Genomic DNA, 230,686 nt, shown 5'->3' with positions numbered 1-230,686 from the left:
CATTCGCTGTTTTAAACTGTCCAAGCTGGGCAAGGAAAATAACAATGGCCAGACCGTTGACAAAACCAAGCATAACAGGATGGGGGACCATACGGATAAATTTCCCCAGCCGGAATATGCCGGCAAGTATCTGCAGAATGCCCATCAGGACTACAGTGGCAAAAAGATATTGGACCCCGTGGGTTACGACCAGGGAAACCATCACGACAGCAAGGGCGCCAGTTGCGCCGGATATCATGCCCGGACGACCGCCAAATGCAGCAGTAATCAAGCCGACAATAAAGGCAGCATATAGCCCCACCAGCGGATGCACTTGCGCGACAAAGGCGAAGGCGACGGCTTCTGGTACCAGGGCGAGAGCGACTGTAAGGCCAGAAAGCAGTTCGGTTCTGTATCTTCCTACAAGTCCCGTTGTTTTGGGTTCCGTGATCGGTAGATCTGGAGCGGTATGCATTGAATTTCCTTCTTGGTGCGTGTTATGTCGCATTCAGAATGCAGCCCCGATATAGATTCAGCGTGGGGCAAAGAAGGGCGCACCATAGTTGCTAATGATGAAAATTCAATGACTGAGTTCGGATTTTGATACAAAAAGTGCCGGAATCCATGCATTTTAATGCCGCAGGCTGAAAATATCTGCGGTTCTTTGTTTGCAATAAGGGATCAGGTGGAAAAGGTGCCACCCTATACGAGCTGAAACCCTTCAGGATATGGGTGCGCGTCATCCACAATAATGCGGTTATAGCCTGTTATCCATGCACTGCCTTCTATGCTGGGCATGATCGCGTCGAAACTGCCAACCTTGGCTGAGGCTTCAACCCTGCCAATGAAACGGCTGTGGATAATGCTTTCGTGGATGTATTGGTCACCAATATCCAGTTTGCCGCGCGCAACTAATTGTGCCATGCGGGCGCTGGTGCCGGTGCCGCACGGGCTGCGGTCAATGGCCTTATCGCCGTAGAATACAGCATTTCTGCCGTCAGCGCCGTCTGTGGGGGTGCCAGTCCATAAGACGTGACTAACACCGCAAACAGTTGGGTCGTCCGGATGGCTGACGGTAATAGTTTCTTGTGCAGCCTGACGAACAAGAAGTGACAGGCGAAGAATTTCACCGGGTGTATAATGCTCCAGGCCAGCATAGTTTTTCTGTGGATCGACCACAGCATAATAATTTCCGCCGTATGAAACATCTATAGTGATCTCGCCCATGCCAGGCACAGAAATCACGGCATCTCTGACCGCCAGATAAGACGCGATGTTGTATATACGGACAGAGGTAACTTTATCCCCGTCTGTAAAATATTTTATTCGAACTTTCCCCGCGGGGACATCCAAAATTAACACTCCCGGTGTTTTTGGACGGATCAGCCCTTCTTCAATGCCAACCGTGACTGTACCAATCAGGCCGTGTCCGCACATTGGCAGGCAACCACTTGTTTCGACAAACAATATGGCTGCATCGGCATCAGGACTGATAGGGGGATAGATAACTGACCCGGACATCATGTCGTGTCCGCGAGGTTCGAACATCAAGGCTTTTCTGATCCAGTCATGATGTTTTAGGAAGTCTTGTCGTTTGTGGCTCATTGTTGTGCCGACAAGGTCAGGGACGCCTGTTTTTATGACCCGAACCGGGTTGCCGCAAGTATGGGCATCAATGCAGGTGAACTCAGTCCGGGCCATAAATTCTACTCCTAGATGTCGGTTGGTAGTGTTGGGCGGTTTGCCGCCGCATGCTCCACAATACCGATGACACGCTTGCGCTCCTCACCGACCAACGGCAAACGTGGTGCACGGACCATCTCAGAACCGCGCCCCATCACCTGTTCTGCAAGCTTGATGCACTGTACGAGCGTTGGAATGGTATCCAGGCGTAGAAGAGGCATAAACCAGCGGTAAATTTCAACGGCTTCCTGAATTCGGCCAGCGCGTGCCAGCTTGAAAAGGGCGACTGATTCCTGCGGGAAAGCATTGGTCAGGCCGGAGATCCAGCCGGTACAACCCATCAAGATACTTTCAAGGGCAATGTCGTCCACCCCGGTGAAAACGGTGAAGCGGTCACCAAAGGCATTGAACATTTCTGTGACGCGGCGCGTGTCAGCAGTTGATTCTTTTACAGCAACAATATTGGCAAGGCCTTGCAGTTCTTCGAACATATCGATTGTGATGTCGATGCCGTACGTGACGGGGTTGTTATAAACCATCACAGGCAAGTCTGACGCTTGCGCAACTGCCTTATAATGGGCAAGTGTTTCACGGCGGTCTGATTTATACACCATCGCGGGCAATACCATCAGGCCATCAATGCCGATTTTTTCTGCGTCACGCGCATACTCACAGGCCTCGGCTGTGGTGAACTGTGAAACGCCTGAAATTACAGGAACGCGGCCATTGGCAACTTCCTTGACTGCCGCAATCACGTCACGCTTTTCTTCTGCTCGTAGGGAGCAGTTTTCACCAACAGTGCCTAATGCGATGATGCCGTCGACACCGTCTTTGATCAGCATATCAATTACGCGCTGGGTTTCTTCGATATTTAATGACTCGTCATCATTAAACTGTGTCGTCGTTGCAGGGTAAACGCCTTGCCAGTCAATCATTGGTATTCCTCTTCCATATCTGTCACGCCGCACAGAAAATAGTATCTGATTTATGACAGAAAACTATAAAAAACAGGCGGTAGGTGATTACGATTTTCCACTGGCAAGAGTAGATAATATATAATATATTATTTTCAAGAGAAAATTAACCGCCAGTGAGAAATTCCTCTTATTACCTAAATATTTCAGTAGCTTGTTCTGATTTTTTTTTGAGCGTTCTGATGGTGTATCAAGTGATAAGAGCGATTGAGTATCGGCATTTTGTGTGTTTTTGGCAGATGGAAATATGATACAGAAGTTCCCGTATTTGCCGTTAAGTAGTGATATCAGGCAATCATGCCAAAGAAGCTGTCGAAGATTGAGAATGTTATATGAGCAAGTCTAAAGGGTCAGTCATTATCGTTGGGGCTGGTGTTGTTGGAGTTACGTCTGCTTTTGAGCTGCAGAAGCGCGGTTATGATGTAAAACTGATTGACCGAGTTGGTCCAGGCATGATGACCTCTAAGGGTAATGCTGGACATATAGCGACAGAGCTGGTGGACCCTCTCGCTACGCCGTCAACGCTGCTGAGCGTACCACGGCTTTTGTTTGCGCAGAATGGACCCCTGACCTTGCGTTGGCGATATTTGCCGAAAATCTTTCCGTGGCTTGTTAAGTTTCTCTGGTCAGCTCGGCCGCATCAGGTTGCAAGAGGACAGATGGGCCTTACCTCGCTTAATGCAATTGCTCTGCCGGCTTGGCTTGATATGGCAGCTGATACTGGTCAAAGTCATATGATCCGCCGCACAGGTGGTATCGAAACATATGAAAACCCTTCAAACGCACGAAGCTTGCCTTCTTATATTGAGAAGCTTCAGGCGAATAATATTCCGTGTGAGCTGTTGACCCAATCTGAATTGCAAGACCGCTTGCCGGGAATATCACCGAAGGTCAAGGCAGGTGTATATTACAGTGCCACAGCCTCGGTGTCTGACCCCTATGATTTAACAAGAGGTGTCTTCGATATATTTATGGCGCGCGGCGGTTCTTACGAGCAGCGCAATGTTGTCACTGTTGAGGACGGTCTGGTCAGATTTGAAGACGGCACAATTGCTAAAGCTGATAACATTCTGGTATGCGCCGGAGCATGGAGTAAAAAACTTTGCCGATCTGCTGGGTACCGTGTGCCGCTTGAGACAGAGCGCGGCTACCATTTAATGTTGGAGCAACCTTCCTTATCCTTGCAGGGGCCTGTGATTTCCAATGACAGAAAGTTCATCCTGACAAGTATGACAGGGGGGCTTCGCTTGGCGGGGCGTGTGGAGTTCGGTGGCTTAGAGTTGCCTCAACGGGATGCACTGGCAGACGATCTGATGTTGCAGGCGCGGGCACTGTTTCCTGAATTATCAGCATCAGGCCAGACACGGTGGATGGGGTACCGCCCAACGTTGCCAGACTCGCTGCCTGTCATAGATAAATGCCAGCGGTCGAAGGGGCTCTATTTTGCGTTTGGCCATCAACACCTTGGATTGACACAGTCCGCGGCGACGGCAAGGTTGATGGGCGAAATGATAGACGGGGAAAAACCTGCAATAGACCTTACCCCGTTTAAAATAACCCGCTTTTAGACAGTCAGGCTTATGGCTTGAATATATGTCCAACCTTCGGGTTGATGGAACCAGCAATCATGTCTTTGTAAAGCGTTGACAGTTTGTCTGTTCCTGAGCATTCCTCAATTTCAATCCATGAGGTTGCATCTTTAATAAAGCGTGCCCAGGCCGCGCCCGAGACCTTCATGAATTTGTCTTGTCCCCATTCCTGGGTGCGTTTTTGTGCCTGTGCTGGTGCGAAGAATAATGTGGGCGCGGGGCCTGGCAGATTATCTACGCTGCGGTCAGTATCCCAGTGTGAAGCCCCGACGGAGCAGCTGTATGTTAGATTGTTTCCAAAATGGTTGTGGATTTTTGCCCGTATCTGACCGCTGCCAGCCATGTCCACAAATACCGCTTTTTGTGCCGCATCCAGTTGCGCTATATCATCATAGGAAAGAACCTGATCATAGCAGCCAAGAGAATGCACAAAATCTATATTTGAAGCAGAGGTCAGTCCAATAACACGGGGGCTGCCATTCGCTCTGTTATGGTAGATCTGAAAAGCGGCGCCAAGGGCAGTCTTGCTGGAGGCAGATGACAGGATAATGCAGTCAGCACCGAAATAGTCATTATCTTGCAAGAAGTCTTCAATCAGAAAACTTGTCATGAACAGCGGCCTGAAGAGGCTTTGTAGATTTTCCAGGTCAGGACTGTAGGCAGGGTCAGACGAAGACCGCATATAATAATTATAGATAGGGCTTAGATGGCTTCGGTGGTTGGCAGCGTCCATAAACCCTGCAGCCGAGACTTTTGCGGGTTGGACCACCAGATAACTGGACATGGGGTAGTAGCCATAAAAGCGTTCACCGACACTGATACCACCGACCTTTGAGGCAACCACATCAGCAAACCCCCAAACAGGGATTCGTCCCCAGTTATCTGAAGCTGGGAAAAAGTCCCAATATTTCAGGTGGCTGTTACCAAATGCTGCATAGGTAATGTTATTTGCAGTAAAGGCGAAAGACTGAACTTTGAAGAGGATTTCACCGTCTTGAAGCGTATGTGTTTGATCCACCAGCGCTGGATGAACTTCAAATGTTTCGATATTGTTTTTATCAACAAGAAAATCAAATGCCTGTGTCACAAAGGGTCCCCGTTTAGCAGTTTCAAAATAATTGAAACCATTAATTGCAGGTTGGGGACCTTGTGTCCAGCCAAAATCAGAAATGAAATCTGTGGCGTTATTTACTATTCAGTATAGCAAGACATATCGACCGAAGCTGGTCAATCACCTGGCTTTTCTTCAGGTCAAGTTTTTTAGCCTGACTAAACCGTCTTACGGAAAGCATAACGGTATCAAAGATCGATGCGATTTTATAATCGATCAATTCCTCGGATATATCCGGGTTCTTTTCGCGAATGGAGTTTCTCAAATGATCAACCGACTTGCCCAGACCGGGAATGTCATACCTTTCGATCATTTGTGTTACTTCAAATTTGGGCTGCGTCATTGCCTGTGCGAGAAAGGCAACATAATTATGACCGGACACGGTTTTTGTCGATAGCTCCACAAGCGGAATAATTAATATATCGATAGCATTTTCATCTGTGAAGGTGTCGCCCCACTGGTTAATCAGGTTAAGACGGTATTCTTCCAGTTGGAGAGTACGCCGCTTGATGACAGCTCTGAACAATTCATTCTTGTTCCCAAAATGATACTGCAAGGCAGATTGGTTTTTCTGGCCTGCCTCATCCAAAATTTCCTTGGTTGTGACATTTGCCAGCCCTTTTTCTGCCGCAAGTTTCTCAATCGCGCGCATAAATAAAATTCGCGTGCTCTCAGAGCGTTTATTTTGAACAGCATCTCTTGTCATACAGTTTTGACCTCGTTAGGGTTTGCCGGCGGAACTTTGCACGACAATTGCCTTAATGGAAAACATTAAAGCGGTTAAGCATGTGAGTTTCAAGTCAAATAATCGCAAAAAATGACTCTGTACAGGGCTAAATGCCTTGTGCCCACGCTAGAATATGGATGTGATACATGAAGAATTTTGATGGCTTAATGATGACAGCTGCTGTGGTGGGCATTGGTTTGGCGATATTTGGTAGTCACACAACCATGGATGCAGAGAGCACAATTGAAAGGACAGGCGCCCAGTTTGACCCAGCCCTGCACGTTGCTGTGGTTAATGGCGTACCTGTCTTCCAGGCTGATCTTGATAAGATACTGACCGAGTTTGCCGCGACGTCTGGCGAAACTGTAACAGACACAGACCTTGAACGTCTGCGTGATCAATTGATCAATGAACAGCTTATGGTTCAGAGGGCTGATGAGCTTGGACTGTACAGCAGTGATGATCGTGTCCGTGCTGCAGCTATTGAGGCACTGACAGATCTGATTTTAACGTCTGAGGTTAAGGAGGGGACACCATCGGCTGTTACAGTCTCAGAAATTCAGGCGTACTATGATCTTCACCAATCTAATTTTAATCTTGCGCCAACGATTAGTTTTGATGTTGCTTACTTTCTCGATGAGGATGCTCGTGACACGGCCATGGCAGCGGTCGAAAATGGCGCCAATTTCACAGAAATTCAGGAAAGTGCCACTAAATCAGCATTTCCAGTGCCAGATCGTCCAATCGCGGTTCCATCCTTGAAAAGATATGTTGGGGAAGATCTGGCGCATATCATGGAATTATTGGCTGAGCCTGGCATAAGCGGCCCGTATCAGATAGGCGAGATGTATGCGATTATCAACGTCACCGACATTACACAGGGACGTGAACGCAGTCTTGAAGAAGTTTTCGACCTTGTTCGCCACGAGTTGGAGCGTGAGCGAGAAGAAGCCGCACTAAAGAAATATATTCAGTGGCTTCAGGACAGAGCTGATATCGTGCGAACACAAAGTGCCGATGAGGCGGGAGAGCCGGTATCATGATCAGGGGTGTCGTTGCCTTCTTGATGGTTGCGCTGTTTGCACTTCCCTCAAGTGCTCATTCTATTGGTCGGTCCTCTTCACAGTGGATTTCCAAAGGAGATGATAGCGGTGCTTATGATGTGGCATGGTTTATCTCCATTGATGATGTTGAGAATTTTATTCCTGCAGCAAAGACAGAACCGGATTCAAAAAAAATACAGGCTTTTGTGCAGTCGGCGTGGCAGGTTGAAAATGCGGGTGGCCAGTGTACGCTCCGCGCTAAGGGTTTAGGGCAGGGAAGCGCAGAAGACTACATTCTGTCTTTTGGCGTTCTGTGTTCCAATGGTGGCTCAATATCTGCGTCGCTTAGTGGGCTCATTGATGCGTACCCTTCTCATATTCATCTTGTCAGGCAGCAAAACCTTGATAACGAGAAGGCCGAGGTCTTGCTGACAAGTAATGCTAGCGAGTTTGAATGGAGCACAGCATCGTCTGATCCAGCCTGGTTAACCTATATGAAACTTGGGGCACTGCATATCCTTGAAGGGTATGATCATTTGGCCTTTTTGTTGGCGCTTTTACTTGTGGTTCGGGGGCTGGGGCCGGTGTTTTGGTGCGTTACCGGTTTCACGGTAGGGCACAGTCTGACACTCGCACTGGGATCTACTGGCTGGATATCGTCCGATCCGTCAATTGTAGAACCACTGATCGCCTTTACCATCGCACTGACGGCCACTGAATACGGCCTGCGGGAAAGCAGGGATCAGGCGCGTGTGTTGCTGGGGCTGGTACTAGCATTTTGTTTCCTGTTTGCAGCTGATTTATTGCTTCAGTCTATGCTGCCTTATACCGTATGGGCTGGTTTGTTTTTGGTTAGTTTTGCCCTGTGGAGTTTTGCCTTCCGCACGGAAAAAGATGGGTATAAAATCCTGCCTGTGCTGACACTTGGGTTTGGACTGATCCACGGGTTTGGGTTTGTGGGTGTGTTGTCTGACATTGGGCTACCTGAAGAAGACAGGCTGCTGGCACTGTTTTCCTTTAATGTGGGTGTCGAGATTGGGCAGCTTATCTTCATCATTGGAGCTGCGGTAGTTGGCAAACTCTTGTTGTCGGTGCCGTTATGGCGACCACGTTTGATCGAAGGATTAACATGCGCTGCCCTTGTAGGTGTTGGACTGTTCTGGTTTGCGCAGCGCGTGTATATTACATGAATAGTGTAAGGTAATTTATTGTTTTATATGTTTAAATTACCTTCACTTGTCCTATCTTACTACTAGGTTTATTGGGTGGATTTCCAGATCAAAACTGCTGAAAAAGTCCAGTACGGCTAATTTGCTGCCTGTTATTGTAATGCTGCCGGACAGCAATTCCTCAGCCAAACTGATTTCCTGTCGTACCATCCGGTCATAGAGCGCACGGTCCAGTGTTAAGCTGCTATCCACATCGTCTTCCACGCCTGGGTGGATAATCAGAATTTGATTTCGCAGCTCCAGTGTGTAGGCTTCATTGGTATCAGGAAAGCGGAAGCCGACTTTGATATGTTTCAACTCTGCTTTTTCCGGCACCAACCTATAGCGCATCAGTGATAGCAGGCGGTCGGTCGCGATGGCTTCGGTAGACAGATTTTTGCGGAACCTTGCCTGAATGGCTTCGCTATCGATCAGTCCTTCAAGTTCACGTGCCCCGGTCAGATAAAACCCGCGCCAATTTGTATTTAGAGTTTTATATCCAAGCTGTCGCAGGGCCCGTGCCTTGATATTTTTGGCCGACTGATCAGTGTTATCTGTGACAATCAGGAGGGTGGCCAATTCGGCCGCCCACTGAGGGTCACCTGCCTCAAGAACCTTTTGTGCCTCAGATTGGACTTTGGTCCGCCCGCCCATCAATGCAATTGTTCGCTCGGCCTTCAGTGGGGGTGGTGTCGGGGCGAGGGTTGTCGGGTCACCGTCCCACCAACTGATATAATGGGTGAAGTAGCTGCGAACGCTGTGTCTGACTGTGCCGTATACCTCGCGTGTCCAAGGGGTGATGGATAGATGCTCCGGCACTTCGGTCAGTATATTGGCGATTTCTTCGCCTGTGTAGCCGGCATTCATCAGACGAACGGACTGGTCATGCGTCCACTGAATAGCATCACGGTATGTGCGTAAAATGGTTTCAATCTCTGTAGCGCCTTCGACAACCGGCCCGTGGCTGGGAATTAAATATTCAGGGCTGTAATCGCGCATCCGGTCAATCGCCGTGACCCATTTTTCAGCATCGCGTGGTTTGGTGCCGCGCAGACTGTGCAGGTTTGGAAATGTGGGTCCCTGAATTTCGTCGCCTGATAAAATAGCCCGATATTTAGGCAGATAGACAGCGATATGGGACGCCGCTTCGCCACCGGTTTCAAACAGGATCACATCAATACCGTCAATGGTCATTTCCAGTTTGCCGTCTACAAAAGTGTTGGGTTCAACATAGCCATTTTTACCGGGGCGCACTTTGCCGCCGATACCGACCTGAAAGTCTCTGCCGTCAGTTTCTGGGTCTAGAAGATTGCCGTACATATATAAGGCACGAATGCCCATAATTTGCGCCGTAACACCGTTTTCGTCCTGCATTTCCCGCAGAAAGCTTTTCCCTGCTATAACCGGAACTGACCCATTCGCTGCGTCTTCAATGGAAACAAAGTTGCTGGCACCGCCAACATGGTCAATATGATGATGTGTGTAAATCACGGCCAACACAGGTTTACTTGTTTGTTCGCGGATAAGTTCAAGCGCGCGTCGGCCATCTTCAATACTGATATTGGTATCAACGACAATCAGGCCAGTCTCCCCCTCGATTATAGACACGTTGGGAATTCCCCCATTGACATTGGCAAATTGCCAGACGGGTGCACCGCTTACTTTTGTGACCTTTTCTTCAGATAATTTCCAGTGCTCGAGCAGATAGGGTGGGATGCTGAATTCATCTGAGAAATCTGGTTCCATAGGTTGTTCAGAACAGGCAGCAAGCATAACCATACTGGTAATGGACAGTGCGGATAGTCCGCGGCAAAGTGCATGTCGTGACATGAGAGTTTCCGATTTGTAATTTACATTAATGGAATACATTACAGTCATTTACAGCAGGCCTTGTCAAGCAGGACTGGCTGCGTTTATATCTGAATTGTCGAATTTCTGTACTGATCAGTACGGAAAATGGAGTTTCAGACAAAATAGGGCAAAATAGGGGGAGTGTATGTCAATTCGTGCGTGGCTAGTGCGGCAAAAAATCAAGAAAGCTTTCAGGTCAGGAGCTGATAAAGGTCCAATACCGGATGATGTAAATCCTGATGAACTGGTACTGCAGTTTCGGGACACACTAACGGCCGGTGAGGCGTTGATGCCGCAGCCACCGGAGAAGACTGAAATCATTTCGGTGGATGAAAATGGTATCCGGGGAGAATGGGTACATGAGCCAGGGGTAGATCGGTCCAAGGTCGTTTTTTATTGTCATGGCGGTGGTTATGTCTGGGGTAGCCCAAAAGTCTACCGGTATCTGGCATGGAGATTATCCATTGCCGCCAATGCGCGGGTTTTCCTGTTGGATTATTCCTTGGCGCCGGAAAGCAAGTATCCTGTGCAGGTGAATGAGGCATTGGCAGCCTATGCTTATGTCTGCGATCAGGTGGGTGGTAGTCAGCATGTTGCGCTGGGTGGCGACAGCGCAGGTGGGAATCTGGCGTATGCTTTAGCGCATGCAGTCAAAGATAAAGGTGCTGATATGCCCGCTTCAATTGCACTGTTGTCGCCGTGGCTGGACATGTCTGGCAGCGGCGAAAGTGCTGTTTTTAATGCGGACAAGGAGGTGATGCTTGATCCACGTGGCCTGGGTATCGGAGGGGATGCATATCACGGCCGAACCATGGAACGGAATGATCCGCGCTGCAGCCCTTTGTTTGCGGATCAAAAGGGCATGTCACCTGTGTTGATGCAGGTCGGATCAACTGAAATACTGCTCAGTGATAGTACGCGTCTGGCTGATCAATTGAAATCTGCGGGGGTGGCTCATGAACTGCAGATATGGAAAAATATGCACCATGTCTGGCAGATGGCTTCGAACATCATCCCGGAAGGCAGGAAAGCAATCAAAGGCATTGGTGCTTTTTACCGGACACACTGGGCATAGTGGTGCTGGCAAGCTCTGATATCTGAATATGGGATGTCACGGTGGGTAATGGATTATCAGCCCTGTATGGGCAAAAAAGGGGGACAATACGGACAATGATCAAGACAGCATTTATTACAGGTGCGGCCTCGGGAATAGGGCGCGCATTAGCAGAAAATTTGGCGAATAGCGGTGTTGCGCTCTATCTGACGGATGTGAATGAAGCAGGTTTGAAAGATGTGCAAAAAGACTTACAGGACCGACAGGTGAATGTTCAGATCGGCGTCCTTGATGTTTCTGACCGGGCCGCCTTTGAGGATCATGCGAAACGTGCCGTGGAGACAATCGGCGATATTGATATTGTGTTTAATAATGCGGGCGTGTCTCTCAGCGACATGGTCCATACTGGAAGTTATGAAGATTATCACTGGCTGATGGATATTAATTTTTGGGGTGTGGTCCACGGTACCAAAGCATTTCTGGATGATATGCTGGCACGGAAAACGGGGCATATTGTTAATATTTCCAGTGTTTTTGGGCTGGTTGGCGTGCCGTCACAGTCTGCCTACTGTGCGGCCAAACATGCAGTGAAGGGATTTAATGAAAGTCTGTATTATGAATTGATTGGTACCGGTGTACAGGTGCATTCTGTGCATCCCGGCGGCATTGATACCAATATTGTCGTCAATGGCAGACAAAAACAAAATCTGTCTGGCAAGGTCAGCACAGATGATGTTCAGGAAAATTTCAAACCGCAGGCAATTACAACGCCAGCGAAGGCGGCCGAGACGATTATGAATGGCGTTCGAAAGGGCGAGTATAAAATCCTGATTGGGCCTGATGCGCGTGCGCTTGACCGCATGTCGCGCTGGTTCCCGAAACTGTGGCAAAAGCTTTTTTACAAGCGCGCTACCAAGGATATTCAGAGGGCGTCATAAGCTACTGGTCAGATAAATAACATGGTGCTACTGTCAGCGAATCTGAATACAAGATCTCAAAGTGGACCAGGGGACCTATATGTCGAATTCCGAGACTGTACTCGGCGGTGGTGTAAAGCCATCGTCGCAATTGATGGCGGATGTTAACGCAGGGTTTGCGTTTTTTCTGGATTGTGTAGTCAATCTATTCGTGCTTTCCGGCATCATGATCGGGGCCTTTGGTTTTCCTTCTGAAGTGATGTTTGGTAAGATTATTCCCGGTGCAATCGTTGGTATCTTGTTTGGTAATCTTATCATGGTCTGGGTTGCCAAGCGGTCCGCAGCACGGACAGGCAATACATCTATTACCAGTATTCCCATGGGGCTGGATTTACCGACTATTTTTGGCATGGTGTTCTTTATTCTGGGCCCTGTCTATCTCGCGAACCTGGAGACGCTTGGTGAAATCGCTGCTGCTGAAAAGGCATGGCATCTGGGGATGGCCTGTGCTCTCTGGATGGCGATTTTCAAGGGTATTTTTTCTTTCTTTGGCCGGGCTATGCAGCAGGAATTGCCGCAAACAGCTCTGATTGGGTCAATGGCGGGTATTGCGATTGTCTGGCTTGGCGCCGAAGCGCTTCTGGGTGTTTTGGTCCTGCCAGAGGTAGGGATTGTCTCTCTTATTGTTATGGCCTTTGCGCTTATCTCCGGACACCGTTTGCCGTTTAACCTGCCGGGCGCGGTATTGGCTATTTTGGCCGGAACTGTGCTCTATTATGTTCTTGCGTTTGCCGGTGTTGGTAACGGATATGTGGTGACAGAAACGCCTGATCTGGTGCCTGCTCTGCCAACCTTTACGCTAGCTGGGTTTGGTGTTCTCCTTGGCGAGTCTACCAATTATCTCGGGATTGTTATTCCCTTTGCGCTTTTAATTGCTGCAAGCAGCGTAAACGTAGTTGCTGGCGCTAAAATTGTCGGTGATGAGTATGACCCTGCACTTGTTGTGCGCCTTGATAGCCTGACAACGGTTATCTCGGCTGTGTGTGGTGGTGTAGTGCAGACCACGCCGTATTTTGGTCATCCAACCTACAAACGTATGGGCGCACAGACCAACTATGCGCTGGGTGCTGCTGGTATTATCACGGTGGGTGGTTTCCTTGGTGTGATTGCCTTCGCGTCTCTGATGATCCCAACAGCCGTGTTGAAACCAATATTGGTTGTTGTTGCCAGCGATATTGTGCGCCTTGCGTTCACTGGCAGTGATGTGCGGCATGCCCCGGCCTTCTTGTTTGCTGTGGCGCCGGGTATTCTGAATTATGCATACTCCAAAGTAACCGAGCTATACAGCAAGCTGGAAGCAAGTGTTACATCCACGCTCAGTAGCGATTGGCTGGCGAATTACGCATTATTGGGTGCTATGGCGAATGGCTATGTGCTTGTCAGCCTTGTCTGGGGTGCCTTTATGGTATGGATTATTGACAGGCGTTTAGTCCGGGCGGGCGTGACGGCCTTTTCTGCCGCTATTTTGACACTGTTCGGGGTTATCCACTCCGTCTCGCCGGATTCTGGTATGTATTTACCTTGGAATATGCCTGATTTAGGTGGCGTGGAAATCTTGCCATTTAGATTAGCTGCAGGATATGTTATTGCAGGCATAATGCTACTGGCACTGCATCTGACAGGCCCCAAAGATGCCACAGAGTCATAAGTAAAGATTTCACTATTCGATAACGATATTTGCGAACAGGACGTACTTAGCACATGTCAACAAATGCCTATGTGAACGACGGGATCCCATTTGATCCGGCGGTTCTGGAAGGAATTCGCGTCAATAAAAGCGCGACAGAGAGACGAATTGCCTCCCTCGGTGGTCGCCGTGCGGTAAAGAAAGATGCGCAGTTAGCCTTTATGTTAAAGGCGATAAGCTGCATCGACCTGACCACCCTCTCCGGGGACGATACTCCGGGAAAAGTACAGCGCATGTGCCGAAAGGCCCGTAACCCGGTCCGGCATGATATTATGGAGGCGCTTGGAGTAGGCGATTTGTCGCTGACGACAGGGGCTGTATGTGTGTATCACCCCATGGTTAAGGTTGCAGTTTCAACCCTGCAAGGGTCAGCAATCCCGGTGGCAGCAGTTTCAACTGGCTTTCCGGCTGGTCTGGCGCCAATGGAAACACGGCTCGAGGAAGTGCGGCGCTCTGTTGCAGACGGTGCTACTGAGATTGATATTGTTATCACCCGTGAACATGCGCTTCTGGGCAACTGGCAGGCGCTGTATGATGAAGTGCGTGCCTTTAAGGATGTTTGCGGCGAAGCCCACATGAAAACCATTCTAGCAACTGGACAGCTGGCAAGCCTTACACAGATTGCCAAAGCGTCCATGGTGTCCATGATGGCGGGGTCGGATTTCATTAAGACGTCGACGGGGATGGAAGGTGTGAATGCAACATTACCCGTATCGCTTACCATGATCCGCCAGATACGGGACTATCTGGATATGACGGGCATCAAAGTCGGTTATAAGCCCGCTGGCGGGATCAAAACCGCCAAGGACGCTGTCTTGTACCTTGTGTTGATGAAAGAAGAACTTGGCCGGGAATGGTTGGAGCCTGAGTTATTCCGCTTCGGGGCATCAAGTTTGCTTGGTGATCTGGAGAGACAACTTGAATATCATGCATTTGGTGGCTACTCGGCCGCATACAGACACGCACTAGGATAGGGGCGGTTCCAATGACAGTGAAAGAAAAACTCGAAACTATGGAATATGGTCCAGCGATGGAAAGTCGCAGTAATGTTGATGCATGGCTTGATGGGCATGGACGTGCCTTTGGCCTGTTTATCGGTGGTAAATGGACGGACGCTGAAAGTTCCTTCCCAACCTATGCACCCGCAACTGGTGAAAAGCTGGCAGACATTGCATCAGCTTCTGCGGATGATGTGAATAGCGCAATACAAGCAGCACGCAAAGCACAACCCGCGTGGGAGAAACTGGGCGGACACGGCCGGGCGCGGTATCTGTACGCTGTTGCACGACTTGTACAGAAACACAGCAGAATATTAGCGGTTTTGGAAAGCCTTGATAACGGCAAGCCAATCCGCGAAAGCCGGGATATTGATATCCCGCTTGTCGCCCGTCATTTTTACCACCATGCCGGATGGGCACAACTTCTGGAAGCTGAGTTTCCTGACCACCAGGCACTGGGCGTCGCAGGGCAGGTTATTCCGTGGAATTTCCCACTATTAATGTTGGCGTGGAAAATTGCACCGGCGCTGGCGGCAGGCAATACAGTTGTCCTGAAACCGGCGGAATATACGTCGCTTACGGCACTGATGTTTGCTGAACTGTGTGTGGAAGCAGGCCTGCCAGACGGTGTTGTCAATATTGTGACTGGTGCGGGCGAAACCGGTGCCAGTCTGGTTGCCGGGGACGTGGACAAGGTTGCTTTCACAGGGTCTACCGAGGTTGGTAAAACCATCCGACGCCAGATTGCTGGTTCAGGTAAAGCACTGACGCTGGAGCTAGGCGGTAAGTCGCCTTACATTGTTTTTGAGGATGCAGACCTTGATGGTGCGGTCGAGGGACTGGTTGACGCCATCTGGTTTAATCAGGGGCAGGTTTGCTGTGCTGGTTCTCGTCTGTTGGTGCAGGAAGGGATCGCCGATAAGTTCCTGACCAAAGTTAAAGCCCGCATGTCCACATTAAGAGTTGGGCATAGTCTTGATAAATGTATCGATATGGGCGCTGTCGTTGACCAGGTCCAAAAAGATACGATTGAAGCATTGATCGCGGACGGCAAGAAAGAAGGGGCAACTGTCTGGCACGCACCCTGTAGTTTGCCGGAAGAGGGTATCTTCTATCCGCCGACCATCGTGACAGATGTCGGCAGCGACAGCTTACTGGTCCGGGAGGAAATCTTCGGTCCTGTTTTGACTGTTATGACGTTCAGAACGCAGAAAGAAGCCGTCGAGCTTGCCAATAACACACGGTACGGCCTGGCAGCGACTATTTGGTCAGAAAATATTTCCCGTACGCTTGAAGTTGCCCCCGCACTTATGGCCGGTGTTGTTTGGGTTAATGGCACAAACATGTTTGATGCCGCGGTTGGATTTGGTGGTCGCCGTGAAAGCGGTTTCGGGCGTGAAGGCGGCGCGGAAGGCATGTTGGCGTACCTGAAGCCAAAAGACGCTTCAAAGCGTGCGGACTATAAGCCAATTGCAGTGCCTGCACCGCGGCCGGGCAGTGCGCCGAAGCAGACCGGTCTGCCCGCCGTTGATACCACAGCAAAACTATATATTGGTGGCAAGCAGGCCCGGCCTGATGGCGGTGACAGCCTGGTTGTTCATGACCATAAGGGGCATGAAGCCGGTCTGGTCGGTGACGGCAATTACAAAGACATCAGAAATGCTGTTGAGGCAGCAACCGCTGCCGCTGGTTGGGCAGGTCAGACAAGCCATCTGCGGGCGCAGATACTATATTATATTGCTGAAAATCTTAGTGTACGGGCGGATGAATTTACGGCACGCCTTATCAGTTTGACGGGTGCAAGCAAAAAGGCAGCTGAGCAAGAGGTAGAAGCCTCTATTCGCCGGTTGTTTGATGCAGCGGCCTTCGCTGATAAATTTGAAGGACGTGTGCATGAACCGCCTATTCGCGGCGTGGCGATTGCAATGCATGAACCGCTTGGAGTTATTGGTATTATATGTCCGGACGAAGCGCCACTGCTAGCGATGGTAACGCTGGCTGCACACGCAATTGCCGTGGGGAACAGAGCTGTTGTTGTCCCGTCTGCGCGCTATCCATTGTTGGCAACTGACTTTTATCAGATTTTAGAGACATCTGATTTGCCTGCTGGTGTGCTCAATATCATTACCGCGCGCCGGGATAGTTTGAACGTTCCGCTTGCCAAACATTACGGCGTTGATGGTCTGTGGTACTTCGGCGGCCTGGAGCAGTCTGCAGAAATTGAGATTGCAGCTGCAGATAATATGAAGCGTACCTGGCTTTCGGGTGGCAAGGCCTATGACTGGTTCAGTGATCCTTTGTTAGCCAGTCGCCGCATTTTGGAAAAGTCGGTAGAGGTCAAGAATATCTGGGTTCCTTACGGGGACGCAAACTAATCACAGGGCAAGTCGATGGAACAGGCAGATGCATTGGTAATAGGCGCAGGGGCTGTTGGTCTGGCCGTTGCCAAGCATCTGGCTGAAGCTGGCCGTGAAGTTATTGTGCTGGAAGCAGAAGATGCGATTGGTACACAAACCAGTAGCCGCAATTCGGAAGTAATTCATGCAGGGTTTTATTACGGAACAGACACGCTGAAAGCCAAGCTGTGTGTTCGGGGTAAAGAACTGTTGTACGAATACTGTGATAGTCGCGGCATAGCCTATAATCGCTGCGGCAAGATTGTGACGGCAACGACCGATGCGCAAATCCCCAAGCTTGAAGACTATATCAGACAAGGACAGATGAACGGTGTTGACGACCTGCGCCTTATGACGCCAGAGGAGGTTCGTACCTTGGAACCTGAAGTCTTCTGCAAGAAAGGATTGTGGTCGCCGTCTACCGGAATAGTTGACAGTCATGCATACATGCTGGCCCTTGAGGGGGACCTGACCAACCGGGGCGGCGTTGTTGCGTTGGAAAGCCGTGTCACGGGGCTCGATGTTTCACACCAACGAGCGGGTAGCGGCGATTTGATTGTGCAGGTGGATGACTTGAAGCTCGCTGCCAAAACAGTTGTAAATTGTGCAGGTCTTTACGCCCCAGATGTTGCCAGAAAGACCAAGGGGCTAAGTCCAGATCATGTGCCTACGCCTTACTATGCAATTGGACATTATTATGTGCTGTCGGGTAAGGCGCCGTTCTCCCGGTTGATCTACCCTATCGCAACGGGGCTCGGACTTGGTATTCATGTCTCCGTCGATATGGGAGGACAGTGTAAATTCGGCCCCGATGCCAGATGGATCGAGGGTGTGGATTATCATTTTGATGACAGCCGGCGTGATGAATTTGTCCGGTCAATCAAAGCATATTATCCTGGTTTGGATGAAAGTCGCCTGCATAAAGGCTACACAGGTATTCGACCTAAAATTGGGAAGCCGGAAGACGGGTATCTGGATTTTGTTATCAACGGGGAACAAGTGCACGGAATAAAAGGACTGGTTAACCTTTACGGCATTGACAGTCCTGGCCTGACGTCTAGCCTGGCTATCGGGGAATATGTTGCAAACATGTTAACGCAGTAGAAACATGTCTGTATCTACTGCGGGATGGTTGAAAAACAGGTGGGGGTATTAACCGACTTTGTTGATAAAGGCAGTTAATAGTTTAGCCAGATTGACGGCTGCGATGGCGCCAAACTCCATAACTTCTTCATGGTTCAACTCTTCGGGCATAATGCCTGCGCCGTAATTTGTCATTGTGGAAATGCCGCAAATCCTAAGACCGCAATGATGCCCCGCTAAGGCTTCCGGAATTGTGGACATGCCAACAGCACCCCCGCCAAGGGTTTGCCACATCTTAATTTCTGCAGGAGTTTCAAAGTTTGGGCCGCGCATGCCGACATACACACCCTCGAACAGGTTGATGTCCAGGCCCTTGGCACAAGCACGCAACGTATCGTTATGTTTTGGGTCCCAGCAATAGGTCATGTCCTTGAAGCGAGGACCAAACCGATCATCATTGGGGCCAACAAGTGGGTTCAGGCCCATATTGTTGATATGGTCTGTAATCAGCATAAGATTTCCCGGACCTGCCTCAGGGTTCAGGCTGCCTGCAGCATTTGTAAGAATGAGCGTTTCAATGCCGATTGCCCACATAACGCGGGTGGCGAATGCAAGCTTTTGTTCGCTTTGTCCTTCATAGCCGTGAACACGCCCCTGAAGGAAGGCGACAGGCGTGCCGCCAAGCTTGCCGAGGTGTAGAACACCCGAATGGCCTTCCACTGTTGGGGTCGGGAAGTTTGGTAAGCCATGGTAGGGAAACCGAACAGCGTCAGTCAGTTCATCTGCCATCTGATTAAGACCTGAGCCTAGAACCAGAGCGACTTTGGGCATTTCACCCGCATAATTAGCTTTGATGAAAGCGGCGCAGTCCATCACTTCTTCATAGGTAGCGTTTAGTGTAGCGTCCGTGCTCATATCATCTCCTATAAATCAAGTTCTGGCAGGTCGAGGCCTTTATGCTCTTTAATTTCGGCCCGTGATAAGTCTTTCAGTTCGTGCGGGAAGACTAACCAGTCATCTGTCTCGTGACAATAAAAGTCAGGCACAAGGTTGGTCGCATTTCTCGCTGGCTTGTAATAAACCGTTGCGATTTTGATGACTTCCGGTGTGTTTCGGCGACATTTTGCTTTCAGCTCACGTACAATCGCTTCGATTGACCGGCCACTGTCAAAGACATCATCCACAATCAGAAGGCTGTCTTCTGCATTAATATTGTTGATGATATATTCAAGGCCGTGAACCTTAACTTCTTTTTGTTGCTCCATGCCGATATAACTTGAAGTACGGATCGCGATATGATCGGTATCAACGCCGTAGTAATCCAGAATTTCCTGTACTGCGATCCCTGTTGGGGTGCCGCCGCGCCAAACACCAACAATAAATTTTGGCTTGAAGTCGCTTTTCAGGATTTTCAAGCCAAGCTCAAAACTATCGGCAAGAAGATCCTGAGCTGTCACATAGTTTTTCTGGACAGTCATAAAAGATGAATCCTTTGATTGGTAATTTCAGAGTTAGGCACCATATACCGTCAGGAAGGCGATTTGTCATCTTTTGATCGCTTTTCAGCGCTATATTTTTCGCCTATGCTGCACGAAGTATTAATATAAGGGGACTTTATGCTCGACTATCTTCCACAGGAAATTATAGCCCGTAAAAGGGACGGAAATGCACTAACGGCGAAAGAGTTGGAGGCATTTGTGGCGGGTATTACATCCGGGGATGTAGTTGATGCACAAATCGCGGCATTTACCATGGCTGTGTTCCTGAACGGTATGACACCGGAGGAGGGAGCAACCCTGACCCGAGCCATGACGAATTCTGGTCGTGTTATCGACTGGACACGCATTGGTTTGGAGCCGGGTGCTCCTATTGTTGATAAACATTCCACCGGTGGTGTCGGAGATAAAGTAAGCCTGATGCTGGCACCGATTGTGGCGGCATGCGGCGCCTTCGTGCCTATGATCTCCGGGCGCGGCCTTGGCCATACTGGCGGTACACTCGATAAGCTCGAGAGCATACCTGGCTATAAGACAACCCCTTCGATCGAGGCATTCGAGACCTGTGTGAAAATGGTCGGCACGGCCATTATTGGTCAGACCAGTGAATTGGCGCCAGCAGATCGCCGCGTATATAGCGTGCGTGATGTAACCGGTACTGTTGAATCCGTTCCGCTGATCACCGCGTCAATTCTGTCCAAGAAACTTGCAGCAGGTTTAAACGGCCTAGTAATGGATGTTAAGGTCGGTAACGGCGCGTTTATGCAGTCGATGGATAACGCGAGGAAACTTTCCAGGTCGATTGTGAATGTTGCGTCGGCAGCAGGGTTGAAGACAACAGCCATCATTACAGATATGAATGAAGTTCTTGGCCGCACAGCAGGAAACGCAATTGAAGTACTGGAAGCGGTAGAATTTTTAGTATCTCCTGATAAGGCGGATGGTCAATTGCTTGAGATCACACTTGTCCTTGCTGCAGAAATGTTGGCCCTTGGCAGTATAGTAAAAAACCGCACAGAAGGCTATAAAATGGCAAGGGAGTGTCTGTTCTCTGGTCGTGCTGCTGATAAGTTTGCGCAAATGGTGCATGCTTTGGATGGTCCATCTGACTTGATGGAAAACCCTGATAGATATTTAAAGCTGGCGCCCGTTCGCATGGAGGTTCTGGCACCACATGACGGCTACATCACTGCGATGCAGACGCGCGATATAGGCATGTTGATTGTTGCAATGGGCGGTGGCAGAACCCGACCTGAAGATTCGGTTGATCATTCTGTTGGTATTGATCATCTCGTTAACCGTGGCTGTAAGGTTGGTAAAGGGGATAGATTGTGTACAATCTACGCCAAAACAGAAGATATGGCAGAGCATTGCCGGGATAAACTTCTGTCCTTTATTGCGGTTGAGGACACACCGGTTGAGCCGCCTGCATCGGTCCGGGAAATTATTGAAGGAGATAGCAATGGCTAGGGCCTTTATACTGGTGCTTGATAGTTTTGGTCTGGGGGCAACCCCTGACGCGGCTGATTTTGGTGATGTTGGTGCAGACACATTTGGCAGTATTGCAAGGTGGTGTGCTGATGGTGGCGAAAGTGAGAAACGCCCCGCCAGCGGCCCCCTTAACATTCCCAATATGGTCACGCTTGGCCTGGGAAAGGCATCAGAACTGGCAACGGGACATGCACCGGCTGGTATTGTCTCTCCACTGGAAACAGAAGGGCTGTACGGCGTTTGTAAGGAACTGTCCAAAGGGAAAGATACACCGTCAGGTCACTGGGAAATTGCTGGTGTGCCGGTACTATTTGACTGGGGATATTTTCCGACTACGCCGCCAAGTTTCCCAGAAGATCTCTTGAATGCTCTGATTGAGAGGTGTGATTTGCCGGGGGTGCTTGGCAATAAGCACGCCTCTGGAACTGTTATTTTGGAAGAATTAGGCGATGAACATATCGAAACAGGCAAGCCTATTGTCTATACGTCCGCTGATAGCGTGTTTCAGATAGCAGCACACGAAGAAACCTTTGGGTTGGAGCGCTTGTATCATGTGTGCGACGTAGCGCGGGAATTGGTTGATGCCTATAATATTGGACGGGTAATTGCCCGTCCGTTTGTAGGGCAAAATGGTGTCTTTGAAAGGACGGGCAATCGTCGCGATCTGGCAACACCGCCGCCATCGAAGACCCTTTTGGATATGTTGAAAGATGCCGGACGTGAGGTTATTTCTATCGGGAAAATTGCTGATATTTTTGCCCATCAGGGGTTGACGCAAAAAATTAAAGCAACTGGCAATATGGCGCTGTTTGACGAAACCTTGCATGCAGCAGACACGGCGCCAGACGGGGCGTTGATTTTTACAAATTTTGTGGATTTTGATCAGTCGTTTGGTCATCGCCGTGATGTGCCAGGTTATGCCAACGCACTTGAAGAATTTGACGCACGGCTTCCGGAACTGCAGGCGAAGCTTCAGGCTGGAGACTTGGTTATTCTGACGGCGGACCACGGGTGTGATCCTACGTGGCCAGGGAGTGATCATACACGGGAACATATTCCCTTTATCGCGTTTGGGCCTGGTATTGCAGGGGGGTCAATTGGCGTTCGCGAATCATTTGCAGATATAGGGCAAACGGTTGCCAGGCATCTGAACATCGCACCATTGGAAGTTGGTCATTCTGCACTGCAATAAAATTTTGTTTTTTTATAGTCAACTATATAATTAATGCCGAATTAAGTATCTATTCATTTGATGTGAAACTTCTTCATCTTTACTGTGTATACAGTTTTAATGGAGTAGTTTTGAGTATGTTTTTTGAATTTGATGGTCCTGACACAGTTGATCATCCAGAATTAAAACGGTTTGTCTCTGACCTTGAAAAACACAAGGCTGGTGAGTATTTGACTGTTCGTGAAATGCAGCGACGGGGAATGATCTCTTATTCGGATCGCATTCTTCTGTTCGCGTGGGATAAAGAGTTTGAAGACTTCCGTTGTAGCTTCTGGGGTTCACGGTTGACCAGTATTTTTGGTGTTGAGCTGACCGGCAAATATTTAGCGCAAATCCGTTTAAATCAGGAGGATATGAAGCAGCGTTTTACAGACTTGTATTCGACAGTGTTTGCAGACCGTAAATGTGTTCGCAACAGGACTATGCTACCGGTTACAAACACATGCAAGACTTCAGTTGGTTCCATCAGCTGGGAGCAGGTGTCTGTGCCAATATCAAAACCGGATGGTTCAGATTATGGTGTTCTGTCTTACTTTGCCTTCAAGAACCAACCCGCCACACGCATGCGCGCCTGGAGCTATTTTTGACCAGCCTCCAGGTCCGCATTAAGGTTTTTACCGGCCTTGTAAAATAGAAAGACCTTCACCAACGCAATCATAACAGTGATTGTCAGGGCTTCTCGTAGGCTTTCGTTGCCGGTGATTTCGCGAATGATATCGCTAAGGGCGCCGACTACGACGGGTCCAAGCCCAAGGCCGATCAAGTTTAGTATGAAGAATAAAACTGCGGATGCCATGGCGCGCATGACTGGGCCAGACAGTCTGTGCGACATGGCAATTGCAGGCGCCAAGTATGTTGCAGACAAGACCAACTGGAAAAACGCCAGCGCAATCATCAGCGTGCTGTTATCTGTATTATAGGCAAAGACGCCAACAGGTATTGCCAGACCACCGGTTATAGCCGGGAACCACATATACCACCGCACATCATATTTCGACAGTCGGTCAGCAGCCCAGCCGCCCAGAAATGTTCCAATCATGCCGGCCAGCCCGTTTGTTGCGGACAGAATGAAGCCTACTTCCGTAGGCGAAAATCCATGGTAGCGTATCATGAAGGAAGGCATGAAGTTACCCACGCCGTAGCTGACAAATGCGGACATAGCGCAGCCAAAGGCAAAATAGGGGAAAGATTTTAGGGTCATCAGGAATTTCAGTGTTTGAAGGAAGGATGGCCTTTCCTTCAGTGCTACGCCCTCGTCAAATTGACCACGGATAGGTTCCTTGATAGCAAAGCGCACAACGATGGCCAGTAATACGCCAGGAATACCTACCAGGAAAAAGGTCATTCTCCAGCCATAGACATCACTGAAATATCCACCGATCAGATATCCCAGTAAAACTCCAAGGTAGAGGCCCGAGGAATAGATGGCCAAGGCTGTTGCCCGTTTTTCCGGGGGATACATGTCTGAAATCATTGAATGTGATGGGGGGCTGCCGCCGGCTTCTCCGATGCCCACCCCGATACGGGCTAGGACAAGCTGCCAATAGTTCTGAACAAGTCCTGAAATGGCGGTCATGCTACTCCAGACAGCTAGGGCAGTTGCGACGATATTACGTCTGTTAGCACGGTCAGCATATCGGGCGATGGGTAGGCCCGCAGTGACGTAGAAAATCGCAAAGGAGAAACCACTAAGGATACCAAGCTGGGTATCTGATAATCCAAGGTCAACTTTGATGGCTTCTTGCATGATGACCAGTATTTGACGGTCAATGAAATTGAAAGCGTACACAATAGTCAGAATAAAAAGTGCAACTTTAATTTGCCTTTGTGATGCGCCGCCTGAAGGAGCTGTGCCTTCAGGAGTAGACTCGTTACGTATATCCGTCATATAACCTTCCCATAAACTTCCCAATTACAAGACTAGATGCAATTCGCCGGTTGGCAAGTAAAAAGCAGACATGAGACGGTGTAAAAAAAGCCCTGACCAGATAAAGCCGGTCAGGGCGATGTTTCTAAATTCTATAGTCAGTCTTAGTTTGCAGCAGCATACTCTTCAACCTGACGCCAAACACGGAACAGGTTGCCAGACAGAATTTTCTTGATGTCCTCTTCGCTGTAACCACGATCAAGAAGACCTTCAACGAGTGTTGGATAGCTTGTTACGTCTTTAAGGCCTGTTGGCAGACTGTCACCCACCCCGTCATAGTCAGAACCAAGTCCAACTGCATCAATGCCGCCCAATTTAACCGCATGATCGATATGATCCAGCACATCAGACAAGTCTGCATAAGGATATGGGGATGTCTCAGCGTATGCTTTCATGAACTCTTGTTTAAGCTCAGGTGTGTCGGTCAGATTGTTTGCAGCGATATGATCTTCATATGCCTTGGCCATTTTAGGGCGGTATGTATTGGCTTCTTCAGTAAGGAAGCTAGAACCATAGTTGATCATGATAACACCGCCAGCTTCTGCAAGCGCCTTGATCATGTCATCATTCATGTTTCGCTCAAACCCAGGTGTAAAGTGGCGAGCAGAGGAGTGCGAAGCGATCGGTGGTACTTTGGTTGCTTTCAGCGCAGCCCAGAATGCTTCGTCACTGACATGACTGATATCAACCATGATGCCCACTTGGTTCATTCGCTCAATCGCCTGGACGCCAAACTCAGACAAGCCGTTCCATTTGCGTGTTTCGTCATAGCTACTGTCGGAAATATGGTTGGCTTTACCGTGTGTCAGGGTGATGTAGCGGATGCCGCGCTCGTAGAAATAGTCAATATTTTCGAGCTTACCCATGATAGGAGAGCCGTTTTCCATGCCAAGCGGCAAAGCAATCACACCGTCTGCAAAGGCTTGTTCAACTTCTGCAACTGATCTGGTGATACGGTATTTATCCGGTGCGCTTTCGACGATCTTTTCTACAATATTGATCATCTCATCAGCGTGTTTTTTTGCTTCTTCTGTGCCGTCAAATTTAGCTGGGGTATAGATCGACATAAAAGGTGCATTCAGACCACCCGCTACGGCGCGAGGGTAATCAAAGTCGCCAGTTTCAGTTGCCTTGCTAACATCTTCCCAGCCGTCTGCCAGGCGGTACGGCACGTCAATGTGGCCATCAACAATGATAGTTGACTGCGCGATTTCCTTCGCGACTTCTGCATTGGATACTGTTGCAGGAGCAGGATTATCTGCTGGCTTTTCTTCGGCCTGCTGGCTGCAGGCTGCAATAGCTACAAAAGAAACTGCGGCTAATAACTTTTTCATGAATGTGTCCCCCTCAATAATGGCTTAAAATAACGTCGGTTATCTTGGCTAAACCAAAGAGGGGGGCGAGGGCAAGCGTTAAGTTGCCCTCAATGGTTATAATATAGCACTTGCTATGTGATAAGTAAGGAAACTGCTCAAATAGGCAAGCCCAAACAAGTATGCGACCATGAAGGCTGTCCATTTGCGACTATTTGTTTCCCTGCGTACGACAGCGATTGTAGAAAGGCACTGTGGCGCAAAAATAAACCATGCGAGGAAGGATAGGGCAGTTGGTAATGACCAGGCACCGTTTAGCATAGATACAAGACTACCCGCCACCACATCTTCACTTCCCTGCAGGGAGTAAACCGTTCCAAGTGCAGCAACAGCGATTTCACGCGCAGCCATACCCGGCAGCAATGCTATGGATATTTCCCAGTTAAAGCCGATTGGCGCAAAGATTGGTTCAAGCCATCCGCCAATGATGCCTACCATAGAGTAAACGATGGCTGGTTCTGTTGCATCTGCTGGTGGGGCCGGGAATGTAGACAGTACCCATAAAATCACCATGGCACCCATAATCATGGTACCTGCGCGGCGCAAGAAGATGCGTGACCGTTCATACAGTCCAATTCCAACATACCGCCAGTTAGGAACCTGATATTTCGGTAGCTCCATCATAAAGGTGGGCGGGGTGCTTTTGGTCAGACTTCTTTTCAACACAAAGGCAATAATCAGGGCAGATAGAATGCCGGCAAGATACAGAATAAACATGACAAAGCCCTGCAAACCGATGGTCCCACCGAAAATAGTGGTGTTCGGAATGAAGGCAGCAATGATCAATGTATAAACCGGTAGTCGTGCAGAGCAGGTCATCAGTGGTGCAATCAAAATAGTCGTCAGCCGGTCACTAGGGTCGGCAATCGCACGGGCAGACATGATCCCGGGAATGGCACAGGCAAAGCTGGAAATAAGCGGAATGAATGCCCTGCCATTTAGGCCTACACGGGACATGATACGGTCCATCAGGAAAGCGGCCCGTACCATATAACCACTTGATTCCAGTACTAGAATGAAGGCGAAGAGGATCAAGATTTGTGGCAGGAATATAATGACGCTGCCAACACCGGCGATCAGGCCATCTGATAGAAAACTTGCCAGCAAACCGTCTGACATGTTTTCTGCGATCATATCCTGCAGCGAGCCGAAGAAACCATCAATCATATCCATGGGGGCTTCTGCCCAAGAGAAAACTGCCTGGAATATGAGGAAAAGAAGACCGAAAAGGATTAGTGGACCAACAAACATATTCAGGAAGACTGTATCCAGAACGCGGGTCGCTTTGTGGCCGATACCTTCACTTAACGTGACTTCATTTTTAATATCACGCGCCCTGTTCTGGCGGGAACGAACATCTTCGGGTTCTTTTGCGTCTAGCTTGGGTAGCTTAACAGCTTCAAGGAGCTTTTCCCTTATCTCGTCCAGGCCTTTTTTGCGGACAGCAACTGTTTCAACAACCGGAATACCCAGAATTTGTTCCAGTTTCAGGCGATCGATATTGATTTTTTCTCTGACTGCCAGATCGGTCATGTTAAGTGCAAGAACCATGGGGAACCCAAGGTCTTTTAATTCCAGCACGAACCGTAAATGTTGAGACAGGTTTGTCGCATCAACGACACATAGAATAGCGCGAGGCAGGTCTTCTGCTTCAAGCTCTCCCATCAAGGTTGCACGGGTAATCTCTTCATCCGGGCTTCTTGGTGTCAGAGAGTATGTACCTGGTAGGTCAAGAAGTTCGACCGTTGACATTCCAAGAAGAGATCCGCTTCGGCGTTCAACTGTGGCACCGGGATAGTTGGCAACTTTTTGTCGAAGTCCCGTTAAACTGTTAAAAAGAGCGGATTTTCCGCAGTTAGGGTTACCTACTACAGCTACTTTAACAGGGTGGTTCATACAGGTGTCACCATTACAATATTCGCTTCTTTACGTCTAAGCGCAACTGTCATTGGGCCAATGCCGATTGCAATTGGGTCACGCCCAAACGGGCTTTCGTGAAGAACAGATACGTCCAGCCCTTCAGCGAAACCAAGTTCGCGCAGTGCAGTATCCAGATTTTCATCTGTTTCCAAAAGTGCAGCAACAATCGCTTTTTGGCCACGAGGGAGTTGACCCAGTGGAATAGTTACCGCAGTCTTGATGTCATCAGCCATGGTTTTACTCTCAAGATGTTCTTGCGAATTATTCGCAACTTAAGATGCTCTTAGCATGGAAAAATGAGGACAGCAAGGGGGTGATACAAATGGTCACAGAAATTTCAATACCTGTTTATCGGGAAGCAGGTTGATACGGGGAGAGGGCCATGGGGGCAGAATATCCTAAAAGTCTTTATGCTGAAACGGCTTTAGCTATTGCTGGCTATACTGCTCTTGAAGGTAATGCTGATACGGATGTCTGTGTGATTGGTGCGGGTATTACAGGGTTGATGGCAGCTATTACACTTCTTGAAGCAGGCAAACATGTAGTTGTGTTGGAGAAGAACAGAGTAGGATGGGGCGCTTCTGGACGAAATGGGGGGCAGCTGATCCGGGGCTTTCCTGGGCAGGAGCGGTTTGCAAAAGATCCATTATGGGATGATGCTTGTATCTGGGCTGGTCATGACTTGCTGCGTCAACGGATTAAAAAGTATGACATCCAGTGTGATTTTGTCGGTGGCTGGATGGAGTTGGCTAAAACAGCGCGCCAGCAAAAGGCACTATATAAACAGTATCAATTTTTATCAGAGGCATATCCGGATCGCGGATGGTCGTATGTAGACGCTGACAGGGTGCAAGAGGAAACCGGTTCCTCGGAATTTAAAGCAGGCCTGCTTAGTCACAGCGATGCACATCTACATCCCTTGAAACTGTGTCAGGAATTGGCACGCGTTGTCAGGGAACTCGGAGGCCAAATTTTTGAGCACACTGAGGTGAGTGCGTTCTCAGAAGGTCCTTCATCAGTCACGATAAAGACGTCAACAGGTTCAGTAGAGGCCGGGCAGTTGGTCGTAGCTGCAAATGTTTTCAATGTTTTGCCAATGTTGGGGCTGCAGGGGCAGGCAATGGCGTCCGGTAGCTATATAATTGCAACAGATCCTGTTTCGGATGATCTTCGGGCAACGCTGCATAAGGGGAGTTATGCCCTGTGTAATATGGATACCGTGTGTGACTATTTCCGTGTCTCTGCCGATAACAGGGTGATATTCGGTGGACGTGTGAATTATTCTGGCCGTAAACCCGCCTCAATTAAAAAAGAACTGCGCCCCAGAATGCTGCGGGTCTGGCCGCAATTAGCAGATGTTGAGATCAGCCATGAATGGGGGGGGCGTTTGGGGGTTCCTCTCGCACAGACACCCCTTGCAGGGCAGGTGTCTGACCATGTTTGGTATGCGTGTGGCTATACTGGTCACGGTGTAAATACAGGGACGCTCTTGGGAACCGCTGTCGCCAGCGCAATTGTGGCGGGCGACAGGATGTTTGATTTGTTCTCCAGATACAAAGGGTGGCGGTTGCCACTGCCTGAATGTGTTGTACAAAATACAATTGCACTTGCGGCGTTTTACTTTGTGCTCCGGGACAGGTTGTAGATACCGTACCTTAGTCTTCCAGCATCGCTTTAAGCATCCAGACACTTTTTTCGTGTACAGCAAGCCGGTCTGTCAGGAGACCCTGCGTTACTTCGTCATTGGCGTCTGCTGCGGCATTCAGGGCATCATTCAGATGACCAATCAGGGTGTTTTGTCCTGCAACCAGGCTTTTGATCATATCTCTGGCCGATGCGTCCTCTGAGCAGTCTTCTATAGAGCCAAGCGACATGTAAGCTTGCATATTGCCGGGCGCTTTAGCACCAAGCGTTCTGATGCGTTCGGCAATCTCGTCAATGGCAGGTGCTAATTCTGTATACTGCCCTTCGGTCAGCAAGTGCACGGGCTGAAACAGGGGGCCGGTTACATTCCAATGCACATTCTGCGTCAGAACATACAGTTGCACAGATTCCGCAAGTACGGTTTTAAGGGGATTAATTACTGCTGTGTTCTGCATAGTCATAGTTTGCTCTCCCTGTTGTTGGGTGTTTCGTTTCAACGCCTCAGACTATGCCAAACGCGTACCCTTTAATCCAATGGAGTTACTTAACCTCAGTAATCGATAAATTCGATTATTTGCCCAGAGGTGTTTTGTGAATGCGCCAACTGTATATTGCAGGGGAAATACCAGCCAGAAGACAGGCAAAGAGCGTAAAGCGTATAGCAATACTCTCAGGTACCAAAGGAATGGTAATGATCAGGATTAGAGCCGTAACTGTGAAGACAGCCCTTGCAAAGGTATGTGTTTTTTGCCAGTTTTTATCATTATTTACTGTCCATGGCAGGCGAATGCCCATCACATGATTTAGGGGTAAGTTAACCAGCATATTACCCACGAACAGGAGCATTAAAGCCACACCCATTAGGATGGTTTTCAATCCAAACAGACTATGTCCCATAGCTTGTGAAATCAGCAAAACCTGAAGGAAAAGCAGTAAGGCCATTATCGGCGTCAGGATTTTCTTAATCGCATTTTTCGATTGATCCCTGGTTTCGGAAGTGCGGGCGATCAAGGCGGCAGCACCAATGATACCGCTGATTAACAGACCTAATCCCGGCATGATAAATAACGCGCCCGGGGTGGTGGCGAACATGTCTATCTCACCAGAAAAGTTCCAGTGAACAGGTAGGGGGGTGTTTGGCGGAAGTAAAAGAGCGCCAATGAGCCCGATCAGGAAAGTGAGGCCAATAAAACTGAGCGCCAGTCTGTTATCTTTCGTAAATTGATGCATCATCCGCCCTTTGTGGTCGAGTCGTGCCCGTGAAGAGAAGAACACAACTTATTGTAAGATATACATAATAGAACGTTATTTCGACAGGAAATTCGTTTATGGCGTTGCGTCAGCGTTTACTGAGATTAGTTTAATTCTGTACTGGGGGTATTCCAAAAAAATCGAAGGAATTTGAGGTTCATAACCGTATTTTATAACAGGATAACTTGAAAAATCAGCTAATGTCGCGCATTAAAATGTGCAAAAGTGGGGTAGATTGCCTTGCGAATACACAAGCAGTAGGTCTAGTCTGCTCGCAACCAATCTTATGTTTATTACGGTTAAGGGGATTTTTATGCAGTTTCTTCGTGCTCTCGCTTTCGGGGCATCCTTGACAGCGATTTCTTACGGAGCGGTGTCCGCTTCTGATGCCTGGCAAGATAAAGTCGATGCAGCAACCAAACAGGTCATGCCAACAGTAGTTGAGCTACGGCATCATTTTCATGCTAACCCGGAGCTTGGGAACCGGGAGTTTAAGACATCTGCGAAAATTGCAGAACATCTGAAATCATTGGGAATAGAGGTAGAGACAGGTGTCGCGCATACTGGCATCGTCGGGACACTGAAGGGCGGTAAACCCGGTTCCGTTGTCGCGCTTAGGGCTGATATAGACGGCCTGCCTGTACAAGAAAAAACCGGGCTACCCTTTGCCAGCAAAGTTACAACCATGTGGCAGGGCGTTGAAACCGGTGTGATGCACGCCTGTGGTCATGATGCTCATATTTCAATCCTGCTTGGCGTTGCCGAAGTGCTCGCTGGTATGCGTGATGAGATACCCGGTACAGTGAAATTCTTCTTCCAGCCTGCCGAAGAAGGCGCGCCTGAAGGGGAAGAAGGGGGTGCCGAACTTATGATCAAGGAAGGTGTTCTGGACGGCGCAGATGCACCGAAAGCAATCTTCGGGCTTCATGTGTTTCCTGGCCCTCCTGGTGTGATTAGTTATAAGCCGGAAGGCTTCCTCGCCGCGGCTGACAGTCTCTATATCAAAATCAAAGGTGTGCAGACCCATGGTTCCATGCCGTGGGGCGGTGTTGATCCAATCGCGGTATCTGCGCAGGTGGTAAACGGTCTGCAGACGATCGTTAGTCGTCAGGTGGATATTTCAACGGCGCCGGCCGTAGTGACGGTTGGATCCATCAACGGTGGTAATCGCGGCAATATTATTCCAGAAGATGTAACCATGACTGGAACCATCCGTACATTTGATATGGCGATGCGGGATGATATCCATATGCGGATTAAGCGTACTGCCGAGAAAATTGCAGAAAGTTATGGTGCAGAAGCCGAGGTCGTGATCACTAAAGGGTATCCTGTTACCGTAAATGATCCGGCGTTGACTGCTGACATGGCACCAATACTTGATCGTTCGTCTGCGGGCGGAAAAGCCTATGTGGTCAAGCCTGTGATGGGCGCGGAAGATTTTTCATTCTTCCAGCAAAAAATACCAGGTCTGTTCTTTGGTCTGGGCGTATCCAAAGCAAACGCAACACGGGCTGATATGGCACCAAACCATTCACCGTATTTTTATGTTAACGATGATGCACTGCCATCCGGGGTGAAGGCGCTTAGCTCACTTGCCCTTGATTGGCTGCACAAGAATTCAGAGTAAAGGGGAATATATTTATGACAATTAAATCAAAAATTTTAAAAGCAACCGCGCTGGCAGGTGTTCTTCTGTCATCGCCTGCATTCAGTGATGATGTACTGGATCATATGGATGGTAGCTATGACCGCATTGAAAACCTGGCAAGCAAGCTGTGGGACTATGCTGAAGTAGGGTATCAGGAAAATAAAAGCACGAAGTTGATGCAGGATATCCTGAAGGCAGAAGGTTTCAAGGTTGAAGCTGGCGTTGCTGGCATTCCAACTGCGTTTGTTGCAAGTTACGGCTCTGGCGGTCCTGTTATCGGTATTCTGGCCGAAATGGATGCACTGCCTGGTATAAACCAGGACGCTGTACCACACCGTCAGCCAATCGAAGGTAAAGGTGCCGGTCAGGCATGTGGTCATAACCTGTTTGGTGCGGGGTCCGTCGAAGCAGCAATTGCTGTGAAAAAGTGGCTCGCGTCTTCTGGCCAGAAAGGCACAATTCGCCTGTATGGTACGCCTGCCGAAGAAGGTGGCAGTGGTAAAGTTTACATGGTTCGTGAAGGTCTGTTGAAAGATGTAGACTTTGCAATCCATTGGCATGCCAGCAGCGCAAACTCCGCAGCAGCAGCAACTACGCTTGCAAACCGTTCTGCAAAGTTCCGCTTTAAAGGTGTTTCGGCACACGCAGCCGGTGCGCCAGAAAAAGCACGTTCTGCACTGGACGGCGTTGAAGCGATGAATAATATGGTGAATATGATGCGTGAACACGTTCCGCAGGAAACGCGTATTCACTATGTCATCACAAAGGGTGGTTTTGCACCAAACGTCGTGCCGGATGCTGCCGAAGTATTCTACTATGTGCGTCATCCAAAGTCTCTTGAAGTTAAGAACATCTGGGAGCGTGTTGAAAATGCTGCACGCGGCGCAGCAACAGGTACTGGCACAGAAGTTGAGTGGGAAATCATTCACGGAAACCACCCTGTAGTAGTGAACGAAGCACTGCAAAAAATGGCTGATGCGAAGATGCGTCAGGTTGGCGGCGTAACCTATACGAAAGAAGAGCAGGAGTTTGCCGAGGCGATCTACAAGACGCTGAACGCACCTAACCTTTCCTTGGGTAGTGAAAGCCAGCAACAGCCATACCGCCTAACAAGTACGTTCGGTTCAACTGATGTGGGTGATGTTTCTATCGCTGTCCCAACTGTTGGTATTTCAACTGCTACATGGGTGCCTGGCACACCAGCTCACAGCTGGCAGGCAGTTGCGGCAAGCGGAATGTCCATTGGGTATAAGGGCACTGACAACGCGGCCAAGTCCATGGCACTGATTGCACAGGAGCTATTCACAAACCCTGAACTGCGTGCAGCAGCAAAAGCGGAGCATAAAGAAAAAGTTGGTGACGACTTTGTTTATGAAGCTCTGCTGGGTGACCGTAAGCCACCACTTGATTACCGTAAGTAATCAATTCGTTTCTAGAGAATTGAAAAGCCACCGACCAGATGGTCGGTGGCTTTTTCTATGATTGGTTGTGTAGTGTTATAGGTATTAGCGTGCCTGCATCATCATTTGGATTTCATTATCTTTGCCGGTCATTTGCCATCTACCCAAAGCAATTGGAATGCCGCCAATGGCATTCAGTTCGTCAAAGAAGTCACGCAGCACAAACGGTTTTCCCTGTTCTTCACACTGCTTTGCATAATCTGCCATTGCGCGTTCCAGCAAATATTTGCCTGTAATGTAGCTTGTGCCGTATCCTGGTTGCCGCAGATAGAGATGTTGTTCAAATATCAATAGCTCTTTTTCTGTTTTCATCCAGCCACGTGGTGTCCAGTCCATGTGGATTTTACCAGCATCTTCCATGGTCATTTCATTGGCATGCGCATAAAGCGATCCAAGGCCGCGTGCAGCGCGCTGGGCCAGCATAATCCAGACAATTTCCCGACTTCTGGGGTTGTTGTCATACAGACCTGCATGCATGAAAATTTCTTCGACTGCGGTTGCTGTGCCTTCGTTCCGACTGTCAAAAATGTTATAAAGCATCGGACCACGCCGCATTGGATTAGGGTGGGGGTCATGGTCCATTCTGGCCAGTTCAAACCAGTGATAAAAATGCGAGAATAATGGCAGAGGGTCGAGGTGCGAACCGATATAGAAGAAGTTTCTGGTTTCAGCCGGGACATATTCCCCAAGATGCGCTTCAAGCGCAGGACGGAAATACTCTTCAACCGTTACCACTTCTCCCTTGTCAAGGAAGGTCAGAAGGGTATTCGCGGCATCTTGTGCCAGTTTATTGTATTCCTCTGCATTCGCAGCGGGCTGTAATGCAGGCAGGTGACGATTGCGGTGTTCTTCCAGCTTCAAGGATGACCATGCACGGTCCAGTTCCCGCTTTAGAAGCCGAAATTCATCTTCCCACGTAAGGGGGACCAAGTGCACATTCTGCTGATACCAGGTGTAGTTATCTTTGCCTATGCCTGACGGGCCGGTTTTGCTATCTGCTTGTGACCGTAACCAGTCTGCCAGGTCGGTCGTAGCATCTATCGCTGCATTCAGTGCGGTCATCAGGGGGGGAGACGCAGTGGTTTCAATGTCTTGCCGCAGACCATTCAGCACTGATGCCTGTGTGTCAATATCCCGGATGCCAGCGATCCATAACTCCCGTGCATTGCCGACCAAATTTTGTTTGGCTTGTGCATATAGGGGGGGGATGACCTTAAGGTCACTGATTAACCGGTCTTCTTCAGATTTTGAAAGAGGAAAGTTATATGTCCAAAGCTCTGTCAGGGCATGGTGACTGGGGCCTTCGTGCGCTGGGACATCGCTTTTATATGTCCAGACCGATTTATAAAATGCCGGGTCGCGTGCCCAGGGTTTCAAAACTCTGTGGTTAAAATCATAGCCGCTTAATTCAGCTCGTAAGATGTGCCAGTCTACACGCTGTTCAGTAGTCCAGTCTGATGTGTCCAGATTGTTCAGTTTGTTAATATATGTTTGCAGTTCTTTGTGGCGCCGATCGAATGTCTCTGCCCGGTAGTCCGGTGCACCTTCAAACTGCGGGGGGACTTCAAAACTACGCCATTCCTGGAACAGTTCCTGCAGCTTTGCATAGTCGTCCGCCGATACTGGCAACGATGAGATTAGAAAAATTGCAGCTACTTTAATAAAGCGCCGCATCAGAGGTTTAAGGTTCGCCATATGAAAGGGTCCTTGTTTGTTGCTGCTGCGACGCTGTGAGTTTCTAGTCCGTTAAGCGCGCCGCGACGAGTTTATCTACTATGCTCATGAATGCGTCCCACGTGACGCGTACCTGTTCATACTCTTCAGGGGTTTTATACGGTATTGCCTTGGTTTTATGGCTGATGACCATGCCCAGTTCGGGGAAGACAGCAATATACTGGCCAAAATGGCCCCTGCCGGCATAGGCGCCTTTAAAACCATCCGGGCTGGTGTCATCATCGAAAACCCACCACATATAGCCGTATTCCAGCCCTGTTTCCCGGGTGGGCAGCGGGTTCATTTCCTCATTAGGTGTGATAGAGGATACAGATTCAGCAACCCAGTCTGCCGGTATCAGTTGTTTGTCATCCCAGCGTCCCTCCATCAGCATCAAGTGCCCAAACCGGGCAAGGTCCCTGGCTGACAGGTGCATGTGATAGGCAAGGTGCTGTGACTTTTCCGGATCGCCTGACTTTTCATGATCAGCAAGGGTGAAGTCCTGAAAGCCCAGGGGCAGAGCAATCTGTGTGTTTAAATCCTCAAAAATGCCTTTGCCGGTGGATTGTTCGAAAATGGTGCCAGATGCATTGAAATCCCAATTGTTATAAAGGAAGTAGGTGCCGGGTTCTTTTGAACCGCGTTCTGGTGCGTCTGCTATGCTATCACCGCCATTCGCCGCAGGATGATAAATGCCCGATCGTGCACTGATCAGGTCGCGAACGGTGGCCTTTTTTTCAATCTCGAGTAATCCGCCAACGTCATCAATTCCAAGCTCAGCAAGGGTACTTTCCAGATTAATTGTTCCGTCTTTGACATACTTACCGTACATAATCGCGAGAATACTTTTTCGAACACTGGCAATATAGCCAACCTCGGTGACATCTCCGTATGTATAGACGGATCTACCATCAACACTGACATGCAGACTTTGTGTGTTCAGTGTTTTCAGATGGGCATCAAGGTCCGCAAGTTCAGGCCTGCTGAAGCCAAGAATAGCAGGATCGCTGATGGCTTCCCATTCCTGCCCAGGAAAGGTTGGGGCAGGCGGTTCTGATGGCGTGCATGCGGTTAGTAGCACAACGAGTGCGGTAGATAACGAAGTAACTTTAAACATAAAAATATCCCCATAGAATTTTGAAAAGACTACGGGGATAAACGTTAATGTTCAAGTACTTCTGAGCGGCTACCCTTAGCTCATACCAACCTGTCCGACATAACTACTATCCTGTACGTACAGGTTCCTGAGCGCGTCTTCTACATAGCGCTTGGAAAAAGATAGCATTTCGCCTTCATATTTGCAGGCGGCTTTGATCTGGTCGACAATAAACTTCGGCTGATATGCTGCCAGCGGTTTCCCAGCGACTTCTGTAATCTGGGAGACAGTATAATCGAAAATCTCGTCAGTCAGATCTAACCCTTCTTTAGAGGCAACATAGTCGAAGATTGCTCTGAAAGCTTCAGGGGATGGGTCTTTGGTCTCTAGCTTGTAGGGAATACGGCGCAGAAATGCCGGGTCCATCAAATCATCAGGCGAAAGGTTGGTTGAAAAGATAACAAGTTCATCAAACGGTATCTGGAAAGATTTTCCACTGTGTAGTTTCAGATAGTCAACCCGGCTTTGTAGCGGTACAATCCAGCGGTTCAGCAGTTCTTCCGGGCTAACCATCTGGCGGCCAAAGTCATCAATTATGAAGGTGCCATTCAGCGCCTTGATATGCAGGGGGGCTTCATAGAATTTGCTGATTTCATTGAATTTCAAATCAAGCATTTCCATGTTCAGCTCACCACCAGTGATGATCACGGGGCGTTTACAGGCAACAAATCTTTCATCCTTACGGGACCGGATCACCGCGCGGCGTTCAATACCGTCCCAGTCATGCGCCATGGCCTCATGCACAGAGGGGTCGTAGACCTTGATGATCGCACCGTTCACTTCAATTGCGTAGGGGATATAGACATGGGATTCGTATATTTTGGCCACTTTTTCAGCAACGGTGGTTTTACCATTACCCGCAGGGCCATAAATCAGGATACTCATGCCTGAGTTGACAGCAGGGCCCAAGCGTTTTTTAAATTCATCAGGCACGACAATGTCAGAGAAAGATTCGTCAATGTCTTCCGGAGCCACGCGCTCATCTCCGATCGCCTGCGCGCGTACTTGCGCCTGGAATGTGGCAAGCGGAACCGGAGCAGGGCCAAAATATTGACTTTGTGTGAGAGCCTCTGATGCGAAGGATTTGCCGCTCCTGGTCAACGTATAGCGTAGGTTTCCAAAACCACCGCTGGCACCTGTTGCACCAGACATGCCGGCTGCTTCAATATACTGTTTGGTAATCAGGTCCTGAAGAATATCGCCAATGATTTTCGAGGGCAGTTTTATTTCTTCTGTTAATTGGTTGGTGGTCTCTAAATTTTCAACAAACATTCCTTTAACAACCAGTTGCTGCAATAGAACTGGATCAAGACCGGTTGCTTCAATGGAGCTGGGACCAAGTGGTTCGTATGAAATCATCAGGTTTGCCTCTGTAGATTAATCGGTGAATGCCTGTTGTGTAACCCCCGCAGGCACATCAAGCCTATACGCTAGACCAAGGAAGTTAACGGATGGTAATATAGTCCATAAAAATTTAGGTGCCAACACCAACTGTTTTACTGCGCCGTTCCAGTAACAGGTTGTCCCGCCAGACATTTTTTAAGGGACCATAGGCCATTAATCCCATTTTTTCCCGAACACCAACGGTACGAAATCCGCACGCGTGATGTAGTTTGACGGATGCTGTGTTTTCGGGGAATACGCCGGCAACAATAGTCCAGAAGCCATTTTCTTCTGAAGCTTTTACTGCTTCGTTGATCAGGGCTTTGCCAACGCCCTGACCGCGAGCACTTTTGCTAATATAAATGCTGATTTCTGCAATCCCACTGTAGCAGCACCGGTCACTTGTTGGCCACATGCATACCCAGCCACAAACCTCTCCTGTGTCTGAGACGGCAACAAACTGGCTCCAGTCGTAACTATCATTTTCCCAGACAGATCGCTCTTTCGGCTGTGCATCGAAAGTTGCATGTCCGGTCTCTATACCTTCCTGATTGATGCGTTTGACAAACTCCCAGTCAAGACTGGAATAAGGGCGAATGGTAAAGGCCATAGAATAATCCTTGAATATAGCCGTACAAAAATGAATAGCTTTTATAGAACAGTGAATGTCATGTTTGTTTAATTTTATGCTAACAATCTGAATTCACCAAAAGGAGATTATCCGGTGGCGACTTTTTATGATCATATTACCGAAAAACAGGCAGAATTTATCACGCGTCAGCCTATGTTTTTCACTGCTACGGCCTGCAAAGAGGGCCGGATAAACCTTAGTCCAAAGGGTATGGATAGTTTTCGGGTTCTCAACAAGAATGAATGTGCTTATCTGGACTTATCAGGAAGCGGTAATGAAACCGCAGCGCACCTAAAACATGACGGGCGCATTACCCTGATGTTTAATAGCTATGACAGAAATCCTTTGATTTTACGGTTATACGGCCATGGGCGTGCGGTGCAGCGGGGACAGGACGAGTTTGAAAGCCTACTGGCTCTGTTTCCGTCTTATGCGGGAACACGTCAGATAATTGTGATCAAGGTAGACAGCACTCAGGACAGTTGTGGATTTGCGGTACCCGTCATGGACTTGGTTGAGACGCGCCAGACACTTGTCAAATTTTCAGAGAGTAAGGGCGAAGACGGTATGGTCGAATATCGTCAGCAAAAAAATAAAATCAGTATTGATGGGCTTGATACAGGTCTTTTGGATTAGACGAAACTAATAGAAATAGCCTGATTAAGGCTCTGAGGGAGAAGGTTAATGCTAAACTCTATAACGGTTGATACGGGCCTTGTGGGCCCCATGCTGGCGCAGATTGGGCTGACATTTGCGGTTTTTTTGTTTCTTTTTACAAAGAGGCTCCCTTTGTTTATGAAAAAAGGTCTCGTTCCTGGAAACCCTAATAAACCTGGGGTTATGGACTCGCTGCCAGACGCAACCAGATTTCCATCGGATAACTTTAAAAACCTGGCAGAGGTACCGATCCTGTTTTATGCAGTTTGTTTGGTTGCTACGGTAGCGGGTTTGGTTGATGACAGTTTGGTAGCCCTTGCGTGGGTTTTTGTTGCCTTTCGAGTACTGCATAGCTTTATTCAGTGCACGTATAACAAAGTTGTGCACAGATTTTCAGTATTCTTCATTAGCTCAATTGCGCTATTGGTGATGTGGATTCGTCTTGTATGGCTATATACTGGTTCATAATGAATGCGGGCGCAGGCAAGTCAGTTTGCTCCCCACTGCCAGTAAAGTGACACGAAAAGGTAACAGTGATGGCAGCAGACCCAGAAGAGCTTGTGATTGTTCGTAGTAATCTGTCATCACATGATGCACACTTGCTGAAGGGCTTGCTTGAAAGTAACGAAATCTCGGCCTTTTTATCCAACGAGAATATGGGGACGCTGCAGTACGGAGTTGCGACCGATTTGCTGGTGCGGTTGAAAGACCGTCACATTGCACAAACGGTTTTGGCTAATGTTGTTACATTGCATAATACGCCGTCATCTGATCCTGTAGCGCCGGAGGAAGACGCTTTTTGCAGAACATGCGGATCAAGTCATGTGCATCCCTTTGTTGGCGAAATACCGTCCCTTATCCCCGGCATTCGGTATGATGCCAGCGAGGCAGGGGAATGGATGCATTGTCTGCAGTGTGACGCCTATTACCGTCGGAAACGGTCAAGGTTTTCTTCAATGCCTGTTGGGTTACTTTGGGGGCTTACCCTATCAGGGTTCACCATATTTCTATTATGGTTTTTAAACTGGCTACGCTGGCTTTGATTGAGCCTGCTTATCAGTATATTTCTTGAAAGCCACAGAGATTTACCCCTGTGGCTTTTTAGATTGTGCCTTAGTATTTATAATCTGAGTACAGAAACTCTGTAGAGCCTGTTTCTCGGTACTTTTCGATCAGAAGGTCGGCAGGTGTTAGGCCGCTTTCTGCACTTTCCCAAAGGGCGGTCAGGAAGCCTTGCTCTGTTTCCCCACTAGACGAAAGCTTCGCCCGGGCTTTCAATCCTTGATCAGCAATCTTGAGGGCTTCTGCTGCCAGGTCTTTGAATGTTTTACTGCCTTGCCAGGTAGCTTCTAGTCCCAATTTAGGGGCTTCGAGGCGCATACGCTCCATGTCCGGCACTGTCCAGTTTTTAACCAGGTCCCACGCAGCAGACTGGGCATCTTTGTCATACAGAAGGCCAACCCAGAAGGCAGGGAGGGCGCACAGACGTGCCCAGGGTCCACCGTCGGCACCGCGCATTTCCATATATTTCTTCAGCCGTACTTCGGGGAATAGGGTGGTCAGATGATCTTCCCAATCTTCCATCGTCGGCAGTTCGCCTGGTAGGGCTGGCAGTTTACCAGCCATAAAGTCCCTGAATGACTGACCACTTGCGTCAATATATTGTCCATTCCTGCGAACAAAATACATGGGTACATCCAGCACATGATCAACATAGCGCTCAAATCCCATACCGTCTTCAAAGACGAAAGGCAGCATGCCACACCGGTCAGGATCAGTATCGGTCCAGACATGGCTTCTGCGGCTTTTAAAGCCGTTTAACTTTCCTTCCGTGAAAGGCGAGTTAGCGAACAAGGCAGTTGCGAGCGGCTGTAAGGCCAGACCGATCCTGAACTTTTCGATCATGTCTATCTCAGACTCGGTATCAATATTGACCTGAACGGTACAGGTGCGAAGCATCATATCAAGCCCAAGGCTGCCAACCTTGGGCATGTAAGCACGCATGATACCGTAGCGGGCCTTCGGCATCACAGGCACCTGACTGCGTTCCAGGTCAGGGTGAAACCCCAGCCCTAAAAATCCTATATTGAGTTCTTGGCCAACTTCACGGGCTTCTTTCAGATGCAGGCTGGTTTCATCACAGGTGTTGTGAATAGTAGAAAGAGCTGCGCCCGATAGTTCAAACTGCCCGCCGGGTTCCAGAGACAGAGACGCACCGTCACGGGTTGCAGCAATGATATTGCCATTTTCCAGAACAGGTTCCCATCCCTTGTCGGTGAAAGCCAGCAACACATCTTTAATGCCAGGCAGTTTGTCCGTGCCTTCATAAGACAGCGGTGCATGATCAGACAGGTGGAACACAAATTTTTCATGCTCTGCCCCGATTTTCCATGTGGACCGGTCCGGGCGTACACCCGAAGCCAGATGATCAACAAGTTGACCCTTGTTCTCGATAAGGATGGAATTGTCGGACATATACTCTTTCCCTGAGAGCCAAAACAGTATGTATTTAGGAATACACTGAAATCTCTCTTACGCTCTCAAGGCAAGTCGATCAAGTAATCAAAAGCGTTTCTCACGCTTAGTTGAATTGAGTAAATCTAATCTATAAAGATAGCTGGCCTAATACCAGACGTTTACGGACTGGTCTTCTTGTGCCAGATCAAGGCCGTAAATATGCAGTGTGGTGGCTGGCGTGTCACTATCGTTGAAAATACGATGAATACCCTCTGGATTTGGATTGACCGTCGCCACTACGCCGGGCGTGCCGGTTACCAGCCCGGTGGAATGCACAGATTTGGAATCACAGCAATAATCATAGGTTTCGCACTGTACTGTGCCAGACAGAACCCCGACGCATCCCCAGGCGTTGTGGCCGTGTATAGGGGTTTCTGCACCCGGGTACCATTTTAGGCCCAAGATGGAGAAACGGCCATTAGGGTCCGTATAGAGTACATTTCGGCTATAACCGTTTTCATTCACTGGTTCAGTACACAGCGCATCAATGTCAAGACCGGGGATTGCTACTTTCAAAGCATCGGCAACAGACGCGCGATGATCTTGCGTTGGGAGATGGTTCGTAAGCCAGGATGTGATAGTCGCCAGCTGGTCAATGCTAGTCGTGGGCTTTTGAGAATCTATGGTTAGGTTATGTGAACTACCATCGGGCATAATATTGAACCAAATTCCTAATTAGTGTTTGAATATTGGTATAATATACTTCCTTTAAGGTGAAAATTGTTTCTAAAATTACGGGCTGAATGACGATTTTCAGGAAAACCATTCTATTCCTTGTAGTTAGAAAATATTTATACTGGATTTAGGCATGCTTACGGATTTCCTGAAAAGGGTCTGGGTAAGATTGGTAACATTTAGACTGTTGATATCTAGGACCAGTCACCCAGAACGGCTTGCCATAAGCTTATGGCTGCGAGTGCAGCTGTGTCGGCACGCAGAACACGGGGGCCTAGGCTTACCGTTACAGTGTTAGGATGTTTTTGAATTCTGTCCCGTTCGTTGTCGTCAAAGCCGCCTTCAGGGCCGATTAGCAGGGCCCAGGGTTTACCTGCGTGATCGGGCAGGGTTTCCTGCAAGGCAATGATTGCTGGTTTGCCGCTTAGGTCTTCATCGCAAAACATGATCATTCTGTCTTCAGGCCAGTCATCCAGCAGCTTACTTAGTTTGATGGGGTCTGCAATTGTTGGCACTGTCAGACGTTCACTTTGCTCAGATGCCTCTGCCGCATTTGCGTCCAGACGCTCCGATTTTACGCGGTCCACAATCGTGCGATTGGTCATGGTCGGTATCAAGTGGGACACGCCCAGTTCCGTAGCCTTTTGCGCGATGAAATCAAGACGTGCTTTTTTAATCGGGGCAAAAGCAAGCCAGAGATCCGGTTCTGGTGTCTGAGGCTTGGTTTGGGATTTGACCTTCAGTGATACTGAACGCTTTTGAAGATCAGAAATTTCGGCCAGCCACTCACCGTCTTTGCCATTAAAAACCAAGAGCGATGCGCCCAGTTTTTGGCGCATAACGTTGGCAAGATAATGGGATTGCTCCTTATCCAGTTCAATCACTGTTCCCTGCGATAAAGGAACAGTGAGATAAAGGCGAGTATATTTATAGGACCGTGTGTTTTTCATGGCCTCATCTTCACCAAGTTCCATAAGCTGTCAAGCTGTGCTTGCATGGCTCACGGTAGTTTAGTAGACCCGGTTCATGTTTACATGGAACAAAAAGCAGGTAACGGTAACCGCTGATGCGGTTGAAGGTAGTTGGGTATATAGAAATGCCCCGCTTGTCCTGCGGCCGTATCTGAAGCTGGCTCGAATGGATCGCCCCGTTGGCACATGGCTATTATTGTGGCCATGCTGGTGGTCAGTTGCGCTGGCGACTGAGGAGGGGAGTTTTCCTTCTCTACTCCTCTTGCTGTTGTTTGCGGTTGGGTCGCTAGCTATGCGAGGAGCCGGCTGTACCTATAATGATATCATCGACCGGGACTTTGACGGACAGGTTGAACGAACCAGATCAAGACCAATCCCAGCGGGTGAAGTCAGCGTGAAGGCTGCATGGGGATTTCTTGTATTCCAGTGTTTGATCGGCCTTCTGGTGTTGTTGAACCTTGGCATGTTTGCCATTGGTGTTGGTCTGGCCTCACTGTTGCTGGTGGCAGCATATCCTTTCATGAAGCGCATCACATATTGGCCACAGGCATGGCTTGGCCTGACATTTAACTGGGGCGCACTGGTTGGCTATGCCGCGGTTACTGGCGAGCTGACCCTTGCACCGATAGTGTTGTATGTTGGCGGGATATTCTGGACCCTTGGATACGACACTATTTATGCACATCAGGATACCGACGATGACCTGATGATTGGGGTCAAGTCTTCGGCGCTTGCGCTTGGTGACAAGACGCAGGCAGGGTTGATGGTTTTCTACGGCTTGTTTCTGGTGGCACTTTTATTCGTTGGAGCCCTTGCAAATCTGGGTGAAATCTATTACACCGGCTGCGCTTTTGCTGCGCTGCACATGGGCATGCAGATACGGCGCGTGGATATTTCTTCACCGGGTATTTGCCTAGAGATTTTTCGCTCTAACATCCATTTTGGATGGATTGTCTTCTTATCCATCGTTGTTGATAAGCTGGTACCATCCTTCCTGTAGACTGTTGGGGCTTTTGTAATGCTTTTAAGGTCAAGGAATCCTGATAATGGATATATCTAAAATTCCCGTCGGCGAAAATGCTCCCTGGGATGTAAATGTAATTGTTGAAGTGCCGGTCGGTACAGAACCAATCAAGTATGAAATGGATAAAGATTCTGGTGCGCTTTTCGTCGACCGGATCATGCATACAAGCATGCGTTACCCGTGTAACTACGGCTTTATCCCACACACACTTGCTGATGATGGTGACCCTGTTGATGTCCTGATCGCGAATCAGACGCCGATCATGCCAGGGGCTGTTGTCCGGTGTCGTCCGATTGGCGTTCTGGTAATGGAAGATGAAGCAGGCATGGATGAAAAACTGCTTATGGTTCCAGTGGATAAACTGAACCCATGGTACACAAGTGTCAGCGATTATTCTGAGATGCCAAAGCTTTTCCTTGAGCGTGTTTCACACTTCTTCGCACATTATAAAGACCTTGAAGAAGGCAAGTGGGTAGATATCAAGGGATGGGAATCCAAAGAAAAAGCAGCATCCCTGATCGAAGAAGGTGTCCAGGCATACAAAGCTGCTGGTAGCCCAGAGAATATCTAATCTCTATAGCTGATCCGGCATCGCGGACATATCCGCATCATAAAGTATACTTCCAAAAGCCCCGTCGAGAGCGGGGCTTTTTTATGCGCAGTGAACACCGAGGACGGTTGTTCAGTGGGGGCGCAGATAGTCAGTTTCAGTGCGCCGTAAAATCCTGCGATACGTGGAGGGCGCCTTGCTGGTCGCCTGATGCATCAACGTATCAAAAAGTTTTGACTTTCTGCGAAGATACCGAAGTACTCTGACAGTACGGGTCGATGTAGGGATCAGTAATAGCAAGCTGATTAAAAGAAACAGCAGACCAAACGGAATCGGTGTCAGTAAGAGTGGAATTGATAATATCAGAAAGATGATGCCAAAAAACTGGCATAAAAACCGTGTCATGCTTGTGTCTCCCGTGTCGCTGTCGTCTTTTATGGCAATTCAGTTTTCTGATTCTGCCTGTCTTTTATTACAGTAAGATATGGTGTCATGGGCGTTGGCTTTCAAGGCAGCCATTTCCTGCCCGTACGAAGGGTCATTCAGAATGCAGGTGCGAGGGCGCGGTAGTTCGTTGTCTTGCCGTATGAAGGCAGGGCAGAGAATCTAGTTTTCCTGTCAAGGATGACCCGCAATCTTTACATATGTAAAGCGATGAAGGTTTTTTTGTGTTTGGTTATGAAAATCGATAACCCATAGGTATTAGCTATGGACAACGCAAAAATTCATCGCTTGTTGAAAAAAATACAATATTGCACTATACGGTCACTCAATAGATAGTATTTGAATTATCTATTAGGAAAAGAAGCACCATCTACGGTATCAATTTTTCGACTGTTTTCATAAACAGATAACGCGATATTCAGGTGCGTTTTGAACGGTACTAACAGGCTGACCTGCTCCCCCTAGTTTGGGTCAGCAAGACTGGAGGCTAAGGTGAATAAAATCTTTGATACTGCGGATGCGGCCCTTGATGGGTTGTTATTCGATGGAATGATGATGATGGCAGGTGGTTTCGGCCTGTGTGGTATTCCTGAAAACCTTATTGCAGCAGTACACCGCAAAGGAACAAAAGATATTTCTATTGTCTCCAACAACTGCGGTGTTGACGGATTTGGTCTGGGTATCCTTCTGGACGCGAAACAAATTAAAAAAATGTATTCTTCCTATGTTGGGGAAAACAAGGAATTTGAACGTCAGTTCTTAGAGGGTGAGCTTGAGCTTGAGTTCAATCCACAAGGAACATTGGCGGAACGTATTCGCGCGGGCGGTGCGGGTATTCCGGGTTTCTATACCAAGACAGGCGTTGGTACAGTCATCGCAGATGGCAAAGAGCATAAAGAATTTGATGGCGAAACCTATATTATGGAAACAGGTCTTTTTGCTGATGTGTCCATTATCAAAGCATGGAAAGCCGACACAGAAGGCAACCTGATCTACCGTAAGACTGCGCGTAACTTTAACCCAATGATGGCAACAGCAGGCAAAGTAACAGTCGCAGAAGTTGAAGAGATTGTGCCAGCTGGCAGCCTTGACCCTGATCATATTCATACGCCGGGTATTTTCGTGCAGCGCGTCATTAAAGGCGACCATGAAAAACGTATCGAACAGCGTACCACCCGCAGCAGAGGAGAGTAATCATGGCCTGGGATCGTAATCAAATGGCTGCGCGGGCAGCACAGGAACTGCAGGACGGTTTTTACGTTAATCTGGGAATTGGTATTCCCACACTTGTGGCAAATTATATCCCTGAAGGGATGCATGTAACCCTGCAGTCTGAAAATGGCATGCTGGGCATGGGGCCTTTCCCTTATGAGGATGAGGTTGATGCAGACCTGATTAATGCCGGTAAGCAGACAATCACAGAATTGCCAACATCCAGTTATTTTTCTTCGGCTGACAGTTTTGGCATGATCCGTGGCGGTCATATCAACTTGTCCATCCTCGGGGCGATGGAAGTGGCTGAAAATGGTGACATTGCTAACTGGATGATCCCCGGCAAAATGGTCAAAGGCATGGGCGGTGCCATGGATCTTGTCGCTGGCGTACAGCGCGTTGTGGTGATTATGGATCACACAAACAAGGCTGGCGAAAGTAAGCTACTGAAAGAATGCACACTGCCACTGACTGGGCAGGCCTGTGTTGACCGTATTGTCACTAATCTTGGTGTGTTTGATGTGGTCGAAGGCGGTATCAAAGTTGTTGAACTGGCGCCAGATGTTACGATGGATGATGTCAAACAGGCAACAGAAGCAGCGATCATCGACTAGGCATTGTTGTTTAAAGCCAGATACTATCAGGGGGGCTCGAAAGGGCCCCTTTTTTTGTGTGCAACATAAGGGTGCATTACTGACAGAAGGTCTTTACATCTGAGTAATCGCGCAGCAGCTAACGGGACTGGTCCGCTTCGGGGTAGTGTTGGTAGCCAAGCGCCTTCATGGCGTCTGATATTCTTTCAATTGTAGAGCCAGGCACAGCGGAACTGCATGCAATCAAAATATGCAGAATAGTATCATCATTCTGCAACCGCATGGCCTCCAGGTGTTCGGCAGCCGGTTCTTCGGTTTTTAGATTCTCCCACATGCCTGACGTAATTCGAGTGTAGTCAGCCCGACCGGCGGCAATCATCATGGCCGCATGCCGGGAAGAGGGGGCATCAGGCGAAATCCAGGGCAGGTTCATATCGATCGCTTTGTTAATTTCCTGTCCGTAGAAGTTTTTCCGGACAAAAACGCCACGCAGTGTCTGGTCCTGAATGATAGACGTGATTGACTTATGATCAGCAAAACGGCTCTTAGCAGATTTTGATATTACTAAAACTGTTTCCGTGTATGTATCAAACAGATAGGGGACATATTGCCATGTTTTGGCACGTTCTTGGGTAAATACCCGGCCTGTTGTGCAAAGTGGACGTACCCCATCATCCAACATCTCGGATTCGGCTGTCATGGGTATGTTCGCCCATACCGGATCAACATCAGCTTTGGCCAAGATTGCGCGCAGTCTTTCGACATATTCACCGTAGAAATTCCCATCCCGAAAATATTGCATGGGCGGATAATCATACATGGGAATCAGTAGCTTACTGTGTTCTCTGGGCGTGTCTGCATCAGGCACATTTTGCGCCTGTACAGAGAACATGCCCATGCAGAGTGCGCCAAGGGCAAATGCCCCGGCGAAATATTTCCTGAAAGTAAACATGAGCACACTCTTGTTTAAAAGTGTTAATATCTACTAAATGGCGAGAATTATCCTGCAGTGCCGCCGACAGTCAGGCCGTCAATACGCATGGTTGGCTGGCCAACTCCGGCCGGTACTGTTTGGCCGCCTTTGCCGCAAATACCGACACCGTTATCCAGTTTCAGATCATTGCCAATCATGGAAACGCGCGTCAAAACATCAGGCCCGTTGCCGATAAGGGTTGCCCCTTTGACCGGCTCTACGATCTTGCCTTTGCGGATGCGGTACGCTTCTGTGCAGCTAAAGACAAACTTGCCGGATGTTATGTCAACCTGACCGCCACCGAAGTTCACGGCATACAGGCCGTCATCTACAGATGCAATGATCTCGGCAGGATCTTTGTCGCCAGCCAACATAAAGGTGTTCGTCATGCGCGGCATAGGTGCATGGGCATAGCTTTGACGACGGCCATTGCCTGTCGCAGACGTTCCCATAAGGCGGGCATTCAATCTGTCTTGCATATAGCCTTTCAGGATGCCGTTTTCGATCAGGACGGTGCGCTCAGTCGGTGTGCCTTCATCGTCAACGGACAATGAACCCCGGCGTCCTTCAAGGGTGCCGTCGTCAACAACGGTGACACCGTCTGCTGCCACACGCTCGCCTAAAAGGCCGGCAAAGGCAGATGTTTTCTTGCGGTTGAAGTCACCTTCAAGGCCGTGGCCCACAGCTTCATGCAGAAGGACGCCCGGCCACCCAGGCCCTAAAACAACGGTCATTTCGCCTGCTGGTGCATCGGTGCTGGCCAGATTGACTTCAGCTTGGCGCAGAGCTTCGTCGGTTTGTTTTCTCCATTGATTTTCATCGAATAGAAAATCATAGGGCACGCGGCCACCAGCCCCATCAAAACCTGCCTCTGTTCGGGTGCCGTCTGACATCACCACGGAAACATTCAGGCGAACAAGGGGGCGTACATCACGAACGCGGTGGCCTCCGGCACGGATAATTTCAACAATATCATAATTGGATAATAGAGAGGCACTGACCTGAACAACCCGGCTGTCTTTATCGCGGGCATATTGGTCAATTTTTTCCAAAAGTGCTACTTTCTCAGAGAAGTCAATGCCAGTCATGGGGTTGGCGTCAGAATATAGCTGCCTGTTTGTGCGGGCCGGGGAGAGGTCCTGAGTGCCTGATTTTCCGGTGCGCACTGCGCCCACTGTGTTCACAGCTCTTTTCAGGGCTTCTTCCGATAATTCATTCGAGTGCGCATAGCCTGTAGATTCGCCAACAACGGACCGTAGACCGAAGCCTTGCGTCGAATCAAACGAGGCAGATTTCAGTCGTCCATCATCGAATGAAAAGGATTCGCTTTCACTGGATTGTAGATAAAGTTCACCATCATCCATGTCGTTCAAAGCTGAATCAACAATTTCGCATGTCTTACTTTCTTCCAAGCTACTGTTTTCAAAGAAAAAATTAAGAGGTACGGCTGACTCTGACATGGATGTCTCCTGAAATTGATGTGGCTGTAACAGCCAAAAGGGCTGACGTTATTTGTAAATATCAATGAGTATTACGTCTGAATAGGTCTATAGTAGGTTCTGTGCTGGCATTCAAGGTGCGTCAATAGGTCGCAGAGATGCCGTCTAAACAATGGTTAAACTTGGTTGGAAAGCTGGAAATCCGCCGCAAGGTGATTTTTTTTGGGATTTTATGGCAGAAAAATGACTTTTCATGCCTTGATGGGCTTGAGCCTGCGGCTTCCTCTGGTATAACGTGCGGCATTAATGTTCGGAATTGTGTTCAAAATCATGTTTCCGGTGATACCTCTAGGGCGGCTAGGGCCTGAGGTAGATATATATAAGTAAAGGGAAAGCAGAATTATGATCGTCAAAAGGCTTACTGCTGGATTTATGGCTGCGGCTGCAGCTGTGTTCAGTTTTGCTGCGACTGCTGCGGCTGAGGGGCGCATTGGCGCTCCTGTTGAAAAGGGGCTTTGGCTGCAGGAAGCGGCGAGTGAACAGGCGGAAAAAGTTGCGTCTTTTAATATGGACCTGATGTGGATCATTACAGTCATCACACTGTTTGTATTCGCGCTGATGTTAATCATCGTGATTCGGTTCAACGAGAAAGTTAACAAAGATCCGTCCAAGACAAGCCACAACACCTTCCTTGAAATCCTTTGGACTGGTACACCGATTTTGATCCTTGTTGTGATCGGCTTCCAGTCTATTCCACTGCTGTATTATCAGGACGTAGTTCCAGAGACAGAGTTCGCCGTTCGCGTAACGGGTAACCAGTGGAACTGGACATATAACTATCCTGATCATGACGGTATCGAATTTACATCAGTTATCGTACCTGACAGCGCGTTCAAAAACGCTGAAGAGCGTGCGGGCTACGAAGCTGACCTTTCTGCATTTCTGGGTCGTGAAGCAAAGCTGAATGCACGTCTTCTGGATACGGACACACGTCTGGTTGTTCCAGTTGATACTGCGGTTAAGATCCAGCTGACTGCATCTGACGTGATCCACTCCTGGACCATTCCTGCATTTGGTGTGAAGCTTGATGCGGTGCCTGGTCGTTTGAACGAGACATGGTTCAAAGTTGACGAAGTCGGTACATACTACGGTCAGTGTTCTGAGCTTTGCGGTAAAGATCATGCTTACATGCCAATCGCTGTTGAGGTGGTTAGCAAAGAAGAATTCGCTAAATGGGTAGAGCGCGCGAAAGCAGAATTTGCTGACGCTGGCGCAACTACTGCATTTGGTCGTTAAGATACCTTAGGGAAAGGATTATTATCGTGGCTCACGCAAATCCAACCGGTTGGAAAAGATGGCTTTTCTCGACCAACCATAAAGACATTGGCGTCATGTATCTGTGGTTCGCCTTCTTCGCAGGCATGATCGGCTTTGGTATGTCCGGTCTGATGCGTATGGAACTGGCCGAGCCTGGCGTACAGTTTCTGCCTGAATTTCTTGGCATGTCTGAAGATCAGGCACGTCACATGTTTAATGTTCTGACAACCGGTCATGGTCTGATCATGGTATTCTTCATGGTTATGCCGGCTCTGATTGGTGGTTTTGGTAACTATTTCGTGCCGCTGATGATCGGTGCTCCTGATATGGCATTCCCGCGGATGAATAACGTTTCATTCTGGTTGATGCCTGCGTCTTTCGCGCTGCTTCTGCTGTCAACAGTTGTTGAAGGCACTGGCGGTATGGCTGGTTTCGGCGGTGGCTGGACAGCGTACGCGCCGCTTTCTACGTCTGGTCACACCGGTCCTTCCATGGATCTGGCGATCTTCTCGCTGCACGTAGCGGGTGCGTCCTCTATCATGGGTGCGATCAACTATATCACGACTATCTTTAACATGCGTGCGCCTGGCATGACGATGCACAAGATGCCTCTGTTTGCCTGGTCGGTTCTGATCACAGCATTCCTGCTGGTTCTGTCCCTGCCTGTACTGGCTGGTGCGATCACTATGCTCTTGACTGACCGTAACTTCGGTACGGCATTCTTCGATCCTGCTGGTGGTGGCGATCCGATCCTGTATCAGCACCTGTTCTGGTTCTTCGGTCACCCTGAAGTGTACATCATGATCCTGCCTGCATTTGGTATCGTGTCGCACATCGTATCTACCTTCTCCCGCAAGCCTATCTTCGGCTACCTCGGGATGGCATATGCGATGGCTGCGATTGGCGGTATCGGCTTTATCGTATGGGCACACCACATGTATACTGTGGGTCTGGATGTTGATACCAAAGCATACTTTGTTTCTGCGACAATGGTTATTGCGGTTCCAACTGGCGTGAAAATCTTCAGCTGGCTCGCGACAATGTGGGGTGGTTCCATCCGCTTTACAGTGCCGATGCTATACTCAATCGCCTTTATCCTGCTGTTTACAGTGGGTGGTGTAACGGGTGTTGTGCTGTCGAATGCGGGTGCTGATATTGTTCTGCATGATACATATTATGTGGTAGCGCACTTCCACTATGTTCTGTCGCTTGGTGCTGTGTTTGCGATTTTTGCTGGCCTTTACTACTGGGTTGGTAAAATGTCCGGTAAAGAATATCCAAACTTCCTGGCGCACATCCAGTTCTGGATTACCTTCGTCGGTGTGAACCTGATCTTCTTCCCGCAGCACTTTCTGGGTCTGCAGGGTATGCCACGCCGGTATGTTGACTATCCAGATGCATATGCACACTGGAACTGGGTCTCTACACTTGGCTACAAGGTTACGGCTGTAGGCGTTCTGCTGTTCATCGTAGTGATGGCAATCACGCTGCTTCGCAAGAAGACACTGGGTGAAAACCAGTGGGGTGAAGGCGCTACTACACTTGAGTGGACATTGACGTCTCCTCCGCCAGCACACCAGTTCTCTGAACTGCCACGTATCAAGTAATACCGGCCTTCGGTTCAGAGTAATAAAGGAATTCATTTTGACTGATACGGTCAATAATATGAATGAAGCACAAATACCTTCTGCCTGCGGGCAGGAGGTTCCTGTCTATGCTTCAGAAGCAAAGGACTTCATTGCCCTTTTGAAGCCGCGCGTGATGTCTTTGGTGATATTCACTGCGCTTGTGGGTCTGATTGCAGCCCCTGGAAATATGCATCCTGTACTGGCTTTTGTGTCAGTATTCCTTATTGCTGTTGGGGCTGGTGCCTCTGGTGCGCTGAATATGTGGTACGATGCCGACATTGACATGATCATGGCGCGTACAGCAAAGCGCCCGATTCCCGCAGGCAAGGTCAGCCCACAACAGGCCTTGGGTTTTGGCATTACCCTGTCTGTCTTTAGCGTCGCCCTTCTTGGGTTGGTCGCGAACGTGACTGCTGCAGCACTCCTTGCCCTGACTATTTTCTTCTATGCTGTCATTTACACCATTTGGCTGAAGCGCAGAACCGCACAGAATATTGTGATCGGTGGTGCTGCTGGTGCCTTCCCGCCGGTTATTGGCTGGGCTGCTGTAACTGACAGTGTGACGATTGAATCGCTTGTTCTGTTTGCGATTATCTTTTTCTGGACACCGCCGCACTTTTGGGCGCTGTCGCTCTTTATCTCGGAAGACTATAAAAAAGTCGGTATCCCGATGCTACCGCTTGTCGCTGGCAAGGCTGAAACGCGCAAACAGATACTTATCTATAGTATTGTTCTGGCGCCGTTCGGTATCGCACCGTACTTCCTTGGTTTTGCGGGACCTGTTTACGGTGCTGTTGCGGTTGTGCTGAACCTTCTGTTCCTGAAGGGCGCATTTGCTGTTTATGTACAAAAAGCGAATGCAGACCGGGCGCTCTTTAAATATTCCATTTTATATCTGTTCCTGACGTTTGCGACACTGGCGGTCGAGCGTCTTGTTCTTGGAGGATAGTCATGTCAGACGAACAACAACCACAAGGACAGCATGAGGTAACAGAACAAACCCGCAAAAAGAACCGGGCACTTGGCCTGGCACTATTTGCTTTCGTTATAATTGTTGCCGTTGTTAGCTATTTTAAGATCAAGAGTTTGGCACCATGACACAAGAAGTTCAGCAGCCTACATATGACAAAAACAAAAAGGTCGCAGGCATCGTCTTTGGCGTTGTTGTGGGGATGGTCGGCATGTCATATGCAGCAGTCCCGCTTTATGATCTGTTTTGCAAGGTAACGGGCTACGGCGGTACGACACAGCAAGCTGATACGCTGTCGGCTGAGGTGATTGACCGTGACATGCGGGTGCGCTTTAACGCGAGCGTGCACAAGGATATGCCTTGGGAATTTAAGCCAGCACAAAACACACAGATGCTGAAGGTAGGCGAACAGGGTATTGCCTACTATGAGGCTTATAACCCGACGGATAAAATTATTACCGGTACGGCGACCTATAATGTCGCGCCACATAAGGCGGGCGGGTACTTTACCAAAATCGATTGTTTTTGCTTCACGGAGCAAGTTCTAAAACCGGGCGAGAAGGTTTTGATGCCGGTCGTCTACTATATTGATCCTGAAATTGATCAGGATGTTAACTTAAACGAGGTTGGCGAGATCACTCTGTCCTACACTTTCTTCGTTCGTGACAACGAAGATATGGCAGAAAATCGTTAATCAACAAGTATAATACAATAGGGAAGCCACCCAGGGGTGGCGTTAGGTAGGAGAAAATTTATGGCGGGCGACGTTAATCACGATTACCACCTAGTGGACCCCAGTCCATGGCCAGCGGTAGGTTCGCTTGCAGCGTTCCTGGTAACGTTTGGAGCAGTATTTGCCATGAAGCCGGAAGCAGAGCTTTTCGGTGTTGCTGGCGGTACGTTTGGCTTCTGGAGCCTTGGTTTAGGCTTCATGTTGCTGCTTTATACATTCTTCGCTTGGTGGAAAGACGTCATCGTAGAAGGCGAACATAAAGGCGATCATACACCTGTTGTTCAGATTGGTTTGCGGTACGGTATGATTCTGTTCATTGCATCAGAAGTCATGTTCTTCGTTGCGTGGTTCTGGGCATTCTTTGATGCTGCTATGTTCCCAAAACATCACTTTGCCGACGCATTCCAGGTATTCGAGATGTACAATACAGAGGCTGCATGGCCACCAGTTGGTGTTGAGACATTTGATCCATGGCACCTGCCATTCATGAACACACTGATCCTGCTGCTGTCCGGTACGACTGTAACATGGGCGCACCATGCAATCGTTGAAGGCAACCGTGAAGGCACGAAGAAGGCACTGTGGTGTACTGTTCTTTTGGGTGCACTGTTTACCTGTGTTCAGGTTTACGAGTACATGCACGCAAGCTTTGCTTTCTCTGGCAACATCTACGGCGCGACCTTCTTCATGGCGACTGGTTTCCACGGTTTCCACGTTCTTGTTGGTACGATCTTCCTGGCTGTTTGCCTGGGCCGTCTTTACAAAGGTCATTTCAAGCCAGACCATCACTTCGGTTTCGAAGCTGCTGCTTGGTACTGGCACTTCGTTGATGTTGTATGGCTGTTCCTGTTCCTGGGCGTCTACATCATCTACGGTTAATCGTTTTGACTTCTGACAAAATGAATACAGAAAATAACACCGATCCAGAGCAGGGCTTTGGGTCGGTGTCTCCTTATCAGGCCGGATTTAAATGCCGCTGTCCCAAATGCGGGACAGGGCCACTGTATGGTCGCCTTCTGGATATTAAGCCAACATGTGATACGTGTGGGTTCGATTTGTCTGATGCCGATCCGGGCGACGGTGCAATTGTTTTTGTTATCCTGATACTCGGCGCGCTGACAACAATCGCCGCTATTATCGTTGAAGTTAAGATTGCGCCGCCCACATGGGTGCATATGCTGATCTGGCCAGTTTTTATCTTTGGACTGGCTATCTGGATGCTGCGGGTGTTCAAGGCGACGCTTGTAGCCCTGCAATATCATCATGACGCCCATGAAGGTGTGTTAGAGGAAAGCAAGTCTGACGATGACTGACAACCAGCAGGCACATCAATTGGCACGATTTGCACCGGGTACTGGTTTGACCGTTACGGTTAGTATCTGTCTTATCATTCTGCTGTCCCTTGGCACATGGCAGGCTATGAAAGTCGGGCCCAAGACGGCCTTTCTTAAAACCATCGAAACAGGATTATCGGCCGAGCCGACCAGTCTGCCATCACGGGATGAAAATCCCGCTATTTATGATTATCGGCGCGTAACATTTGAGGGGTCGCTCATAAGCGCCGACTCGGCCCCTGTTTTTGGTACCAACCTGGACGGTGACGGCGGCTACCATCATTATGCGGCCATTCAGGATGCCACTGGTCAAATTGTTCTTGTGAATTTTGGCTGGGCTGCAACTGACAAGGTAGAGCTGCCAGTCGCCGTTGGTGCGGAGAAAACTTTCTCCGGCGTTTTGCGTCAGGGGGCCAAACCCGGTATGATGACGCTGGAAAATAATGTTGCGACCAAAAGCCTGTATGTGGCGAATATTGACGATATCGCTGCTGTTCTGGGGCTGGGTGCAGAAGAATATTATAATTTCCGGGTGATGCTTGATCCAATGCCGGGGACAGCTGGCTCTCTTGTCGGGGGGCAGGTCGTGGTTGAAATTCCCAATAATCATCTACAATACGCCTTCACATGGTATGGTATTGCCGGTTCACTGATCGCCGTGTATCTGATTATGGGCTTTAGTCGTGCCCGCAAGACGCAGAAATAAAGCGGGCGGAAAATGCTTTTTCTTCGCGTTTCCAAGGCAATGCCTTGCTTTTTGTATCACTGCACCCTATCACTATCGCCGTAATTTTAACCTACAAAGCTGAGTAAGTTTCCGTGAAATATATTTCAACTCGTGGACAGGCAGAAGTTCTTGATTTCGAAGGGGTGACCCTGACTGGATTGGCGCGTGATGGTGGGCTTTATGTCCCGGAAAGCATTCCGACACTGACTGCGGATGAAATTCGTAGCATGCGCGGAAAGTCATACAGTGATATTGCGTTTCAGGTGATCAAGCCATTTATTGGTGACTGTCTGACAGATGCGGAACTGAAATCCATGCTGGATGAAACGTACGGCACTGCGTTCAGACATCCTGCTGTTGCACCACTTGTTCAGACGGGTGCGAATGACTGGATACTTGAACTGTTCCACGGCCCAACTCTGGCTTTCAAGGATTTTGCGCTGCAGCTTCTGGGGCGTTTCTTCGATGTGTTTTCTGCGCGTCGCGACAGGTCGCTTACTATTCTTGGTGCAACGTCCGGGGATACTGGGTCTGCTGCGATCGAAGCAACGCGCGGGCGCGACAATGTTAAAATTTTCATGCTCCACCCAAAAGACCGTGTGTCTGATGTGCAGCGCCGACAGATGACAACAGTGATCGAACCTAATGTGGTCAATATCGCAGTTGAGGGCACGTTCGATGATTGTCAGGCACTGGTAAAAGCGGCCTTTAACAATCATGAATTTCGCGACAGCGTGAATTTGACTGCTGTGAATTCGATCAACTGGGCGCGGGTGATGGCGCAGGTTGTTTATTACTTCACCAGTGCGGTAAGCCTCGGTGCGCCAGACCGTTCTGTATCCTATAGTGTGCCAACGGGTAACTTTGGTGATATTTTCGCCGGTTATATCGCACGGGCTATGGGGCTGCCTATCGACAAGCTTGTCGTTGCGACAAACAGTAATGATATTCTGGCGAAGACTTTGCAAACAGGTACGTATGCCAGCGGGTCGGTCAATGCGACCCTGTCGCCAAGCATGGATATTCAGGTTTCCAGTAACTTTGAAAGACTGGTTTTTGACCTGACAGGCCGTGATGGTAGCAAGGTGCAGTCCTACATGGACGGCTTTGCCGCAGAAGGCCAGTTCAAACTGGATGCAGCGGAGTTGGAGAAGGCAAGGGCACTTTTCCTTGCGCATCAGGTTGATGACGCGACCACACTGTCTGTTATGCAGGATTTATACGCTCGCACAGGGTATAGTGCAGATCCGCATACAGCGGTTGGTGTTAAGGCTGCACAAGAATGCCTTGCATCTTCGACATCCCCAGTGATTACTTTGGCGACGGCACACCCTGTAAAGTTTGGTGCGGCTGTTGAAAAAGCCATCGGTCATGTACCTGCACTGCCTGAACATATGGCAGATTTGATGGAGCGTGAAGAACGCATGGAAACACTCCCGAATGATTTGGAAACTCTTATGTCCCGTGTGAAGGCAGGGTCATAAATTGAGAGTTAGAATAACAAAGCTGTCGAACGGCATCAGAGTAGTCAGTGAAAAACGCAAGACAGTTCAGACGGTCTCTTTGGGCGTTTGGGTTGGTGTTGGCTCACGCGATGAAACGGAAAGCCTGAACGGTATTACGCACTGTCTTGAACATATGTTGTTCAAAGGGACGGAAAAACGGTCAGCGACAGACATTGCCTATGAGATTGAAGCCGTTGGCGGGCATTTGAACGCCTATACCACGCGGGATAACACGCTTTATTATGCGCGGGTTCTGAAAGACGACCTGCCGCTTGCGATGGATATACTGTCTGATATTTTGCAATATAGCCGTTTTGATGAAAAAGAGCTGGAGCGTGAAAAAGACGTTATTCTGCAGGAGATCGGCCAAACCAATGACACACCTGATGACATTGTGTTCGATAACTTGCAGGCTACTGCCTTTAAAGGGCAGCCACTGGGCAGAAGTATTCTGGGGACAGAGGAGAATGTAGAGGCTTTTACCTCTGCTGATTTGCACCAGTATCTGCAGAATAATTATACCAGCGGCAATATTGTCATTTCGGCGGTTGGTGCGCTGGACCATAACGAAATGGTGCGTCTGGTGCAGGAGTATTTTACCTCTATCCCGACGGGCAAGCCTGTTCAGACTGACCGCGCCAAGTTCACTGGCGGCCGCCATTTGAAGCGCCGCAAGCTTGACCAGATTCATTTGACTTACGGCTGGAATGGCTGTTCGTTCGATGACGATAGTTATTATCCAATGCAGGTCTATTCCACTATTCTGGGCGGTGGTATGTCGTCGCGCCTGTTCCAGGAAGTGCGGGAGAAACGCGGCCTGGCCTACAGTGTTTACAGTTTCGCCAGTTCGCATTTCGATACCGGTATGTTTGGTATATATGCGGGCACTGGTCCCGAAAGTGCAGAGAAGCTTACCCCGGTGATCCGCGGCGAGATGGAAGCACTGGCAACAGGCCTGCGCGCAGGTGAGATTGATATGGCCAAAGCACAGCTTAAGGCAGGGTTGATGATGGCGCTGGAGGCCACAACATCCCGGATGGAACAGCTTGGCCGTCAGCTTCTGATCTTTGACCGTATTATTCCGGTCGAGGAGATGCAGGAAAAAGTCGAAGCAGTTGGTGAGGAGGACGTGTTACAGCTGGCGTCTTCGATCATCGAGCAAAAGAAGACCGCCTTTGCAGCCATTGGCGGGAAAGAGATCAAGGATGCTGCTCTGTAACCGGCAGCACCAAACAATGAGTAATCCTGATCGGGGTCTCTGGCAGGAACTATACATGCCGCCGCTTCGACAGACAGGCCCCAAGTGTAGATAGGGTAGTTGTTGTGAGAAGAAGCAGGCCTAGGCGTGGCCTGCCTCGGACGATAACATGCTGATATCAATACCCAGACGCGCCATGGCCCGCGACCATTTCAGGTCCATTTCGGTATAGAAGATAATTTCTTCATCTGCGTCAGAAGTCAGCCACGAATTCTGTGTTATCTCTGCTTCCAGTTGGCCTCCCCCCCATCCTGCATACCCAAGTGCTAAAAGGTGATGTTGGGGGCCATGCCCTTCGGCAATAGCTTTCAGGACGTCAATAGTAGCGGTCAGAGCAAGGGTTTCGCTGACCACCATGGTCGTTTCCTGAACATAGTCGGCAGAGTGCAGGACAAAACCGCGCCCCGGTTCAAGCGGACCACCGCAGTGAATGGTAGTATCTTCCACGGTATCCGTGACTTCAATATCAAGCTGGTCAAGAAGGTCAGCAAACTCCAGATTTTCAAAACCCTGATTAAGGACAATGCCCATGGCGCCACTTTCGTCATGAGAGCAGACATAAATAACACTATGCTCGAACCGTGGGTCCGTCATTGTGGGCATAGCCAATAATAATTTACCGTTTAAAAAGCTGGATTTACTCATACTACCTCATTTCATTTAAGGTAAAAGTCTACTATGACCTGCCTGCGCATGCAAACTTATCTGGTGTTCGCTTAGCCGGACGTCGCCTGAATTGCCCATATCTGAGGTGCCTGAGAGGTGTACCAGCGAGTAGCGAGACTATTGCTGTTTAACGGCTTTGTGATCGTTCGTTTATGGATATCAGGTTTTGTGTTTGTTATGGTCAAGCGATTATAAGGAGTAAAAGTGTGCCGAGCGGTATTCAGTCAATTATCAACGTATCAAAACATAGCCTGCAAGCCTTGGTTTTCGCAGGCGTTGTATCACTGGGGAGTGCGGTTGCTGATGACCCTGTTGCTTCCACGTGGCAGGCCCATGGTGAAGCGCTTAAGACACGCCTGGTCGCAACGGCAGAAATAAGCGACGATGGTCGGCGCCTTTTCGCATGGGAAGCAGACCTTGAAGACGGCTGGAAAACTTACTGGCGTTCGCCGGGCGAGGCTGGGTTACCAGTGCGTCTGTTTACACCGTCTGGTGCAACTTCTGAAGCTGGTGAGATTGACATTGATTTCCCCGTGCCAGAGCGTTTTGAGCTATTTGGTATGGAGACATACGGGTATGGCCATCATGTTATGCTGCCGTTCAGGGCGGCTGAAGATGCGGTATCTTTCGATGCTGACTTTATGGTGTGTAAAGAGATTTGCATCCCTTTCCGGGCTTCTTACGACATATCTTCCGATCAAAATCCTGATCCTGTCGCCATGATCCGACTGTCGCCCTGGCTTGCCAAGGTGCCGACAAAGGATGAGAGCACGGATACAGGCCTGACGGTTACGTCCACAAAAGTTGTCGGACCAGTAGGGCGCCAACGTTTGATTGTTGAGCTACAGTCCGACCAGAGGCTTGCCAACGCTGACATTATGGCAGAAGCCGAAGGTATGTTTCAATTTTCCAGTCCAAAGAAGAAGCTGCTTGGGTCTGGGAATGCCGTCCGTATGGTTGTGATGGTCATGTCCGGAAACAGACCAGAGGATTTGCGCGGCAAGCAGGTGCGCCTGACGGTAGTTGATGGCCACGGGACTGCAATTGACCGCACGGTAACGGTTAACTGATCAACGCTTATCGTTTCTTTGTCTCTCTCTGGCGGCAGCAGATTTGCCGGGTGTATTATCGCCTTGGTCAGAAAATTCTGTTTTTACAGGGTCTTGTTCCTTGTTTTCACTGCAAGATGAACTAACATTAGCAGCAGACCATTTAAGGAGATTTTCAATGGCAATTTCTAAAGGCGACAAAGTTCCTTCTTCTACCTTGACCGTGATGACGGCTGATGGCCCGGCACCGGTTTCAACGGACGAGTATTTCAAGGGGCGAAAAATTGTACTTTTTGCTGTGCCTGGTGCATTTACCCCAACCTGCAGTGCACGCCACTTGCCCGGTTATATCGACTCTGTCGATGGATTTAAGGCCAAAGGTGTTGATGAAATTGCCTGTGTTTCAGTTAATGATGTTTTTGTGATGAATGCTTGGGGTAAATCCAGCAGTGCAGATGACAAGGTCACGATGCTTGCTGACGGCAACGGTGATTTTGCCCGCGCATTGGGGCTTGAACTGGACGGTATGGGTTTTGGAATGGGGAAACGTTCCCAGCGTTTTGCGATGGTTGTGGAAGACGGCACGGTGACAGAGCTTTGTGTCGAAGATCCCGGCGCGTTCCATGTTTCCAGTGCGGAACATATGCTTGGTCTCGTTTAGATCTTGCAAGCTACTAATCACTACGAACGAAGGCAGGGTTTTCCCTGCCTTTTTCTTTCCGCTTGCTAAGAGTGTCTAACAGCGGCAAACTGAAGTCTATTCGCTACTCTGGAGGGGGCCATGATCGAAATTTCAACTATGGTTTCAGTACTGCTTGTTGTGCTGATCATTATTCTTGTTTTTTCTTCTGTTGTCGTTGTGCAGCAGGGGTACGAGTTTACTATTGAAAGACTGGGTCGATATACAGAGACCATCAGCCCCGGTTTGCGCGTAATCATCCCGTTTATTGACAGGATTGGCCGCCGTATCAACATGATGGAGCAAGTGCTGGATATCCCGACCCAGGAAGTCATTACCCGTGACAATGCAATGGTTGCAGCGGACGGGGTAGTTTTCTTTCAGGTGCTGGATGCTGCCCAGGCCTCGTATGAGGTCAGTAATCTGGAAGTGGCCATTTTGAACCTTACCATGACAAATATCCGGACAGTTATGGGATCTATGGACCTGGACGAACTCTTGTCCAAACGGGATGATATTAATGCCCGTTTGATGAATGTGGTGGATGAAGCAACCCAGCCGTGGGGCGTGAAAATAACCCGTATTGAGATTAAGGATATTACCCCGCCTCTTGATATTGTGGATGCTATGGCGCGTCAAATGAAGGCCGAACGCGACAAACGGGCAACCATTCTGGTGGCGGAAGGCGCCCGTGAATCTGAAATTCTGGAAGCAGAAGGCTCCAAGCGCGCTGCAATTCTGGAAGCAGAGGGCCGCAGAGAAGCCGCCTTTAAAGATGCAGAAGCGCGCGAAAGGGAGGCCGAGGCAGAAGCCCGTGCAACTCAGATGGTTTCCGAAGCGATTGCGAGCGGAAATCAGCAAGCCATCAATTATTTTATTGCCCAGAAATATGTGGAAGCGGTCGAAAAATTTGCGGTATCCCCTAATCAGAAAACAATCTTCATGCCACTGGAGGCTTCAAGTCTGATTGGCTCGATCGGCGGTATCAGTGAGTTGTTTTCCTCCTTGAATGAGGATGGAAAAGCCAAGGCATCCAAAGGGTCGGTGCCGTCAACGAAGGAATAAGACAATGCAGGAAATATTATCCTGGATGACGGAAAATACCTTGTGGCTTTGGCTGGCTAGCGGCTTGGTGTTACTGGCCGGCGAAATGATATTGCCGGGCGTGTATCTGTTATGGCTAGGCATTGCGGCAATACTGACGGCTGTTGTGAATTTGTTGTTGCCTACCTTGGGGATCGAAATCCAGTTTGTGATTTTCTCTATTCTGGCTGTTATTGCCATTATCCTGGCGAACCGGTATTTTTACGGAAAGGATGCATGGCCAGAAGCCTCCGAGACTGTCAATGTGCGCGGCAGAAAACACGTTGGAAAAACCTACGAAGTTATTCAGGCTATACACAACGGTCGCGGCAAGGTAAAGGTGGGGGATAGCCAGTGGCTGGCAGAAGGCGAAGACGCAGAAGTCGGTGACTTGGTAGAGGTAATTGATATCCAGGGCTCCGTGCTGAAGGTGGCCCGCAAAGGCTGATTTTATGACCGTGAAGACATTCCTGAGAGCATCAGCCGCCCGGCTGTTGACGAGTGAATCACTTCTCAGTACACGTCGGTTTCTGACCGAGGCAGGACGCAGAGTATCCCGCAAACGGCACCAGCTTGTCTATTTTCACCGTGTTGATGACCCATACTGTCAATTGATGGTGCAGTCGCTCCCTATGCTGCAGGAGCGGTTTGATATTGATATCATCCCAAAGGTTATAGAGCGCCTTCCCGCCAACATGTATCCCGATCCCCAGCGGTATGAAGCCTATTCCATACTGGATGCATCCAGACTGGCGCATTTGTACGGTCTTGGTTTTCCTGATGGCGCGCGTGTGCCGGACCGGCTTGGTGTTGGCATGGCGTCCATGCATTTGGCAGCGCAGGAAAGCCATCCTGATTTTTTTGCAATGGCTGCTGATCTTGGCGCCGCTGTCTGGCGGCAGGATATTCCGCGTATTCGCAACAGCTGTGCGGTGGCGGACATGGACGACACCAAAATTCGTGCGAATGAAGCGCTTTTAAGACAGCTTGGACACTATACAAGTGGATCAGTCTTCTATGGCGGGGAATTTTATGTAGGGCTGGACCGTTTGGATCATCTGGAACGACGCCTGAATAGCCTTGGTGCAGGGGACGGAGAAGTCCATTTCGAGCTGGCACGTTTGTGGCGTTACCAGCTTGACGAGCTGGATCGGTCAATCGCGGGCAGAACGGTGGAAATGTATTTTTCCATTCGTAGCCCCTACAGCTATATTGCACTGCATCAGGCAGCTGAACTGGCAGAGAAAACCTCTATAACACTAAGGCTTAAGCCCGTCTTGCCGATGGTTATGCGCGGCTTGCCTGTACCTGCTGCAAAACGCTGGTATATCTTGCAGGATGCTGCGCGAGAGGCACGGATAGAGAATATTCCGTTCGGGTTTGCGGTTGATCCACTTGGGCTGGCAACGGAGCGTGCTATGGCGGTTGGTTTTCGTCTGATGGAAGAAGGACGCGGTCTGCCATTCTTCCTTTCTTTCATGCAGGCAGTTTGGGCCGAAGGGGTCGACGGCACGACAGATAAGGGTCTGGCGTATGCCCTGCGGGAAGTCGGCGAAGATCAAAGCTGGATTTCGAATACCATGGACGATGATCTATGGCGCGCACGGGCAGAGGCAAATCGTCAGGAAATGTTATCTCTTGGAAGTTGGGGTGTGCCTACCTTTCGGGTTGGCCCGTTGGTGACGTGGGGGCAGGACCGTCTTTGGGCAGTGGTCGAAGCGTTGAAGTCTGCACCCTGATTGAGCGTTTTCATCCTTTTGGTATTAATTTTCGCTCTGAATGGCGCTTGAATACGCCGATCTTGTTGACTTTTGATTTAGGCACTCCATAAAGTTTAAAAAGAAACTAAAACACGCGAGGAGACAAAACGTGACGTATTCATCGCCCCTGATGAAGGGGATGGCTATTGGTTTGACGATGGTGCTTGGGGCATGTGCTTCCACCCTGGAACGACCAGCAGAGATTAGCCAGCTGACGTTCAACCCAGACCGCATCAAGGCAGATGTAGCCTTTATCGCAGATGACCTACTTCGGGGACGCGAAACTGGCAGCGAAGGACACCGAATTGCAGCGAATTATGTTGCCGCAGAGTTTACCCGGCTAGGGATTGCTCCAGCAGGCGATAATGGCACCTATATGCAGGAAGTTCCTTTTCGAACCGCGCGGTTGAATATGGAAGAATCCACCATGTCTGTAACCGTAAATGGTCAGACAACAGACCTTGCACTGGGAAAAGACTTTTATATGTCTGGCAGTGTCAAGAACGGGACCGGCACCGCACAGGGTGATCTGGTATTCGTTGGGTTTGGTGTGCATGCACCTGACCTAGGGCATGATGACCTGGCTGGTGTTGATCTGCAGGGTAAGATTGTTGTGTATCTTTCTGATGCGCCGCAGTCATTCCATACTGAGATACGTGCACATCACGGCTCTGGCTCAACCAAGGCAAAAGTATTTGCAGAGCGCGGTGCCGTTGGCCGTATTGTTCTGAATACGCTGGCTGATGAAAAATCTTTCAGCTTTAGTAAGCTGGAACGGTATTTAGGGCGAAAGTCATATGATTGGCTTGACCGCTCAGGCGCATCCTCAAGCAGCCCAACAAAAGCATCCGCACAAATCAGCCATGAAGTAGCTGCGACACTATTTGAAGGTGCTGAAAAGTCATTGGAGCAAGTGCTGGCAGAAGCAGCCGAAGGAAAGTCTTCCAGTTTTCCACTGAAAGCGCAGGCGTCTATGACGCGTGTCAGCATTCAGGACCCTGAGTTTACATCCCCGAATGTGATCGCGCTTCTTGAAGGCAGTGACCCGGTTCTGAAAAATGAAGTGGTGGTCCTGAGCGCGCACCTTGATCATATCGGTGTGTCTACGACTGCAAAGGGTGAAGACAAGATCAATAACGGTGCGATGGATAATGCAACCGGTGTTTCTGTTCTGATGGAAGTTGCCCGGACATTCCAGGAAACAGGTATCCGCCCGCGTCGGTCTGTCTTGTTTGCAGTTGTCACAGGGGAAGAGCGCGGACTATTGGGCGCAGATTATTTTGCCCATTATCCAACGATTGATAGATCGCGCCTGGTTGCAGACGTAAATCTGGATATGCCTGTGCTGTTGTATGATTTCGTTGATGTGGTTGGCTTTGGTGCAGACCGTTCAACACTTGGCCCGATTGCGGCAGAAGCCGTTGCCAAGGCGAATGTTATGCTGAGCCCGGATCCAATCCCGCAGGAAGGTATTTTTACCCGGTCAGATCATTACCCGTATGTAAAACAGGGTATCCCCAGCATTTTCCTGATGACGGGATTTGGAAAAACGCCTGACGGCAAGGATGGCGGTAAACTCTTTATGGAGTTCCTGACCAAGACGTACCATTCACCACAGGATGAGGTAGGGCAGGGCATTGACTATAATGCTGCGGCCAAGTTTGCCTATATTAACTGGTTGATCCTGAACGGTATTGCAAACAATGACGAGACACCGCGCTGGAATGAAGGTGACTTCTTTGGCCGGACATTCGCTGGCGATAGATAGTCGGTACAATATCTGAAATAAAAAGAAAGGCGCGGCTGATTGCTGCGCCTTTTCTGTATGCGGGGCCTTTTCTGTATGCAGGGTCTGATCTGATGCTATTTGGTTGCTTTAAACCATTAGGGTTTATAAGGGGCCATTCCCTGATTGGCGAGAGCATCAGCCCGCTCGTTCCCGGGGTTGCCAGAATGCCCCTTGACCCACACCCAGGTGATCTTGTGGCGGTGAATGGCTTCATCCAGCTTTTGCCAAAGATCAGCATTTTTAACCGGCTTTTTGTTGGCTGTTTTCCAGCCCCGTTTCTTCCAGCCGTCAATCCATTTGTTGATGCCGTCCATCACATAGGTGCTGTCCGTGTGCAAGCGTATGTGACATGGCCGTGTCAGCAGATTTAAGGCCTCTATCGCGGCGGTAAGTTCCATACGGTTATTTGTCGTGTCAGGCTCACCGCCGGTGATTTCTTTCTCGTGATTACCATACAGCAGCAGGGCCCCCCAACCACCCGGACCCGGATTGCCCGAGCAGGCACCGTCCGTGTAAATATCTACAATGCGGGCACTACCAACGCTTTCACCGTTACTAGACGACATATTCTGCGGTGTCCTGTATTGCTTGGTGGAATTGAAGTTTCACAAGATATTCGAGCGGATCTTTCAGGTTTACGGCTGCCCCTTCGACAGGGTTTAACCAGTCGTACAGACGCATGAGAAGAAACCGCATGGAAGCCCCGCGACACAGAATAGGCATGGCTTCAAGCTCGGCCGGTGTCAGGGGTCTGACGATATCGTACATTTCCATCAGGCGTTTTGCGAGCGCTGGATCAAAATGATGTTGCTGGTCAAAGCACCATGCATTCATGCAGACAGCAAGATCATAGGCCATGAAATCAGTACAGGAGAAATAGAAGTCGATGAGGCCACTGATCTCCGTCCCCATAAAGAGAACATTATCGGGGAACAAGTCGGCATGTACAGTTCCCTTTGGCAGGTCAGTGGGCCAGTTTTCTTCTAAAAACTCAATCTCTGAAACGATTATATCAGACAGACCCGGCATAACTTCGTCGGCCCGGTCACGGGTTTTTTCAACCAATGTGCGCCACCCGGATACGGACAGATCATTTTCTCGAACGCCGGAAAAATCCTGTGTTGCCAGATGCATCTTGGCCAGTGCCTGACCGACCGAGGCACAGTGGTTCTGCCCAATTGCATCAATACTTACGCCCGTTAGAAAGGAGATCAGGCAGGCTGGCTTTCCTTTGATTTCCTTCAGGAATTGACCGTTACGGTCACTGATCGGCAGGGCAGAGGGCAGTCCCTTGTTTGCCAGATGCTCCATTAATGAAAGAAAATAGGGCAAGTCTTCCGGGTCATTTATTTTCTCGTAGAGAGTTAAAATGAACCGGGACTGATCTGTTTCCAGCAGGAAGTTGGAATTGGAAACGCCTTCAGCAATCCCTTTGAAACTAATGGGCGCGCCAACAGTATAGTCGCTAAGAAACGCAGCAAGCGTGCTATCATCTACCTGTGTGTAAACAGCCATTAGGCAATATCCTGCAACAATTTTGGAACCTTAAAAGTGACGTCTTCTTCTGCGGTGGTTACCAGATGCACGGACGCGTTATAGTGTTCTTTAAGTGCGTCTATCACTTCTTCAACCAAAACCTCAGGCGCGCTGGCGCCAGCGGTGATACCAACCTTGGAGGCACCAGCAATCCAGTCCCAGTCCAGGTCGCGTGCACGCTGTACCAGTCGGGCGGAACAGCCCATTTTCTCGCTGACTTCCACCAAACGGCGGCTGTTAGACGAGTTTGGAGCGCCAATAACAATAACGCGGTCTGCGCGTGCTGCGACGGCTTTCACGGATGTTTGTCTATTGGTTGTTGCGTAACAGATGTCTTCTTTTTTCGGAACGGTGATCGCCGGGAACCGTTTTTTCAGTGCGTCGATTATATCTGTCGTATCATCCACTGATAAAGTTGTCTGTGTTACAAAAGCCAGATTATCAGGGTCATCGGGCTGAAAGGTTTCTGCATCCTCAACCGTTTCGATCAGTGTCACCGCACCTTCTGGTACCTGTCCCATTGTGCCGATCACTTCCGGGTGGCCGGCATGGCCGATCATCAGAATATGCCGTCCGGTTTCAAAGTGCCGTTCCACACCGCGGTGCACCTTGGATACAAGGGGGCAGGTTGCATCAACATAGATCATATTGCGTGCCTCTGCCTTTGCAGGCACGGCTTTTGGTACGCCGTGGGCAGAAAAGACGACTGGCTTATCATCCGGTACTTCGTCAAGGCGGTCTACAAAGATCGCACCCTTGTGTTCCAGCCCCTCTACGACAAATCGGTTATGCACGATTTCATGACGGACATATACCGGTGCGCCAAATTTTTTGATTGCCAGCTCAACAATCTTGATGGCCCGGTCGACACCAGCACAGAAGCCACGCGGGCCTGCCAGCAGTATCTCCATAGACGGGGTGTTGGGTGCGGTCATTTTATAACTCTCCTCATGTCTTCTTTTAGCTAGCTGGGGTAAGGCGAACGGTCAAGGTATGATCGACCGAATAGAGTAAAAAACACCGTGTCTATATCTGGACTTGCTCTTTTACAGGCATCTACCTATGATCGCCGCGATGTTTGCCCTTGTTGTGCCGCATTTGCTGGATAGCAGGGGAACGGAAAACCTTATCAAGTCGAATGGAAAGTATTTGATGTTTGCTCGTTTTGCGGTTCTTGCGCTTCTATCTCTGTTGGTTGCGGCCTGTAATAAAAACCCGTTGGAGGTTATTGTATCCAGATGTCCTGCAGTTGCGGTTGTCGGAGATACTGGCACGTTGACCAGATTTTCGGGTGAAGGGCGCCAGCCATCAGATGTTGCTTTTACAGCCTCTATTATGAATGTGAATCTAAGCTGCACAGAAGGTGATTCCGTCCGGTCAAACATGACTTTCCAGATTGGTGCAACCGCAGGCGATGCTCTTAGCGGTGATTCTGTCAATGTTGAGTATTTTGTCATTGTGATGAAAGACACGACACAGATTATCACCAAAACTATCGAGACAGCTACACTGCGCTTTGACAGCAATGGCCGTGCCGTTGTCTCTCAGGCCTTTGAAAGTGTTATCCCGTCTATTGAGCAGGCCCGGCGCTATAACTATGAAGTTCTGGTAGGTTTCCAGCTAACGCCGGATGAGGTTGTCTACAATATGGAGCGCTAGGCGTCTCTGTAGAGTTTTACCCAAAAAACATCAGGTTTCCCTGTGCACTAAAAACTAGTGGCCAGTGCAACATTCTGTGTTGACTCTTTAGGACTTGGCCATATGATCGCACCGTCCTGCTACGGCAGGATAAAGTCATGCTGTTTTTTGCGAAAAACTGCAGCACCGCGCGGGAGAGACTGACATCTGTTTCGTCAGCGCCGAAGGAGCAACCACCCCGGAAACTCTCAGGCATCGAGGACCGCACGGTACGCGACACTCTGGAAAGCAGGGCAGGGTAACCTGACCTCACCGACGGGGTAAGCCTGCGTTAGTGTACTGTTTATGCACCAACTATGGTCAATCTCTCAGGTTTTATGACAGAGGGGGTTTATGCCGACTTTGTGTCGGTGCCCATTTGTGCGCGGAGAGCCTGACCATGACTGAAGAAACATTACTGAAAACACCGCTATATGATCTGCATGTTGCCGCTGGTGGCAAAATGGTACCATTCGCTGGCTACGCGATGCCAGTGCAGTACCCTCTTGGTATTATGAAAGAGCATATACATACTCGTGAAAAAGCCGGATTGTTTGATGTATCGCACATGGGGCAGGCCTATATCCGCGGTATCGGTGATGTTGATCCCGCAAAAGCGCTTGAGAAAATCATGCCAGGCGCGCTCGCAGTACTGAAGCCAGGTAAGATGCGCTACACGCTCTTACTGAATGATGAAGGTGGCATTGAAGACGACCTGATGGTCACGCGCACCTTTGAGCCAGACGGCATGCTGTATGTTGTGGTGAACGCGGCGTTCAAAGATAAAGATTATGCCATCATTGAAGAGAAGCTTGCTGGTCAGGTTACGCTGGAGCCTCTGGATGATCGTGCACTGATCGCACTGCAGGGTCCAAAGGCAGAAGCCGTTTTGGCATCTATTGCACCTGAGGTCGTCGATCTAGGGTTTATGGAAGCAACGATGGTCACCCTTGGCGGTGTTGTTTGCTGGGTATCCCGTTCTGGTTATACAGGCGAAGATGGCTATGAAATCTCAGTCCCCGCTGATGAGGTAGCGGAATTTGCTGCCAAACTCCTTGAACATGAGGACGTAGAGTGGATTGGTCTTGGTGCGCGTGATAGCCTGAGACTGGAAGCTGGATTATGTCTGTCAGGCCATGACTTTGACGGTAACATCAGTCCTGTTGCGGCGAAGGTGACATTTGCTCTCGGCAAGAAACGTCGCGAAGACGGTGACTTTGTCGGCAGAGACCGCATTCTGAAGGAACTGGCAGAAGGCGCAGAAACTGTCCGTGTTGGTATCATCCCTTCTGGGCGTGCCCCTGCGCGAGAAGGAACGCCGATCGCAGATATGGACGGCAATGAGATCGGTACGGTTACATCCGGCGGGTTCGGCCCAACAGTTGGTGGTCCGGTTGCGATGGGCTATGTACCGGCTGCCTTTGCAGATATCGGCACAGACATTCAATTAATGATCCGGGGTAAAGGGCATCCTGCCAAGGTTGCGAAAACCCCATTTATCGAACAGCGGTATGTCCGCAAAACAGCCAACAAATAGAGGGAGGCTTTTCCATGATTAAATATAGCGAAGACCATGAGTGGGTTTCTGTGGACGGCGATACTGCAACAATCGGTATTACAGACTATGCACAAAATGCACTGGGCGACATTGTTTTTGTCGAACTTCCAGAAGTAGGCGCGACTTTTGCCAAGGGTGATGAGGTGTCTGTTGTCGAATCCGTGAAAGCTGCAAGTGAAGTATATGCTGCTGTGTCCGGTGAAGTAACGGAAATCAACGAAGCTCTGGAAGGTGAGCCTGCGCTTGTGAACTCTGCACCGACAACTGACGGTTGGTTCTTTAAGGTGAAGCTTTCTGATGCTGGCGAGCTTGACGATCTTATGGGTGAAGACGCTTACAAGTCATTCATCGAAGGTCTTTAAGGTTTAAAACCCAATCCCCCAAGGAGTGCAATCCATGCGCTATCTACCGCTGACCGGTGACGACCGGTCTGAGATGTTAAAAAAGATCGGCGTGTCATCCATTGATGACCTGTTTAAGGATGTACCTGCTGCAGATCTTAATCCGGAAATTGATTTGCCGCGACATATGTCTGAAATGGCTGTTGAACGTGCCTTGTCAAAAATGGCAGCGCGCAATACGGCTGCCGGATCTGTTCCGTTCTTTGTTGGGGCTGGTGCCTACAAGCACCATGTGCCCGCAACTGTTGATCATATCATCCAGCGTGGTGAGTTCCTGACCGCTTACACACCGTACCAGCCGGAGATAGCGCAAGGTACTTTGCAGGCGATTTTTGAATTCCAGACGCAGGTTGCGGCGCTGACAGGCATGGATGTCGCCAATGCCAGCATGTATGACGGGTCTACTGCTTGCGGTGAAGCTGTATTGATGGCACGCCGGGTAACGCGGAAGAAGAAGGCGATCCTGTGTGGCAGCCTGCATGCTCATTATGCTCGCGTTGTTGAAACGATGACCCAGTACACTGAAGATGTTGTGGTTACGCAGCAAGCGCAGCCAGCAAACCCGCAGGCCGAGCTTGATGCACTGATTGATGCCATTGACGATGAAACCAGCTGTGTTGTCGTCCAGAACCCGGGTGTGTTTGGTCATGTTCTGGACCTGACGCCGGTTGCAGAGAAAGCGCATGCGCACAAAGCTCTGCTGATCGTGGCAGTGACAGAGGTCATGTCGCTTGGGATGATCAAAAGTCCGGGTGAGATGGGTGCAGATATTGTTGTTGGGGAAGGGCAGAGTATTGGTAACGGCCTCATGTTTGGTGGTCCGTACCTTGGCCTGTTTGCGACCAATCAGAAGTATGTTCGTCAGATGCCGGGTCGCCTGTGTGGTGAAACCGTAGACAGCAACGGCGACCGCGGTTTCGTGTTGACGCTTTCCACACGTGAACAGCATATCCGCCGTGAAAAGGCGACGTCTAACATTTGTACAAACTCCGGCCTGTGTGCGCTGGCCTTTACGGTACATATGAGCCTCCTTGGTGAAAAGGGTCTGCGTCAGGTAGCCCGTGTGAACCATAAGCGTGCACAGGACGTGAAATTGGCCCTGTCTGCGATCTCAGGTGTTGAGGTGCTAAACAGTGCCTACTTTAACGAAATCACTGTTCGCCTGCCGGGTAACGCAGCAGACATCGTCGAAAAGCTCGCAGATAAAGATATTCTGGCAGGTGTGCCAGCGTCACGTCTCTATCCCGGTGCGGGAATGGATGATCTCTTGATTATTGCGGCAACGGAAACAGTGCTTGAAGATGATATTGCTGCACTGGCTACCGGTCTTAAGGAGGTGTTGTCATGAGCATGAATACACAAGGTCGTCCAACTGCAGCTGTCGAGACAGATGGTCAGTCAACTGCATTTGAAAGCTTCTCAGGTCACCGCGGTTTGCGTTTGGCTGAGCCACTGATTTTTGAAATGGACCGGGAAGACACAACGGGCGTTGATGTTGAGGAAGTAGGTGATTTTGATCTGGAAATCGCGGGTCTTGGCCGTGACAGCAAGATTGGATGCCCGGGTTTGCCTGAGCCGGATGTTGTGCGTCATTACACGCGTCTAAGCCGGAAAAATTACGGTATTGATATGGGGCCATTCCCTCTGGGGTCCTGCACCATGAAACATAACCCGCGCCTGAATGAAAAAATGGCACGTTTGCCGGGTTTTGGTGACATTCATCCGTTACAGCCGATCTCTACGGTTCAGGGGGCGCTGGAACTGATGGAAACATTGTCACACTGGATACTGGAGTTGACTGGTACGCCTGCGGTTGCTTTGTCCCCGAAAGCAGGGGCGCACGGTGAATTGTGCGGTGTGATGGCAATTCGTGCTGCGCTTGAAGCACGCGGTGATGCGCGGGAAGTTATTCTTTGCCCTGAAAGTGCCCACGGTACAAACCCTGCCACTGCTGCCTTCTGTGGCTATAAGGTGAAGTCTATTCCAGCAAAAGACAATGGCCGTGTGGACATTGAGGCGCTGAAACAGTCACTGGATGATACAGTTGCCGCCGTGATGGTAACCAACCCAAATACATGTGGGTTGTTTGAAGACGAAGTCCGCGAAATCGCTGATGCAGTGCATGCAGCAGGCGCCTTCTTCTACTGTGACGGTGCAAACTTTAACGCAATTGTTGGTAAGGCTCGCCCTGGTGACCTTGGTGTTGATGCGATGCACCTTAACCTACATAAGACATTCTCTACGCCGCACGGCGGGGGTGGGCCGGGTTCTGGTCCCGTTGTTTTCTCTGATGCGCTCAAAGACTATGTGCCGTTGCCGTATGTGGTGAAAACTGCGGATGGTCTGACGCTGAAAGAGCATGCAGACGATAAAGACCCTAGTATGGGCCGTCTTGTAGCGTTCCACGGTCAGATGGGCATGTATGTACGTGCTCTAAGTTATATGATGAGCCACGGTAGTGACGGGCTGAAACAGGCATCAGAAGATGCTGTTCTGAGCGCGAACTATATTTTGGCAAGTCTTCAAGATGTCATGACGGCGTCATACGAAGGGCCATGCATGCACGAAGCCTTGTTTGATGATCGGTTCCTGAAGGATACGGGCGTTACTACCCTTGATTTTGCCAAGGCAATGATCGACGAAGGGTATCACCCAATGACTATGTACTTCCCGCTTGTTGTGCACGGTGCCATGTTAATCGAACCAACTGAATCAGAATCTAAAAACAATCTGGATCAGTTTATTCGCTCCATGCGCGGTCTGGTGGAAGAAGCCAAGTCTGGCAATGTTGCGCGTTTCTCTGGTGCACCGTATTTTGCGCCGATGGGACGCCTTGACGAAACACAAGCAGCGCGCAAGCCCGTCCTGAAGTATGAGGCTGCTGAGTAGTTTCAGCCCATACGCATATAAGAGCATTCCAAAGGGGCCTATATGGCCCCTTTAAAGTTACGGAAGCCGTCTGGTAAAAAGGCGGACAACCTGTTCACGCTTGCAGGGTCGCCTGTTGTAAGCAAGGTCATATCTCCGTCGCCCTTGATGACCAGGCCTTTATGGCGTTCTAGATAATCCTTCAGGGACTGTGCAACGATATCGGGCTGGGAAAATACCGGCGTGTTTTCGGGAAGATTGGTGATGAAATGCTGGGCTGCCAGCGGGAAGTGCGTGCAGCCAAGAATGACAGCATCTGGCCTTTCGCACATAGTCAGCGCTTCTGCAACATACCCTGCTATTAGTCCCGCGATTGGGCTTGCGCCAGCGCCCCCTTCGATTGCGTCCACAAGGCCGGGGCAGGGCTTATCCAGCAGAGAGATACCCGGAGCACGCTTCTCCACTTCATCATGGTAGGCACGGCTTTCAATGGTTTTTCGCGTGGCAAACAAGAGAATTGATTTTCCTGTCTGCTTTGCTGTGTCCTCTGCTGCATGCGGAATATGGTGCCAGGGGACCCCGGTTACAGCCTCGACCATTGGGACAAGGACACCAAGAACCCGGTTGTTTGGGTAGGTATGTGGTAGCCACGTCTGCTGAATGTGTCGCAGGGCAACCGCCGCGGCCGTATTGCAGGCAAGAATAACAAGGGTGCAGCCCGCAGCCATAAGCCGGTCGACCCCCTTTATCGTCAGATCAACTATTTGCTGATTGCTGCGGTGGCCATAAGGGGCGTTGGCATGGTCGCCCAGATACAGAAAGTCCTGATCGGGCATTGAACTGCGCAAAGCCTGCAGAATTGTAATGCCACCACTGCCACTATCGAAAACACCAATCACTGTGCACCTCTTTTCAGAGCAGCACAGTGAAACTTTTTACTGGGCTGCTTCCTGCAGATTATAATGCTCTACTTTCCTGTAAAGCGTAGACCGTCCGATGCCAAGCTTGCGAGCAACTTCTGACATACGACCCTGATATTTATGCAGTGCGGCAGCGATGATTTCGGCTTCAAGCTCTTCCAGGGATCTAATATCGCCTTCTTCATTCTCAAGAAGCAGTGAAGGGCATGTCGCCTTTGAGAGTGCCGCAGCATTCAGTGCAACCACATTGGAATTGCTTGATGGCGATACTGTGTCAGTCCCCTCATTTTCTGCAAGCGAGATGTGCGGGAAATCCTTAATCGACAGTTCTTGACCGTCTGACAGAATGATAGCCCGGAAAATGGCGTTCTGGAGCTGTCTGACATTGCCAGGCCAACAATAGTTGTTCAACAGGAACTGTGCGTCAGGGGAAATGCTTGCAACGGGCTGTCCTTCCATCGCTGCAATCTGCTCCAGAAAATGCTGTGTCAGTGCAGGAATATCTTCCTTACGGTCACGCAAGCCGGGCAGCAGGATTGGGAACACATTCAGACGATACAACAGGTCTTCGCGGAAGGCGCCTTCTTCAACACGTTCCTGAAGGTTTCTGTTGGTCGCAGAAATAATGCGAATATTAACCTTGATGCTTTCCTTGCCGCCGACAGGGTCAATTTCGCGTTCCTGAATGGCGCGCAGCAATTTCACCTGCACATCAAGCGGCAGTTCACCAACCTCATCAAGGAATAGGGTGCCGCCGTCAGCTTCCTGAAATTTTCCGATACGTTTCTCGGTCGCACCTGTGAAGGCGCCTTTTTCGTGACCGAATAAGATACTTTCAACCAGGTTTTCCGGAATGGCACCACAGTTAACGGCTACAAACGGTTTGTTGGCGCGGTCACTGGCATTATGGATTGCTTGTGCAAAAACTTCTTTACCAACACCGGATTCCCCTTCAACCAGAACAGGGATTTTCGATGCGGCAGCTTTCATGGCAAGACGGATGCTGTCGCGCATGGGCTTACTATTGCCAATCAGTCCTTTAAAGCCGGATTTGCCCAGTTTTTCCTGCACAGGGGCGATCTCCCCCACAAGACCGGCAGTCCGAATAGCAGCCTGGAGTGCTGAGCGAATGCGTTCTGCGCTTGCAGGCTTTACAATAAAGTCATTGGCGCCGGCTTTCATGGCATCAACCACGGTACGGACAGAAGAGTGTGCAGTCAGCATCACCACTGGCAGATTTGGCATTTCCGGGCGAATTTCGTCCAGAACCTCAATGCCGTCCATCTCCGGCATAACTAAATCCAGCAGGATTACGTCGAACGGTTTTTTGCCTTTTTCCCGTAGACGGTTAACTGCCTGTAGTCCCGTAGCTGCAGTTTCATAGTCGAAGTCAGCTTTGCTGACCACAGATTCGAGCATACGCATTTGCGTAAGTTCGTCTTCAACTATCAATACTCTTTTCTTAGCCATTTGCTCTCTCCATGAGTGCCGATTTCTTGCCTGATTCGGGCGTCATGGATGTATCATTTCGATACAATGGTTAATGAAATGGTAAAGGTAAAATTGTGCAAAAAATCACATAAAATTGTTCTAATTTTCGCGTTAAAGCTTGAGTTGCTGCCGTTTTTGATTAACACTTTGGAATATAACAAGAATGTCTCAAAATGAGACACGCACCTACTGGATTGGTGTGGGTCAGCCAACCAGAAAAATGAAATAAATTTTTTTGGGAGATAAAGCATGAAGCTTGCTGTTATCAGGGAAAGACGCGAAGCGGAACACCGTGTATCGTCTTCACCCGACTCAGTTAAAAAGCTGATTTCACTGGGCTTTAATGTCTGTGTGGAAACAGGGGCTGGGGCTGGGGCTAGTATTCCAGATGCCCAGTATGAAGAGGTTGGAGCGACGATTGGTTCCGATCTTAAATCTACTTTAAAAGATGCAGATGTTATTTTTTCCGTTCAGGGGCTCGACGCTGCTGATGTGAAATCAGCAAAGAAGGGGGCAGTGCAATTATCTGCGCTGAACCCGTATTTAGAGAAAGACAGGTTACAGGCATATGCTGATGCCGGGCTGGAAGCATACGCCATGGAATTTGTTCCGCGTATTACGCGCGCACAGTCCATGGATATTCTGTCCAGTCAGTCGAACCTTGCTGGCTATAAAGCGGTTCTGGACGGTGCCAGCCATTTTGGCCGTGCCTTTCCAATGATGATGACTGCCGCGGGAACTGTTCCACCTGCCAGAGTGATGGTGATGGGGGCCGGGGTTGCGGGGTTGCAGGCAATTGCAACGGCAAAGCGCCTTGGGGCTATTGTTTCGGCAACAGATGTTCGCCCTGCTGCCAAAGAGCAGGTTGAAAGTCTGGGCGGTACCTTTGTTATGGTTGAAGACGAAGAAACGGCCGAGGCCGAAACTGCAGGCGGTTACGCCAAGGAAATGAGCGATGACTATAAAGCCAAACAGGCGGCCCTTATCGCATCAACCCTGGCCAAACAGGATATTGCGATTACCACTGCCTTGATCCCCGGACGTGCGGCCCCGGTTCTGATTACCGAAGACATGGTCAAATCCATGAAACCTGGCAGTGTGATTGTTGACCTGGCTGTTGAAAATGGTGGCAACTGCGAACTGTCCAAACCAGGAGAGGTGGTAGAGGTACACGGCGTCACGATCGTTGGATACAGAAACGTACCATCACGGTTGGCGGCGGATGCATCTGCGCTCTTTGCACGCAATCTTGTCCACTTCATCACCCCGCATGTCAAAGACGGCAAGCTTGAGATTGATTATGAAGACGAAATTATTGCTGAATCATTGGTGACAAAGGATGGGGCCATTGTCCATCCACGGCTGAAGGAGGAATAGGGCAATGACTGAATTAGCTACAGAAATCGTTGTAAATCCATTTATCCAGCAATTCTCGGTTTTCGTACTTGCGATCTTTGTCGGATATTATGTTGTGTGGTCGGTAACGCCTGCGCTGCATACACCGCTCATGAGTGTGACCAACGCTATTTCAAGTGTCATTATCGTTGGTGCTCTGATCGCTGCGGGTCCTGACGGGATGAACTTGTCTAAAATTCTGGGTGCGGTGGCTATTGCGCTCGCAGCTGTGAATATCTTTGGCGGGTTTGCAGTAACGTCGCGCATGCTTGCCATGTACAAGAAAAAAGAAAAGTAGGGAGGTAAGGATATGACACAATTTCAAGCCGACCTGACCTCGGTTGCCTATCTGGTTGCTGCGGTACTTTTCATCCTTTCCCTGCGCGGACTATCTTCACCGGAGACAAGCCGTAAGGGTAATATTTTTGGCATGGTTGGTATGGTGATCGCCGTAGTGACCACTGTACTGAACCCGGAAGTTGTTTCCTATGATTGGATCATTGGGGCGCTGATAGTGGGTGGCCTGATTGGCTATATCATTGCCAGAAAAATCGCCATGACAGCTATGCCGCAGTTAGTAGCTGCTTTTCACAGTCTTGTGGGGCTTGCCGCTGTGCTGGTTGCCGCTAGTGCGTTTCTGGACCCGGTATCGTTTGGTATCGCCAACAAGATGGGACAGATATACGCAGCTAGCCGCGTGGAAATGTCGCTGGGTGCGGCGATTGGTGCAATCACCTTCTCTGGCTCTATCATTGCCTTTGCCAAACTGAACGGCAATATGTCGGGTGCGCCGATCCTATTGCCGGGCCGTCATGTACTCAATGCCTTGATGGGGCTTGCGATCATTGGATTAATCGGTGCCTTCTCTATGTCTGATGGTGCTGCCTCGGGCGGTGGTGATTTGATGTGGTACATCATTGGTCTAAGTTTCATCATTGGCTTCCTGTTGATCATACCGATCGGCGGCGCAGATATGCCGGTGGTTGTCTCGATGCTAAACAGTTACTCAGGTTGGGCTGCTGCAGGCATTGGGTTTACGCTTGGCAATACTGCATTGATCGTGACCGGTGCGCTCGTTGGGTCTTCGGGTGCTATTCTGTCTTATATTATGTGTAAAGGCATGAACCGTAGCTTTATCTCTGTGATCCTTGGTGGTTTTGGCGGCGATTCTGCTGCTGCTTCTGCTGGTGGTCAGGTGGAGACACGCCCTGTAAAGCAAGGCTCAGCCGAGGATGCTGCCTTTATCATGAAGAATGCAGGCAAGGTCATTATTGTTCCTGGGTACGGTATGGCCGTTGCTCAGGCGCAGCATGCTCTGAAGGAAATGTGCGATCTTCTGAAAGAAGAAGGCGTGGACGTGAAATATGCTATTCACCCTGTGGCCGGCAGGATGCCGGGGCATATGAACGTGCTCTTGGCAGAGGCAAACGTGCCGTATGATGAAGTATTTGAGCTTGAAGATATCAATAGTGAATTCTCTCAGGCTGACGTTGCTTTTGTCATTGGTGCGAACGATGTGACCAATCCGTCTGCTAAGACCGATCCGCAAAGCCCGATCTTTGGGATGCCTGTTTTGGACGTTGAGAAAGCCAAAACTGTTCTCTTCATTAAAAGGTCTCTTGGAAGCGGTTATGCAGGTGTGGAGAATGAACTATTCTTCCGTGATAACACCATGATGCTGTTCTCAGATGCAAAGAAGATGACAGAAGAGATTGTCAAGGCGCTCTAGGCGTATCTCTTAAACCTTTTAAAGCGGCTTTCGGGCCGCTTTTTTAAAATATGTGTTTAAAAGGGGGATGCCGTTATACAGCTTTCAGTTTTACTAGAGTGATCAGTCAGTGAAAGCTATTAGCTATTCAGCAGGAACCATAGAATGGGTATAGGGCATATCGTCTGGCGTGCCTGCACCCAGGTCAATAAAGTCGGTTTCAATAAGCTCAACATCATAAAAGCGAAACTTCCCGACCAGAGACAAGTTTTCATCATGATCAACAGCAACCAGTTTGGTTGCAATCAGTGCCATATCTGGATCTTTTGCATCGTGATGCATGGGCAGGTACAGGGCATGGTATTCCCATGTTGTCCCGTTATCATGTGGCAAGCGTCGCTTTGAATAAAGGCCGCAGGGATGTCGGAACATTTTTTCAAACAAAGAGCACTTATGCTTTTTAATCGTTTGATTGGTGAAACCCAGATCATTAAAGGTTTTGCCGGTTATTTCATGGCCAACAATTTCTGTGGTATGGGTTCCGGCAAGCCTGTACCGAAGGTCACCTCCGCCGATATGCTCAGCCAGTAAAATGTACGGCAGACAACTCTTAATGGCGGCAGGATTTAAATCTCGTTTGTGGGGCAGTATGGAACCAGCCACGCGGGGTAAGGTATTATATACCCCGCGAATTATCTCAAAGATATTTTCAGGCGCTTGTTTGTTCGGCGACACTGACTTTACTCCCCCAGATAGGGCCCGAACAAACGTATGGAATCTCCATAGTAATATTCTGTCCCAGATACCTTGTTGAAAAGGTTGATTTGGTTAGTCTGGACCCCAATTGCGGCAATATATTGCAAATATGAGTAGTAAAGTCAAGATTTCAAATTCCCACTATATTGTAGTAATTCTACTGTATCGGGAATCTTTTGCTGAGCATTTTCATTCTAATTAGGTACCTTTTGGGGGCCGTGGAAAGAATTCACTCGTATTTCTTATGTAATCATCATAGCCAGGTCTTGAGTATTTAAGGGATTTCTCAAGCAACGGGGTGCCCGATACTTTCATAAGTAAAATACTCATAATGATAGGGGCTACGATGGTGACGGGATGGTGCGAGATCATCCAAAGCCCCCACCAAACACAGAAATCGCCAAAATAATTTGGGTGACGCGTCCAGGCCCATAGCCCAGTATTTAGAACCTTCCCTGCATTATCCGGATTTTTTTTAAAGGCGGCTAATTGGTAGTCTCCAACCCATTCGAAGAAGATCCCCGCGCACCAGAGCGCAATGCCCACATAGGATAATAGTGTCAGTGACTGATCTGCTTTCAGGAAGGCATACATAACAGGGGCCGAGATAATGAACATTAAGGCGCCCTGAAACCCAAAAACCATAAACAGCGTAAAGAAGTGCCGGCTCAAACCCTCCTTGCCCTTGGTCATTCGGATATAGCGTTTGTCTTCCCCTTCGTGGAGAAACCTTTTGAGAAGATAAAGTGCCAGTCGCATGCCCCAAACAATCGTCAGGCCAGCGGTGACTAGGCTAATGGCACCAATGTTGCCGAAATGAAGCAAACATGTAGCCGCGATAAGCGCAAAACCGGCGCCCCAGAAGGAATCAATAAAACTTACTTTGCCCGTCAGGATGCTGATGCACCACAAAATCAGAAGGGCAGGTACCAAAGCCTGAGCGACAACGAGAGCAAGATCAATCATATTATGATATTTCCTTTAACTTGATTGCAGTATTGCGTATGGTCTGTCTGTAAACTTGGAAATACTATATTTATGAGCGAACAAATCAACATTCTTGATTTTATGAAGTATAGGGATGCTGCTGCGGAAGTGAATATTCTCTGCGCAGAGTTGACGGCTGAGGAATGTGATATTGCGACCCGCATAGCAAGGCATCTGGATAAAACGCTCGAAGAAATGGTGATGGAACTGGAAAATGTAGCCAGTTGCCAGCAAAGCGACCAGCTTGAGCCTGCTAACGATACAATACCGCCGTTTTTTGCCTTTTGTGTTGGACTTGAAACAATTGGGGATAATTTGATTCCGCATTTAGCGTCTGTTTATAAAAGCGCCTGTGAGAACCATAACATTCATTTGGGCAAGTTCCCGGGCTTGTTCGAAAGCAGGGCAGAGGCATTCATACAATATCTTAAACAGATCGCCTGTGTGCACGGCCTGGCGTTTGACGGTGGTGTCAGGGAGGCTGGTCCGGCAGAACAATTAGCCTTGTCCGGCCTGGAAGTGCATTTGCGCGGGCGGATGGCGCAGGCCAAAGAGGCTTTTACGGCATGATTAATCGTTCAGCTTCGGTTCAGTTTATATTTGGTATATTGCGTACCAGATTGAAATTAATTAGCTAGGAATAGGAAGAAAAATGCTGAAAGTCATACGGCCATTCGCTGCTCTTGTTGCTTTGACTATCTCTTTTGGCAGCGTTGCACTTGATGAAGATAAAGAGATGACCAAAGCTGAAAAGCGGTTGGCAAATATCCTGGAAAAGTACGAATACACTGGCAAGGAAAAGTCCTGTATCCCGCTTCGTGGCTTGCGCTCACAAACGGTGATTGACGAAAAGACGATCTTTTTTGAGGCACCTGGTGGACGCGGTTATATGAATAAGATGGATAACAGATGTCCACGCCTTGTGTTTGAAGAGCGCTTTTCCTTTAAAACTTCTTTGAACCAGCTTTGCAGTCTGGATATCATAACGGTGCTTGATAGCTTTGGCCGTGAATGGGGTAGTTGTGGTCTGGGCAAGTTTGAAGAAATGAAGCGCATACCAAAAGATAAAGATAAGTAATCTTCTTCACTGCACAGTAGAAATCCAAGCCCTGTTTGAACATATGATCAGTCAGGGCTTTTCTATGTTATTGTCTTTACTGAATAACCGCTTTAACGGTTTTATAAAGGCCTTCAAGTTCTTTCAGTTTAACACTCATTTCTGCGTCAATAGGGTCGAAACGGCGCACCCGGTTGTACGAACGCATTGTCTCCCAGCCATTATTTTTGTCATGCATTTCAGACAGAAGAGTTTTTATACTCTCTTTAAGCTCAGGGGGCATTCCAGCTGGTACAAGAACGAGGGACCTTAAGACACTTTGACTTCTTGTGACCACCCGCAGTTTGGACCTGACAATCAGTGGTGTGCGGTTGGGTGTGTTCAAATCATATTCACTGACACCGCCGCCTGCAGCTATGCCGCTCGCGATCCACTGCGTCACATTTTCGCTGTCGCCAGCAAAAATATAGCCCACTTCGTCCTTCCCGATTGGAGCAGTAGTACTTTCGACTTCTCTCACAGGTATTCCAGCATTTACAAAGACGGAAACGGGGAGCCAGAAACCTGAGGTTGAGCCGGGGTCCTCGAGTGCCAATAGCTGGCCTTTGAAGTCATCCAGGCTTTTGATATCCAGATTACTATTCGCAATGAGAAGGCTATCGTATTCTTTCATGCCGTATTTGCGTTCCCGCAAGAGTATCTCAGCGCCCGTAGCCAACTGTAATTCCATTGCAGCAAAGGGTGTTTCCGAGACCAGATCGACTTCGCCTTTTTTTAAAAGTTCAATCATTTCTTCCAGTGAAGAGACAATTACCTGTTCAAAATGCATGTTTTCAGCATTAGGTAGGTTTTGTTTCAGATAAATAGAAAGACTTTCCAGGCGTGACATTTCTTCATCGGGATAGACACTGACCCGACCCAGAACAAACGACTTTTTTGTTTCATCTGCGACTGCATATGAAAGATCAAAGGATAACAAACAAAGGGCAAACAAAGCCAATATTCGAGTACGCACTTAAATTCCTTATGTCGTATCATGCTGGATGAGATTGAAATGCATCAAATCATTCTCATGCCTGATTAGTATTTACCCTACCCATTATTACTTAATGAAGAGTTATAACGGTATGTGCAATATCGCAACACTATTAAAGTAATTACTATAATATTGTTGGATACAGTCAGTGAAAACATCATAAAGTCTATTTTTGCATATCTCTACAAGAACTATAAGGCAGAAATATTTCTGTAGGTGAGTGAAATGCAGATGAGAATCGTAAGCATGAACCGTCTGCAAACTGATCCTATCTATCGGAAGATATACGTCGAAGCCCCTTTCTTTCGCTATTCTAAACCTAAGGTTAGCGCCATTTTCCCTTTTAAGGCAGCAAGTCACACTTCGCCGCATAGCCAAAGCATTTTATCGCAAGCGCATACCCTTTGATGTCTGCCGAGGTCATAAAGAAAAAAAAGCAAAAGACCAAAGCGAGGGTATTGTGATGAATTTGACTGAAAAAAGCTTGAAGAATCCGGCGGCTGTTTTCGTCTTAACGGCCATGGTGATAATTCTTGGCATAATGATGCTGACACGTCTACCGGTGCAGTTGTTCCCGGAGATAGAGCGGCCTCAGCTAGGTGTGCAGACATTCTGGCGGGCGGCAAGTCCGTCAGAGATAGAATCAGAGATTATTGAACCAATCGAAGAAGTTATGCTGGGCTTGCCGGGCCTTGAAGAGATTAGAACTTTCTCCAATCCTTCCTTTGGCTATGTATCGCTGGAATTCTCGCTCGGCGCTGATATGGACAGGACGCTGATGGAGGTCATCAGTCGTCTGAACCGGTTGCCACCTCTACCTGCCGATGCGGACAGACCACAAATATTGATGAATGGTGGTAACCCGACCGGCGAAACATTGATTTACCTGTTTACTCAATTCCGGGAAGACAGCGTTCTTGCACAGGACGAGTATGTTTCTTTTATCGAGGATAATGTCGTACCGCGACTGACGGCGATTGATGGTATTGCCGATATTTCTATTGAAGCAGGTGCAGGACAGGGTGATCAACTGCAAATTTCTTTTGATCCCGTACGTGCTTCGGAACTGGGTATTGATATTTCCAGCATTGTTCGCAGTGTTGGCAGGACGGTAGATAGCTCCGGTGGGTACCTTGAAGTAGGCCGTCGCCGGTATTTGCTGAACTTTCAAGGCAAGTATGAGCCGGGCGAACTGGAAGCACTGGTATTAGACTGGCGGAATGGTAGTCCTGTATATTTGGGGGATATTGCAACTGTCTCTGTTGGGTCTGCACCAAATAACCAAGTTGTGTATCAGAACGGTAACCCTGCGATTGGCATGCGTGTAGTGCGCGAATCTGGGGCCAATGTACTGTCTACTATCCAGCGCCTCACTGATGAACTGGACGAGATGAATGCTGGCATTCTTGCAGAGCAAGGCATCGCCATTGAAAAATCATTTGATCCGTCCGTTTTCATTACCCGTGCGATTAACCTTCTTGGCAGCAATCTTGTTATTGGTGTGTTGCTGGCGGTTGGGGTGCTTTGGCTCTTCCTGAGACAAATCCGTGCAACTCTTTTGATTGCCCTCATGATACCCGTCTGTCTGTTGACAACTGTTGTCGTCTTGGGTGTTTTTGGCCGAACCGTGAATGTGATCTCGCTGGCCGGACTGGCATTTGCTACCGGGATGGTACTGGATGCCGCCATTGTGGTTCTGGAAAATATTGTACGCATGCGGGAGAAGGGCGAAAAGATGGAGATTGCCGCACTTCTTGGTGCGCGTGAGGTGTGGGGCGCATTGTTGGCGTCCACGGCAACAACGATCGCTATTTTTGTGCCTATCCTGTTTCTTGAGGACGTTGAAGGACAGCTCTTTGCCGATCTTGCACTGACCATCGCAATCGGCGTGGGTATGTCCCTGATCGCGGCCGTGACGGTGTTGCCTGTTCTTGCCCGCACATGGTTAAGAAAGTTACCGCAAAACCCGTCAAGTGGCGGGCACGCAACCAGACTGTCTACCTTAATTATGAAGATAACACGGACACCGCTGCGTCAAGGCGCAGTGGTGGCGGGCCTGGCTACAGCTGCGGTCGGTCTGAGCTGGTATATGCTGCCAAACCTGAACTATCTGCCGCCCGTGAAGCGGGATGCAGTTGATGCCTTCATTATGTTCCCGTCCGGGTCGAATATTGAGACAGTTGATGAAGAAATTATCTCGGTCATCAATGAACGACTGGCACCCTATATGAGCGGAGAGAAGGAGCCGTCGCTCAGAAACTATTATGTGATTACCTTCCCAAATGGGCAGGCAGGTAATCTGGGTGTACGGATTAACGACCAAAGCCGCATCAAGGAAATGGAAACTATTGTCCGTGAAGAAATACTGTCTGGCTTCCCTGATGTATTCTTCTTTGCGCAACAAGGGAACCTGTTTGGTGGTTTTGGCGGCAATGGTTCTGTCCAGTTAAATATCCATTCTAAAGACATTGGGGCGCTTCGGGATGTTACCATGCAAACGATGCGTATGATCTCCGAGGCAATTCCTGGTGCGCAGGCGCAGCCTAATCCCGACCCCAATGTTATTTCTCCTGAGCTGAAGATTATCCCGAATGACCGCCGTCTGGCTGAAGTCGGATACTCCCGTAACGACGTAGCCCAGATTGTGCGGGCGCTTGGTGATGGTCTTTGGCTCGGGGAACATTTTGACGGTGACAAGCGCGTTGATATGATCCTTAAGGCTGATGATTGGGCTGCACCGGAAATCTTACAGAATATTCCGCTCGCAACGCCGCGTGGAGGTACGGTGCCACTGGGTGATCTGGTGACTATTGAACGTGGTGTTGGGCCAACCTTCATTCAGCGTGTGAACCGCCGCCGGACTGTAACCTTCAATATTAATCAGCCTGACGGCATGCCGCTTGAAGATATGGTCACCATTTTGAGAGAAAAGGTTGAACCACAGATCAAGGCACAGCTGCCCGCTGGTGCAACCATCACCTATGGTGGTAGTGCCGATGCGCTCGACCGGGCTGTTTCATCGCTTGCTACGAACTTTGTGCTGGCGCTTGGCTTACTGTTTTTGATCCTGGCGGCACTGTTCCGGTCTTTGCGGGATGCACTGACTGTTGTGGTGACGATCCCGCTTGCAACGGTGGGCGGTGTGCTGGCGCTTAATCTTCTCAATCAGATTAGTTTTGCACCGCTTGACCTCTTGACGATGATTGGTTTCATCATCCTGTTGGGGCTTGTGGTCAATAACGCCATTCTGCTGGTTGCTAAAACCCGTCAGGGGGAAGCGGACGGCCTGTCTCGTAAGGAGGCGGTCGAACGCGCGATTGCCCTGCGTGTACGTCCAATTTTCATGAGCACACTGACATCAATCATGGGGATGTTGCCACTGGTTATCTTCCCCGGTGCTGGTAGCGATATTTATCGCGGTATGGCTGCTACGATCGTTGGGGGCATGGCAATGTCTACGTTGTTCACGCTGTTGATGTTGCCTGCCTTGATGCAATTGGACTTTGGAAAAATTCTGGGACTGTTCCAGAACCGCCAGGCACGGTTAAAGCCTGCTGAATAACAACAATATCAGTATTAACTGTATGGAATGCGAGGAAAAAAATGACTATTCATTCAGTGACAACAACTAAAAAGCAGAAGTATATCAAAGGGCTTGTCTTTGCTCTTGGCTGTAGTGCGGTGATGGGCACTCTGTCGCCTGTCTCTGCACAGCAGGGCGGCGGGCAGCCGTCTGCACTGGTTGAAGTATCCACGGCTTCAAAAGAGAATATGGCGCCGCAGGTATATGTTCCAGGTACCGTAATCAGCAAGAATGACAGCCGTGTTGCTGCAGAAATCGCTGGGCGCGTAATCTGGGTGGCACCGGAAGGGACGCAGCTAAAGGAAGGGGATGTCATCGCCACCATTGATGACAGTTCAATCCTGTTAACGAAGGGACGTAACGAGGCCCAGGTCAAGCGGCTCGAGGCCCGTATAGAGTATTTGAAAGCAGATCTGAAACGGTTTGAAGAACTGGCAGAGACCAGCCACACGCCGGTTAGCCGTGTCGAGGAAGCACGCAGTACCCTTGTTATGACAGAACAGGAACTGGCACAGGCACGGATTGCTGTTAAACAGTCGGAAGTTGATTTGGCCCGTACCAAGGTTCGGGCACCTTTCCCCGGCCGCGTTGTCGAAAGGTTGGCGCAGGCAGGGGAATATTCTGCCCCGGGCCGGCAGATTGTGCGTCTGGTGGATACAGAGCATCTGGAAATCAGTGCACGGGCGCCGGTTAATCTTTCTGCGACGTTGAATGATGGCCAAAATGTTATGGTGCAGGATAATAACGTCTTCACCGACACACGTATTCGCGCCATTGTGCCGGTCGGTGACGGTTTGAGCCGTGCCATGGAAATTCGGGTGAATGTGCCTGCTGGCAAGCGGTATGCTGTTGGTTCTGCGCTGCAGGTTGGATTGCCAAAAAGCGCCCCGGAAGAAGTGATTGCGGTACCTCGTGATGCGCTGGTGTTGCGGACTGACGGTACCTATGTTTTCCGCGTGGATGCAGAAAGTAAAGCAGAGCGTCTTAGAGTTACAACCGGCGCAGCAAGCGGCAATCGTGTAGCCGTGCTGGGTGGGATTGAAAACGGTGACAGAGTGATTGTTCGTGGTGGTGAGCGCCTCCGCCCAGGCCAGTCTGTTGAGCTGAAAGGCGAGACCGGTGCAGTTTCTGTTGCGGACGCTGCGCGGGCCACTGGAGACTAATAGTCTTGCAGGTTCTGGAAAAAGTCGAAAATATGGTTGGCGATCAGGAAATCCCTGTACATAATGCGCCGTCCGAAGAAGAGTTGGTGGCTCCCCTTAGTCGTATGGGGAGCCCGCTTCTGGTTGACAGTGATTTTGACGGGGATGATTCCATGCTCAGCGGCTTCTTTGGCAACCGCAATCGTACATTTTGGACTTTCCAGGCGTTCGGCTGGCTAGGATATTGTCTGGTCCGTGTGTTTCACGGTATGACAGTTGGCTTCGAACTGTCTGTTTACATACAGTTTATCCTGTTGTCGGCAGTTGTTGGTCTGTCGCTTTCCCTCGTTATGCGCCAGTTATACCGCTTGGTTCGGGACCGCCAGATCATTCTGGTCTTATTCACAGCGCTGTTTATTTCCGCTGGTATGGGGTTGCTGTTCTCCACGATTGAGACCTTTATCGCGCCTTTCTTTGGGTGGCAGCCGGCGCAGGGGTTTGCCCGTTTCGGCAATGCCATGTTCGATTCAACCGTGCTTTTTGCCTGGTCAGCCATCTATTTTGGCTATCATTTTTATGAAGGATATCAGCAACAACAAAAACAATTGCTGAAGGCAACGGCAATGGCCCACCAGGCACAGCTGAAAATGCTGCGGTATCAGTTAAATCCCCACTTTTTGTTCAATACCCTTAATGCAATCTCTACCCTTGTGTTGGAGCGCGAGGTCAAAGATGCCAATCAGATGCTGACCAAGCTATCAAGCTTTCTGCGGTACACTCTGGTAAACCAGCCAACGCAGCGCATCAGTCTGGAGCAGGAGTTATATGCGCTGGGCCTATATCTGGATATCGAACGGGTGCGCTTTCAGGATCGATTGCAGATTGATTATGACATTGATGAAAACGCTAAATCATCGCTGATCCCCAGTCTTCTTTTGCAGCCGCTTATCGAAAATGCGATCAAATACGCAATTGCCCCGTCCATTGATGGTGGTAAATTATCGGTTAAGGCATCTGTGAACGGGCGGTATCTGACGATAACGCTAAAAGATAATGGCCCTGGGCTTCAGGACCCGGAAAATATCAAGACCAAATCCGGGTCGGGTGTCGGGATTGCCAACACAAAAGAAAGACTGATGCAAATTTACGGATCTGACCACGCTTTCCACGTTGTCAATCTCAGTCCTTCCGGGCTTGGTATCACCATTGAAATCCCGTGCGAGCGAGAACACAGAGAACCATAGGCTTTGAGAATTCTGTGAAGTATGGCACCATCCATTGACATACCGTGGTTGATACCCACATTTTAAAAAGACAAGCGAGGAAAACCTCCGCAGAAACGGCAGGGAAGAATGAGAAAAATCAGAACACTCCTAATTGATGATGAACCGCTGGCAATTCGCGGCTTGAAAATCAGACTTGAAAGCTATGATGATATTGAAATCATCGACACATGCTCTAATGGCAGAGATGCTGTTAAGAAGATCAAAGACCTGAAGCCTGATCTGGTATTTCTTGATATTCAAATGCCAGGCTTTGATGGGTTTGCCGTGGTACGGTCGCTGGTGGGAGAAGCAGAAATACCGCTGGTTATTTTTGTAACAGCCTATGATGAATATGCGCTGGATGCCTTTCAGGCACATGCTTTGGATTACCTTTTAAAGCCGGTGGAAGATGAGCGGCTGGCGACTGCGATTGAACGTGTACGGGAAAGCCTGAGCCAGCGCATCGCCATTGAACAGAATGCCCGTCTTGTGGAACTGATCGAAGGTATGGACGATGCACCTGCCGAGGCACTAACAGCAATTCTGGAGAAGCCGACCGAGACGTCGGAGTCACGCTTTGACCCCCATTTGCGTATCAAGGACAGGGGGCATATCACCATCGTCAATGTTTCAGATGTCGATTATATCGATGCGGCGGGCGATTACATGTGTATTCATGTCGGCGATAAAACCCATATCCTGCGCGAAACCATGAAAATCATGATTAAACGGCTCGACCCCAAAACCTTTCAGCGGATCCACAGGTCGACAATTATCAATCTGGATAAGGTTCTGGAAGTCAGACCTCATTCTAATGGTGAGTGTTTTCTGACACTTAGCTGCGGCAAAGAGTTGAAAGTCAGCCGATCCTACAAAGAGGTTGTCGGACGGTTTTTATGACCGCCAACCCTGCTTTTGTATGCCAGTTAGCAACCAAGCATGACATTCAAGAACTGAAAGCATTGATGGCAGTTGCGATTGATGTGCTTTTAGCTGATTTACTTGATCCAGCACAGGTTGAGGCCTCCAAAGCCGTGATGGGACTGGATACGCAGCTGATTGCTGACGGAACGTATTTCAAGGTTCTTGACGGGGACAGGATTGTCGGCAGTGGCGGGTGGTCGAACCGTGCGACCCTTTATGGCGGCGACCATACAAGTGGCAGGAATGCCCGTTTTCTGGATCCTGCATCTGAGCCAGCCCGTATCCGGGCAATGTATACGGACCCTTCATATACGCGGTGCGGCATTGGCAGTATGATCATTGATCACTGCGAGGCGGCGGCGCTGAAGAAAGGGTTTAAAAGTTTCTCCCTGATGTCCACGATTTCGGGACTACCGCTCTATAAGGCAAGGGGGTATGTGGTTATCAGCGAAGAGCCAGAGACAGTAGGCACTGTCTCCGTTCCGTTGTTTCGCATGGAAAAATCTGCCCCTTAGCAGGCCACTACGGCATTCAGGGTACGCTTTACCTAGGCTGGGATATGTTCCATCAGGCGTGGCCCCATCCGCAGGGGTTCAATACGTGTGGCAAGACCTGTCCTGTCGTCTGTTTCGATAAAGGTGCCACAAATGGTGGCCTGCCCACTCGCAGGGGTGTAGCGTTCCCGGTTCATTTTGGTCAGGAACCGCCTGATTGGTTCTTCCTTTTCCATGCCGATTACACTGTTATAGTCGCCGCACATTCCGGCATCAGTCTGGTAGGCTGTGCCGCCGTCAAGGATTTGACAGTCAGCGGTTGGAACGTGGCTGTGTGTGCCGACAACCAGGCTAACCCTGCCGTCCAGATAATGCCCCATGGCCATTTTTTCCGAAGTTGCCTCACCGTGAAAGTCAACGATAACGGCCGCAACAGTGTGCCCCATGCGGTGGCTTTTCAGAACTTTATCAACTGCGCGGAATGGGCATTCCATCGGGTTCATGAACACGCGGCCCATAGCGTTAATGACCAATATCTTTTTTCCGCGCGGTGCGTCATAAACGGCATACCCGCGACCAGGTGTGCCTTCTGGGTAGTTAATCGGGCGCAATATTCTGTTGTCGCTGTTGATGGGTTCCAGAATTTCTTTTTGGTCAAATGTGTGGTTGCCGCCGGAAATAACATCAGCGCCAGCCTGTATAACCTGTCCGGTGATTTTGCCGGTAATGCCAAACCCGCTTGCAGCGTTCTCGCCGTTGACAATGACGAAGTCGAGTTTCATCCGACTCCGAAGATCAGGAAGGGCATCAATAACGGCGCTACGTCCGCTTCGGCCCATTAGGTCACCAAGAAATAATATTCGCATGGCTTCTGTGTATAGTGTTCAACTCGCGTTGGAAAGCCTGTTTTTGTGATTGTGAACTATCAGCGTACGAAAATATTGCTGGTCTGGTGCTGCCGTGTCTGGATGCGGTAGTCGTCAGGACTTTCTGGGCAAGACCAGCCCTTCTTCTGTGATGACCCCGTGCAGGGGCCAGTCATGCTTTTCTCGCGGTAGTTCTTCTACAAATTGTGCCGCATAGGCCATGCCAAATGCTTTGATGCCGCTGAAACGCTCTGCCAGGGTTCTGTCATAATATCCACCGCCCCAGCCAAGGCGGTAACAATCTGTATCAAATGCAAGGAGTGGAATGATTAATACGTCCGGGTCGACAGCCGGTGCGTCCGACGAGGGGTGCACGGTGCCCATGGGGCCTTTGTCCAATGGGTCACCTTCTGCCCATAACCTGAATTGCAGTGGGGTGTCCTTGCCTTCTACAACTGGCAGGGCCGTTCTGAAACCAACGTTTTCAAGTGTGCGGCCAAGGAACCTTGGGTCCATTTCTGTGCCGATAGGGTGATAGAGTGCGATAATTGTCGACTTGTCCATGCCGCCTATAAGGCCCATGGCAACATCTTTTGCCTGTTCTGCGGCTTTGATACCGTACATGGTATGGGCACCGCCGCGCAGCCTTTGCGCCGTTTGCCGTAATTCATCTTTTGACTGCATCAGGCAACCTTTTGACAGGTTTAAAGGGTGCGGGTACCGCCTCTGCCGTACGGATCTTTGAAACCCTCCGGAACCTGAATAATCAGGTGGGCGCCGTAATGATAAGAACCACGGTTCAAACCAGGGACAGCTCCCTAGAGGTGTTTATAGCCCCAGGGGTATCGTTGCCACACGCACAGCGCAGAGCCCGCGTCGCTTATGTAAGGCTATTGGCCACTTGGTTCAATAGCTATTCACAGCATCCGTGATTTATTTGATGCGTTCCCCAACCGGTACCATGATGTGAACCATGCCAGTATTCTTCCACATAGTATAAGGGCCGACATCGGGTTCATCAGGATGGTCAGCCCCTATGGCGGTGCCGGGGAGAAGTATCATCAGGTGAGGACCTTCCTGTACCCATGTGGTGCCATCGTTTGGGTCTGTGGATGCCGGGTTTGCATTGCTGACATACGCATCACCGCCCAGCATATAGCTGTAACCAATGGTATCGGTGGTGAAAGGCACGCCCTTTTGGGCGGCTTCCATCCAGGCCATCCAAACGGCATCATTACACATGGGGTGTTTATCGCCGGGTATAAGCCCGACGCCCGGAATGCAGGTCCAGCCGTTTGTCCCCTCGCGCAGTAACGTGCCGTCCACATCAATGATCGTGGCGTTTTGTGATATTCGGGCCGGTGCCGCGGACATGGCGCGGGCTATTTTAACTTCAGTAGTTTCTTCAGCGAGCGATTGCCCGGTAAATAACACAGAACAGGCGACAGCCAACACTGCCGCTTTGGTAGATAAATATTTCATGATCTTACCCTTCCTTGTGAGGAGCGACACATTACCACAAATGCAAAACCCAGACTAGTTCCGATATGGTACTAACTGCATAGGGATTGGAACAGCCATTGCGCAGATCTAAAATCTAGTGAGTGAACTTTACTGCTTGTTCTTGTTTTGTTCTTATGGTATTTCATGGAGCATGAGACATACAGTAGACATATCAGCCCATCCTGAGACGGGGGCGTTTCATAATCCAGCGGCCTATAAGGGCCGGGGGGCGGTTTCGAATATGTCGGGCCGGTTCGAGGCAGAGAAGCGCGGTGTCTTTAATGACGGCTGGACGGGGCCGGCGACTGCTGAACAAGGCGCAGTCCAGCTAAAAACTCAGCTGTATCAAGAGTTGCCAAAACAGGTTCTTACGAAAAATCAGTCACCGGACGTACCCTTTGACAGATCCGTTAACCCGTACCGGGGCTGCGAACATGGGTGTGTCTACTGTTTCGCCCGTCCAAGCCATACTTATATGGGGCTTTCGGCAGGACTGGATTTTGAAAGTAAACTGTTTTTCAAGGAGAATGCAGCAGAGGTGTTGCGTGCCGACCTGTCCCGTAAGGGGTATAAGGTGGCACCTATTGCAATGGGTACCAACACGGACCCTTATCAGCCGATAGAAAAGCAGTTGGGTATCACAAGAAAGATACTTGAAGTTCTCTTGGAAGTTCGTCACCCGGTTACCATCGTCACCAAATCAAGTTTGATCCTGCGTGATCTTGATCTCTTGCAGGAATTGGCGCGTCTTAATCTGGTGAAAGTGGCCTTGTCTGTAACTACGCTCGATAGAAAGCTGGCACGTACGATGGAACCACGTGCTAGTTCACCGCAGCGGCGCTTAGATACAATCCGGCAACTGGCAGAAAAAAATATTCCGGTAGGAGCGCTTGTGGCGCCTGTGATACCTGCACTGAATGATCATGAGCTTGAAAACATATTACAGGCGATAGCGCGGGCAGGGGCGACAGAGGCCGGTTATATCCTTCTGCGACTACCCCTGGAGGTGAAAGATTTATTCAGTGAGTGGTTGTCCGTTAATTTCGCCGAACGGCGCACACGCATACTGCGCAGGCTTTATGCCATGCGGGGTGGGCGGGCTAACGATCCGCGGTTTGGGCACCGTATGAAAGGCAAGGGTATTGAAGCCGACCTGATGCGCCAGCGTTTTTTCAATAGTGCACGCCGTGTCGGGGTCAATATGTCTGAGGGGCATGATCTGGACTGCACGCAGTTTATACCGCCACAAAACCCGAGCGACCGCCAATTACGGCTATTTTAGATTGGTTTATGGGTCTTATCTATGCATGGTTTGCCTGCCTTTAGGCTTTTGTCCCTGTCAAAGCAGCAAAAAGCCAGCCCCGCATGCGTGGGACTGGCTTGATAGCGATGGTCTGAGTGTGTACTAGACGAGTTCTTTCAGCATCTCTGGCACGTAGGCAGCAAGATCATCAAAAGCACTTTCTCTAACCTGTTTTGCCCAGTCAGGGTTGGCGATCAGGGCGCGACCAACTGCGACCAGATCAAATTCATCTTTTTCAAGTCTTTCGATCAGCGTATCAAGCTTTGCGATTTTACCTTCAAGGAATTCAACTTGGCCGGGTTCACTGAACGCGCGGTCCAGCCCCACACTGCCTACGGTGATAACAGGCTTGCCGGTGATCTTTTTTGTCCATCCAGCCAGGTTCAGGTCTGATCCTTCGAATTCTGGTTCCCAGAAACGGCGTGTTGAACAGTGGAAAATATCAACCCCGGCATCAGAAAGCGGTTTAAGAAATCTTTCTAACTCTTCAGGATTATTTGCTAATTTAATACTATAGTCTTGTTGCTTCCACTGAGAAAAGCGCAGGCAGATTGGGAAATCTGGCGCGGTGGCCGCACGTACTGCCTTGATAATTTCCACTGCAAAATTGGCGCGTTTTTCGATAGAGCCGCCCCAGTGGTCGGATCGTTCATTCAGACCTTCCCAGAAAAACTGGTCTATCAGATACCCGTGTGCGCCGTGAATTTCCACACCGTCACACCCAATATCCATGGCATCTTTTGCCGCTTGAGCAAAGGCCTTGATAACATCCTGAATGTCGTCTTCTGTCATTTCGTGACAGCGCTTTTTACCCGGCATGACCAGTCCTGATGGGCCGTGGCCGGGGACGTCTGGGTCTGGTTCGGTTCCCGCCCTGCGCACAGACCCTACGTGCCATAGTTGCGGAAATATCTTACCGCCTTCTGCGTGGACGGCATCAACGACTTTTTTCCAGCCAGCGAGTGGTTTTTCGCCGTAAAAGAATGGAACGTTTGGATACCCATTGGCGGCCGCGTGGCCCACGCAGGTGCCTTCCGTGATGATAAGGCCAACACCGCCAGCAGCGCGCTTGCGGTAGTATTCTACATTCAAATCATTGGGAACATTTCCAGGCGAATAGGTTCTTGTCATTGGAGCCATAACAACGCGGTTGGGCAGCTCCAGCGGGCCTAGGGAAAAGGGCTGGAAAAGACTATCTGTACTCACGCTCATTGAATATCCTTTGTGGGCTAGGGCGACGACATCACATTCTTGTCATAGGTCGTCAGAATTTTACATCCGATTATTATGTGGTAACGTATCCTAATATATGTCTCATCAAGGGAAGTTAAAGCATGTTTAAAAAACTAATTCTAATGATAGCCATTAGCTTTTCAGTGGTGCCCGCTGTGGCAGCAGAGGAAAAGTCTGCGCATGATTTCGTTCTGACGTCCATTGACCGGACGGAAATGCCATTCAGCCAATTCAAGGGCAAAGCTGTGCTGGTTGTGAACACAGCATCTTTTTGCGGATATACGCCGCAGTATGAGGGGCTTCAGGCGCTTTGGAGTGAGTATAAGGATAAAGGACTTGTCGTGCTTGGTGTTCCAGCCAATGATTTTGGTGACCAGGAGCCTGGCTCAGAAGAGAATATCAAAAAATTCTGCACGATGAATTTCCAGGTTGATTTCCCGATGACGAAAAAAATGGTTGTGAAGAAGGCCGATGATACATCAGAGTTTTATAATTATCTGGCGGCTACCTTGGGGGAAGAATCCCGTCCACAGTGGAATTTTCATAAATATCTGATTTCACCCGAAGGCAAGCCACTTGGCTACTTCGCTAGTAAAGTAAAGCCTCAGTCAGACGAGTTGAAAGCTGCGATCGAAGCAGCCTTGCCGCAGGGATAATTGCCTGCATCATTTGATTTCGAATACAAAACAAGCAGCAGGAATTTCCTGCTGCTTTACTTTAATATACCTATATAAAGTATTGAAATATATTAAAAACCAGTGATTGGGAGGTCGGATGGACGCTGTAGCCAGTTATCACTGTCATATACCGCGGACCCATCATACAGATGCAGGGCATAGGCGTGTCTGGATTGATCAGAGGTGTTAGCACCCGACAGGTGCGGGAACTGACCGTGTAGAACCACAACAGTCCCTTTTTTTACCTCAAGCGGTTGCTTTTTATCTTCTTCAAACGGCGTGTCATCAAGGATGACGGTCTCTGTCTCAAGCCCGTTACCTGTACGGCGGAATATTGATTTTGGGCCGTCACCCTTATGGGCGCCCGGAATACCCCACAAACAGCCGTTTTCGAGCGTTGCGTCTTCAAGCGCGACCCACAGACCCACACATGTATGCGGCGTTGACCGAATATAACTGCTGTCCTGATGGCATACTACCTCGCCGCCAATGCGCGGTTGCTTGAAAATATACATGGACTGCAGAAGCTTAGGGTCAGTAAACCCTAGCCCGTCTGCTATTTTGCGGAATACATCACTGCGTGAGAAGGCGCGAAACTCGGGATCCATATCATGGAGAGCGTGTCCAACCTTATTAAGAGCGGTGTCAGCGGAACAGGTCAGGTTGCCTTCACTATCAAGCGCGCCGTCTTCAAAGAAGAATCTGATGTCGCTTCCTGACTCGATAAAATAGTCATAAAGGTTTTTATCATCCTCGGTTGACTGAAAGACCGTGCGGTGACTGTTCGTGTCAAAGTTGGCGACCAATGTCCCCATATGGGCCATAAGTGCGTTACAGGTGTCCTCAGAGAAAGCATTCTCCAGAACCAGTGTTCCGTCACGCTCGTAGGCGTCTAACATGTCGCTGGATAACGCAGAGTCTGCAGTCTGTCTAAGGTAAGATGCATCAAAGTAAGGTATGGTTGACATGGGTTGCTCCTGAATTTCGGGCACCATAATCCTGCGCCATTTTGTAATCAAGGTTTACCTGTCGCGCCAGAAGGGGTAAGGATATATGTATCACTTTTGTTCTTATGGGGGAAACCGTGACAGACGTTTCTATCGAGCTTTTCTATCTTGCCTTTCTCGTGCTGTTTTCATTGGTAATTTTTCTGCTGTTTCAGGTTTTGAAGCGTCAGAAGATTACACAGGAACGTCTGCAGGCTGAAGATACGACCCAGAATTTTGTCCGCCTTGATACGCGCATGATTACGCTTGCGGAAAATCTGGATAAGCGGGAGCAGGCCATCCGGCATGAGTTTCAGCTTAATAGGCAGGAAACGAACGAAGCACTTACTATGCTGGCAGAAACTGTCAGGAAACTTGGTAAGGAGCACGCAGCAGATCAGCAGCAGTTTCGTGACAAACTCGATGAAAAAATGCGGGAAATTCGCGAAGAAAACAGCAAGAAACTTGATGAGATGCGCCAGACGGTTGACGAGAAATTGCAGACAACGCTGGAGAAGCGGATCAGCGAAAGCTTTAAAACCGTGTCAGAACGACTGGAGGCCGTACAGCGCGGTTTGGGAGAGATGCAGACGTTGGCAACCGGTGTCGGCGATTTGAAACGTGTTCTGACCAATGTTAAGTCCCGTGGTACGTTTGGGGAAACGCAGCTGAACCTGTTGATTGCCGATATGCTGACGGCTGACCAGTATGTTGCCAACTATGATTGTGGTCATGTCTCTGGCAACGCCCGGGTAGAGTTTGGTATTCGTGTGCCTGGCACTGAGAAAGATGTCTTTCTACCCGTTGATGCCAAATTCCCTACCGAGGATTATGAAAGACTGCTTGGTGCGGTAGAAATCGGTGATGTACAGGGGGTTGATGCGGCGTCAAAATCGCTGATCCGGTCGGTAAAGGGGTTCGCCAAGGATATCAGCAGCAAATATATCAATCCGCCGCATACAACTGACTGGGCAATCTTATTCCTGCCGACAGAAGGGCTCTATGCAGAAGTATTACGCCAACCTGGTGTGTTCGAGGAATTGCAGCGCGATTACCGCGTCACTATTGCCGGTCCTACGAACTTTCAGGTGCTATTATCCACGTTTCGTATGGGATTCCGTCAGGTTGTACTGCAGGAACGCGCCAACGAAGTTTGGGAGATATTGGGCGCTGTTAAAAACGAATTTGAAAACTTTGGTAGCCAGATCAATGCAATGGCCAAGAATCTGGAAGCCGCGAAAAACCATGTTGATAAACTGGATGTGCGCAAACGGGCTATGCTCCGGGCATTGAAGAATGTTGAAAAGATCGAAGATACTAAAGCAGGTGAAATTCTGGAACTTTCAATGGATGAATAGTGTTTATTACTCCCCTTCTTTACCGAAGGGAATCACAGGCTGTCAGATCGAAATTTGACCAAGATAACGCCGGAGCAGGGTAACTGTTTCGGCGTTTGTCATTTTGTCGCACCTGATATTGATCCCGGTCAAAATCTGATCCCTTGCTTTGGCTATTATCTCCCTGAACAGAATAGGAGGAGATACTGATGAGCACACATACACCCCATGAATTACGGGATGAGTTTCCTGAGTTTGCTGACCGTCTGCATGATCTGAAAGTGAATGACAATCACTTCAAAAAGCTTGCTGATGAATACCATGATGTAAACCGCGAAATTCACCGCATTGAAATTGGGGAAGATCATGTCTCCCAATTCAATGAAGAAGATTTGCGCAAAGCTCGTATGCGTTTGAAGGACGAGATTTACGCACTCCTTAAAGCAGTTTGACGACTGTTTTCCCTGAAGTTTCCAAACTTCTACTTCCCTTTACCTTAGAGGCCTCTTGTCAGAGGCCTCTTTTTTCTTAGCTACAGCAAAGGATCAGATAACGGGCAGGCTGCCCATCATGTGTCTGATTTTTTGAAGGGTAAATGCTTGCTTAGATATTCAGCTTCATAGTCAATCTGGTGGCCTTCACGCTTCAGAAAATCATCCACGGCGGCCCGGAATCGCTCATCACGAATATAGTGGGCGCTTATTGTCCGGGAAGGTTCATAGCCACGTGCGATTTTGTGTGGGCCTTGGGCTCCTGCCTCCACGGTCGATAATTTGTGCGTGATGGCATAGTCAATCGCCTGATAATAACAGGTTTCAAAATGCAGGCAGGGATGATCTTCGATACAGCCCCAATAGCGCCCATACAGGGTATCAGGCCCTATGAAGTTTAAAGCCCCGGCAATGGGCCGGTCGTTGCGGTAACAGAGAAACAAAAGCATGTCGTCTGGCATTGTCTGCCTGATACATGAGAAAAACTTACGGTTAAGGTATGGATGCCCCCATTTCCGTGCGCCGGTATCCAAATAAAACTGGAAAAAGGCATCAAGGTCAGCCTCGGATACACCCTTGCCCTCTATGGCCCTGATTTCAATATCGCTGTCCAGCACCGTTTGGCGTTCCTTACGGATTTGTTTTCTTTTTCTGGATGTCAGCGTTGCCAGAAAGTCGCCGAATGTTTCGTAACCTTTATTGAACCAGTGAAACTGTTGGTCTTGTCGTAGCAACAGGTCGTTGTTTTTTGCTGCCTGAATGTCTTCTGGACGCAAAAAATTAAAATGTGCACTGGAAAAAGACAGGCTGTCACATCGTTCTAAAATTGCGCGCATGGCAGTAGTGCGAATGGTGACCGCACTTTCTTCGCCAGTCGCTGGACTGATCAATATCTTGCAAGAGGTAACAGGCGTAAACGGAATAGCCGACAGAAGTTTGGGATAATAGCGACCACCAGCGCGCTCATACGCGTCCGCCCATCCCTGATCGAAGACATATTCGCCTGCTGAATGCAGTTTTACATACAAGGGACAAACGGCGAGAAGTGTTGGGGGCTGTTCGGCATTCTCTGCTGGCGAGCTATTCTGCAGGCTGATAGTCAAATGGTGGGGAATCCAGCCTGTCTGTTCCGAGACACAGCCGGACTGTTCCAAGGCAGCAAGAAAATCATATCTGGTGAAGGGAGAACGACCAGCAGCACAGGTATCCCATGCGTCACGGTCAATCTTTTCAATGCCGGGATGAAATTCTGCAATAAGGTCCATGGGTTTACTTACCTTACGAGAGTACGGCTGGCTTTTCAAAAGTCAGTGCATCTGTGTGCTGGCGACCAAGGACTTCCTGTTCTTTGGTGCGAACAGTCCAGGTGATCAATTTTTTTCCTGTCTTCCGCCATCTCGTATAATAGGGGTGTGGCAGGCTTGAAATATCGACGGACAAGAAATCTGGTGTGTTGCGTCTTATGGCATACCGGAGCATAAGCCGGGATGATGTTTTCTGCAGGGTTTTATCTTCGATAACCAGGCCGCGAACAATTTCTGGTGCATTTTTGCGAAACCAGCGTACCGCACGCGGATCAAAAGACATGATGCAGACATCACCCTTATAGTCTGCCAGCAGGCGATAGACTTCCCTACACAGGCGTGTCGGATCATATTTTCTGGCTGATTTGATTTCCAGATAAATGGGCACCCGACCAGCAACAGCACTCAGAACATCTGCCAGGCACGGAATAGGTTCGCCGTTCAGTTTAGTCGGTGTGTGCGCAAGGTCAGCAAAATCAACGGTATCCACACGTCCTTTGCCGTCTGTAAGCCGGTCAAGCGTCGCGTCATGAAAGACGATAACCGTTTCGTCGCGGGTTAATACAACATCAAACTCGACCGCATATCCCTTGTCTGCCGCATAGGTAATAGCAGACAAGGTGTTTTCTTCGCGGCCCTCTGTGCGGTCAAACAAGCCGCGGTGGGCAATATCCAGATTACCCAGCCACGGTATATGTCTTGTTTGTTTGCGGGCTGCCATTATTTCGGTGTAATTTCAACCAGTGCATCAATTTCCACAGGAACATTCAGGGGCAAACCGTTAGTGCCAACCGCGGATCTGCTGTGGCGGCCTTTGTCGCCAAATACATCAACCATCAGATCGCTTGCCGCATTGATAACCTTCGGCTGATCACCAAAACCGTCTGTACAGTTTACAAAACCACCCAGTTTCACAACCCGAACAACACGTTCCAGATCACCATCACAGGCAGCTTTCATTTGTGCAATCAGATTGATACCACACAGGCGTGCAGCGCGCTGTGCAAAATCAATATTATAGTCACTGCCGACTTTACCCTGGAATTCAATACCGTTAGGGCCCATGGGAATTTGACCAGAGATGCTAATCAGGTTGCCGCTTACGATATATGGCAGATAATTTGCCACTGGCGCCGCTGGTTCAGGTAAGGTGATCCCCAGTTCAGTAAGGCGTTGTTCAATACTCATTAAAATGCTCCCACAAAAATGATTTGGTATTTGATATCAAAAGCCGGTCCGTATACCAAATAAAATAGCTGCCGAAATTCGACAGCTATCATTCGCTTCAGGTGCGTTTTAATACGAACGCAGGCTCGCCCGGACGGCATTGAGGAAATACAGCCAGGAATTTACATTAGAAATGCACCCTGGTGGTATTGGGCAGTGCTGGGCGGTTCATGCCTAAGCAACAGCCGTTTTACGGGCTTTTTTGTCCATATACATGGCTTGGTCGGCTTCCGAAATTAAACGTTCCGGGTCGGTTGCACCGTTGAAGGACTGCACACCGATGGAGCAATTAAGCGGGATGATTATGTCGCCATATTCCAAAACAGATGTGTTAATGACAGTCTGTAATTTACGGAGCCTTGCATAGCCTTGCTGTTCATCGCAGCGTGTCAGAATAATACAAAATTCATCACCGGCGATGCGTGCAATGACATCACTTGAACGGGTTCTGGACTTTAATATGGTTGCAGTGTGCCGCAGAACCGCGTCCCCTGCCTGATGGCCATGGGTGTCATTGATGTCTTTAAAACCGTCCATATCAATGAAGCCAACAACACCTTCTTCCCTATGCCTGGCGGAGTAGGACAGAATTCTCCCCAGTTCCAGCATCAGCCCGCGCCGGTTTAAAATACCAGTCAATTCATCAGTAACCGAGATTTGTTCCAGATACGAAATGCGGTGCTGCTGCTCTGCCATGCGCTGCTCGGCGCTGGCGGCAAAGCTCAGAACCTCTGTAATCAGTTGCCAGCCCATGCTGTCAAACTTTACATCAGCGTCGGCGGCTGTTTGCATTAACCGGGATGCAAGGCGGCTAACATACGGATTGATTTCCTGTCCGCTGTTAAGGGTTAGGGCACTATTGTTGATCATACGGCTACTCCATCATGATATTCTTGACGAATTGCAGTGCAATCAATGTGCCAGAGTGTGGCTGTTTAACTGACTGAAAATAAGTGATAAAATTCTTGATTGGAATGATTAATAGCCGATTTACCAAGACTGTGGCAGCAATTGCCTAGTGCAGGGAGCGCCCTTTGCCTATTGCTTGTGCACCAAATCTCTCTTTCAGGGCATCCATTGCTTTTTCCGCCTGCGTCCGTTTTGACCGGATAGGCTCAATCAGGTCGGGCATGTCTGCTTCAGACAAGGGGCGGAAGTTACTAACCCCGATCCCCAATAGTCGGTAGGGCGTGCCGTCAACCAGCGGGCGCAACAAGCTCTGACCTGTTTCAAATATGACATGCGCTAACTGTGTCGGGGCATCCAGCGTGCGGGAACGTGTTATAATTTTGTGGTATCTGTTTTTCATCTTCAGCGTAATGGTCACCCCGGCCAGTTCCTTTTTCTTCAGGTCTGCTGACACACGCTCAGAAGAACTATAGAGAAGTTTTTCCAGGCCAGGATAGTCGGCAATATCTTTTTCAAGGGTACGTTCTGCTGACACACTCTTTGTTTCATTGCTTGCAGTAACCGGGCGGGTATCAATGCCGCGTGCAAGTCTGAAAAGCCGCAGGCCCGTCTCGCCGTACCGGTTAACCAGTTGCCGCTGGTCCATGGTTTGAAGCTGGCTGATTTCAGTCAGGCCATCTTTTTCAAGTGTTCTCGCCATTTTGGTGCCGACACCGTAAATCCGGCTGATAGGAAGGCCAGCCAGGAGATTTGTTGTTTCAGCCTTACCGATAACGGTGAAGCCTCTTGGCTTGTTCATGTCCGATGCCAGTTTTGCCAGAAACTTATTATGGGACAGGCCAATTGACACGCTGACACCGATTTCTTCCTGGATTGTTTCGGCAAACCGCGCCAGTGTAACTGCGGGCGGGGCGCCGTGCAGTCGTTCCGTTCCTGTCATATCCAGAAAAGCTTCGTCAATTGACAGGGGTTCGACAAGGGGCGTCATGTCCTGCATCATGGCCCGAATATCTCTGCCTACTTCGGCATATTTGGCCATGCGGGGCGGAATGAATACCGCGTCGGGACAAAGTGCACGCGCTTTATAGATCGGCATGGCAGACCTGACACCGCTCATCCGCGCAAGATAACACGCTGTTGATACCACCCCGCGTTTGCCGTGCCCTATTATCACGGGCTTATCTCGAAGCGCAGGATTGTCCCGTTTTTCTATGGATGCGTAAAAGCTGTCACAGTCAATATGGGCAATGCCTAGGTCAAACAATTCCGGGTGGCAAATGGTTCTGGGACGCCGGCATTTGGGACATTTTCCTGTGCCAGTAAAGCTGTGAAAGCACTCTCGGCATACAGCAGGGGAAAGCTTCTCCATCTGCTCATTGTCCTTATGCGTGGACGGATCATGCATCACTGACCGTCCAGTGCAGAAGGTGTTTTTCAATGTCAGGCCAATTATCAATGCGAACATGTGCATGTTCTGCCCGCCCGATCAGGGCGGCAAGGTTCTTGTCGGCAACCGTATGGATCCGGTGGCAGTCTGGCGCGTGCTGGGCCACGGATGCATGTTGTGGGGGCAGGTCATCAATAAAGACAACACCGTTATCTGACCAGGAAAGAAGATCTGCTACTGCAGGGCCTTTTCCGCCAGCGTTAGCCAGTACGGGGTAATCCATGCCCAGATCGGCAAGATTTTTCGCCCGTCGCTGTCTGCAGTGTGCGGGGACATTAGAAAGAATGGCAATCTGATACAGTTCAGACAGGTTGCTCAGACAGTGGGCGGCATGGTCAACCGCTGCCATATCGCCAACACAGGTATCAAAGAAGTTGCCAATAAGGTTTTTGACCGTTTCTGGCGCCGCTACTTCCTGTGTCGCAGTATGGCGAATGTTACCAGCCAGTCGAAAGCTGGTCATCGTCAGCGTGTAACCCTGATCAGCCAGAAACACATCCAGACGTTCAACAAACTTCAGCAATACTTCATCCGCATCCACCAGTAATAGCGGACGGGTGGGGGAAAACTGAGTTTTGAAGTTGTTGATATCCATTACATTCCACCTACCGGCCTAGGTTACCACTCTTGTCCCTGACCGCCGCCCAGGGCACGCCATGCTGATGTCAATGTCTCCGGGCTGGTGTCCAGATGCTCGGCACATGCAATCAGGTCCGGTTCAAAGTTTATCAGAAAATCCAGCACGCCGACCAGAAAATCATTGTCTGTCAGCCGGGCTTTTATGGCGTCACCGTCCAGACCAGACAGGGCAACAAACCGTTCCTGCAAGTCGTCCTCTGATACTATAAAGATGATGGCTTGCAGAGCTATCGCTTGTGCGTCTTCGGTCGTCATAGTGATGTCATGCCTTTTACCTGGGAGTGTTCCTGGTTCATACACCAGTTTTTGATGTATCTAAACCTAAACAATGCGTTCAGGTAGCGTTCAGATTGTTCTTGGTAGGGTGATTCCGTAAGTTAGAAGGAGGCACCAATGCTGAAACGAACTTTAAGTATTATTGCGATAGCATCGTTTATTATTCCGGCAGGCGCTGCGTTTGCAGATAATGGCCGGGATAAACATGAGCGGAAAAAATACCGCGACAAACCGCGTGCAGAGAAACACTATGAGCGTAATGGCGGTGGCAAAGTTCGTAATGGCAATGGTCGCGGCAAAGACCAGAACAAAATCGTGATCGTTAACAAGAACATCAATAAAAATGTGACTCATGTTAACAATCGAGATGGACACCGTGATGGACGCGGCCGGTATGACCGGAATAAGTATCGGGATCATGGCAGTTACAGGGACTATTATTATAATGGTCACAAGCGTAACAAACATTATCACCACCGGAAAAAGTCCAATGTGTATGTGAATATCTCGCCTTACTACTACGGTTATAATTATGACCCCTACCGTTATCATTCGCACGGTACAAGCTACCACTATAACAGCTATTATGGCGGTTCTAGTAGGCACTCAAGCGGCGGTAATGTTGTCGGTACCATTGCCGGCGGAATTCTGGGCGGTGTTATAGGGGCCGAAATTGACGGCGGCCGCAACAACACAGCGGGCATTGTGATCGGTTCGGTTCTCGGTGCTACGATTGGTAATGAACTAACCAAAGACAAAGACCGTCACGACGGCAGATACCGTGGGTCTGATTATGACCGCCGAGACGGTGACTGGTACGATGATTACCGGGATGAGTATGGCCGGGATCATGCAGATAAGGATAAAGAGTACGACAGCACAACACGGACCTGTATCAAATATAGATACAAAAACGGTGACTATGAATGTTCCGAGTGGCTCACCAAGGTTCGTGATTGAATTAAATCTATGGCTACCAAAGAAAAAGGACGGCGTAAGCGCCGTCCTTTAATCATTCAGTGATACTGAAAGTGTAACCACCCGCTTTAGGTGCGAGGAACCAGCGTTTCAAGTAATCCTGCAGTTTCTTTCCAGAAAGTCTCGTACGGCTTGATGCTATCTTGGATAGGCAGCCCAGATACTTTGGAGAGTTTGTCAATTTCAGTCACTGCAGCTTGAAAACTATTTCTGGCGTAATCTGCTTGGATGGAAAACACATCTGCCGGTGACGTGGCTGCAGCCATTTTTGCGACTGCCTGAAAATATTGGTCAACACTGGCTGCGGAATAGTCAAGTAAGCTAGCACTACAGGCAGTGATAAAATCTGATGCATCTGCATCTTTACTCTTCGGTGAAACGGCGGCTGTGTCTGGTTTTTTAGCACCGCTTTTCTTCTTGGTAGCAGACTTCTTTACGGCCTTTGCCTTCACCGCGGGGGCTGATTTTTCTTCTGTTGTTTTACTTTTAGGTGCCGCTGATAGGGTGGCTTCTTTTGACAGATCGACTGTCTCTGCTGCTTCTGGTTTCAGTGTTTTTGAAGCGGCGGCTTTTTCAGGTTTAGGTGCTGTTGTCTTAGTGGCTGTCATTGGTTGCTCCCGGTATAAAGTAACTCGACACAGGGTTGATGATAGCTGGATTTTACCACGAAAATTGATGCGCCGCAATAAATTGCTGCGCCGCACAAATTATACGTATTTGTTGCTGATTTTAGGGCAGGAGATAGGTACTGACGCAGTGAACAATTGCACCGACAAGGGCACCAACAAGTGTTCCATTTATTCTGACATATTGTAGATCACGACCAACAGTTAGTTCAATGCGGTTGGTTATGGTTTTCGCGTCCCAGCCGCGCACAACATCAGCGATAAAAGCGCCAATTTGTCGACGCCAGGGGACTGCCACTTGAAGTACGAGCGCCTCCAGCCGTTCATTGATACGAGCTTCTAGTTCCGGGTCGTGCTGCATCTTCTGACCGAACCCGGCGATACCCGAAGCAATTGTAGATCTGAGCGTATCAGAAGGCATTTCAGTTTGCGAAATAATGTGATCTCTGAGCCGGTCCCAGATTTGTCCTAACAGCAAACTGGCGCTTTCGTCTTCTATGACCTTTTCCTTGAAGGTTTCAATCTGGGCTTTGAAACTGTCAGACGTTTGTAATTTATATATTAAATCTGCAACGGCCTGATCGAATTTTTGATAGGCCTCCGAGTCTTCGTTCTGTAGATCATCAACAAATTCCAATGCCCCTTCGAGGATTGCTTCCGCGACTTTTTTATCGACGCTCGCAGGCACCCACCAGTAGCTTTTCTTCTCCACAATTTCGATTATGCGGTATCTGTGATCAACCAAAGCCTGTCTGACATATCCAACGGCTTTGCTGAACAAGTCCTTTTGTTGCTCATGCTTTAAAAGAACACTTAAAATATCGCCAAGGAAGGGGGCTACTTTCAGGTTTTGCAGTTCTGTTTTTGCGACTCGGGTGACCGTTTGGCGAATTTCATCATCATTCAGGGACCGGACCATATGAGGGGTCGCAGCCAGAATATATTGGCTTATCAAATCAGCATTTTCCGGTTTTGATAGCCAGGCACCAACACGGCCTGCGATGTTGGCTTTGTTAAGCCGGGTGACAACTTCTTCGGGGTTTAGGAAATGCTGTTCAATGAATGTGCCGATGCTATTGCCTATCCTGTCCTTGTTATTCGGGATCAAGGCGGTATGGGGAATGGGAATACCCATTGGATGCCTGAAAAGCGCAGTGACGGCAAACCAGTCAGCAAGCCCGCCTACAATGCCGGCTTCTGATGCTGACATAATCAGGGACAGGATTGGACCTTTCTCCGGGACATAGTGCATACCAATGAAGGTTGCAGCCATAAGCAAAAGAAGTGACAGTGCGTAGCGTTTATACCGGCGCAGCTGCATTTCCTTCATCGCAATATCAGATGCGTAGGAGGTAGGGGGTGTCATACTGTGATGCCTTGCTTCATTATCTAGACATAGGCATCACATTGAATTCTGCAATAGGGATTATTGACTATAGAACTCATCCGGATTTTTTTCGTGTTCATAAACAATCCGGGATTCGTCCAAAACAACACGGGCACGGTCCCCATAATAAATCATGACCGGGGCGTTGTTCCCAAGGGGGACTGCGTCAGCCTGAACAATGGTAACCAAATCACCTTTTTCCGTCCGGATCAGATATTCAAAACCGCTTGTTTTGGCGTTCTTTTTGTCAATGCTGTCGCCAATGGCGCTACCAATAAGCGCGCCGCCAATGGCACCGATGACACCAACCGCATTATCACCTACGGTAGAGCCTGCGGCGGCACCAATACCTGCGCCTGCAAGGGAGCCAACGCCGCGTTTGCCGTCAATTTCTACCCAGCGATAACTTTCAATAACGCCGCGTTCGACGCTTTGGACACGTCCAACTGACCGCGAATCATAGTGTCCCGGTGACAAGCTTTGCGATGTGCAGGCACCTACGAGCAAGAGAGCAGGTACCAGCGCCAGATACCGGAGTTTTGACCCATTCATCGTCTTTGTGTCCTTATAATAAGCAAAATCAATATCCTATATACCGCAAGTAGCGATTCATGCAGGCATAATTATGGCAGGGAAACCTGAACGGTGCATGAACCGCAAAAAATGATACCACATCGGCCATAATGTGCTTCTGGTTTTTCGGTATTTTTGGTACAGTCGTAAAGGCCGCGCTGGAAAACAAGGTCGCGGTAGACAGTGAACAAATGTTGGGGAGCGTATCTGAAACCATTTAAATGCCGAGAAAGATCATGGGGCAGAAAGATAAACAATTATACCAGTACGTGATGGAACGCTTGCACTCAGCCGAAAGCGGGCAGGCAGAAGCACTGTATGACTTGGGGTTGCTCTATTCAACGGGACAAGGTGTTCCGAAAGATTATATTCAGGCACATAAATGGTTCAATCTGGCTGCCATCCGCGGGGTGCGCCGGGCGAAAGTTGACCGCAAGGAACTTGCCCTTGATATGCAGCACCGTGATATCGCGGAAGCCCAGCGTCAGGCACGTGAATGGTTGATGACACACTAAGCTGCTTTTGGTGTGATGCCTTCTGGTTCTCATATAATCTTTAATAGCCTGATAGAATTTACCTGCTTTGCAGTGGTTTGCAGGACGTGAATTTTGGTGCCGACATAGATGTGTCGACATCAGCGCCCTTGCATTAAACCCCAGCCCCTGGATATATATGGCCTTCAGTGACTTTTAGAATGTACGGAGGGGCTCTATATGTTTGATCTTTCAGGGAAAACTTATCTTGTAACGGGTGCATCCCGCGGAATTGGTGCGGCGACGGCCAAAATTCTGCTAGAGAGCGGAGCATGTGTTGTTGGCAGTTATGCGTCGGCGCCTGGGAACTTGGATAGTCTGGTGACGGACTACGGAAGCAAGCGTGTTCTGCCGGTACAGGCCGATTTATCGCAGATGGGCGCAGCACACCAGCTGTGGGAGCAGGCAGTTGCCTTCAATGGACATGTTGATGGTCTTGTTAATAATGCGGGCGTAATGCCTGAGGCATATGTAAGTGGCAGTGACGAAGACTGGCACGCCAGTTGGCACACCACTATGATGGTGAATATCCAGTCAGTCGCAGACTTGTGCAAATATGCCATTTGCCATTTTAAGCCGCGGGGCGGCGGACATATCGTTTCTATTGCCAGTCGTGCTGCATTTCGCGGTGACGGGATTGATTATATGCATTACGCGGCGTCAAAAGGGGCCGTGGTGTCCCTGATGCGGTCTATTGCCAGGGGCTATGCCCGTGACGGCATTTACGGATTTATAATCGCACCGGGCTGGGTGAAAACTGATATGGCAGCAGTTGCCTATGAGCCGGGGAATGAATGGATGCTGGATGAAATCCCGATGGGGGAAGCTGCACCACCGTCCGATGTTGGTAATATGGTGGCCATGTTGATGTCCGGGAACGTTAACCATGCAACCGGTACCACAATTGATATTAACGGCGCCAGCTATGTTCGGTAGGACATTCTGTCATGTATAACGGGTAAAACAAAAATGGGCCGGAAATGCCGGCCCAGTGACTTTTCACATGTAAGTACTATGTGTTCATAAGGTACGTGCTGTTTACTGGCTATCATCCAGCGCCTGATCAATCAGGAAGCTGATATGTTCACGGTGGGCGCGTGTTTCAGCATTGCCGCGCCATCGTGCCATGCTTTTTCTGATGTCATTCAGATTTTGCAGTGCAATTGATCTTGCAATAAAATCATAGCCAAACGGTGCTTTTAAAATACTGATCAGTCTGTAGATATAGTGGATTTGCAGTTCCTGTCGGTATGTATTGACCTGACCGCGTGCATCATCTTCAAAGATTGCGTCTGTTAAATCCCCCATGACTGCATGCAGGCTATATTCATTGCCGTACAGACCAGTATCCGTAATACGTAATAATGTCAGGGGATGAAGGATATGGTCCAATATGCCAGCCTGAATATTATTGATAACCGCATGGTATTTGGGGTCTTCGGTCATCAGGAAATGGGCAAACCCTCTGCGCTGGATTGCAATATGCCGCAGGAGCTTGGGGTCAAATTCAAAAGCATCAGGGGCAAAAATATGGGTCCGAAGGGCCTTCATTGCTTCCTGCTGTCTTGCCGCTTCGACGGGAATATAGGGGTCCACTGCTCCAGACTGTCCATTGACAGCCCTGTCGACGTAGATACCGCCAATATAACGGGACAGAATGTGCCCTTGATTTGAGATGTCGCCCAGAAGAACGCCCATGGCATTCCGCATTTCCTGGTAGCTTTCTCCGGGCTTGGAGAATTTATGCAGCAGGTTGTCGATGGCTTTTTTATTCATTACCAGACGATCAGTTGCATAAGTGATTGGCTGGTCAGTTAAATCCCCAACGTTAATGCGGGGATCGATGCCTTTTCCGGGAACCCGCATATCATCGGCATCATTACCAAAGGCAAGGCGCGGGTCAGCAGACTTTGCCAAATGGGCTTCGCGCGTCTGCGGGTCGTCCATTTCCGGCGCATACCCAAATGTGATTGCCCATTCGTCATATTCGCCGGGTTTCACGGTATAATAATGGGCTTGCGATTTGCCCTCTGGCGCAAAGTTTATCGCCGGATAATCCATAACAGAACCTGTCAGAGCATCACCTTGCAGATCTGGTTGGTGCGCCAGATCATAAGGAAGGCTGTAACTGCTTTTCATGTTATGGTTCAGGCCAAATGTGTGCCCCAGCTCATGAAGAACCAGATAATAGATCGACTCTTTGATCAAGGTGTCATTTTCGGCGTCACTTAAGCCTTTTGACGCGGCAAGCGCCTTTCCAAGTATGGTGTTTAGGTGCAAATGCTGGGCTAACCCACAGGATTTTTCATGCTCCTGAAGGTGGGCTGCAAATGTACCCACCCGGTTACCTGCGGGGGCCGCGGTGTCTCTGCTGCCCTCTATAGCAGCCGTTTGATCTGATGGTCTTGTGACATTGGTTTGATGACCGCCCAGGTCCATCTGAGGCGCAGTCGTGAAGGCCGCGGTATCATAGATACGGTCATATTGCAGCCGATTGGTCAGGAATATATATTCCAGCATAATGTCGGCGCCCAAAATCTGGCCGGTGCGGGGATTAACAAAGCGCGGGCCATAACCACCAAATAGCGGCGTGGGGCTTGATGTCCAGCGAATGACATTATAGCGCACATCATCAGCATCCCACTTTGCATCATCAGGCTGTATTTTAACTTCCAAGACATTCTGGAAACCGGCCTTTTCAAAGGCTTTGTTCCATGTCTCTGCTGCTGCTTTGATAATCGGGCGTATTTCCAAAGGCGTGGTGTTTTCAATCCACCAGACAATTGGTTCCACAGGCTCTGAAAGAGGTTGTTCTGGGAATTTTTTACGCAGGTCCCAGCGCTGTATCATGTCCCGGTACGGTGTGACATCAGTACTGGTCATGTCATTGGTGTAAACAAGGAAATATCCTACACGCGGATCATCAAACCGCGGCGTATAATCAGTGTCTGGCATCTCCATCATAAGGTGCTGAACGCTGACGGTAACATTACGTGCGTCGGTTACTTCGGCACCACCGCGGGCATAAGGTGTGGGATTGGAATAGACATAGTCCACATTCACCATCAGGTTTTCTGGGTATGTGGTTACCTTGGTTATGCGTGACTTTGCCCGGTTTAGTTTTCCCAGCCTGAAAGATGTGCTGGCATTTGGGCCGGGCAGGGGCGGTGTACGTAGTTGATCCAGATCTTCACTTAAAAACAAAATGTCAGCACGGATCAAAAAGGCTTTTTCTTCTTTTTCCGGGTTAGATTCTGCTTCTATGCGTGCGCTTGATAGAACGGATTCAGAAATATTCGCGTCTTTTGCGTTGGATAGCGGGTTATCTGGATCAAAATAGAAGTTGGTGTTTACTTCCACCAGCTCCAGACGATCAAAGTATTTTCTGAATTTCAAAACTTTTGGGCGGCGGTATTGTCCGCGGAAGTGTCCGCCGTCTATAACCCCATCGCTGATATGCGAGAAATAGATAAATTCTTTATCAAGCTGGTCTTCTTGAATCTCCATCCGCATGACGCCAGAGTCTGGATCACGGTAGACTTTGAAAAGACCGTCTTTGAAATAGTCGCCTTCGATGATGTCACTAATAGAGCGACCCTTGCGTTTAACTTTTTTTGAAGCCTCATCCTCGTCACTGTCGTCATCTTTCGCTTTGTCCTCAAGCTTCTTGTCGTCAGCGGCCTCGTCATCATTCTCAGTGGCGGGTTCTGCAATAGGATCTTCAGTCGGGCTGGGTGGAGGGTTCTCAGGGTCTTCCGGTTTTTCCTGTTTGGGTTCTGGTTGCTTATCAGGCTCATCATCTGATTTTGGGTCGTCAGTTGCGGGCTCATCAGCTGTTGGTTTGTCCTTGGCAGGCTTAGAACCATCTGTATCCGTTGCTGCTTTCTTGAGGATCAACGCCGGGGAAGTAGTTTCAATCGCCTGCAGGCCAAATGAGGGCACAAGTAAACTGACTAGTGCAGTTGCCATTAGTGCACTACGAATGGTCACAGGACGGAGGTCGTCCAGCCGGGCAGGGGCAGAGAAACTTTTCATAAATACCATGTGGATTAGTCCAGCGTTCTGAGTGCAGACATGAATGTTTTTTCAAACTGCGCACACCCTCCAGATGGTTCTTTACCACTGGCAGCATCTAGCTGGTTTTTAAATTCAATCTTTGTCAGAACTTTTTCATAGGTGTCTTTGGATAAATACGCCAGGCGTGCTTCAGTTTTGATGATATACTCTTCTATCAAGTCTTCTTCATATTCGCAAAAACGGGCGGCACCAGCAATTTTTGCATTTGTTTGTGCAAGGATAAGTGGGTCGCTTTGGTCAGCATACACACTCGTTGACAGGCCGAAAGAAATGCCAGCCAGTACAGATCCTGTACGCAGTAATGTCTTTATTGTTATTTTCTGCACCATAATACTCCTTGAATATACCGGGGAAACTAAACGCAATCCTTTGTTGGTGCAAGCTACAGTGCGATCAATTGTTTTTTATTCGTGATAAAATGAAGCTTTATTCTTCTGATGTAAATATTTTGATCTGATTGCGGCCCGCTTCTTTCGCGGCGTACAAAGCTTTGTCAGCACGCTCTAGTGCTGGCTCGATCGTTTCTTCAGGGGAGATCATCCGTGCAATGCCAATACTACAGGTAAATTGGATGTTTTCGACTTTAGTTTCAATAAGATGACGCTGCGTTTCTAGGTGAATGAAGGATGCAACATCCTGGGCATTTTCCATTGTGGTATCTGGTATGGTGATGGCAAATTCTTCACCGCCCAGTCTGCCAGCAAAACCGTTTGTTCCTACTGCATTGGTGATAATTTCAGCAAAAGTTCGAATAACGGTATCGCCCATTGCATGTCCATAAGTGTCATTGACACGTTTGAAATGGTCCAGATCAAGCATTAAAATCCATGTATTTTTACGGGCTTCTGCATCCAGGTTTGATGATAATTCCAGGTAACGACGTCTATTGTTCAACCCGGTCAGCATATCTGTGTTAGCCAGCAGGTTCAGTTTGTCCCGTTGCTGTTCAAGTTCGTTTTTCGTCAAATAGAGCTGCTCTGCCATTTCGGCTGTTTCCGCAGCGTATTTTTCCAAGAGGGCATTGCCAAGCAACTGATCCTGAGACGCCTCATCCTGATGGGTGATGTCATGCAGTTTCCAGATACGGGCTTGACCATCGCGAATTGGGTGGGTGAAACGCTTCATCACTGTGCCGTCAATCAGGTGAATAATATCGGAATAGGAAATGTCAGGTACACCGTTTACAGCTTCTACGGTTTCCTGCGCGCGCTGGGACGGCTCTCCTTCCTTATATAGGGGTGTGAATAATTCTGCGATTGTAGGTGCAGCGATACCGTTTGGGGCAAATTTTTGGCGAGCAACCACATTCAAGTCGAGGATTGTACCGTCCTGAGTGGAAATTATTACGGCGTTTTCCATGTCATCAATGGTAATGATATCCGTCTTTTGTGAAGATACAACAGATTGCCAGATACGCCCTGCGAAAACTCCTCCAATGATTGCAGTAATGATGCCGAAGCCTAGAAATACTGGGTTTGCGCTCGCGAAAAGGACTGTAAAAGCCGTTACCACAAACGCCAATGCAGACACCAATAGGAAGGATTTGGACATTGGACTTTTATACTCACAGTTCTTTCACCGACCCCAATTTTCATTTTAACTATACTTTGGTGCTTTATATCAACCATATTTGAAAGTTTTCTTTTGTCTTTTGAAAGGAAGGAGTGTCCTTGCAGCGTAATTAATAATGCAGGGAGCGTACATTATTCCTGCGTTTAGGCTGTTTACAGTTCAAAAGGAGATAAAAGATGGCGAGAAATAATAAAATAGTATGGTTTGTAACGTTAGCAGTTGCAGCAGCGTATCAACCACTTTCAGCGCAGGAACACGACAAGTCGGGACGTAGTCCTGAACATTTGTTTGAGAAGTTTGATGCTGACAGTGATGGCCGTATTACGCATGACGAGTTCCTAAGTGGTTCCCGGGACAGGTTTACGGCTTTTGATGCCAATGAAGACGGGTACCTGGTCTTAGAGGAACTGCCTGAGCAAATGCCGGTTTCTGAGGAGCGGAAAGCACGCAGGATGGAACATAAGGCTGAGCGCAAGGCTAAAATACTTAAAAAGTTGGAAGAAAATGGGGTGGAGAACCCTGAAGAGCATTTTGAAAAAATGAGAAAAGAGCGTAAGGGCGGCAGGGAAGGCGCCCACCCAGAACAGCGTCGGAGCCGAATGTCCTTCATTGGCAAGATGGACAAGGACGGAGATGAGCGCGTTTCTCTTGAAGAGTTTTCAAGCCGTCATGAACGCATGTTCTCGCGCATGGATGCTGATCAGGACGGTGCTGTCACAGTAGAGGAAGCTCGCAGTGCTCACGCTACTATGCGGCATACACGACAGCACAACAAAAATACTATGAAGGCGGGTGGTGATACCAAGTAGTGTTTTTACAAACGCGGTACAGCCTGAGTTTTTATTAATAGTTCAAAGAATAAAGAATACAGTCGGGTGCCATACTGGTGCCCGATTTTTTTGAAATATCTTCGCCTGTCGCAGGTGTTTTTGTTTTGAACATCTTGTGGGCACAAACGGTCAGTAAGAATGGTGCTTGTAACTTTTGTGTGGCTGGGAAGCTGGTTCGCTTTGCTTTACAAAAGTTTTTAAGCAGTATATGCAAGCTCACCTGAAAATGCACAGTCGCTCCGGTCGTTTTGCCGGGCAGTGGTTTTCTTCATCAACCGAATTACAGTGGAACTTCGTAATGTTTAAAGGCTCTATTCCAGCACTGATCACACCATTTGACGCTCAGGGGGAGGTTGATAAAGACCTGTACCAGAAGTTTGTTGATTGGCAGGTCAAACAGGGCTCGCATGGGTTGGTGCCGGTTGGAACAACGGGTGAGTCTCCGACTTTAAGCCACGAAGAACACCATTTGGTTGTTGATCTGTGTGTAGAAGCTGCTGATGGACGAGTTCCTGTTATGGCGGGAACCGGGTCAAACTCGACACGGGAAGCAATTACCCTGACACAGCATGCCGAGCGTGCAGGTGTGACCGCTGCCCTGGTGGTAACGCCTTATTATAATAAGCCGTCTCAGGAAGGGCTGTATCAGCACTTTAAGGCTATTCATGACGAAACGAATCTCCCGATTTATATCTATAATATTCCGGGACGGTCCATTGTGGATATGACGGTTGAGACCATGGCGCGTTTATTTGAATTGCCGCGCATCGTCGGTGTGAAGGATGCAACAGGCGATCTGTCGCGTGTGTCTGATCAGCGGACACTTGTCGGCGAAGATTTTATCCAGCTTTCTGGGGATGACCCTACAACACTTGGGTTCATGGCAATGGGTGGACACGGCGCAATCTCTGTGACCGCGAATGTCGCGCCTGCGCTATGCAGTAAGTTTCAGGAAGCATGCATGAACGGTCAGTATGACGTAGCCCTTGGGTATCAGGACAAACTGATTGCGCTGCACCACGCTATGTTTATTGAACCCAGTCCTGCTCCGGCAAAGTTTGCTTTGTCTTGTCTTGGCATTGGCAATGATTATGTCAGACGCCCATTGGTGCCGCTGACAGAGGCAGGGCGTACACGCATCAGAAATGTTCTGGCGGAATTGTCGCTAGATACTGTATCATTTTAATCGTAGAGCGAATTATCTGTTTTACTGGCGGTTATGGCGGGAAAAAATAAAAACAAGAATAAAAAGTCAGCATTCGGCGCACGTATTGCGGCGGATAACCGTAAGGCGCGTCATCTTTATGCTATCGAAGATGAGTATGAGGCTGGCATTGTCCTGACCGGCACAGAGGTTAAGTCCCTGCGGACAGGGCAGGCCAATATCACAGAAGCATACGCCGAAGTGAAAGATGGTGAAGCGTGGCTTGTGAACGCCTATATCCCCGAGCTGTTATACGGCAACAGATTCAATCACCAGCCGCGTCGTCCACGAAAACTCCTGATGCATCGTCGTGAAATCAACAGAGTCGGTGGTGCCGTGCAACGAGACGGGATGACGCTTGTACCGCTCCGGATTTTCTTCAATGACCAGGGCCGGGCAAAAGTAATGCTGGGCTTAGGCAAAGGTAAGAAGCATCATGATAAGCGTGAAGATCAGAAACAGCGGGACTGGCAACGTCAGAAATCACGGCTGATGAAAGACTTTGCCTGATAGCGTGCTGACTGCCGCATAGTTATGCTTGTGACCCCCGGCACGGTAAGGCATACTCTTAGTACGTTATGGAATAGGGGAAGTTATGATCAAACCAACATCATTTTTATTGTCGCTGGCTGTTTGCTTTGCAGTTTTGTTTACCGTGCCTGCCAGTGCATCTGACGATCAGGCTGAATTAAAGCAGCTTTTAGACCAGTTTCTAAGCATGCCTGCCGATGCGATTTATGAAAATCATGATCGGTTTTGGGCGGAAGACCTTGTTTATACGGGTTCTCGCGGAAACAGAACAACGAAGCAAGCAATCCTGCAAAGTGTCAGAGACCGGGAAGCCGAGGAAGCGGCAGAAGATACTGGTGAGACACGCCACGACCCGTCCTACAGCGCAGAAGATGTTGATATCAGGGTTTACGACACTACGGCCGTGGTTGCGTTTAAGTTAGTTGCGACAACGGGTACCGAGAACGGAATCACTATCGATACGTATTACAATACAGGTACTTTTTTGAAACGCGATGGTGTCTGGAAAGCGGTTGCCTGGCAGGCGACTAGAATTCCAAAAGAATAAATATAACACTTTCATATAGTTAATGATCGTAAGGCGCGAGAAAACAGATGATTTTCGCGTCTTTTTTTGTTTTGCAAATAAAACTAAGAATGACTTGCAATAACGAATTTTGAGTGCTACATCGCCCTTATTGTAATTAATAATAATTATTAAGTAAGGTGCAGTATGTATCACACTACCAGATCATTTACCGCAATTTGTGCGCTTTTGGCCGCAGCTCCTCTCACTGTTGCACAGACAGTCTCCGCAGCAGACGCTGATGCCTATATTGAATTTTCTTCAGACATTGAAAGAATTCAGGTTGTTGGTGAGCGTTCAGACAGAAGCTCGATCCCTGGCTCGGCAACTCGGTTGAACGAAGAAGACCTTCAGGAATTCAAATATCAGGATATTACCCGTATTCTGCGGCGCGTTCCTGGTGTCAATCTGCAGCAGGAAGATGGATACGGTCTGCGACCGAATATCGGCCTTCGTGGCACCGGGGTAGAGCGGTCCTCAAAGATTACCTTGATGGAAGATGGTATTCTAATCGCGCCGGCACCTTACGCAGCACCTTCAGCTTATTATTTTCCGACAGCAGCTCGAATGCAGGCGGTGGAAGTGCGCAAAGGCTCTGCCGCAGTTAAATTCGGACCACGCAGTGTAGGCGGTGCCGTTAACCTGGTCAGCCGGTCAATTCCTGATGAAACATCTGGTTTTGTCGACACGCAGATCGGTAGCGACAGCCTGTTTACAGTGCACGGGGCGGCTGGTACCTCTACTGAGAATTTTGGCGGCGTTGTTGAGGTTTTCAAATCTGAAAATGACGGCTTTAAAACTCTCCCAGGCGGCGAAGATACAGGCTTTGATATTGAAGACTATATGGGTAAGTTTCGCATCAACACTGACGAAGATGCAGATATCTATCAGTCGCTGGAGATTAAACTCGGTAAAACTCTGAACGACAGCCATGAGACGTATCTTGGCCTAACGGACGATGACTTTGCCACTAATCCTTATCAGCGGTACGCAGCAAGTGCGCTCGACTTCATGGATACCAAGCATGAGCAAATCAGCCTGACACATCATCTGAAAATTGATGAGATCGAGGTTATTACATCTGCCTATGAAAACACTTTTGAACGAGACTGGTTCAAGCTGGATGATCTGATTATTGACGGTAATCGTCTGTCTACGGCATCGGTACTGGCTGATCCTGATACGTATTCATATGCACTGTCCGTCCTGAAGGGCGAGGTAGATAGCGGAGATGACGTGATACGCCTGAAGCACAATGCCCGTGCCTACAAAAGCCGTGGTGTGCAGTCTTTGGTAGCCGTACCGTTCACCGCGGGCGATGTCAGCCATGATCTGGAATTTTCTGTCCGGTACCATGAGGATAGCGAAAGCAGACTTCAGTACCGTGAAAGCTTTGCCATGGTTTCAGGCGGTCTGAATTTTGTTGGTGCTGAACAGCCGGGCGAAGCAGGAAACCGCAAGGTTTATGCAAAAGCCTGGGCATTTATGGTGGAAGACACTATTAAAGTTGGTAACTGGACAATCGTTCCCGGCGTGCGGTACGAGTCAATTGATCTTGACCGGTCCGATTGGGCATCTGATGATCCGAGCCGGTTGGCTGATCCGTCACGCAAAGAAACAACAGAGGTGAATACCCTTATTCCTGGTCTTGGCGTTAGCTACAAGATGGATGACACATTGACCCTGACGGGCGGTATCTACAAAGGGTTTAACCCGCCTGGCCCTGGTAGCGCTGATGCCAAAGAAGAGAAAAGTCTGAATGTTGAAGCGGGTGTCATTTATGATGCACAAGGCTTTTATGCCGAGGCAATGGCTTTCTATTCTGATTATTCTAACATTTTGGGAACATGTACCAATGCAACCGGCTGTATTGGCGGTGATATTGGGGATCAGTTCAATGGTGGTGCTGCTACCATTCAGGGGCTTGAGCTTGTAGCGGGATACACAGCAGATGTCGCGCATGGCTGGGCAATGCCGCTATCCCTTTCTTATACATTTACGGATGCTGAGTTTGATACAAGCTTCGAAAACAGCTTCTGGGGTGATGTGCATGAAGGTGATCATATGCCGTATTTGCCGCGTCATCAGTTGACGTTGAATGCTGGGCTTACAAATGATGCTATCAGCTTCAATACATCCGTCAATTATGTTTCTAAATCCAGAACCGATGCAGGGCAGGGGGCAATTCCTTTGAACGAGAAAATTGAAGGCCGGTTCCTCGTTGATGCAGCGGTTACCTACCGCATGACTGATGCGATTTCTCTGTTTGCTGCGGTAGATAACCTTTTTGATAAGGAATATGCGGTATCACGTCGGCCATATGGTCTACGCCCTGGCAAGCCGCGCACATTCCAGACCGGGGTTCGTTTTGAATTCTAGGTTGATGGACACTATGGTCTAAAAATCAGGGGGGGCGATTGCGCCCCCCTTTGTTTTGACAGTCTATATACCCACGCGCTGACTGCCTGACAGGCATGACATTTCCATCGCCAATCGTTACAGATAAGTACGGCAGGTCTTTACCACATCCATAAACATGTCTCTGGTCAGGCGGTTGGTGTTCACATTATAGCGGCTGCAATGATAGCTATCGATAAGGGTCTTGCCGTCAGGAAGTGAATGGATAGCACCGTGCCCAAAGGGATAGTCTTTTAATTTCAAACCGAGCGTTTTGATCGTGCTGTCATGGGAAATTTTGCCCAGACACATCATTACTTTCAGGTTTTTCAGACTTTCAATCCGTGAAACCAGAAACGGGCGGCAGGTGTTGATCTCTGCGCCGATCGGCTTGTTTTGTGGTGGGACGCACCGAACAGCGTTGGTAATCATGGTTTTGCGCAGTTCCATGCCGTCATCAGGGTGACGATCATACGTTCCTGACGCTAATCCTGCCTCTAGAAGGACATCGTAAAGAAGATCACCGGCATAGTCGCCAGTAAAGGGCCGGCCGGACCAGTTGGCGCCTTTAAGCCCCGGTGCCAATCCGATTATAAGAAATTCTACCGCTGTGTCCCCACCAGCCGGTCCATAACTTGGAACCGCACCATTGAAAAAGTCCGGGAACTTTTGCTGGTTCTCACGGCGGAACTCCACCAACCGGGGACATAAAAGACAGTCCCTATCGGCTTCGGGCGGATAATAGTCTTTAGACATTAATCTGGTCTTCAAATCCACTATCGGTTGGCACAGTATCAGAACCAGACTTTTTCGGGTTGGTTAGTTCTTCCAGATCCCGCAGGTCAATGAATTGATCGGCCTGACGGCGAAGCTCGTCGGCAATCATGGACGGCTGCGTGCGGTTTGAACTGACGACAGTTACGCGGACGCCGCGGCGCTGCACGGCCTCAAGAAGACGGCGGAAATCCCCGTCACCTGAAAATAGCACTGCATGATCAATCTGGTCAGAGATATTCAGCATATCAACGGCGATCTCGATATCCATATTGCCCTTGATCTTGCGGCGGCCATGTTCGTCAGTGAATTCTTTGACAGGTTTTGTCACCAGCGTGAAGCCGTTATAGTCAAGCCAATCAATCAGTGGACGAAGGGGGGAATATTCCTGATCTTCCAGAATAGCGGTGTAATAAAATGCTCTAACGAGAATGCCTTTATTCGCAAAGAAAGATCTGACTGCTTTATAATCAATTTCCATGTCCAGGGAACGGGCAGTGGCGTAGAGATTTGCGCCATCAATAAAAAGCGCCATGCGCTCTGCGGGATAGAAAATCATAAATAATTCCAGTCCTTAATTTATAAGAATAAATAACGCGAGTTCTTGTATATAGTTTGATCATAGAGCAAGATTGTTTCAAAAGTAAACAGACTGATTTTGGGAAATATAAAAGAGTGATTCAAACAATGGTTGTGTTGGCGCTAGGTGGAAATCTGCCGGGTCCGTTTGGTAACTGTATAACAACACTACAAAAAGCTGTGTCCGCATTACCAGAGTTCGGCGTCGAAATTGATCAGGTTTCCTCATTGTATCAGACGTCACCGGTACCGCCTACGGGGCAGCCTGACTTTCTGAATCTTGCGCTGTTGGGGCGAACGGCCAAATCTCCGCAATCCCTGATGGCGGCCCTTCATGCGCTTGAAGAAAGGCTTGGAAGGGAAAGGGAGGAGCGCTGGAGTGCACGCACGCTCGATATAGACATTATCTTTTACGGGGATGCTATTCTGCCGGATGACACCGCCTGGAAGGCGGCTGCGGAGCACACTGATCCGTCCTATGCCCCACCAGAAGTAACCGTGCCACACCCCCGTATGCACAAGAGGGCTTTTGTGCTGGTGCCTCTGACCGATATTGCACCGGCCTATATCCATCCGGTGCTGGGCCAGTCTGTATCAGCGCTTCTTGATAGTTTACTCGAAACGGGAAATGATGAAACACTTCAAAAGCTTTGCGACCCACAGGATTTCCTTGAAAAATAGTGTTATTCTATGCTTTACATAAAGGCATACTCTTTGTATAAGCGCACGCTTGAATGATATGCCCCGTATCAGTCGCGCATCACATGCGCCCCGGGGTGAACGATATTTGGAGAGATTACATGGCTCGCGTTACCGTCGAAGATTGCGTTGATAAAGTCACCAACCGTTTTGAACTGGTACTTGTTGCTGCGCAGCGTGCGCGTCAGATTTCTGCAGGTGCACCGCTTGAGGTCGAGCGTGATAACGACAAAAATGCTGTCGTTGCCCTTCGTGAAATCGCTGATGAAAAAATTCAGCCAGACGATCTGCGCGAATCCGTTATTCACAGCCTGCGTCAGGTTGTTGAATCTGATGAGCCGGAAGAAGTGGATATGGACATTCTGATGGCAGGCATGGACGAAACATCTGCCGATAGCTAGGTTCCTGATACTGGCGACCAGATTTTTTGAGAAACCCGGTTTTTACCGGGTTTTTTATTGTCTAATCCTGCTCTATATATTGTAACATATTCCAAATTTCCCCAGGTCGAAGGTAGATATCTGTGATCCGTCAGTATGAGTTAGTTGAAAAAGTCCGGAAATATGAGCCCGAAGTAGATGAGTCTCTTCTAAACCGGGCCTACGTGTTTGCCATGAAGGCGCACGGTTCACAGACACGTGCGTCCGGTGATCCGTATTTTTCTCATCCGCTCGAAGTCGCGGGTATTCTGACGGATATGAAACTGGACGGCGACACAATCGCAACTGCCCTGTTGCATGATGTTGTCGAAGATACAGTTGCTACAATAAGTGAGATTGAAGAACTGTTTGGCCCCAAGATTGCCGAACTAGTGGACGGTGTGACGAAGCTCTCCAAGATTGAATTGCAGACGGAAAGTGAACGCCAGGCGGAAAATTTCCGTAAATTCCTTTTGGCAATGTCCAATGATATTCGGGTTCTTTTGGTGAAGCTTGCCGACCGTATGCACAATATGCGGACGCTTGGGCATATTAAAAAGGAAGACAAAAGACGCAGGATTTCGCTCGAAACACTTGAGATCTATGCGCCGCTTGCTGAACGACTTGGAATGCATGAGCTGAAGGATGAATTGGAGCATCTGGCGTTTGAGCATCTGGATATTGAGGCGATGGAGTCAATCACGGCGCGCCTGCATTATTTGATTGAGCAAAACCCGTATCTTGAAATGGAAATGGTTGAAGCGCTGAAAAGCCTTCTCAAAGACAAGAAAATTGATTGCGAGATATCAGGGCGGATTAAGCGTCCATATTCCATCTGGCGGAAAATGGAACGTCAGAATATCACGTTCGAACAGTTATCAGATGTGATGGCCTTTCGGATTATCGTGCCTGACATCGCTACCTGTTATCATGTTCTGGGGATCGTCCATCAGAAATTCCCAATGGTTCCTGGTCGTTTCAAGGATTATATTTCCACACCGAAACGGAATTTTTATCGTAGTTTGCACACTACGGTGATTGGTCCACATAACAGGCGTTTGGAAATCCAGATCAGAACACGCCGTATGCATGAAGAGGCTGAATACGGGGTTGCTGCGCACTGGCAATATAAAACAGATAGCGACAATAAAGAGGGATCCCAATACCGCTGGGTTCGGGAATTGCTGGAAATTCTCGACCATACATCAGATGCGGAAGAATTTCTTGAGCATACCAAGCTGGAAATGTTCCAGGAGAAAGTTTTCTGCTTTACGCCAAAAGGCGAGCTTATTCCGATGCCGCGGGGGTCTACACCTGTTGATTTTGCCTATGCCGTGCATACCGAGGTCGGGGACCACTGTGTTGGCGCCAAGGTGAATGGCCGTATGGTGCCTCTGCGCCACTATCTGGAAAATGGTGATCAGGTAGAAATCCTGACATCCAAAGGACAGTCGCCGTCTCCGCGTTGGGAGACATTTGTTGTCACGGGTAAGGCCCGATCGGCAATCAGACGCCATATCAGGCACGAACAGTTGCGCGATTTCAGAGAGCTTGGCCATACATTGATTGAAAAAGCATGTCGCAGAAATGGTCTGGATTATTCAGAGCGCGGCATGGAAGACGCTGCAAAAATCCTGAAGATGGAAGATGCAGCCCATCTGTACATTGCTGTCGGAGAAGGCAGACTGGCAGAAGAAGATGTGTTGCGCGCGGCGTATCCGGGCTTCACCGAGGATGCCCGCAGTAAAGCATTGCCGCAGGTTTATAAGGACTGGGAGAGTAACGAGCATTCCGTCCTGCCGATCGTTGGTCTTTCTGATAATATCAAGGTGCATTTCAGCGATTGCTGCCACCCGGTTCGGGGTGATCGTATTGTCGGTATTCGGACACCGGGGCAGGGGATTGATATCCATGTCATTTCTTGCCCGAAACTTGATGCCTATGATCAGGACGACAGTCTGTGGTCAGACCTGGGCTGGAATGATAGCCGTGAGGACAAAGGTTTCTATACCGCTGAACTGCGTTTAGAGGTGGTGAACGAACGGGGTGCGCTTGCGAACATTGCCTCTGTTATCGCCAAAAGCGGTGGCAATTTATCGAATGTGGATATTCGCGAACGCGATCCGGAATTTTATGTCATGCATCTTGATGTGGAAGTACGCGACGTGCGGCACCTGACCGATATTCTGCGCAGTCTCCGCGTTAACCGTGTGGTCAGCAGCGGTGACCGCTACACGGTCTCCTAAATCGCCAAGCAAAGATTGGGCGCTTTAGGCTTGACCAGACCATGAATGCCATTTATCCGCCATGTTACGAATAATTACCGAAAGGCCGATCCATGAATACGGAAGATGTTTTACAGGAATTCAGAGAGTGCGGTGCGCTGCTCGAGGGCCATTTTAAACTGTCATCTGGCAAACACAGTTCTGTTTACTGTCAGTGCGCGCTAGTTTTGAAAGAACCTGACGTTGCGAGCCGCCTTGTCGCGGCTTTCATTGAAAAGCTGAAGGCAACGGATGTTGAAATTGATATGGTCGTAAGCCCTGCTATGGGCGGTGTGATCGTTGGATGGGAAGTAGCGCGTCAGCTTGGTGTCCCTGGCATCTTTACTGAACGGGTAGACGGCAAGCTTGAATTGCGCCGGGGGTTTGAAATCCCTGAGGGTGCAAAGGTGCTGATGATGGAAGATATCATCACTACAGGTCTGTCGTCCCGGGAATGCATCGAAGCGATTGAAGAAAAAGGCGGCAAGGTTGTTGCTGCCGGGTGCCTGATTAACCGCAGCGGTGGCCGCGCCGAAGTTGGTGCCCCAATAACTGCGCTTGCAACAATTGATGCACCAACATTTGACCCGGACAATGTTCCTGATCATCTGAAAGATATTCCAGCAATTAAGCCGGGAAGCAGAGGGTTAAAAAAATAAATGCTGTTCAGGCGACGGGATAAACAGCGGCTTACTGATAAAGTCATAACCTGGGTCTGGCCCAGACGTGGCTGGTCCCGTGCTGCGCGCTATGTCTGGTTCCGTGTGGCACGTCTACCCGGGACACCGCACTCTATTGCGGCAGGGATTGCCTCCGGGGCGGCCGTATCCTTCACGCCTTTTATAGGGTTCCACTTTTTGATGGGTTTTCTGGTTGCCTGGATTTTGCGGGGTAATCTGTTCGCATCGGCGATCGGTACCTTTGTTGGAAATCCGTGGACCTTCCCTTTGATGTTTGCCCTGAATGCCACGATTGGCGCGGCTATTTTAGGCGAAGATATGGTCGCAGAAATGCCCGAGTTTGTCTGGGCGAATATCAGTCAGGACCCTCTTGGGTATCTGGCGTCCATTTGGCCTGCCTTTATGCCGCTTCTTGTCGGCTCCATACCGTCAGTGGTGGTCGCATGGATCGTATTTTATTTTGCTTTTAAAATTCTGCTGACAGGCTACCATGCCAATCGTGTACGGCGGAAAAAGCCTGATTATCTGGTTGGCGAGGACGAGAATGACACCTGATACATCCTTTCTTAGACTTGGCGTAAATATCGACCATGTCGCTACTATCAGAAATGCGCGCGGTATCGCGCATCCTGATCCGCTTAGGGCCGCGTTGATGGCTGAAAAAGCGGGCGCAGACGGTATTACAGCCCACCTTCGGGAAGACCGGCGTCATATTTCTGATCAGGATATTGATTTGTTAAGCCAACGGTTAACTGTTCCCCTGAATCTAGAGATGGCGGCGACGGAGGAAATGCTGGAAATAGCACTGCGTCATAAACCGCATGCCTGTTGTCTGGTGCCTGAAAAAAGAGAAGAGCTTACAACAGAGGGCGGTCTGGACGTTGCCGGACAATTTGACCGGTTGGAGCCGTACGTCAAAGCCCTTTCGGGTGCGGGGTGTCGTGTCAGTCTATTTATTGATCCTGCGAAGGAACAGTTGGAAGCAGCAGTGGCACTAGGCGCGCCAGTAACAGAATTACATACGGGCGCTTACTGTGATCTGGACGGAGAGGAACGCGAGGCGGAGCTGGCCCGGATTGTGGAGGCCTCTGCGTATGGTAGTTCTATCGGCCTAGAAATGCATGCAGGGCATGGTCTTAGTTTTGATACAGTGGGACCTATTGCATCAATTCCCCAGTTGCAAGAGCTGAATATTGGACATTTTCTTATTGGGGAAGCAATTTTTGTTGGCCTTGAAAACGCAATTCAGAAAATGCGTGCAGCGATGGATGCAGCACGTAGTGGGCAGTCTTAATGGCAGCTAATTCCTCAAAGTCATCTCGTTTGAAAAAAGCACCTAGGCAAGCCACGTCGAATGATCGCTTGGTGCGTAAAAAATCGTCAGGGCAAGATTTGATTGGATATAGCTTCAAGAATGAAGCGCTGTTGTCCGAGGCATTAAGTCATCCGTCCTTGTCAGGTCGGGAGAACTACCAGCGGCTGGAATTTCTTGGAGACCGTGTTTTGGGTCTGGTGATTTCCACATGGCTTTTTGAAAAGTTCCCGGCAGAGGCAGAAGGCCAGTTAAATCGCCGTTTCATTGCCCTGGTGCGCAAAGAGACACTGGCAGAGGTCGCGCGCGAGTTGGGCCTTGTTGATGTGATCAAGATGACTCCAGGTGCGCGCAAGGAAGGCGCACACACCAAAGATGCGGTGCAGGCTGATGTGTGCGAGGCCGTGATTGGCGCTATGTATCTGGATGGTGGCCTTGAAGTAGCGCGTGCGTTTATCAAAAAACATTGGGAAAGCCGCGTCGGGGAAGAAGAAGCAACTGCCAAGGATTTTAAAACCCGACTGCAGGAATTTGCGCAAGGTCGCGGTCTGGCTTTGCCTACGTATAAGCAAACGGGCCGAAAAGGACCGGATCATAGTCCCATATTCACAATAAGTGTTACTGTCGAAGGACACGGTGAAGCCGAAGGGCAGGGAACGTCAAAAAGAATAGCAGAGCAAGCTGCTGCAGACATGTTGTTGCAAAAGCTGGCCACAAAAGGACAATCAAAATGAAATGTGGATTTGTTGCACTGATTGGTGCCCCAAACGCTGGGAAATCAACACTCCTGAATAATCTTGTCGGCATGAAAGTCGCGATTGTTACCCACAAAGTACAAACAACAAGAACACGCATTACCGGCATTGCCATGCATGATGAAACGCAGTTGGTTTTCATTGATACGCCGGGTATTTTTAAGCCGAAAAGACGGTTGGATCGTGCGATGGTAGGAGCCGCCTGGAAGGGGGCAGAAGACGCCGAGCAGGTCGTACTGCTGATTGATGCCCGTAAAGGGTTCAATGACGAAGTGGAAAGCATCGTTGGCAGCCTGAAAGATGCGGGGCAAAAAGTAGTATTGTGCATCAATAAAATCGATCAGGTAAAGCGGGATAGCCTGCTTGCTCTTGCGCAGACCCTGAATGAAACAGGCGTATTCACAGATACTTTTATGATTTCCGCCCTGAACGGGGACGGCGTGGAAGACCTGAAAGCGTTTCTGGCGTCACGTGCACCAGAGGGCCCTTATATGTACCCCGAAGATCAGGTGTCAGATATGACAATGCGCCTGATCGCAGCAGAGGTGACGCGGGAAAAAGTGTATCTGCGGCTGCATGATGAATTGCCGTATGCCACAACTGTAGAGACTGAAAAGTGGACCGACCAGAAGGATGGCTCTGTTCGGATTGAACAGGTTATTCATGTCCAGCGCGATACGCAAAAAGGTATCGTCATCGGTAAAGGTGGTGCGATGCTGAAACAGTTAGGTCAGATGGCCCGCGAGGAACTGGAAGAACTGCTTGAACGCAGGGTGCATCTTTTCCTGCATGTACGTGTGACCGAGCGATGGGCAGAAGACCGCACCGTCTATCAGGACATGGGGCTTGATTTCGTCGATTAAGGAAAACACCCTCCATGGAATGGCAAGGTGACGGCATAGTCTTATCGTCTTCCAAATTCGGGGAAACCGACGCACTTTTGGAAGTGATGAGCCGTGAAAACGGTCGGCACCGAGGCTTTGTCAAAGGCGGGAGCGGAAAGCGCCTTGGTCCTGTTTTGCAGGCCGGCAATTTCCTGACACTAAAATGGCGATCACGCATTGAAGAAAACCTGGGGCGGTTTACCGTCGAGCTGGATCGAAGCCCACTGGGGTTGATTATGGGGGATGGTCTGCGGCTGATGACACTTAGCGCGATGGTCAGTGTAGTGTCTGCTAGCCTGCCTGAACGTGAAAACCATCCCGCAGTGTATGACAGCCTTAAAGCCATGATAGAATATGTCGAGCGCTCAGATGTTGATCCGGCCGGCTGGGCCGCCGCACTTGTCCGGCTTGAAATGGGAATATTGAGCGATCTTGGGTACGGTCTGGATTTGTCTGAGTGCGCGGCCACCGGTAGTGATGAAGACCTTGTGTATGTCTCACCAAAATCAGCACGGGCAGTAAGTCGTGCCGCGGGGCGTCCCTATCACGATAAATTACTGACATTGCCATCCTTTCTAATGGGGCCGGTTGTGGAGGAAGTCGGGACACGGGCGGCAATAGAAGGATTGAATCTGACCGGATATTTTCTGGAACGTCAGGTTTGGCAGGTCCGACATAGAACACCACCACAAGCCAGAGAGAGGCTTTTGTCGAAGCTTGTATCAATGGCAAAAAAATCTGTGGATTAAGCACAACATCTTGTAGTTTTTTGAAATAGCCTTGCTATAGTCCTGTCATGTCTATGCAATCTGATATTTCTGATAAAATCATTGAGGCGCCCTTCGCGAATGCTTTGAGCGATCGGTACCTGTCCTATGCTTTGTCTACCATTATGTCTCGTTCGCTTCCGGATGTGCGTGATGGTCTGAAACCTGTTCACAGGCGGCTTCTCTATGCGATGCGTCTTCTGAAACTGGACCCTAAGTCTGGATACAAGAAATGTGCGCGTGTTGTAGGCGATGTGATCGGTAAGTATCACCCCCATGGTGATCAGTCGGTTTATGATGCATTGGTGCGACTGGCACAGGATTTTGCGGTTCGCTATCCACTGATTGATGGTCAGGGCAACTTCGGCAACATCGACGGCGATAACGCGGCCGCCATGCGTTATACCGAGGCAAGAATGACCGAAGTCGGCGCTATTCTGATGGATGGTCTGGAAGAAGACTCGGTCGACTTCCGCGAGACATATGACGGGGAAGATGAAGAACCTATCGTATTCCCGGGGCCGTTCCCGAACCTGATGGCGAACGGTGCGACAGGGATTGCCGTTGGTATGGCGACCAGCATCCCGCCCCATAATCTTGGCGAACTTGTTGACGGTATGCAGCTTCTGATCGAAGCAAGGCGAAAGCCGTCTGTTGAGGTAACGGTTAAAGATCTACTGGACCGTATCCCGGGGCCAGACTTCCCGACGGGTGGCCATGTGGTGGAATCGCGGGAAAGCATTCTCCAGTCATATGAGACGGGTAGAGGCAGCTTCCGCATGCGGGCGCGCTGGGAAAAAGAAGAATTGCCCCGTGGTCTTTATAATATCGTGATTACGGAAATTCCCTATCAGGTGCAAAAGTCCAAGCTTATCGAACGAATTGCAGATCTGGTATCAGATAAAAAGCTGCCTATTTTGGCGGATGTCCGCGACGAATCTACGGACATAATGCGTATTGTGCTGGAGCCTAAGAACCGTACTGTTGATCCGAACATGTTGATGGAAAGTCTCTTTAAACTTACGGATCTCGAATCCCGTTTTTCCATGAATTTGAATGTGATCGCCCTGGACGGTAAACCGCGTGTGCTGTCACTGAAGGAAATGCTGGATAGTTTCCTTGATCATCAGATTGATGTTCTGGTGCGTCGCAGTAAATTTAAGCTGGCTAAGATTGAACGCAGGCTGGAAATCCTTGCTGGATATTTGATTGCTTATCTGAATCTGGATGAGGTGATCAGAATTATCCGGGAAGAGGATGATGCAAAAGCCGTGATGATGGAAAAATTCAAGCTGACGGAAGTGCAGGTTGAAGCCATTTTGAACATGCGGTTGCGCGCGCTGCGGAAACTGGAAGAACTGGAAATACGCCGCGAACATTCCGAACTGGAAGACGAGCGTGGCCAAATCCTCGCACTTCTTGATAGCAGTGACCTACAGTGGCTTTCTGTCGGCGACAGACTTGCTGAGATGAAGCGCCTGTTTGGCCCGGATACTAACCTGGGCAAACGCAGAACAACTTTTGGGGATGCGCCGATTGCTGAAGTTGTGCCACTTGAAGCCATGATCGAAAAAGAGCCAATCACCGTTGTTTGTTCAAAACGCGGGTGGATCAGAGCACTTAAAGGCCATGTAAAGCCAGAGGAAGAGCTGAAGTATAAAGAAGGGGACAGTGAACGGTTCCGCTTCCATGCGCAGACGACTGACAAAATCTTTTTATTTTCCTCTGTCGGGCGGATCTACACCCTTGGTGCCGACAAGCTGCCAGGGGGACGCGGTAACGGTGAACCTGTGCGTTTGATGGTGGATATGGATGCTAACGACGAGATCGTTGCTTTGATGCCTTATCTGCCGGGCAGCAAACTCTTTGTAGCCAGTTCTATTGGTAAAGGCTTTATGGCAGAGGCAGATAATGCAGTCGCCATGACAAAAAGTGGTAAGCAATTGCTGAATCTGCCGGGCGAAGCTGTTGCCTCACACTGTTTGCCGGTCACTGGCGATAGTGTTGCCGTGATTGGGGATAACCGAAAATTGCTGGTGTTTGCGCAGGACGAATTGCCAACGATGAACCGTGGTCAAGGGGTGCAACTGCAGCGCTATAAAGACGGCGGTTTGTCCGATGTGTTGATGTTCACCCGCGAAGATGGGTTGACGTGGCCAATGGGCGGCAGTGGGGATCGCTGGCGCACGGAAACCGAGTTGGCACCGTGGACAGGCAAGCGCGGCAATGCAGGGCGATTACCGCCAATGGGCTTCCCGCGTAATAATAAGTTCCGGTGAAGTTAAGGTGTCGCTGCTATTCTTGGATGAAGGCAGCGGCAGATTTCTTCCGTTTAAATACGGAAAAGCACGTAAAAGTTTTTGTGATTTAATCCCTGACATGTAACAGTAACATGGGAATTAAAAGGGACCTGTATGAGCGATTATGATTTCGATAGGGTGAATGTACTTTTGGCGGAAGACAGTCCGTTCATTCGTTCTTTGCTTGTGAATTCGTTGAAAGTTTTGGGTGTAGGGCAGGTAATAGCCGTTGAACACGGTGGCGATGCCATTAATTTCCTGAAACGGGTTAAAGAAGAACCCATGAAAGTGGGTATTCAGCAGATTGATATCATTGTTTCCAACTGGGATATGTCGCCAGTTGACGGCATGATGTTCCTGCGGTGGGTGCGCCGCCATAAGGACAGCCCAGATCGTTTTGTACCCTTTGTCATGATTACCAGTTATACAGAGCCAGAGAGGGTTACAATGGCGCGCGAGATGGGCGTAACAGAAATTCTGGCGAAACCCTTCACGATCAAAAACATTGCCGACAAGCTTGTTTCAATCATTGAACGCCCACGTCAGTTTGTGCATACCAAAGACTATTTCGGGCCAGACCGTCGTCGTCAGAAATTGGAACCCAAAGGCCCTGAACGGCGCGTTTTGACAGACAAAAGCGAAGGCGTGGAGATTATCCGTGGCTAAAAAAAGCAACGCACCAGTTATCGTTCGTTTTTACCGTTTTAAAAACCGGCTGCGGGATAAAACGGCAGGCCTGTCTGCGGGCGGAGCTTCTATCAGTGTTGAGGCACTTGAGGCCGCGTCACAGGCGCTTGAGAAAATGTCAGAAGACTATCCTGACTGGGTTTCTGGTTTGATTGCGAAACTGCAGGAGCAACATGGCCGCTGTGTTGATACCCCCGAAAACCGGAAGGACTTTTTTGAGGAAATCAATCATATTGCCCATGATATGAAAGGGCAGGGGGGTACCTTTGGTTATCCTCTTATTACTGCGTTCTCAGACTCGCTGTATGACTTTACAACAACCAAGTCTGGTATCACGGATAATATGATTGAGGTAGTGAAGGCCCATATTGATGCCATGAAGGCCGTCATCCGTGGCCGGGTTAGTGGTGATGGCGGTGAGGTTGGCGCAACACTGACAAGAACGCTGAATGAAGCAATCGCCAAATACGACACATAATTTTCTTTGGTGTACTTTCTTCATAGAAGGATATGAAACATGCTTGGTAAAAGACTGATCATCGCTGGTTTGATGGCAAGTGCTGGCGCCCTATCTGTGCCTTCAGTTATGCCCTTGTTTGCAGAAGACGCACAGACCATTGAACAGGCTATTTCGTCGGCGGAACGTCCGGACACAGATCGCGCACGGGATGCAGACCGTAAGCCATCAGAGGTTTTGTCATTTTTTGGCGTAGAGGAAGGGCAGACTATTCTGGACCTGTTTTCAGGCGGCGGATACTATACTGAATTGCTTTCCCGCATCGTCGGCCCAAACGGGAAGGTTACAGCGCATAATAATGCCGCCTATCTCTCCTTTGCCAAGAATGACCTGAAGACCCGCTACGAGAACGGCAGACTTGCCAATGTGCAGTCATTGATCGCCGAGGCTGATGATATACACTTAGCCCCGGACAGCCTGGATTTTGTCATGATGACACTGACCTTTCATGACTTGTATTATCATAGCGAAAACTGGCCCGAAATTGATGCAGACCGGTTGCTTTCAGAACTGTTCAAAGGACTGAAGCCGGGCGGTGTCGTTGGTATTATCGACCATTCGGCCAAGACAGGTGCGCCGCTCGAACTGACAGCAAATCAATTGCACAGAATTGATGCGGGGAAAGTCATCACGATTATGACCGGGCACGGGTTTGTTTTAGTTGATGAAAGTGATGTTTTGCGCAATCCGGATGATCCACTGACGATCTCGATGTTTGATGCATCTATTCGCGGCAAAACGGATAGATTTGTCATGAAATTCAAGAAGCCAGAATGATCTGAAGCAGCAGATTATGTATGTAATCTGTATGTATTATTGGACCAGAAAAGCAAAAAGCCGGGGGTAATCCCGGCTTTTTTTTAGTTAATATCTTACCATAGGAAGAAGGTAGGCATTATGCGCCTTTACTTGTTCCTGTTATCGAGATCAAGCGCATGGTGCATAATATGGTAGACCACATTCTGTTCCATGGTGCCTTTCGCGAGATGAGACCAAGGACCAATCGCAAATAGTCCAACATCTTCACCGCCATGCGTTTCACTTCTCGTTGGCACAAGTGCTTGCTGCTTAAAATCTGGCTTGGCTACTTCTTCTGCCGTCAGGTGTGGGCGTTCGCCTTTTACTGCGCCTGAACCGTTATGGTAGCCCAGAGTTGTGTAAGGCTTGCCGTCCTTGGCGAGAGTAAGTTCTTGCTTTATTTCACCATTTTCGTCCCGGTTAAGGCTGTTGACCAGGCCGAAGATCGGGTTTCCTCTGACCGGGTACCCTGCCATAGTAAAGACATGGCTGTGGTCGGCTGTAACCAGAATAAGTGTTTCTTCTGTATCAACAAGCTCAAGCGTACGTTTAACAGCACGTGACAGCTCAACTGCATCATGGAGAGCCAGATAGGCGCTTCCACCGTGATGACCGTGGTCCACTCTACCTGCTTCTACCATCAGATAGTAACCGTCTTCATCCTTGGAAAGTGCTTTGATCGCTGCTTCAGTCATCTCTGTCAGAGTTGGTTCTTCTGTGCCGTCACGCTGGGCTTCAAAGCTCATGTGACTGGAAGAAAACAGGCCAAGAAGGTGGTCAGCTTCAACAGACTTCAGCTCTGCCGCCGTTTCGATGTAGGCGGCGTTGTTGAAAGTGCTTACCCATTCTTTTGTCAGGTCACGCCCGTCTTTTCGCTTGCCGCCTTCAGAAACTGGTTTAAAGCTGCGACGGCCTCCGCCAAGGGCAACTTCAAGGCCGTCACCACCAATTTTGTCGATAATCTGCTGGCCAATATCCCGACAGCCTGCTTCAATTGCCTTTGTCGGCATGTCAGCGTCTGTTTCCCACTCGCGAAGAGGGGAGTGTGCATATACGGCTGCGGGTGTTGCGTGCGTCAGGCGTGCAGTTGATACAATACCTGTTGCCATACCAGCTGCCTCTGCTTTGTAGGCAAGCGGTGTTACAAGATTGTCCGCGATATTGTCACAGGTTGCCTGCATGTGTGTCGGTGCCGTGTTAATCACACCAATACGGGTTTTAACCCCAGTGTTTAGTGCACTTGCCGTGCCAGCTGAGTCTGCCACCTGCGAATCCACATTGTAGGTTTTCACAAGTGCTGTGTGTGGAAACTTTTCAAAACTCAGGAAATTTTCTTCACCTGGCTGGCCTGCTAACTGCCCCTCAAGAATACGGGCGGCCGTCAAGGTTGAAATCCCCATGCCGTCACCAACAAACAGAATGACATTCTTAGCGCGTTTTGTGTTGGGCTTGTCTGCAAGGCGTTCTTTGATTGCGTCTTGACCGGCTTTTGTCCAGCTTTCGGTTGTACCTGTGTCAAAGTCTGCAGACGTGGCAATTGGTGTGATCAGCGCAATTGCTGCAACCGTTTTAAGTAAAGATTTCACTAGTGTTTCCCCGAATTTAGTATCAATTCCAAATAGACGCTCTGCGGCAGTATTTACAACCATATTGACCCTGCAGATCACTCTTTTAATGTACTGTTTATCATAACTATCTATGTGAAGGAAATATGACAATTTATTCATTGATCCTTATGTTTGCGCGCCAGATGTATGACTTTAGATCTAGGGGTTTAGCAGGAAATCGCAATCTTCAATCATTTCAGCGCATATAGCGTGCGATCCAAGTGTATCTATGGTTAGCATTCAGTCATCGCCGTTAAGAGCGATTTACAACAATGACAGCATTAAAGACATATGCGAGGAGAACAATAATGTCATACACAGCTATTACAAAAACTTTGGCTGCAGCAGCAGTTGTTGCAGGTTTCAGCGGCATTGCGCATGCCGGTAGCGATGGCGGGGATCTTAACCACTGGGCACAAAAGGCAGGTAAGCACCTGACTGCTGAAATGAAGTATCCTGCACTGGCCGTTCGCAAAAATGCAGAAGGCTCCCCCCTGTTTCAGGTAACGGTCAGCCGTAACGGTGATATCGAAGCAATCAAGCCAGTTCGTATGGCAAGTAGCCCTATGATTAACTCTACTGCTCGTAAGTCTCTGAAGAAAGTGGACTTTCCTGCATTGCCTGCTGACTATGATGGGGAAAAGCTGACTTTTTCAGTGCAGATGAATTATGCAATTGCTGGGTCCGCGCAGGAAGAGCGAATTTTACGCCGTGAAGGTCGTGTAACAAGCCGTCAGCTTGCGAATGCAGGTGCTCCGATGGTTGCAAGCATCACTTTGATGGGCGAAGAATAATCGTTGGTTAGGTTCAATATCTGAATTTGTTGGAGGGGGTTTCCGCGGAAGTCCCCTTTTTTGTGCCGATTGGCCGATTAGCGGCGTAATTCTTTCATAGCATCGTCAATACCGCTTAATGTCAGTGGATACATGCGGTCTTCCATCAGAGTTTTCATGATTTGGATAGATTGGCTGTAATCCCAGTGTCCATCCGGGATGGGGTTTAGCCAAATTGCTTTTGAATAAACATCAGTCAGACGCCGCATCCAGACTTCACCAGATTCTTCATTCCAGTGCTCGACCGATCCGCCGGGGTAGGTGATCTCATAGGGGCTCATCGATGCATCACCTACTATGATGACCTTATAGTCATGTGGGTAGGTATGCAGAAGGTCCATGGTCGGTATGAAATCATTGAACCGACGAGCATTATCCTTCCAGACGCGTTCATATAGGCAGTTGTGGAAATAGAAAAATTCCAGATGTTTAAATTCTGTCCTCGCGGCGGAGAATAATTCTTCACACACTTTAATGTGAGGGTCCATAGAGCCGCCAACATCAAAGAATAGTAATAGTTTCACAGCATTATGACGTTCTGGAACCATTTTGATGTTCAGATACCCCTGATGCGCTGTTGACCGGATTGTTTCATCAAGGTCCAACTCGGAAGCTTCTCCTTCACGGGCGAACTGTCTTAGTTTCCTGAGAGCAACTTTAATGTTCCGGGTGCCGAGTTCCACAGAATCATCCAGGTTTTTAAATTCCCGTTTGTCCCAAACCTTGATGGCTCGACCGTGTCGTCCTTCTTTCTGGCCGATACGAACGCCCTCTGGGTTGTAACCGTATGCGCCGAAGGGACTTCTGCCGGCGGTTCCGATCCATTTGTTACCGCCCTGGTGTCGGCCTTCCTGTTCTTCAAGGCGCTTTTTCAGGGTCTCCATAATTTCATCCCAGGAACCCAGCGACTTTATTTTTTCCATCTCTTCTTCAGAGAGATAAAGTTCTGCAAGTTTCTTAAGCCATTCGTCAGGGATGTTGGCCGTTTCATCATCGCCGATAAATTCAATGCCTTTGAAAACATGGGCAAAAATACGGTCAAACTTATCCAGGTTTTTTTCATCTTTTACAAAAACAGACCGGGCCAGATAGTAAAAGTCATCAACATTATAGCTGGCACAGCCAGCCTCTAACGCTTCAAGGAGTGTTAGATACTCCTTGATCGTGATGGGCAGGCCCCCTTCCTTCAGTTCATAAAAGAAGTTGATGAACATGGAAGCGGTTTCCTATCCTTGCTTGCGCTTGTTCATGAAGGCAAGCCGTTCAAAAAGGTGAACATCCTGTTCGTTTTTCAAAAGAGCCCCATGAAGCGGCGGAATAAGTTTGTTTGGGTCTGAAGACTTCAGAACATCTACCGGGAGGTCTTCAGCCATTAAGAGCTTCAGCCAATCCAGGAGTTCGCTTGTAGAAGGTTTTTTCTTCATGCCTGGCACTTCGCGAATATCATAGAAAATATTCAGTGCTTCGCGAACAAGTGCTTGTTGAATGCCAGGATAGTGCACTTCGATAATATCCCGCATGGTATCCTTGTCCGGGAACTTGATATAATGAAAGAAGCAGCGCCGCAGGAAGGCATCAGGTAACTCTTTTTCATTATTGGATGTGATAATCACAATCGGACGATGCTGGGCTTTGACAGTTTCACCTGTTTCATAGACATGGAATTCCATGCGATCCAGCTCGAGAAGGAGGTCGTTCGGAAACTCAATGTCAGCCTTGTCAATTTCGTCAATCAACAGGACAGGGGTATTGCCGTGTGTGAAGGCTTCCCACAGTTTACCGCGTTTAATATAATTGCGGATATCTTTGACTTTTTCATCCCCAAGCTGGCTATCCCGCAATCTGGATACAGCATCATATTCATATAGTCCCTGCTGGGCCTTCGTCGTGGATTTAATATGCCATTCAATCAGGTCGGTGCCGAAGGACTGTGCTACTTCATTTGCCAGCACTGTTTTTCCCGTTCCTGGCTCTCCTTTAATAAGTAAAGGCCGTTTCAGTGTCGCTGCAGCGTTTACCGCAACCTTCAGGTCTTCAGTAGCTACGTAGGAATCTGTGCCGGTAAATTTCATGTTCATGCCTCCGAAAACTCTGGGGTGGATCTGATCTTGTCAGCAAATTAGTAGCAACTGACCGGATAATCAATCCTTTTACCGTCTTAATGGTCAAATATTTGACCTGTGAGTATGTTCGTCATGCCTGTCACAACGCAAAAAGCCCTGCGCCACCATAGGTAATGGGCAAGGTAAAAGGGTTATAACGACACTGCGCTGTTTGCAGTGGTCATGTTTACTCAGCTACAACAACAGTGTCGTTATACTTCGTCGTCTACAACGATGCCTTCCGCATCCCGGTAATACGCAAGAAATTCCAGAATTTCTTTACTTGGGAATTGGTTCAAGACCTCTCCAGAATCTTTATCTACGCTTTGGTAGACAAACATACCAGAATCGTCCTGATCAATACGAAGGCGCGTATTGGGGGCAATTCTACCTTCAGGAATAAATTCCTGAATTTTTTCTGCCGCGGCCTCAAGCGGATCACGATTTTTCGCTGCCTCGTCATTTCGAGCGGTAATTTCGGCCTGCACTGACTGAGCCTGTGCAATTGGTCCTTGCCTCTCGGGTGGCGAAAAACGCTCTACGCCTTGGGGTTGTTGTTTATTGCTGGTGGCTTTCAGATTGACAACCTGGGCCCCACCAACGGTGTTTCCTATATCAGCCATCATCTTATCTCCAGACACTAGTCTCCCACATGTTCTTGGTCCTTCTGCTTCTAAGATGGGTAAGCCGTTTCCAGCTTACCCATTAGGGATTACTCTTAACGGAAGAGGCCGAGAACTGTACTTGGAGCCTGGTTCGCGATGCTGAGAGCCTGAAGGCCCAGCTGCTGTTTCACCTGCAGGGACTGCAAGTTAGCAGATTCTTTTGCGAGATCAGCGTCAACCAGGTTACCGATACCAACTTCGATGGCATCAGACAGCTTGGTGATGAAGCTCTTTTGCAGTGACAGACGCTTAGAACCTGCACCCATTTCTGAGAGAGCAGTATTAACGTCATCAATCGCTGAGTCGATGGCAGCCACCGCGTTAGAAGCAGCTGTAGCATTTGCACCGATGGTAGATGTATCAAGAGCAAGGCCAGACAGGGAAACGTCCTGAGCAGCCACAGTGATTGTATTGCCTGCATCTTCACTTGTAATTGCTACAACGTCAGTACCACCAGTGTTCACAACATTAATGCCGTTGAATTCAGCGTTAGTAACGATAGAGTCAATCTGATCGCGAAGCTGCAGAAAATCTTCATTCAGAGAAGTGCGGCTGTCTGCATCCAGACCATCGTCAGCTGCTGCCACTGCTTTACCCTTCATTTCGATCAGCAGGTCAGATACTGCTTCCGCAGCAGCAATACCTACGTCGAGTGAAGACAAAGAGCGATCAAGCGAGCTTTGAACGGCACCTAGGCCAGATACCTGACTGCGAAGCTTCTGCGCAATTGCAAAAGTAGCAGCATTATCTTTGGAGCTTGCAACTTTCAGACCCGTGTTAATACGAGACTGTGTAGTTTCCAGCATGGAGTTGGTTTTGTTGAGGTTCTGAAGTGCAACCAGTGCACCAGCATTAGTATTTACCGAAAAAGCCATTTTGCTTTCTCCTTTTTGGAGTTTTTATAAGGGCCTTTTGCCCTTGAGACTTTTTGTCTCGATTATTGTATTGCAAATATTGGGCCAATTCAAAAAATACAACCAAATAAGTTAAGTTAATGAATTAAAACAAAAAAATTGAATAATATTTAAAAATTTAACTAAATTATTGCCTTCGCATAGGGCAATATATACCACGTAACAGGAAAAAAATGCCTATCAACGGCTAGGGGTGGGCAATATTTGCCGTAGTAGGGGGTGGGTTTTTTGGGTTCTGCCTCGGTGTGTGATTGTGAAGGCTATGGCTAGTTTTGAATGTGACTGCATTACACGCACCGATTTTGATCTTATGGTTGGGGCAGTTGGGGGAATAGAAAAAGGGCCCCGAAGGGCCCGTAAAGCTCTGTTAAGTATGTGTATGATCTTATCTGAACAGTGACAATACTGTACTTGGAGCCTGGTTCGCGATGCTGAGAGCCTGAAGGCCCAGCTGCTGTTTCACCTGCAAGGACTGCAAGTTAGCAGATTCTTTTGCGAGATCAGCGTCAACCAGGTTACCGATACCAACTTCGATGGCATCAGACAGCTTGGTGATGAAGCCCTTTTGCAGTGACAGACGCTTAGAACCTGCGCCCATTTCTGAGAGAGCAGTATTAACGTCATCAATCGCTGCGTCGATGGCAGCCACAGCATTTGCGCCAGCTGTAGCATTTGCGCCAATAGTAGATGTATCAAGAGCAAGGCCGGATAGGGATACGTCCTGAGCAGCGACAGTGATTGTGTTTCCTGCATCTTCACTTGTGATCGCAACAATATCAGTACCGCCAGTGTTCACAGCGTTAATGCCGTTGAATTCAGCGTTTGTAACGATCGAGTCAATTTGATCGCGTAGTTGCAGATAATCTTCGTTCAGAGAAGTGCGGCTGTCTGCATCTAGGCCGGCGTCTGCTGCTGAAACGGCCTTGCCCTTCATTTCGATCAGCAGGTCAGATACTGCTTCTGCAGCAGCAATACCCACATCAAGTGCAGAGATCGAACGGTCAAGTGAGCCTTGCACTGCACCCAAACCAGATACCTGGCTGCGAAGTTTTTGCGCGATTGCAAAAGTAGCAGCATTATCTTTGGAGCTAGCAACTTTCAGGCCCGTGTTAATACGAGACTGAGTCATTTCCAGCATAGAATTAGTTTTATTGAGGTTCTGAAGTGCGACGAGTGCGCCAGCATTTGTGTTGACTGAAAAAGCCATTTTGAGATCTCCTTCTGAGATATACGTTTCATTCTAAACTATGTTGAGCATTTTGCTCGGTGAAGCTTTTTGCTTCGACACCTACTTTGCATCAAGCATGCCAATTTGTAAATATGGATAGTGTAATTTTTATAAATTATTGATATTAAATGATAATATTAGGTGCTGGTTCAAAATTCATCATTTTGGTCATGCTGCATTTAGGCGGAAAAAATTTCCGTACTGGGCATATGTTGCCGGTGGAAATGGGTAAATATTGCCTGTCTGTGCAGAAATTGCCGAGTAGCGGATACATGCAAAAGCTGCTTCAAGTCCATTAAAGCTGCACCAAGTCTATCGAGGAGTATAGGTTCGTGCGAATACGATCTGAAAACGGTTCGCTTTCATTGGCCGTGGTGTGCCGTTTTTCTGTTTTCGTGTTGGTGAGACCAGTTGAGCAAGGTCAGATTGAAGAATCTGTAGGGGTGTAATCAGTAGGAGGTGCAGGCTGCGGTGCAGCTGGCTGCATGGCAAGACCTTCCATGATGGTTTTGTTAATATTGATAAGGTCCTGAATACTTTCTTCACCCCGCATCACAAGGCTGGAATGCTTGGATACCCATATAGATAAAGAGACAATAGATGCCCGCAGCTGGGGAGGGAGGCCATTGCCTTCCATCCCGCAGTCTGTGGAGAATGTGGACCACATGCGCCGGTTCCAGTCCAGAGCATCTGCCAACTGGGTAATATTCTTTGGATTTTCCCCCGCATCCATCAGCGCCTTGGTAACCTGTGCGAAAAGACGGTATTCTGTCTGACGCGGGTCTTCATTCTGCTGCTGTGTCTTCTGGTAGGCCTTGTAGGACATCCAAAAATTCTCCTGGGAACGCTTGGCAGTTATTGACTGCCGTTCATAACTTCTGCTTCGTATGCGATCAGCTTTTTACAGTTCATAAGGGCTTTATAATAATTTCTCGCCATTACGTCCTGGCTGATTTGTACGCACATATTCAATACTTCGGGAGCGCCAATGGCCCCCATAAATTCTGTCATTCTTAGTACAAAGGCATCATAATACTGGCTATAATTCTTTTCATCCATATACATCAGCATGATCGGGAAATAGACATGTCGCGCAGGTGTTGTCACCTCTTGCTCCTGCATTATATCCTTTTCACGCAGTATTGATGCCTTGTTTTGAACAACCAAAGTTGTCCGCTTATCCCCATTTGCAATAACCGCGCCATTGATGACCAGCTTTTCTTCTGGCTTTAATGAAAGCTTTAAGGCCATTCTGCTCTCCCCTTGATCCTGTGCTATATATTATCCGAAGTTTGTCTAAATAAAGTGTTACCTTAGCTAAATACTGGAAATATTGTCACTTTATTTTTATTCACATTCAATAGATAACTGTTTTTGGTCTATAATTTGCTTGGATATAGATATTGCCGTTATCCTGAATAGGGTCGGCATGGATGACAAAATTACAAGCTTCTCAGTTAAAGGGGGAAAGTGTGCGAAAGAAAAAGACTCCATCAATGGGAAGCGTTGATTTTTCAGATGATAAATTTATGGACAAGCACCTCAGGTCGGGTGAGCGTATGCCGGCCAAGGTGCGAAAGATGGTCCGTGAGGCGAAAAAGCACCAGCAAGAGGGTAACTGGGCCGAAGTAGTGAAGGCCATGAATGCCGCTTGGAAATATGCACCGGATAATTTGGAAGTTTTGATGGTTCTGGCTTATGCGCTCGGCAAGCTGGGTGTGCGAGATAAAGCGCTGAGTGTTATTGAACATCTTTTGTCGATCCATGAACCCAATAGTACCATTTGCCAAATCATGGGGTCATTAGCCATTGAGATGGGTATGTATGACATCGGGGCCAAGCTCTGGCGTGTAGTATTGCAGTTTGAGCCAACCCTTGTTTCAGCGTACGTCAATTTAATAACATGTATGAAGGAAATCGGGCAGCTGGATGAGGCGGTGGCTTTGGCGCAACAGGTACTGCCTCAATTCCCGCAAGAAGCTATTCTTTGGAACGCACTTGCAACGGTTGTGAAGGAGCGGGATGGAGAAGAGGCGTCCATCGTATTTTATGAAGAGGCTCTCAAGCTGGAGCCTGATAACGCCATGTTCCTTAGCAATATTGCTAATGTGTTAGAGGATCCAGAACAATGCATTAAGGTTCTCAGACGCGCTCTTGAGGTTGATCCGGAATTTACAGAACCAAAAATAGCTCTGGCGTATCGATTATTACAAAAAGGTGATCTGGAGGAAGGTTTCAATCTCTATGAGGCCAGACATAACTCCCGTAGGAAGCAAGGTCAGAATGTCATTTATGCTAATAAATTTCCAAGGTGGGAGGGCGAAAACCTTGAAGGAAAAACACTTCTGATCATGAATGAACAGGGGCTTGGGGATGAAATACTCTTTGCCAGTGTTTATAAGGAGATTATTGCTAGGGCAAAAAAAGTTATTCTAACTTGCGACATACGACTGAAAACGCTTTTAGAGCGTAGTTTTCCTGAAACGGATGTCTATCCAGCCCATGACGGAACAGCCCATGGATATACATATCGTACCTATAAAGAACTGCAATCCAAAATTAATCGGGGTGAGGAGCATGTAGATTACGCGGTACCTCTGGCGTCCCTGCCGAAATATCTGTGGAAAACGTCTGCTGATGTTAAGGGAATGCCAGTTCCCATGTTTAAGCCAGACCCAATGTTGAAGCAAATGTGGGAAAAACGCGTATCCTCTGTGGGCGAAGGGTTGAAAGTAGGGATTTCCTGGGCGTCAGGCTTAACGCAAGGTCGGTCGAAAGGAGCGTATCTTACCCTGCAACAAATGGCACCAATTCTTAGTGTGTCAGGGGTAAAGTTCTTTAACTTACAATATTCCAATTATGATGAAGACATCAGGTTGGCCCAAGAGCAGTTAGGCGTGACAATACATCACTGGGATGACTTTAATGTCAAGCATGACCTGGAAGGCAATATTGCGTTGATGTCAAGCTTGGACCTTGTGCTTGGGCCAACCTCTTCACCACAGCTGATGGCTGCGGCAGCGGGAGTACCTGTTTGGTGGATGACACCCGGAACGGTTTGGTGGTTGTTTGGGTCTAAGTCCGATGCGCCTTCAATTTATAGTAAAGGTCATTTGTTTGATAAACAGTCTCCGTACGGCCCCTGGGATGACACGGTAGAGGAAGTAAGTAAGGCACTAGTTGATTTCAGAGACAAGAAGCTTGCCAATGACTGATCCATTTTTCATCGCAGAGGTTTCTTCCAACCATGCTTCCGATCTTGATAGATGCTTTGAATTTATCAAAGCAGCAAGTGACATTGGATGTGATGCCGTCAAATTCCAATTGTTTAAAGTGGATGATCTTTTTGCCCCGGAAATTCTGGCCAAAAGCCCGGACCACCAATCTAGAAAAGAATGGGAGCTGCCGGTAAGCTTCCTACCTGACTTGAAGGCCAAGTGTGATGAGGTAGGTATTCAATTCGCCTGTACGCCGTTTTACTTAAAGGCTGTGAAGGAGCTGGCACCTTATGTGGATTTCTATAAAATCGCTTCGTATGAGCTTTTGTGGGATGAACTGATACAGGCCTGTGCAAAAACGGGGAAGCCACTGGTCTTGTCAACAGGCATGGCAACGATGCCGGAGATTGAACATGCAGTCTCGGTATTCAAGAAGGCTGGCGGTCAGGAACTGACAGTGTTGCACTGCGTGTCAGGCTATCCTACCCCTCCAGCCAGCTGTAATCTAAAGGCTATTCAAACAATTCGTGATGTTATTGGTTCGAAAGTTGGCTGGTCAGATCACACCCGTGATCCATATGTCGTGAACCGAGCAATTGACCGGTACAGCGCGGATGTGATCGAGTTTCATCTGGATCTTGATGAGCAAGGGGCGGAATATTCCGCCGGGCACTGCTGGTTGCCGCAGGAAATGGCTGAGGTCATAGCTGGTAGACGCAGAATCAAAGGCGCAGACGGTACAGGTATCAAAGAGCCTACCGCCGCTGAAATTGATGACCGGCCCTGGCGTGCAGACCCAACAGATGGGCTGCGTCCAACATTGAAAGTGCGTGATGAATGGCGACAAAAGCAGTAGCAATCATCGGGGCACGCCTGAACTCAAGTCGGTTACCGGGTAAACATCTTCTGGATTTGGCGGGCAAGCCTCTTATAGCGCGCCTTGTTGACCGTCTGCGTACATGCCGTTCACTGGATCAGATTATTCTGGCAACAACAAGTGATGATTATAATCAGCCGCTTGTGAATTGGGGCGCGGGATACGGGGTTGAAACGCTTGCCTTTGATGGTGATGTGAATGACCTGATGGACCGTGTTGATGCAGCGGTAAACCTAACGGATGCTAAAATTGTCGTATATATCTGTGGCGATAGCCCGCTAGTTGACCCGGATACTATTGATATGCTTGTTGAGGCCCTTGATGCAAGTGGCACCGCAGACCTGGCGCAGCTTGCACCGCTACCCGCCGGCAAGAAGTACATCCATGAAGGTTTTGATGTTTATAGACGGTCGTTTTGGAATGAAATGATGGGACTGTCTCAAAGTGATTTTGAGCGGGAGCATGTTGGCTCCGTCTATCATCATTTCAAAAAATTGCCTGATGCAGAAGTCTGTTCGGTAAAAGGTGATCCAGTATTCTATTCGATTGATCACAGGATATCTGTCGACACTCCGTCTGATTATCGTTTTATGAAGGCTCTCTATAAGAACTGGTATGGTGAAAACAGGCAGAAAACCATTGTATCACTACCTTGGGTAATTAAGCAGATTCAGCAAGACCCTGACCTTCGCCGTATCAATGACGGTGTAAGGCAAAAGACGGTCACGGACAGGTCCAAAAAAGTATGGTTGATCACTGAGGCAGGCGGGACTGTTGGGCTTGGACATTTGTCCAGATGTATGATGCTTGCAAATTTCCTGCAGGATACTTTTTCAGCCGGGGTGCATGTGTCAGTTGTCGGTGACGCATTCCACAGCGAAAAACTGAACCTTGTACCACATGCTTTTGTACCGTCTTTTGAAAGCCTGAAGGATGTCTCTGCTGACCTTTGCATTATGGATGTTAAGACTAACACCCCTGAAATGCGGCAAATGGTTGAAGATATTAAAAGCGCAGGCTGCACGGTTGTCGGTATTGATCATACTGCAAGGTATTTTGACTGCGATGCAGCAATAATCCCGTGTCATTATGTTGACGAAGAAACCAGAGCGCGATATGGCGACGCTTTGCTTTCTGGTTGGGAAAGCTATCTTATACCTGACATGCCAGTGCGCAATCATATTTCCCGACACACAAAACGCATAGGTGTTTTTGCCGGCGGGGCAGACAGACGCTTGGCAGAGTTTTGGGCAGAAGGGTTGGATAAGGCCTTGCCCCAAAGCATAGATATTGATGTTTTTTCCAGGGACTTATTTCAAACTACCGACGTATCGGGTGCGATGGGTAACCGATTGCACATAAAAGGGTTTGATGCTCAACTATCCCTTAAATTATCCGAGTATGATGTGTTTCTTTGTGTGCACGGTGTTACTTTGTTTGAGGCAATAAAAGCACGTGTGCCAACTGTTGCCCTCATTCCTGAAGAACTGAAAGGGAGCGACGAGTTAAGAGACCTGGCTGATGTTGCTGCCTGCGTGTTGTCACATTCGAGGGAAGAAACTATTCAGGCAGCTGTCTCTTTGGCAGAATCTTATGAGCAAAGACTGTATCTTTCCGAGGTAATGCAGAAGCTGGACATAGGGTCGGTAGAAGTTTTGAAGAACTTTTTATCAGCCTATCTTGATATGTAGGCTGTTTGTCTTTCAAAGGTCTTTTGAAAGACATGGTCAAAGGGTATTAGAAGTTTTAAAGTCGACTGGGGTGTTTGTTGCCCACAGGGAAAAATAATAAGGTGCAAGCGGGTTATGAACCTAAATGATTTAAATGCAATCGCTAACCGGATACGTTCCGGATCTATTCAGGCGATTTATAATGCACGGTCGGGCCATCCCGGGGGCTGCTTGTCTATCGCAGAGATGCTTGCTGTGCTCTATTTTGATGAAATGAATGTGCGGCCTGATCAACCAAACTGGCTTGGTCGAGACAGATTTATTTTGTCCAAAGGGCACGCATGTCCTGCGTATTATATCGCGCTCGGGATGAAGGGATATTTTGCTGAAGAAGAAGCCTTGACGCTAAGAAAGATAGACAGCCGGATGGAAGGTCATCCCGATGTTCGTATTCCGGGGGTTGACGCACCTTCTGGTTCGCTCGGTATGGGGCTAAGTCAGGGACTGGGCATGGCACTGGGGGGAAGGTTTCAAAATATGGACTTCCGTACCTTTGTTCTTTTAGGGGACGGCGATATGCAGGAAGGTAATACCTGGGAAGCTATTATGGCTGCCGGTCATCATAAAGTTAGCTCGCTGACTGCACTTTACGATGCGAATAAGCTTCAGGGGGATGCATCCGTTGCAGACCAGATGAATATGGGCGATGTCGCCGCAAAAGTACAAGAATTTGGCTGGCAGGTACTGTCCATTGACGGTCACTCTATTGAGGATATTCAGGAGGCGTTGGCGACCGCGCGGTCATGCACTGATAAGCCAACCTTCATTGTTGCTGATACAGTCAAAGGAAAAGGCGTTTCCTTTATGGAAAATGTTCTTCGGTGGCATGGCAGTGTCACAATGACCGATGAGGAACTGCATGCATCACTGATAGAATTGGGAGTTAATTAGATGACTTCTCTGGACTTTTGGACGCCGGGTGATGAGGTTTCTGTACGCGATGCTTTCGGGCGAATTTTATCATATATGGCAGACCAGCGCGCTGACTGGGTTCTCCTTGATGCTGATGTTGCGGGTGGTACGGGCGCAAAACCATTGGTGAACAGTCACCCTGACCGCGTAATGCAGTTTGGAATTGCAGAACAAAATATGATGGCCGCCAGTGCGGGTGTTGCTGATACGGGGTTAATCCCGGTCGTGTCTACCTTTGCTGCATTTGGATGTATGCGTGCGCATGAACAGTTCAGGACCGCCGTTGCATATGCTGGAAGAAATGTAAAACTATGTTGTTCCCATATCGGGCTTGATGTTGGTCCTGATGGCGCAACAGCACAGATGCTGGAAGACCTGGCAACAATGCGGGCTATTCCGGGGGTGACAGTTATCAGCCCCGCAGACGCCAACGAGTTTATGCTGGCATTTCAGGCTATTTTGGACCATGAGGGACCAGTTTATATGCGTATTGGGCGTAGCCCGACCCCAGTGGTTTATGATGCGTCGCACCGTTTTGAAATTGGACGCGCGCACCGTATCAGAGACGGTCGGAGTGTCTCTGTCTTTGCAACGGGTGTCATGGTCGCCCGTGCACTTGCCGCAGCCGATGTTTTGGCAAAGGATGGGATAGACGTGCGCGTTGTCAATGTCTCCACGATTAAACCAATTGACCAGCAAGAGGTAGTGTCTGCGGCACAGGAAACTGCAGGTATCGTCACAGCCGAGGATCACAATATCCTTGGTGGTCTGGGTGGTGCTGTTGCTGAGTGTCTTGCAGAACATTCTCCTGCGCCCATGCGGTTTGTTGGTGTGCGGGATACCTTTGGTAAGTCAGGCGAACACGATGAATTACCGGCTCTTTTTGGAATAGACAGCGAAGCAATCATTAAAGCATGTCGCGAGTTAACTGAATAAGGAATAGTCAATGGCAGTCACTACCAATGATCTAACAGGCAAGATTTGTCTGGTCACTGGCGGCAGCAGGGGGATCGGACGTGCTATTGTCACTGCCTATGTGCGTGCCGGGGCCGAGGTTTATTTTACCTATGCGACCAATCAGAAGGCAGCGCATTCGCTTTGTGACGAGCTAGGGCTTGATCTTGCTCGGGCTGTTTGTGCAGATGTGCGTGATCGGATAGCGGTTGCTGCGTTATTGAAAAATATTGATACAGATTTTGGGCGCCTGGATGTTCTTGTGAACAATGCGGGGATAAATAACCCTACAGATTTTGACCAAATTACGGACGAAGACTGGGACGAAATTCTGGCAGTAAACCTGAAAGGGCCTTTTATAGTGACGCAGGCAGCGCTCTCGCTTCTAAGGTCATCAAACGCTGGCAGTGTCATTAATATTGGATCGGTTTCAGGGCAATATGGTGGGCCCCGCACAGCACACTATGCTGCTAGCAAGGCGGGACTGATTTCACTTGGTCAGGTTATTGCACGGTTTCTGGCAACAGATAATGTGCGGTGTAATACACTTGCTGCCGGACTTGTGGAATCTGAGATGGCGGCGTCTGCAATGAACAGTCCTGCGGTCAAAGCGGCGGCTGAACAGGTTCTGCTGAAGCGTTTTGCCACTATGGAAGAAATTGCGAATACCGCGGTTTTCCTGGCTAGTGATACTTCATCCTATATTACAGCCCAGACTATCAATGTTAATGGCGGCTTATATTTTTAATCAGTTAAGCGCGGTTGCAGGATACAGGTAGGCCGGGGCATTTGGGACAAAATATGGACAAAAAAACACTTCTTATTATTGGTGCAGGGCTGGAGCAGATCAAGGCGTACGAGCAGGCACGTGAGCGCGGTTTGACGGTCGTTGGTACTGATATGAACCCGGAAGCGCCGGCGCTTGCCTTTGCTGATTATCAGATTTTAGCCAGCACCCGGGATGTTAATGACACATGTGAAAAGGTCAAAGCCTTTGCCATGGACCATCCCATTGATGGTGTTATGACAATTGCCAATGATGTACCCTACACAGTAGCCAAAGTTGCTGAAATGCTTGGGTTGCCAGGTGTAGACCCAATGGCAGTGAAAAACCTGACCAACAAGGTTGTCATGAAAAAATGTTTCGAAAGTGCGGGTGTGGATACGCCGAGTAGTTTTGAAATCACATCGCTTGATCAATTAAAGGAAATTGCCGCAACCCTGACTGGGGATTTTATTCTGAAGCCATCTGATGGGCGCGGTGCAAAGGGTGTATTGCTGGTTGACCAGACTATGGATCTGGCATGGGCATTTGACCATGCGGCGGAGTATTCTGATAATAGTGTCTTAATTCTGGAAGAGTTTGTACCAGGTCCGCAGTTGTCAGTTGAGGGGATGTTTGTTGACGGCGAGTATGTTGCCGTTGCCTATGCGGATAGAAATTATGACAATCTTGAAGATACCAGGCCGTATATCGTAGAGGACGGCGGTACGACCCCGTCCAAGTATGATGATGCGATGCTAGAGGAAATTCGCGCAGTTATTGAAGCTGGTGCGCTATCGCTTGGGATCAATACGGGTTCTGTCAAGGCGGATATTGTTCTGCGAGACGGCCATACCCCTTCCATTATCGAGCTTGCTGGCAGACTGTCAGGCAATTATATGGCTACACACCATATACCCTATGCGTACGGCATTGACCTGGTCGGAGCTGTCATTGATTTTGCGCTTGGAATACCTGTCAAAAAGTCATCGCTGCAACAAAAACATCAACGGCATTTGGGATTGCGGTTTTTCTTTCCAAAGCCAGGACGCATCACTGCTATTGAGGGTGTGGAGACTTTGGACGCTGATCCAAATATGTATTATTATGCGATATATCCAAAGGTGGGGGATATTCAGCCTGCCATAACCCATCACGGTGCCAGAGCAGGGACAGTGATGCTGAAGGGGGATACATATGATCAGGCAACTCAGAACGCTATTGATGCAATATCGCGGGTACGTTTTGTGATTGAATAGCTCCTTCCTCAGGCAATAGGTACAGCAAGCTTTGATAATTACTTCTGCTTACACAGTTTTTCATCTGAATTTGGCGTTTTCTTCTATACGGGAAGAAGACAGACAAACTGTGATAAAACGGTGTTATTGGCCACTTCTGCATTTATGTGAAGCGGGCTACCCGGTCGGTATTGAACTGACCGGCTATACGCTTGAAGAAATCCAGAAAATTGACCCGGCGTGGGTAGAAACATTTCGACACCTGCTGTCTGAAGGCAAGGCAGAGCTGATCGGCAGCGGATTGGCGCAGATTATAGGGCCGTTAGTGCCGCCAGAAGTAACTGCCTGGAATTTGAAGTTGGGAGCCGCGATATATCAGGACCTGTTGGGGGTAAAGCCACTGGTGGCTCTGGTGAACGAGCAGGCCTACACGCCGGGTCTGGTTCCTATCTACAAGAATGCTGGCTATGAAGCATTGATGCTCGATTGGGCAGATGCTGCAAGTTATAATCCTGACTGGAGTCTGGATTTGAAAAATACGCCGCAACTGATCTGCGGGGAAGGCGGGCAGACAATGCCTGTTTTGTGGTCAGATGCCATGACTTTTCAAAAATTCCAACGTTTTGCCCACGGTGAATTGTCACTTGAAGAATACAGTGAATTTATCACTGGTCAGATAGCGCGCGGCGTGCAGGCGTTACCACTTTATACCAGCGATGCAGAAGTTTTTGATTACAGGCCGGGCAGGTTTGGGACAGAGGCTGAGCTGGATGCCGTATTAAGTGAATGGGAACGCATCTCTTTGGTGCTTGAGGCTATGAAGCAGCTTCCAGAAGTATCTTTGCAGTTGCCAGGAGAAATATTGCGGGCATATGTGCCAGATGGCATCCCGCTATCGCCCGAGACAGCAGAGGCACCTGTGCTCGTTAAAAAACAGCGTAAATATAATATACTGCGCTGGGCAGTAACGGGCAGAGACGATCTAAAGTTAAATACACTTTGTTGGCGTGCGTATGAGGGGCTGAGGGCGCGCGGTGATGCCAGTGACATAGACTGGCGGGCACTTTGTCTTTTATGGGCGAGCGATTACAGGACCCATATTACGGAATGCCGTTGGCGCAAGCTGCCTGAGTATCTGCAGCAACTCAATATCCCCTTGTGCCACAAGGCATCAGATATGGATTTGCCCGGTGAATGGCTGCAGCTTGAAGACTTTTTGGTCACTACGGGTACTGGTAGGGATGTTTCTATTTGTCATGATCGCCGGTTTGTGACTATCCAGTCGACCAAAGGGTTTGTCACCTTCAACCTTGCACGGGGATGTGCAATACAGGCAATGGGATTTGGGGAAGCCACAACGCCTGGGATTGCGCCAGGTGATACAGCAATTATCGGTACGTTGGGGCATGGATATTTCGACGATATATCTTTGGGAGCAGATTTCTATAGTGGGCATTTGGTTGTGGAGCCCACAAATGGAGCAAAAATTACCGACCTTGCCAAGGCCGGATATTCTTTCCGGTATGACAAGGAAGCACAGCGAATACTGATACGCTGTATGTTTGATCAGGGCGAACCTGCATACACCAAGTATGTAGCGATTGATCTGGGCCAGCATACAGTAACGGTCCGATATGAATTTAGCTCCCTGACGTTGCCAGAAGGGGTGGTGCATGCGGGTTTTGTGACGCTAAACCCAGAAATTTTTAAAGTAGCCGGTTTGCATTTTGAGTCTGGAGCAGGTGGTCAGCATCCGCAATTTTGTTCCCTTGTGAACGAAGGGACAATCAAGCCTGTGTCGCATGCGCGGCCTGTTTCTCGTTTGGTGTCTGCATCTGGTGCAATTCCAATGACCGATGGAATGCTGAAGATAGGGGATTTGGATAAGGGCGTTGTCCTGCAGATGCACCGTACGTGTGCTGCAAGTGTTGGCATGATAGAATCTATACCGGTCAGGGGTTCTTTTTTTCTACGCGGGTTTCTTAGCCTGCAGGAAACAGATGAAACGTCAGGTCGCGAACATTTGGGGGTGCTTGATAGCTATCCTGATCCGGTGTTGGAATATACCATATCTCTCTATCAGAGTTAGGGTGTTTTGGGCTTTGTGCTAACATATTGTCTTGCCTAGATTTTCTTTGATTATTTAGTTGCGGGTGCTATTGTTGACCAACTGGCAAGTGTGTCAGGCCGTGATAACGAGGTGGGCCAATGGATTTAAACGGAAAATCAATCCTGATTACCGGCGGGACCGGTTCTTTCGGGAAGACACTGATGCGACATCTATTGGACCATCATAATCCTGCAAGAATTATTCTGTTCGCCCGCGGTGAATATAATCATTATTTGGTCCAGCAGGAATTATCGCAGGACGAGCGTAACAAGGTACGCTTCTTTATTGGTGATGTGCGTGACCCAGACCGGTTGGTGATGGCGTTTCGCGGGGTGGATGTGGTCATTCATGCTGCTGCCCAGAAACAAGTACCACTGGCAGAATATAATCCGTTTGAATGTGTCCGCACGAATATAGTTGGTGCGGAGAATATCGTACAAGCCGCAATACGGACAGATGTCAAAAGGGTGGTTGCTTTATCAACTGACAAGGCTGTGAACCCTATTAATTTGTACGGGGCCACCAAGCTTGCCTCGGATAAGATATTTGTGGCTGCGAACTCATTGGGGTCGGGCACAGATACACGTTTTTCGGTTGTGCGGTACGGTAATGTTCTTGGCTCCAGGGGAAGTGTTATTCCCTTCTTTCGCAAACTCCTGAAAGAGGGCGCAACGGAAATACCTGTTACTGATCCGCGGATGACCAGGTTTTGGATCACGCTTGATCAGGCGGTCGCCTTTACCATGTCTTGTCTTAATACAATGCAGGGCGGCGAAATATTTGTTCCCAAAATTCCGTCTATGCGTATCACAGATCTGGTTGAGGCAATGGCACCCGGCAGCAAGACCAAAATCATTGGGATTCGGCCCGGTGAAAAGCTGCATGAAATCATGATTACTGAAGATAATGCGCGGCATACAGTGAATATGCCTGACCGCTATGTCATTGAGCCGGAGTGGAGTTTCTGGGGCAGACGTGAACTTGTGTCCAGTGATTATCCGCTTGTTGAGGAAGGGTTTCAATATTCCAGTGACCTGAATGATGACTGGCTATCAGTCGAAAAACTGCGGGCAATTCTGGAAGACTTGCATATTGAAGAGTAGGTAAAACCATGGCCCACTGTTTATTTCTTCCATACGGGCAACACACTATCGAAGAAGATGATATTGAGGCCGTGTCAACCCTGATGCGGTCTGGTGCTTTACTGACATCTGGGCCGGAAGCTGACTTTTTTGAAGCAGAGTTCGCTGCAAAGGTGGGAAGTAAAGAGGCAGTTGTTGTGTCAAATGGTACTGCAGCACTCCATTTAGCAGTTTTGGCTGCGGGGTTGGGGCCAGGTGATGTCGCTGTCGTTCCTTCTGTAACTTTTCTTTCTACCGCAAATGTGGTGCGTATGGTCGGGGCAGAGGTTGTTTTTGCCGATGTTGACAATAACACTGGTCTGATGACGCCAGAGACTTTAACCGATGCTATTCAGCGGGGGGGCAGTAGGGTGCGTGCCGTTCTGCCGGTGCATTTGAATGGGCAAACCTGCGATATGGAATCCCTATCGGCTATTGCGCGCAGGCATAATCTGTTGGTTATCTCTGATTGCTGCCATGCCTTGGGTGCGGAGTATGCTGAAGGCGGGAAGCCAGGTGATGGCCATTTGGAAGATATGGGATGTTTTTCCCTGCATCCGGTAAAGTCCATCGCGATGGGGGAAGGTGGTGTTATCACGCTGAATGATGCAGCACTGGCGGACAGATTACGGCGTTTACGGTCACACGGCATGACAAGGGATCCAGATAGTTTTACAAATACAGACATGGCAGTCAGTGCCGAATCCGGTTCTAATCCCTGGTATTATGAAATGCAGGAGCTGGGCTATAATTACCGTGCGACGGATATTCAGTGCGCGCTTGGCCGGTCACAGTTGAAAAAGCTGGATAGGTTCGTTGCCCGCCGTCGGGAAATAGCCGCCATCTATGATACATCATTCAAGGCTGTTCCAGCTGACATCATGCAACCCGTCAAACGTTGGGCAGGTGAAAGCGCCTGGCATTTGTATCCCGTTTTGATTGATTTTGGCAGGATAGGACTGGACAGGGCAGGGGTGATGACAGCCCTAAGAGACCGGTATCAGGTTGGAACGCAGGTTCATTATATTCCCGTCCATTTGCAGCCTTATTATAAAGCTCGGTACGGTGTGCAGGATTTGCCGGGTGTGGCCCATTATTATGAAAGATGCTTAAGTTTGCCGATCTTTCCTAAAATGACAGACGATGATGTCCGGCATGTTTGTATGTCATTATGCGACATATTGGGTGTTGCATCAGCCTGATTTGATGTTTACGGGCTAAGCAAATCATACCCATGTGGTACCCTGCATATAGATAAAAGGCCGAACCTCACGGCTCGACCTTTTACACTACCTGAGTAGCTGGAAAATATTACGGATTTTAGCCCTGGAATAGGCTCAGGATCGACTGAGGCGACTGGTTCGCGATACTCAGTGCCTGAATGCCAAGCTGCTGTTTAACCTGCAGGGCCTGAAGGTTGGCGCTTTCCTTGGCCATATCAGCATCCACCAGATTACCGATACCAACCTCGATAACGTCTGCCAGTGTTTCTGCGAAGATCCGGTTCTGTTCCAGGCCTTTGGCGCCTGCACCGAGACGTGTCAGAACAGCGTTCAAGTTATCGATTGAATCGTCAATATTGACAACTGTGGCAGCCGCAAGGGTCTGGGTACCAATTGTCTGTGTCGCAGAGATCAGAACGTTACCGCCACCAAGGGTCAGGTTCTCATGCGCAACAGTCAGAAGTTCAGTTGCATCTGCACTGGTGATCGCTTCCACCAGGTCGGTACCGCCATCAATCAGATTGGTACCATTAAATTCTGAGTTCGTAATAATTACATTGATCTGGTCACGCAGGGCCACAAAGTCCTGGTTCAGATAATTTCGGCTGTTGGCATCTAGGCCGGCATCAGCGGCTGCAACAGCTTTTTCTTTCATCTCGATAAGAAGGTCAGAGATTGCTTCCGCACCAGCCAGGGCAACTTCTGTTGTTGAGATACCACGGTCAAGAGACTGCTTAACAGCATTGAAGCCGCGCAAGTCAGCACGCAACTTTTGCGCGATGGAGAAGACTGCTGCGTTGTCTTTAGCAGAAGAAATCTTCAGACCTGTATTAATATGTGTCTGTGTTTCAGCAAGCTCCCGATTGGTGCCACTTAGCTGACGGAGTGCGTTTAAAGCACTTTCATTTACGTTAATTGAGAAGGACACTTTTCTTCCCCTTTCCATAATATTTTTTCACTACCGCAAGCGGCTTGCCCTGATATAAGCAATAGGTGTGCCAGTTTTTAAAACTCAATAACCTATTGAAATATATAATAAAATATAAGTGTATGGATGTGTGCCACCTGTTAGTGCTAGTTTTTACCTACTGGCTTTTTGGGTTCTTTGTGCCTCTAAGGGAAATATATGCCCGGCACAGTTCGCCGATTGGTGACGGCAAATGTGTCAATACGCCAAAGTCAGGAGGAAACGATCTTGGCACCACTTGGGTTGTGGCGTGATGGATGGGATTTGCGTTTTTTCCGCCTAGGGTCTTCTCGTCGTGTATTGGTAGTATTTTCCTGGAGCAGGCAGGGGGCATGCCTGTAGATTGGAACCAGGGCGATATTTGTCACAGAATGGACTGGTACAGCTGATGTGGACACGGTCTGCGGTGTATGTTGTGGAAGGGGAATAGAGGCTTTGGCATTCATGATGCCAAATAATGTATTGATGAAGACTTTTTGCACATTTGGGGTGCTGGTTGTTTTCAGAGATGCCTGGAAATGGTGTGCAGGAATTGTGTCGTTTTTCAGAAGGAATAATCCAGAATTGGGTCTTGTCACGCCATCCATCAGATAACTTTGTTCAGGCTGATTGAGGTGGGGCGTGCATGGGCAGGTTTTCTAAACGCTGCATTTGCACCGTACCCAACCACGGGACGGTTTTTGCGGGAGACTTCTTCCCCTACTGTTTTAACAATGCCTTCCGTTACGGCTTTTAGGCGTAAAATTACGCGGGCATGATCACGAAGGCTTTCCCGAAATTCATCAGTTATCTTCTTCAATGCTTTGCGAGCGGGGGAATCTTCCGGCCCCAATTGCTTTTCGTTCACACGGACTTTGTTAAGTGTATCTCTATATTCGGCCATCAGGCGATGTTTGTCGCCGTGCAGGCGCTGTGCTTCATCTGTCTGGTGGTCTTTTAAATACTGCGTTTCACGGTCTATCAGGTCTTTTAATTGACGAGTAAGGGACGCCAGCTTCGCGCCGTGACCATTTAGCGCAGACATGGTTTGTGTCTGATCAATGCCAGCATTGCCTGAAGTCTGTGAAGTCTGCATCATTTATGCCTCCTGAAACTTTAAAAGCTCTGCGTAAATATTGTCAGCCAGTCCAATGCCGCCATTTCGGGCGACTTCTTTACTGACACTATCCACCATCATTGACCGAAAAATGCCCTCAGCCTGACCGCCGCCCATCAATTCATCAGTGCCGACGGTTTCAAACATGGGGGATAGTAACTGAGAGATGAATACTGCTTCAAAATCAACGGCCGCTTCACGCAGGGCATCTTTGTCAGCGCCCTTTGCTTTGCCAAGCAGGGCCGCCTGTCCGGCTGTTGCCTGGGCGCTTCTTGCCTGATCCGAGGCTATGTTTACCATCATCGTTTGCATGGTTACATTACCTTGATTTCTGCTTGCATCGCGCCGGCCGCCTTGATTGCCTGTAAAATGGAAATCATGTCGCGTGGGCCGATGCCTAGAGAGTTTAGACCATTGACCAATTCCTGCAGGGATACTGCCTCTGGCAGGACTGACAGGCGCCGGTCGTCATCATTTTCAACGCCCGCCTGAGTTCTGGGCACAACAACTGTTTCTCCTCCCTCGGAGAAGGCATTTGGCTGTGATACCACGGGTGTTTCTGTAATTCTGATTGTCAAGTTCCCTTGTGCGATGGCAACAGGGCTGATCCGAACCTCGGATCCCATAACAATGATGCCGGTTCTTTCGTCTATAACGACCTGGGCTTTATTGTCGGGGCGAACTAATAGCTGTTCAATTTCCGTAAGGATATTCACCATGGGAAGTTCATAGCCAAGGGGACGATCAAGCTGAATGGTGGATGGATCAATGGCGCGTGCCATAGATGTGCCAAGATAACCATTAATGGCATCTTCAACGCGTTTGGCAGTGGTCAGATCCGGATTATGGAGTGACAGCTTGATGCTTGTTAAGTCAGAGAGCTCAAAATCGATCTCTTTCTCAATGATACCGCCATTGGCAATGCGGCCATTCGTAGGCACACCTTGCACAATATTCGCGGCTTCGCCCTGCGCACTAAATCCTGCAACTGCTACGCCGCCTTGTGCCACAGCATAGACTTCTCCGTCAAAACCCATCAGGGGCGTTGCGAGGAGTGTACCGCCTTTAAGGTCACCGGCATCGCCCATGGATGAGACATTGACATCAATTTTTGTGCCTGCACGGGCAAACGCGGGCAGGGATGCGGTTACGAGAACAGCTGCCGTGTTTTCTGGTTTCATTTCAGTGTCTTTTGCGTTGATGCCTAGTCGTTCCAACATAGCCTTAAGGCTTTGATCCGTGAAAGGTGCGTTTCTTAAGGTGTCGCCTGTACCGTTCAGACCGACAACTAACCCATACCCAATCAACTGGTTTTCTCGAATGCCTTCAATGTTGACGAGATCCTTAATGCGGGAGTTCGCAGCCGAGGGCGTGGACAGGATAATTGTTGCGGCAATACTGATCGCCACAACTGACCAAAGTTTCTTCGAAATTGCTAATAGTGCATTCTGCATGGTTCATATCCTCATTGGCATCATCAACCGGCTGGTTCATTTTTGCCGGTGACACAAATATTCGAAGTAGGGTATGCGAATTGTGTGCCAACCATGTTTTTTTGATAACATGTTGATCTGTTTGAGATATTGATACAGGTGTAAGAGGTGGTATCATAGGTGCAGGCAGTTATTGCCGATATGAATCCTTTTGCTTGCTGATACGGTAAAGAGGGAATAATGTAAGAGTATGAAAATTTCTGGACCAAATAGAATTCAGCCTAAGTCAGTTGACAAAAGCAAAAAGAAACCAGCTGCGGATGGTGGGGCTTTTGCCTCTGCGCTAAATAGCACGGAAGAAGTGCACACCAGCGCAGGTATCTCTGGTGCGTCTCCGCTTACTACTGTTGGCGCCCTTATTGGCTTGCAAGAAGCTCCAACCGCGACGGAGGGGCGATCAAAGGGGTTGGCACGTGCGGATGAGATGCTTGATGTGCTGGAAGATATACGCCGAGGTCTTCTTTTAGGGGCGATTCCTGTTCAGAATCTTGAAACCCTTGCCCGTACTGCCAGAGGGCAGCAAAATAAGACAAATGATCCTGTCCTGAACGAAATTCTTGCAGAAATAGAACTCCGCGCAGAAGTCGAGCTAGCCAAGTTAGGCTATTGATTTCAAGGGCTTGTTAAACACGCTCATTCTATATTCATCAAAATGTTATTCATCCTTTTTTAACGCTTGTGAAACACTGGATAAACCAGTATATATCCACCACTCTCACGGGGGATGTACGCATTTAGATCGAGAAAGTTTTAGGGAGTGACCATGTCAGCAGTAAAACTTCAAGAAAAGGTTCATGTGCCGGAAGGATATGTTCCAAGCGTTGAAGAAGAGTTCATGAATCCAGTTCAGCTTGAGTATTTTCGCCAAAAATTACTGGCCTGGAAGGACGACATTCTAAGGGAATCAGCTGAAACATTACAGAATCTGCAGGAAGACAATCTGCGCGAACCAGATATTGCTGATCGTGCATCTTCTGAAACAGATTGGTCTGTTGAATTGCGGACGAGAGATCGTCAGCGCAAGCTTGTTTCCAAAATTGATAGCGCACTGCGCCGTATCGCAGAGGGGGAGTACGGATACTGCGAAGTAACGGGTGACCCAATTAGTTTGCGCCGTTTGGATGCTCGTCCGATTGCTACCATGTCGATTGAGGCACAGGAAGCACATGAACGCGCAGAGAAAATACATCGCGACGACTAATTCAAGTATTTATTAGATAGCTCCGACCCTTATAAGGAGCACCAGAAGGCTGCTTTTGGCAGCCTTTTTTCTTGGATGTGCTAGAGTTGGCCAGACGTAATCTCTAAAGGTCGGGCTCCTTGGCGCATGCATAATTTGTGGGCTCATTGGTAACTATTGGTTTACCATACTGATTGCTCGTGTATTCTGCGGCTAGAGAATAAAGGGGGTATGCCAGTGATTATTGATCTTCGTTCAATACCAGCAGGGGAAGAGCTTGCCTGCGATGTATGTATTATCGGGGGCGGTGTTGCGGGAATTGCTCTGGCACTGGAAATGATTGGGGCTGGGGTAAATGTCATTCTTCTGGAATCTGGTGGTTTTGACTATGAAGAAGAAACACAGGATTTATATAGAGGGAAAGACGTCGGCATTCCTTATTTTGAACTCGACCTAGCGCGGTTGCGATTTTTTGGCGGTACCTCTAACCATTGGGGTGGATGGTCACGCCCGCTAGAGCCTATCGATTTTGAGTCACGTGACTGGGTGACTGATAGCGGATGGCCCATTAGTTTTTCTGAATTTTCTGCTCATCTTGGACGGGCAAGTGAAATCCTTGAAATCCCCAGCTACGATTATGATGCACATCAGGCTTTGAAGTCTGAAGCTCCCCTGGTCGGTAGGGATTATGACAGAGACAAGAAAGAACTCGCTGAGTTTGAAGAGGCTTTTGATCTGGGACTTTTTCGGTTTTCTCCGCCGACCCTGATGGGCGAGAGATACAGAGCAGATCTGGAAAGTGCCGACAATATCAAGGTGCTGTTGCACGCGAATGTAACGGATATTGGAACAGTGCGGTCGCCCGACACAGTGGACAGTGTTGCTGTGACTACCCTGGGTGGGCATAACTGCACGATCAAACCGAAAAAGGTTGTTCTTGCGGCAGGCGGCGTGGAAAATGCCAGACTGCTTCTGACCTCTAATAAGACGCATCATCAGGGCTTGGGAAATACACATGACCTTGTAGGGCGGTATTTTGCCGACCATGTGGAGGCGCATACCGGTTATATACTGACAAGCGACCATTCGCATTTCTTTAATTTAACCGCAGAGCATCGTCATGAAACCCGTTATAGCCTGGACTTAAGCCCATCAGTGCAGCGGGATAAAAAGCTTCTTAATTTTGGGTTCTCTTTCCATAAGGCACCAAATATGTCCGTGTCGGCAGAAGGTGTAAGTGCGGCAAAGCGTTTGAAAGATAATTTATCCAAAGGGGAATGGCCGGATCACTTTTTCTCCGATCTGGGTAAGGCACTAATGGATATTGATGATGTAATTTCCTTCCTTGGTTCCAAGTCTGATACGGATCAGAAAGGCCTGTATGTTATTATGAACAAGCTGGAGCCAGAGCCCAACAGGGATAGTCGTGTTCTTTTGGGAAGGGATAAGGACAGGTTGGGAATGCCGCGCGTTGAGCTTGACTGGCAGTTAACAGAACTTGATTACCGGACTATTATTGAAAGCCAGAAACTGCTTGGAAAGCTGGTCGGTAAGGCGGGCTTTGGGCGCTTAAAAATGGAATGGGACCAGGACTTTGATGGATGGCCTGCCAATACAACTGGCGGGTATCATCATATGGGTACAACACGCATGGCTGCAACCGAGAAACAGGGCGTTGTCGACAGTAATGCCAAGGTGTTCGGTATCAGCAACTTGTTTGTTGCGGGCAGTTCCGTATTCCCGACTTTTGGTAAGGTTAATCCAACGATGAATTTGGTTGCACTGACCGTTCGGTTGGCACATTACCTGAAAGCGCAACTTGGTGGAAAGAAATGAATGATGACAAATTCAGAACATATATCACCTACCGTGCCTGAATTTTCCAGACGCAGGCTACTGGGTGCCTTCGTGGCGGCGGGCTGTCTTGTGCTTGTGCCAGAGGCAATCGGTCATACAGTGTCTGCGGTTGATGCGGGGGAGACACTGGATCGTCGTCTGCAAAGGCTGTTTGGTCACTGTGCCGATGATGCCATTTGTGCCACTGTTCAAGGTTTGGAAGAAGGTCCGTCATTTTCTGCGTCTGTAGACCGGCTGGAACGTCTTCAAAAACACACAGATGCAGAGTTTTTACATGCACTTGCCACATTCATAAAAAGCGACTTTGAGCATGATGATATTGTCAATCTTTCAGGGTGGCAGATTTCAGTAACGGAAGCCTATATTCTTAAGGCCCTATGACGGGGCGAAATCCGTTCCACTAGCGCTGCAGCCAGGATTGAGCTTTTTAGTAGCTCGATAAAAAAAGGGCCGACCACATTGTGGGCCGGCCACTGCATACTGTTTGCAGATATAAGTTGGCTTTAATTCGGTAAGTGTAACTAGTGCTTAACCTCCTTTGTTTCGATTAAAAGGGAAAGATGATGTCGTACAACTGGGTTCCATACCGCGGTTGCTGAACATCCGTTAACTGTCCTTTTCCGCCGTAATCAAGGCGGAGTTCAGCTATTTGGCTATGAGAAATCGTGTTGCCGCTGGAGATATCCTCAGGGCGAATTACGCCTGCTACAAGCAGGTCTCTGCGTTCATAGTTCACGCGTACTTCCTGGCGGCCCTGGATGACCAGATTACCGTTCGGAAGAACATCAGTTACGATGGCGGCAACGGTCATGCTGATGCTTTCACTGCGATCAACAGTGCCGGTACCTTCATAATTGTTTGTGGAGCCAAATCCCACCATGCTACTTGGATCAAACGCATTGCGAACAGTCGCATCTGAGCCTGTGGCTGCGGCACCGCCGCTGGTGTATAGATTTGGAATAGCTTGCTCAAGACCGAAGAAATTATCAAGTCCGGCATCTTCGGATGTGCTGCGGCTACGAGCAGTTGTGTTTCCGATCTGTGCCTGGTCAGAAATATTGATTTGAACTGTTACAATGTCGCCAATACGGCCAGCGCGCTGATCTTTGAAGAAGGCACGGGCACCTGTTCGCCACAAGCTATTAGAACCAGTTGAATTCATGTCGCGGGACGGTATCGGTACACCGATGGAGCGTTGCTGTTCCGGTGCATTAACATTCTGGATTGGTGTGATTTCCGGCTTTTTGCCGATCTCACCGATCCGGTCAAGGTTGCTACATGCTGCGAGCATGGAAAGTGATAGGACGGTACCTATATTTTTCACTGTTTTCGAAACCATTTTGTATCTCCAGTTGCTCTGTGTCTGGTGCCTTGGGTTTTGTATCCCCGGCGACTAATCAGTTCATCGCAAATATATTTGTTGTGACAATTTCAACGCGGTCAGCTGCTATAATCCGGGCTTCAATCGTCTTCTTGGATGAAAGGTTCATAATGCGGATCATTTCACCTTTGCCGCCGCTTTCAAGCGCCTTGCCTACGGAGCTGAGTTGCATAGACCCCTGAGAAAGAATTACCTGAACGGCACTGCCTTTTTTTACTAGTTCCGGGCGCTGAACATCAGTTGTTCTGATCATGTTGCCAGAACGAATAGGGCGGCGAAGCGTCATGCCTATCAATTCATCCATCGACTGAACCGTATTGCGGGTTAGACGCCGTATGGGGAAGCTTTCCCAAAGGATATCAGCCTCTGAAATTACATGGCCGGGCATAATGCCACTTGCCAGCACAGGGATTTGTCTGATTTGCTCTAACGCACCGGTCAGTGTGATACGGTCGTAGGCACCGGCCGAAGTTGGCACATGCAAAATAGCCGTAAAGCGGTCCTTGTTTGGGCTAAGGGTGAATTCTTCAAATGCCAAAGACGCCGGGTTCAAATCAACAGGCAGAAACAAGTCTTTCTGCGAGCCAAACAGACGGACATTCAGCTTGTCATAAAGGCCGTTCGCATGTGCTGCATCTTCAACCATATCCTGCAAGGTGTTTTGTGACAGACGGTTGCCAGCCCGTGCGATACGCACTTTTTTCAAAAGGCTTGGACGTTCCCAGTTAACACCGTTTTTCAGGGCAAGACTTTCCAGCTCGTAGGCAGAAATTTGTGTGTCCTGTCCTGGTGCTGGCGCTGCCATGATCACGATATCCTGCGTGATGTCTTCACCGTCAAATATGTCGCTTAGGCGCACTGTGTCCTGAGTGACCTCAATCTGGTTCTTCAGAACTGCGGCAAAGGCTGTTCCGTCCATACCGCCTGAAATAAGACACAGGGATGCCAGGAGCGATTTTACCATTCTGGTTTTTGGGGTCGTGGTGGTCATTTTATGTCCTCCAGTTCAAGATGCTACCGTTAGCGCATGCTGTTCGCAGCATTCAGCATTTCATCAGATGTCTGAATAACCTTTGAGTTCAGTTCATAAGCACGCTGTGCCGTGATCATGCTGGTGATTTCGGCAACAGCATTGACGTTGGATGCTTCAAGGAAGCCTTGCGTAATGACACCGAACCCTGGCTGACCGGGCGGGGATACGTTTGCGGGGCCAGACGCCTGGCTTTCAATCAGAAGGTTGTTACCAATTGCTTCCAGTCCACCTTCGTTAGGGAAGATTGCAAGATCCAACTGACCAATGATGGATGGTTGTACCTGACCATCAAGCTTGACCGAGATTTCGCCCTGACTATTGATGGACACATCTCTGGCATCCTGCGGAATATTGATTGTCGGTTGGATGATGTATCCCTGCGGCGTTACCAGCTGGCCGTTTTGGTCAATCTGGAAGGAACCAGCCCGTGTGTAGGCATCCTGCCCGTCCGGTAGCTGTACCCGAAAGAAGCCCTTGCCGTTAATGGCCAGATCATAAGGGTTTCCTGTATTGGTCAGGCTGCCCTGTTCACCAATCCGGTATACACCGGCTGCACGGACACCCAGACCAATCTGGATGCCGCTTGGCACAGTAGTGCCCGCATCAGAGGAGTTGGCGCCCACACGCTCAACATTCTGATACAGAAGATCCTGAAACTCTGCCCGGCGACGTTTGTAACCAGTTGTGTTCATGTTGGCGATGTTGTTTGAAATGACCTCAACATTCATTTGTTGAGCAAGCATTCCTGTAGCGGCTGTACTAAGCGATTTCATTGGTAAGTCCTTTCAATCATCTGGGTGCATCAATCAGGCGCAGCGGTTTATTGAACGCGCGCTAGCCGATCGAGCGAATTTTGACGCATATCTTCATATTCTTTGCCTTGTTTGACCGCCCGCTGGTACGAGCGCAGCACGTCGATCATTTCGACCATGCTTTCAACGGCATTGACGTTTGAGCTTTCCAGAGCCCGTTGTTCCAGTTTGACATCATATGCTGTCTCTGGGGGCAGGGGATTTTCGTCTGAAGAATAGAGAGAGTTGCCCTGACGTTTCATTTGTCCTTCGTTTTGGAAGGTAGCAACGCCCAATTTGGCAATCTGTCCTTGGTCTGTGGTCAGGGTTCCGTCGGCTGCAATGTGGATTTCCTTGTCCTGATCAGGAATTTGTATTGCCTGACCGGTTTCATCCAGAATGCGTTCGCCAGTGTAGAGCGACAAATAGTTTTCTTCATCGATCTTCAGGCGGCCATTACGGGTATAGAGTGTTTCTCCGCCGCGGCCTTCCGCAGTCAGATAACCCCGACCATTGATATAAATGTCGAGAGGATTACTAGTTGGGACCATTTGGCCCTGGTCCAAGTTTCGAACGACAGCATAATCCTGTACGAAGGAAATCTTGTCACCAGCTGCTCCGGCAGAACCGGAAACATCCATCAGATATTCTTTGAACGCAACGCGTTCTTTTTTAAATGCGGTTGTGGACATATTCGCGATATTGTTCGCTGTAACGTCCATGCGCCTTCTGAGCGCAGTTTTATGAGCCAACCCGACAAACAGTGCGGTATCCATTTTATATCTCCTGCAGATTTTCGCAGTGGCTGGTTTTCCAGCTCGTTGGCCTGTAATCAGCATAAAGCGTGCCAACTTTAATTTTCTTTTAAAATCAGTTAGATAGTGTGATTTATACGACCTGCATAAGGGGCAAGGGCAACAATTGCAGTGAAGAAATGTCCACATTGGTTCAAGGGCCGGAAAAAATGTCACACAAGGAAAAGATAAATCTTTTGCCTAGCTTCATTCCTTGTTAACTGTAGAGAATTAATAATAAATCTTTCAATCTGGCCCATTAAAATATTATAAGGGATGATTGGAACTATTAGGCATAGATAGAAGGCGATATCTTCCATGGCGGATACTGAAGACGACGTTCTGGGCGACGACGATCTGACCGAAGGGTTAGAGAAAAAGAAATTCAGTGGTAAAGTCATTTTAATGATTGCAGGCGCTGCAATTGTTGTCCTCTTGGCTCTTGTTGGTGTTATCTCCATGTTTTCTGGTGGTGAGGAAGAGCCTGAGCAACAAGTTGCGGGTGTAGATGCTACGCTTGACCAGATGGCTGAGGATGCAGCTGCATCACAGGCCGGCGAGCAATTAGAGCAGGACTTGCCCCCGGAAGAGTTGGCTCTGTTGTTCATCGAATTGGATGAGCAGGTCTATAATCTTAATACCGGCGGGGAGGGTAGTAGCTTCCTTCGGGCGAAGATCGTTCTTGAAGTAGACCGGGAAAGTTACCGAGCAGATATTGAGGCCAAATTGCCGCGTATTCTTGATGAATTAAACACCTACATGCGCGAGCTGCGCCCTGATGACCTGGACGGATCATCCGGGTTGTTCCGGTTGAAGGAAGAGTTGCTTATGCGCATCAATCAGTCGGTTGCACCCAGCAGGGTTAAAGATGTTCTGTTCCAGGAATTTCTAATTCAGGGATAGAATGGTCTATCCTTTGCATGCGGACAAAGGGTAATATACAATAGCAGGGTAAAACCAGAGTTGTTCTATGGCAGATGATGAAGAAATAGACGAAGAAGCAATGGCCGCCGAATGGGAGGCTATGGCCGGTGGTGATGGTGGTGGCGATGATCAGGATGCCATGGCCGCCGAATGGGAAGCTATGGCCGGCGGTGGCGATGAAGGCGAAGCCGAAGAAGAAGGTGTGCCTGGCCGCGTTCTTGATCAGAATGAGATTGATAGTCTACTAGGCTTTGACGGCGACATGGCTGACGGCGAGACGACCGGCATCCATGCTCTGATTAACAGTGCGCTTGTCTCATACGAACGATTGCCAATGATGGATATCATCTTTGACCGTATGGTCCGGATGATGTCGACGTCTCTTCGTAATTTCACTTCCGATAATATCGAGGTTTCCCTGGATAATATCACCTCGGTCAGGTTTGGTGATTATCTGAACTCTATTCCGTTACCTGCGATGTTAGCTGTTTTCCGGGCAGAGGAATGGGATAACTACGGTTTGATGACCATCGACAGTAGTCTGATTTATTCGATCGTGGACGTGCTTTTAGGTGGGCGCCGCGGTACCGCCGCAATGCGTATCGAAGGCCGACCATATACAACGATTGAGCAGACACTGGTCGAGCGGATGATCTCTGTCGTTATGAAAGACATGTGCGGCGCGTTCGAACCTTTAAGTCCCGTAAACTTTACATTTGACAGGCTTGAGACCAACCCAAGGTTCGCCACAATCGCGCGGCCACCTAACGCAGCAGTTTTGATCAAATTGCGTGTTGATATGGAAGATCGTGGTGGACGTCTTGAGGTATTGTTCCCTTATTCCACGCTGGAACCTATCCGTGAACTGCTGTTGCAGCGTTTCATGGGGGAAAAATTTGGTCGCGACAGCATTTGGGAAACCCATTTGGCGACAGAGCTATGGAGCGCGGATGTTGAATTAACAGCTATCATGGACGAAACGACCATGTCGCTGAAAGACATTATGAACCTTGAGGTCGGCCAGACCATCACTTTCAATAAGACACCCACGGATGAAGTTGTGTTGAAATGTGGTGAAATTCCCATGTTGAGTGGTCCTATTGGGCGGTCAGGTAACAAGGTGGCGGTGCAAATTAGGCGCAAGGCAGAGCGTCTGATAGAAAATGAAGAGGACCAGGCTATGGCTGGTGCTGGGTAAGGCACCGTACAAAGCTAGGCAAGAGCATAGTATATGAATGATATGGCAATATTGGTAATTGACGGGATTTTAGTCGTCCTTCTGCTGGCGGCAATTGTTGCCTGTATTCTGGTTTACAGAAGAATGATGACCATCCGCGAAGGACAAGCCGAGTTGAAGGCACTCGTGGACAATCTGAATATTGCAATCTCTGAAGCACAAAAAAGTGTGACGTATCTTAAGACTTCTTCAACCGACATTGAAGATACTCTGAAAACTCAGATGATCAAAGGTCGTGCACTTGCTGATGAAATGGCTGTAATCATTGAGGCAGGAAACAATCTGGCCGACCGTATCGAACAGGGGCTGACAGGGCCCGGACGTGCGGGTGCAAAGATAGGTTCTGTTTCCAATGATATACTTGATGAGGACGAGACAGATCCGGAAAGAAATGCAGAGCAGCGTGCCCTGTTAGAAGCGCTGCGAGAGGCGCGGTAGGAAGTCTTAGGACACAAGAGTAGCAGGCAGTGCGACGAGCCAAACGAGGATAGACAGATGGCTGAAATGGTGAAAAGAAACTTCAGGTTATTCCCGATTGTGATTGGGGTTGCGTTTCTTGCGCTTGCGTTACATGCCGTGTCATTGGTCACAGGCTATGAGGAACTGGTAGCGGCACGCGCTATTGCTGCGGAAGCACAAGCTGCGGAAGATCAGGAAGCAGCTGAGCAGACAGCGGACGGCACCGCCACAGCAGATACGGCTGATCAGGAAACAGCTGATGGGGGCTTGTCCGATCCATTAAGTGGCCCAACCCAGCCGCTGATGATCGGTGTCCCAACGTCAGAGGAAATGGAACTGATTACCCAGCTAAGAAAGCGCAGGGAAGAATTGGACCAGCGGGCTGTCCAGCTTGATATGCAGGAACAGTTACTTGCAGGGACGGAAAAGCGCATCAATGACAAGATCAGTCAGCTAAGTGCACTGGAAAGCAAAATCAAAGAGCATTTGGGCGTTTTCGACGAGCGTGAGAAAGAACAACTTCGGTCAATTGTCGCCGTCTATGAGAAGATGAAAGCAAAAGACGCGGCCCCGCGCTTTGAAGCTCTGGACCTTGATATTCAGGTTGATCTGGTTTCTATGATGAAACCGGCAAAGGTTGCGGATCTGATGTCAAAAATGTCTCCAGTAGCCGCGCAGAAATTAACCACGGAACTGGCAACAGTGGCACAGCCGCCCAAAATTGATGATGTGGAAAGTGATGACTAAGGTCGCCACTGGCTGATAAGTTAGGAAATTCAGGATGAGAAGCATCCGACGTTGGAGTAAGAAACATGACGAAGCAGGCAGCGATGGTTACTCTCGAGGATAGGGCTGCAGCTCTGCGGGAAAGCAGAGGCGATCAGGTGCCCGTTGATGAGATCTCCGATGTTGTAGGTAGTCTGGTAGAAGGCAGCGCAGAAACTGCGATGCATGAAGTTGCAAAAGAGTTGCGAGAGTTGCTGGACTATATCGGTGCTGCGAAAAATGAACTGATCTCTATGCAGCCAAAAGCAATGTCGGGCTTTCATATACCCGATGCACATGATCAACTTGATGCGATTGTTCAGTCGACCGAAGGCGCCGCCACAGTTATTATGGATATGGCCGAAGCCTGTACTGAACTGTCGATGGAAACAGATGAAAAGACAGCCGACCGGCTCGCGGATATATCAACGCACCTTTTTGAAGCATCCAGCTTTCAGGATTTGACAGGGCAGCGTGTTACCAAAATTACGTCAACGCTTAACCATATGGAAGAACGACTTAACGCGCTGGCTGATGCGATCGGGGACACCTATATCCCAGAAAACCCTGATGATATTGAAAAAGATGATCAAGGCGTTGCTGTGCATGAAGAAGACCTTCTGCATGGGCCACAGTTAGAAGGTGAAGGTAATTCTCAGGACGATATTGACGCCTTGCTAGCCAGTTTTGATTGACGTGAAACCTGATATCTGGGTATTCGCCAATGATTCATGAAGAAAATCAGACACGTAAGTTATTTGGGGCAGACTCGTCACTTGGACTGTTCGTTTCCCTGTATCTGTTGCTGCTGGCTTTTTTCGTAATCCTGAATGCCATGTCTAATCAGGCAACTTCACGTGCCGAAGCCGTGATGGATAGCGTCTCAGCGACTTTTCGAAATCCTGCGGTTCCCATGGCTGAAAATTTTGACTTTCTGGCAGAAGAAGAGCTTCCCGGCCCAACTGATACGGTCCTGACAGACATAAACGGTTTGTTCATGACGGAGTTTTCCATTCCAGGTCGTTATACTTCCGAGGGCGGTGATGTGATGGAATTTACTATTCCGGAGAGCTTTTTCTATGTTCGGGGTAGTTTGACAGTACGAACCGACAAGCATCCGTTCCTCGATTCACTCATAGAAACAATTAAGCGTATCGACAAGGGAACCCAGCAGGAAATGGTTTTCATGTTTGCTTCCGGTACAGGGCGTATTAGCTCGGGGCTGGATGCTGGACAGGAATTGTCAATTCGCCGTGCAGGTGCGCTGGCCCGCATGTTGGCAGATAAAGGGTTGCCTTTGGGGGCGTTTTCTACCGGATTTGCACCAGTGGAAACCGGTACACTTACTATTTTGGTGCGGTCAGTACCTACCAGTAGTGGTGGCCGATAATGGAAAAACGTAAACCCCATATTGGCGATTCTAAAACGGGTAATGGCTGGATGTTGATCTTTGCAGATCTGCTGTCTTTGATGTTGACGTTTTTCGTTTTGCTTTTTTCAATGAACAGTGTGCAGATGTCCAATTGGGAAGCCGTCGTTAAAACAATGACCCGGCAATTTAATCCTGAAAATATAGCAATTAGCGAAACACCTCATGATACGGCCAGTGATCAGGCATTTTCGGCGCAGGTGCTGAACCTGCGTTATCTGGAAAGTCTTATGCAGCAGGGATTGGCCAGCGTTGAAGGGCTTGAGGGTTTAACTCTTTCTCACCGGGGGGACCGTCTCATATTGTCCGTGCCAGCCGAGATTATTTTTGAAGACAAGTCAGCGACAATCAAACAGGAAACGGAAACTGCCTTGAAAGAGCTTGCGGGCATTCTTGCACGTGTGAATAACCGGATTTACATCTCGGGGCACACAAATCGGGCACCTATTGATAATGGGCAGTATCTGTCTAACTGGGAGCTTTCAATGTCCCGTAGCAGGGTTATTGCGGGCATGATTTCTTCAGGTGGCTACATGGGACCTATGACAGTTTTAGCATACGCAGATTCACGGTTTAGTGAGCTTTCTGACTCACTTGATTTGTCGGAACGGTATCAACTGGCGGAACGAACAGATATTGTAATTGCCAATAAAGGCTATAAAAAAGATTTGTATGACATTTTTTAGGAAGACAACAGGAAATTTCCCGCCAGCGGCGCGACCATTTCAGATGCTGTTTATGGCATGTGTGATGATGGTATTGCTTGTGGGCAAGGGGGCTGGTGTATCAGCGCAAGAGCAGATTACCGTGCGCTATGCAGAGCATCCAACCTTCTCCCGCGTTGTTTTCGATTTTAATCGGGAAGTCTCCTATCAGGTGTCAAAAAACGGTTCCGTTCTTGCGGTTACGTTCGATGCTGACTTTACACCGCAGTTCGGCACACTTCCAACAGACCCGATGCGCGACATGCGTAACCCCAGTGTTGTTTCTGCTGACAGGCAGACTGTGGTACGCTTCGATGTAGTCCCTGACGGGGCACCGCGTCACTTCCGGTCAGGCTTGTCGATTGTGGTGGATATGATGGCAGATGGTTCATCTATTGTGTCTGACAGTTCACCATCTGTGCCAAGCACGTCAACAGGTAGTAACATAAGTAATCCACCGTCTGATCAGGAAGAAGTGTCGTCTGGTGTTCAGCCTGCTGGCACTGGTGGTGACACAGCAGACGATCTATCATCGTCAACACCAGAACAAGATACACCTTTGGCGCTGCCACCCGTTCCTTTGGGGGATGTTAGTGATGAAGAGCCCCTTGATGTTCTTTTGTCAGGGGCGGCAGGGCGCATTCAGATGACATTTCCGTGGCAGGACACGGTGGGGGCGGCTGCCTTTACGAGAAATAATCAGGTTTGGGTTGTCTTCGACCAGCCCCGCAGCTTCAGTCCGCAAGGTCTGTCAGATAATCAAGCATTGCTGCAGACCATGGTTCGTTCCGTAGATACAGTGCCGCACCCAGATGCAACTATTTTGCGGATGACGGTTTCGCGGGACGTGAACACGGTTTTTGAGCGGCGTCAGGGGGCATGGGTTTTGACGTTACAAGACACAGTCGCAGAGCCACGTTTCCCACTGCAACCTATCAAGCGGATTGAAAGAACCGAGGGACAGCAGGTTTTTGTCCCACTGACAACCGCTGGCCGCGCGATTGAGATTGAAGATCCACTGATTGGAGATTTAATGGTCGTGATGCCGCTTCGGGCAGAAGGGCGTGGACTTGCAGAAACATACAGATATGCTTTGGCAGACCTGCATGAGAGCTCGCAGGGCCTGGTGATACTGCCTCTGAGTGACGGGGTCAGGGTTGAAGTATTTAATGAGGGTGTTTCCATTTCTAATCTGGACCCTTCTTTGCTTGCAGCAGAAAATAGTAACCAATCTGGCAGTGGGTTCACCCGTTTGATTGATTTTGACGCCTGGCGTCTTGGTGAAACGAATGAATATCGCAAGATCAAGGCGCGACTGTTATATGAACTGTCCCTTGAAGGTCGGTCCGATGCCAATAATGGTCGGTGGAAACTGGCCCGTTACTATCTGTCTCACCGGCGCCCGCAGGAAGCTATTGGTGTGCTGGAAAGAATGTTGGCTGCGGAACCGTCATTAACAGATAACGGTGAATATAATGCAGTGCGGGGTGTTGCCAACACAATGGCGCATCGTTATGCCGCCGCTGAGGAAGACTTTGCCCATCCTGATTTGCTGGTTTCGCCTGACATCGATCTTTGGCGTACCATGGTTGCCGAGGCACAGGGGAACTTTGCAGATGCACTAACCTATTACAATCGCGGCAAGGATGTGATTGGCCCCTATGAGGACAGAGAAAAAGCTGAGATGCAGTTAGCTGCCATTCGTGCGGCTATTGCTGAAAATGCGCTTGAACTGGCTGATCGTGAGCTGATGTTGTTGAATGGGCTTGTTTTGAATGAGGAACAGGCATCTGAGGCGGTTTACCATTCTGCCCGTATTGCCCGACTGCGCGGGGACGGCTTAATAGCAGATGCACAGTTCCAGGATTTGGTCAGTAGTCCTGTTAGAGAGCTATCCGCACGCGCGCGCTATGAACTGTTGAAAAAACAGTTAGAAGCCAACGAAATTGATGTCCCAACGGCGATAGAAGCGTTAGAGCGCCTTCGGTATGCATGGCGCGGCGGCAATTTTGAAGTAGATATTCTTGATGACCTTGCCGGTTTGTATTTTGCTGAAGGGGATTACGAAAGTGGTTTGACAACCCTGAAGCTTGGGGTCTCCTACTATCCTGCGGCTGCCCGGGAAAGACGTATGTCGACCCGTATGGTGGAAGTGTTCCGGCGACTGTATCTGGACGGCGAAGCAGAAGTAATTGAGCCAATCACCGCCATTAGCCTATTTTACAAGTTCCGTGAGTTAACACCGCTTGGTACAGACGGGGACATGATGATACGGCGGTTGGCAGACAGGCTTGTGGCTGTTGACCTGCTGGACCGTGCTGCTGATCTCTTGCTTTATCAGGTGCAGGAACGGACAGAAGGTGCAGCAAGGGCGCAGATTGCGGCAAACCTGGCCAAGCTTTATATTTTGGATGAACGCCCCGAGCTTGCACTGGAAATTATGCGTGCAACCAGAGAGCCACAGCTACCTGCTGATATTCTGGCGGAAAGAAATCGTGTTGAAGCCCGTGCCTTGATGGAAATGGACCGGTTTGAAGAAGCTGAAGTGCTGTTGGAGCCGGACCTGAGTGCGGATGCCGACGCGATGCGCGCGGATATATATTGGGGCAGCAAAGATTATGCCGCAGTTATCCGGGCGAATAGAAAGCTTTTGTCTGGTACGGATGAAGCAAGTGTTCTGAATCCACTGCAGCGGCTTTATCTTCTAAGACTTGCGATTGCGATGACATTTGAAGAAGACCGTGCCGGTTTAATTCAGATACGGGAGACATACCGGAACCAAATGCGAGATGGCGAATTTGCCAATGCATTTGACCTGTTAACCAGCGATCAGATTTTAACAGGGCGAGAATTAGGCGCGATTGCCGGACAGATTGCCAGCATCGACAAGCTGGAAAGCTTCATGCGAGATTACAGAAGCGACTTTTCCACTAACTAATACTGGTTCATTAAGCTTCTTAAAGTTGATTTATTGGCTCACAATTCTGTGTTTCAGGTATGTTAGTCTTTTGAATCTGGCCCCTTCCTGAAGTACGGCCAACATTTTTCTGCGTGACCATACTCTATAAATATGCCTGTTTTCTGCGACTTGTGGGGTACTTGCCTGTCGTTGATGGCTGGGCTCACTATCTCGTGACAGTTTTATGATTTTATTTTTTCGATTGGTTGCGCAACAATACATTACCCAGCGAGAAAGATTCATTCATATCGCTGTGTAAAAAGAAACTCTGAAAGCAAAAAGGGAACTGTCTGATGAAGTTTAACTCTTTGACAAAAAAGGCTGTTGTAACAACTGGTGTTGTTGCGTTTGCTGCTACTGCAATTGCAGGTAACGCTTCTGCAGCTGATGAAAAAATGAAAAAAGAAAAGTGCTACGGCGTTGTTGCGAAAGGCATGAACGACTGCGGTACGTCTACTCATAGCTGTGCGGGTCAGGCAAAAACTGACGCACATCCTGAAGAGTGGATTTATATGCCAGCAGGGTACTGCGAGCGTATTGCGGGCGGCAAGCTGAAGCCTGGCAAAGCGTAACGCTAAATCTAGATTAGGCGGCGAAGGATGTATGAGTATGAACGCTCTGTCTGACAAGAATACAATGGGTGGACTTTTTGGTCATATGGCGCCTGTTGGTATTGGATTAAAGGCACAGCATTATCATGATGTTCTGAACTCTTTGCCGCCATTATCATTTTTTGAAGTACACGCTGAAAACCATATGGTTTTCGGTGGGCCACATCGTTCTTTCCTAGAAAAGATTACTAGCCAGTATGCCTTGTCCATCCACGGTGTTGGGCTGTCGCTGGGTTCAGCGGAAGGCATTGATCGAAATCATCTACATCGGTTTAAGGCATTAGTAGATGACTATAACCCTGCGCTGGTTTCGGAGCATTTAGCCTGGTCCGTGTCTGACGGGACATATCTCAATGACCTGTTACCGCTGCCACTGAATGAAGAGAGCCTGCGTATCGTCTCAGATAATGTGGCCTGTGTGCAGGATGCAATATCAAGACCGCTACTAGTGGAAAATCCGTCCAGCTATCTGGCTTTTGAAGGCACGACAATACCTGAACCGGAATTTCTGATCCGGCTGGCAGAGAATACTGGCTGTCGTTTGCTGTTGGATGTCAATAATGTGTATGTATCTGCTTGCAACATGTCTGGTGAGCAAGAGGCAAAAAGCGCCGAAACAGGCTATGCAAAGGCCTTGGACTATATCAGTCAGATTCCAGCCGACTTGATCGGAGAAATTCACCTTGCGGGCCACCTGCTTAAAGATGTTGATGGGACAGAGATTAGAATTGATGACCATGGTAGCCATGTCGACAGGGCAGTTTGGTCGCTTTATGCTGCTTTGATACGTCAGGTGGGCGCACGTCCGACACTGATTGAGTGGGATACGAATATTCCGCCCCTTTCAACACTGGTCAGCGAAGCACAAAAAGCGCAGACGTTGATGCAGAATACTTCTGAGCGTCCCGTAGTAGATAGTCAAGCACACGGACAGGCGGTATTCCAATGACATCGCTTGCAGACATACAAAGCGCAATGAAAGATACAATACTTTCCGGCCATGCCCCATCTGCACTGCTTGAAGAGATTGTGTCGGTCGGGTCAATCTCACCGAAAGCAAGGTTGCAAATTCACCAGAATACATACCGTCAAAGTCTAACGGATGCGCTTATCTCTATCTTTCCGGTTATGCAGGCCTTTGTTGGCGAGGTCTTTATGCGCGGGCTGTTGGGCGAATATATCAAGTCTGTACCGCCTAAATCTTCCTGTTTGAATGAATATGGGGACTGTTTGGGGCACTTTATTGATGGGTATGAAGAACTGGCCCACCTTCAATATCTCGCGGATGTGGCCAGGCTTGAATGGGCAGTATTTTCCGTTCAAAACTCAGCTGAGACACAGGCTTTTTATTCTGAAGTTACTGCAGCGGAGGAACAGGCGCTGCCTGAGCAAATTCAGTGGCACCTGAATTTTGACGCATCCGTCATCGAAAGTAAGTTTCCAGTTCTTTCCCTGTGGATGGTCGGTACGGGTCAACTGCCCCCAGAGGCAGTGCATATAGATGCAGGCGGCCAAATTGCTGTCGTCGTAAAACAGGGCGGTGAAGTACGGCTTTTCTCTTTGGAAGGAGAGGCATTGACAGCTTACAGGGATTTGAAGTCCGGGGCTGACAATAAGGCCGGAAATGACGAAGCCGTCGATCAGCTGAAAGCGATCGGGTTGCTCAGGCCTGTGCCAAGTTAAGAAAACTGGCAGGCATATCGTCTGCTGCACACGTTTAATAAAGGAAGAACCAATGAATAGTATGAGAATACTAATGGAGAAGTCGTGCCAAAAGCTGGAGAGCGTACTGTCGTTTCAGGATTATGGTCTGTTGTTTTTTCGGGTTTGGATTGGGCAGGTGTTTTACCAGTCCGGAAGGACCAAGGTTGATGCTGCGTCTGGCTATTTCACGCCGTCAGATATCGCCTTATATCTATTTGAAGATGATTACGGCTTCGCGGGTGAAATCTGGGGGTATTCATTGCCGCAATTGATGGCACAGCTAGCAATTTATATGGAAACATTACTGCCGCTTATGCTTCTAATTGGATTGCTGACGCGTCTGAGCGCATTGGGGCTGCTTGGTATGACAGCGGTTATTCAATTTTATGTGTATCCTGCTTCTTTTATGGAACATGCTGTTTGGGCAGCTGTACTTCTTCCGTTGGTGATGATGGGACCAGGTAAGCTGTCAGTTGATCATTTCTTTAGATCAAGAAAGTAGATAGGGTCAAAGGTGAGGAGCCAAGTGAACCATGTCACCCATGAATTCAGTATAAGTTCCTGCAAATTTCCTTCCATCCTGCCCAAACCTTGCTAAGGTGCACAAGACAGGAATATAGAAATTTATTCTAAGGGTATGGGTGAAATGGATAAAATTGACCAAAAAATTCTTGGTTTACTGCAGGAAGATGCCACGCTTAGCACTTCTGAAATCGCGGAAAGGGTGGGGCTTTCGACCACGCCGTGCTGGCGACGCATTCAGATACTGGAGCAAGAAGGCTACATTACCAAGAGGGTTGCACTGGTTAACAGGGAGCATATCAATGTTTCCCTTGATGTTTTCGTGGCGGTTAAAACGAACCAGCATAATTTTGATTGGCTTGATGAGTTTGCAAAAATCGTGTCCTCCTTCCCGGAAGTGGTAGAGCTTTACCGCATGAGCGGGGATATTGATTATTTGATGCGGGTCGTCGTGCCGGATATGGCTGCGTACGATACTTTTTACAAAGAATTGATCCGGTCGGTCAAACTTACGGATGTTAGCTCCTCTTTCGCGATGGAACGCATAAAGTACACGACTGCATTGCCGTTGGATTACGCATTGCCCGAAGAAAAAAATCGTCGCAAACGGACATAAGTAAGGGGTTTTACCGTGGATGCAGGACTGAATACTTCCGGAGTTAAACAGGAAATTTTCCTGAAAGACTATACGTCGCCGGCTTTTATGGCTGAAACTGTAGACTTGTTGTTCGATCTTGATGAGGATACGGCGATTGTAACATCCCGTGTAACTTATAAACGGATGGATAGTGGCCAGTCTAACCTGGTGCTAAATGGCGGCGAGTTTATGAAACTGCTGTCTGTCAATCTTGATGGGCATTTGCTTGGTGAAGATGCGTATGTTGTAACCGAGGAAACGCTGACAGTAAAATCTGTGCCGGATGTTTTTACACTGACTATACAAACGGAACTGTATCCTGCCGACAATACTCGCCTCGAAGGTTTGTATAAGTCTGGCGGCAACTTTTGTACCCAGTGTGAAGCAGAAGGTTTTCGCCACATCACCTATTTCCCTGACCGTCCAGACGTTATGGCAGTCTACACAGTGCGTATTGAAGCTGATAAAGCACGGTATCCAATCCTGCTATCAAACGGAAACCCCGGCAAGACAGGGGACCTGCCAGAAGGCAGACACTTCGCTGAATGGTATGACCCATACCCCAAGCCAAGTTATTTGTTCGCAGTCGTGGCAGGCAATCTGGGTGTTCTTTCAGACACATACAAGACCAAATCCGGCAAACGCGTCGATTTGAATATATATGCCGCCGAGGCAGATCTTGAGAAGTGTCATCATGCGATGGCCGCGCTTAAGGCCTCTATGAAATGGGATGAGGATGTATTCGGCCTCGAATATGACCTGGATGTTTATAATATTTTAGCCGTTGGCGATTTTAATATGGGCGCTATGGAGAATAAGGGCCTGAATGTTTTTAACACCAAGTATGTTTTAGCAAGCCCGGAGACGGCGACCGATGCTGATTTTGACCATGTGGAAGGCGTGATTGGCCACGAGTATTTTCATAACTGGACTGGTAACCGCGTTACCTGCCGGGATTGGTTCCAGCTTAGTCTGAAAGAAGGGTTGACCGTTTTCCGCGATCAGGAATTCTCAAGTGATCTCGGTTCTCGTGCCTTGAAACGTATTGATGATGTGCGCTTACTTCGGGCAGCACAGTTTCCAGAAGATGCAGGGCCACTCGCGCATTCCGTTCGGCCTGATCACTATGTAGAAATCAATAATTTCTATACGGCGACTGTATATAACAAGGGTGCTGAGGTCATTCGGATGATGCACCGGTTGATCGGCGCACAGGCTTTCCGTAAGGGAATGGAACTATATTTCAACCGTCATGATGGACAGGCGGTGACGTGTGATGACTTTGCTGCTGCGATGCAGGATTCAAGTGGCAAAAACCTGGACCAGTTTAAGCTATGGTATTCACAGGCAGGAACCCCAACGCTGACGGTCACCCGTGAACGGGATGGTGGCGACATCCTTTTAACCGTGCATCAATCATGTCCGCCAACCCCAGGGCAGCCAGAGAAAGAGCCAAATCATTTGCCGTTCTTAATGGGCTGGATCGGGCCAAACGGTGAGCCTTTGGAGCCTGCGTGCAGCAATGGTGTCTGGCAGGAAGATGGCTGCCTGTTGGAGATTAGTAACAGCACAGAGACTTTCCGTTTTAAAGATGTTCCAACGGGAAGTGTTCCAAGTTTATTGCGCACTTTTACCGCCCCTGTCCATTTGAAGCATGATCTAAGCAAAGAAGAGAAGCTTTTCTTGATGAGCCATGATCGCGACCCGTTTGCGCGCTGGGATATTACGCAGGATCTGTTACGTGTGGAAATCTTGCGACTGGTTGATAGCTATAAAGATGGCAAGGCGCAGGAAACGGTGGATAAGGATGTACTTGATGCGTTTGGTACTGTGCTTGCTGACGAGAGTGCAGACCCGGCCTTCATTGCAGAATTGATACTACTGCCCAGTGAAAATGACCTTGGACAGTATATGGATGTTATCAAGCCAGAGGAAATCTATCTGGCCCGAACGCAGTTCATTTCCCAGGTCGCTGATGCACATAGGGACATAGTGCTCGAAAGATATAAAAAGTGTCGCGAAATGCTTGAAAATCAAGCGCAATACAGCCTTGACAAGAATAGTAAAGGGTTGCGGCGTCTATCTAATACACTTCTCGGTTTTATAAAGCAGACGTCGAGTGGAGAAGACGTATGCTGTGAGCATTATAATAATGCAACCAACATGACAGACCAATTTGCAGCACTGTCTGTGATTGCCAGTAGTGAGTTCCAGTGCCGAAATGAAATACTCGCTAATTTCTATCATCAGTGGAAAGGCGAGGATCTTGTTATCGATAAATGGTTCATGGCACAGGCTATGTCACGTCGGGATGATGCTCTTGAAAATATCGTAAACTTGATAGACCATCCGGACTTTTCACTGACGAATCCAAATCGTATGCGGTCTTTGGTGATGGTGTTTGCGGGTCAAAATCAACGGCATTTTCATGCAAATGATGGCCGTGGGTATAATTTTCTCGCGGAAATAATAGTAAAGGTGGATAAAGTCAACCCACAGGTGGCAGCGCGACTTGTCGCACCCCTTGGAAGGTGGAAAAAGCTTGACCCACACCGTCAAAAGCTTATGAAGACATCATTGGATGCCATTTTAAATGCCAAACACATTAGTGATGATGTTGGGGAACTGGTAGCCAAATCGCTTGCTACGTGAAAGTAGAAAGTGTTTTCTAAAACCGAGACGTTTAATTGATTTACCTTACGTAGAGCAGAACGTCTCTGGTAAATTCAGACAATTTGGGGGTTAATTTAAGGGCTACTTTGAGTATGCACACAAGGAAAAATAATATTCCGCATTTGACTCTACCTATAAGTGCCCTATTTCTTAATAATACGGTACACTCATAAGCTTAATTATGTGACTGTTGTACCTGTTTTAAATGGAAAGAAAGCATATGAATAAAACTCCTGATCCAATAGATGTCCATGTTGGCAGTCGTGTGAGAGCCCGCCGTAAAATGCTCGGTTTGTCTCAGACACAACTCGGCAAGGAACTGGGTGTAACATTTCAGCAGGTTCAAAAATACGAAAGAGGTTCTAACCGGATAGGCTCTAGTCGTCTTTTCCGTATGTCCAGTGCTCTTGGTGTTCCTGTCGCTTATTTTTTTGAAGGTGCTGAAACGCGGCTTCCTGGGTATAATCCAATGCCTGAAGGTCTTGAAGGTGATGCTTTCGAGCGTCAGGAAACTCAGGAACTTGTTGAAGCATACTACCGGATTGCGGACCCTCGGGTACGGAAAAAAGTTCTCGGGCTTGCCCGTTTGCTGTCTAGTGGTGTAGACGAGTACGGCATGTAAGCCTTCTTGACGTACTAGCTATTTGAAGCGTGGTGCTGCTTGTGCCGCGCTTTTGTTTTATTACAGGATTAAATAATGAACTCTCCTTTTGATGATCTCCGAGGTTTGATTAAACAGTTACCGGCACCGGACAGTTGCGCCATTAAAAAGATTCGTCCGGCACTTGACGGTAAAAATTTATCGGGTGCTCTGACCGATTATTTGTTCTGGTTAGGAGAGTGGCAGGGGAAATCACAGCCAAATCTGGCGGAAACGCATATTTGCCTGATTGCAAGCAGCTATGTCGGTGGTGCGGAACCTGAGGTCATAACCAATTATATTGGGGCGGCATCAAAGGGCAGGGCGCCTGTCAATTATCTGTGTGTTCAGCGCGGTATTGGGCTTCGCGTCTTGGAAATGGCCCCGACGATGCCGTTTACTGTCAACCCTGCGTCCCCAGACTGGTCAGAACAAGACTGTATGGCAGCAGTTGCGTTTGGAATGGAAGCAGCAGCCGTTGATGCCGACCTGCTTGGCCTGTCTGATCTTGCGTTTGGCAATGAAGCCAATGCGCTTGCGCTTATATGCTTGACGCTTGATATCCAGCCATCGGACATTCCGGGGCTTGATGATACCCTGCGTAGTCGTACAGAAGATCTTATTGCTGCCTATGACGGGCATGCGGATGACGACAGCCTCAACTTACTGCAGGCTTTTGCCGGACGGGAAATCGCGGCTATTGTTGGCGGCATCATTGCTGCTCGTAGTCGCCGTATTCCCTTGGTGCTGGAAGGTATTGGTGCGCTGGCCGCTGCAACTATATTGTGGTCCCTTGATCCAACAAGTATTGCGCACTGCAAGTTTGCGGCGCAGCCCCTAGATGGCACAACGTTTATTCTGCAGAAGGTCGGATTGCCGCCATTACTGTCAGATGCACTGGGCGCTGGCCCTGGATGTGCAATTGCTGTGGCTGCGGGTGTACTTGGCGCGGCCACTGACCTGCAAAGCGTCCCCGCAAAATTATAGTACAGTTTTTGGCGGTACTTTTAGCCTGACTAGGCTTTGCAGATTAAATCTGGCAGCGTGATCAGGCTATCAATCGTCACACTTGCGCCAAGCTCCGCCGCGGGAATATCTGTATAGCCAAAAGAAACGGCGACTGATGGCCACTGTGCATTATTGGCGGCTGCAATATCATTTATACTGTCACCCACCATCAGGCTGGGGCCATCACAGGCCAGTTTTTTCTGCGTTTCCAGGAGGTGTCGTGGGTCTGGCTTGCGGAACGGGAACGTGTCTCCGCCGGTGATGACCGGGAAAAAATCTGCAATCCCTAATGCTTCCAGCAGCGGTATAGCCAGATACGCTGGCTTGTTGGTGCAAACTGCCAGTTTGATGCCTTTGCCCGTAAGGGTTTCCAGCATCCCGATAGTGTCAGGATATAACTGGCTATCAATTGCTAAATTGTCAGCATAATATTCAAGGAAGATTGGCAGCAAGGTATCCAGGTCGTGACCGTTCATGCCGCCGGTTGCTTCCAGGCCAAGTTCCATAAGTTTCTTCGCACCTTGGCCAACCATGTGCCGGACGTCATCAATGTCGATGGCTGGCCGCCCAATTTCTTGCATGACATGGTTGGTTGCTCGGTGCAGATCCGGGGCAGTGTCCACAAGCGTTCCGTCCAGGTCAAATAAAATGGAATTTACGGGAAATTGATGCGGTTTCATTTGTAACTTTCGTGCTTAAGAAAATCTTGGCGTGCAATGCACAATAAATTGGTAAAAATGGCGCAATCAGGCACATTTTCGCCTTGCTTCTATGGCTTGCTCATGATCTATAGTGCATAAAAATCTTGCGTGCCATGTATAAAATACGAAATTTTATAATACGGCATTTTGATGAAGAATTTGTAGGTTGGACCAAAGGATATTACGATGAGTAACTGGACCCCGGAAAGTTGGAAATCACGCCCTGTCATTCAGGTGCCTGAGTATCCGGATCAGGAGAAATTGCAGGATGTAGAAAAGCAGTTAGCCAGTTATCCCCCTCTTGTCTTTGCAGGAGAGGCGCGTCGTCTGAAAAGTCAGTTGGCTGAAGTCGCCGAGGGCCGCGGTTTCCTGCTGCAGGGCGGTGACTGTGCGGAAAGCTTTGCAGAGTTTCATCCAAATAATATCCGGGATACCTTCCGGGTTCTCCTGCAGATGGCTGTTGTATTGACCTTTGCTGCTAGCTGCCCGGTTGTTAAAGTTGGTCGTCTGGCCGGTCAGTTCGCGAAGCCGCGCTCTGCTGACACGGAAACTGTAGACGGTGTTGAACTGCCAAGTTACCGCGGTGATATCATCAATAACATCGAATTTAACGAAGGCAGCCGCATTCCTGACCCAGAACGGATGCTGCGTGCATATTCGCAGGCGGCTGCGACGCTGAATCTGCTGCGGGCATTTGCACAGGGCGGGTATGCAAACCTGATGTCTGTGCATAAATGGAACCTGGATTTCGTGCAGGCAAGCGGGGCGGGCGAAAAATACGCTGCACTTGCCGAAGATATCGGTAAGGCACTTAGTTTCATGGAAGCGTGTGGTGTGAACCCGAATGACGTGCGCCAGTTGCAGGGCACTGACTTCTACACGTCACATGAGGCACTATTGCTTGGTTACGAGCAAGCTTTGACCCGGGTAGATAGCACGAGCGGTGACTGGTACGATACATCGGCACATATGCTGTGGGTCGGCGACCGTACGCGACAGCTGGACGGTGCGCATCTGGAATTTATGCGCGGTATTTCCAATCCGATTGCTTCCAAGGTTGGCCCCACGACTGACCCTGATGATCTGCTTCGTTTGATTGATCTTTTGAATCCGACGAATGAGGCAGGTCGCCTGACACTGATCACTCGTTTTGGTGCGGATAATGTTGAAAAGCATCTGCCCGCGTTATTGCAGGCTGTAAAGCGTGAAGGCAAAAAGGTTATCTGGTCGTGTGATCCAATGCACGGTAACACCATCAAGGCTTCCAGTGGTTTTAAGACACGCCCGTTCGACCGTGTTATTCAGGAAGTAAAGAATGTATTTGCCTGCCACCGTGCAGAAGGTACGTACGCCGGTGGTATCCATCTGGAATTGACGGGTCAAAATGTAACCGAATGCACGGGCGGTGCGGTTGCTATTACCGAAGAAGGATTAGCAAGCCGCTATCATACGCACTGTGATCCGCGTCTGAACGCCAGCCAGTCAATTGAATTGGCGTTTCTGGTGGCAGAAGCTCTGAAGGAAGAACGTGAAGCCCTCGGTCAGACAGTAGCTGCATAGCAGATATTTACTGAACTGCCCGTTAAATACTTGGAATGCAGTGAAAGTCGCTGTAAAAAGCGAGGCATGGAAAACCTTAGTATTTATATGGCGCAATTGAATCCAACTGTCGGGGCGATCGAGCATAATGTCGCCCTGATACGCGGTGCCTACGGCGAAGCGGTAAACTTAGGGGCAGATCTTGTTCTGACACCAGAACTGTCCGTTGTCGGTTATCCCCCTGAAGATTTGATTTTAAAGCCGTTCTTTCAGCGGTCAGCCATCGCGGCTGTTGAGGAACTGGCGACACTCACCACTGGGGAGGGCAGTCCGGGATTGCTGGTGGGGAGCCCGTGGCTTCAAAATGGCATACTGTATAACGCCGCAATTCTGTTGGCCGACGGTAAAATACAGGATGTAACCCTGAAAAGTCATTTGCCGAACTATGGTGTGTTTGATGAAATACGCGTCTTTGCAAGCGGTGGGCGCCCCCATCCGATGGAGTTTCGGGGCGTAAAGCTGGGTGTATTGATCTGCGAAGACATGTGGTTTGATGACTGCGCCAGAACCTTGACTGAATTGGGAGCAGAGATACTTCTTGTACCAACCTGCAGCCCTTATGACGAAGGTAAGGAAGCAGAAAGACGGCATCAGGCACAAAAAAGAGTGCACGAAACAGGCTTGCCGCTGCTGTTTTGTAATCAGCTTGGCGGTCAGGATGAACTTGTCTTCGACGGGGCCAGCTTTGCCATGGCCGGGGACGGTGCGATAACCATGCAGATGAAACGCTGGCAGGAATACGGCGTTCTGGTAGAGGTCCTGGGCGGTGCGCCTGTTGGCAGTGAAATTGATCCTGACGAAGACCGCATGCTGTCGATTTATCAGGCGATGGTGACGGGGGTTCGCGATTATGTGCGCAAAAACAAGTTTCCTGGTGTTCTGATTGGTCTGTCAGGTGGTATTGATAGTGCTTTATCGGCGGCGGTTGCTGTGGATGCGCTGGGTGCTGATAAGGTGCACTGCGTTATGATGCCGTCCAAATATACATCGGGTGAAAGTCTGGGGGACGCGGAAGCCTGTGCAAAGGCGCTCGGCGTTAACTATCAGGTTATTCCAATCAAGGCTGGTGTGGATGCACTGGATAGTATGCTGGCAGACAGCTTTGAAGGCTGCACACCCGATACGACAGAAGAGAATATCCAGTCGCGCTTACGGGCTGTAACTTTGATGGCTCTGTCTAATAAATTTGGCCACATGGTGCTGACCACGGGTAATAAATCCGAAATGTCGGTTGGCTATGCGACACTCTACGGCGATATGTGTGGCGGTTATAATCCCCTTAAGGACGTCTATAAGATGGATGTCTTTGCCCTATCGCGCTGGCGGAATGAAAATGTTCCCGCCGGTGGTCTTGGCCCTTCTGGTGAGGTGATCCCTGTCAATATTATTGATAAACCACCGACAGCCGAACTTCGGGAAGACCAAAAGGATGAAGATAGCCTGCCACCGTACCCTGATCTGGATGATATGCTGCACTGTCTGGTTGATCAGGAAATGTCGGTGTCCGAGGTGATTTCACGCGGGTATGATGCATCTGTTGTTGCAAGGATCGAGCACCTGCTGTACATCGCCGAATATAAAAGACGCCAGGCACCACCCGGTGTGAAAATTACAAAGAAGAATTTTGGACGTGATCGTCGGTATCCCATTACGAATGGTTTCCGCAGCGCCCGCAAATAAACCGGATGAAAGTCCAAAGTCGATAAGTCAGGAATTGAACATGTCTGTTAAGGTTCGTTTTGCTCCGTCTCCTACGGGGAAACTTCATCTTGGAAATATTCGGGCTGCGCTCGTCAACTGGCTGTTCGCGCGTCAGCAAGGCGGTACGTTTGTTCTACGTATTGATGATACAGATTTCGACAGATCCACGCAGGAGAATGAAGATGCCATTCGTGCTGACCTGCAGTGGCTTGGATTGAATTGGGATGAAACCTTTTCCCAAAGCAGCCGTTTTGATCGGTACAATGAAGTCGTCGAAAAGCTGAAGGCTGAGGGACGTCTTTATCCCTGCTATGAGACCGCCGACGAACTGGATATGAAGCGAAAAATCCAGCTGGGTCGCGGCATGCCGCCGGTGTATGACCGTGAAGGTCTGAAACTGACAGCGGAGCATATTGCAGCCTATGAAGCAGAGGGGCGCAAACCGCACTGGCGGTTTAAACTGGATACGCCAGAAACGGTTACATGGACTGACTTGATCCGGGGCGAAGTATCCATTGATATGGCTTCTTTAAGTGATCCAATTCTGATCCGCGGTGACGGAAGTTTTCTGTACACACTGCCAAGTGTTGTGGATGATGTGGATTACGGCATTACACATATTGTGCGCGGTGAAGACCATGTGACCAACTCGGCCGTGCAGGTGCAGATATTTGAAGCTGTTGGCGGCAAGGCACCAGAGATGGCGCACTTCGCCTTGATGACTGGCAAGGGCGGTGAAGGCTTGTCCAAACGTCACGGCGCTATGTCTATTGGTGAATACCGCGATGAAGCAGGGCTTGAGCCAATGGCTGTTGTCTCGTTGATGGCGCGTGTGGGAACCAGTGAGCCGGTCGAGGCATTTGTAACGCCTGAGCCACTGATAGAAGGTTTTGATTTTGGGAAATTCAGCCGTGGTACTGCCAAACTGGATGCAGCTGATCTAGACATCCTTAATGCGAAGATTTTGCACGACACTCCATTCGAAGCCGTCAAAGACCGATTGGACGGTGTTGATGAAGCATTCTGGAACACAGTGCGTCCAAACCTGAAGAAGCTCTCCGATGTGACGGAATGGACCAAGATCATCAATGGTCCTGTAACGCCGGTTATTGAAGATGCTGATCATATGGCAGTTTGTGCAGAACTGCTGCCAGATGGCGATCTGGACTGGGGTGTGTGGACCGCAGCGATCAAGGATAAAACCGGCGTGAAAGGTAAGGGGCTGTTTATGCCGCTACGACTTGCCTTGACCGGGCAGGCAGCTGGTCCTGATATGGCATCTATTTTGCCCCTGATCGGGCGGGAGAAAGTCCTGAAACGATTGACTGGCGAAGCGGCATGACACCTATCAGGATCTACAATACCCTGGCGCGGGAGAAACAGACATTCACGCCAATAGATCCGAAGAATGTGCGGCTGTATGTTTGTGGGCCGACCGTATATGACTATGCGCATATTGGTAATGCACGTCCGGTTGTTGTGTTTGACATGTTATTCAGGCTGCTGCGGCATGTGTACGGGACGGACCATGTTACCTATGCCCGTAACTTTACCGATATTGATGATAAAATCATGCTGCGCGCTGCGGATGAAGGCGTGGGCATCAAGACGATCTCCAAACGGTATGAAAAAGCCTACATCGCGGATATGAAGGCGCTTAATGCGCTTGACCCAACGCTTACACCACGTGCGACTGAGCATTTGCCGCAAATGATCAAGATGATGCAGGCCTTGATTGAAAAAGGGCATGCCTACGAAGCAGAAGGTCATGTGATGTTCCATGTGCCAAGCATGGAAAATTATGGGCGTCTGTCGCGTCATAGCCGGGATGAGTTGGTAGCTGGGTCACGGGTTGAGGTCGCGCCTTATAAGCGTGATCCTGCTGACTTTGTTCTGTGGAAACCATCGACTGAAGACCAGCCGGGTTGGGCTAGCCCGTGGGGCAGAGGGCGTCCGGGCTGGCATCTTGAATGTTCCTGCATGATCGAAAAGCATATGGGAACGACGATTGATATTCATGCCGGCGGGCAGGATTTGATATTCCCGCACCACGAAAATGAAATCGCACAAAGTGAATGTGCTCACGGCGAAACCTTTGTCAATTACTGGATGCATAATGGGTATCTGACAGTTGATGGCGAGAAAATGTCTAAATCACTTGGCAACTTTCATACGGTCCATGATTTGATCGCAAGTGGTGAAAATGGCGAAGCACTGCGTCTTAGCCTCTTGACAGCACACTATAGACAGCCTGTTGATTTCAGCCTGTCGACTGTGCGCGAACAAAAACGCCGTCTTGATAAATGGTACAGATTAACCGACGGAGTTGAGGCTGCGGACACGGTCCCGGCAGCTGTTGTTGACGCACTGAGTGATGATCTGAATACACCGAAAGCGCTGTCTGAGATTGATGCGCTGGCAGATGTTGCTACGGCGGCTGAGCTGAAAGCCGCAGCCCAGTTTATGGGCTTGTTGCAATCATCCACGGATGAATGGTTTAAAGGTGATGCGCCGGATGGAATTACCGTCGAGGAAATCGAGGAGCTGATCGCAGCTAGAAATCAGGCACGCGCTGAAAAGAATTTTGCTGAATCTGACCGGATCCGTGATCTGTTGACAGAGAAGGGTATTGTTCTTGAAGACGGTGCAGGTGCCACCGGATGGCGCAAGGCATAAGAGATGACACATCAACCCGCGATAATTTTGGTTCGGCCCCAGCTTGGTGAAAACATCGGTAAAGCTGCGCGTGCCATGCTGAATTTTGGTCTGACAGATATGCGTTTGGTCGCGCCGCGTGACGGTTGGCCAAATCCAGATGCGGGTCCAAGTGCATCGGGTGCTGATATTGTGCTGGATCAGGCGCAAGTATTTGCTACCGTCGAAGAGGCTGTAGCTGACTGCACACATGTGTTTGCTTCCACTGTGCGTGAACGCGGCATGGCAAAACCGGTCGTAACCCCGCGTGAAGCTGGCAAGCGGATGCATGCCGCAATTGCTGCCGGCACACGGCCTGCAATTCTGTTTGGCCCGGAGAGATCTGGGCTCACGAATGATGATGTTGTCTGTGCCGATACTATTCTAACTGTTCCGGTTAATAAGGATTTTGGAAGTCTGAACCTGGCGCAGGCAGTTATCCTATGTGCCTATGAGTTTGATCAGTGCCGGGATGAAACACCTGATGTTCAGCCCGCTTATGAAGACGGTGTTGCTAGTAAGGATCAACTGATCGGTTTGATGCAGCATATGGAGCGGGAGTTAGCGGCCAAGGGGTATTTCAAGTCTGAAGATCGCCGGGATACCCAAAGACGTACACTGCGTAATCTTATTCAAAGTGCGGCCCCATCACACCAGCAGGTGCAGACGTGGCGCGGTATTATCAAATCACTTGCGCGTCCGGATGCGCCAGACAGCTCTGATACATAGTTCACGCCGTCGCCAGCTGTTCCGCTGGCGGTGGTGAATGGTTGTAGGGCATTTACCCGTTTAGAAGGCGCGCAACCTTTGGTGCGAAATAGGTCAAAATTCCATCAGCACCCGCACGTTTGAATGCCAGTAGCGATTCCAGAACGACGGCATCTTCTGCCAACCAGCCATTTTGTGCGGCGGCTAGCAACATCGCATACTCTCCAGATACCTGATAGGCAAATGTCGGAACGCCGAATGTGTCTTTTACTTCCCGAATAATGTCCAGATAAGGCATGCCGGGCTTAATCATTACACTGTCTGCCCCTTCGGCAATATCCTGTTCTACCTCGCGGATTGCTTCCAGTCGGTTGGCAGGGTCCATCTGATAGGTCTTTTTGTCACCTTTCAGCACGCCCGTACTGCCAACTGCATCCCGGAAAGGGCCATAGAAGGCAGAGGCATATTTGGCGCTATATGCCATAATTTGAACATGGCTAAAGCCTGCCTTATCCAATTCTGTGCGTATGGCGCCAATTCTGCCGTCCATCATGTCGCTTGGGGCAATGATATCTGCGCCTGCCTCGGCCTGTAGAACAGACTGCTGCACAAGTATGCCAACTGTTTCATCGTTCAAGACTTTGCCGTCCTGTACCAGGCCATCCTGTCCGTGGCTTGTGTAGGGATCAAGTGCGACATCAGCAAGCAGGCCAATAGACGGTACCGCGTCTTTGATGGCCCGCATGGCATTGTTGATAAGATTATCCCGGTTCAGCGCTTCGTCACCATGTTCACTTCGCAGTGTATCAGGCGTATTGGGGAAAAGCGCGATGCACGGAATGCCTAGGTCTGCCGCTTCTTTTGCAGCGTCTACCGCTTTATCAATACTGAGGCGATTTACACCGGGCATGGATTTCACGGGTTCGGTGATGCTAGTGCCTTCTTTTACAAAAATCGGCCAAATCAGATCATCACACGTAAGAGCGGTCTCTCTGACCATGCGTCTTGACCAGTCTGAAGCGCGAGGGCGTCTTAAGCGAGTTGCAGGAAAGTGCGTCATAATTGTTGGCCTTACTGTATTTTACTATATCGTCCGTGGTCTGGTTATTGTATTTTGATGGATCAAATACAAGCTCGTTTACGATTTTGTTAGAATTTTAAGTTTAATAATCCGTTAGTACTTATGTTAAATAGATATAAAAATTGTCAAAAATGTCGAAGCATCAAGTTAATGAAGAGAATATAGCATGAACGAATATGATTTTAATGACCCAAAATTTCTGTATCTGGATATTTTGTCACTGATGGAGCGCCTGCACCGTCGTCTTCTTGATGTTATTAAAAATCACCTGGAGAGGATTGGCCGCGAGGACCTTAACCCTGTTCAGGCACTGCTGATCTATAACATTGGCGAAAACGAGATGACAGCAGGGGAGCTGAAAAGCCGTGGATACTATCAGGGCTCGAACGTTTCCTATAATCTGAAGAAGCTGGTAGAAATGGGATACCTTCGCCATGAACGATCAGATTATGATCGCCGTGCTGTGCGCATCAGTCTGACAGATTCCGGGTATGAAGTGCGCGAACTGGTTGATAGTTTATATAAACAGCACCTGAAAGAATTGATGGAAGATCAATTGATGACAGCTGAGGACCTGAAGTTGTTGCGCCGCAATCTCCGTAATCTGGAACGGTTCTGGTCAGACAAAATTCATTTTGGCCTGTAGTGAATTCGTAGGCACATCATAAATGTGCTGACTGATATAGATCAAAGTCCTATATGTTTTCCTGCGACAAAATGCTGCAAAATGATAGCTGGACCTTTTCGTTATGATTGCGTAAAGAGTTTTCTGTCAGTATTATGACATGAAATAGTACCGGATGCGTCAGGCGCGGGAAACACAAGACTATGGATTATGAAAAGATATTTTCAGACGCAATAAAAGCCATTCGTGACGAAGGGCGGTATCGCGTTTTTGCAGACATTACCCGTCACCGCGGAGATTTTCCGCGGGCGACACGCCATGACGCGGGCGACAATGCTCGTTCGATCACTGTTTGGTGTTCTAATGACTATTTGGGAATGGGACAGCACCCAAAGGTTCTTGAAGCCATGCACACTGCGCTGGATGAAACGGGTGCTGGCGCTGGAGGGACCAGAAATATTGCTGGTACGAACCACTATCACGTGCTCCTTGAAAACGAACTGGCTGACCTGCACGGTAAGGAAGCAGCGCTTCTCTTTACTTCCGGGTATATCTCTAACGAAGCGACGCTTTCAACAGTGGCTAAACTGCTGCCAGGTTGCGTGATATTTTCAGACGAGCTTAATCATGCCTCTATGATTCAGGGGATTCGTAACAGTGGTGCTGAACGGCATATTTTCCGCCACAATGATTTGGACCATCTTGAAGAATTGCTTATGGCTGCTGACCCTCTCGCGCCGAAGCTGATTGCGTTCGAATCTGTCTATTCAATGGATGGTGATATCGCACCAATTGAGAAGATCTGTGATCTTGCCGATAAATACGGTGCCATGACGTATTTGGACGAGGTGCACGCGGTTGGGCTGTATGGTCCTCGTGGTGGCGGTGTATCTGACCGGGATGGTCTTGCTGACCGTTTGACCATTATTGAAGGTACGCTTGGTAAGGCATTTGGCGTTATGGGTGGCTACATTGCGTCATCCAAAATGTTGGTAGATGTTGTACGCAGCTATGCATCCGGTTTTATCTTTACAACAGCTCTTAGCCCTGTGCTGGCAGCTGGTGCATATGCAAGTGTAAAACACTTGAAAGGATCCTCAGCAGAGCGTGAGAAGCATCAGGAACGTGCTGCACAGCTTAAAAAGCGTTTCAAAGAAGCGAATTTGCCGGTAATGGACAGTGAAAGTCATATTGTCCCTGTCTTCATTGGTGATCCAGTACTGTGTAAGGAAGTTTCGGATATCCTGCTGAATGAATTCGGGATTTATGTGCAGCCAATTAACTACCCAACCGTGCCAAAAGGGACAGAACGTTTGCGATTTACTCCTGGTCCGCTGCATGATGACAATGTGATGGATGATCTGGTGCGCTCTCTTTGCGATATTTGGGAACGCCTGAACTTGGTTCGGAAAGCTGCCTAGGGGGCAGACATGGCTTCAACCCCACAAGATGTTATTATTGAATTTATCACAATCGGCAACGCTGTTAAGGTTACAGCGGTATGCACGGTGACGGGCAGGGAAGTCAGTATTGTTGGGGACCCTAAGGCGTCCAAAAAGGAACTGGAGAACCTGGCAGTTCGAAAACTTGCTTATGTGCTTCAAAAAGACGCTGAGAAGAACGCTCCAAGTGGTGGTAAAGGAATTCTGGCATAGCACCAACTGTGAAGTATCATGCAGGCTAAGGGTTCTCTGAGAAAAAAACGCCTATTAAATTAGGCGTTTTTGTTTTTTCCTAAGCCAATTTTCTTCGCGAATTGAGATCGCTTGGCTGCATAATTAGGTGCAACCATGGGGTAGTCAGCAGGTAAGCCCCATTTGGCGCGATAATCTTCTGGTGACATACCATACTGCGTACGCAGATAGCGTTTCAGCATTTTAAGTTTTTTGCCATCCTCCAGACAGATAATATAGTCATCGAAGCATGATTTCTTGATCGGTACGGCGGGTTTTTGGGGCGCCGCATTATCTTTATGGGTGTCGACCAGTGTGTTCAAAGTCTGATGGACGGTTTTGATCAGATCAGGAAGGTCAATGGTCGCCACTGTATTGTTACTTACATAGGCTGCAACTATTTTTGTAACCATTCCTGCAATGGAATCTGAGGTGGGCAAGCTTACTTGGTTTTCCCTCATTAATTGACACTCCAACACGTTGGTAATATTCGAATTGTACAAATTTTTGCGCAATTTATTTTAAATAAGATGTTATTTAGTTCTGACAATTCAACAAATTAAAGGCAATTACTTTATGGTATTAATAATCATTTGTATTCACGCCTAAATTTATCGAAATCATCCTCCTTAATTATTTTATTAGTAGTCTTTGAATTACTAACAATTAGTTTAAGTCAAAAAAAATTAATTAAAACAAGGTTCTAATTGTTAGTTTATTTGGCATTAACTATAATGACATGAATTGAATCGATTCTATCTAAAATTTCAAAAAACGGTACGGAATGAGTTTTTTTGTCATGTCGCCTCTGAAAGATTACGGGGTGACAGACGTCTTTTAGGGTGTTTGCCTTTCTGCCGTATTTGGGGGCAGGTATGTAATCAACATGCCTGCCTGGAATATGGGGTAAGGTTACTGCGTTGTAGTTGCGGTTATCGATAATAGTTATGGGGTTCGTAATATCTTCGTAAAATAGGATATAGGTTCTTGGGTTCATGAAATACTTGTGTTATGAGGCTCCAAGACCGCTCTTTAGGGGCGTTTCAGTCAATTCGTGAGAAGGAATGCCTAATGTCTCACTCAAAAATTATTGCTCTTGCCAGTGACCATGCAGGGTATCAATTAAAAAGCTATTTAAAGTCATATGTTGAAGAACAAGGGTATGAAACCCTTGATCTTGGAACCAATGGTTCAGAGTCAGTGGATTATCCTGACTTTGGGCAGGCCATGGGCGTCGCAATCGCCGACAAACAGGCTGATTTCGGGATTTTGGTATGTGGATCAGGGATAGGGATATCCATTTCTGCCAATCGAAATCCTGCTGTGCGTGCGGCACTATGTCATGACGGCTTGTCTGCACGTCTGTCCCGGCAACATAATGACGCAAACGTTCTTGCCCTTGGCGAAAGGTTGATTGGTATTGAAACAGCAAAAGACTGTGTCGATGCATTTCTATCGACTGAGTTTGAGGGTGGCAGGCACCAGCGCCGCATCGATAAAATGTCTTAACACTTCTCTTTCCCGGTATTTTATTACGCTAAATTTATAAGGATACTATGATGAGCAACTTTACCCCTGAGGGCTTCTTCACAAAAACTCTGGCTGATGCCGATCCTGCACTTAAATCATCAATTGATAGCGAACTTAATCGTCAGCAAACGCAGATTGAATTGATCGCATCTGAAAATATTGTAAGCCGTGCTGTGATGGAAGCACAGGGTACGGTGCTTACGAATAAGTATGCAGAAGGATATCCTGGGCGTCGTTATTATCAGGGGTGCGCGTACGTTGATGTTGCCGAGCAGTTGGCGATTGACCGTGCCAAGGAGCTTTTTGGCGCTGCTTACGTGAATGTGCAGCCACATTCCGGTGCACAGGCAAACGGCGCTGTCATGCTTGCGCTGACCAAGCCTGGCGACACAATTATGGGAATGTCTCTTGATGCCGGTGGACACCTGACACACGGTGCACCGCCTGCACTGTCCGGGAAATGGTATAATGCTGTCCAGTACGGCGTTTGTCGTGACACTGCCTTGATTGACTATGACCAGGTAGAGGCGCTGGCGAAAGAGCATAAGCCAACAATGATTATTGCTGGCGGCTCTGCATACCCACGTGAGATTGATTTTGGTCGCTTCCGCGAGATTGCAGATGCTGTTGGTGCGTATCTGTTCGTAGATATGGCGCATTTTGCGGGACTGGTTGCCGGTGGGGAACATCCAAACCCGGTCGAAATTGCTGATGTCGTGACAACAACCACACATAAAACTCTGCGTGGTCCGCGTGGCGGCATGATCCTGTCCAAAAGTGAAGAGTTGGGCAAGAAGCTAAATAGTGCAGTATTCCCAGGCTTGCAGGGTGGTCCACTGATGCATGTTATCGCCGCGAAAGCAGTTGCTTTTGGCGAGGCATTGCAGCCAGAATTCAAAGAATATGCGAAGCAGGTGAAGGCAAATGCTGTTGCTCTCGCGGATCGTTTGAAAGAAAACGGTTTTGATATTGTCTCTGGCGGCACTGATACACACGTTGTTCTGGTCGATCTGCGCCCGAAAAAAATTACGGGTAAAGCAGCGGATGAAGCGCTTGAGCGTGCACATATGACCTGTAACAAAAACGGCGTGCCGTTTGACCCAGAGAAGCCATTCATTACGTCTGGTATCCGCCTTGGGACGCCTGCAGGCACAACACGGGGTTTCAGTGAAGCAGAGTTCATCGAGATTGCCGATTTGATTACCGAAGTGATTGACGGTTTGGCAGCGAACCCAGAAGATAACAGTGCTGTGGAAGCAGCTGTGCGTGCAAAGGTTGAAGACCTTTGTAAGCGTTTCCCGATTTACACGGACCTTTAATACAGTCTAGAGTATGGCCGCCGAGTAGCTTTTGGTGCTTGGTGGCCATAGTATTTTTTCGGGGTAATCTTTGGGGGAGCGAAGGGGAAGTTAATGCGGTGCCCATTTTGTCAGAATGAAGACACGCAGGTAAAAGACAGCAGGCCAACGGATGACAAGTCTGCCATCAGACGTCGCAGATTCTGCGTAGCATGCGGTGCTCGTTTTACAACTTTTGAGCGGGTTCAACTGCGTGAGTTGACTGTTCTGAAAAAGAATGGTCGTCGCGTACCTTTTGATCGAAACAAGTTGGAACGCTCACTTGATATTGCTCTCCGTAAAAGGCCAGTAGAGGCCGAACGTATTGAGCGTATGATTAATGGTATTGTGCGTCAGCTTGAATCAATGGGTGAGAGCGAGATAGACTCAGAGGTAATCGGACGCCTGGTTATGGAAGGGTTAGACGGGCTGGATCAGGTGGCATACGTGCGATATGCGTCTGTTTACCGTAATTTCCGTGAAGCGTCAGATTTTGCCAACTTCTTGGGGAAAATGTCAGAGGTTTCAGAGGAATAAAGTCATTGACCCTTTTTTCCGACATTGATGTGAAATATATGCGCCAGGCTCTTAGCCTGGCGCGTCGCGGTTTAGGGCTTGTGGCTCCTAATCCGGCGGTTGGTTGTATATTGGTGCAAGGAACAACTATTGTTGGACGCGGTAATACCAAGCCGGGTGGCCGCCCTCATGCTGAGACCGTTGCGCTGGACCAGGCTGGCTCTGCAGCAAAAGGATCAACCGCTTATGTGACGCTGGAGCCGTGTTCGCATACTGGACAGACTGGCCCGTGTGCGCAGGCTCTGGTAGCCGCGGGTGTTGAACGAGTTGTCGTTGCTGTCGGTGACCCTGATCCGCGTGTCAACGGCCGCGGTATTGATATGCTGAAGGCGGCTGGCATCCAGGTGGATGTTGGTCTGCTGGCAAAAGAGGCACGTGACATAAATCTGGGTTTCATGCTGGCAAAAGAAGCTAACCGTCCGTCTTACACGCTGAAAATGGCAACAAGTATGGATGGACGGATTGCGACGAAAACTGGTGATAGCAAATGGATTACCGGCGCGAAGGCCAGAAATATGGGCCATGCGCTGCGGGCGAACCATGATGCTATATTAATCGGTATTCGTACGGCCCTGAAGGATGACCCTGATCTCAGCTGTAGGCTTCCGGGGCTATCAGGCCGTTCCCCCGTTCGTATTGTACTGGATAGTAAGCTGCGTCTGTCTACTGATAGCAAGCTGGTGTCATCAGCGCAGACCGTACCGGTTTGGGTTCTAACGTCTGCCAATGTTGGTTCCGATCATGCTACGGCGCTGATCAGTCACGGTGTCAGGCTCATTTCTATTGAGGATACGCGGGACATTGTTGCTGTATCTGCGTGTTTGGCAGACAATGGATTGACCCGTGTTCTCCTGGAAGGGGGCGGGCAAATACATGCCAGCTTCATGAACGCAGGTTTTGTAGACAGAATTGAGCATTTCATCGCTCCTAAGATACTGGGCGGTGACGGCATTGCTGCAATCGCGGGCTTTGATTTGACTGTACTTGAAACAGCACCACACTATAATTTGATCACGAAGATGCCAATTGGGATGGATTTACTTGCATCCTATGTGAAGTCGGAGTAACTGAACCCCATGTTTACTGGAATTATTACAGATGTTGGCGAAGTCATTGCGTTGGAGCAGCGCGGCGACTTGAATATTAGAATTAAAACATCTTATGACCTTGCTGGTGTAGATATCGGTGCCTCTATCGCGTGTTCAGGTGTGTGCCTGACGGTGGTTGATAAGGGTACAGACTGGTTTTCTGCTGATGTGTCGGATGAAACACTTCGTGTAACTACCTTGAAAAATTGGGAAAAAGGCACACTCGTAAACCTGGAGAGGTCTTTAAAGGTTGGTGACGAACTGGGGGGGCATATCGTTACTGGTCATGTAGACACTGTTGGTGAAATTGTTACCTTTGATGACGTTGGTGGATCTGTTCTGATGGAAATATCAGTGCCCCAAACGATTGGAAGGTTCATTGCCAAGAAAGGCAGCGTTGCGATTGAGGGGGCATCCCTGACAGTTAACGAAGTCGTTGATACCGCAGACAGCGCCACTGTTTTTTCAATCAATTTGATTCCGCATACACAGGATGTTACCAGCTTTAAAACTATGAAGACTGGCACAGAGGTCAACGTAGAGATTGACGTTCTGGCCCGGTATGTATCGCGTTTGAATAATAAGGATTAGATATGCCCCATAATTTTCTGTCCCCCATTGAAGATGTCATCGAGGATGCCAGAAACGGCAAAATGTATATCCTTGTTGATGATGAAGATCGGGAAAATGAAGGTGATCTGATCATCCCTGCGCAGATGGCGACACCAGAGGCTGTGAATTTCATGGCTAAGTATGGTCGTGGCCTGATTTGTTTGCCAATGACGGCAGACCGTATCGCTGCACTGGGTTTAGAGCCGATGAGCAGTAATAACCAAAGTCGCCATGAGACCGCTTTCACCGTTTCTATCGAAGCCAGAGAAGGTGTATCAACGGGTATTTCTGCGGCTGACCGTGCGCGCACTATTGCAGTTGCGATTGATGGTTCCAAGGGCGCCGCGGATATTGCTACTCCTGGACACGTGTTCCCACTGACAGCAAAAGAAGGCGGCGTATTGGTTCGCGCAGGACATACAGAAGCATCTGTCGATATTTCGCGTCTGGCAGGGTTAAACCCGTCTGCTGTTATCTGCGAGATCATGAATGATGATGGGACAATGGCCCGGTTGCCGGATCTGGTAGAGTTCGCAAAAGAACATGGATTGAAGGTTGCCACTATTCGCGACCTGATCGCGTACCGTTTGAAATATGACAATCTGATCAAACGCATCGCGGAAACCACCATGCGGCGTAAATCCGGTAAAGAGTGGAATGTTTTTGTCTATAATTCTCCGGCAGACCGTCGGGAGACGGTAACAATGGTATTGGGCGACATACAGCCAGACGAGCCAACTTTATGCCGGATGCATGCCTTGAACCCGTATGAGGATCTGGTCGGCATTGATAGCCCAAGAACGGGGCAGTTGGAGCGTGCTTTCAAGGCTGTTGAAGACGAAGGCAAAGGCGTGGTGGTTCTATTCCCAGGCATGACGGTCCAGCGACCATCAGAACAAATCAATGCCGAGCCAAAAGCAAAAACCAAAGAGGCAGCGCTTAAGGACTACGGTATTGGCGCACAGATTTTACGGGACGTAGGCGTTCGCAAAATGATTTTGCTGTCTAATACACCGTCCCATATTGTTGGTCTTGAAGGATATAATCTGGAAATCGTTGATCAGCGTATCATCCCGGCATCCTAAAGAAAGTAATATTTGTTATGAAAATATTGATTGTTGAAGCACGGTTTTACGGTGATCTGGCAGACGAAATGGCTGCTGGCGCGATTGAGGCGATTGAAGCATCTGGTGGTACGTGGGACCGCATTTCTGTGCCGGGTGCACTTGAAATTCCAGCAGCTATCAAGCTTGCACACGACGGCGATAAGGTAGCCTACGATGGGTATGCGGCTCTGGGCTGTGTGATCCGGGGTGAGACGACACACTATGATTATGTATGTGGGGAAAGTGCACGGGGTCTGCAGGATCTGGCACTTCAGCATAATATCGCTATAGGTAATGGAATCTTGACCGTTGAAAATGCTGATCAGGCATGGGCACGGGCAAACCGTAGCGAGAAGAATAAGGGGGCTGACGCAGCGAATGCCGCAATTTGTATGGCAAAGCTGAAAACTGAATTTGGAGTGAAAAGCTAATGACCCAAACACCAAAACAAGGCGGCCCCAGAAGCGCAGCACGTCTGGCTGCGGTGCAGGCACTGTATCAACTTGATCTTTTTGTCGATCAAAAGCCTGTTTTTGTGATTGAAGAATATATCAAGCACCGGCTTGGGCAGGAAATCGAAGGTGATCTTTATGTTCACGCTGACGAGAAACTTTTTGCCGATGTTGTCGAAGGCGCTAGTGGTCGCAGGGACGAACTGGATGGCCTGATCACACCAAATCTTTCTGCTGATTGGTCTTTGGACCGTATTGAAGCAATCGTGCGCGCAATTTTACGTGCGGGCAGCTACGAACTGGTTGCACGTCCAGATGTGCCAACACCTGTCATTATCAATGAATATGTCGACGTTGCTCATGCGTTTTTCGAACGGTCAGAAGCTTCTTTCGTCAATGGTGTTCTGGACAAAATCGCCAAGTCCGTGAGGACCTAAGGAAAAGAGATCATGTCAGGTGAGTTCAAGCGGATCGAAACTTACTTCAGGCCGCTTGCTGGGCTTGAAGGCTTGTCGCTGCTTGATGATGCTTCCCTGATTTCCCCGCCCGAGGGAGTTGATCTTGTTGTTACCAAGGACATTCTGATCGAGAATGTCCATTTTCTCTCAAGCGACCCCGCCGATACTTTGGCTCGGAAGGCATTGGCGGTGAATCTCTCAGACTTGGCAGCCAAAGGGGCAGACCCTTACCTTTACTATTTAGGGCTGGCTGTGCCCAGTGGGGTTTCTGATGACTGGTTCGCGGCATTTGCGCAGGGGCTTGCAGACATGCAGGATACATACAGCCTGTCGCTCGCAGGGGGGGATACGACCCGCAGTCCGGATGCAATTATGCTTTCCATAACCTTGATTGGGACCGTTCCAAAAGGCGGCATGATCCAGCGGTCAACAGCACGCGTTGGTGATCTGGTATGCGTATCAGGCACGCTTGGAGACGGCGCATTGGGGTTGTTGGCAGCGCAGGGTAACATTCCGGCGAACCAGCATTTGCTTGAAAACTATCAGCGGCCGGTGCCGCGGCAGGACATGGTCCCGATTATCAGGAAGGTTGCTACTGCGTCTGCAGATATTTCTGACGGTTTGTTGGCTGACCTGGGGCATATTTGTACGGCATCTGGTGTCGGCGCAGTTGTTCGGCAGGCAGCGTTGCCAATCTCGGATGATGCAAATGCTGTTCTTGCTTCAATGCCAGAGTATAGACCTCTTATCTGGTCTGGTGGCGACGATTATGAATTGGTTTTCACAGTGCCTGCGCAATATAGAGCTGAACTTGAAAGCGGCCATGCAGCGGTTTCAATCATTGGGGAAATTATTGACGGGGCAGAGGTGACCCTTCTTGATTTGGATAATAATCCCGTTAAGGTATCGCGCAGTGGATTTCAGCATTTTTAACGAGCAAGGATTAAAGAGTGTCCGAAGAAAATGAAAAAGGCGAAAGTTCTGGCAGTAGCAAACTGCTTCTGATCGTAGGGCTTGTATTAGGGCTAGGTATCGGTGGGGCTGCGGTATTCTTTTTAATGCCTGAAGATGATGGTAGCGAAACTCAGGAAGTTGCAGAAGTTACGGCGCCTGAAGATCTGCAGGTTGTAGAGTTTAAAGAGGTCCTTATCCCTATTTATATCAAACGGGATGGACGGTCTGTTTTCATTGGTAATTATACTGTCGACTTATCTATCGAAGTGGACGGCACGGCAGCTGTTGACAAGGTGACAAGTATGGAAAGTCGCTTAAAGCATGAATTTATTGCGACAATCAGTACTGTCAATCTGATGCGTGAAGACAGCGGTGCCGAGCTTGACTTTGAAAAAGCATCAAAAGTCTTGAAAGAAAAGGCCGAGGCTGTAGTAGGCAAGGGGGTCATTTACGACTTGACCGTTACCAAGGCTATGCGAATTTCAAGATAGTCTTACTGCGATTTGTGAATAACGTTTTTGAGGGTGTCTTCTGAACAAGGCACCTTTTTTCTTGTGCTTTTGATCTGTGTTTCAAGCAGCAATAGAAACTTGCCGTATTTTGGGTTCAAAAAAAGAGTCACTTGCCAGACTGGTTTTTCACTCATAAGGTGAAAGGGTCGTATATCTCCGGTATTGGGATTAGTTGGGGGAGGTATTTCGACTGTGTAACAGGGGCGGAGTTTGTCATGAAGACGATACATACGGCTGTTGCCGGCCCTTGTTAAGGTAAATATACCTTTTAAGGGGGAATCCATGGAAGTACTATATGTATCCATAGCTTGTGGTCTCTTGGCCGTGGTCTATGGCGTAGTTACGCGTGCAAGAATTCTGTCTGCGAGTGCAGGTAGTGAGAAAATGCAAGAAATCGCCGGGGCTATCCAGGAAGGAGCTCAGGCTTATTTAAACAGACAATATAAAACAATTGCTGTTGTTGGTGTCGTTGTTGCAGTAGCGCTTTTCGTTGCTCTGGGCATGTATCCAGCGATTGGATTTGTTATTGGTGCCGTTCTTTCCGGCGTTGCTGGTTACATTGGTATGCTGATCAGCGTTAAGGCTAATGTCAGAACGACAGAGGCTGCCCGTACAAGCCTGCAGGCTGGGTTGACGATCGCGTTTCAATCCGGTGCGGTAACAGGCATGCTGGTGGCGGGGCTCGCGCTTTTGGCGGTTGCTGGCTATTATACGGTACTTATAGGGCATCTGGGTTTTGCATCCAGTGACCGCACCGTAATTGATGCACTTGTTGCCTTGGGTTTTGGGGCATCACTGATTTCTATCTTCGCGCGTTTGGGTGGTGGCATATTCACCAAAGGTGCGGATGTTGGTGCTGACCTTGTGGGCAAGGTCGAAGCGGGTATCCCGGAGGATGATCCACGTAATCCGGCTGTGATTGCTGACAATGTTGGCGATAATGTCGGTGACTGTGCGGGGATGGCTGCGGACCTTTTTGAAACGTATGTAGTGACCATCGGCGCTACTATGGTGCTGACGGCGCTGTTTGTCGCAAATGGTGCTGGTGATATTATGCAGTTGCCGTTGATCATTGGCGGTGTGTGTATTATCGCGTCTATCATTGGTACATTTGCAGTTCGCTTGGGCAGCAATAATTCCATTATGGGGGCCCTGTATAAAGGCTTTATCCTTACGGCTGTGCTTAGTGCAGGGGCAATGTATTTTGCGATGCAGTGGGCACTGGGTGATATGGCGACAGTCTATACTGCCGGGTCTTCATCCATCACAGGTATGTCGCTGTATATATGCGGCATTGTTGGCCTTGTAGTAACCGGGCTGATAATCTGGTTGACGGAATATTATACAAGCACAGAGTTTCGTCCTGTTCGGTCGATCGCAAAAGCGTCCGAAACTGGTCACGGTACTAACGTAATCCAGGGGCTAGCCATTTCAATGGAGGCAACAGCTTTGCCTACAATTGTGATTTGTGCTGGCATCATTGTCGCCTATTCAACTGCGGGTGTTCTGGGGCTTGGTTTTGCTGCTACTGCCATGCTTGCTCTTGCCGGAATGGTGGTTGCGCTTGATGCATATGGGCCTGTGACAGATAATGCCGGTGGCATTGCTGAAATGGCGGGTCTGGACGATGAGGTCCGTGGCCGGACAGACGCGCTAGATGCTGTGGGTAACACAACAAAAGCGGTGACCAAAGGGTACGCAATTGGCTCGGCAGCGCTTGCGGCGCTTGTGCTTTTTGGGGCCTATACGGCAGACCTGAATATTTACTTCCCGGATGTGGATGTGAATTTCGAGCTTTCTAACCCGTATGTAGTTGTTGGTTTGCTGCTGGGTGCTTTATTGCCGTATTTGTTCGGTGCACTTGGTATGACCGCGGTAGGCCGTGCAGGTGGTGAAGTTGTAGAAGAAGTACGGGCACAGTTTAAAGCAGATCCTGGGATTATGGCAGGAACGTCCAAGCCAGATTATGCACGGTCAGTTGATATGTTGACCAAAACGGCAATCAAGGAAATGGTTGTACCGTCTCTGTTACCAGTGGCTGCGCCGATTGTGACTTATTTCATTATCAATGCCATTGCCGGGCAGGGACAGGCATTTGCAGCCGTTGGTGCCTTGCTATTAGGTGTCATTGTGGGCGGACTGTTTGTTGCTTTGTCTATGACTGCCGGTGGTGGTGCGTGGGATAATGCCAAGAAATATATCGAAGATGGCAACCACGGAGGTAAAGGATCCGAAGCTCATAAGGCAGCGGTTACGGGCGATACTGTTGGTGATCCTTATAAGGACACGGCAGGCCCGGCAGTGAATCCGATGATTAAGATCACAAATATTGTCGCACTGCTGTTACTGGCGATGTTGGCGCATAGCTAGGGCACAATTTGGAATTATGGCAAAAAGAGAAAAGCCCCGGTACAGCCGGGGCTTTTTGTATCTGACTGGTAGGGTGGCTTAGCCGTTCGGGCCACCACCATTTGGACCGACACCGCCGGAACCAACAGGCGCAGAACCAGAAAAGCGACCAACATTCATGAAGATTTGCTGGAACACATTCATTTCGCGGCCACGGGTAGGTGTTTTGTCGCCCACAGGATTAACAACGCGTCTGTCATTCATGTCATAGTTACGAACATCATCAACAATACCGCTATCATTAAAGCTGATGGCTAGAACGCGGTGTTCTTTTGCATCTGGCCAGAAAACGGGACGCACGCGCACAGTGGTAGAAACATAATACCAGATGTTATCGTTGAAAGACGCACGCATAGTAGGGCCACCAAGTGTGCCGATCACAGACTGTCTATTGTCAACACCGGGCTGAATGGCGTCCGCTAGTTCTTTGTCAAACACATAGCCACGCACCATTCTGGTGTTTCCACATCCGGCTACCAAAAGTGTGGACGCGATGCAGAGAGCGATCCCAGCTTTTTTGGTTATTCCGGTTTTTTTACTTAAAAATGTCATGCGCAACTTTCTTCCGTATTTGTCTTCTTCATTGCATAGAATCTTTGAAAGTGATAGAGCCAGCCAAATGACGAAAGGTCAAGGGCTCAATTGGCATATACTTTATGTTTCTATGCTATTTTGTCAATTTGGCTGATACTGACAGAAAATTTGGGCAATAAAAGGACAAAGAATGTTTAAATGGCTTTTCAAGTCATCTCATAACAAGGTTTTAGCCTACAGCCTATATACCAGACTGGTTGAGCAATCCAGAGAGGCGGTTTTTTATGAGACGTATCACGTATGTGACACGTTGGATGGCCGTTTCGATATGATTGTGCTGCATATGTTTCTGTTCCTGCGCAGGCTGGAAAGGGAAGGTCCTGAAACACAGGATATCCGGCAAATGATGATGGAAGCAATCATTGCAGATATGGACAGAGCTATTCGTGAAATAGGTGTCGGTGACATGGGGGTTGGTAAACAGGTCAAGAAACTTGGAGCCGGGCTGCTTGGACGGATCGATGCTTACGGGAAAGCATTGGACGCAGCGGACAAAGAGGCACAACTCGAAGCCGCTCTGATTAGAAATCTATACCGTGATGCCGAAGAACATTCCGCTGGCATGATGGTTGTCTATATGATGAACCTTGATAGCTGGTTACAATCAAAGACCAAAGAAGATCTGCTGGTGGAAAATCTGGATATGCCATCAGTTGAAAATTTACTTGGCAAAGAAGCATAGATAAAGGGGATCACAGCGATGTCTGATACATATAGTTTTTCAAAAGTTATTCGTGCTTCTGAGGTAACTTCGAAGCCGGAGAACTTTCACATTACCGCCAAACCAGAAGATTTGAATGCGATTAAGGACCGGTTGCTAATTGTCGATATTGAAAGTCTTGAAGCTACTGCATCTGTGTCCGCGGTGAAGAACAGCAAGGGAATCGAAATCAGCGGCGAGATCAAGAGCCGGTTAACACAGGAATGTGTGGCTACGGGTGATCCTGTCCAGGAAACTGTGGATAGTCCATTTTCGCTGTTGCTGTTACCCGCAAATGAAGTCGAAGTCCTGGATGCCGAAGAAGCATATATGGACCCGGATGCACCGGAATATGATGTCCTTGAAGGTGATGATGTTGACCTGGGGGAAGTGATCGTACAGACCCTTGCAGTAACAATGGAACCATATCCAAGGGCAGAGGGCGTTGAGATTAGCGCGGCAGATATTGCAGGATTATCAGTGAATGAAGAGGCTGAAGGTAAGCCTAACCCATTCGCGGCGCTTAAGAATCTGCATAACAAAACTTGAAGCTTTTTGTAAAATCTTTATGTTTTACAGTAATTGGGACGCTTGAGAATTAGGCTCAGGTAAGATTATACTCCGATTTTAGCCCGTATACTCAAAGGGTTACTATCTTGAATGGAATGATTTTGTGTCAAAAAATATAATAATTGCAATAGACGCAATGGGGGGAGACAACGCGCCTAAGGTGGTGATCGAGGGAATGTCTCAGGCGCGTACATTATACCCTGACACTCGGTTTTTGGCCTTTGGGGATGAGGCAATTATCGGTCCTCTCGTTGCGCAGCACTCTAACCTTGAAAACAGTGTGGAAATTATTCACACAAGTGAAATTGTCTCCGCAGATGATAAACCTTCGCAGGCCTTGCGCCGTGGACGTCAGTCTTCAATGGGGTTGGCTATTCAGGCGGTAAAAGACAAAAAAGCTCACGTAGCCATTTCCGCCGGGAATACAGGCGCTCAGATGGCGCTGGCAAAGTTTATCCTCAGAACTATGCCCGGGATTGAGCGCCCTGCGCTGATTTCTCCTATGCCGACACTGCGCGGCGAGAGTGTTATGCTGGATCTGGGCGCGAATATCGAATGCGACGCTCATAATCTGGTGCAGTTTGCCATTATGGGGGCCGCATATGTCCGGACCGTGCTGGGGCTTAGCAGGCCTACGGTTGGTCTCCTGAATGTCGGTGTTGAAGACCTGAAGGGTAAAGAGAATATCCGTCAGGCAGCGGAAATACTGAAGGCGGAAGAGCATCTGCATCTGGAGTTTAGCGGTTTCGTTGAAGGTAATGCAATTGGTGCAGGTGATGTAGACGTTGTGGTAACAGACGGCTTCACCGGAAACATCGCTTTGAAAACAGCAGAAGGTACGGCGCGGCTGGTGAGTGAACTGTTGACGCGTGCCTTTACCAGCAGTACTTCCACAAAAATCGGATACCTGTTTGCCAAACGTGGTCTGCAGTCGCTTAGAAGCCATATGGACCCCAACAATCACAATGGAGGTGTGTTCCTTGGACTTAATGGACTGGTTGTTAAAAGTCATGGCGGCGCAAATGCTAACGGCTTTGCGACGGCTATCTCCACGGCGATTGATATGGCTAAAAATGATCTGATTCGTCTAATCTCAGAAGAGTTGGCACAAACTACCGAGGTGGGCCAAGAGTGTGGGGACGATAGCTAATTCCCCTTATGAATTAGTGTCATACTTAAAAAGTAAACTATAAGTCATTGCAATATCAGGGCAATGCAGTGTTGGTGTTTGACTCTTTCTTCCGGTTGTTATAAATTTTAACAAAGGAAGTCAGCTATTCTTTAGAAGGGAATTAAGATGTCCAACAAAACGCTTACGCGTGCTGATCTGACCGAAGCTGTTTACGAAGCTGTAGGCTTGTCTCGTAATGAGTCATCAGAGCTGGTAGAATCTGTTCTGGGTACAATTGCAGATCGTCTGGTAGATGGTGAAAATGTAAAAATTTCTTCATTTGGCAGCTTTCTTGTTCGCCATAAAAATGGTCGTACAGGCCGCAACCCAAAGACTGGCGAAGAAGTTCCTATCGACCCACGCCGGGTTCTTGTTTTCCGTCCAAGCCAAGTCATGAAAGACCGTATCAATAACTAGGATGTCTTGGTGATTGGTGGTTTAGAGTGCTCTTGTTGGCGGCAGGCAGGCTGGCAATTTCTGATATCAGGATGAGCGTTCAGAGTTTCAAGTATTAGGCAGGATAATAGGGTGTCAGACCAAAGCGACACACAAGCGACTGATCGCTCAGGCAAGGCGCGAGAAGCATTCCGCACCATATCAGAAGTTGCGGATCAGTTAGACTTGCCGCAGCACGTCCTTCGTTTCTGGGAAAGCAAATTCAGTCAGGTAAGGCCTTTAAAGCGCGGTGGTAACCGGCGCTATTATCGCCCTGAGGATGTTCGTCTTTTGGTGGCGATCAAGCATTTGTTGCACGGAGAGGGGTATACGATCCGTGGAGTGCAGAAATTGTTCAAGGAACAAGGCTTGAAGGCGACAATTGCACAGGCACTGGATGAACCGCTGGATGCCGATGCGTTGAAGAGAGTGCAGGGTGTCAAGGCTGCGCCGTCCCTGATGGAGGCGAATTACAGCCCGGGGGGTGAGGCTGTTGGCAAAAAGCAAATTTTGGAATCTCCGACCGTTCAATCAGCGCATACCTATGGCAGCCGTCACGAAGATACTTTAGCGCCAGCACCTTCGGTTACTGAGCACGGTATAGCGCAGGACGTTGCGGGTCAGTATTCTCAGGAGTCTCCGTCACAGGATTCTGCATCACAGGAAAAGAAAAAAGAGTTAAGCGATCTATTGAAAGAATTGCGCTCTATCCGTTCAGAACTGACCTAAGTAACTGTGATTTTTGCTTATTATGATTTAGGGGATACTTTGTAGGCACAGCGTCTCGCGCCACTGACTTTATGCTCGGTACGTTCAACGTCCGCGATACCCTGAAACAAAGACTTGAATATTTCTAACTCCTTGTTGCACAGGCCGGTACATACCTTGGCGGCCTCGCAGATGGGGCAGTGGTTTTCTATGAACAGATACCCGTCATCTGTTTCAATTTTTTCAGCCATGTAGCCCTCTTTTGACCGTACGGTCGATAAGGCATCCAACCGATCCCCTAATGATGTTTCCTGAGACAATTCTTTCTCATAGACTTTGCGCTGGGTTTCGCTGCGCTGATCAATCAGTTTGTCCAGGCCTTCTTGCCCAAACAGTGTTTTAACACCCTCAAGGATATCAAGGCTTAGGTCCCTGTGTGCATCCGGGAAAAAAATGTCAGCCTTTTGAGTAAGCTCCCAACCTTTGCTGGGTCTACCGCGCCCTGATGCCGACATTTGGCAGCAAACTACGACGCCTTCTTCTTCCATCGATAGCAAGTGTTGTCGTGCCCCCATATTGGTCATTCCCAGGGTTTCGGCTATTTGCTGCGATGTCTGGACACCATATTTTTTTAATTCAAAGAGAATTTTTTCACGTGTTGTCATTGGGTTAATTACTCCTTGAATAATATATAAACAAAATACTTGATTTATTCAAGGGCGTCTTATATTAATAAATATAGTAATAACTTTATAAAAAAGGACAGCCCCATGGGTCAGGATTTAGCGTGGATTGAATACGGTAGGATACGTTCAGAGGTGTTAACCGAGTCACAGAATAAACAATCAGCGAGGAGCGGCAGCAATGACACATATCTGGACAAAAGCGACATCCATAACAGAACTGCAGAAAACCGGACGCCTTCTCCGGAAAATAGACGGAGTTCAGGTAGCCTTGTTCCAAACGAAGTCGGGGGTGCGTGCTGTATCTAACAGGTGCCCGCATGAAGGTTTTCCGCTTATTGAAGGCACTCTGAACGAAAAGTGCCAGTTGGCTTGTAATTGGCACGGTTGGACATTTGACCTGGAAACAGGCGAAGCAGTGCAGGGCAGGGATGCGGTTAAAGTGTTCCCTGTTCTGATCAAGGGTGATGATATTCTGGTAGATATAAGCCCGGACCCTGTAGAGAAGCAGTTGGAGCGGGCTGACAAAGATATCCGCGAGGCGGTCGATGAGTATGATTACGAACGGCTTGCGCGCGGCCTTGCCCGCCAGGAAAAAGCTGGGGGTGATGGTAATCGAACAACGCTTGATATTCTCGCATGGTCAGTGGACCGACTGGAAAGAGGTTTCGGTCATGCACATGCTGGCTTAGCAGATTGGCTGACCCTCGCTGATGCTTACCCTGATAAGGCCCTGCATGCCAGACTGGAAGCTTATGCGATTTTCTCGTGGGATTGTCGCTTCTCCCCGTTTTCTCCGGTTCCTGAAGGCACCATGCCTTGGGATAGAGAAAAGTTTCTGGATGCCCTTGAACAAATGGATCAGCAGAAGGCAGTTCGCATGGTCCGCGGTGCGGTGGCCTCAGGGCTTGGGTTTCGGGATTTGGAACCAGTCTTTCAGGACTTTGTCTATTCTCATTATGCGGGATTTGGACATCCGGTTATTTTTCTGCAGAAGGCACGTGAGTTAGTGGATAGGCTGGGTGCAGGTGCCGAGAAAGACTTAATGATCCAGCTTAGTCGGTATTTTGTTCTGTCAGCGCGGGAAGATTTAATTCCTGAGTTTAAATCTTTCCGTATTCATTTGCATACGACTGAGGCCGAGACTATTGGGGCACTTCCTGGCCCTGAGACATTGAGCACATACAGTGTACGCGAGCTACACCGTGTCACCGCAGGGGCTATTGAACCGCCCCAGCAAGTATGGGAGACACTTCTTCACGCGGCTGCTTTGCAGTTATTGCGGTTTAAAGAGGAAATTCAGCACCGGACAGATAATCCTGTCGGGCAGAACATTGGTTTTCTTGATTTTACCCACGCCCTGACATTTGCAGAGGCGGGGTATATCCATGCGAAAAAACGACCCGAGCTGTGGCATTCCCTGAATTTACAACTCGGCTGCTTTGTTGGTCGTAACAGTAGCTTTATTGATCCGAACGCTTCTTATGAAGACTATGTGGTTGCGGACGCAGACCTGTATTTAGATCATGTCACAGAGGCTCTGTTCGATATGGATGCGGGGGCGTATATATACAGTGTCCACCGACTTAAATCGATTATGGCTGTGAAGCGGCTGTTGCCGTCTGTCAGTGCGGAGACGGGGAGGGTAGTTGTTGCCGCGCTAAACCGGTATCTATCAATACCGGCAAGGCAGCATCACACCGCACGGACTGTTAATCAGGCCAGAGCAACCGTGGCACGGGAAGGCTAGAAAAAACAGAAACCGCGCATGTTTCAGCTTGCGCCCCATAGTAGCCGCGGCTATAGTCCGCTCCGCTTGTGGTTGCCCCCATTGCCACAGGCGGAATAGATTGTCGGGAAGTAGCGCAGCCTGGTAGCGCACTACACTGGGGGTGTAGGGGTCGCAGGTTCAAATCCTGTCTTCCCGACCAATTAAGCCCCTGCTTTAGCAGGGGCTTTTTCTTTTTCTGTCCCTGATTTGATTTTCTTTTAGGGGTAATTGGGGTGCATGCGAAGGTCTATAGTTGATCTTTGAATAGCAGTTTTCTCAGGTATTCCGGGCTGTTTTCGGCAATATTCGCAAGATAGAGGCATGCCATACTGGTGCGGCGGTCAATTCTTGTTTTTCCGTTTTCCAGTTCGTTGTACTGCTTTCGGCTGATGCCGAGCAAATTAGCTGCTTCATTTTGCGTTAGTTTCCGAACGTTAGCCAATTGAGATATTGATTCAGTACGCCAAGCTTTTAGGTATGTAGGGGTCCAGTAATCAGGATGCTTGTCTTCGCCAGTCATCTCACATATCCCTTCATTTAAGTGAAATGTTTGTTATCTAACCTTAACCCTAGCGTATTCAAGGTGGTGTAATAAATCATTATAGTTGCTCTCTTACATGACATTGTCATAGAAAGCTGAGTTATCTCCTTTAGGAGCCTATGAGTTCCAACCTGATTGGTTGATATGAGTTTCATGAATATCTGTGACTGATTGAAAGTTTTGAAGCAGAAATTAGCCCAGAGTGAGAGCTGTGAAAGAAAACAGGCATGCTTAAATAGTTTGGTCATGCCTGCTTTACATTTTATTTATAGCGAGTTTGTTGAGTTGGGTAAGGGCGCATGTCAGCGCCTTCTCGTGGCCATAGTTGCCTAGCATATTCCGTCATGAAGACAGGCGAGGGGGAGGATATTCATGAAGAAGCTTGTATTTCTATGTTGGTGTACTTTTTTGGCAGTGACGGCTGTTTCTGCACAGGGAACGCAGTCTGATATATTGGCAGCGGTTGATCAGTTTCAAAGCGCCTACAAGGCAGGGGATGTTGAAACGCTAGAGGCCCTTCTTGCAGATGACTATCTCCATACGAATTCAGATGGCGGGATTGTTCCGGTAGAAGATTGGTTGGCGTGGAACAGGTCACGATCCCGTCAGCTTGCCGACGGTATTCTCAAGGTTCTTGTATATGATATCACGGATAGAAAAATTGTAAGGCCCTTAGAAAACGTCGTAATCGTGTCGCAGGTTATTACTGTGCATACAGAAGCAGATGGTGAAATTTCCAGACGACGTTTACGCACCACTGAGACTTGGGTGCGTCTTGAGCAGACGTGGAAACGGTCTTCTTTTCATGATTCTAAAATACTATATAAATAACAATTCATTAGGCTGCTTTTTTCATGCTTCTTTAAGGTGGGGTGCAGCAGGTTTCATTACATGATTTTCTTTTCGGCAAGGTTTTTAAAGGATGAGAAGCCGATAATCTTATCAACTTTGTCGCCGTCTGAAGACAAGGGACAATAGATAGTCTCTGCAGAGACATAAGGACGACCTGCAGAAAACATCTCTACCTTAAAGCATAAGGGTTTTCGTGCCAGACTACACTGTCGGGAGAATTCAAAGACCCTTTTTACAATGTCTGTGTCAGGATAATCAGATAGCTTTTTGCCGGTGAATTCACCGTATTGCAATGTCAGGAATGTTCCTATTAGGGCCACTTTAAGGTTAACTATCTCCGCACCTTCATAGAGTAGTTCATAAATAAATATGTTTTGTAAAATCGGCTTTAGGTCAGTCATGGAGAAGTCTTTACGACTTGGAATAGAGCCATTTTGTGACTTTGAGTACCATAAAGCATGCAAAGTTTTTAACTCAGGATGTTGGTCAAGTTCACTCTCCGGGATCGCATAGCCTTGCGTCGCTTCCTGCGTTAAAGCATCCTGATCATAGAGTGTTTTAAACGAGTCCATTTTGGCCTTCCCCCTGGCTGACAGAAACTCTATCAGCCTGTAACGTCCCCTTCATACTATAGAATCTAAACATATAACAAGAATTGAAGATATGAACGTTGTTACTAAAGTAATTACTGTAGTAAAATGCTTTTTAATGTTGATCTAGGTCAAATTATTCTAGGGTGAACGGTGCTTTTTAGCTACCATTGTATGAGATTTGAGTACCAAAGGCTGTCTGGTGACATTAATTGGGATTTATTCGCGACCGTACGCAATATTACTGATTGTACTGTTGACTGTACAATTAACGAATAGTGTTCGTGCGTCTGACGAGGTGCCATCGCCCAAATCTGAGCAAATGGTCTATGAGCTGGGTGCAGAAGATAGCTGGTCTCCATTCTCCAATCCTGACGGAACAGGTATTTCCAATACAATAGTCAAAGAGGCATTCCGTGCTGAAGGGGTGCAGGTGGCTTTTAAGGTAGGCCCTTACGCGCGGTTGCTGCGGCTGGTCGAGACGGGCGATCTGGTTGGTCTATTTAATGTGACACGGGAGCCATCTACTGAAAGTAAGTATTTGTTTGGCAGGGAGAAGCTTTTTCGTGCCAAAACCGCTTATTATCATCATGTTGATCGTCCACTGACTGTCTCTGCTTATGATCAGCTTCAAAATGGCGAAATGATCGGTATGATCCTGGGCTACGAATATGGTCCCTTCATTCTGCAGAATTCTAACGTACAAAAAATTCGGGTGAACCGGCAGGAAAATTTAATTTTAATGCTAGAGCGTGGACGCATTGATGCGGCTATTTTGTTTGATGCTATCGCTGCAATTCAGTTGGAAAAGTCAAACACCACCGGGATAATTAAACGTGCGTTTGATGGTCAGCACAGTGATATCTACGTCGCATTTAGCCGTTTACATCCCGATGCTGAGTATTTGTTAGAAAAGCTGGATGCGGGGCTACGGAAATTACAAATGTCGGGCCGAATAAAGGAATTAATGCCTACGTCTACTGAGTGATTTCTCTCAAGGTCGAATGCAGAGTAAGAAGACAATCAGAAAAATCGTCCTCTGATCAGTCGAGTCTTTCTTGACGCGATCCTTCTCTTTGGGACATTATCCCTTTTGTTTTTAACGACAAATTATCAGAGGACAAGAATGAAAAAAACGGTTTCATTGTTGACGGGTATTGCTATGTCTGCGGTACTTTCAGCAACAGCTTTGGCGCAAACTGCGGTCAACTTCACAAATCAGGCTCCGGAAAACGGTAATATTGTTATCGGCGTCTATGAGGGCGGGGAGCTTGGACAGTATGGTGCGTCAATCGACAGCAAATCCAATAAAGGATTAAGTCATGCTATTTCTGCATCAGGGTTTGACGGCAAGGTGATGACGACAAAGGTCGTACCGGCACCGGTTGGCGCAGGGTACGAGCAGATTTTGTTGGTTGGTCTTGGTGCAAAGGGGGCAGATGTATCGGCACTGCAGTGGCAGAAAATCGGTGGCAATGCAGTTCAGAAAGCAGTAAGCGCGTTCAAATCTGCACCAGCCATGATCTTTGATGTTTCAGAGGATGCATCTGCCAATATCGCATTTGGCGCCAAATTAGGTAGCTACTATTTCGATAAATATTACACTGATGACAGCCGTCACCGCAGTCAGGATGAACTTGAAATCGTGACAGGTCAAAGTGATCAGGCTGAACGCTTGTATGAAGCAGAACTGGACCCCGTTGCCAATGCAATGTGGTACACGCGCGACATTTCCAATGAGCCTTCCAACGTAATTTATCCAGAGTCATTCGTAGAACGCTGGACTGAGCACTTCAAAGGCATGGATAATATCAAGATCAAGGTCATTGATGAAAAAGAAATGCAAGAGCTTGGTATGGGGGCTCTGTACGGTGTAGGCCGTGGCAGTAAGCGTCCTCCGCGCATGATGATCGTTGAATATATGGGTGGTAACAAGGGTGACAATCCTGTTGTTATTGCCGGTAAAGGCATCACTTTTGATACGGGTGGTATCAGCATGAAGAACCCCCCAAACATGTGGAATATGAAATTCGACATGTCCGGTGCTGCCAGTGCAATGGGGACTGTGCATGCTTTGGCTGGCCGCGGTGCAAAAGTGAATGTTGTAGGTATAGCAGCACTTGCAGAAAATATGCCGGGTGGTAATGCCCAGCGCCCAGGCGATGTTGTGACGTCAATGTCAGGAAAGACCATTCAAATTCGCTCTACTGATGCGGAAGGCCGTTTGGTACTTGCTGATGGCATTTATTATGGTGACACAACATACAACCCGCCTCTGCTTGTTGATCTGGCAACTCTGACAGGCTCTGCATCTCGTGCTCTTGGCTCGGATTACGCTGCTGTTTTCTCTCGTCATGATGATTTGATTGAGAAGTTCACAGCCGCTGGTAAGGAAACAGGTGATGAAGTCTGGCATCTGCCCCTGAATGAAAATCATTTCAAAGCGATCGAAAATAATGTCGCTGATGTTATGAATTCCGGTCCTGATGCACCGGGTGCAAGCGCAGGTGCTGCCTTTATCGGAACCTTCGTGCGCGATACAACGAATTGGGTGCATCTGGATATTGCAGGCATCGCATATTCTGATAAGCCTTCCGCGACCAAGGCATCGCCGGGTTCACGGGCATACGGCATTCGTCTGTTGAATGCCTACATCAAGGAACACTTTGAAGGTAAATAATAGCGGTAGGGATTAAGTCCCAAAGCTACCTAAAAGGTTTCAGAAAATCCCAAGCCCGGCAATGAAAGTTGCCGGGCTTTTCTGTTTGTACGACGACGAAATGGATTTAGCGAGGCACTGCAATTCCAATATCACCGCGATTAAGGTCTAGCGGTCATTATTTCGTTCTTCAGAAGCCTCATCATCTTCTTGCTCCTGCTTTTCTTCTTCGGCTTGTACAATGTCATCCATTGTTACAGCGAGTGCTACGCCTGAGCCACGCGGTGCGATATGGAAATAGTTTCGTTGATCTTCCACATCCACACTTGGTGCCTTGGACAGCAGAATTCTCCAGAAGGCTACAATCAGAACAGAGGAGATCACGACGGAAACACCATAAAATAGGCCATATGTCCCCAAGGTGGCCATTAGTATGGAGGCGGCAAACGGACCAGCCGCAGCACCAAGGCCAAACAGGAACACAAGGGCACCGCTTGCCCCTACCATTTGGTCAAGATCCAGACGGTCATTCACAAGTGAAACACCCAGAGAATAAAGCGGCATTGATGTGCCACCCAGGATAAATATGGAGGCAAACAAAAGGGCACCTTTGTTCAAAGGGCTGACCCATGCAACTGCGCATGCTGCAAGAATACTGATAAGGGTTAAGACGACAATCATACCGCGGCGATTAACGCGGTCTGACAGCCAGCCTAGCGGCCATTGAAGTAAAGTTCCTCCCAGAACATAAGAGGCTATAAAGCTGGAAATTTTCAGCGTTGATAAGCCTATCTCGACTGCATAAACCGCCCCCATGCCGTACATAACGCCAGATACTACGCCGTTGATGATCACCACATAGGCCCCCAGGGGAGATAGACGAATAATTGAAAGTACTGGCATCTTGACCATTTCAGCCACATTGGGGGCAGGCGTGGAGCTTAGTGTACAGGGCACAACGGCAACGGAGACCAGAACAGAAATCAGAATAAAGAGGTTAAGTCCTTCGGGGTCAGACACACCGAGTAGATACTGCCCAATAGTCAATCCCAGAAGGTGCACGACAACATAGACAGACAGAAGCTGTCCTCTCAGGGTATTCGGCGCTCTGTCATTCAGCCAACTTTCTGCAACAATGAATAGTCCAGAAAAGCAAAAACCGACAACAATACGAATACCTGCCCAGGCTATTGGGTCTAGAAACAGGCCGTATAAAAGCATGGCTGCAGAAGACACTGCGCCGAGGGACGCAAAGGTACGTACGTGTCCAACTCTTCCTATCAAGCCGGGGACGATACCTGCACCAATAAGAAAGCCAACATAGTAGGCGGCCATCACAATACCGGTCGTGAAAACTGTGAACCCTTCCATGTTGGCGCGGACACCAAGGAGCGTTCCCTGAAGCCCAACTCCCATCAGTAGAAGCATAATGCCGATCAGAAGCGGAGAAACCTCCGAACAAATACTCAGTAGGGATTCGTTCTGTTGTGATGTTTCCTGGGTATCTGAAGGTGAGTTATGCATGTGTGAAGAATTCCTCAGTCAAGTACAAGTGACTATATTGACTGATATTTGTTCGCTATTGTCAATCTTTGTAAGCGGTAAGAAAAATGCCCCCGCGCTGTTGTCAGGGGCATTGTGAAGATTTATTGGAAATGAATCAGCCTTAGCCTAGCCCCACAAATCTGGGGTAGGGATGCTGACGATGCCGCCTTCTTTATACGTCAGAGCATTATCAATGTCCTGACTAAGCAGTATAGGGCCGTCGATGTCTACAAAGTCGCAGAATTGTGCAATGACATAGGCAGGCGCCATGGAAAGTGATGTGCCTGTCATATTGCCCACCATCAGGCCTTTTTTCTCTGCCTGTGCTTTGCGCGCGATGGCAAGTGCTTCGGTTAGTCCTCCACATTTATCAAGCTTGATGTTGATGATGTCATATCTATCAGCAAACTGATCATATTCTTCAAGCGTCAAGCAGCTTTCGTCGCCGCCAAGTGGCACAGGTGATGTAAAACCGACCAGTTCTTCATCCATACCACGGGGCAGAGGTTGTTCGATCATGGCAACCCCAAGTTTGGCCATTTCTGGGATATAGTCTTGCAGTTCAGCAAAATTCCAGCCCTGATTGACATCAATCACCAATTTCGCATCTGGTCTGGCTTGTCGGATAGCAGTAATGCGACGGATGGGGTCGTCCCCGCTCAGTTTGATTTTGAGGTTAGGGTACTGTGCGAACGCCAAAGCATCTGCTGCCATTTTTTCTGGTGATGCTATGCCGACGGTGGCAACTGTTGTCACTTCCCGAGGTGTAATACCGGTCATTTGCCAGATAGACTTTCCGGACTTTTTAGATTGCAGGTCCCATAGCGCGCAATCCAGCGCATTACGGGCGCCGCCGTGGGGCAATAGGGCCTGTACCTTGTCAAAGGTAAGTCCTTTTTCGATCTCTGGTACGATTGCTTCCAGTTGCGCGTACATTGTGTCCGAATTTTCGCCGGCATAATAAATGCCTACACCTTCGCCGCGTCCGGTGAAGCCGCCGTCCTCTAATGTAACCCATACAGTATCGACATCGTCAAACTGGTACCCCGTGATGATAAACGGCTGTGCAAGTGGGAAAGCTCTCTTTTCAATGGTAATTTTCATGTTAGCCTTCCTTTTTGAGTTTTTTCGCAATGGCGTCCGTGCCTGTCAGAATGGAATCGACGCAGGGAAGACCATATTCTGCCGATAAACGATCAAGGTATGGCTGTCGTTCAGCAGATGGCAGTGGAGAGGTATTAACACTGATGCCAACACAGTGTATGGCAGGATTAAACTGTTTACCAATGTCAATGGTCCGGTCGATCACATCCTGAATAGTAGGCAGTGGAAAATCTGGCCACCCTTCGATATGAGTTCTGCCAGCTTCTGTGCACACTACAAATGCATCTGGCTGCGACCCCATCAATAGTCCCATGCTGACGCTGGCATATCCAGGGTGGTAGATGCTTCCCTGACCTTCGATAATATCCCAGTGGTCGTCTGTATTGTCGGGTGAGAGCAGTTCTGCAGCACCGGATACAAAGTCAGCAACAACAGAATCAATCGGTAAGCCAGTGCCAGCAATCATTATGCCGGTTTGACCACTTGCGCGGAATGTTGCGTTTATACCGGCGTTTTTCATATCCCGTTCAAGTGCCAAGGCAGTGTATTTCTTACCTAAGGCGCAATCAGTACCAACGGTTAAAAGGCGTTTGCCGGTTCTTTTCCTGCCTGTGCCTACTGGTAGATGCTTAGGAGGCGTGCGCACGTCAATCAATTCAGACCCGGACAGGGTGGCAGCATGTTTAAGGCGTTCTATGTTATTTAGGGGTGTGTGAACACCGCCTACGATATGCAAGCCACGCTCTGCTGCTTCCACAAGAAGGTCCACCCATTCATCCGGAATACTGCCACCAACAGCAGCTGTTCCAATGACCAGAGTTTTGATGCCGGCCTTTTGTGCGTCTTCCAGCGTCATTTCGGGTAAACCTAGGTCAACTGTACCGCCTTCAAGGCGTATTTGACCTTTGCACAGCTCTGGACGCCACTGGTTTAGTCCTGCCCCAGTCTTGGCATAGGATTCGCGCGTTTCCCGACCAAGGAATATTAGATACGGTGGCGTAAGGGTAATCGCCGTCATTTTATTGGTTCCTTATTGCGAACAGATGTTTCAATTGCATGCTCTGATAAATAGTACAGAGATACTTGCAGGAAAATCTACACATGAAATGACTTTTGTACAGCTTAAAATTACAATAAGGCTGTATTAATTTACAATATAGGGTCATTCATGCTTGTATGGTGAGGGGAATCCGCTAGACTGTAGCAAATGAAAAACAAGGTAGGCTGATATATGGCGTCGAGTGGTGATGTAATTAATGATGCAGATGAAGCATACAGAATTGTTATAGATGCGATCGTGACGCAAAGACTGGCTCCCAGCCAAAAAGTTTCAGAAAATATTCTTAGTGACACGTTCGGAATAAGTCGCACGATTGCCCGTAACCTTATCGAAAGGCTTGTGACGCAGCAATTTTTGATCAATGTCTCGCCTCGCGTAACGCAAGTCTCGCCCCTTACATTAATTGAGATAAAACAGAATTTTGCACTCCGCAAAATGCTTTTGCCCAATGTCATAGCTTTGTGCGCCCCACGTCTTGATTATGCAGAATTGATTGCGCTTAATTCTCAGATTGAAGATTTACTGCCTGTGAAGAACGAAGCTTCTGGTTTGGCAATTCTGAAAGCCAATCGTCGAATGAATATTGCAATGTGTGAAGGCTCTGGATACCCGCTTATGTCAGACTGGGTGCGCCAGCTTGAGGATATGGCCATGCGTATCTACTGGCTGTATATAAAAATCAAAGGCAGTTTTCCTTATTCTAGTGAGTATCAGCGATCGGTTTTTGACATCATGCGTGCGGATGATTCTGCACTGACACAAAAAGCAATCCTGGACATGTTGGGACAAACCGAAGAACGGGTTCTCAATGCTGTTTTCTCCCATGAGCAATTTTATACCCAGGACTTGAAAGTCTAACCCCTGACCGGTGAAAGGTTATTTTTTTTATGCCCCTGATTTCTGCGGACAGTTCCTTCATGCTTTGGGCCATTATGTTATTGGCTGCCGCCGCTGCGTTTAGACTGGAAAAGAAAGGGTTGGGTCAGAAACTGTCTGGGCCAATTATAGCTATCCTGGTTGGTGCGGTCTTAGCGAACTTTAATGTTGTGCCGCGGTCGGCTGAACCGTACGGCACGATCTGGTCGTACGGCATTCCAACGGCGATTGTTTTATTATTGTTTGGCGCCAACATGCGCAAAATCTTTGCGGAATCCGGCAGAACTCTTGTGGCATTTTTCTTTGGCGCGCTTGGGACAACACTGGGGGCTTTGATCGGTGCATATTTGCTGCCTCTAGGCCCCTCTGAACCTTCGTTGGCTGCAGTGTTTAGTGCAACATATATTGGTGGTTCCCTGAATTTTGCAGCTGTATCAGAAGCGATTGGCTTTCAGGATTCGAGCCTGCTGACAGCAAGTCTGGCCGCTGACAATGTTGTAGGTGTTTCTTTTTTGGCAGTGCTTATTGCTTTGCCCTCAAGTGCTTTCATTGCTCGTCAGTTTAAGTATAAAAAACCGGATACCGAAGAAGCTGCAGCGATCAGCATTGACATTCATGCTGCTGATGGCCCATCCAAATCCTTCTCGCCAGAGCGGGCAGCGATTGCACTTGGTCTATCCTTTTTAGTCGTAGCACTTAGTAATCTTATTGCGGGCATGTTGGGATACGATGAAAGCCGGCTATTAATCGCAACGGTGTTGATCGTTTTGATTGCCAGCTTGTTTCATCAGAAAATGGAACAACTGACAGAAGCGTTCCCTCTGGGAATGATTGTCATGTATATGTTCTTCTTTCTTATTGGTGCGGGTGTCGACATTAAAACAATGGTCGAAAGTGGACTTATGCTCGCAGCCTTTGCAGTGATAATTCTGGCAACGCACCTTTTGGTGTTGTTGGTGCTATCCCGCATATTCAAACTGGACCTGCCCGAGGTGCTGGTAGGTTCAAATGCTTGTGTTCTGGGACCGCCAGTGGCTGCGGCTATGGCTGGGGCAAACGGATGGCGTGATTTGATAACCCCGGCCATTCTTTGCGGTACACTTGGCTACACTATCGCGAACTTTATCGGGCTGGGGCTATACTCATTTTTGTCGTAGGGCTTGGCCCGTAGGCATGAGGGTGATCCCGGCTTATCTGTTTGGGGGGATGGAATAGGTGCCAACTGCGTGTGCAACTGGTTCTGTGTCCCCATCAGAAAATATAGTGACTTCACCAACAGCCAGTGCTTTCCCAACCTTCATAAGTGTACATTTAGCAGTAATGTCTTTATTGCCCTCGGGCTTACGCAAGAAGTTGAAATTCAGGCTGGTGGTAACGGCAAGCGGTGTTATGCCGATTGTACTGAAAATCGCTATATAGAGTGCAGCATCCGCAAGTCCCATCATTGTTGGCCCAGATACAGTGCCGCCCGGACGCAAGGAGGACTGATCAATCTTCTGGCGCAGTGTTGCCCGCATGGGCTGGGCATCCTCAACGATCATATGATCTCTCATTAGAGGGAAAACTTTGTCTAAAAATTCTCTAATTTCGTCTACAGATGCACTCATGCTTATTCCTTATAACACACTAGGATCACTTGATTATCACCGGAAGCTATCACGGAACTACACGTACGTACAGTAGGCGCGAGTGGCAGGACTGAATTGATTTTGGACTTGAGTAATTGCTGCGGCGCACTATTGTTGCTGACGCTTTGAATGCAATGTTGTTTGAAAGGTGCCTTTTATGGAACTGTTGCCGCTTGTCGCAGGGTTATTTGGTGCAGGGTTGCTGGCTGGTTTCATGGCAGGCTTGCTGGGGATCGGTGGTGGAATAGTTACCATACCCGCATTATTCATTGTGTTTGAGGCAATTGACGTCCCGATCGAATGGCGTATGCATACGGCTATTGCCACATCGCTAGTTATTATTATTGTGACCAATATCTCCAGTATCCGGGCGCACCATAAACGTGGAGGCGTTGATTGGGACATCGTCAAAGATTGGTGGATTGTAATTGTAATAGGCACCGTGCTGGGCAGTTTCTTTGCTAAAACTCTTAAAACTGAAGAGCTGATATATATATTCGCATCTTTCGCGACTTTGCTTGCGATTAAAATGTTTTTGCCCCTTGACCGTTTGAAGCTGGGCAAGGCGTTACCGTCCGGCCCCTTTCGATTTTTACCGCCTGCATTTATCGGGTTTATTTCGGCAATAATGGGTATTGGTGGTGGTAGTTTCTCCGTGCCTTATATGACACTGTATGGTGTCCAGATACACCGCGCGGTTGGCACTGCGTCTCTTGTTGGGCTTGTGATCAGTGTTGCTGGTGGCTTTGGGTATCTTATCGGCGGCTTGGGTATTTCAGGATTGCCGTTTGGAACGATTGGCTTTGTTAATTTTCCGTCTGCCGCGGCGGTGGGTGCCGGGGCAGTTCTTATGGCGCCTGTTGGTGCAATGGTTGCCCATAAACTGCCTAAGAATGTATTGTCTGTGATATTCGGACTTTTTCTGGTTTTGGCCACCTATCGTCTGGTAAGTTCGATCTAAATAATAGAAAGGTTCACACATGGCAGATGACCAATTGGTTCTTGCGGGCGAGTTTGAAGCTGCATCACATGATGCGTGGCTTGCTCTTGTAGAGAAGACGCTAAAGGGTAAATCCTATGACAAGGCGATGATCTCCAGAACCTATGATGATGTACCGATTCAAAGTCTTTACACGCGCGATATGGCAAAGATATCCCCGCAGGGTGCAATGCCAGAAGGTGCGTGGGATTTGTGTGTACCGCACTGGTCGGATGATCCGGTGTTGGTCAATGACCAGCTGCTCGAAGATTTGGCAAAGGGTGCTACATCTGCGGTTATCCGTATGCGCGCTGGAAACCAGCCAGGACTGGATGCTGCCAGTCTACAAAGGGCTTTGGACGGCGTGTATCTTGATATGTGCGGCGTTTCTCTTGTTCCTGGCGAGGAATGGGAACATGTGTCTCGGAGCTATCTTCAAATTCTAAATGACAGGAAGGTTCCCAGCGGTGTAGCCACGGGATGCCTGGGCGTGGATCCATTGGGAACACTTGCTTCAACAGGGCGTTTGCTGCAGACGGCAGAAAAGGATATTGCGGATGCTGCAGCACTGGCAAAAGACGTGCATGCAGGCTACCCGGCATTAAGGGCCTTTATGGTCGATGTTCAGCCCTATAACAGTGCTGGGGGCACAGAAGTGCTCGAACTGTCGGCGATGCTTTCTACTGGGGTGGCTTACCTGCGTGCCATGGAAAAAGAAGGCATGTCACTTCAGCAAGCCTTTGGTAGTGTGGCTTTTACCCTGTCTGTCGATGCAGATTTATATATGACAATTGCGAAATTGCGTGCGGCACGTCGATTGTGGGCAACGGTTGCGGATTCTTGTAACTGTGCAGATGCGGCGATGGAACTTAATGCAGTGACCAGTCTGCGTATGATGACGAAAAAAGATCCGTGGGTGAATATCTTGCGTGCAACGGCTTCCAGTATGGCCGCTGGTATAGGTGGTGCATCTTCACTTACGATCGTGCCGCATGATGCTCTGCTTGGGGTGCCGTCTGATTTTGCCCGTCGTATTGCCCGCAATATCCAGATCATCTGTATGGAAGAAAGTGGTCTTGCAAATGTTGCAGATGCGGCGGCAGGGTCATATGCGTTTGAAACTCTAACAACGGAACTGTCTGAAAAAGCATGGGAGGCATTTCAGAAAGCTGAAAGTGAGGGCGGCATATTGGCGTCACTCAGGGCCGGAAGGTTACAAGGCAGCGCTGCCCAGACCTGGCAAAAGCGGCAGGTAAATCTCGCGCGGCGCAAAGACCCCATAACTGGTGTGTCCGAGTTTCCAGATATCCATGAAAGTTCCCTGAAAGGGCTTTTGGCGCTGCCGGCGGCGAATGATCCACAAAAAGACGCCGGAGAGTCTGTAACACCGCTTGGTAACCACCGTCTTGCGGAAGACTTCGAACATCTGCGTTTGCAAAGTGATAAAATACTTGCGCAGTCAGGTGTGCGGCCTTCTATAGTGCTGGCAACGATTGGTCCGGTGGCAGAATATACAGCACGAGCAACTTTCGCGAAGAATTTCTTCGAGGCCGGCGGCATTGAAACCGTGCAGGTGGTTGACATTAAAGAAGTTCCGCAACTATCAGAAAAATTTAAAGAAATTAAATCTTGTATTTCTGTAATTTGCGGCAGTGATGATCGGTATGAACAAGAGGCAGAAAACCTTGCGTCACTGCTGAGAAAAGGGGGATGCAAGCGCGTGTATCTTGCAGGTAAAATGGATGTTCCCGGCGTTGATGAATGCATCTATATGGGTTGCAATTTGCTGGATGTTATAGAGGGGGCGTATGACGCCCTGGGAGAAATGTCATGAGCAATATTCCAGATTTCACCAATATACCGCTTCAACAGCAGAACACATCCTCACCGTCATCGACATCTATTTTGACGCCAGAGGGCATCCCTGTGAAGGCGCATTATGGTCCAGATGATATTGCGGACCTTGATTTTCTGGACACACGTCCGGGGATTGCTCCATTCCTTCGGGGGCCGTATCCTACCATGTATGTAACCCGTCCGTGGACGGTTCGCCAGTATGCAGGTTTTTCTACGGCAGAAGACAGCAATGCTTTTTATCGCCGAAACTTGGCAGCAGGGCAAAAAGGCCTGTCGGTAGCGTTCGATCTGGCAACACACAGAGGCTACGATAGTGACCATCCGCGCGTGACGGGTGATGTGGGCATGGCAGGTGTTGCAATCGATAGTATTCTTGATATGCGGACACTTTTTGACGGTATTCCACTTGACCAGATGTCAGTGTCAATGACCATGAATGGTGCGGTGTTGCCTGTTATGGCGCTCTATATTCTGGCAGCTGAGGAACAGGGCGTTAGCCCGGAGAAATTAAGCGGAACCATTCAGAACGATATTTTGAAAGAGTTCATGGTCCGGAATACCTATATTTTCCCGCCGTCTCCTTCCATGCGGATTATCTCTGATATTTTTGCATATACTTCTGAAAAGATGCCGAAATTCAACAGTATCTCTATCTCTGGCTATCATATGCAGGAAGCGGGTGCGACGGCTGATCTTGAGCTTGCTTATACGCTTGCGGACGGTGTTGAATATATCCGTGCCGGTGTAGAAGCGGGGCTGGATGTGGATACATTTGCACCGCGGTTAAGCTTTTTCTGGGCGATTGGCATGAATTATTTCATGGAAGTCGCCAAAATGCGGGCAGGGCGAATGTTGTGGGCGAAACTGGTTAAACAGTTTGGTGCTAAAAACCCTAAGTCTCTGTCGCTCAGGACGCACTGTCAGACGTCTGGGTGGTCGCTAACCGCACAAGATGTTTACAACAACGTTACCCGTACCTGTATCGAGGCGATGGCCGCTGCGCAGGGTCATACACAGAGCCTGCACACCAATGCTCTTGATGAGGCGCTGGCATTACCTACTGACTTTTCTGCACGTATTGCACGGAATACACAGTTATTCATCCAGCAGGAAACCGGCACATCCCGTGTGATTGATCCGTGGGGGGGCAGTTATTATGTGGAGAAACTAACGGCTGACTTGGCTGCAAAGGCATGGCGCCACATCGAAGAAGTTGAAGCAGAAGGCGGTATGGCCAAGGCGATTGAAGCAGGTATTCCAAAACTCCGCATCGAAGATGCCGCTGCAAGAACACAGGCGCGTATTGATAGCGGGCGCCAGACTGTTGTTGGTGTAAACAAATACCGTCTGGATGAAGCAGAAGACATTGATGTCCTGAAGGTTGATAATTCTGCGGTTCGGAAAATGCAGATCGACAAGCTGAACCGTTTGCGCGCAGAACGTAATGAGGCAGAGCTGCAGCAACACCTTGATGCCCTGACAGCCGCGGCAGAAAGTGGTAAGGGTAATCTGCTGGAGTTGTCTGTAAATGCAGCCCGTGCACGTGCAACAGTTGGAGAGATGACAGCTGCCCTTGAAAAAGTGTATGGTCGTCACAAGGCGGAAATTCGCTCGGTGTCCGGTGTTTACCGGTCTGAGGTTGGGGAGGACAGCAAGGCTGTGGCACGTATCAGTGATCTCGTTGAACAGTTTGAAGAACATGATGGCCGCCGGCCACGTATCCTAATAGCCAAAATGGGGCAGGATGGGCACGATAGGGGACAAAAGGTTGTTGCCTCTGCCTTCGCTGATCTTGGTTTTGATGTGGACATTGGCCCCTTATTCCAGACACCGGCAGAAGCCGCCCGGCAGGCCGTGGAAAATGATGTGCATATCATTGGTGCCTCTTCACTTGCCGCAGGGCATTTAACCCTTATACCTGCACTGAAAGATGAACTGCGCAAGCTTGGACGGGAAGATATTATGATCGTAGCTGGTGGGGTTATACCGCCGCAGGATTATGATGCTCTCTATAAAGCAGGCGCAGAAGCAATCTTTCCGCCTGGTACGGTCATAGCTGACTCCGCCGCTGAGTTGATTGAAAAGCTGTCTGAGCGCCTTGGCTACTGAGAAAATATATAAACAGCCCAGCACCGATATGCTGGTTGAAGGGGTGCGGTCAGGGGACCGTGCCATGATAGGGCGTGCGATTACGCTGATTGAAAGCCGGTCAAGAAAGCATCAGGAAAAGGCGCATGAGCTATTAGACCGGCTATTGCCTTTTTCCGGTCATGCGCACCGCGTTGGCATCTCTGGGGTGCCGGGGGTAGGCAAATCCACATTTATTGAAAGCCTTGGTTTAATGCTGGTGGAGAAGGGACAGCGTGTCGCTGTTTTGGCGGTCGATCCGTCATCCGGGCGTACGGGCGGCTCTATTCTTGGGGATAAAACCCGGATGGAGCAGTTATCTTCCCATGATCAGGCTTTTATCAGACCGAGCCCGTCATCGGGCGTTCTGGGTGGGGTGGCGCGCGCTACACGTGAGACGATAGTCATTTTGGAAGCAGCCGGCTACGATACTGTTCTGGTGGAAACGGTGGGTACGGGCCAGTCCGAGACGATGGTCTCTGACATGGTGGACTTTTTCCTGGTTTTGATGTTGCCCGGTGCAGGGGACGAACTGCAAGGGATCAAAAAAGGGATTCTAGAGCTTGCAGACATGATTGCTGTGAATAAAGCCGACGTTTTTGAGAAAAAGCTGAAGCAGGCAATGCGGGAGTATAAATCAGCTCTGCATATTATGACGGACGCAAGTCCGAACTGGCATCCACCGGTCATGCCTGTGTCGGGTCTTACCGGTCAGGGACTGGATGATTTATGGTCAAAGATTGAATTGCACCGCCGTTTAATGACGGAAAGCGGTGAATGGGATGAACGCCGCACCAATCAGCGGCTGACCTGGTTGAAAAGCCAAATCGCAGACCGTTTGCTGGACGACTTTTATCACAGTGAAACGATTGCTGCTGCGCTTTCAGAAACACAAAATAAGGTTGTGGCCGGTCATACAACTGTTTCCCGGGCAGTCGCAGACTTGATGAAGCTGTATCACCAGTGAAACTGATTAAAGCTCCATCTGATAGGTGATATTTCGAACATCACCACCAAACTCTTTGGATGGTTCATCTGTCGCTACTGCAAATCCGAAACTTTCATATAGTTTAATTGCGGCAGTTTGTTCGCTTGTGGTCCATAAAACGATTTTGCTGTACCCGCAGTCTCGGGCAAAATGAATAGCTTCCTGCACCAGATGGCGCCCAGCCCCCAAACCGCGGGCAGTGGGGTCTACAAGTAGAATGCGGATACGGCTGGTTCTTTCATCTTCTCGGACAAGCATAATGCTGCCAACACGTTTACCGTCATGTTCGGCAATCCAGCACCGTTCACACGACTTGTCATGATCCGTAAGAAAGTCGGCAGCGATTTGTGTAACGAGTGCTTCAAAACTCTCACCGTAGCCAAACTCCGCACGGTATAGTGTAGCATGTCGTTCGACTACCCAGCCCAAATCACCACTTCGGTGCTGGCGAATGATAAGGGGTGCTTTTGTGGCGGCCTTGGGGGACAGAAGTTTTTCAATTTTTTGAAAGGCTTGTCTAAGTTCCAGCCGTTCTTCACTGCCTAGTGGTTTTAATAGTATCTCCATTTCACGGCCTGCCAGGTCCGCTAGGTATTCCGCAAGTGAAGTCCCTTTATCTGTAAGATGCAATAGGGTGCGGCGCGCATCTTCAGCGCATTTAATCCGGGTAAGTAATCCTGTTTTCTCAAAACGCCCTACCATGCGGCTAATGTAGGCGGGGTCGACATCAAGGGTGCTGGCAATATCACTTGCTGTCAGGTGGGTATTGTTTGCCAGTTCATAGATCACACGTGCCTCAGATAGACTATACTCTGTGCCGTAAAGCTTACGTTTCAGAAGACCCACTTTATGCGTGTAAAATCTACTGAAATGGCGAAGTACCTGAATGTCGGATTCCGTATCTACTGACATGACATATTCCTGTTTATTTCGTAACTATGTGATATTAACACTTAAATATATGACAAAGTCAATTAAATGCGTGTGCTGCTAAAATGCATGTAGTTTGTCAGGTCTATTGGTATAGCCAGGGAGAATCAGGAGACTGTGATCTGGTAGAGTGCGAAAAGGGTGAAATGATCCTTTAAAAGTCACTTCACCCATAGTGGGTTTAGGGGGCTTGGTGCTTACCGTTCAATATTAGCCCAGTCATAAAATTTGATAATCTCGCCGTGTTTGGTTTGGTCTGGTGAGCACAGTTCCAGAAATAGTGGCGCGATGTCTTCCGGTGTCGGTAGGGTGAGTGGGTCTTCGCCCGGTACGGCGCTCGCACGCATCTTGGTACGGATCGGGCCCGGATCTACAATGTTACATTTGATGTTTGTAATGTTGCACTCACTGCAATAGGTCAAAACCAACTCTTCAAGGGCAGCTTTTGTTGTTGCGTACCCACCCCAGTATGCCCGGTGCTTTCCAGCTGCACCCGATGATACGAAGACAGCACGCGCATTTTCTGCAAGCTTTAAAAGCGGGTCCATAGACCGGATCAAACGGAAGTTTGCCGTAAGGTTCACATCAAGCAGTTCGGCCCAGTCTTTTGGATCAATATGACCGAGTGGCGACATTGGACCCAGTACACCAGCATTACCGATCAGGATGTCGAGTTTACCCCAGCGTTCATAGATCGCACCGCCCAGACGGTCGATAGCATCCCCGTCCTTCAGGTCAAGTGGAACAAGGGTACAACTGCCGCCTGATTCGTTTATTTCATCGTCCAGTGCTTCAAGAGCACTTTGTGAACGTGTCCGGGCGACGGCAATAACATGGACGCCTGCTTTTGCGAGTTCTAGTGCAACAGCACGGCCTATGCCGCGTGAAGCACCGGTCACGAGCGCAACGCGCTTGTCCGTAGAGGTATCTGACATATTTCTTATGATCCTGTTGAGGCAATCAGGTTTAACTGGTTCGCTTTTTCCTCTTCCTCTGACTGGTCTGTCAGGAAGGTCGGATAATCACCCGTAAAGCAGGCATCACAGTGCGCAGGGCAACTATTGTTACGACCGTCTTTGTGATTAACCGCACGGTAAAGACCGTCAATGGAGAGGAAAGACAGGCTATCTGCCTTGATATATTCGCACATGGCATCAACATCCATGCGGCCTGCCAGCAGTTTGCTCCGTTCAGGCGTATCAACACCGTAGAAGCAGCTATGGGCAGTTGGTGGTGACGCAATACGCATATGCACTTCTGCGGCACCTGCTTCGCGCATCATGTTCACAATTTTAAGGGAAGTTGTTCCGCGGACGATGGAATCATCAACGAGAACGATCTTCTTGCCTTCGATAAACCACTTGTTTGCATTGTGTTTCAGTTTCACACCAAAGTGACGAATTTGATCAGAAGGTTCAATGAAGGTGCGGCCAACATAGTGGTTGCGAATAATGCCGAGTTCAAACGGAATGCCACTTTCCTGTGCAAACCCGATCGCAGCGGGCGTACCGCTATCTGGCACAGGGATGACAAGATCTGCATCAACGGTGTTTTCACGGGCTAGTTCTGCGCCAATACGTTTGCGGACGTCATAGACGCTCAGGCTGTCCATGAAACTGTCAGGGCGTGCGAAATAGACATGCTCAAAAATACAGGGCCGTGGTTTAGTTTCCGGGAACGGCTTGATGCTTTTGATGCCCTCGTCAGTGACGATAACGACTTCGCCAGGTTCTACATCGCGTACATATTCCGCGCCGATAATATCAAGGGCACAAGTCTCCGAACACATGATGTAGGCTTTATCAAGTTTGCCAAGAACCAGCGGGCGAACACCCAAGGGATCCCTGACACCGATAAGCCCTTCACGAGTTAACGTTACCAGCGAGTAAGCACCTTCCAATTGGCGCAAGGCGTCAACAAAACGGTCCATCAAACCGCGGAAATGGCTCGTGGCGATCAGATGCAGGATCACTTCCGTATCTGATGTTGACTGAAAGATAGAGCCACGGCTGATCAATTGCTTTTTAAGATGCGCTGCATTTGTCAGATTGCCGTTATGAGCCACCGCAAAGCCACCAGAGGAAAATTCCGCAAACAGCGGCTGGCAGTTTCTAAGGATGGTTTCACCCGTCGTAGAGTAACGGACATGACCAATCGCGGAGTTTCCGGGCAGGGAGTCGATGACTTCCTGACTGGTGAAAT

General features: G+C 48.8%; 225 protein-coding genes, 1 tRNA gene, 1 other RNA gene, 1 pseudogene and 1 riboswitch (2 of these 229 running past the window's edge). Of the genes and pseudogenes, 144 read left to right on the top strand and 84 right to left on the bottom strand.

Annotated elements, in window-relative coordinates:
* From IE181_RS13735 to IE181_RS13725, 3 genes are all read right to left on the bottom strand, one after another.
* Window positions 1–454: the 5' end (the start) of a SulP family inorganic anion transporter gene (locus IE181_RS13735; RefSeq protein WP_191253905.1), read on the bottom strand. The gene continues 1,118 nt to the left of window position 1, outside the view; 454 of the gene's 1,572 nt are visible here — the first part of the coding sequence; its start codon is at window positions 452–454; the stop codon falls past the left edge of the window.
* Between the two features lie 227 nt (window positions 455–681).
* On the bottom strand, window positions 682–1,680 hold the full coding sequence (locus tag IE181_RS13730) for a 4-hydroxyproline epimerase (RefSeq protein WP_191253903.1): 999 nt from the start codon (window positions 1,678–1,680) through the stop codon (window positions 682–684).
* Between the two features lie 11 nt (window positions 1,681–1,691).
* The gene (locus tag IE181_RS13725; protein WP_191253901.1) at window positions 1,692–2,597 is read right to left on the bottom strand and encodes a dihydrodipicolinate synthase family protein; all 906 of its coding nucleotides are present in this window, start codon (window positions 2,595–2,597) and stop codon (window positions 1,692–1,694) included.
* Between the two features lie 371 nt (window positions 2,598–2,968).
* Between IE181_RS13725 and IE181_RS13720 the strand changes: the two genes are divergently transcribed.
* Complete coding sequence (locus IE181_RS13720; RefSeq protein WP_191253899.1) at window positions 2,969–4,204, top strand: NAD(P)/FAD-dependent oxidoreductase; 1,236 nt, start codon at window positions 2,969–2,971, stop codon at window positions 4,202–4,204.
* A gap of 10 nt (window positions 4,205–4,214) precedes the next feature.
* On the opposite strand, the gene IE181_RS13715 is transcribed toward IE181_RS13720, so the two are convergent.
* Complete coding sequence (locus IE181_RS13715) at window positions 4,215–5,312, bottom strand: DUF2855 family protein (protein WP_191253897.1); 1,098 nt, start codon at window positions 5,310–5,312, stop codon at window positions 4,215–4,217.
* Window positions 5,313–5,409: 97 nt separating this feature from the next.
* On the bottom strand, window positions 5,410–6,042 hold the full coding sequence (locus IE181_RS13710; protein WP_191253895.1) for a TetR/AcrR family transcriptional regulator: 633 nt from the start codon (window positions 6,040–6,042) through the stop codon (window positions 5,410–5,412).
* A 167-nt stretch (window positions 6,043–6,209) separates the two neighbouring features.
* On the opposite strand from IE181_RS13710, the gene IE181_RS13705 reads away from it, so the two are divergent.
* Both IE181_RS13705 and IE181_RS13700 read left to right on the top strand, forming a co-directional pair.
* Window positions 6,210–7,106, top strand: a complete 897-nt coding sequence (locus IE181_RS13705; protein WP_191253893.1) for a peptidylprolyl isomerase — start codon at window positions 6,210–6,212, stop codon at window positions 7,104–7,106.
* Complete coding sequence (locus IE181_RS13700) at window positions 7,103–8,296, top strand: HupE/UreJ family protein (protein WP_191253891.1); 1,194 nt, start codon at window positions 7,103–7,105, stop codon at window positions 8,294–8,296. The genes IE181_RS13705 and IE181_RS13700 overlap by 4 nt, the downstream gene beginning before the upstream one ends.
* Window positions 8,297–8,347: 51 nt before the next feature.
* Here the strand turns inward: IE181_RS13700 and IE181_RS13695 are convergent, their stop codons facing one another.
* Window positions 8,348–10,144: an alkyl sulfatase dimerization domain-containing protein gene (locus tag IE181_RS13695; RefSeq protein ID WP_229819444.1), complete on the bottom strand. Its 1,797-nt coding sequence runs from the start codon at window positions 10,142–10,144 to the stop codon at window positions 8,348–8,350.
* 166 nt (window positions 10,145–10,310) lie between these two features.
* Between IE181_RS13695 and IE181_RS13690 the strand changes: the two genes are divergently transcribed.
* The 6 genes from IE181_RS13690 (at window position 10,311) to IE181_RS13665 (ending at window position 18,381) form a co-directional block, all read left to right on the top strand.
* Complete coding sequence (locus IE181_RS13690; protein ID WP_191253889.1) at window positions 10,311–11,240, top strand: alpha/beta hydrolase; 930 nt, start codon at window positions 10,311–10,313, stop codon at window positions 11,238–11,240.
* A 95-nt stretch (window positions 11,241–11,335) separates the two neighbouring features.
* Entirely contained in the window at window positions 11,336–12,157 is an 822-nt protein-coding gene (locus tag IE181_RS13685) for an SDR family NAD(P)-dependent oxidoreductase (RefSeq protein WP_191253886.1), read from the top strand.
* A gap of 79 nt (window positions 12,158–12,236) precedes the next feature.
* Window positions 12,237–13,844, top strand: coding sequence for a hypothetical protein (locus tag IE181_RS13680; protein ID WP_191253884.1), 1,608 nt, complete (start codon window positions 12,237–12,239; stop codon window positions 13,842–13,844).
* A gap of 53 nt (window positions 13,845–13,897) precedes the next feature.
* The gene (gene deoC, locus IE181_RS13675; protein WP_191253882.1) at window positions 13,898–14,857 is read left to right on the top strand and encodes a deoxyribose-phosphate aldolase; all 960 of its coding nucleotides are present in this window, start codon (window positions 13,898–13,900) and stop codon (window positions 14,855–14,857) included.
* A gap of 11 nt (window positions 14,858–14,868) precedes the next feature.
* A complete protein-coding gene (locus tag IE181_RS13670) occupies window positions 14,869–17,256 on the top strand; it encodes an aldehyde dehydrogenase family protein (RefSeq protein ID WP_191253880.1) in 2,388 nt (795 codons plus the stop codon).
* Between the two features lie 15 nt (window positions 17,257–17,271).
* Window positions 17,272–18,381 carry an NAD(P)/FAD-dependent oxidoreductase gene (locus IE181_RS13665; protein WP_191253878.1) on the top strand — a complete coding sequence of 370 codons (1,110 nt, stop codon included), beginning with the start codon at window positions 17,272–17,274 and terminating at the stop codon, window positions 18,379–18,381.
* 48 nt (window positions 18,382–18,429) lie between these two features.
* Here IE181_RS13665 and IE181_RS13660 read toward each other — a convergent pair whose 3' ends face one another.
* A complete protein-coding gene (locus IE181_RS13660; RefSeq protein ID WP_229819442.1) occupies window positions 18,430–19,275 on the bottom strand; it encodes a purine-nucleoside phosphorylase in 846 nt (281 codons plus the stop codon).
* Between the two features lie 8 nt (window positions 19,276–19,283).
* Window positions 19,284–19,838 carry a phosphoribosyltransferase gene (locus IE181_RS13655; protein ID WP_191253876.1) on the bottom strand — a complete coding sequence of 185 codons (555 nt, stop codon included), beginning with the start codon at window positions 19,836–19,838 and terminating at the stop codon, window positions 19,284–19,286.
* Between the two features lie 138 nt (window positions 19,839–19,976).
* Here IE181_RS13655 and deoA point away from each other — a divergent pair, with 138 nt between their 5' ends.
* The 3 genes from deoA (at window position 19,977) to IE181_RS13640 (ending at window position 23,165) form a co-directional block, all read left to right on the top strand.
* The gene (gene deoA / locus IE181_RS13650; RefSeq protein ID WP_191253874.1) at window positions 19,977–21,326 is read left to right on the top strand and encodes a thymidine phosphorylase; all 1,350 of its coding nucleotides are present in this window, start codon (window positions 19,977–19,979) and stop codon (window positions 21,324–21,326) included.
* A complete protein-coding gene (locus tag IE181_RS13645; protein ID WP_191253872.1) occupies window positions 21,319–22,539 on the top strand; it encodes a phosphopentomutase in 1,221 nt (406 codons plus the stop codon). Before deoA ends, IE181_RS13645 begins: the two co-directional genes overlap by 8 nt.
* Window positions 22,540–22,655: 116 nt before the next feature.
* Window positions 22,656–23,165: a PAS domain-containing protein gene (locus IE181_RS13640; protein ID WP_191253870.1), complete on the top strand. Its 510-nt coding sequence runs from the start codon at window positions 22,656–22,658 to the stop codon at window positions 23,163–23,165.
* Here the strand turns inward: IE181_RS13640 and IE181_RS13635 are convergent.
* The 4 genes from IE181_RS13635 to IE181_RS13620 form a co-directional block, all read right to left on the bottom strand.
* Complete coding sequence (locus IE181_RS13635; RefSeq protein WP_191253868.1) at window positions 23,156–24,466, bottom strand: spinster family MFS transporter; 1,311 nt, start codon at window positions 24,464–24,466, stop codon at window positions 23,156–23,158. The genes IE181_RS13640 and IE181_RS13635 overlap by 10 nt on opposite strands.
* 143 nt (window positions 24,467–24,609) lie before the next feature.
* Entirely contained in the window at window positions 24,610–25,839 is a 1,230-nt protein-coding gene (locus IE181_RS13630; RefSeq protein ID WP_191253866.1) for a dipeptidase, read from the bottom strand.
* Window positions 25,840–25,935: 96 nt separating this feature from the next.
* Window positions 25,936–27,774, bottom strand: coding sequence for a ferrous iron transporter B (feoB, locus tag IE181_RS13625; RefSeq protein ID WP_191253864.1), 1,839 nt, complete (start codon window positions 27,772–27,774; stop codon window positions 25,936–25,938).
* Window positions 27,771–28,031 (bottom strand): FeoA family protein, encoded by a 261-nt coding sequence (locus tag IE181_RS13620; RefSeq protein ID WP_191253862.1) that lies wholly within the window; start codon window positions 28,029–28,031, stop codon window positions 27,771–27,773. The genes feoB and IE181_RS13620 overlap by 4 nt, the downstream gene beginning before the upstream one ends.
* A gap of 149 nt (window positions 28,032–28,180) precedes the next feature.
* Here IE181_RS13620 and IE181_RS13615 point away from each other — a divergent pair, with 149 nt between their 5' ends.
* Complete coding sequence (locus IE181_RS13615; RefSeq protein WP_191253860.1) at window positions 28,181–29,443, top strand: NAD(P)/FAD-dependent oxidoreductase; 1,263 nt, start codon at window positions 28,181–28,183, stop codon at window positions 29,441–29,443.
* A gap of 10 nt (window positions 29,444–29,453) precedes the next feature.
* Here the strand turns inward: IE181_RS13615 and IE181_RS13610 are convergent, their stop codons facing one another.
* Window positions 29,454–29,903: a Dps family protein gene (locus IE181_RS13610; RefSeq protein WP_191253858.1), complete on the bottom strand. Its 450-nt coding sequence runs from the start codon at window positions 29,901–29,903 to the stop codon at window positions 29,454–29,456.
* A gap of 109 nt (window positions 29,904–30,012) precedes the next feature.
* Window positions 30,013–30,675, bottom strand: coding sequence for an SdpI family protein (locus IE181_RS13605; protein ID WP_191253856.1), 663 nt, complete (start codon window positions 30,673–30,675; stop codon window positions 30,013–30,015).
* 331 nt (window positions 30,676–31,006) lie between these two features.
* Between IE181_RS13605 and IE181_RS13600 the strand changes: the two genes are divergently transcribed.
* Complete coding sequence (locus IE181_RS13600) at window positions 31,007–32,320, top strand: amidohydrolase (RefSeq protein WP_229819440.1); 1,314 nt, start codon at window positions 31,007–31,009, stop codon at window positions 32,318–32,320.
* A gap of 14 nt (window positions 32,321–32,334) precedes the next feature.
* Window positions 32,335–33,762, top strand: coding sequence for an amidohydrolase (locus IE181_RS13595; protein ID WP_191253852.1), 1,428 nt, complete (start codon window positions 32,335–32,337; stop codon window positions 33,760–33,762).
* An 84-nt stretch (window positions 33,763–33,846) separates the two neighbouring features.
* Here the strand turns inward: IE181_RS13595 and IE181_RS13590 are convergent, their stop codons facing one another.
* The 4 genes from IE181_RS13590 to IE181_RS13575 all read right to left on the bottom strand — a co-directional run bounded on the left by IE181_RS13590 (window position 33,847) and on the right by IE181_RS13575 (window position 38,663).
* Window positions 33,847–35,496 carry a DUF885 family protein gene (locus tag IE181_RS13590; RefSeq protein WP_191253850.1) on the bottom strand — a complete coding sequence of 550 codons (1,650 nt, stop codon included), beginning with the start codon at window positions 35,494–35,496 and terminating at the stop codon, window positions 33,847–33,849.
* 43 nt (window positions 35,497–35,539) lie between these two features.
* Window positions 35,540–36,631 carry a serine hydrolase domain-containing protein gene (locus tag IE181_RS13585; RefSeq protein ID WP_191253848.1) on the bottom strand — a complete coding sequence of 364 codons (1,092 nt, stop codon included), beginning with the start codon at window positions 36,629–36,631 and terminating at the stop codon, window positions 35,540–35,542.
* Window positions 36,632–36,706: 75 nt separating this feature from the next.
* Window positions 36,707–38,029 carry a DUF8689 domain-containing protein gene (locus IE181_RS13580; protein ID WP_191253846.1) on the bottom strand — a complete coding sequence of 441 codons (1,323 nt, stop codon included), beginning with the start codon at window positions 38,027–38,029 and terminating at the stop codon, window positions 36,707–36,709.
* A gap of 115 nt (window positions 38,030–38,144) precedes the next feature.
* Window positions 38,145–38,663, bottom strand: coding sequence for a GNAT family N-acetyltransferase (locus IE181_RS13575; protein WP_191253844.1), 519 nt, complete (start codon window positions 38,661–38,663; stop codon window positions 38,145–38,147).
* A gap of 114 nt (window positions 38,664–38,777) precedes the next feature.
* Here IE181_RS13575 and IE181_RS13570 point away from each other — a divergent pair, with 114 nt between their 5' ends.
* The 3 genes from IE181_RS13570 (at window position 38,778) to IE181_RS13560 (ending at window position 40,384) form a co-directional block, all read left to right on the top strand.
* Entirely contained in the window at window positions 38,778–39,320 is a 543-nt protein-coding gene (locus IE181_RS13570) for a pyridoxamine 5'-phosphate oxidase family protein (RefSeq protein WP_191253842.1), read from the top strand.
* 48 nt (window positions 39,321–39,368) lie between these two features.
* Entirely contained in the window at window positions 39,369–39,809 is a 441-nt protein-coding gene (locus IE181_RS13565; RefSeq protein WP_191253840.1) for an MAPEG family protein, read from the top strand.
* Window positions 39,810–39,877: 68 nt separating this feature from the next.
* The gene (locus IE181_RS13560) at window positions 39,878–40,384 is read left to right on the top strand and encodes a putative signal transducing protein (protein WP_191253838.1); all 507 of its coding nucleotides are present in this window, start codon (window positions 39,878–39,880) and stop codon (window positions 40,382–40,384) included.
* A 70-nt stretch (window positions 40,385–40,454) separates the two neighbouring features.
* On the opposite strand, the gene IE181_RS13555 is transcribed toward IE181_RS13560, so the two are convergent.
* The 3 genes from IE181_RS13555 to IE181_RS13545 form a co-directional block, all read right to left on the bottom strand.
* Window positions 40,455–41,816, bottom strand: coding sequence for a glutamate--cysteine ligase (locus tag IE181_RS13555; RefSeq protein ID WP_191253836.1), 1,362 nt, complete (start codon window positions 41,814–41,816; stop codon window positions 40,455–40,457).
* A 147-nt stretch (window positions 41,817–41,963) separates the two neighbouring features.
* On the bottom strand, window positions 41,964–42,512 hold the full coding sequence (locus IE181_RS13550; RefSeq protein ID WP_191253834.1) for a cysteine dioxygenase family protein: 549 nt from the start codon (window positions 42,510–42,512) through the stop codon (window positions 41,964–41,966).
* Between the two features lie 215 nt (window positions 42,513–42,727).
* Window positions 42,728–43,483, bottom strand: a complete 756-nt coding sequence (locus tag IE181_RS13545) for a 16S rRNA (uracil(1498)-N(3))-methyltransferase (protein WP_191253832.1) — start codon at window positions 43,481–43,483, stop codon at window positions 42,728–42,730.
* A 76-nt stretch (window positions 43,484–43,559) separates the two neighbouring features.
* On the opposite strand from IE181_RS13545, the gene ubiA reads away from it, so the two are divergent.
* Window positions 43,560–44,504 carry a 4-hydroxybenzoate octaprenyltransferase gene (gene ubiA, locus IE181_RS13540; protein ID WP_191253830.1) on the top strand — a complete coding sequence of 315 codons (945 nt, stop codon included), beginning with the start codon at window positions 43,560–43,562 and terminating at the stop codon, window positions 44,502–44,504.
* A 46-nt stretch (window positions 44,505–44,550) separates the two neighbouring features.
* Window positions 44,551–45,099 (top strand): inorganic diphosphatase, encoded by a 549-nt coding sequence (gene ppa, locus IE181_RS13535; RefSeq protein WP_191253828.1) that lies wholly within the window; start codon window positions 44,551–44,553, stop codon window positions 45,097–45,099.
* 111 nt (window positions 45,100–45,210) lie between these two features.
* Here the strand turns inward: ppa and IE181_RS13530 are convergent, their stop codons facing one another.
* Complete coding sequence (locus tag IE181_RS13530; RefSeq protein WP_191253826.1) at window positions 45,211–45,483, bottom strand: hypothetical protein; 273 nt, start codon at window positions 45,481–45,483, stop codon at window positions 45,211–45,213.
* 531 nt (window positions 45,484–46,014) lie between these two features.
* Between IE181_RS13530 and IE181_RS13525 the strand changes: the two genes are divergently transcribed.
* Both IE181_RS13525 and IE181_RS13520 read left to right on the top strand, forming a co-directional pair.
* On the top strand, window positions 46,015–46,716 hold the full coding sequence (locus IE181_RS13525) for a CoA transferase subunit A (protein WP_191253824.1): 702 nt from the start codon (window positions 46,015–46,017) through the stop codon (window positions 46,714–46,716).
* A 2-nt stretch (window positions 46,717–46,718) separates the two neighbouring features.
* The gene (locus tag IE181_RS13520; protein ID WP_191253822.1) at window positions 46,719–47,348 is read left to right on the top strand and encodes a CoA transferase subunit B; all 630 of its coding nucleotides are present in this window, start codon (window positions 46,719–46,721) and stop codon (window positions 47,346–47,348) included.
* Window positions 47,349–47,466: 118 nt separating this feature from the next.
* Here the strand turns inward: IE181_RS13520 and IE181_RS13515 are convergent, their stop codons facing one another.
* Window positions 47,467–48,279, bottom strand: coding sequence for a transporter substrate-binding domain-containing protein (locus tag IE181_RS13515; RefSeq protein WP_191253820.1), 813 nt, complete (start codon window positions 48,277–48,279; stop codon window positions 47,467–47,469).
* A gap of 47 nt (window positions 48,280–48,326) precedes the next feature.
* On the bottom strand, window positions 48,327–49,760 hold the full coding sequence (gene tldD / locus IE181_RS13510; RefSeq protein ID WP_191253818.1) for a metalloprotease TldD: 1,434 nt from the start codon (window positions 49,758–49,760) through the stop codon (window positions 48,327–48,329).
* A 381-nt stretch (window positions 49,761–50,141) separates the two neighbouring features.
* Here tldD and coxB point away from each other — a divergent pair, with 381 nt between their 5' ends.
* The 10 genes from coxB to IE181_RS13460 all read left to right on the top strand — a co-directional run bounded on the left by coxB (window position 50,142) and on the right by IE181_RS13460 (window position 59,172).
* Complete coding sequence (gene coxB / locus IE181_RS13505) at window positions 50,142–51,035, top strand: cytochrome c oxidase subunit II (RefSeq protein WP_191253816.1); 894 nt, start codon at window positions 50,142–50,144, stop codon at window positions 51,033–51,035.
* 26 nt (window positions 51,036–51,061) lie between these two features.
* Window positions 51,062–52,663, top strand: coding sequence for a cytochrome c oxidase subunit I (ctaD, locus tag IE181_RS13500; protein WP_191253814.1), 1,602 nt, complete (start codon window positions 51,062–51,064; stop codon window positions 52,661–52,663).
* Window positions 52,664–52,700: 37 nt separating this feature from the next.
* Window positions 52,701–53,633, top strand: coding sequence for a heme o synthase (gene cyoE, locus IE181_RS13495; protein WP_229819439.1), 933 nt, complete (start codon window positions 52,701–52,703; stop codon window positions 53,631–53,633).
* A 2-nt stretch (window positions 53,634–53,635) separates the two neighbouring features.
* Window positions 53,636–53,782, top strand: coding sequence for a cytochrome c oxidase system small membrane protein (locus tag IE181_RS13490; RefSeq protein ID WP_191253812.1), 147 nt, complete (start codon window positions 53,636–53,638; stop codon window positions 53,780–53,782).
* Window positions 53,779–54,348, top strand: coding sequence for a cytochrome c oxidase assembly protein (locus tag IE181_RS13485; RefSeq protein WP_191253810.1), 570 nt, complete (start codon window positions 53,779–53,781; stop codon window positions 54,346–54,348). Before IE181_RS13490 ends, IE181_RS13485 begins: the two co-directional genes overlap by 4 nt.
* 60 nt (window positions 54,349–54,408) lie before the next feature.
* The gene (locus IE181_RS13480; RefSeq protein WP_191253808.1) at window positions 54,409–55,266 is read left to right on the top strand and encodes a cytochrome c oxidase subunit 3; all 858 of its coding nucleotides are present in this window, start codon (window positions 54,409–54,411) and stop codon (window positions 55,264–55,266) included.
* 5 nt (window positions 55,267–55,271) lie between these two features.
* Window positions 55,272–55,700 carry a DUF983 domain-containing protein gene (locus IE181_RS13475; protein WP_229819436.1) on the top strand — a complete coding sequence of 143 codons (429 nt, stop codon included), beginning with the start codon at window positions 55,272–55,274 and terminating at the stop codon, window positions 55,698–55,700.
* Window positions 55,693–56,427: an SURF1 family protein gene (locus IE181_RS13470; protein ID WP_191253806.1), complete on the top strand. Its 735-nt coding sequence runs from the start codon at window positions 55,693–55,695 to the stop codon at window positions 56,425–56,427. Before IE181_RS13475 ends, IE181_RS13470 begins: the two co-directional genes overlap by 8 nt.
* Before the next feature lie 113 nt (window positions 56,428–56,540).
* Window positions 56,541–57,932, top strand: a complete 1,392-nt coding sequence (gene thrC, locus IE181_RS13465; protein ID WP_191253804.1) for a threonine synthase — start codon at window positions 56,541–56,543, stop codon at window positions 57,930–57,932.
* Window position 57,933: 1 nt separating this feature from the next.
* Entirely contained in the window at window positions 57,934–59,172 is a 1,239-nt protein-coding gene (locus IE181_RS13460) for a M16 family metallopeptidase (RefSeq protein ID WP_191253803.1), read from the top strand.
* A gap of 120 nt (window positions 59,173–59,292) precedes the next feature.
* On the opposite strand, the gene IE181_RS13455 is transcribed toward IE181_RS13460, so the two are convergent.
* The gene (locus IE181_RS13455) at window positions 59,293–59,856 is read right to left on the bottom strand and encodes a YqgE/AlgH family protein (protein ID WP_191253802.1); all 564 of its coding nucleotides are present in this window, start codon (window positions 59,854–59,856) and stop codon (window positions 59,293–59,295) included.
* A 227-nt stretch (window positions 59,857–60,083) separates the two neighbouring features.
* On the opposite strand from IE181_RS13455, the gene IE181_RS13450 reads away from it, so the two are divergent.
* The 6 genes from IE181_RS13450 to IE181_RS13425 all read left to right on the top strand — a co-directional run bounded on the left by IE181_RS13450 (window position 60,084) and on the right by IE181_RS13425 (window position 66,216).
* Complete coding sequence (locus tag IE181_RS13450) at window positions 60,084–60,947, top strand: protein-disulfide reductase DsbD domain-containing protein (RefSeq protein WP_191253801.1); 864 nt, start codon at window positions 60,084–60,086, stop codon at window positions 60,945–60,947.
* A gap of 157 nt (window positions 60,948–61,104) precedes the next feature.
* Window positions 61,105–61,587 (top strand): peroxiredoxin, encoded by a 483-nt coding sequence (locus tag IE181_RS13445; RefSeq protein ID WP_191253800.1) that lies wholly within the window; start codon window positions 61,105–61,107, stop codon window positions 61,585–61,587.
* Between the two features lie 120 nt (window positions 61,588–61,707).
* On the top strand, window positions 61,708–62,670 hold the full coding sequence (locus IE181_RS13440) for an SPFH domain-containing protein (RefSeq protein ID WP_191253799.1): 963 nt from the start codon (window positions 61,708–61,710) through the stop codon (window positions 62,668–62,670).
* Between the two features lie 4 nt (window positions 62,671–62,674).
* Complete coding sequence (locus tag IE181_RS13435) at window positions 62,675–63,136, top strand: NfeD family protein (RefSeq protein WP_191253798.1); 462 nt, start codon at window positions 62,675–62,677, stop codon at window positions 63,134–63,136.
* A 4-nt stretch (window positions 63,137–63,140) separates the two neighbouring features.
* Window positions 63,141–64,427, top strand: a complete 1,287-nt coding sequence (locus IE181_RS13430; protein WP_191253796.1) for a DsbA family protein — start codon at window positions 63,141–63,143, stop codon at window positions 64,425–64,427.
* 130 nt (window positions 64,428–64,557) lie between these two features.
* Window positions 64,558–66,216 carry a M28 family metallopeptidase gene (locus tag IE181_RS13425; protein ID WP_191253787.1) on the top strand — a complete coding sequence of 553 codons (1,659 nt, stop codon included), beginning with the start codon at window positions 64,558–64,560 and terminating at the stop codon, window positions 66,214–66,216.
* 116 nt (window positions 66,217–66,332) lie between these two features.
* Here the strand turns inward: IE181_RS13425 and rnhA are convergent, their stop codons facing one another.
* The 3 genes from rnhA to ispH are packed head-to-tail and all read right to left on the bottom strand — an operon-like array spanning window position 66,333 to window position 68,708.
* On the bottom strand, window positions 66,333–66,803 hold the full coding sequence (gene rnhA, locus IE181_RS13420) for a ribonuclease HI (RefSeq protein WP_191253785.1): 471 nt from the start codon (window positions 66,801–66,803) through the stop codon (window positions 66,333–66,335).
* Window positions 66,793–67,752 (bottom strand): homoserine kinase, encoded by a 960-nt coding sequence (locus IE181_RS13415; RefSeq protein WP_191253783.1) that lies wholly within the window; start codon window positions 67,750–67,752, stop codon window positions 66,793–66,795. The genes rnhA and IE181_RS13415 overlap by 11 nt, the downstream gene beginning before the upstream one ends.
* The gene (gene ispH / locus IE181_RS13410; protein WP_191253781.1) at window positions 67,752–68,708 is read right to left on the bottom strand and encodes a 4-hydroxy-3-methylbut-2-enyl diphosphate reductase; all 957 of its coding nucleotides are present in this window, start codon (window positions 68,706–68,708) and stop codon (window positions 67,752–67,754) included. Before ispH ends, IE181_RS13415 begins: the two co-directional genes overlap by 1 nt.
* A 127-nt stretch (window positions 68,709–68,835) precedes the next feature.
* Here ispH and IE181_RS13405 point away from each other — a divergent pair, with 127 nt between their 5' ends.
* The 5 genes from IE181_RS13405 to gcvPB all read left to right on the top strand — a co-directional run bounded on the left by IE181_RS13405 (window position 68,836) and on the right by gcvPB (window position 74,298).
* The gene (locus IE181_RS13405; RefSeq protein WP_191253779.1) at window positions 68,836–69,432 is read left to right on the top strand and encodes a hypothetical protein; all 597 of its coding nucleotides are present in this window, start codon (window positions 68,836–68,838) and stop codon (window positions 69,430–69,432) included.
* Between the two features lie 160 nt (window positions 69,433–69,592).
* Window positions 69,593–69,686, top strand: a riboswitch (glycine riboswitch).
* A 164-nt stretch (window positions 69,687–69,850) separates the two neighbouring features.
* On the top strand, window positions 69,851–70,987 hold the full coding sequence (gene gcvT, locus IE181_RS13400; protein ID WP_191253777.1) for a glycine cleavage system aminomethyltransferase GcvT: 1,137 nt from the start codon (window positions 69,851–69,853) through the stop codon (window positions 70,985–70,987).
* Window positions 70,988–71,001: 14 nt separating this feature from the next.
* Window positions 71,002–71,370, top strand: coding sequence for a glycine cleavage system protein GcvH (gene gcvH / locus IE181_RS13395; RefSeq protein ID WP_191253775.1), 369 nt, complete (start codon window positions 71,002–71,004; stop codon window positions 71,368–71,370).
* 34 nt (window positions 71,371–71,404) lie between these two features.
* Entirely contained in the window at window positions 71,405–72,757 is a 1,353-nt protein-coding gene (gcvPA, locus tag IE181_RS13390) for an aminomethyl-transferring glycine dehydrogenase subunit GcvPA (protein WP_191253773.1), read from the top strand.
* Window positions 72,754–74,298 (top strand): aminomethyl-transferring glycine dehydrogenase subunit GcvPB, encoded by a 1,545-nt coding sequence (gcvPB, locus tag IE181_RS13385; RefSeq protein WP_191253770.1) that lies wholly within the window; start codon window positions 72,754–72,756, stop codon window positions 74,296–74,298. Before gcvPA ends, gcvPB begins: the two co-directional genes overlap by 4 nt.
* A gap of 38 nt (window positions 74,299–74,336) precedes the next feature.
* On the opposite strand, the gene IE181_RS13380 is transcribed toward gcvPB, so the two are convergent.
* Together IE181_RS13380 and IE181_RS13375 are read right to left on the bottom strand one after the other, a co-directional pair.
* Window positions 74,337–75,176 carry a glutamate racemase gene (locus IE181_RS13380; protein ID WP_191253768.1) on the bottom strand — a complete coding sequence of 280 codons (840 nt, stop codon included), beginning with the start codon at window positions 75,174–75,176 and terminating at the stop codon, window positions 74,337–74,339.
* A 36-nt stretch (window positions 75,177–75,212) separates the two neighbouring features.
* Window positions 75,213–76,667 (bottom strand): sigma-54-dependent transcriptional regulator, encoded by a 1,455-nt coding sequence (locus IE181_RS13375; RefSeq protein ID WP_191253766.1) that lies wholly within the window; start codon window positions 76,665–76,667, stop codon window positions 75,213–75,215.
* A 270-nt stretch (window positions 76,668–76,937) separates the two neighbouring features.
* Between IE181_RS13375 and IE181_RS13370 the strand changes: the two genes are divergently transcribed.
* From IE181_RS13370 to IE181_RS13360, 3 genes are read left to right on the top strand one after another with little or no spacing between them, the layout of a single operon-like run.
* Window positions 76,938–78,065 (top strand): Re/Si-specific NAD(P)(+) transhydrogenase subunit alpha, encoded by a 1,128-nt coding sequence (locus tag IE181_RS13370; RefSeq protein ID WP_191253764.1) that lies wholly within the window; start codon window positions 76,938–76,940, stop codon window positions 78,063–78,065.
* A 4-nt stretch (window positions 78,066–78,069) separates the two neighbouring features.
* Entirely contained in the window at window positions 78,070–78,381 is a 312-nt protein-coding gene (locus IE181_RS13365) for an NAD(P) transhydrogenase subunit alpha part 2 (RefSeq protein WP_191253762.1), read from the top strand.
* Window positions 78,382–78,393: 12 nt separating this feature from the next.
* Window positions 78,394–79,812 carry an NAD(P)(+) transhydrogenase (Re/Si-specific) subunit beta gene (locus IE181_RS13360; RefSeq protein ID WP_191253760.1) on the top strand — a complete coding sequence of 473 codons (1,419 nt, stop codon included), beginning with the start codon at window positions 78,394–78,396 and terminating at the stop codon, window positions 79,810–79,812.
* A gap of 123 nt (window positions 79,813–79,935) precedes the next feature.
* On the opposite strand, the gene IE181_RS13355 is transcribed toward IE181_RS13360, so the two are convergent.
* Window positions 79,936–80,526: a PAS domain-containing protein gene (locus tag IE181_RS13355; protein ID WP_191253758.1), complete on the bottom strand. Its 591-nt coding sequence runs from the start codon at window positions 80,524–80,526 to the stop codon at window positions 79,936–79,938.
* Between the two features lie 219 nt (window positions 80,527–80,745).
* On the bottom strand, window positions 80,746–81,513 hold the full coding sequence (locus IE181_RS13350; RefSeq protein ID WP_191253756.1) for a DUF1295 domain-containing protein: 768 nt from the start codon (window positions 81,511–81,513) through the stop codon (window positions 80,746–80,748).
* A 72-nt stretch (window positions 81,514–81,585) separates the two neighbouring features.
* On the opposite strand from IE181_RS13350, the gene IE181_RS13345 reads away from it, so the two are divergent.
* Entirely contained in the window at window positions 81,586–82,104 is a 519-nt protein-coding gene (locus IE181_RS13345; RefSeq protein WP_191253754.1) for a hypothetical protein, read from the top strand.
* A gap of 82 nt (window positions 82,105–82,186) precedes the next feature.
* On the top strand, window positions 82,187–82,612 hold the full coding sequence (locus tag IE181_RS13340; protein WP_191253752.1) for a hypothetical protein: 426 nt from the start codon (window positions 82,187–82,189) through the stop codon (window positions 82,610–82,612).
* 76 nt (window positions 82,613–82,688) lie between these two features.
* Here the strand turns inward: IE181_RS13340 and IE181_RS13335 are convergent, their stop codons facing one another.
* On the bottom strand, window positions 82,689–83,606 hold the full coding sequence (locus IE181_RS13335) for a phosphate/phosphite/phosphonate ABC transporter substrate-binding protein (protein WP_191253751.1): 918 nt from the start codon (window positions 83,604–83,606) through the stop codon (window positions 82,689–82,691).
* Between the two features lie 484 nt (window positions 83,607–84,090).
* Between IE181_RS13335 and IE181_RS13330 the strand changes: the two genes are divergently transcribed.
* The 5 genes from IE181_RS13330 (at window position 84,091) to IE181_RS13310 (ending at window position 91,056) form a co-directional block, all read left to right on the top strand.
* Window positions 84,091–87,189, top strand: a complete 3,099-nt coding sequence (locus tag IE181_RS13330; RefSeq protein ID WP_191253749.1) for an efflux RND transporter permease subunit — start codon at window positions 84,091–84,093, stop codon at window positions 87,187–87,189.
* Window positions 87,190–87,230: 41 nt separating this feature from the next.
* A complete protein-coding gene (locus IE181_RS13325; RefSeq protein ID WP_191253747.1) occupies window positions 87,231–88,373 on the top strand; it encodes an efflux RND transporter periplasmic adaptor subunit in 1,143 nt (380 codons plus the stop codon).
* Window positions 88,374–88,378: 5 nt separating this feature from the next.
* The gene (locus IE181_RS13320) at window positions 88,379–89,596 is read left to right on the top strand and encodes a sensor histidine kinase (protein WP_191253745.1); all 1,218 of its coding nucleotides are present in this window, start codon (window positions 88,379–88,381) and stop codon (window positions 89,594–89,596) included.
* A 108-nt stretch (window positions 89,597–89,704) separates the two neighbouring features.
* Window positions 89,705–90,517 carry a LytR/AlgR family response regulator transcription factor gene (locus IE181_RS13315; protein WP_191253744.1) on the top strand — a complete coding sequence of 271 codons (813 nt, stop codon included), beginning with the start codon at window positions 89,705–89,707 and terminating at the stop codon, window positions 90,515–90,517.
* On the top strand, window positions 90,514–91,056 hold the full coding sequence (locus IE181_RS13310; protein WP_191253742.1) for a GNAT family N-acetyltransferase: 543 nt from the start codon (window positions 90,514–90,516) through the stop codon (window positions 91,054–91,056). The genes IE181_RS13315 and IE181_RS13310 overlap by 4 nt, the downstream gene beginning before the upstream one ends.
* Before the next feature lie 32 nt (window positions 91,057–91,088).
* Here IE181_RS13310 and IE181_RS13305 read toward each other — a convergent pair whose 3' ends face one another.
* The 4 genes from IE181_RS13305 to IE181_RS13290 all read right to left on the bottom strand — a co-directional run bounded on the left by IE181_RS13305 (window position 91,089) and on the right by IE181_RS13290 (window position 93,383).
* Window positions 91,089–91,901 carry a TIGR00282 family metallophosphoesterase gene (locus IE181_RS13305; protein WP_191253740.1) on the bottom strand — a complete coding sequence of 271 codons (813 nt, stop codon included), beginning with the start codon at window positions 91,899–91,901 and terminating at the stop codon, window positions 91,089–91,091.
* 114 nt (window positions 91,902–92,015) lie between these two features.
* Window positions 92,016–92,585 carry a 5-formyltetrahydrofolate cyclo-ligase gene (locus IE181_RS13300; protein WP_191253738.1) on the bottom strand — a complete coding sequence of 190 codons (570 nt, stop codon included), beginning with the start codon at window positions 92,583–92,585 and terminating at the stop codon, window positions 92,016–92,018.
* Between the two features lie 29 nt (window positions 92,586–92,614).
* Window positions 92,615–92,775: non-coding RNA, 6S RNA (ssrS, locus tag IE181_RS13295), on the bottom strand.
* A gap of 59 nt (window positions 92,776–92,834) precedes the next feature.
* Window positions 92,835–93,383 (bottom strand): hypothetical protein, encoded by a 549-nt coding sequence (locus tag IE181_RS13290; protein ID WP_191253736.1) that lies wholly within the window; start codon window positions 93,381–93,383, stop codon window positions 92,835–92,837.
* A gap of 172 nt (window positions 93,384–93,555) precedes the next feature.
* Between IE181_RS13290 and IE181_RS13285 the strand changes: the two genes are divergently transcribed.
* Window positions 93,556–94,686: a PA0069 family radical SAM protein gene (locus IE181_RS13285; RefSeq protein WP_191253734.1), complete on the top strand. Its 1,131-nt coding sequence runs from the start codon at window positions 93,556–93,558 to the stop codon at window positions 94,684–94,686.
* Window positions 94,687–94,809: 123 nt separating this feature from the next.
* On the opposite strand, the gene IE181_RS13280 is transcribed toward IE181_RS13285, so the two are convergent.
* Complete coding sequence (locus IE181_RS13280) at window positions 94,810–95,919, bottom strand: NADH:flavin oxidoreductase (RefSeq protein WP_191253732.1); 1,110 nt, start codon at window positions 95,917–95,919, stop codon at window positions 94,810–94,812.
* Between the two features lie 122 nt (window positions 95,920–96,041).
* Between IE181_RS13280 and IE181_RS13275 the strand changes: the two genes are divergently transcribed.
* Window positions 96,042–96,596 carry a glutathione peroxidase gene (locus tag IE181_RS13275; RefSeq protein WP_191253730.1) on the top strand — a complete coding sequence of 185 codons (555 nt, stop codon included), beginning with the start codon at window positions 96,042–96,044 and terminating at the stop codon, window positions 96,594–96,596.
* Window positions 96,597–96,688: 92 nt separating this feature from the next.
* On the opposite strand, the gene IE181_RS13270 is transcribed toward IE181_RS13275, so the two are convergent.
* Window positions 96,689–97,585 (bottom strand): phytanoyl-CoA dioxygenase family protein, encoded by an 897-nt coding sequence (locus IE181_RS13270; protein WP_191253728.1) that lies wholly within the window; start codon window positions 97,583–97,585, stop codon window positions 96,689–96,691.
* Window positions 97,586–97,701: 116 nt separating this feature from the next.
* On the opposite strand from IE181_RS13270, the gene IE181_RS13265 reads away from it, so the two are divergent.
* A complete protein-coding gene (locus IE181_RS13265) occupies window positions 97,702–98,961 on the top strand; it encodes a DNA recombination protein RmuC (protein ID WP_191253727.1) in 1,260 nt (419 codons plus the stop codon).
* A gap of 188 nt (window positions 98,962–99,149) precedes the next feature.
* Complete coding sequence (locus IE181_RS13260) at window positions 99,150–99,392, top strand: HP1242/YdcH family protein (RefSeq protein WP_191253726.1); 243 nt, start codon at window positions 99,150–99,152, stop codon at window positions 99,390–99,392.
* 116 nt (window positions 99,393–99,508) lie between these two features.
* On the opposite strand, the gene IE181_RS13255 is transcribed toward IE181_RS13260, so the two are convergent.
* The 7 genes from IE181_RS13255 to IE181_RS13225 form a co-directional block, all read right to left on the bottom strand.
* Window positions 99,509–100,696 (bottom strand): GNAT family N-acetyltransferase, encoded by a 1,188-nt coding sequence (locus IE181_RS13255; RefSeq protein ID WP_191253725.1) that lies wholly within the window; start codon window positions 100,694–100,696, stop codon window positions 99,509–99,511.
* Between the two features lie 13 nt (window positions 100,697–100,709).
* Window positions 100,710–101,456, bottom strand: coding sequence for a glycerophosphodiester phosphodiesterase family protein (locus IE181_RS13250; RefSeq protein WP_191253724.1), 747 nt, complete (start codon window positions 101,454–101,456; stop codon window positions 100,710–100,712).
* On the bottom strand, window positions 101,456–101,923 hold the full coding sequence (locus IE181_RS13245) for a RidA family protein (RefSeq protein WP_191253723.1): 468 nt from the start codon (window positions 101,921–101,923) through the stop codon (window positions 101,456–101,458). Before IE181_RS13245 ends, IE181_RS13250 begins: the two co-directional genes overlap by 1 nt.
* Window positions 101,924–102,136: 213 nt before the next feature.
* Complete coding sequence (locus IE181_RS13240) at window positions 102,137–102,832, bottom strand: GGDEF domain-containing protein (protein ID WP_191253722.1); 696 nt, start codon at window positions 102,830–102,832, stop codon at window positions 102,137–102,139.
* Between the two features lie 145 nt (window positions 102,833–102,977).
* Window positions 102,978–104,240 carry a DNA polymerase IV gene (locus IE181_RS13235; protein WP_191254257.1) on the bottom strand — a complete coding sequence of 421 codons (1,263 nt, stop codon included), beginning with the start codon at window positions 104,238–104,240 and terminating at the stop codon, window positions 102,978–102,980.
* Between the two features lie 28 nt (window positions 104,241–104,268).
* Window positions 104,269–104,913, bottom strand: a complete 645-nt coding sequence (locus tag IE181_RS13230; RefSeq protein WP_191253720.1) for a hypothetical protein — start codon at window positions 104,911–104,913, stop codon at window positions 104,269–104,271.
* A gap of 23 nt (window positions 104,914–104,936) precedes the next feature.
* A complete protein-coding gene (locus IE181_RS13225) occupies window positions 104,937–105,212 on the bottom strand; it encodes a DUF3572 domain-containing protein (RefSeq protein WP_191253718.1) in 276 nt (91 codons plus the stop codon).
* A 138-nt stretch (window positions 105,213–105,350) separates the two neighbouring features.
* Here IE181_RS13225 and IE181_RS13220 point away from each other — a divergent pair, with 138 nt between their 5' ends.
* A complete protein-coding gene (locus tag IE181_RS13220) occupies window positions 105,351–106,193 on the top strand; it encodes a glycine zipper 2TM domain-containing protein (protein ID WP_191253716.1) in 843 nt (280 codons plus the stop codon).
* 86 nt (window positions 106,194–106,279) lie between these two features.
* On the opposite strand, the gene IE181_RS13215 is transcribed toward IE181_RS13220, so the two are convergent.
* The 3 genes from IE181_RS13215 to IE181_RS13205 form a co-directional block, all read right to left on the bottom strand.
* Complete coding sequence (locus IE181_RS13215) at window positions 106,280–106,819, bottom strand: phasin family protein (RefSeq protein WP_191253714.1); 540 nt, start codon at window positions 106,817–106,819, stop codon at window positions 106,280–106,282.
* Window positions 106,820–106,940: 121 nt separating this feature from the next.
* The gene (locus tag IE181_RS13210) at window positions 106,941–108,203 is read right to left on the bottom strand and encodes a DUF445 domain-containing protein (protein WP_191253712.1); all 1,263 of its coding nucleotides are present in this window, start codon (window positions 108,201–108,203) and stop codon (window positions 106,941–106,943) included.
* 60 nt (window positions 108,204–108,263) lie between these two features.
* A complete protein-coding gene (locus IE181_RS13205; protein ID WP_191253710.1) occupies window positions 108,264–108,776 on the bottom strand; it encodes an outer membrane lipoprotein in 513 nt (170 codons plus the stop codon).
* Window positions 108,777–109,033: 257 nt separating this feature from the next.
* On the opposite strand from IE181_RS13205, the gene IE181_RS13200 reads away from it, so the two are divergent.
* Window positions 109,034–109,312, top strand: coding sequence for an SEL1-like repeat protein (locus IE181_RS13200; protein ID WP_191253708.1), 279 nt, complete (start codon window positions 109,034–109,036; stop codon window positions 109,310–109,312).
* Between the two features lie 198 nt (window positions 109,313–109,510).
* Complete coding sequence (locus IE181_RS13195) at window positions 109,511–110,266, top strand: SDR family NAD(P)-dependent oxidoreductase (RefSeq protein WP_191253706.1); 756 nt, start codon at window positions 109,511–109,513, stop codon at window positions 110,264–110,266.
* A gap of 102 nt (window positions 110,267–110,368) precedes the next feature.
* On the opposite strand, the gene IE181_RS13190 is transcribed toward IE181_RS13195, so the two are convergent.
* The 3 genes from IE181_RS13190 to IE181_RS13180 all read right to left on the bottom strand — a co-directional run bounded on the left by IE181_RS13190 (window position 110,369) and on the right by IE181_RS13180 (window position 114,958).
* A complete protein-coding gene (locus tag IE181_RS13190) occupies window positions 110,369–113,374 on the bottom strand; it encodes a zinc-dependent metalloprotease (protein WP_191253704.1) in 3,006 nt (1,001 codons plus the stop codon).
* Window positions 113,375–113,379: 5 nt separating this feature from the next.
* The gene (locus tag IE181_RS13185; protein WP_191253702.1) at window positions 113,380–113,733 is read right to left on the bottom strand and encodes a hypothetical protein; all 354 of its coding nucleotides are present in this window, start codon (window positions 113,731–113,733) and stop codon (window positions 113,380–113,382) included.
* A 100-nt stretch (window positions 113,734–113,833) separates the two neighbouring features.
* Window positions 113,834–114,958 (bottom strand): sensor domain-containing diguanylate cyclase, encoded by a 1,125-nt coding sequence (locus IE181_RS13180; RefSeq protein WP_191253700.1) that lies wholly within the window; start codon window positions 114,956–114,958, stop codon window positions 113,834–113,836.
* A 197-nt stretch (window positions 114,959–115,155) separates the two neighbouring features.
* Between IE181_RS13180 and IE181_RS13175 the strand changes: the two genes are divergently transcribed.
* From IE181_RS13175 to IE181_RS13155, 5 genes are all read left to right on the top strand, one after another.
* Window positions 115,156–115,788, top strand: a complete 633-nt coding sequence (locus IE181_RS13175; RefSeq protein ID WP_191253691.1) for an EF-hand domain-containing protein — start codon at window positions 115,156–115,158, stop codon at window positions 115,786–115,788.
* A 319-nt stretch (window positions 115,789–116,107) separates the two neighbouring features.
* Window positions 116,108–116,995, top strand: coding sequence for a 4-hydroxy-tetrahydrodipicolinate synthase (gene dapA / locus IE181_RS13170; RefSeq protein WP_191253689.1), 888 nt, complete (start codon window positions 116,108–116,110; stop codon window positions 116,993–116,995).
* Window positions 116,996–117,028: 33 nt separating this feature from the next.
* Window positions 117,029–117,523 carry an SsrA-binding protein SmpB gene (gene smpB, locus IE181_RS13165; protein WP_191253687.1) on the top strand — a complete coding sequence of 165 codons (495 nt, stop codon included), beginning with the start codon at window positions 117,029–117,031 and terminating at the stop codon, window positions 117,521–117,523.
* A gap of 85 nt (window positions 117,524–117,608) precedes the next feature.
* Window positions 117,609–118,091, top strand: coding sequence for a nuclear transport factor 2 family protein (locus IE181_RS13160; protein ID WP_191253678.1), 483 nt, complete (start codon window positions 117,609–117,611; stop codon window positions 118,089–118,091).
* Between the two features lie 165 nt (window positions 118,092–118,256).
* On the top strand, window positions 118,257–120,488 hold the full coding sequence (locus IE181_RS13155; protein ID WP_191253676.1) for a TonB-dependent receptor family protein: 2,232 nt from the start codon (window positions 118,257–118,259) through the stop codon (window positions 120,486–120,488).
* Between the two features lie 117 nt (window positions 120,489–120,605).
* Here the strand turns inward: IE181_RS13155 and IE181_RS13150 are convergent, their stop codons facing one another.
* Together IE181_RS13150 and IE181_RS13145 are read right to left on the bottom strand one after the other, a co-directional pair.
* Window positions 120,606–121,262 carry a uracil-DNA glycosylase gene (locus IE181_RS13150; protein ID WP_191253674.1) on the bottom strand — a complete coding sequence of 219 codons (657 nt, stop codon included), beginning with the start codon at window positions 121,260–121,262 and terminating at the stop codon, window positions 120,606–120,608.
* Complete coding sequence (locus tag IE181_RS13145; protein WP_191253672.1) at window positions 121,255–121,839, bottom strand: LabA-like NYN domain-containing protein; 585 nt, start codon at window positions 121,837–121,839, stop codon at window positions 121,255–121,257. The genes IE181_RS13150 and IE181_RS13145 overlap by 8 nt, the downstream gene beginning before the upstream one ends.
* Before the next feature lie 116 nt (window positions 121,840–121,955).
* On the opposite strand from IE181_RS13145, the gene folK reads away from it, so the two are divergent.
* From folK to IE181_RS13080, 13 genes and pseudogenes are all read left to right on the top strand, one after another.
* Entirely contained in the window at window positions 121,956–122,540 is a 585-nt protein-coding gene (gene folK / locus IE181_RS13140) for a 2-amino-4-hydroxy-6-hydroxymethyldihydropteridine diphosphokinase (protein ID WP_191253670.1), read from the top strand.
* 119 nt (window positions 122,541–122,659) lie between these two features.
* Window positions 122,660–122,929, top strand: a pseudogene (gene rpoZ, locus IE181_RS14665) (DNA-directed RNA polymerase subunit omega); the annotation flags it as partial.
* 152 nt (window positions 122,930–123,081) lie between these two features.
* Window positions 123,082–125,223, top strand: a complete 2,142-nt coding sequence (locus IE181_RS13130) for a RelA/SpoT family protein (RefSeq protein WP_191253665.1) — start codon at window positions 123,082–123,084, stop codon at window positions 125,221–125,223.
* 92 nt (window positions 125,224–125,315) lie between these two features.
* Window positions 125,316–125,900: an orotate phosphoribosyltransferase gene (gene pyrE, locus IE181_RS13125; RefSeq protein WP_191253664.1), complete on the top strand. Its 585-nt coding sequence runs from the start codon at window positions 125,316–125,318 to the stop codon at window positions 125,898–125,900.
* Window positions 125,901–126,476 (top strand): DUF2062 domain-containing protein, encoded by a 576-nt coding sequence (locus tag IE181_RS13120; RefSeq protein WP_191253663.1) that lies wholly within the window; start codon window positions 125,901–125,903, stop codon window positions 126,474–126,476.
* Window positions 126,466–127,215, top strand: coding sequence for a pyridoxine 5'-phosphate synthase (locus tag IE181_RS13115; RefSeq protein WP_191253662.1), 750 nt, complete (start codon window positions 126,466–126,468; stop codon window positions 127,213–127,215). Before IE181_RS13120 ends, IE181_RS13115 begins: the two co-directional genes overlap by 11 nt.
* On the top strand, window positions 127,215–127,967 hold the full coding sequence (gene rnc / locus IE181_RS13110; protein ID WP_191253661.1) for a ribonuclease III: 753 nt from the start codon (window positions 127,215–127,217) through the stop codon (window positions 127,965–127,967). The genes IE181_RS13115 and rnc overlap by 1 nt, the downstream gene beginning before the upstream one ends.
* A complete protein-coding gene (era, locus tag IE181_RS13105) occupies window positions 127,964–128,851 on the top strand; it encodes a GTPase Era (RefSeq protein WP_191253660.1) in 888 nt (295 codons plus the stop codon). The genes rnc and era overlap by 4 nt, the downstream gene beginning before the upstream one ends.
* A gap of 14 nt (window positions 128,852–128,865) precedes the next feature.
* Complete coding sequence (gene recO, locus IE181_RS13100; RefSeq protein WP_191253659.1) at window positions 128,866–129,621, top strand: DNA repair protein RecO; 756 nt, start codon at window positions 128,866–128,868, stop codon at window positions 129,619–129,621.
* Between the two features lie 47 nt (window positions 129,622–129,668).
* On the top strand, window positions 129,669–131,918 hold the full coding sequence (parC, locus tag IE181_RS13095; protein ID WP_191253658.1) for a DNA topoisomerase IV subunit A: 2,250 nt from the start codon (window positions 129,669–129,671) through the stop codon (window positions 131,916–131,918).
* 135 nt (window positions 131,919–132,053) lie between these two features.
* Entirely contained in the window at window positions 132,054–132,605 is a 552-nt protein-coding gene (locus IE181_RS13090) for a response regulator (RefSeq protein WP_191253656.1), read from the top strand.
* Window positions 132,598–133,104 (top strand): hypothetical protein, encoded by a 507-nt coding sequence (locus IE181_RS13085; RefSeq protein WP_191253654.1) that lies wholly within the window; start codon window positions 132,598–132,600, stop codon window positions 133,102–133,104. Before IE181_RS13090 ends, IE181_RS13085 begins: the two co-directional genes overlap by 8 nt.
* 39 nt (window positions 133,105–133,143) lie before the next feature.
* Window positions 133,144–133,920, top strand: a complete 777-nt coding sequence (locus IE181_RS13080) for a class I SAM-dependent methyltransferase (protein ID WP_229819431.1) — start codon at window positions 133,144–133,146, stop codon at window positions 133,918–133,920.
* A 128-nt stretch (window positions 133,921–134,048) separates the two neighbouring features.
* Here the strand turns inward: IE181_RS13080 and IE181_RS13075 are convergent, their stop codons facing one another.
* Window positions 134,049–135,590 (bottom strand): alkaline phosphatase, encoded by a 1,542-nt coding sequence (locus tag IE181_RS13075; protein WP_191253652.1) that lies wholly within the window; start codon window positions 135,588–135,590, stop codon window positions 134,049–134,051.
* Between the two features lie 266 nt (window positions 135,591–135,856).
* Here IE181_RS13075 and IE181_RS13070 point away from each other — a divergent pair, with 266 nt between their 5' ends.
* Window positions 135,857–136,342, top strand: a complete 486-nt coding sequence (locus tag IE181_RS13070; protein ID WP_191253650.1) for an energy transducer TonB — start codon at window positions 135,857–135,859, stop codon at window positions 136,340–136,342.
* A gap of 77 nt (window positions 136,343–136,419) precedes the next feature.
* Here IE181_RS13070 and IE181_RS13065 read toward each other — a convergent pair whose 3' ends face one another.
* The 7 genes from IE181_RS13065 to flbT form a co-directional block, all read right to left on the bottom strand.
* Window positions 136,420–137,595, bottom strand: coding sequence for a vWA domain-containing protein (locus tag IE181_RS13065; protein ID WP_191253648.1), 1,176 nt, complete (start codon window positions 137,593–137,595; stop codon window positions 136,420–136,422).
* A gap of 12 nt (window positions 137,596–137,607) precedes the next feature.
* Entirely contained in the window at window positions 137,608–138,453 is an 846-nt protein-coding gene (locus tag IE181_RS13060) for an AAA family ATPase (RefSeq protein ID WP_191253646.1), read from the bottom strand.
* Window positions 138,454–138,695: 242 nt separating this feature from the next.
* Window positions 138,696–139,106 carry a flagellar protein FlaG gene (locus IE181_RS13055; protein ID WP_191253644.1) on the bottom strand — a complete coding sequence of 137 codons (411 nt, stop codon included), beginning with the start codon at window positions 139,104–139,106 and terminating at the stop codon, window positions 138,696–138,698.
* Window positions 139,107–139,201: 95 nt separating this feature from the next.
* The gene (locus IE181_RS13050; RefSeq protein ID WP_191253642.1) at window positions 139,202–140,023 is read right to left on the bottom strand and encodes a flagellin; all 822 of its coding nucleotides are present in this window, start codon (window positions 140,021–140,023) and stop codon (window positions 139,202–139,204) included.
* 424 nt (window positions 140,024–140,447) lie between these two features.
* Window positions 140,448–141,269, bottom strand: coding sequence for a flagellin (locus IE181_RS13045; protein ID WP_191253640.1), 822 nt, complete (start codon window positions 141,267–141,269; stop codon window positions 140,448–140,450).
* Between the two features lie 442 nt (window positions 141,270–141,711).
* Window positions 141,712–142,116, bottom strand: a complete 405-nt coding sequence (gene flaF, locus IE181_RS13040) for a flagellar biosynthesis regulator FlaF (protein ID WP_191253638.1) — start codon at window positions 142,114–142,116, stop codon at window positions 141,712–141,714.
* Window positions 142,117–142,145: 29 nt separating this feature from the next.
* Window positions 142,146–142,541: a flagellar biosynthesis repressor FlbT gene (gene flbT, locus IE181_RS13035; protein ID WP_191253636.1), complete on the bottom strand. Its 396-nt coding sequence runs from the start codon at window positions 142,539–142,541 to the stop codon at window positions 142,146–142,148.
* A gap of 221 nt (window positions 142,542–142,762) precedes the next feature.
* Here flbT and IE181_RS13030 point away from each other — a divergent pair, with 221 nt between their 5' ends.
* The 10 genes from IE181_RS13030 (at window position 142,763) to pseC (ending at window position 155,415) form a co-directional block, all read left to right on the top strand.
* Window positions 142,763–144,505, top strand: a complete 1,743-nt coding sequence (locus IE181_RS13030) for a tetratricopeptide repeat protein (RefSeq protein ID WP_191253634.1) — start codon at window positions 142,763–142,765, stop codon at window positions 144,503–144,505.
* Complete coding sequence (locus IE181_RS13025) at window positions 144,498–145,364, top strand: N-acetylneuraminate synthase family protein (protein ID WP_191253632.1); 867 nt, start codon at window positions 144,498–144,500, stop codon at window positions 145,362–145,364. The genes IE181_RS13030 and IE181_RS13025 overlap by 8 nt, the downstream gene beginning before the upstream one ends.
* Window positions 145,346–147,076 (top strand): cytidylyltransferase domain-containing protein, encoded by a 1,731-nt coding sequence (locus IE181_RS13020; RefSeq protein WP_191253630.1) that lies wholly within the window; start codon window positions 145,346–145,348, stop codon window positions 147,074–147,076. The genes IE181_RS13025 and IE181_RS13020 overlap by 19 nt, the downstream gene beginning before the upstream one ends.
* 114 nt (window positions 147,077–147,190) lie before the next feature.
* A complete protein-coding gene (locus IE181_RS13015) occupies window positions 147,191–148,006 on the top strand; it encodes a transketolase (RefSeq protein ID WP_191253628.1) in 816 nt (271 codons plus the stop codon).
* Window positions 148,007–148,963 (top strand): transketolase family protein, encoded by a 957-nt coding sequence (locus IE181_RS13010; protein ID WP_191253626.1) that lies wholly within the window; start codon window positions 148,007–148,009, stop codon window positions 148,961–148,963. It begins immediately after the preceding gene.
* 10 nt (window positions 148,964–148,973) lie between these two features.
* Window positions 148,974–149,729 (top strand): SDR family NAD(P)-dependent oxidoreductase, encoded by a 756-nt coding sequence (locus tag IE181_RS13005; protein ID WP_191253624.1) that lies wholly within the window; start codon window positions 148,974–148,976, stop codon window positions 149,727–149,729.
* Between the two features lie 53 nt (window positions 149,730–149,782).
* Entirely contained in the window at window positions 149,783–151,003 is a 1,221-nt protein-coding gene (locus tag IE181_RS13000; RefSeq protein ID WP_191253622.1) for an ATP-grasp domain-containing protein, read from the top strand.
* A gap of 109 nt (window positions 151,004–151,112) precedes the next feature.
* The gene (locus IE181_RS12995) at window positions 151,113–153,071 is read left to right on the top strand and encodes a polysaccharide deacetylase family protein (protein WP_191253620.1); all 1,959 of its coding nucleotides are present in this window, start codon (window positions 151,113–151,115) and stop codon (window positions 153,069–153,071) included.
* A 119-nt stretch (window positions 153,072–153,190) separates the two neighbouring features.
* A complete protein-coding gene (gene pseB, locus IE181_RS12990; RefSeq protein WP_191253618.1) occupies window positions 153,191–154,195 on the top strand; it encodes a UDP-N-acetylglucosamine 4,6-dehydratase (inverting) in 1,005 nt (334 codons plus the stop codon).
* A gap of 8 nt (window positions 154,196–154,203) precedes the next feature.
* Entirely contained in the window at window positions 154,204–155,415 is a 1,212-nt protein-coding gene (gene pseC / locus IE181_RS12985; RefSeq protein ID WP_191253608.1) for a UDP-4-amino-4,6-dideoxy-N-acetyl-beta-L-altrosamine transaminase, read from the top strand.
* 118 nt (window positions 155,416–155,533) lie between these two features.
* Here pseC and IE181_RS12980 read toward each other — a convergent pair whose 3' ends face one another.
* The 4 genes from IE181_RS12980 to IE181_RS12965 all read right to left on the bottom strand — a co-directional run bounded on the left by IE181_RS12980 (window position 155,534) and on the right by IE181_RS12965 (window position 158,953).
* Window positions 155,534–156,364, bottom strand: coding sequence for a flagellin (locus tag IE181_RS12980; protein ID WP_191253600.1), 831 nt, complete (start codon window positions 156,362–156,364; stop codon window positions 155,534–155,536).
* Window positions 156,365–156,989: 625 nt separating this feature from the next.
* Entirely contained in the window at window positions 156,990–157,481 is a 492-nt protein-coding gene (locus IE181_RS12975) for a hypothetical protein (protein WP_191253597.1), read from the bottom strand.
* Window positions 157,482–157,811, bottom strand: coding sequence for a rod-binding protein (locus tag IE181_RS12970; RefSeq protein WP_191253595.1), 330 nt, complete (start codon window positions 157,809–157,811; stop codon window positions 157,482–157,484). It abuts the gene before it with no gap.
* 2 nt (window positions 157,812–157,813) lie between these two features.
* On the bottom strand, window positions 157,814–158,953 hold the full coding sequence (locus IE181_RS12965) for a flagellar basal body P-ring protein FlgI (protein WP_191253594.1): 1,140 nt from the start codon (window positions 158,951–158,953) through the stop codon (window positions 157,814–157,816).
* A gap of 229 nt (window positions 158,954–159,182) precedes the next feature.
* On the opposite strand from IE181_RS12965, the gene IE181_RS12960 reads away from it, so the two are divergent.
* The 4 genes from IE181_RS12960 to IE181_RS12945 all read left to right on the top strand — a co-directional run bounded on the left by IE181_RS12960 (window position 159,183) and on the right by IE181_RS12945 (window position 162,410).
* Entirely contained in the window at window positions 159,183–159,602 is a 420-nt protein-coding gene (locus IE181_RS12960) for a flagellar assembly protein FliX (RefSeq protein WP_191253592.1), read from the top strand.
* Between the two features lie 153 nt (window positions 159,603–159,755).
* The gene (gene dksA, locus IE181_RS12955; protein WP_191253590.1) at window positions 159,756–160,193 is read left to right on the top strand and encodes an RNA polymerase-binding protein DksA; all 438 of its coding nucleotides are present in this window, start codon (window positions 159,756–159,758) and stop codon (window positions 160,191–160,193) included.
* 216 nt (window positions 160,194–160,409) lie between these two features.
* Window positions 160,410–162,008, top strand: a complete 1,599-nt coding sequence (locus IE181_RS12950) for a GMC oxidoreductase (protein ID WP_191253585.1) — start codon at window positions 160,410–160,412, stop codon at window positions 162,006–162,008.
* Window positions 162,009–162,410, top strand: a complete 402-nt coding sequence (locus tag IE181_RS12945; protein ID WP_191253584.1) for a hypothetical protein — start codon at window positions 162,009–162,011, stop codon at window positions 162,408–162,410.
* A gap of 166 nt (window positions 162,411–162,576) precedes the next feature.
* Here IE181_RS12945 and flgH read toward each other — a convergent pair whose 3' ends face one another.
* From flgH to IE181_RS12925, 4 genes are read right to left on the bottom strand one after another with little or no spacing between them, the layout of a single operon-like run.
* Entirely contained in the window at window positions 162,577–163,368 is a 792-nt protein-coding gene (gene flgH / locus IE181_RS12940) for a flagellar basal body L-ring protein FlgH (protein WP_191253583.1), read from the bottom strand.
* Between the two features lie 58 nt (window positions 163,369–163,426).
* Window positions 163,427–164,401 (bottom strand): flagellar basal body P-ring formation chaperone FlgA, encoded by a 975-nt coding sequence (gene flgA, locus IE181_RS12935; RefSeq protein WP_191253582.1) that lies wholly within the window; start codon window positions 164,399–164,401, stop codon window positions 163,427–163,429.
* Window positions 164,402–164,430: 29 nt separating this feature from the next.
* Entirely contained in the window at window positions 164,431–165,216 is a 786-nt protein-coding gene (gene flgG, locus IE181_RS12930; RefSeq protein WP_191253580.1) for a flagellar basal-body rod protein FlgG, read from the bottom strand.
* A 47-nt stretch (window positions 165,217–165,263) separates the two neighbouring features.
* On the bottom strand, window positions 165,264–166,010 hold the full coding sequence (locus IE181_RS12925) for a flagellar hook basal-body protein (RefSeq protein ID WP_191253578.1): 747 nt from the start codon (window positions 166,008–166,010) through the stop codon (window positions 165,264–165,266).
* 336 nt (window positions 166,011–166,346) lie between these two features.
* Between IE181_RS12925 and IE181_RS12920 the strand changes: the two genes are divergently transcribed.
* The 16 genes from IE181_RS12920 to IE181_RS12845 all read left to right on the top strand — a co-directional run bounded on the left by IE181_RS12920 (window position 166,347) and on the right by IE181_RS12845 (window position 182,279).
* Window positions 166,347–166,931 carry a flagellar basal body-associated FliL family protein gene (locus IE181_RS12920; protein WP_191253576.1) on the top strand — a complete coding sequence of 195 codons (585 nt, stop codon included), beginning with the start codon at window positions 166,347–166,349 and terminating at the stop codon, window positions 166,929–166,931.
* 67 nt (window positions 166,932–166,998) lie between these two features.
* Window positions 166,999–168,150, top strand: a complete 1,152-nt coding sequence (gene fliM, locus IE181_RS12915) for a flagellar motor switch protein FliM (protein ID WP_191253574.1) — start codon at window positions 166,999–167,001, stop codon at window positions 168,148–168,150.
* A gap of 33 nt (window positions 168,151–168,183) precedes the next feature.
* Entirely contained in the window at window positions 168,184–168,627 is a 444-nt protein-coding gene (locus IE181_RS12910) for a DUF6468 domain-containing protein (protein WP_191253572.1), read from the top strand.
* Between the two features lie 57 nt (window positions 168,628–168,684).
* A complete protein-coding gene (locus IE181_RS12905) occupies window positions 168,685–169,395 on the top strand; it encodes a MotE family protein (protein ID WP_191253570.1) in 711 nt (236 codons plus the stop codon).
* A gap of 65 nt (window positions 169,396–169,460) precedes the next feature.
* Complete coding sequence (locus IE181_RS12900) at window positions 169,461–170,108, top strand: protein phosphatase CheZ (protein ID WP_191253568.1); 648 nt, start codon at window positions 169,461–169,463, stop codon at window positions 170,106–170,108.
* Between the two features lie 29 nt (window positions 170,109–170,137).
* A complete protein-coding gene (locus IE181_RS12895) occupies window positions 170,138–170,803 on the top strand; it encodes a hypothetical protein (protein WP_191253566.1) in 666 nt (221 codons plus the stop codon).
* Window positions 170,803–171,528, top strand: a complete 726-nt coding sequence (locus IE181_RS12890; protein WP_191253564.1) for an OmpA/MotB family protein — start codon at window positions 170,803–170,805, stop codon at window positions 171,526–171,528. The genes IE181_RS12895 and IE181_RS12890 overlap by 1 nt, the downstream gene beginning before the upstream one ends.
* The gene (locus tag IE181_RS12885; RefSeq protein WP_191253562.1) at window positions 171,515–174,484 is read left to right on the top strand and encodes a hypothetical protein; all 2,970 of its coding nucleotides are present in this window, start codon (window positions 171,515–171,517) and stop codon (window positions 174,482–174,484) included. The genes IE181_RS12890 and IE181_RS12885 overlap by 14 nt, the downstream gene beginning before the upstream one ends.
* A 314-nt stretch (window positions 174,485–174,798) precedes the next feature.
* Window positions 174,799–175,077, top strand: a complete 279-nt coding sequence (locus tag IE181_RS12880; protein ID WP_191253560.1) for a BufA1 family periplasmic bufferin-type metallophore — start codon at window positions 174,799–174,801, stop codon at window positions 175,075–175,077.
* Between the two features lie 31 nt (window positions 175,078–175,108).
* Window positions 175,109–176,065 (top strand): MNIO family bufferin maturase, encoded by a 957-nt coding sequence (gene bufB, locus IE181_RS12875; RefSeq protein WP_229819427.1) that lies wholly within the window; start codon window positions 175,109–175,111, stop codon window positions 176,063–176,065.
* A complete protein-coding gene (locus tag IE181_RS12870) occupies window positions 176,062–176,799 on the top strand; it encodes an HvfC/BufC N-terminal domain-containing protein (protein ID WP_191253557.1) in 738 nt (245 codons plus the stop codon). Before bufB ends, IE181_RS12870 begins: the two co-directional genes overlap by 4 nt.
* Before the next feature lie 52 nt (window positions 176,800–176,851).
* On the top strand, window positions 176,852–177,322 hold the full coding sequence (locus tag IE181_RS12865) for a DoxX family protein (protein WP_191253556.1): 471 nt from the start codon (window positions 176,852–176,854) through the stop codon (window positions 177,320–177,322).
* A 144-nt stretch (window positions 177,323–177,466) separates the two neighbouring features.
* The gene (locus tag IE181_RS12860; protein WP_191253554.1) at window positions 177,467–177,958 is read left to right on the top strand and encodes an Lrp/AsnC family transcriptional regulator; all 492 of its coding nucleotides are present in this window, start codon (window positions 177,467–177,469) and stop codon (window positions 177,956–177,958) included.
* A gap of 15 nt (window positions 177,959–177,973) precedes the next feature.
* Window positions 177,974–180,631: an aminopeptidase N gene (pepN, locus tag IE181_RS12855; RefSeq protein ID WP_191253552.1), complete on the top strand. Its 2,658-nt coding sequence runs from the start codon at window positions 177,974–177,976 to the stop codon at window positions 180,629–180,631.
* Between the two features lie 241 nt (window positions 180,632–180,872).
* Window positions 180,873–181,274, top strand: coding sequence for a helix-turn-helix domain-containing protein (locus IE181_RS12850; RefSeq protein ID WP_191253550.1), 402 nt, complete (start codon window positions 180,873–180,875; stop codon window positions 181,272–181,274).
* 75 nt (window positions 181,275–181,349) lie between these two features.
* Window positions 181,350–182,279: a nicotinate-nucleotide--dimethylbenzimidazole phosphoribosyltransferase gene (locus IE181_RS12845; protein WP_191253548.1), complete on the top strand. Its 930-nt coding sequence runs from the start codon at window positions 181,350–181,352 to the stop codon at window positions 182,277–182,279.
* A gap of 29 nt (window positions 182,280–182,308) precedes the next feature.
* Here IE181_RS12845 and IE181_RS12840 read toward each other — a convergent pair whose 3' ends face one another.
* Complete coding sequence (locus tag IE181_RS12840) at window positions 182,309–182,980, bottom strand: HAD family hydrolase (RefSeq protein ID WP_191253546.1); 672 nt, start codon at window positions 182,978–182,980, stop codon at window positions 182,309–182,311.
* A gap of 207 nt (window positions 182,981–183,187) precedes the next feature.
* Between IE181_RS12840 and IE181_RS12835 the strand changes: the two genes are divergently transcribed.
* The 5 genes from IE181_RS12835 to IE181_RS12815 all read left to right on the top strand — a co-directional run bounded on the left by IE181_RS12835 (window position 183,188) and on the right by IE181_RS12815 (window position 189,724).
* Entirely contained in the window at window positions 183,188–184,561 is a 1,374-nt protein-coding gene (locus IE181_RS12835; RefSeq protein ID WP_191253544.1) for a class II 3-deoxy-7-phosphoheptulonate synthase, read from the top strand.
* 66 nt (window positions 184,562–184,627) lie between these two features.
* Window positions 184,628–186,280 (top strand): NAD+ synthase, encoded by a 1,653-nt coding sequence (locus IE181_RS12830; protein ID WP_191253542.1) that lies wholly within the window; start codon window positions 184,628–184,630, stop codon window positions 186,278–186,280.
* A gap of 40 nt (window positions 186,281–186,320) precedes the next feature.
* Window positions 186,321–187,643 carry a glutamate--tRNA ligase gene (gene gltX / locus IE181_RS12825; RefSeq protein WP_191253541.1) on the top strand — a complete coding sequence of 441 codons (1,323 nt, stop codon included), beginning with the start codon at window positions 186,321–186,323 and terminating at the stop codon, window positions 187,641–187,643.
* Window positions 187,640–188,977, top strand: coding sequence for a cysteine--tRNA ligase (gene cysS, locus IE181_RS12820; protein WP_191253540.1), 1,338 nt, complete (start codon window positions 187,640–187,642; stop codon window positions 188,975–188,977). The genes gltX and cysS overlap by 4 nt, the downstream gene beginning before the upstream one ends.
* A 3-nt stretch (window positions 188,978–188,980) precedes the next feature.
* Window positions 188,981–189,724, top strand: coding sequence for an RNA methyltransferase (locus tag IE181_RS12815; RefSeq protein WP_191253539.1), 744 nt, complete (start codon window positions 188,981–188,983; stop codon window positions 189,722–189,724).
* Window positions 189,725–189,776: 52 nt separating this feature from the next.
* Here IE181_RS12815 and hemB read toward each other — a convergent pair whose 3' ends face one another.
* Window positions 189,777–190,763 carry a porphobilinogen synthase gene (gene hemB, locus IE181_RS12810; protein ID WP_191253538.1) on the bottom strand — a complete coding sequence of 329 codons (987 nt, stop codon included), beginning with the start codon at window positions 190,761–190,763 and terminating at the stop codon, window positions 189,777–189,779.
* A gap of 187 nt (window positions 190,764–190,950) precedes the next feature.
* Here hemB and IE181_RS12805 point away from each other — a divergent pair, with 187 nt between their 5' ends.
* The 3 genes from IE181_RS12805 (at window position 190,951) to IE181_RS12795 (ending at window position 193,064) form a co-directional block, all read left to right on the top strand.
* Entirely contained in the window at window positions 190,951–191,430 is a 480-nt protein-coding gene (locus IE181_RS12805) for a MarR family winged helix-turn-helix transcriptional regulator (RefSeq protein ID WP_191253537.1), read from the top strand.
* Window positions 191,431–191,612: 182 nt separating this feature from the next.
* The gene (gene hemA / locus IE181_RS12800; RefSeq protein WP_191253536.1) at window positions 191,613–192,830 is read left to right on the top strand and encodes a 5-aminolevulinate synthase; all 1,218 of its coding nucleotides are present in this window, start codon (window positions 191,613–191,615) and stop codon (window positions 192,828–192,830) included.
* Window positions 192,831–192,839: 9 nt separating this feature from the next.
* Window positions 192,840–193,064: a DUF6898 family protein gene (locus tag IE181_RS12795; protein ID WP_191253534.1), complete on the top strand. Its 225-nt coding sequence runs from the start codon at window positions 192,840–192,842 to the stop codon at window positions 193,062–193,064.
* Window positions 193,065–193,123: 59 nt separating this feature from the next.
* Here IE181_RS12795 and IE181_RS12790 read toward each other — a convergent pair whose 3' ends face one another.
* Window positions 193,124–193,495, bottom strand: a complete 372-nt coding sequence (locus tag IE181_RS12790; protein WP_229819425.1) for a Ros/MucR family transcriptional regulator — start codon at window positions 193,493–193,495, stop codon at window positions 193,124–193,126.
* 658 nt (window positions 193,496–194,153) lie between these two features.
* On the opposite strand from IE181_RS12790, the gene rpiB reads away from it, so the two are divergent.
* The 11 genes from rpiB to IE181_RS12735 all read left to right on the top strand — a co-directional run bounded on the left by rpiB (window position 194,154) and on the right by IE181_RS12735 (window position 204,077).
* Window positions 194,154–194,591 carry a ribose 5-phosphate isomerase B gene (rpiB, locus tag IE181_RS12785; RefSeq protein WP_191253530.1) on the top strand — a complete coding sequence of 146 codons (438 nt, stop codon included), beginning with the start codon at window positions 194,154–194,156 and terminating at the stop codon, window positions 194,589–194,591.
* A 47-nt stretch (window positions 194,592–194,638) separates the two neighbouring features.
* A complete protein-coding gene (gene glyA, locus IE181_RS12780) occupies window positions 194,639–195,931 on the top strand; it encodes a serine hydroxymethyltransferase (RefSeq protein WP_373308372.1) in 1,293 nt (430 codons plus the stop codon).
* Window positions 195,932–196,024: 93 nt separating this feature from the next.
* Entirely contained in the window at window positions 196,025–196,486 is a 462-nt protein-coding gene (gene nrdR / locus IE181_RS12775) for a transcriptional regulator NrdR (protein ID WP_191253526.1), read from the top strand.
* 5 nt (window positions 196,487–196,491) lie between these two features.
* Window positions 196,492–197,592, top strand: a complete 1,101-nt coding sequence (ribD, locus tag IE181_RS12770; protein WP_229819423.1) for a bifunctional diaminohydroxyphosphoribosylaminopyrimidine deaminase/5-amino-6-(5-phosphoribosylamino)uracil reductase RibD — start codon at window positions 196,492–196,494, stop codon at window positions 197,590–197,592.
* 9 nt (window positions 197,593–197,601) lie between these two features.
* A complete protein-coding gene (locus tag IE181_RS12765; protein WP_191253524.1) occupies window positions 197,602–198,204 on the top strand; it encodes a riboflavin synthase in 603 nt (200 codons plus the stop codon).
* Between the two features lie 2 nt (window positions 198,205–198,206).
* Complete coding sequence (gene ribB / locus IE181_RS12760; RefSeq protein WP_191253522.1) at window positions 198,207–199,310, top strand: 3,4-dihydroxy-2-butanone-4-phosphate synthase; 1,104 nt, start codon at window positions 198,207–198,209, stop codon at window positions 199,308–199,310.
* Window positions 199,311–199,327: 17 nt separating this feature from the next.
* Window positions 199,328–199,762, top strand: a complete 435-nt coding sequence (locus IE181_RS12755) for a 6,7-dimethyl-8-ribityllumazine synthase (RefSeq protein WP_191253520.1) — start codon at window positions 199,328–199,330, stop codon at window positions 199,760–199,762.
* On the top strand, window positions 199,762–200,220 hold the full coding sequence (gene nusB / locus IE181_RS12750) for a transcription antitermination factor NusB (protein ID WP_191253518.1): 459 nt from the start codon (window positions 199,762–199,764) through the stop codon (window positions 200,218–200,220). Before IE181_RS12755 ends, nusB begins: the two co-directional genes overlap by 1 nt.
* 12 nt (window positions 200,221–200,232) lie before the next feature.
* The gene (gene thiL, locus IE181_RS12745) at window positions 200,233–201,174 is read left to right on the top strand and encodes a thiamine-phosphate kinase (RefSeq protein ID WP_191253513.1); all 942 of its coding nucleotides are present in this window, start codon (window positions 200,233–200,235) and stop codon (window positions 201,172–201,174) included.
* Window positions 201,175–201,191: 17 nt separating this feature from the next.
* Window positions 201,192–201,686 (top strand): hypothetical protein, encoded by a 495-nt coding sequence (locus tag IE181_RS12740; protein WP_191253511.1) that lies wholly within the window; start codon window positions 201,192–201,194, stop codon window positions 201,684–201,686.
* 303 nt (window positions 201,687–201,989) lie between these two features.
* On the top strand, window positions 201,990–204,077 hold the full coding sequence (locus tag IE181_RS12735; protein ID WP_191253509.1) for a sodium-translocating pyrophosphatase: 2,088 nt from the start codon (window positions 201,990–201,992) through the stop codon (window positions 204,075–204,077).
* Window positions 204,078–204,155: 78 nt separating this feature from the next.
* Here the strand turns inward: IE181_RS12735 and IE181_RS12730 are convergent, their stop codons facing one another.
* A complete protein-coding gene (locus tag IE181_RS12730) occupies window positions 204,156–204,668 on the bottom strand; it encodes an outer membrane protein assembly factor BamE (protein WP_191253507.1) in 513 nt (170 codons plus the stop codon).
* 172 nt (window positions 204,669–204,840) lie between these two features.
* Here IE181_RS12730 and IE181_RS12725 point away from each other — a divergent pair, with 172 nt between their 5' ends.
* The 5 genes from IE181_RS12725 to IE181_RS14660 all read left to right on the top strand — a co-directional run bounded on the left by IE181_RS12725 (window position 204,841) and on the right by IE181_RS14660 (window position 208,315).
* Entirely contained in the window at window positions 204,841–205,392 is a 552-nt protein-coding gene (locus IE181_RS12725) for a ubiquinol-cytochrome C chaperone family protein (RefSeq protein WP_191253505.1), read from the top strand.
* Between the two features lie 18 nt (window positions 205,393–205,410).
* Entirely contained in the window at window positions 205,411–205,959 is a 549-nt protein-coding gene (locus IE181_RS12720) for a DUF177 domain-containing protein (RefSeq protein ID WP_191253503.1), read from the top strand.
* 124 nt (window positions 205,960–206,083) lie between these two features.
* Window positions 206,084–207,130 carry a phosphate acyltransferase PlsX gene (gene plsX / locus IE181_RS12715; RefSeq protein WP_191253500.1) on the top strand — a complete coding sequence of 349 codons (1,047 nt, stop codon included), beginning with the start codon at window positions 206,084–206,086 and terminating at the stop codon, window positions 207,128–207,130.
* A 147-nt stretch (window positions 207,131–207,277) separates the two neighbouring features.
* The gene (locus tag IE181_RS12710; RefSeq protein ID WP_191253498.1) at window positions 207,278–207,568 is read left to right on the top strand and encodes an integration host factor subunit alpha; all 291 of its coding nucleotides are present in this window, start codon (window positions 207,278–207,280) and stop codon (window positions 207,566–207,568) included.
* Between the two features lie 111 nt (window positions 207,569–207,679).
* Window positions 207,680–208,315, top strand: coding sequence for a MerR family transcriptional regulator (locus IE181_RS14660; protein ID WP_229819420.1), 636 nt, complete (start codon window positions 207,680–207,682; stop codon window positions 208,313–208,315).
* Window positions 208,316–208,335: 20 nt separating this feature from the next.
* Here the strand turns inward: IE181_RS14660 and IE181_RS12700 are convergent, their stop codons facing one another.
* On the bottom strand, window positions 208,336–208,959 hold the full coding sequence (locus tag IE181_RS12700; RefSeq protein WP_191253496.1) for a helix-turn-helix transcriptional regulator: 624 nt from the start codon (window positions 208,957–208,959) through the stop codon (window positions 208,336–208,338).
* 199 nt (window positions 208,960–209,158) lie between these two features.
* On the opposite strand from IE181_RS12700, the gene IE181_RS12695 reads away from it, so the two are divergent.
* Together IE181_RS12695 and IE181_RS12690 are read left to right on the top strand one after the other, a co-directional pair.
* Window positions 209,159–210,727, top strand: coding sequence for a Rieske (2Fe-2S) protein (locus IE181_RS12695; protein WP_191253494.1), 1,569 nt, complete (start codon window positions 209,159–209,161; stop codon window positions 210,725–210,727).
* A gap of 104 nt (window positions 210,728–210,831) precedes the next feature.
* Window positions 210,832–210,908: transfer RNA gene (locus tag IE181_RS12690), tRNA-Pro, on the top strand.
* A gap of 87 nt (window positions 210,909–210,995) precedes the next feature.
* On the opposite strand, the gene IE181_RS12685 is transcribed toward IE181_RS12690, so the two are convergent.
* Complete coding sequence (locus tag IE181_RS12685; RefSeq protein WP_191253492.1) at window positions 210,996–211,268, bottom strand: helix-turn-helix domain-containing protein; 273 nt, start codon at window positions 211,266–211,268, stop codon at window positions 210,996–210,998.
* A gap of 393 nt (window positions 211,269–211,661) precedes the next feature.
* Here IE181_RS12685 and IE181_RS12680 point away from each other — a divergent pair, with 393 nt between their 5' ends.
* Window positions 211,662–212,120, top strand: a complete 459-nt coding sequence (locus tag IE181_RS12680; protein ID WP_191253491.1) for a nuclear transport factor 2 family protein — start codon at window positions 211,662–211,664, stop codon at window positions 212,118–212,120.
* 56 nt (window positions 212,121–212,176) lie between these two features.
* On the opposite strand, the gene IE181_RS12675 is transcribed toward IE181_RS12680, so the two are convergent.
* The gene (locus IE181_RS12675) at window positions 212,177–212,713 is read right to left on the bottom strand and encodes a PAS domain-containing protein (RefSeq protein WP_191253490.1); all 537 of its coding nucleotides are present in this window, start codon (window positions 212,711–212,713) and stop codon (window positions 212,177–212,179) included.
* A 274-nt stretch (window positions 212,714–212,987) separates the two neighbouring features.
* Between IE181_RS12675 and IE181_RS12670 the strand changes: the two genes are divergently transcribed.
* Window positions 212,988–213,719, top strand: a complete 732-nt coding sequence (locus IE181_RS12670; protein ID WP_191253489.1) for a substrate-binding periplasmic protein — start codon at window positions 212,988–212,990, stop codon at window positions 213,717–213,719.
* Between the two features lie 138 nt (window positions 213,720–213,857).
* Window positions 213,858–215,411 carry a leucyl aminopeptidase gene (locus IE181_RS12665; protein WP_191253488.1) on the top strand — a complete coding sequence of 518 codons (1,554 nt, stop codon included), beginning with the start codon at window positions 213,858–213,860 and terminating at the stop codon, window positions 215,409–215,411.
* Window positions 215,412–215,558: 147 nt separating this feature from the next.
* On the opposite strand, the gene IE181_RS12660 is transcribed toward IE181_RS12665, so the two are convergent.
* The 3 genes from IE181_RS12660 to IE181_RS12650 all read right to left on the bottom strand — a co-directional run bounded on the left by IE181_RS12660 (window position 215,559) and on the right by IE181_RS12650 (window position 219,057).
* The gene (locus IE181_RS12660) at window positions 215,559–216,914 is read right to left on the bottom strand and encodes an MFS transporter (RefSeq protein WP_191253487.1); all 1,356 of its coding nucleotides are present in this window, start codon (window positions 216,912–216,914) and stop codon (window positions 215,559–215,561) included.
* A gap of 147 nt (window positions 216,915–217,061) precedes the next feature.
* Window positions 217,062–218,039 carry a dipeptide epimerase gene (locus IE181_RS12655; RefSeq protein WP_191253486.1) on the bottom strand — a complete coding sequence of 326 codons (978 nt, stop codon included), beginning with the start codon at window positions 218,037–218,039 and terminating at the stop codon, window positions 217,062–217,064.
* Between the two features lies 1 nt (window position 218,040).
* Window positions 218,041–219,057, bottom strand: a complete 1,017-nt coding sequence (locus IE181_RS12650; protein WP_191253485.1) for an N-acetyltransferase DgcN family protein — start codon at window positions 219,055–219,057, stop codon at window positions 218,041–218,043.
* 213 nt (window positions 219,058–219,270) lie between these two features.
* Between IE181_RS12650 and IE181_RS12645 the strand changes: the two genes are divergently transcribed.
* Both IE181_RS12645 and IE181_RS12640 read left to right on the top strand, forming a co-directional pair.
* Entirely contained in the window at window positions 219,271–219,957 is a 687-nt protein-coding gene (locus IE181_RS12645; protein WP_191253483.1) for a GntR family transcriptional regulator, read from the top strand.
* Between the two features lie 29 nt (window positions 219,958–219,986).
* Complete coding sequence (locus IE181_RS12640; protein ID WP_191253481.1) at window positions 219,987–221,132, top strand: DUF819 family protein; 1,146 nt, start codon at window positions 219,987–219,989, stop codon at window positions 221,130–221,132.
* Window positions 221,133–221,165: 33 nt separating this feature from the next.
* On the opposite strand, the gene IE181_RS12635 is transcribed toward IE181_RS12640, so the two are convergent.
* Window positions 221,166–221,582, bottom strand: a complete 417-nt coding sequence (locus tag IE181_RS12635; RefSeq protein ID WP_191253479.1) for a PaaI family thioesterase — start codon at window positions 221,580–221,582, stop codon at window positions 221,166–221,168.
* Window positions 221,583–221,760: 178 nt separating this feature from the next.
* Here IE181_RS12635 and IE181_RS12630 point away from each other — a divergent pair, with 178 nt between their 5' ends.
* The 4 genes from IE181_RS12630 to meaB are packed head-to-tail and all read left to right on the top strand — an operon-like array spanning window position 221,761 to window position 227,533.
* A complete protein-coding gene (locus IE181_RS12630; RefSeq protein ID WP_191253477.1) occupies window positions 221,761–222,564 on the top strand; it encodes a sulfite exporter TauE/SafE family protein in 804 nt (267 codons plus the stop codon).
* A gap of 19 nt (window positions 222,565–222,583) precedes the next feature.
* Window positions 222,584–224,416, top strand: a complete 1,833-nt coding sequence (locus IE181_RS12625; protein ID WP_191253475.1) for a methylmalonyl-CoA mutase family protein — start codon at window positions 222,584–222,586, stop codon at window positions 224,414–224,416.
* Entirely contained in the window at window positions 224,413–226,548 is a 2,136-nt protein-coding gene (gene scpA, locus IE181_RS12620; RefSeq protein ID WP_191253473.1) for a methylmalonyl-CoA mutase, read from the top strand. Before IE181_RS12625 ends, scpA begins: the two co-directional genes overlap by 4 nt.
* A complete protein-coding gene (gene meaB, locus IE181_RS12615; protein WP_191253471.1) occupies window positions 226,538–227,533 on the top strand; it encodes a methylmalonyl Co-A mutase-associated GTPase MeaB in 996 nt (331 codons plus the stop codon). Before scpA ends, meaB begins: the two co-directional genes overlap by 11 nt.
* A 6-nt stretch (window positions 227,534–227,539) precedes the next feature.
* Here meaB and IE181_RS12610 read toward each other — a convergent pair whose 3' ends face one another.
* From IE181_RS12610 to purF, 3 genes are all read right to left on the bottom strand, one after another.
* Window positions 227,540–228,466: a bifunctional helix-turn-helix transcriptional regulator/GNAT family N-acetyltransferase gene (locus IE181_RS12610; protein ID WP_191253470.1), complete on the bottom strand. Its 927-nt coding sequence runs from the start codon at window positions 228,464–228,466 to the stop codon at window positions 227,540–227,542.
* Window positions 228,467–228,681: 215 nt separating this feature from the next.
* Window positions 228,682–229,419, bottom strand: a complete 738-nt coding sequence (locus tag IE181_RS12605; RefSeq protein WP_191253469.1) for an SDR family NAD(P)-dependent oxidoreductase — start codon at window positions 229,417–229,419, stop codon at window positions 228,682–228,684.
* Between the two features lie 5 nt (window positions 229,420–229,424).
* Window positions 229,425–230,686, bottom strand: the 3' portion of a protein-coding gene (gene purF, locus IE181_RS12600; protein WP_229819418.1) for an amidophosphoribosyltransferase. It continues 235 nt past the right edge of the window; 1,262 of the gene's 1,497 nt are visible here — the last part of the coding sequence; the start codon falls outside the window, past its right edge; the stop codon is at window positions 229,425–229,427.

The sequence above is a fragment of the Kordiimonas sediminis genome (genome assembly GCF_014656395.1).
GTDB lineage: Bacteria > Pseudomonadota > Alphaproteobacteria > Sphingomonadales > Kordiimonadaceae > Kordiimonas_A > Kordiimonas_A sediminis.
The sequence above is the reverse complement of the archived record's forward strand: the minus strand, read 5'-3'. Positions and strand labels throughout refer to the sequence as shown.

What these genes read in the sequence shown, in the direction of transcription:
- IE181_RS12650 (WP_191253485.1), bottom strand. Translation starts at nt 219,057, where the DNA reads ATGACGGCGATTACCCTTACGCCACCGTATCTAATATTCCTTGGTCGG.
- IE181_RS13160 (WP_191253678.1), top strand. Translation starts at nt 117,609, where the DNA reads ATGATCAAACCAACATCATTTTTATTGTCGCTGGCTGTTTGCTTTGCA.
- IE181_RS13345 (WP_191253754.1), top strand. Translation starts at nt 81,586, where the DNA reads ATGAGCGAACAAATCAACATTCTTGATTTTATGAAGTATAGGGATGCT.
- coxB (WP_191253816.1), top strand. Translation starts at nt 50,142, where the DNA reads ATGATCGTCAAAAGGCTTACTGCTGGATTTATGGCTGCGGCTGCAGCT.
- pyrE (WP_191253664.1), top strand. Translation starts at nt 125,316, where the DNA reads ATGAATACGGAAGATGTTTTACAGGAATTCAGAGAGTGCGGTGCGCTG.
- IE181_RS13565 (WP_191253840.1), top strand. Translation starts at nt 39,369, where the DNA reads ATGCTAAACTCTATAACGGTTGATACGGGCCTTGTGGGCCCCATGCTG.
- IE181_RS13050 (WP_191253642.1), bottom strand. Translation starts at nt 140,023, where the DNA reads ATGGCTTTTTCGGTAAATACTAATGCTGGTGCACTGGTTGCACTTCAG.
- IE181_RS12900 (WP_191253568.1), top strand. Translation starts at nt 169,461, where the DNA reads ATGACGAAGCAGGCAGCGATGGTTACTCTCGAGGATAGGGCTGCAGCT.
- IE181_RS13310 (WP_191253742.1), top strand. Translation starts at nt 90,514, where the DNA reads ATGACCGCCAACCCTGCTTTTGTATGCCAGTTAGCAACCAAGCATGAC.
- IE181_RS12605 (WP_191253469.1), bottom strand. Translation starts at nt 229,419, where the DNA reads ATGTCAGATACCTCTACGGACAAGCGCGTTGCGCTCGTGACCGGTGCT.
- IE181_RS12685 (WP_191253492.1), bottom strand. Translation starts at nt 211,268, where the DNA reads ATGACTGGCGAAGACAAGCATCCTGATTACTGGACCCCTACATACCTA.
- IE181_RS12965 (WP_191253594.1), bottom strand. Translation starts at nt 158,953, where the DNA reads ATGCAGAATGCACTATTAGCAATTTCGAAGAAACTTTGGTCAGTTGTG.
- IE181_RS12660 (WP_191253487.1), bottom strand. Translation starts at nt 216,914, where the DNA reads ATGCATAACTCACCTTCAGATACCCAGGAAACATCACAACAGAACGAA.
- IE181_RS13430 (WP_191253796.1), top strand. Translation starts at nt 63,141, where the DNA reads ATGACCGTGAAGACATTCCTGAGAGCATCAGCCGCCCGGCTGTTGACG.
- IE181_RS13620 (WP_191253862.1), bottom strand. Translation starts at nt 28,031, where the DNA reads ATGGCTGATGACATCAAGACTGCGGTAACTATTCCACTGGGTCAACTC.
- IE181_RS12655 (WP_191253486.1), bottom strand. Translation starts at nt 218,039, where the DNA reads ATGAAAATTACCATTGAAAAGAGAGCTTTCCCACTTGCACAGCCGTTT.
- IE181_RS13445 (WP_191253800.1), top strand. Translation starts at nt 61,105, where the DNA reads ATGGCAATTTCTAAAGGCGACAAAGTTCCTTCTTCTACCTTGACCGTG.
- IE181_RS13520 (WP_191253822.1), top strand. Translation starts at nt 46,719, where the DNA reads ATGGCCTGGGATCGTAATCAAATGGCTGCGCGGGCAGCACAGGAACTG.
- IE181_RS13365 (WP_191253762.1), top strand. Translation starts at nt 78,070, where the DNA reads ATGACTGAATTAGCTACAGAAATCGTTGTAAATCCATTTATCCAGCAA.
- IE181_RS13660 (WP_229819442.1), bottom strand. Translation starts at nt 19,275, where the DNA reads ATGAGCACGGACGCTACACTAAACGCTACCTATGAAGAAGTGATGGAC.
- IE181_RS12675 (WP_191253490.1), bottom strand. Translation starts at nt 212,713, where the DNA reads ATGGACTCGTTTAAAACACTCTATGATCAGGATGCTTTAACGCAGGAA.
- IE181_RS13045 (WP_191253640.1), bottom strand. Translation starts at nt 141,269, where the DNA reads ATGGCTTTTTCAGTCAACACAAATGCTGGCGCACTCGTCGCACTTCAG.
- IE181_RS13070 (WP_191253650.1), top strand. Translation starts at nt 135,857, where the DNA reads ATGTCATACACAGCTATTACAAAAACTTTGGCTGCAGCAGCAGTTGTT.
- IE181_RS12625 (WP_191253475.1), top strand. Translation starts at nt 222,584, where the DNA reads ATGGCAGATGACCAATTGGTTCTTGCGGGCGAGTTTGAAGCTGCATCA.
- IE181_RS13065 (WP_191253648.1), bottom strand. Translation starts at nt 137,595, where the DNA reads ATGTTCATCAACTTCTTTTATGAACTGAAGGAAGGGGGCCTGCCCATC.
- IE181_RS13575 (WP_191253844.1), bottom strand. Translation starts at nt 38,663, where the DNA reads ATGGCCTTTACCATTCGCCCTTATTCCAGTCTTGACTGGGAGTTTGTC.
- IE181_RS13515 (WP_191253820.1), bottom strand. Translation starts at nt 48,279, where the DNA reads ATGTTTACTTTCAGGAAATATTTCGCCGGGGCATTTGCCCTTGGCGCA.
- gcvPA (WP_191253773.1), top strand. Translation starts at nt 71,405, where the DNA reads ATGCGCTATCTACCGCTGACCGGTGACGACCGGTCTGAGATGTTAAAA.
- IE181_RS13180 (WP_191253700.1), bottom strand. Translation starts at nt 114,958, where the DNA reads ATGTCCAAATCCTTCCTATTGGTGTCTGCATTGGCGTTTGTGGTAACG.
- IE181_RS13145 (WP_191253672.1), bottom strand. Translation starts at nt 121,839, where the DNA reads ATGATTTTCTATCCCGCAGAGCGCATGGCGCTTTTTATTGATGGCGCA.
- IE181_RS13075 (WP_191253652.1), bottom strand. Translation starts at nt 135,590, where the DNA reads ATGGTTGTAAATACTGCCGCAGAGCGTCTATTTGGAATTGATACTAAA.
- IE181_RS12720 (WP_191253503.1), top strand. Translation starts at nt 205,411, where the DNA reads ATGTCTGATACATATAGTTTTTCAAAAGTTATTCGTGCTTCTGAGGTA.
- flgA (WP_191253582.1), bottom strand. Translation starts at nt 164,401, where the DNA reads ATGACCACCACGACCCCAAAAACCAGAATGGTAAAATCGCTCCTGGCA.
- deoA (WP_191253874.1), top strand. Translation starts at nt 19,977, where the DNA reads ATGCTCGACTATCTTCCACAGGAAATTATAGCCCGTAAAAGGGACGGA.
- IE181_RS13155 (WP_191253676.1), top strand. Translation starts at nt 118,257, where the DNA reads ATGTATCACACTACCAGATCATTTACCGCAATTTGTGCGCTTTTGGCC.
- IE181_RS13250 (WP_191253724.1), bottom strand. Translation starts at nt 101,456, where the DNA reads ATGGCAGCCCGCAAACAAACAAGACATATACCGTGGCTGGGTAATCTG.
- IE181_RS13415 (WP_191253783.1), bottom strand. Translation starts at nt 67,752, where the DNA reads ATGGCTGTTTACACACAGGTAGATGATAGCACGCTTGCTGCGTTTCTT.
- IE181_RS12725 (WP_191253505.1), top strand. Translation starts at nt 204,841, where the DNA reads ATGTTTAAATGGCTTTTCAAGTCATCTCATAACAAGGTTTTAGCCTAC.
- IE181_RS12835 (WP_191253544.1), top strand. Translation starts at nt 183,188, where the DNA reads ATGAGTAACTGGACCCCGGAAAGTTGGAAATCACGCCCTGTCATTCAG.
- IE181_RS12610 (WP_191253470.1), bottom strand. Translation starts at nt 228,466, where the DNA reads ATGTCAGTAGATACGGAATCCGACATTCAGGTACTTCGCCATTTCAGT.
- deoC (WP_191253882.1), top strand. Translation starts at nt 13,898, where the DNA reads ATGTCAACAAATGCCTATGTGAACGACGGGATCCCATTTGATCCGGCG.
- IE181_RS13490 (WP_191253812.1), top strand. Translation starts at nt 53,636, where the DNA reads ATGTCAGACGAACAACAACCACAAGGACAGCATGAGGTAACAGAACAA.
- IE181_RS12665 (WP_191253488.1), top strand. Translation starts at nt 213,858, where the DNA reads ATGAAAAAAACGGTTTCATTGTTGACGGGTATTGCTATGTCTGCGGTA.
- IE181_RS13350 (WP_191253756.1), bottom strand. Translation starts at nt 81,513, where the DNA reads ATGATTGATCTTGCTCTCGTTGTCGCTCAGGCTTTGGTACCTGCCCTT.
- IE181_RS13585 (WP_191253848.1), bottom strand. Translation starts at nt 36,631, where the DNA reads ATGTTTAAAGTTACTTCGTTATCTACCGCACTCGTTGTGCTACTAACC.
- IE181_RS13120 (WP_191253663.1), top strand. Translation starts at nt 125,901, where the DNA reads ATGCTGTTCAGGCGACGGGATAAACAGCGGCTTACTGATAAAGTCATA.
- IE181_RS13360 (WP_191253760.1), top strand. Translation starts at nt 78,394, where the DNA reads ATGACACAATTTCAAGCCGACCTGACCTCGGTTGCCTATCTGGTTGCT.
- IE181_RS13255 (WP_191253725.1), bottom strand. Translation starts at nt 100,696, where the DNA reads ATGGACCTTATTGCAGAATTTCATCCCGGCATTGAAAAGATTGACCGT.
- IE181_RS13530 (WP_191253826.1), bottom strand. Translation starts at nt 45,483, where the DNA reads ATGACACGGTTTTTATGCCAGTTTTTTGGCATCATCTTTCTGATATTA.
- IE181_RS12815 (WP_191253539.1), top strand. Translation starts at nt 188,981, where the DNA reads ATGACACATCAACCCGCGATAATTTTGGTTCGGCCCCAGCTTGGTGAA.
- dksA (WP_191253590.1), top strand. Translation starts at nt 159,756, where the DNA reads ATGTCAGCAGTAAAACTTCAAGAAAAGGTTCATGTGCCGGAAGGATAT.
- IE181_RS12850 (WP_191253550.1), top strand. Translation starts at nt 180,873, where the DNA reads ATGAATAAAACTCCTGATCCAATAGATGTCCATGTTGGCAGTCGTGTG.
- ispH (WP_191253781.1), bottom strand. Translation starts at nt 68,708, where the DNA reads ATGACCGCACCCAACACCCCGTCTATGGAGATACTGCTGGCAGGCCCG.
- IE181_RS12630 (WP_191253477.1), top strand. Translation starts at nt 221,761, where the DNA reads ATGGAACTGTTGCCGCTTGTCGCAGGGTTATTTGGTGCAGGGTTGCTG.
- IE181_RS13060 (WP_191253646.1), bottom strand. Translation starts at nt 138,453, where the DNA reads ATGAAATTTACCGGCACAGATTCCTACGTAGCTACTGAAGACCTGAAG.
- IE181_RS13545 (WP_191253832.1), bottom strand. Translation starts at nt 43,483, where the DNA reads ATGAAAAACACACGGTCCTATAAATATACTCGCCTTTATCTCACTGTT.
- IE181_RS13280 (WP_191253732.1), bottom strand. Translation starts at nt 95,919, where the DNA reads ATGAGCGTGAGTACAGATAGTCTTTTCCAGCCCTTTTCCCTAGGCCCG.
- gcvT (WP_191253777.1), top strand. Translation starts at nt 69,851, where the DNA reads ATGACTGAAGAAACATTACTGAAAACACCGCTATATGATCTGCATGTT.
- IE181_RS13470 (WP_191253806.1), top strand. Translation starts at nt 55,693, where the DNA reads ATGACTGACAACCAGCAGGCACATCAATTGGCACGATTTGCACCGGGT.
- IE181_RS12730 (WP_191253507.1), bottom strand. Translation starts at nt 204,668, where the DNA reads ATGACATTTTTAAGTAAAAAAACCGGAATAACCAAAAAAGCTGGGATC.
- dapA (WP_191253689.1), top strand. Translation starts at nt 116,108, where the DNA reads ATGTTTAAAGGCTCTATTCCAGCACTGATCACACCATTTGACGCTCAG.
- IE181_RS13240 (WP_191253722.1), bottom strand. Translation starts at nt 102,832, where the DNA reads ATGATCAACAATAGTGCCCTAACCCTTAACAGCGGACAGGAAATCAAT.
- IE181_RS12790 (WP_229819425.1), bottom strand. Translation starts at nt 193,495, where the DNA reads ATGGTTACAAAAATAGTTGCAGCCTATGTAAGTAACAATACAGTGGCG.
- feoB (WP_191253864.1), bottom strand. Translation starts at nt 27,774, where the DNA reads ATGAACCACCCTGTTAAAGTAGCTGTAGTAGGTAACCCTAACTGCGGA.
- IE181_RS13600 (WP_229819440.1), top strand. Translation starts at nt 31,007, where the DNA reads ATGCAGTTTCTTCGTGCTCTCGCTTTCGGGGCATCCTTGACAGCGATT.
- IE181_RS13580 (WP_191253846.1), bottom strand. Translation starts at nt 38,029, where the DNA reads ATGATTTCATACGAACCACTTGGTCCCAGCTCCATTGAAGCAACCGGT.
- IE181_RS13695 (WP_229819444.1), bottom strand. Translation starts at nt 10,144, where the DNA reads ATGTCACGACATGCACTTTGCCGCGGACTATCCGCACTGTCCATTACC.
- IE181_RS13640 (WP_191253870.1), top strand. Translation starts at nt 22,656, where the DNA reads ATGTTTTTTGAATTTGATGGTCCTGACACAGTTGATCATCCAGAATTA.
- IE181_RS13630 (WP_191253866.1), bottom strand. Translation starts at nt 25,839, where the DNA reads ATGAAAAAGTTATTAGCCGCAGTTTCTTTTGTAGCTATTGCAGCCTGC.
- IE181_RS12885 (WP_191253562.1), top strand. Translation starts at nt 171,515, where the DNA reads ATGACATTTTTTAGGAAGACAACAGGAAATTTCCCGCCAGCGGCGCGA.
- IE181_RS13010 (WP_191253626.1), top strand. Translation starts at nt 148,007, where the DNA reads ATGACTTCTCTGGACTTTTGGACGCCGGGTGATGAGGTTTCTGTACGC.
- IE181_RS13560 (WP_191253838.1), top strand. Translation starts at nt 39,878, where the DNA reads ATGGCAGCAGACCCAGAAGAGCTTGTGATTGTTCGTAGTAATCTGTCA.
- IE181_RS12890 (WP_191253564.1), top strand. Translation starts at nt 170,803, where the DNA reads ATGGAAAAACGTAAACCCCATATTGGCGATTCTAAAACGGGTAATGGC.
- IE181_RS12970 (WP_191253595.1), bottom strand. Translation starts at nt 157,811, where the DNA reads ATGCAAACGATGATGGTAAACATAGCCTCGGATCAGGCAAGAAGCGCC.
- IE181_RS12700 (WP_191253496.1), bottom strand. Translation starts at nt 208,959, where the DNA reads ATGACAACACGTGAAAAAATTCTCTTTGAATTAAAAAAATATGGTGTC.
- IE181_RS13440 (WP_191253799.1), top strand. Translation starts at nt 61,708, where the DNA reads ATGATCGAAATTTCAACTATGGTTTCAGTACTGCTTGTTGTGCTGATC.
- smpB (WP_191253687.1), top strand. Translation starts at nt 117,029, where the DNA reads ATGGCGGGAAAAAATAAAAACAAGAATAAAAAGTCAGCATTCGGCGCA.
- fliM (WP_191253574.1), top strand. Translation starts at nt 166,999, where the DNA reads ATGGCAGATGATGAAGAAATAGACGAAGAAGCAATGGCCGCCGAATGG.
- nusB (WP_191253518.1), top strand. Translation starts at nt 199,762, where the DNA reads ATGACCCAAACACCAAAACAAGGCGGCCCCAGAAGCGCAGCACGTCTG.
- nrdR (WP_191253526.1), top strand. Translation starts at nt 196,025, where the DNA reads ATGCGGTGCCCATTTTGTCAGAATGAAGACACGCAGGTAAAAGACAGC.
- IE181_RS13635 (WP_191253868.1), bottom strand. Translation starts at nt 24,466, where the DNA reads ATGACGGATATACGTAACGAGTCTACTCCTGAAGGCACAGCTCCTTCA.
- IE181_RS13375 (WP_191253766.1), bottom strand. Translation starts at nt 76,667, where the DNA reads ATGGCTAAGAAAAGAGTATTGATAGTTGAAGACGAACTTACGCAAATG.
- IE181_RS13370 (WP_191253764.1), top strand. Translation starts at nt 76,938, where the DNA reads ATGAAGCTTGCTGTTATCAGGGAAAGACGCGAAGCGGAACACCGTGTA.
- IE181_RS13405 (WP_191253779.1), top strand. Translation starts at nt 68,836, where the DNA reads ATGATCGCCGCGATGTTTGCCCTTGTTGTGCCGCATTTGCTGGATAGC.
- IE181_RS13205 (WP_191253710.1), bottom strand. Translation starts at nt 108,776, where the DNA reads ATGAATGGGTCAAAACTCCGGTATCTGGCGCTGGTACCTGCTCTCTTG.
- IE181_RS13555 (WP_191253836.1), bottom strand. Translation starts at nt 41,816, where the DNA reads ATGTCCGACAATTCCATCCTTATCGAGAACAAGGGTCAACTTGTTGAT.
- bufB (WP_229819427.1), top strand. Translation starts at nt 175,109, where the DNA reads ATGAGTATGAACGCTCTGTCTGACAAGAATACAATGGGTGGACTTTTT.
- IE181_RS12635 (WP_191253479.1), bottom strand. Translation starts at nt 221,582, where the DNA reads ATGAGTGCATCTGTAGACGAAATTAGAGAATTTTTAGACAAAGTTTTC.
- IE181_RS13665 (WP_191253878.1), top strand. Translation starts at nt 17,272, where the DNA reads ATGGAACAGGCAGATGCATTGGTAATAGGCGCAGGGGCTGTTGGTCTG.
- IE181_RS13680 (WP_191253884.1), top strand. Translation starts at nt 12,237, where the DNA reads ATGTCGAATTCCGAGACTGTACTCGGCGGTGGTGTAAAGCCATCGTCG.
- cysS (WP_191253540.1), top strand. Translation starts at nt 187,640, where the DNA reads ATGACACCTATCAGGATCTACAATACCCTGGCGCGGGAGAAACAGACA.
- IE181_RS13055 (WP_191253644.1), bottom strand. Translation starts at nt 139,106, where the DNA reads ATGGCTGATATAGGAAACACCGTTGGTGGGGCCCAGGTTGTCAATCTG.
- IE181_RS12880 (WP_191253560.1), top strand. Translation starts at nt 174,799, where the DNA reads ATGAAGTTTAACTCTTTGACAAAAAAGGCTGTTGTAACAACTGGTGTT.
- rnc (WP_191253661.1), top strand. Translation starts at nt 127,215, where the DNA reads ATGGCAGCTAATTCCTCAAAGTCATCTCGTTTGAAAAAAGCACCTAGG.
- IE181_RS12870 (WP_191253557.1), top strand. Translation starts at nt 176,062, where the DNA reads ATGACATCGCTTGCAGACATACAAAGCGCAATGAAAGATACAATACTT.
- IE181_RS12695 (WP_191253494.1), top strand. Translation starts at nt 209,159, where the DNA reads ATGACACATATCTGGACAAAAGCGACATCCATAACAGAACTGCAGAAA.
- IE181_RS13000 (WP_191253622.1), top strand. Translation starts at nt 149,783, where the DNA reads ATGGACAAAAAAACACTTCTTATTATTGGTGCAGGGCTGGAGCAGATC.
- IE181_RS13655 (WP_191253876.1), bottom strand. Translation starts at nt 19,838, where the DNA reads ATGACTGTCCAGAAAAACTATGTGACAGCTCAGGATCTTCTTGCCGAT.
- IE181_RS13195 (WP_191253706.1), top strand. Translation starts at nt 109,511, where the DNA reads ATGTTTGATCTTTCAGGGAAAACTTATCTTGTAACGGGTGCATCCCGC.
- flbT (WP_191253636.1), bottom strand. Translation starts at nt 142,541, where the DNA reads ATGGCCTTAAAGCTTTCATTAAAGCCAGAAGAAAAGCTGGTCATCAAT.
- IE181_RS12680 (WP_191253491.1), top strand. Translation starts at nt 211,662, where the DNA reads ATGAAGAAGCTTGTATTTCTATGTTGGTGTACTTTTTTGGCAGTGACG.
- rpiB (WP_191253530.1), top strand. Translation starts at nt 194,154, where the DNA reads ATGTCTCACTCAAAAATTATTGCTCTTGCCAGTGACCATGCAGGGTAT.
- IE181_RS13005 (WP_191253624.1), top strand. Translation starts at nt 148,974, where the DNA reads ATGGCAGTCACTACCAATGATCTAACAGGCAAGATTTGTCTGGTCACT.
- IE181_RS13700 (WP_191253891.1), top strand. Translation starts at nt 7,103, where the DNA reads ATGATCAGGGGTGTCGTTGCCTTCTTGATGGTTGCGCTGTTTGCACTT.
- pseC (WP_191253608.1), top strand. Translation starts at nt 154,204, where the DNA reads ATGGCCCACTGTTTATTTCTTCCATACGGGCAACACACTATCGAAGAA.
- flaF (WP_191253638.1), bottom strand. Translation starts at nt 142,116, where the DNA reads ATGTCCTACAAGGCCTACCAGAAGACACAGCAGCAGAATGAAGACCCG.
- flgH (WP_191253583.1), bottom strand. Translation starts at nt 163,368, where the DNA reads ATGGTTTCGAAAACAGTGAAAAATATAGGTACCGTCCTATCACTTTCC.
- IE181_RS12640 (WP_191253481.1), top strand. Translation starts at nt 219,987, where the DNA reads ATGCCCCTGATTTCTGCGGACAGTTCCTTCATGCTTTGGGCCATTATG.
- IE181_RS12710 (WP_191253498.1), top strand. Translation starts at nt 207,278, where the DNA reads ATGTCCAACAAAACGCTTACGCGTGCTGATCTGACCGAAGCTGTTTAC.
- era (WP_191253660.1), top strand. Translation starts at nt 127,964, where the DNA reads ATGAAATGTGGATTTGTTGCACTGATTGGTGCCCCAAACGCTGGGAAA.
- IE181_RS13730 (WP_191253903.1), bottom strand. Translation starts at nt 1,680, where the DNA reads ATGGCCCGGACTGAGTTCACCTGCATTGATGCCCATACTTGCGGCAAC.
- IE181_RS13285 (WP_191253734.1), top strand. Translation starts at nt 93,556, where the DNA reads ATGAGACATACAGTAGACATATCAGCCCATCCTGAGACGGGGGCGTTT.
- glyA (WP_373308372.1), top strand. Translation starts at nt 194,639, where the DNA reads ATGATGAGCAACTTTACCCCTGAGGGCTTCTTCACAAAAACTCTGGCT.
- IE181_RS12905 (WP_191253570.1), top strand. Translation starts at nt 168,685, where the DNA reads ATGGCTGAAATGGTGAAAAGAAACTTCAGGTTATTCCCGATTGTGATT.
- IE181_RS12840 (WP_191253546.1), bottom strand. Translation starts at nt 182,980, where the DNA reads ATGAAACCGCATCAATTTCCCGTAAATTCCATTTTATTTGACCTGGAC.
- IE181_RS13330 (WP_191253749.1), top strand. Translation starts at nt 84,091, where the DNA reads ATGAATTTGACTGAAAAAAGCTTGAAGAATCCGGCGGCTGTTTTCGTC.
- IE181_RS13230 (WP_191253720.1), bottom strand. Translation starts at nt 104,913, where the DNA reads ATGGATATCAACAACTTCAAAACTCAGTTTTCCCCCACCCGTCCGCTA.
- IE181_RS13200 (WP_191253708.1), top strand. Translation starts at nt 109,034, where the DNA reads ATGGGGCAGAAAGATAAACAATTATACCAGTACGTGATGGAACGCTTG.
- parC (WP_191253658.1), top strand. Translation starts at nt 129,669, where the DNA reads ATGTCTATGCAATCTGATATTTCTGATAAAATCATTGAGGCGCCCTTC.
- flgG (WP_191253580.1), bottom strand. Translation starts at nt 165,216, where the DNA reads ATGAAATCGCTTAGTACAGCCGCTACAGGAATGCTTGCTCAACAAATG.
- ribB (WP_191253522.1), top strand. Translation starts at nt 198,207, where the DNA reads ATGCCCCATAATTTTCTGTCCCCCATTGAAGATGTCATCGAGGATGCC.
- IE181_RS13670 (WP_191253880.1), top strand. Translation starts at nt 14,869, where the DNA reads ATGACAGTGAAAGAAAAACTCGAAACTATGGAATATGGTCCAGCGATG.
- IE181_RS13325 (WP_191253747.1), top strand. Translation starts at nt 87,231, where the DNA reads ATGACTATTCATTCAGTGACAACAACTAAAAAGCAGAAGTATATCAAA.
- IE181_RS12960 (WP_191253592.1), top strand. Translation starts at nt 159,183, where the DNA reads ATGAAAATTTCTGGACCAAATAGAATTCAGCCTAAGTCAGTTGACAAA.
- IE181_RS13550 (WP_191253834.1), bottom strand. Translation starts at nt 42,512, where the DNA reads ATGCCCGATGGTAGTTCACATAACCTAACCATAGATTCTCAAAAGCCC.
- IE181_RS12845 (WP_191253548.1), top strand. Translation starts at nt 181,350, where the DNA reads ATGAACTCTCCTTTTGATGATCTCCGAGGTTTGATTAAACAGTTACCG.
- hemA (WP_191253536.1), top strand. Translation starts at nt 191,613, where the DNA reads ATGGATTATGAAAAGATATTTTCAGACGCAATAAAAGCCATTCGTGAC.
- IE181_RS12735 (WP_191253509.1), top strand. Translation starts at nt 201,990, where the DNA reads ATGGAAGTACTATATGTATCCATAGCTTGTGGTCTCTTGGCCGTGGTC.
- IE181_RS13260 (WP_191253726.1), top strand. Translation starts at nt 99,150, where the DNA reads ATGAGCACACATACACCCCATGAATTACGGGATGAGTTTCCTGAGTTT.
- IE181_RS13175 (WP_191253691.1), top strand. Translation starts at nt 115,156, where the DNA reads ATGGCGAGAAATAATAAAATAGTATGGTTTGTAACGTTAGCAGTTGCA.
- IE181_RS12910 (WP_191253572.1), top strand. Translation starts at nt 168,184, where the DNA reads ATGAATGATATGGCAATATTGGTAATTGACGGGATTTTAGTCGTCCTT.
- IE181_RS12795 (WP_191253534.1), top strand. Translation starts at nt 192,840, where the DNA reads ATGGCTTCAACCCCACAAGATGTTATTATTGAATTTATCACAATCGGC.
- IE181_RS13725 (WP_191253901.1), bottom strand. Translation starts at nt 2,597, where the DNA reads ATGATTGACTGGCAAGGCGTTTACCCTGCAACGACGACACAGTTTAAT.
- IE181_RS13455 (WP_191253802.1), bottom strand. Translation starts at nt 59,856, where the DNA reads ATGAGTAAATCCAGCTTTTTAAACGGTAAATTATTATTGGCTATGCCC.
- IE181_RS13190 (WP_191253704.1), bottom strand. Translation starts at nt 113,374, where the DNA reads ATGGTATTTATGAAAAGTTTCTCTGCCCCTGCCCGGCTGGACGACCTC.
- pseB (WP_191253618.1), top strand. Translation starts at nt 153,191, where the DNA reads ATGGATTTAAACGGAAAATCAATCCTGATTACCGGCGGGACCGGTTCT.
- thiL (WP_191253513.1), top strand. Translation starts at nt 200,233, where the DNA reads ATGTCAGGTGAGTTCAAGCGGATCGAAACTTACTTCAGGCCGCTTGCT.
- IE181_RS12860 (WP_191253554.1), top strand. Translation starts at nt 177,467, where the DNA reads ATGGATAAAATTGACCAAAAAATTCTTGGTTTACTGCAGGAAGATGCC.
- IE181_RS12895 (WP_191253566.1), top strand. Translation starts at nt 170,138, where the DNA reads ATGATTCATGAAGAAAATCAGACACGTAAGTTATTTGGGGCAGACTCG.
- IE181_RS13020 (WP_191253630.1), top strand. Translation starts at nt 145,346, where the DNA reads ATGGCGACAAAAGCAGTAGCAATCATCGGGGCACGCCTGAACTCAAGT.
- IE181_RS13015 (WP_191253628.1), top strand. Translation starts at nt 147,191, where the DNA reads ATGAACCTAAATGATTTAAATGCAATCGCTAACCGGATACGTTCCGGA.
- IE181_RS13215 (WP_191253714.1), bottom strand. Translation starts at nt 106,819, where the DNA reads ATGACAGCCACTAAGACAACAGCACCTAAACCTGAAAAAGCCGCCGCT.
- IE181_RS12830 (WP_191253542.1), top strand. Translation starts at nt 184,628, where the DNA reads ATGGAAAACCTTAGTATTTATATGGCGCAATTGAATCCAACTGTCGGG.
- IE181_RS13275 (WP_191253730.1), top strand. Translation starts at nt 96,042, where the DNA reads ATGTTTAAAAAACTAATTCTAATGATAGCCATTAGCTTTTCAGTGGTG.
- IE181_RS13220 (WP_191253716.1), top strand. Translation starts at nt 105,351, where the DNA reads ATGCTGAAACGAACTTTAAGTATTATTGCGATAGCATCGTTTATTATT.
- scpA (WP_191253473.1), top strand. Translation starts at nt 224,413, where the DNA reads ATGAGCAATATTCCAGATTTCACCAATATACCGCTTCAACAGCAGAAC.
- IE181_RS13690 (WP_191253889.1), top strand. Translation starts at nt 10,311, where the DNA reads ATGTCAATTCGTGCGTGGCTAGTGCGGCAAAAAATCAAGAAAGCTTTC.
- IE181_RS13340 (WP_191253752.1), top strand. Translation starts at nt 82,187, where the DNA reads ATGCTGAAAGTCATACGGCCATTCGCTGCTCTTGTTGCTTTGACTATC.
- IE181_RS12920 (WP_191253576.1), top strand. Translation starts at nt 166,347, where the DNA reads ATGGCGGATACTGAAGACGACGTTCTGGGCGACGACGATCTGACCGAA.
- IE181_RS13595 (WP_191253852.1), top strand. Translation starts at nt 32,335, where the DNA reads ATGACAATTAAATCAAAAATTTTAAAAGCAACCGCGCTGGCAGGTGTT.
- ubiA (WP_191253830.1), top strand. Translation starts at nt 43,560, where the DNA reads ATGTTTACATGGAACAAAAAGCAGGTAACGGTAACCGCTGATGCGGTT.
- IE181_RS13720 (WP_191253899.1), top strand. Translation starts at nt 2,969, where the DNA reads ATGAGCAAGTCTAAAGGGTCAGTCATTATCGTTGGGGCTGGTGTTGTT.
- rnhA (WP_191253785.1), bottom strand. Translation starts at nt 66,803, where the DNA reads ATGTCGTCTAGTAACGGTGAAAGCGTTGGTAGTGCCCGCATTGTAGAT.
- IE181_RS13685 (WP_191253886.1), top strand. Translation starts at nt 11,336, where the DNA reads ATGATCAAGACAGCATTTATTACAGGTGCGGCCTCGGGAATAGGGCGC.
- IE181_RS12755 (WP_191253520.1), top strand. Translation starts at nt 199,328, where the DNA reads ATGAAAATATTGATTGTTGAAGCACGGTTTTACGGTGATCTGGCAGAC.
- IE181_RS13300 (WP_191253738.1), bottom strand. Translation starts at nt 92,585, where the DNA reads ATGCAGTCAAAAGATGAATTACGGCAAACGGCGCAAAGGCTGCGCGGC.
- IE181_RS12975 (WP_191253597.1), bottom strand. Translation starts at nt 157,481, where the DNA reads ATGATGCAGACTTCACAGACTTCAGGCAATGCTGGCATTGATCAGACA.
- IE181_RS12805 (WP_191253537.1), top strand. Translation starts at nt 190,951, where the DNA reads ATGAACGAATATGATTTTAATGACCCAAAATTTCTGTATCTGGATATT.
- IE181_RS12945 (WP_191253584.1), top strand. Translation starts at nt 162,009, where the DNA reads ATGATGACAAATTCAGAACATATATCACCTACCGTGCCTGAATTTTCC.
- IE181_RS13025 (WP_191253632.1), top strand. Translation starts at nt 144,498, where the DNA reads ATGACTGATCCATTTTTCATCGCAGAGGTTTCTTCCAACCATGCTTCC.
- tldD (WP_191253818.1), bottom strand. Translation starts at nt 49,760, where the DNA reads ATGTCAGAGTCAGCCGTACCTCTTAATTTTTTCTTTGAAAACAGTAGC.
- IE181_RS13435 (WP_191253798.1), top strand. Translation starts at nt 62,675, where the DNA reads ATGCAGGAAATATTATCCTGGATGACGGAAAATACCTTGTGGCTTTGG.
- IE181_RS13235 (WP_191254257.1), bottom strand. Translation starts at nt 104,240, where the DNA reads ATGGAGAAGCTTTCCCCTGCTGTATGCCGAGAGTGCTTTCACAGCTTT.
- IE181_RS13605 (WP_191253856.1), bottom strand. Translation starts at nt 30,675, where the DNA reads ATGATGCATCAATTTACGAAAGATAACAGACTGGCGCTCAGTTTTATT.
- hemB (WP_191253538.1), bottom strand. Translation starts at nt 190,763, where the DNA reads ATGACGCACTTTCCTGCAACTCGCTTAAGACGCCCTCGCGCTTCAGAC.
- gltX (WP_191253541.1), top strand. Translation starts at nt 186,321, where the DNA reads ATGTCTGTTAAGGTTCGTTTTGCTCCGTCTCCTACGGGGAAACTTCAT.
- IE181_RS13315 (WP_191253744.1), top strand. Translation starts at nt 89,705, where the DNA reads ATGAGAAAAATCAGAACACTCCTAATTGATGATGAACCGCTGGCAATT.
- IE181_RS12925 (WP_191253578.1), bottom strand. Translation starts at nt 166,010, where the DNA reads ATGGATACCGCACTGTTTGTCGGGTTGGCTCATAAAACTGCGCTCAGA.
- IE181_RS12865 (WP_191253556.1), top strand. Translation starts at nt 176,852, where the DNA reads ATGAATAGTATGAGAATACTAATGGAGAAGTCGTGCCAAAAGCTGGAG.
- IE181_RS13705 (WP_191253893.1), top strand. Translation starts at nt 6,210, where the DNA reads ATGAAGAATTTTGATGGCTTAATGATGACAGCTGCTGTGGTGGGCATT.
- IE181_RS13080 (WP_229819431.1), top strand. Translation starts at nt 133,144, where the DNA reads ATGCTTGGTAAAAGACTGATCATCGCTGGTTTGATGGCAAGTGCTGGC.
- IE181_RS13210 (WP_191253712.1), bottom strand. Translation starts at nt 108,203, where the DNA reads ATGACACCCCCTACCTCCTACGCATCTGATATTGCGATGAAGGAAATG.
- IE181_RS12645 (WP_191253483.1), top strand. Translation starts at nt 219,271, where the DNA reads ATGGCGTCGAGTGGTGATGTAATTAATGATGCAGATGAAGCATACAGA.
- IE181_RS12765 (WP_191253524.1), top strand. Translation starts at nt 197,602, where the DNA reads ATGTTTACTGGAATTATTACAGATGTTGGCGAAGTCATTGCGTTGGAG.
- gcvH (WP_191253775.1), top strand. Translation starts at nt 71,002, where the DNA reads ATGATTAAATATAGCGAAGACCATGAGTGGGTTTCTGTGGACGGCGAT.
- IE181_RS13115 (WP_191253662.1), top strand. Translation starts at nt 126,466, where the DNA reads ATGACACCTGATACATCCTTTCTTAGACTTGGCGTAAATATCGACCAT.
- IE181_RS13150 (WP_191253674.1), bottom strand. Translation starts at nt 121,262, where the DNA reads ATGTCTAAAGACTATTATCCGCCCGAAGCCGATAGGGACTGTCTTTTA.
- IE181_RS13290 (WP_191253736.1), bottom strand. Translation starts at nt 93,383, where the DNA reads ATGAAATATTTATCTACCAAAGCGGCAGTGTTGGCTGTCGCCTGTTCT.
- IE181_RS13245 (WP_191253723.1), bottom strand. Translation starts at nt 101,923, where the DNA reads ATGAGTATTGAACAACGCCTTACTGAACTGGGGATCACCTTACCTGAA.
- ppa (WP_191253828.1), top strand. Translation starts at nt 44,551, where the DNA reads ATGGATATATCTAAAATTCCCGTCGGCGAAAATGCTCCCTGGGATGTA.
- IE181_RS13485 (WP_191253810.1), top strand. Translation starts at nt 53,779, where the DNA reads ATGACACAAGAAGTTCAGCAGCCTACATATGACAAAAACAAAAAGGTC.
- IE181_RS13645 (WP_191253872.1), top strand. Translation starts at nt 21,319, where the DNA reads ATGGCTAGGGCCTTTATACTGGTGCTTGATAGTTTTGGTCTGGGGGCA.
- IE181_RS13480 (WP_191253808.1), top strand. Translation starts at nt 54,409, where the DNA reads ATGGCGGGCGACGTTAATCACGATTACCACCTAGTGGACCCCAGTCCA.
- IE181_RS13090 (WP_191253656.1), top strand. Translation starts at nt 132,054, where the DNA reads ATGAGCGATTATGATTTCGATAGGGTGAATGTACTTTTGGCGGAAGAC.
- IE181_RS13590 (WP_191253850.1), bottom strand. Translation starts at nt 35,496, where the DNA reads ATGGCGAACCTTAAACCTCTGATGCGGCGCTTTATTAAAGTAGCTGCA.
- gcvPB (WP_191253770.1), top strand. Translation starts at nt 72,754, where the DNA reads ATGAGCATGAATACACAAGGTCGTCCAACTGCAGCTGTCGAGACAGAT.
- IE181_RS13305 (WP_191253740.1), bottom strand. Translation starts at nt 91,901, where the DNA reads ATGCGAATATTATTTCTTGGTGACCTAATGGGCCGAAGCGGACGTAGC.
- IE181_RS13270 (WP_191253728.1), bottom strand. Translation starts at nt 97,585, where the DNA reads ATGTCAACCATACCTTACTTTGATGCATCTTACCTTAGACAGACTGCA.
- IE181_RS13615 (WP_191253860.1), top strand. Translation starts at nt 28,181, where the DNA reads ATGGGGGCAGAATATCCTAAAAGTCTTTATGCTGAAACGGCTTTAGCT.
- IE181_RS13610 (WP_191253858.1), bottom strand. Translation starts at nt 29,903, where the DNA reads ATGACTATGCAGAACACAGCAGTAATTAATCCCCTTAAAACCGTACTT.
- recO (WP_191253659.1), top strand. Translation starts at nt 128,866, where the DNA reads ATGGAATGGCAAGGTGACGGCATAGTCTTATCGTCTTCCAAATTCGGG.
- IE181_RS13225 (WP_191253718.1), bottom strand. Translation starts at nt 105,212, where the DNA reads ATGACGACCGAAGACGCACAAGCGATAGCTCTGCAAGCCATCATCTTT.
- IE181_RS13710 (WP_191253895.1), bottom strand. Translation starts at nt 6,042, where the DNA reads ATGACAAGAGATGCTGTTCAAAATAAACGCTCTGAGAGCACGCGAATT.